The sequence below is a fragment of the Dokdonella koreensis DS-123 genome, assembly GCF_001632775.1.
Taxonomy (GTDB): Bacteria; Pseudomonadota; Gammaproteobacteria; order Xanthomonadales; family Rhodanobacteraceae; genus Dokdonella; species Dokdonella koreensis.
In genome coordinates this window covers 2,698,312-2,928,997 of sequence record NZ_CP015249.1, presented here as the reverse complement: position 1 = coordinate 2,928,997, position 230,686 = coordinate 2,698,312, and the positions used below count along the sequence as shown (strand labels likewise).

Below are 230,686 nucleotides of genomic sequence, written 5' to 3'. Positions count from 1 at the left end.
ACGCCGATCCACATCCTGGCCGTACCGAACAGCGCATAGACACGGGCCGGCGCGAGGCTTTCGAGCAAGACGCCGTTCTGCAGCATCGACGCGTTGCGGTTGATCCAGCCGAAGCCGCCCTCGCTGAGCCAGGAGCCGGGCACGATGCCGAACAACAGTCGTGCCAGCACATCGTTGAGCATCACCGAGCGGTCGATGTTGGGCAGTCCCAGGGCGCCCATCCAGCTGTTGGCGATGAAGGCCAGCACCGGCAGGATCACCGCCCACAGGAACGGCTTGCTGCGCACGAAGGCCGACCAGAACAGCAACCAGCCGATCGTCGGCAGCGCCCAGGCGGCATCGGCCGGGATCGTCAGCAGCATGCGGCCGAACATCGAGAACGGGTGCGAGGCGGCCAGCAGCGTGAACGGGTTGACGCCGTGGAAGGACACCCAGATGCTCATCAGCACCAGGAACAGCGCGTAGGCCGCCGTCGAGACCAGCAGGGCGAGCAGCGGCGCGACCAGCATCGCGCTGACGACCTTGGACAGCACTGTCGCGGCATCGCCGACCGGCAGCGACTTCCAGAACAGCACGCTGCGGTCGCGGCGGTCGTCGTACAGCGCACCGAGCAGGTAGAAGAACAGCACGAAGAACAGGGCGATACACGGCACCATTGCGAACGAAAGGTAGGCGACGTCCAGGGCCTTGCCGGCGTTCTCGATCTGCCCGGAAGCGACCATCTGCGCGATCGAGTCCAGCGAGACGCCGATGTTGACGCCCATGCGGCTGCCGTGGATCTCGGCCCACAGGATTCCGAGCAGCGTGAAGATCAGGATCGTCGCGGTGATCCAGAACGGCGTCCAGAAGAAGCCGCCGCGGTGCTCCCAGTATTCGCGCTTGAGCAACCAGGAAAACGTGTTCATGCGTAGGTTCCTTTCATCGTGGCCACGAACAGGTCGGCCACGCTGGGCTTGTGCAGTTCACCGAGTGCGGCCAGGCGGGCACGCTCGACGCCGTCGAACAGGAAGATCGACTTGCCGAAGATCTGGCGCTCGTTGATCGGCCCCAGCGCGCGCGCCTGGTCGGCCTTGTCCGGATTGACCATGACCTCGGCGTAGCGGTCGGCGACCTCGTCCATCGTGGCGGCGAGGGCGATCTTGCCGTCGCGGATGAAGATGAGGTCGGTCAGGATGTGCTCGATCTCCTCGACCTGGTGAGTGGTGACGATGATCGTCTTCTGCTCGTCGAAGTAGTCGTTGAGCAGGGTCTCGTAGAAGGCCTTGCGGTAGAGGATGTCCAGGCCCAGGGTCGGCTCGTCCAGCACCAGCAGGCGGGCGTCGATCGCCATGACCAGGGCCAGGTGCAGCTGCACGATCATGCCCTTGGACAGCTCGCGTACGCGCATCGTGCGCTTGATCTTGGTGTGGGCCAGGAACGCTTCGCACTTCTCGCGCGAGAAGCGCGGGTGGACGCCGGCGACGAAATCGACCGCTTCGCTGACGCGGAGCCAGCGCGGCAGCACGGCGACGTCGGCGATGAAGCACACCTGCTGCATCAGTTCGCTGCGCTGGCGACGCGGGTCGAGGCCGAGCACCGACAGTTCCCCGTCGAATTCGGTCAGGCCGAGGATCGCCTTCAGCGCGGTGGTCTTGCCGGCGCCGTTGGGACCGATCAGGCCGACGATGCGGCCCGGTTCGATGTCGATGCTGACGGCGTCGAGAGCGGTCGCCCTGCCGTAGCGCTTGCTGAGACCGCGGGCATGGATCACCGCGCTCATGACCGGCCTTCCTGGCCGTGCTTGGCGGCTTCGGCCATCAATTCGGCCAGGTCAAGGCCCAGCCGTTGCAGGCGTGTATAGAGCGCCGGCCACTCCTCGCTCAGGAAGCGATCGCGTTCGGATTGCAGGAGCGCCTTGCGCGCCCCGTCGGTAACGTACATGCCTAGCCCCCGTCGTTTTTCAACCAGATTTTCGTCGACCAGCTCCTGGTACGCCTTGGACACGGTGATCGGATTGATCTGAAAATCCGCCGCGACCTGGCGCACCGAAGGCAGCGCATCGCCCTGTTTGAGAACGCCGTCCAGGATCATCGCCACTACGCGGTCGCGTAGCTGGCGATAGATCGGCGTCGAATCGTTCCAGGCGACGGTCATGGTCACTCCTTGACCGACGCGCGCGAGGGGCTTGTCTTGCCGAACGAGTAGTAGGGCATGTCCAGCGAGACCTTTCCGACCAGACCGTCACGGCTGGCGGGCAGGGTGGACGCATGGCCGCGGGCACCCGGTTCCTCGTTGGCGGCCGCCAGTTCCTCGGCGGTGGGCTGCACGACGACTTCGGGCATCACCTCCATGTCCGGGCGGACCAGCACGGTCGGCAGGACCGGCAGCGCGGCGGGGATGGTGGCGGCGGAATGGGCAGCGGCAGGGCGGTGCGGCATGCCGGAGATGCCGATCGTGAGGACCAGCAGGCCGGTAGCGATCAGCAGGGCGGGAATGAGGCGGGCGGACATGGCGACCTCCTTGGAGGCGGTTGATGAAGTAGTGTTGTAGTTAACTATAACACCAAATCCGCGGGCGTCAAGGGGTGATTGGTTTTTCCTCACAGGGTGGTGCGGCCGGGCCGTTCGGAGCGGCTTTCGGGCCATGCGGCGCCGTCCGGGAAGGGCGCCGTGCGTTGAGCCGGCGTGGCCTCAGCCGGCGATGGCGCGGATCCGTTCGACTTCCGAGCGCGGCGGGGCGCCGAACAGGCGCTTGTACTCGCGGTTGAACTGCGAGGCGCTTTCGTAGCCGACGCGATGCGCCGCCGACGTGGCCTCGATGCCCTCGACCAGCATCAAGCGGCGTGCCTCGTGCAGGCGCAGCTGCTTCTGGAACTGCAGCGGCGACATCGCGGTGACCGCCTTGAACTGCCGGTGCAGCGACGAGGTGCTCATGTGCACCTCGCCGGCCAGCGCATCGATGCTGACCGGCAGCAGGTAGCGCTGGCGCAGCAGATGCACGGCGCGGGCGATGCGGTGCGAGCGATTGTCGGCCGTCGCCAGGTCGCGCAAGCGGTGGCCCAGCTCGCCGACCAGTACGCGGTAGAAGATCTCGCGCAGCGCCAGCGGCGCCAGCACCGGCAGGTCCGCCGGCGAATCGAGCATCCGCATCAACCGCAGCACGGCATCGAGCAGCTGCGGATGCGCACGTGCCGCATAGAGGCCGCGATCGATCGCCGTGGCCGGCGACGGGCCCGTGTCCAGGATCAGGCTGCCGAGCATGTCCGGATCGACGTCCAGCCGCAGGCACAGGTACGGCTCCTCGGGCGAGGCCTGGATCACCTGGCCGACCATCGGCAGCGTGACCGACACCACCAGGTAGTTCAGCGGATCGTAGTGGTAGGTTTCCCCGCCGAGCAGGGCAATCTTGCTGCCCTGCGCCACGATACACAGCCGCGGCTCGTAGACGCTCGGCGTGCACGCCGTCGCCGTGCTGCTGCGGATCAGCTTGAGCGCCGGCACCGCGGTGTCGTGGACACCATCGCCTGGCGCGAATCGGGCAATGCGCCGGGCCAGCTCGGCCTGGGCAGCCGGGATCGCGGTGGAGAACGTCGAGTCGGCGGACATGCGCTGATTCCTTGGCGTTGTGGCGGGCGCGGAGGGCAGGGCGATTATTGCCCCGGGCGCCGCCGGGCGGGCGCGCCTCGGCCCGCGAAAAGCAGGATCGGGCAAGGATCGGCCAGCAATGGTCTACCCGGTCGCGTCGCCGGGCCGCTACCGTGGCGGCCATGAATCCGCCGCAGGCGCCCAGGGTCCCTTCCATTCCGCGTCGCCGCATCGCGGACCTGGAGGTGGCGGCGCTCGGGCTCGGTTGCATGGGCATGTCCGATTTCTACGGGCCGGCCGACGAGCGCGCTTCCCTGGCCGTGCTCGACCGCGCGCTCGACCGGGGCGTCAACCTGCTCGACACCGCCGACATGTACGGCAACGGCGCCAACGAGCGCCTGCTGGCCCAGGTGCTCGCGCGGCGCCGGTCCGAGGTGGTCCTGGCGACGAAGTTCGGCTTCGAGCGGGCGCCGGATGGCACGGTGACCGGCCTCAACGGCCGGCCCGACTACGTTGCCCGCGCCTGCGACGCGAGCCTGCGGCGCCTCGGCGTGGACCATGTCGACCTGTACTACCTGCATCGCATCGACCCGGCCGTCCCGGTCGAGGACACCGTCGGCGCGATGGCCCGGTTGGTGGCCGCCGGCAAGGTACGTCATCTGGGCTTGTCCGAAGCCTCCGGCGCCACGCTGCGCCGAGCGCACGCGGTGCACCCCATCGCGGCCCTGCAGAGCGAGTACTCGCTCTGGACGCGCGAGGTCGAAGCCGATGCATTGCCCGCTTGCCGCGCGCTCGGCGTGGCGCTGGTTGCCTACAGCCCGCTCGGGCGCGGATTCCTGGCCGGGGCGATCCGCCAGGCCGATGACCTGCCGCCGGGCGACTGGCGGCGCGGCTTGCCGCGCTTCGCGCCGGACAGCCTCGCCGCCAACCGCGCGCTGGCCGATGCCCTGGCCGCGATTGCCGCGGCGCGCGGTTGCACGCCGGCCCAACTGGCGTTGGCCTGGCTGCTCGACCGCGGGCCGGACATCGTGCCGATCCCGGGCACGCGGCGGATCGAGCGCCTCGAAGAGAATCTCGCGGCGGCGCAGATCACGCTGGACGCCGAGGAGCGGACGCGCATCGATGCCGTGCTGGCGCACAGGCCGGTCGTCGGTGCGCGCTATCCGGCCGATCGGATGGCCTATATCGATCGCTAGCGGCGTGATGCGTGACTCTGGCTCCCGTCGAAAGGGAGCCTTTCCCGGCACGGAAGAAACTTCCTGCGTTGTCTTTTGTTCATCTGTTTATTGTGTGGCGCAGCAGCGCTGAGTCCCGCGCAAGCTCGCGGACGGTACGGCCGGAAGCCAGCAGCACCGGCTGTAACTCCTGCGACGCACCATGAGCCCTAACCTCGTATAGCGGAGATGCCGACATGTGGATCGTTCAATACGCGCTGGCACGCCGCTACACCATCGGCGTCCTGGCGATCCTGATCCTGCTGTTCGGTACCTTGGCCGCGCGCCGGATGCCCACCGACATCCTGCCCGAGGTCGGCATCCCCTCGGTCAACCTGATCTGGACCTACACCGGCCTGCCGGCGGCGGAGATGACCGCCAAGATCACCTCGTTCTCGGAAATCGCGATCCTCAACAACGTCGACGACCTCAAGGAAGTCCGTTCCGAATCGCTCAACGGCGTCGGCATCGTCCGTATCGATTTCCAGACCGGGGTGAACCTGGAGCGCGCGCTGGCGCAGCTGACCGCAGTCTCGCAGACGATCCTGCGGCGCATGCCGCCCGGCACGTCGCCGCCGCTGGTGGTCCGCAACAACGTCTCCAGCACACCGGTGCTGCAGCTGGTGCTCTCGTCCGATGCGATGACCGAGGCGCAGCTCTACGACTACGCCCGCCTGCAGCTGCGCTCGCAGATCCAGACCATCCCCGGCATCCGCATGACGCTGCCGTACGGCGGTGCCGCGCGCCAGATCATGGTCGATCTCGATCCGCGCGGCCTGCAGACCTACCGCCTGACGCCGGCCGACGTCACCGCCGCGCTGGAGCGCGGCAGTTCCACGCTGCCGTCCGGCACGATCCGCGAAGGCGAGCGCGAGATGCAGATCGCGCTGGAAACCAGTCCGGAGACCGCGGCCGGCTTCCTGGATCTGCCGATCGCCTCCCGCGACGGCAACGTCATCTACGTGCGCGACGTCGCCTCCGTGCGCGACGGCGGTGCCCTGCAGACCAACGTCGCGCGGATGGACGGCACCAGCGCGGTCTCGGTCGCACTGATCAAGCTCGGTGGCGCCTCGGCCGTGGAGATCGTGCGCGCGGTACGCGCGCGGCTGCCGGAGATCATCGCCTCCGCACCCGCCGGCACGCGCATCGAGCCGATCTTCGACCAGTCCGTTTTCGTCGACAACGCGATCGGTTCGATCCAGCACGAGGCAGTCCTGGTCGGCCTGCTGGTCGCCTTCGTCGTGCTGGTGTTCATCGGCTCGTGGCGCTCCAGCCTGATCGTGCTGAGCGCGATCCCGCTGGCGCTGCTCGCGTCGGTGGCGATGCTCAACCTGCTCGGCTACACGTTCAACGTCATGACGCTCGGCGGCCTGGCGCTGGCGATCGGCATCCTGGTCGACAATGCCGTGGTCGACGTCGAGAACACCAATCGCAACATCGCGCTCGGCAAGGACGTGCCCACCGCGATCCTCGACAGCGCACGCGAGGTGGTCTTTCCCGAGTTCGTCTCGACGATCGCGATCTGCATCGTGCTGACGCCGATCCTGTTGCTGTCGGGCCTCTCGGCCTGGGTGTTCACGCCGCTGGCGCTGGCGGTGATCTTCGCGATGGCCGCCTCGTTCCTGCTGTCGCGCACGCTGATCCCGGTGCTGGCGCTGATGCTGCTGCCGGCCGATGTCGAGAGCCGGCGCAACCCGCGCTGGGGAGCGGAAAAGCTGCTGCTGGCCGTCAACCACCGCTTCGAGCACACCCTCGATGCGCTGCGCGAGCGCCATCACGCCCTGCTCGAGCGGCTCGGCGCGCACGGCCTGGTGATCGGGATCGGCGCGCTCCTGATCGTCGCTCTCGGCGGCCTGGCGACGCTGTCGCTGGGGCGCGAGTACTTTCCGGCCGTCGACGCCGGCCAGCTGCGGCTGCAGGTGCGGCTGCCGACCGGCACGCGGCTGGAGGAGACCTCGATGCGGCTGGCCGACATCCAGCGCGAGATCCGCCAGATCATCCCGCCGGCCGAGCTGCAGACCGTCTACGAGCAGATCGGCATTCCCGATGCGGTCAACCTGGCCTGGGTCGACAGCGCCGTAGTCGGCTCGTTCGAGGCCGAGATCATGCTGCAGCTGCGCAGCCCGCACGCGCCGAGTGCCGGGTACCTCGCGCAGATCCGCCAGCGGATCGCCGAGAAGTTTCCCGACGTGAAGCTGTTCGAGCGTCCGCCCGACGCCACCAGCCGTACGCTGGCCGGCTCCGCGGTCGCCGCTTTCGAGATTCGCATCAACGGCCGCGACAGCGCCGGCAACCTGGCCGCCGCGCGCACGATCGAACAGCGCCTGCGCGAGGTGCCCGGCGCCGTCGACGTGGCGTTGCGGCAGGTGCTGGACCTGCCCGAGTACCGTATCCAGGTCGACCGCAGTCGCGCCGCCCAGCTCGGTATCACCGCGCAGGACGCCAACCGTGCCGTGCTGGCCGTGCTCGGCTCGGCCGGCACGGTCACGCCGGTCTATTGGGTCGACAGCGTCAGCGCCACTTCGTACACGGTGCAGGTGCAGGCGCCGCCGTCGAGCCTGGACAGCATCGAGACCCTGCTCAACACGCCGCTGCGCATCGGGACCAACGGCGAGGCCGTGCTCCTGCGCAACATCGCCACGGTGACGCCGCGCAGCGTGCCGGCCAGCCTCGGGCGCACCATGCTGGCGCCGACGGTGAGCGTGCTCGCCAACGTGCAGGGCACCGACCTCGGTGCCGTCTACGACCGCCTCGTCGCGATCACCGACCAGGTCCGCCCGCAGCTCAAGCCGGGCAACCGCATCGAGATCGCCGGCCAGGCCGAGGCCATGCAGAGCGCCTACAGCGAGCTGGCCGGTGGCCTGCTGATGTCGGCGGTGCTGGTATTCCTGGTGCTGGTGGTCAACTTCCAGTCGTGGATCCTGCCGCTGGTCGCGATGTCCGGCTTGCCGATCGCGATCAGTGGCGCGGCCATCGGCCTGTGGGCCACCGGCACGCCGCTCAGCGTGCCGGCACTGATGGGCGTGATGATGGTGATCGGCGTATCCACCGCCAACAGCGTGCTGGTCTCGAGCTTCGTCCGCGACCTGATCGCCGCCGGCCACGATCCGGTCGTCGCCGCCTACGAGGCCGCCGCGGTACGCCTGCGACCGGTACTGATGACCGCCAGTGCGATGGTGCTCGGCATCGTCCCGATGGCGATCGGCCTGGGCGATGGCGGCGAGCAGAACGCGCCGCTCGGCCGCGCGGTGATCGGCGGCCTCTTGTTCGGCACGCCGGCCACCCTGATTCTCGTTCCGTCGCTGCTCGCCGTGCTCGGTCGTCGTCGCGGCCGTGCCGAACGGCCTGCCGCTGCCGCGGATACTGCGCTCGCCCCTACCGGAGTGACCCCATGAAGCCTTCCGTCCCGTCCCCGATCGGCCTGCGCCCGGCGCGTCTTTCCGTTGCCGTGCTCGGCGCGCTGGCCGGCTTGCTGCTCCAGGCCTGCAGCACCGGCGGCGCCGAGCCGCCGGCCCCGTCGCCCACCGCGCCGGCCACGGTGACCGAAGTCCTCACCGTCGACGCCAAGCCGGCCGGCGACAGCTTCGAGCTGCGCCTGCCCGCGCGCGCGATGCCGGGCGAATCCGCGCGCATCTATGCGCGCGCGACCGGCTTCCTGGCCGAGCGCCGTGTCGACCTCGGCGACAGCGTGGAGGCCGGACAGGTGCTGGCCGTCATCACGGCACCGGAGATCGACCAGGCCGTCCGCGAGGCCGAAGCCGGCCTCGGCGAGGCCAGGGCCGACGAGGAACTGGCACGCGTCAACTTCGAGCGTGCCGACACGCTGATCGCCACCGGCGCGATCGCCAAGGAGACCCACAGCGAGCGCCGTGCCGCCTTCGACGTCGCCAAGGCCGCGCGCGCCGCCGCCGAGGCGCGTCTGTCCAGCGCTCGCGAGCGCAAGGGCTTCCAGACCGTGCGCGCCCCGTTCGCCGGCGTCATCGTCGCGCGCAGTGCGGAGCGGGGCGATCGGGTCGTCGGCGACCAGTCCGGCGCTTCGCCGCTGTTCGAGCTGGCCGCACTCGATCCGCTGCGGATCACCGTCGATGTGCCGCAGAGCGCGGTGCTGCAGGTGCGTCCCGGCCAGCAGGCGCAGGTCCACTTCCCCGAACTCGGCACCACTGCGCTGCCGGCCGAGATCACGCGCAGCGCGCAGAGCATTTCCGAAGGCGCCGGCGGCATGCGGGTCGAGCTGCGCTTGCCCAATCCCGGCAACCGGCTGCCCGCCGGCATGGTAGGCGAGGTCCGCCTCAGCCTGCCGCGCGAAGGCCAGGCCGCGCTGATCCCGATCAGCGCCCTGATCCAGGACGCCCAGGGTGCCCGGGTCGCCGCCATCGGTCCCGATTCCACGTTGACGCATCGCCCCGTGGTCGTCGGGCGCAACCTGGGACCGGAGGTCGAGATCCTCGATGGCGTAAAGGCCGGCGAGGCGGTGATCGCCAATCCCAACGCGCTGCTGCGCCCGGGCGCAGCGGTGCGCGCGCGGCCGGCCGGGGCGTCCTGAAACCGCCGGGGCTTTCCAGCCGGCTCAGCGTGAGGACCGGCACCGGCGGTGCGGTCGGGTGCCGGCATTCGCTGCGGCAAGCAGCAGGCGCCGCGGTTGACCTATCGGTGGATACCGTTGACCGTGCCGGTCAGAGCCCGAACAGGCTCGCGTAGAGAACGGACAGGCGATCGCCGAAGACGAACCAGACCCAGCCCGCCGCCGCGATGAACGGGCCGAACGGGATCGGCGTCGAGCGGTCCTTGCCGCGCACCGCCAGCACCGTGCCGCCGATGATCGCGCCGATCAGCGACGAGACCAGGATGATCGGCAGCAGGCTGGCCGCGCCCATCCAGGCGCCCAGTGCGGCCAGCAGCTTGAAGTCGCCGTAGCCCATGCCCTCCTTGCCGGTCAGCAGCTTGAACAGCCAGAACACCGACCAGAGGCTGAGGTAGCCGATCGCCGCGCCGAGGATGGCGGTCGGCGCATCGACGAACAGCGGCAGCAGGGCGATCAGCAGGCCCAGCCACAGCAAGGGCAGGGTGAGCTGGTCCGGCAGCAGTTGGGTGCGGAAATCGATGCCGCTGGCCGCAATCAGGATCCACGTGAAGACCAACCCCGCCAGCAGCGGCCAGCCGAAGCCGAGCTGCCAGGCGATCACCGCCGAGGCGACGCCCGTCAGCAGTTCCACCAGCGGGTACTGGATCGAGATCGGCGCCTTGCAGTAGCGGCAGCGCCCGCGCAGCAACAGCCAGCCGAGCAGCGGGATATTGTCCCAGGCGGCCAGCCGGTGCTTGCAGTGCGGGCAATGGGACGCCGTGACCACCAGGTCTGGCGGCGCTGCCTCCGCGGTCGGCACAGTGCCGAGGAACTCGTGCGCCTGCTGCCGCCAGCCATGCTCCAGCCGCGCCGGCAGGCGCAGGATCACCACATTGAGAAAACTGCCGACGATCAGGCCCAGCAGCCCGCACAGCACGATCAGCGGCGCAGGCTGCGCCAGCCAGGCGTAGTCACCCATCAAACGACAGACGCGAGCTTGAAGATCGGCAGGTACATGCCGATGACCATGCCACCGACCACCACGCCGATGATCACCATGATGAACGGTTCCAGCAGGCTGGACAGCGCATCGACGGCGTTCTTGACCTCTTCTTCGTAGAACTCGGCCACCTTGAACAGCATCGCGTCGAGCGCGCCGGCTTCTTCGCCGATCGCGACCATCTGCGTGACCATGTTGGGAAAGAGGTCCGTCTGCTTCATTGCCAGTTGCAGCTGATGGCCGACCGAGACGTCATCGCGGATGCGCTTGACCGCCTCGTTGTAGACCGGGCTGCCGGTGGCGCCGGACACGGAATCGAGAGCCTCCACCAGAGGAACACCCGCCTTGAACGTGACGCCGAGCGTACGTGCGTAGCGGGCTATGGCGGATTGCCGCAGGATTTCTCCCACGACTGGAATCTTCAACATGAGCCGCCCGACAAGATGTTCGAATTTTGTCGATCGTTTTATCGTAAAGACAAAAGCAGTAATCGCGCCGACAAGGACAAGCAGTAAAGCCCACCACCATTCGACAAGGAAATCAGACGCCGCTACCAGCATCAACGTAAAAGCTGGGAGGTCGGTTCCAAATCCTTTGAATACGGCTTCGAACTGGGGAATAACAAAGATCAAGAGGACGCAAGAGACGATGATGGCAACTGCGATAACAGCAGCCGGATAGAACATTGCCTTCTTAATTTTCCCCTTGATACTCTCGATGTTTTCTTTGTACGTTGCGACCGTGTCGAGAATCGTATCGAGCACGCCGGAGGCCTCGCCGGCACGAACGAGGTTGCGGAACAGTTCGTCGAACTGCACGGGATACTTCCCAAGCGCCTCGTTCAGCGCCGACCCGCCCTCGATGTCCGTCTTGATGTTGGTCAGCATGTCCTTCATGCGCTGATTTTTCTGGCCGCCAGCGACGATCTCGAAGCCTTGCACCATCGGCACGCCGGCCGCCATCATCGTCGCCAGCTGGCGCGCGAAAATGGCGATTTCGCGAGATTTGATCGAGCTGCCACTTTTGCCGAACAAGGGTTTTGGCTTCGGCTTGACGGTTTGCGGGTTGATGCCTTGCTTGCGCAAGTCCGCCTTGACCAAGCTGGCGTTCTTGCTGCTGGTCTCGCCCTTGATCTTGGTGCCGCGCTTGTCCAAGCCGACCCAGACAAAGGTCTGCAGCTCACTGACCTTTGCGCGCTCCCGGGCCACTTTTGATCGGGCGTCGGCCTGGGCCTTGGCCTGTTTCGCTCGGAGTGCGGTGACGGTTGCCATGGCTTAGTCCTTCGTGACGCGATTGATTTCGGCGAGGCTGGTATGCCCGTTCTTGACCTTGAGCAAGGCCGAGGCACGCAGGTCGTTGATGCCGATGCGCTTGGCCTCGGTGGCAATCTGTATGGCGTTGCCACCGGCGAGAACGATCTTCTGGATGTCCTCGCTCATCGGCATCACCTGGTAGATGCCCAGGCGGCCCTTGTAGCCCTCGTTACAGCCGTTGCAGCCGACCGCTTCAAAGATGTCCAGTCCTGCGTCGATCTCGGCCTGGGTAAAGCCTTCGGCCAGCAGGGCGGGTGCAGGGATGTTGGCTGGCCGCTTGCAGTCGTGCAGGCGCCGCGCCAGCCGCTGGGCGATCACCAGCGTCACGGAACTGGTGATGTTGTAGGGCGCAATGCCCATGTTCATCAGGCGCGAGATCGTTTGCGGACCGTCATTGGTGTGCAGGGTCGAGAGCACCATATGGCCGGTCTGCGCGGCCTTGATCGCAATCTCGGCGGTTTCCAGGTCGCGGATCTCGCCGACCATGATCACGTCCGGGTCCTGGCGCAGGAAGCTGCGCAGCGCTGCGGCGAACGTCATGCCGCGCTTGGCGTTCTGCTGCACCTGGTTGATGCCCGGCACACGGATTTCGACCGGGTCCTCCACCGTGGAGATGTTGCGCCCCTCCACGTTGAGGATGTTGAGCGCCGTATAGAGCGATACCGTTTTGCCCGAGCCGGTCGGGCCGGTGACCAGCACCATGCCGTAGGGCTTCTCGATCGCTTCCAGGAACAGCTTCTTCTGGTCTTCCTCGTAGCCCAGCTTGTCGATGCCGAGCTTGGCCGCCGCGGCATCCAAAATACGCAGCACGATCTTCTCGCCGAACAGCGTGGGGCAGGTGCTGACGCGGAAGTCGATCGACTTGGTCTTGGACAGGTTGAGCTTGATGCGCCCGTCCTGCGGCACCCGTTTCTCGGCGATGTCCAGGCCGCTCATGACCTTCAGGCGCGAGGCGATGCGTGAGTTGAGCTTGACGGGTGGCGAGGCGACCGCCCGCAACATGCCATCCATGCGCAGGCGCACGCGGTAGGCGGTCTCGTAGGGCTCGAAGTGGATGTCCGAGGCGCCGCGCTTGATCGCGTCGACCAGCACCTTGTTGATGAAGCGCACCACCGGGGCGTCCTCGGTGGAGTTGGCGTCGACGCCGGTTTCGGCCTCGTCTCCATCGACACCGCCGAGGTCCAGGTTCTCCAGACCCTCGTCGTCGCCCAGGGATTCCAGCGTCGCGTTGGTGGCCGTCAGTGCCTGGTCGATCGCCCGGTCCAACAGGGCATCGTCCACCAGGATCGGCTCCACACTGTGGTTGGACTGGAACTTGATCTCGTCCAGCGCACGCAGGTTGGTCGGGTCCGACACACCAAGGAACAATCGGTTGCCGCGCTTGAACAACGGCAGGGCGCGGTGCTTGGTGACCAGTTCCTCCTTGACCAGCTTGATCGGCACCTGGGTGACGTCGATGCCGGCAAGGTCGATCAAGGGGATACCAAACTCAGCCGAGGTCGCCTGGGCCACCAGGCCGCTACCGACCAGGCCGTGCTCGATCAGCCAGGGGCCGATCGGGATGCGCTGGCGGGCCGCTTCGTCGGCGGCCTTGCGCGCTTCGTTCTCGCCGAGGATGCCGTCGGCCACCAAACGCCGGGCGATGCCGCTCAGGCCCGCCAGCGCCGCCGTATTCATCGGTACAGCCATAAGAAGGTCACGCAAGCCCCTGTCGGATCGGCTGAATCTACCGCAAACCGGGGTCACGTAGAACCATGTGCATCACAAAAATCGTCACGTCATCCACAAGGCGAGGAGCGTGCGGCAAGGGCCCGGCTTCGCGGAGCGCTATGGAGTGCGCCTGAGGAAGCAGTGCGCCTCGGGCTCACGAACAGCCGCTAGGTTTGTACGGTGCCGGTACCGTGGAAGAGCAGCTCCAATCGCCCCCGCTCGCCCGGGTCAGAATGAGCGTTGTGCCGCCAAGCAGTGGATTGCCTTTCAATAGGCAGGTGATCGTGCCGGTGGCGACATTCAAGGAGATGTCGCATCGATCGGTCGTCGCAGCGAGACCGATGTCGCCAAGCGTGAAGGATGTGATTCCGTCGTTGATCTTGGCTTCAAACCCGGCCTTTCCTGGCGCTATCTCGGCAAGCCCAGACACCGCAACTGAGCGCGCGACATAGCCTTGATACGCTGGAATGGCAATTGTCGCGAGGATTGCAAGAATCGCGACAACAATCATCAGCTCGATGAGCGTAAATCCTCGAGTGCTCATTTATTCCCCCTTTGGCGTGGCGCAGCAGATTTCATGCCAGTAAGGAAAATAAAGAAGGCCCCCGTATTCGGGGGCCTTCTGGAAGCCTGGCCTGCCAATCAAATCAGCAGGTTAGCTTGTTCTGCGAGTTTTACTGGCAACCGGTCGGCGCCCACTTCGGATCGACACCGGTGCTGCAGGCCCACGCACCCGAAGCATCACGGGTCCAGGTCAGGTCATCGCCGGCGATCGAGATATTGGCATTGTTGCCAAAGGTCGAAACGATCGTGCTGGCATCCGTAAGCGGATCGGTGATCTGCGCGGTGCCGGCAGTGGCAGGAACGGTCACGCCGGGAGCGGCATTGCCGCCAGTGAGAAGGTTCGATCCAGTCGCACCCGGATCACACTCGCCGGCAGCGTTGCCGATCGCGGTCCGGCCTTCGTTGATGCAGGTCTCGATGGCCGTACGAAGCTGGCCAGATTCCGACATCACGCGCGAAACCTGCGAACGGATGACGTAGTTCTGGTACTGCGGGATGGCGATGGCCGCCAGGATGGCGATGATCGCAACGACGATCATCAGTTCGATCAGCGTGAAGCCCTGGGTCTTCTTGAAGTTCATGGATGTTTCCTCTTGGAAAAAAGATCTGATCCGGATATCCCCTGAGTTCCTTCCGGTCCCTGCCGGGCGGTGATGCCTCCCTATCGCCCGCTTCGACTGCTACCGGAAGCGTGCTGGGTATGGTGCAGCATGTATGCCAACCCCGTTCAGAAAAGCGCGATGCAGTCGTTACAAACTGTCAGAGGAGAAATAAAACCATATATATCAATAAATTGTCCGATGTTTCAGGTGACGCTTGGGCGTCCGGATCGTTGCAAAAAGGTGTCTGCATCACAGTGCGCTGCACCGCAGCATCCTCATCCCGTCTCAGCCCTCTGGGCATTCCGGCAGGGCATGACACGGAGCGCGCGGATCGTCAGAAAGTGACATCTTGTGTCAGGCCGGTGCGTAACGGTGAGCAATCGGTGGCTCGCATACGCGGTAAGGCGGCCGGGGGCGAAGCGGGCACGGGCGTGACGGCGCGCTTCGACTACCAGGGGTCGATGGGGAGCACATCCAGGAGCTTCCCGCTCCGGGGCTCCAGAATCATCGCCAATCCGCTCGTGGACGAGCGAAGCGGGACGTAGACGGCGTCAGCCTCTTTGCGTCCGCTGCGCTCCAACCAGGCATCAAGAACGGCGGAGCCGCCCGGCTTGTTCCGTAGTTCGGCCAGCGGGCGCCCGCGAGAAGCCAAATTCGGCGCCTCCTGCTCGTAATCGACGTAGTGACGCGGCAGGTACTCCAGATCCTTGCCACGGAAGAGGTCGTCGGTCAGGGCCTTCTTTTCCTCTTCAGCTGTCGGCCGTTGCACTGCCACCAAGCGGGGCCCCGTCCATGATGCTGATTGGAAAAGCGGAGCGCGCCCATCCGCCAGATCCGCCGCATCGACTTCATAGGCCGAGACCAGCGTGAAGCGGTCATCAGCGCCCACGATGAAGGCCGGGCGTGCACGCACGACGATGGAAAGCCCGTAGACCAAGGCCGCGATCTGTACCAGCGCGATGACGCTGAGGTCGAACCGCAGGCTCTTCTTCCCGGCCTTGAACACCACCAGCGTCAGCAACGGGCCGAGCAGCAGGTCCACGCCGAGCAGCAGCAAGACAAGATGACTGGCGCCGGCGGCCTGTGCATACGGGGGTGGATACCAGACGCCGAAGATCAACAGGGCGGCGATCAAGCCAATCGCCAGGCTGATGCACAGGTGGATGGAGGCGGCTTTCCAGCGGGACATGAGCGAGAGATCGTCGTTCTGGGGATGTGAAGCATAAACAGGTTGTAGCGCTCGATTTCAAGAGGGCGTGGCTCCGTTTGCTGGGGGAGGCGGTTTTTTTTGGTCTGACGGGGTGACGTCCTGTTTCCGCGTGACCCAGTTTCTTATCGGTTGCTCTCTTGAGGGGGCTGTGGCAAGTTCATCCAAGTTTTTGCTCTGTTCTGAATCGGTGTGGGGGGGCAATGAGTATTTGTTCAATGGCGGCGGGCGAATTCTTAGGAAGAGTGCGTGCGACGCTGATATTGATTGTTGTAACTTTCTTTTGGGATGGGTCTCAACTTGCCTATGCGCAAGATTGCTTCATAAATGGCGGGGCGGCCGAGTGTCGAGGGCCCGAAGCAACTCCTTGGGAGTGTGGAAGCAACTATCCGGATATGCTGGTCAGCAGCGCACCTTGCAGGTATTACGATAACGGCCAAGGTATTGGGCCCGGAGATGTCATAAAGACATGCAGCATAGACGAGGCATGGGCGTTCGCCGATGCGTACGCGCCAGTTAAATATCCGCCAGGCACAGTGGGTGACACCGTTCTTTGCTATGGCCCTTATCGGAGTAATCGCATAGAAATATTGCCCCGTGCGCAGGATATGGGGCTGGATGTCAATATGCGATTCCGGCAAGATGTGACCTACGCATTTTTTAATTGGGGTAGCGGAATGTGCACTCCTGCGCTCCGTCCTGGTAGGGCCGAGTCTAGTTGTGTGCGTTATGTTTATTGTTCATCTGGATATTCACATCATTATTATAATGGGGTCGAGTCCTGTATTAGATACAAGCCGGAGGCTTGCCCGGTAGGCAATCCTATTCAGTGCGCGGGCGGACAAAAGACACAGATTGAGTTTGATTTGATGGCTGCGAGCAGCTCATCGCTTGAGTTTGCTCGCTATTATTCTAGTGTTGGGTTCTACAGTGCTCCCCATTTAGATTTGCCAAGAGATGGTTTTGGTGCTGTTTGGCGTCACGTATGGCAGCGTAGTGTCGTAGTGCAACTGGCGGCCTCTCCTTCGGAGGAATCAGTAGCCTACGTCGTTCAGCCGAACGGCGACTACCGCCATTTCAAGTGGGTTGGCGGTATCTGGGCGGGTCGCAACGACAAGTCCGAATCCTTGATCGAGTTGACCAGCGGCGGTATCACAACCGGTTGGCGCTATGTCGATGCCGCAGACACGGTGGAGCTATACGACGATACCGGCAGGCTGCAGTCGATCACGACCAAGGCCGGGCTGGTGACGACCTTGACCTACAGCGATGGTTCGACACCGGTTTCGGTAGCGCCGGCTTCGGGTCTACTCATCAAGGTCCAGGACTGGACCGGGCGTGCATTGGAGTTGCGCTACGACGCGCACTCGCTTATTACACAGATGATTGGCCCGGATGGGGAAGTCACCGAGTACCGCTACGATAAATGGAAGCGCTTGGCATTCGTCGATCGCCCTGGAGTTAGTCCGTCTACCCGGGGGTATTTGTACAACGAGCCGGGTTATGCTGCGGGTTCCAACTCCTATTGGGAGCGGTTGACCGGCATCGTTGACGAAAATGGCAACCGTTACGCGTCGTACAAGTACGACGCTAGCGGCCGCGCCTATGAGGAATGGCACGGCAACGCGAATGCCAACAAGCTGACCTTGGTGTTCTCGGGTAACTACATGACGGCGACGTCGTGGACGCGCACGACCGATGCCCTGGGCCAGACGCGGCGCAAGAAGTTCGCTGCCGTCAACGGCATCCTGCGCGACGCCGGCGAGGACCGCTGCGCGAACGCAACCTGCTCGTCGGTGATCGCCAGCACCAGCGTGACGTACGACGCCAACGGCAACCGCGACCAGGCGACCGACTACGGCGGTACCGTCACCGACTACAGCTACAACACACGCGGCCTGGAGACGCAGCGGATCGAGGCGGCCACGGCGACGGGCCCCGGCTCGGCCAAGCGCACGACGCAGACCGACTGGCACAGCACGCTGAACGTGCCGACCGAGAAGCGCGCCTATGACGCTGCCAGCGCTTTGCAGGCGCGCACGCAATGGGCCTACAACGCCCGCGGCCAGGTGACGGCCGCCTGCGAGCTCGACCCCGCCGATACCGCGGCGATGGCCTACACCTGCAGCGCGACCACGGCGCCGCCGGCGGGCGCGAAGGTGCGCCGCACGGTGATGACCTACTGCGAGTCGGGTGGCGTCACGGCCGGCACCTGCCCGCTGGTCGGATTGCTGTTGTCGGTCAACGGCCCGCGGGCCACGGCCGATCCGGGCATGGGCGGCCTCGACGACCTGACCACCTATACGTACCGGCAGACCGAAGATCCGACCTGCGCCAGCGCCGGTGCCTGCAGCTACCGCAAGGGCGACCTATGGAAGGTCACCAATGCGCTCGGCCAGGTCGCCGAGACCGTCAGCTACGACAAGAACGGCCGCATCACGCGAGCTAAGGACGCCAACGGCACGCTGAGCGACTTCACGTACCACTCGCGCGGCTGGCTGCTGACACGCACGGTGCGCGCCAATGCCAGCGGGCTCCCCTCCGCCGACGACACCACCACCACGCTGGCCTACGACGCCGTCGGCAACGTCACCCGGGTGACCCAGCCGGACGGCAGCTACCTCGACTACGGCTACGACACCGCCCACCGGTTGGTCAGCGTCACCGACAACCTCGGCAACACGCTCGACTACTGCCCCGCCGGCGCCGGTACGGCGGACTGCCTGGACGGCGCCGGTAACCGGCGGATCGAGGAGACGCGGACCGGCGCGAGCGCGGTCACGCGCACGCTGCGGCGGACCTACGACCAACTCGGCCAGCTGACCGCCCAACTCAACGCCCAGAGCCAGGCCACCCAGACCTGGCCGGCCGTCGGTGGCTACGACCTCAACGGCAACCCCACCCAGAGCGTGGACGGGCTCGGTGTCGAGACGCGGCAGAGCTACGACCCGCTGAACCGGCTGACGCAGACGATCCAGGACTACCTGGGGCCCGATCCGGCCACCCGCGACACCACCACCGGCTATGGCTACGACGCGCGCGATAACCTGGTCAGCGTCACCGACCCGGACGGCCTGACGACCAGCTACACCTACGACGGCCTCAACAATCAGACCGGCCTGTCGAGCCCGGACACCGGCAGCACCGCCTATACCTATGACGCCGCCGGCAATCGCCGTACCCAGACCGACGCCCGCGGCATCACGACCACCTACACCTACGATGCCCTCAATCGCCTGACCGGCATCAGCTACCCCACCAGCAGCCTGGACACGAGCTTCGCCTACGACCAGGCCGACGGCACCACCGGTTGCAGCGGTTCCTACCCGGCCGGGCGGCTGACGCGGATCACCGACGCCAGCGGTAGCGCCACCTACTGCTACGACCGCCGCGGCAACATCACGAAGAAGACCCAGGTCACCAGCACCACCACGCTGACGGTCAGCTACACCTGGACGAAGGCCGACCGGCTGGCCGGCCTGACCTACCCGAGCGGCGCCATCGTCAGCTACACGCGCAATGCGATCGGGCAGGTGACCGGCCTGACCTGGAAGGCCAACGCCAGTGCCACGCCGCAGATAGTCGTCAGCAATGCGACCTACTACCCGTTCGGTCCGTTGAACGTGCTGACCTTCGGCAACGGCCGTACGCTGACCAAGACCTACGACCAGGACTACGCGATCGACCACGTCGCCAGCAGCGTCACCGGTGGCCTCAACCTGGAGCTGACCGTCGATGTGATGGGCAACATCATTGCCGGTACCGATGCCATCGGCAGCCCGACGCCGAAGATCACCTACGGCTACGACCGGCTGTACCGGCTGAAGGAAGTCCGCGACGGCAACGCCGACCTGATCGAGGCGTTCACGTACGGCCCGACCGGCGACCGGCTCGGCAAGACGGTCGGGACCAACCCCACCGAGGCGTACACGTACACCGCCAGCACGCACCACCTCGCCAGCGTCGGCGGCGTCAGCCGCACCCATGACGCCAACGGCAACCTGACCGGAGCGCCGTTCGCGGCGATGACCTACGACGACCGCAACCGGCTGGCGACGGCGACCGTCGGCAGCGAGACGATCGGTTACCAGTACAACGGCCGTGGCGAGCGGGTCACCAAGCTGCGGACGGCCACGCGCGAGGACGTGGCCTACGACGAGGCCGGCAGGCGGCTGTACAGCCTGACGGACAGCCTGGGCGGGCTCGGTACGGCGCCGCAGCTGCAGGAATACCTCTACCTGGATGACCTGCCGGTGGCGGTCAATGCCGGCGGCGCGCTGGTGTACCTGGAGACCGATCACCTGGGCACGCCGCGGCTGGCGGTCGATCCGGCCAGTAAGGCCTGGCGCTGGCAGTGGAATTTCTTCGGCACCGCCTTCGGCGAGCACGCGCCGACGCTGCCGGCCAGCGATCCGCTGACGCTGAACCTGCGCTACCCGGGGCAGGCCTACGATGCCGAGACCGGGCTACATTACAACTACTTCCGCGATTACGAACCGGGCACGGGGCGGTATGTGGAGAGCGATTCTATTGGACTAAAAGGGGGTAGTAGTACGTATTCATATGTGCAGGCATCTCCTGTCAATTTTGTTGACAGCAATGGAAAAGAGCAGATGTGCGGCACAAAATACTGTAGGACTGATGTGCCTATAATTCCGCCTCCTGACAACAGAGATAGGGGCTGTCGGACTTTCGTTTCCATGGCAACATGGTTTTGGAATATAAATTGGGAGTATCCGACTTGGGAGATGAGTAGTGATGGCAATCTTCTCCCGGAGGTAGGGTTCACGCTTGTGCGTTGTTGCAAGCCAGAGAATTGCAGAGAGCGTATCCCTGTTATTACCTTGTTTGGCAGCAAATTCGAAACAGCATCGTTTGGTATTGGCAGGAGGCTTGGGGTGAGCACTGCGAACGATGAGGAAATTTGCGTGAATCTGGGTTTTGGTGTTGGGATGCCAGTTAATTTCTCTGAATGAGATGAGTTCGGGAAGAATAATTTTCTTTTTGTTCGGCATATTTCTTGTCGTTGGGGGAATTTTAAATCTAAAAATTATAAATGACCCGCCGAGAAGTATGGCTCTATTCTATACGCATTCGCTGCTAAGGATTTTTCTTTCTCGAAATTTAATGCGAATACTTAATGTAGTGCTTGGTATTGCAATTATCTATTTGGCATTTGATTAGTCAGTGGGGGCGTAGTGCGCGCCGGTTGACGAGACACAAGCGAAGTTCCTAGCCGTAGTACGCAGGCACGGCGTCGAGCCATCGACGCGGCGCGGGCGCAGGGTAGGGTGTCTCGCCTCCGGTCCGAGGATATGAACATGAGCACGCTGGACCCGCCGGCGGTGGCCGGCCACTACCTGCTTTCCGAGGACGCCTACGTGGCGCTGATGCAACTGCGTGAGCGCGTGCGCCTGCTGGCCCTGCTGGCGGCACCGCGGTCGGCGGCGGACGACCGGCCGGAGACCACGCTGGCGATCCCCATCCCGGCGCTGGCCGAGAACTTTCAGCACCTGCTGCGGGAGATCGATACCTGCGTGAAGGGCGCCGGCTGGCGTCCGGCGTCGCGCTGAGCGGGTGCAGGCTACCGACGCCGGTCTCGCCAAAGGTGGCACGATGGCGGCGCGACGCCTGCATGGCAGGCCGCCAGCCCGAGGTTTGGGGGATGAGCGGACGGCCGATAGCCGTGCGCGGACCCGCAGCCAGCCGTGGATTTCTCCGTGCCGCCGACCGCTGTCAGTCTGGCCCGCGTCCCATCTGCCGCAGCCAGCGGAAATGCGACCGGACGCTTTCGCGCAGCGTGGGATGATGCCGGTAGCGGATGCCGAACTCGCGGCAGGTTTCCTCGACCAGCGGCGCGAGGGCGGGATAGTGGAGATGGCAGATGCGCGCGAACAGGTGATGCTCGACCTGGAAGTTGAGGCCGCCGGTCAGTTCGGTCAGCAGCCGGTTGTCGCGGGCGAAGTCGACCGTGCTGCCGACCTGGTGGACAGCCCAGGGAACGGGCATCGCCTGGGTATCGGCGGGCGGCACCGGAAACTGGGCGCCCTCCACGAGGTGCGCCAACTGGAATACCAGTGCCAGCAGCAGGCCGGTGACGGCGACGGCGATCAGGTAGGTGAGTGCCACGATGCCGGGGGGATGGAAGGCCAGCGGCAGCACGAAGGCCAGCGTCACGAATGCGACCTTGCCGCCGATCAGCAGGGCGAGGTCCGCACCGCGCGGCCGCGGGAACGGGCGGTCGCCGATGCGGCCGGTGATGAGGTCGCGGAAGTCGCCGTAGAAATGCCAGCGCAGGGCGGTGAAGCCGTACAGCGCCCATAGATAGATGTGCTGCCAGCGGTGGAACGACCGGCGTCGCTGGGCCGGCGCCAGACGCGCAAGAATGCCCAGGTCGATGTCGCTGTCGTGGCCGGCGATATTGGCGTAGGTGTGGTGAAACACGGTGTGCTTCCAGTGCCACACGTACGAACTGCCACCGATCAGGTCCAGCGTGGCGGCCATCGCGCGGTTGATCCAGCGATGGCGCGAATAGGCCTGATGGCCACCGTCGTGCTGGATGTTGAAGCCGATCTGCGCGATGGCGATGCCGAGCACCACGGCCAGCAGCAGGCCCTGCCACCAGGTGGGCGAGGCGAAGACCAGCAAGCCATAGCTGAGCGCGAAGACGGCCAGGATCAGCGCCGTCTTGGCGTACATCCACGGAACGTCGCGTGGGCGGCGGCCGCGGGTGCTGAAGTAGGCGTCCACGTGGTGTTGCAGGCGGTTCTGGAAACGCCGGTCGCTGTCGAACCGGAGTCGCGCGGCCGGTGCCGCTGCTGCAGCGGATACCCCGCCGAGCAGCGTCGGCGGTGGGGATGGCATGGCGAGATCCTGGAGGAAGGCCGCTCCATGATAGGCGGTTACGTGTGAGGCGGCTGTTACGGCCAGCGATGGGACATGCGGAGCCGCTACGGCGAGGGGTGGGGACTCCCGCGGTTCCCCGTCAGGGCCCGCGGTCGGCACTCTGGACACCGCTTCTGCAGGGGGTGAAGTGCGGGTTTTTGACACGAATCGCTACGGTCGGGAGCGTGAGCGTCGGAGTGCGCGAACCCCGGTTTCAGCGGGAAGGCGCCAAAAAGCGCATACTTGGCGCTCGCCAGATGGCAGGACGACGTGCATCACACCATCCTGTTCCAGTTTCGACTGAGCAGCAGCCAGAGCATCGGGCCGAGGGCGCTGCGCAGGCTGTGGTCGCGGGCCTGCCAGTCTGCCGACGTCTCGGTCCAGCGCGAGATCCGGACCCTGGGATTCGGCAAAAGTGTCCCCACGTATGCGCTCTGCGGGCCGTCGCGGCTGGACGATCTGCCGGTGATCGAGGCTCGTCTTCGCCATTTGCTGGCCGAATCGGGCCTGGTGGCCACCTTCTCCACGGTCCGCCCTTCGTAGGCGGCCGCCGCGCGGTGCGCGGCTTCTCCTTTTATCCCAACGGCGCGAGGCCGACATGAGTTATGACATCGGCATCGGCAATTGCAGGGCCATCGAAGGCGACGCAGTCGTCGTCCAGCTCGATAGCGTGATGGTGAACCGGCTGGCACCGGCGGCGCCGTGGCGCAAGTCCGGCACCAGCACCCTGACGCTCAGCCGGAAGCTGTGCAGCGCACAGCGCAAGCCGGCCGTGGGCGAGGAGGTCTACCTGGATCGTGCGGCATTGTCGAAGACGGCGCCCGGCAAGCTGGACCTGGCCGGTGACGGCGTGCAGAAGGTGGTGGACCTGCGCCTGCTGCTGGACAACCTCGATCCGCTGCCGGCGCCCACGCCGGCGGCGAAGGGCCGTTCCTCGTTCGGCCGCGCGCTCAAGTAGGTAGCGGGACACGGTCCATCCTGGGGCAGGGGAGAGCGGTCCCGGGGCAGAGAGCGTTTCGATCGCCCCCGGTGTGCGGGGCCGGCTGAACAGGTGGTTTGCGCGGGTGTGACTACCGCACCGCCAGCGGTGTGCCGTGGCGACGCCATCACGCCGCAGAAGACCCGACAGCCGTCCGCCGTCAGGCGCGCCGGTGTGCGGGGCGCTTCCCCACCCCGGGCCTTTGCGTTCGGTGGTACGGCCCGCCGGACCATGGCGGCCGGGCACCGCCGGCCTGGCAGGCCGGCGTCAGCGGCCCCTGAGCCGCAATTTTGAACAACTGTCACAGTGGTACTTTTCCACGCCTGATCAACGATGTAGACGTTCTGTTTCCGTGATCTACTGGCTGCCTTGCGAGGGGCGGGAGAGCGGCGATGAAACGCGGTATCGGGACCTGGTTGGCGGACCTGCCGATCAGCGCGAAGACGTTGCTGGGGTTCGGATTGGTGCTGGCCACGTTCGTGGTCACCTGTCTGATCGTGCTGTTCACGCTGGGGCGTGCCGAGGAGGTGCGGGAGCTGCGCCAGCAAAGCGTGGCGACGATCGAGCAGGTACTGGTCACCACGCGGCTGATGCGCGAGGAGGAGGTGGCGCTCAAGAACCACGTGCTCGTCGGTGGGCCGGAGCAGGAGACCGCCTACCGCGAGGCGGATCGGCGCTTCAAGGAGCAGGTCCGGACCCTGGCACTGACGGTGGCCGACAACGCCGCGCAGACCCAGGACGTGCAGCGGGTGGCGCAGCTGGAGCGCGACTGGACCGCAGCGTCCGACGCGATCGTGGCCGGGTTGCCCGCATCGGACTCCGAGCGCGCGCGCTACGTGCAGGATGTCGGTCGCTCGGCGATCGCGGCGCTTTCGCAGACGGTCGCCCCGATCATGGAGGGGCTCGATGCGGTGCTCGACGCCGAGCGCGCCCAGCTCCAGACGCGCACGACCGACCAGAACCGCCTGGAGCAGCTGACGCACCTGATCCTGTTCGCGATGCTCGCGCTGGGCCTGATCGTCGGCTGGGCGGCGGTGCGCCTGTCCACGCGCCTGCTGGCGCGGCCGGTCAGTGACCTGACCGAGCGCATGTCGCGCCTGGCGGCGAACGATCTGGCGGTGGAGGTGCCGAGCCAGGAGCGCCGTGACGAGGTGGGTGCGATCGCGCGGGCGCTGGAGGTGTTCAAGCAGGCGGCGATCGCCATGCGCGACCAGTCCTGGGTCAAGACCCGTGCGGCCGAGATCACTGCGGCGCTGCCGGAGGCGGCCACGCAGCAGGCGTTTGCCGATACGCTGATGTCGCAGCTCTCCACGCAGATCGGCGCCGGCGTGGGCGTGTTCTACCTGCTGTCCCAGCCCGACCTGGACGTGCGCCCGGACGCTGCGCCGACGCTGGAGCTGCTCGGCAGCTACGGCTTCCGCCAGCGCAAGCACCTCCAGACCCGCTGCGCGATCGGGGAGGGGCTGGTCGGCCAGTGCGCGCTGGAGCGCAAGACGATCGTGCTCGAACCGGTGCCGGAGGACTACATCCGTATCCACTCGGGCCTGGGCGAGGCGCCGCCGCGTAGCGTCATCGTGCTGCCCCTGCTGCTGCGGACCGAACTCCTGGGCGTGCTCGAGTTCGGCAGTTTCCAGCGCTTCACGCCGGTGCAGCAGGCCCTGCTGGACGACCTGCTGCCGGTGGTGGCGCTGTCGCTGGACAACCTGCGCCGCGCGCTGCGCACGCAGGATCTGTTGGGGCGCACGCAAGCACAGGCGCGGGAGCTGCAGGCCTCGGAGGAGGAGCTGCGGATGCAGCAGGAGGAGCTGGCCGCGACCAACGAGGAGCTGCAGGGCAAGACCGTGGAGCTGGAGGAGCACTCCCAGCGATTGCGCGCGTCCGAGGAGGAACTGCGCGTGCAGGCCGAGGAACTGCAGGCGTCCAACGAGGAACTGCGCCAGAAGACCGACACGCTCAACGAGCAGAAGAAGGTGCTGGAAGTGCTGCAGCAGGAGACGCTGCAGAAGGCCGACGAGCTGGCGCGTGCCAGCCAGTACAAGTCCGACTTCCTCGCCAACATGTCGCACGAGCTGCGCACGCCGCTCAACAGCCTGCTGATCCTGTCGCGCACGCTGGCCGACAACGAGCAGGGCAACCTCAGCGTCGACGAGGTGGAGTCGGCTCGCGTGATCCACGAGTCGGGCTCGAACCTGCTGCGCCTCATCAACGACATCCTGGACCTTTCGAAGATCGAGGCCGGCAAGATGGAGGTCAGTCGCGAGGATATCCGGCTCGCCGGCTTCGCGCAGAGCCTGCAGCGGCAGTTCCGTCCGATGGCGATCGAGAAGGCGCTGGAGTTCGAGATCGTCGTCGGTCCGGACCTGCCCGAGACGATCCACACCGACGGGCCGAAGCTGGAGCAGATCGCGAACAACCTGCTCGGCAACGCCTTCAAGTTCACGCGCGTGGGCCACGTCCGCGTGCGCATCGAGCCGGCCGGCGACGCGCTGCTGGCGCGCGCCGGCATGGTAGGGCCGGCGGTCGCGCTGGCGGTGGACGACACCGGTATCGGCATCGCGCCGGACCAGCTCGACCGCATGTTCCAGGTCTTCGAGCAGGCCGACGCGAGCACCAGCCGCCACTACGGCGGCAGCGGCCTGGGCCTGGCGATCACGCGTCGGCTGACCGATCTTTTGGGAGGCGGCATCCTGGTCGACAGCGTGCCCGGCGAGGGCAGCACCTTCGTCGTGGTGCTGCCGCAGGCCGTGGCCGCAGACGAGGTGGCGCGGGCGCCTGAACCGGTGGCGCACCCGGCCCCGGCGCGGGTCGCGGCGCCGCCGCGGCGGCCGGCGCCCGCGCCGCTGCCGGCGCCATCGGTGCCGTCGGCCGCCGAATGGATCCCGGACGACCGCGACCTGATCCGTCCCGGCGACACCGCCATTCTCGCGATCGAGGACGATCCGGCGTTCGCGCGGATCCTGGTCGACCTGATTCGCCGCAAGGGCCATCGCGCGCTGGCCGCCGGGGACGGCGAGAGCGGCCTGGACCTGGTCCGGCGCTATCGCCCGACCGGCGTGCTGCTGGACGTGATGCTGCCGGGCATGGATGGCTGGGGCGTCATCGAGCAGATGAAGGCCGATCCGGACCTGCGGGCGATCCCGGTGCATTTCATTTCGGCGGTGGACGAGTCGGCGCGCGGCGAGGCGCTGGGCGCGGTCGGGTTCCTGACCAAGCCGGCCGACCGCAAGGCGGTGCTGTCGGCCTTCGACAGGCTGCTGCAGCACGCCGAGCATCGCGTGCGGCGCGTGCTGCTGGTCGACGACGACGAGGACTCGCGCCTGGCGATCATCCGCCTGATCGCGCACGACGGCGTCGAGGTGGTCGAGGCGATGAGCGGCGAGGAAGGACTGGACATGCTCGGCGCCGGCGGTTTCGACTGCGTCGTGCTGGACCTCGGCCTGCCCGGCATCTCCGGCTTCGACTTCCTCGACATCGCGGCCGGCCGCGGCGGCCTGCCGCCGGTGGTGATCTACTCGGCGCGCGAGCTGTCCAGCGAGGAAAGCGTGCGCCTGCGCCAGCACACCGACAGCATCGTCATCAAGGGCGCGCGCTCGAACGAGCGCCTGCTCGACGAAGTCAGCCTGTTCATGCACTCGATCCGCCCCGCCGGCAACGGCGTGGTGCGCGACATCGATGCCGGCCTGAGCGGCCAGACCGTGCTGATCGTGGACGACGACATGCGCAACATCTTCGCGCTGTCCAAGACGCTGCGCGCGCGCGGGCTCAACGTGGTCATGGCGCAGGACGGCCACAAGGCCTTGCGCCAGGTGGAGGAGAACCCGGCGATCGACATCGTCCTGATGGACATCATGATGCCCGGCATGGACGGCTACGAGACGATGCGGCGCATCCGGGCGCTGCCCAGGCACGCCAAGTTGCCTATCATCGCGGTCACGGCCAAGGCGATGCAGGGGGACCGGGACAAGTGCCTGGACGCCGGCGCCAGCGACTACCTCGCCAAGCCGGTGGACATCGACAAGCTGCTGTCGATGATGCGGGTCTGGCTGCAGGCGTGAGGCGATGCGGGGACGGGCGGACATCGAGGACATCGAGATCGACCTGTTCGTCAGGGCGATGCGGATGCGCCACGGCTACGATTTCAGCGACTACGCCCCCGCGTCGCTCAAGCGGCGCGTGCTGGGGCTGGTCCACAGCACCGGCAGCGCCCACATCGGTGACCTGACCGCGCGCGTGCTGCGCGACGACCGCCTGGTCACCGACGTGGTCTCCGGCCTTTCGGTGCCGGTGTCGGAGATGTTCCGCGACCCGCCGGTGTTCCGGGCGCTGCGTGACGAGGTATTGCCGCTGCTGGCGTCCTATCCGGTCGTCAACATCTGGCAGGCCGGCTGCGCGTTCGGCCAGGAGGTCTACTCGCTGGCGATCCTGCTGGAGGAGGCCGGTCTCTACGAGCGCGTGCAGATCTACGCCACCGATTTCAGCGACGTGGCGCTGGCGCGCGCGCAGGAAGGCATCTTCCCGGTGCGCGACGCACGGGCCTACTCGGAGAACTACCTCGCGGCCGGCGGCCGCCGCTCGCTGGCCGACTACTACCACGCCCGCTACGACTTCATGAAGTTCGACGAGCGGCTCAAGGCGCGGATGACCTTCGCCAACCACAACCTGGTCTGCGACGGCGTGTTCTGCGAGGCGCATCTCATCCTGTGCCGCAATGTATTGATCTACTTCAACGACCAGTTGCAGGACCGGGTACTGCGGCTGTTCCGTGACAGCCTGGTCCGGGGCGGGTTCCTCTGCCTGGGCAGCCGCGAGAACCTGGAGCTGGCTGCCAGCGCGAGCGACTTCGCCGCGGTCAACCGGCGTGCACGGATCTACCGGCGGGCGGTAAGGGATCTATGACCGGGCGGCAGGTGCAGGCCATCGTGGTCGGCGCCTCGGCCGGCGGGTTGCGGGCGCTGCACGTACTGTTGCGCGGCCTGGATCGTGCGCTGCCGGTGCCGATGGTGATCGTCAGCCATACCGGATCGAGCGACATGGGGGTGTTCTGCGAGCTGCTTGCCCACTACAGCTGCCTGCCGGTAGAGGAGGCACGCGAACGGGCGCGGCCGCGTGCGGGCGTCGTCCACGTGGCACCGTCCGGCTATCATCTGCTGATCGAGCGCAGCGGGCGGTTTGCGCTGTCGATCGACGCCAAGGTGGGGTTTTCGCGGCCGTCGATCGACGTGCTGTTCGAGTCGGCGGCGGAGACCTGGGGCAGCGGCCTGATCGCGGTGGTGCTGACCGGCGCCAACCACGATGGGGCGGCGGGCCTGCTCCGCGTCCGGCGCCGCGGCGGCATCGCGGTGGTCCAGGATCCGGCAACGGCCGAAGCCGCGGCGATGCCGGAGGCCGCGCTGGCGTTGGCAGGCGCGGACCATTGCCTGCCGTTGGAGGCGATCGCGCCGCTGCTCAACAGGATGTGTCTGGCATGAACGGAAAGCCCAAGATCCTCTCGGTCGACGACTCCCCGGCCAACCTGATGGCGGTGCGCAAGCTGCTGTCGAGGTTCGATGTCGACGTGATCGAGGCGCGCAGCGGCAACGAGGCGCTCGCGGCGACGCTCGACAACGAGTTCGCGCTGATCCTGCTGGACGTCAGCATGCCGGACATGAGCGGCTTCGAGGTGGCCAACCTGCTGGCGCAGGAGCCGAGCACGCGCGAGACACCGATCATCTTCGTCTCGGCGACCTACTCCGACGAGGTGCACCGCCTGCAGGGCTATCACTCCGGCGCGGTCGACTACATCACCAAGCCGCTGGACGAACGCATCCTGCGATCGAAGGTGCAGGTGTTCCTGGACCTCTACCGGCGCGGCACGATGCTGCGGCGTGCGCTCAGCCAGCTGGCCGAGCGCAACGCGCAGCTCGAGCGCGAGATCGCCGAGCGCCGCCAGACCGAGGCCGAGGTCCGCCACCTGGCCAGTCACGACCATCTGACCGGCCTGCCCAACCGCCGCCATTTCATGGACGTGCTGGAGCGGGCGGTCGCCCGCAGCACGGCCGAGTCGGCGTCCTGCGCGCTGCTGTATTTCGACGTGGACGGCTTCAAGCCGATCAACGACCAGCACGGCCACGTGGTCGGCGATGAGGTGCTGCTGCGGATCGCCGAGCGCCTGCGCGGCTTCTTCGGCGACGGCTCGACCGTGGCACGGCTGGGCGGCGACGAGTTCGCGATCGTCATAGAGGACATCGCCGACGCCGCCGCCGCCACCGCGCAGGCCGAGCGCGTCGCCAGCTGCCTGAAGACACCGCTCGCGGTCGTATCGGCCGATCACCAGCGTTCGCTGACGCTGGAAGTGCGGGTCAGCATCGGCATTGCCGTGTGTCCGCAACACGGGCGTGACGCCGATGGCCTGATCCGCGCCGCCGACCAGGCCATGTACGTGGCCAAGCGCGCGCGCAGTGGCCGCAGCGTGATCGCGCCGCCGCCGACCCCGGTCGAATGAGCCCGCGCATCGCGCTGGCCACCGCGCGCGCGGCGCGCGGCCTGGACGAGGACATGGCGCCGCTGCTGGCTGCACTGCAGGCCGCCGGCGCCAGGCCCAGCGCCGTGGACTGGGACGATCCGTCCGTGGACTGGGCCGCTTTCGACCTGGTGCTGCCGCGCTCGACCTGGGACTACAGCGAGCGGCTGCCGGCCTTCATGGACTGGCTGGGCGCGGTCGGCGCCTGCACGCGGCTGCTCAATCCGGTGCCGGTCCTGCGGTGGAACATCGACAAGCACTACCTGGCGACGCTGGCCGCCGCCGGGGTCGCCATCGTGCCCTCGCGTTTCGTCGAACCGGGCGACGATGCCGCCGCTCACCTGGATGCGCTGCTGGCCGCCCATCCGGCGAGCGCGGACGTGGTCGTCAAGCCCGCCGTGGGCGCCGGCTCGCGCGACGCCGAGCGGCATCCGCGTACCGCGCGCGCGGCGGCGCTCGCGCACATCGGCCGCCTGCTGGCGGCCGGCCGCAGCGCGCTGCTGCAACCCTACCTCGACGGCGTCGATGCGCGCGGCGAGACCGCGCTGGTCCACTTCGACGGCATCTTCAGCCACGCCATCCGCAAGGGGCCGCTGCTGCACCGCGCGGCCCCGGCCACGCAGGCGCTGTTCGCGGCGGAGGACATCCGCGCGCGCGCGGCCGACGCGGACGAACAGGCCCTGGCGCGCCAAGTGCTGGCGGCGCTGCCGTTCGACAGTGCCCCGGTCTATGCGCGCGTGGACCTGATCCGGGCCGATGACGGCACGCCGTGCCTGCTGGAGCTGGAGCTGATCGAGCCGTCGCTGTTCCTCGACCATGCGCCCGCGGCGGCGGCACGCTTCGCCGCGTGCCTGATGCGCCACCTGGCCCGTTAGCCGGGGCGATGCCGTGGTGGACGGCACGCCACGGCGACGCCGCGCGGCCGCCGGTTGCGGGGTATCGGAATCGATGCGGCGCGATGCCGCTTTCGCGCGCGCATCGCGCCGTCGCGCGTGCCGCACACCGTGCCGATGAGCCGTTCGCCTGCGCGCATCGACGACCGTGGTGGTCAAGGATTGACCGATGTGGGTTGACAGCCAGTACTGGCGCGCGCTGCAGGACATCATCCCATAGCTATCCACAGGCCTGTCCACGGCGGCTGTGGAAAAGTCGGATGGCGACGAGGGTGTGTGCGCGCGAGAGAAAGCCTGCGCGGGGGCAGGTCGTGAACGCGTCGCAGAACACTCGCGAAAACGGGGTGGCGCGACGGTGCCGGGCCGGCGCGGTGCCGGCACGGTGGCCTGGCCAGCCACGCCGGTGTCCGGCACGGCGGCATCACATGAGGGCGGCATGGCATCGCCTGGCAGGGCGCAAAAGAGGCCGCGGATGGCGCAGCGGCGGCTGCGGCGACCGGCCGCCGGGTCGCCGGGGGAGGTCCGGATCGTGACGGATCGGTCAATCACGCTACAATGCGGGTCCGCTTCGGCGGGCGCGTAGCCACGAAGGCCAGCCAGCCGCCTGCCAGCGTCCACTGATTTGTCCGAAGGAATTCCCCCACGATGAAGATCCTGGTCGGCTACAAGCGCGTCGTCGATTTCAACGTGCGCATCCAAGTCAAGCCGGACGGCAGCGGTGTCGTCACCGAGGGCGTCAAGCTCTCCGCCAACCCGTTCGACGACATCGCCCTGGAAGAAGCGCTGCGCCTGCGCGAGAAGGGCATCGCGAGCGAGGTGATCGTCGCGACGATCGGCCCGGCCGACGCCCAGGCGCATATCCGCAACGGCCTGGCGATGGGCGCCAACCGCGCGATCCACGTCGTCACCAGCGAGGCGATCCAGCCGCTGACCGCCGCGCGCGCGCTGTTGAAGCTGATCGAGAAGGAGCAGCCGCAGATCGTGCTGCTCGGCAAGCAGGCGATCGACGACGACGCCAACCAGACCGGCCAGATGCTGGCGGCGCTGTGGGACCGCCCGCAGGCGACGTTCGCCTCGAAGGTGGAGGTGGACGGCACGGTGGCGCGCGTGACGCGCGAGGTCGATGCCGGCCTGGAGACGATCGAAGTGGACCTGCCGGCCGTCATCACCTCGGACCTGCGCCTCAACGAGCCGCGCTTCATCAAGCTGCCGGACATCATGAAGGCCAAGGCCAAGCCGATCGAGACGATCGAGCTGGCCAGCCTCGGCGTCGCCTCGGGCGACCACCTCAAGACGACGCACTACGCGGCCCCGCCCAAGCGCAGCAAGGGCGTGATGGTCAAGGACGTGGCCGAGCTGGTCGCCGCACTGAAGACGAAGGGGCTGATCTGATGAGCACGATTCTGATCGTCGCCGAGCATCTCGACGGCAAACTCAATACCAGCACTGCGCGCAGCGTGTCCTGCGCCAAGGCCATCGGTGGATCGATCGACGTCCTCGTGCTGGCCGCCGATCCGGCCGGCGTCGCCGCCGAGGCGGCCGCGATCGAGGGCGTAGCCAAGGTGCTGACCGTCGCCCGCGCCGAGAACGCGCACGCGCTGGCGGCCGTGCTGGCGCCGCAGGTCGCCGCAGTGGCGGGCAAGGGCTACAGCCACCTGCTGCTGCCGTCGACGACGTTCGGCAAGGACCTGGCACCGCGCGTGGCCGCGCTGCTCGGGGTCGCCCAGGTGTCGGACATCATGGCGGTGGAAGGCGTCCAGACCTTCAAGCGCCCGATCTACGCCGGCAATGCGATCGTCACCGTGGAAGCGCCGGCCGATGCGCTGGTGGTCGGCACGGTGCGCACGGCGTCGTATCCGGCCGCCGCCCGCGGCAGCGCCGCGGCACCGGTCGAGACGCTCAGCCTCGACGTGGCCGTGCCGGCGCATACGCGGTTCGTCGGCCTGGCGCAGGGCAAGACCGATCGTCCGGACCTGCAGGGTGCGGCCAAGGTCGTCTCCGGCGGCCGCGCGCTCGGCTCGGCCGAGCAGTTCGAGATCATCTACGCGCTGGCCGACAAGCTCGGTGCGGCGGTGGGGGCTTCGCGCGCGGCGGTCGACGCTGGCTATGCCCCCAACGACCTGCAGGTCGGCCAGACCGGCAAGATCATCGCGCCGGAACTGTACGTCGCGATCGGCATTTCCGGTGCGATCCAGCACCTGACCGGCATCAAGGACGCCGGCACGATCGTGGCGATCAACAAGGACGCCGACGCGCCGATCTTCGAGATCGCCGACTTCGGCCTGGTGGGCGACCTGTTCAAGATCATCCCGGAACTCGAGCAGGCGCTCTGATCGCCCTTTCGCATCGCGCCTGCTGACGCCGCCGGTCCCGGATCGGCGGCGTCGATGAGGTTCCGGTGGGTACGCGGCGCGGGCAGGGCCGGCGGCCGGCGGGTTCAGCGCTCGCGGATGCCGGCGGCGCCGGCATCGGTCGTGTCCAGCCGTCAGGTACCCGCCGGGAGCGTGGCGTCCTTGCAGGTGTTTTCCGCGTCGTCGCAGGGCGCGCAGTCGTCGCAATCGACACAGTCCTCGCCATCGGCACAGCCGGCTTCTTCGCGGCAGGCGGCGCAGCCGGCACAGTCCACGTCTTCGCAGGGCGTGCAGTCGCCGCAGTCCGTGCAGTCCTCGCCGTCGGCACAGCCGGCGTCCTCGCGGCAGGCGGCACACTCGGCACAGTCCGCGTCGTCGCAGGGCACGCAGTCGTCACAGTCCGTGCAGTCCGCGTCGCCGGCGCAGCCGGCGTCCTCGCGGCAGGCGGCGCACGTCAGGCACGCCTCGTCCGTGGCGACGTCCGCGTCGTCGAGCAATACGACAGCGGGTTCCTCTCCGGCGCGTTCCGGATGCGCGGCCACGAACGCGACGCCGGCTTCGTCGGCCGCGGCGATGCGCGCCTGCGTCGAGGGGTGGCTGGACATCCAGGCCAGGCCGGCATCGTCGGGGACTTCCTCGCCGAGCGTTTGCAGCGCGGCCGCGAACCAGCTCGGCGAGACGCCCAGCGCCGCCAGGTGCGCGTGGGCGAAGCGGTCGGCCTCGTCCTCGAACTGGCGCGAGTAGCGGCTCTGCAGCAACACGGTCGGCACCGCGACGACCACGGCGCTGGCGCTCGACACGTCGCCGGCGAAGAACGCCGCGGCGATCGCCACGAACGAGCTGCGCAGCGCCTGGCGCAGCGCGTGGCGTTGTTCCTGGTGGCCCAGCTCGTGCGCGATCACCGCATCGAGCTGGCGATCGTCGCCGAACAGTTCGACCAGCTCGTCGGTGACGATCACCGTGCCGCCCGGCAGCGCCAGCGCATTGGGTCCGATCGACGGCGCGCTGCGGAACAGCAGCCGGTAGTTCGCGCTGTCCGGCAGGCCGGCCGCGAGGCCGGCGAAGCGCTCGGCCAGTTGCGCCTGGCGTTCGGCCGCCAGCGTGCTGGCCTCCAGGTCCGCGCGATCGAGCAGGGCCAGCACCTGCTCGCCGAGCGCGGTCTCGATCCGCGCCGGCAGGTGGGTGGCGATGCGGTCGGCCAGCCAGGGGATGCCCCACAGGTAGCCGGCGACCAGCGATGCCAGGCAGATGACGATCGCGGCCGCGACCGCCTGGTAGTGGCGCTCCAGCCGGTCGACCAGGGTTTCCAGGCGGTTGCGCTGCGGGAACAGGCGATCCAGCCGCGGGTGGTCGGCCAGCTGCAGGCGCGCGCCGTCGGGGAAGGCGATCGTGCGTGAGGTACGTGCCAGCCGCGGCGTGATGCACAGCTCGGCCAGCGCCTCGCGGCGGTCGATGCCATCGCCCTGGACCGCCAGGCTGCCGGGTGCCGGCTGGGTCAGTTCGACCGCGTGGCGCAGGCCGGTACGGCCGTCGAAGTAGTCGCCGCGCAGGGCGAGGTCGGGGCGGGTCATAGGCCGATGTCGATGTCGAACAGGCTGTCCACTTCGGCCGCGGTCGCGCCGACGTCCTCGCCGCGCTCGGCGACGAAGGCGGCCAGGCTGCCGGCCACCAGCAGGTTCAGGCACTCGGCGCGGTAGCGGGCCAGGCGCACCTTGGCCCACGGGATCAGCAGGCCCGCGCTGGCCAGCACCGCCGCGGTATTGCCGGCATACAGCCACAACAGGCGCCGGCCCTGCAGCCGTGACTGGAACCGGTGCGGGCCGATCGTGGTGTGGTTGTAGACCAGGTTGCCGAGCGCGGCGGCCAGGAACACCCAGATCACGAAGTAGCCGCCGTAGAACACCGCCATCCAGCCGAAGATCAGGCCCATCGCCGGCTCCTTCGCCGAGGTGCCGCTGGCATGCAGGGCGACGGCGACCGCCCCGAGCAGCAGGCTGGCGGCGAAGATCCAGGCGGTCATGACGGCCCAGGCGATCAGGTACGGCGGATAGAAATGGCCCGGCCGCGCGTCGAAGGCGAACCAGTGGCCGCCGAAGCGGTGGTGCTCGACCAGGAACGCCTTCTGCTTGGCCTTCACGTACGGATAGAGCAGGCCCAGCGTCAGCAGCAGCGGGATGTAGAGCAGCAGGTAGCGGATGTAGGCTTCGGCATAGTCGGAGACGAAGCGGAAGCGCAGGCCGCGCCACGACGAGTAGCGTGCGCGGAACGCGGCGCCGCGCACCAGCAGCCACGGCGTCAGCAGGGCGACCAGCAGCGCCAGGCCGAGCTGCAGGGCCAGGCTGAACTGGCCGGCGATCACGTAGGCGCCGAACAGCGCCACCGCGATGAGCCGCCCGACCAGGATCGGCAGCGGGCGCGCCAAGTACTCGAACGGTACGTCGTCCAGGCGGGTATTGCCGTAGAAGTAGCGCTGCGTGCGGACCTTGGCCCAGGCCGAGTAGAGGCCGAGCGTGACGATGCTCAGCGCCAGGTTGACGATCCAGATCCGGAAGTACTCGCCGGCCTGCCCGTCGAAGCGGAACGGGTGCGGTACCGGCGGCGGCGCGCCCGGTGCCGCGGCGATCAAGGGTTCTGCTGGAAGCGGTGGCAAAGCCGGCAGCTCGCCGGGCGAGGCGATCGGTGGATCGTGCATCCGTGCCGGGGTCCCCTGGAGTACGTTAGGCGCCAAGCCTACCCGATCGGCGATGACGGTTGGAGGACCGACCGCTGCACGGCCGGTGACGAACGATCAGGCCGGCGTCGGGTACGGGCACGCGCCGGTGACGGCCGCTTCGGCCAGGCGGCCGCGATAGAACGCGATCCGCTTGCGTCCTTGGTGCAGGTCCACGCGCGCAACCGGCACCAGTCCGTCGACACGCCGGCACAGGCCGGCCAGCCAGTGCACCTGCTCGCGTTCGCGCCCGGCGGTTTCCTCGACCGCGAGCAGTACCGTGCGTGGGCCCAGTGCGTGCAGGGCCGCTTCGTCGCGTTGCCAGATCGCCAGCTGGCGCGCCCGGCCGTGCTTGGCGTTGAGCGGGTGGTCCAGCACGTAGACCGGTCGCGCGCCGGCCAGTTGGAAGTCCAGCTCGGCGGCCAGCATGAAGTTGTCGGCCACCAGCAGCGGCGCAGCGCCGCCCGGCTCGGCCAACAGGCGCCGCAGGCTCGCGCCGGCTTCGTTCCAGCCGATGAAATGCTCGGGGAATGCCTTGTGCTCGCGCAGTACGGCGGCACCGGCCGGATGCGCGGCCAACGCCAGGTAGGTGTAGGCCGCCAGGCTGCCGAGCGCGGCGCCGGCGGCGGCCAGCGCCAGCACCGGCGTGGCGAGTCGTCGCGAACGCGCCCGCCAGCGCTGCGTCGCCAGCGGCAGCAGCGCCAGCAGCGGCAGATACCCCGGCAGCGGCCAGTGCACGCGGAAGCGCTCGCTGTCGGCGAACAGGCCGAGCAGGAAATAGCCACCGAGGACGCTGGCCGCGAAGGCCAGCGCGGCACCGGGGCGGTTGCGCCCGGGCTGGCGCAGGCCGCCGGCCAGCACCGCCAGCAGCAGGCCATAGAGCAGCGGCGTCACCAGCAGGGCCTGCTCGAGCGGCTGCGCCAGCGCATCGGCGTGGAAGCGCCAGGGATGGCGGTCGACGGCCTGGAACTGCAGCACGCCGGCACCGACCGCCGGATCGAAGACCAGCACCGGCAGCAGCCCGGCCAATCCGAGTCCGAGCGCCGCCCACAGTCCCGGGCGACGCCACAGGCGGCGGCCATCCGCGCAGGCGACCAGGAAGACCAGTCCCGCCAGCCAGAGCATGCCGGCGCGCAGATGGGCCAGCCAGGCCAGCGCCAGCAGCACGCCGAGCCAGAGCCAGTCACGCCGGCGGTCCTCGCGGGCGGCGCGATCGAAGCGGTCCAGCGCCAGCAGCGCCAGGGCCGTCAGCGGCACGTCGGGCAGGGCCAGCACGCCGAGCGTGCCGGCGAGCGGCATCGCCAGGGTCCACAGGCCCGCCTGCCAGCCGATGCCGGCGTCGCCCGAAAGCCGTCGGGCGTAGCCGGCGACCAGCCACGGCAGTGCGAGGCCGATCAGCAGGAACGGCGCGCGCATCGCCAGCACGCCGTGGCCGAACAGGCCCTCGCCGGCCGCGATCAGCCAGGCGGTCAGCGGGGGCAGGTCGGTGTAGGACCAGGCCAGGTGGCGGCTCTCCTGCCAGTAGAACGCCTCGTCGACGAACGGGGCCAGGGTCGCGGCCAGCGCGATCTTCACGACGGCGGTCGTGAACAATGCGACATGGAACACGGTCTCAAGGCGCCGGTGTTCGTTGCGCCCCGCCGCGGTCGCTACACTGCCGGCAGGCAGGCCCCGCATGTTCGTGTCCAAACCGGTACCCGTTCTCCGATGAAGCTGATCGATTCGCCGCCGCTCCCGACCTCGCCCGAAATCCTGCGCGATGCGCTGGCACGCGCCACCGCGCAGGTCGATACCGTCCTGCTCGGCAAGATGCGCGAGGTGCGCCTCGCCTTCGTCTGCCTGCTGGCCGGCGGCCACCTGCTGATCGAGGACCTGCCGGGCGTCGGCAAGACCACGCTGGCGCATGCGCTGGCGGCGACCCTCGGCCTGAGTTTCCAGCGCGTCCAGTTCACCAGCGACCTGCTGCCGTCGGACATTATCGGCGTCAGCATCTACGAGCGCGAGCCGGGCCGGATCGACGGCGGGACGTTCCGCTTCCACCCCGGCCCGCTGTTCACGCAACTGCTGCTGGCCGACGAGATCAACCGCGCCACGCCGAAGACGCAGAGCGCCCTGCTGGAGGCGATGGCCGAGGAGCAGGTCACCGTCGACGGCCGCAGCCATCCGCTGGCGACGCCGTTCTTCGTCGTCGCCACGCAGAACCCGCTGGACCTGGCCGGCACCTACCCGCTGCCCGATTCGCAGCTGGACCGGTTCATGCTGCGCATGGGCATCGGCTATCCGGACCGCGCCGCCGAGCAGGCGATGCTGGCCGCGCCCGACCGTCGCGGCGCCCTCGACGCGCTGCAGCCGTGCCTGGCCCCCGAGCAGGTGCTGGCGCTGCGCGCCGCCTGCGCCGCGCTGACGGTCAGCCGGGCACTGATCGAGTACGTCCACGCGCTGCTGGAGGCCAGCCGCAGCGATCCGGAGATCCGCATCGGCCTGTCGCCGCGCGCGGGCCTGGCGCTGCTGGCCGCGGCGCGCGCACATGCCTACCTGGCCGGCCGGCCGCAGGTACTGCCGGAAGACGTGCAGGCGGTGTTCGAGGTGGTCGCGGCGCACCGCCTCGCGCCGGCCAGCCATGCGCGCGGCGACCGCGACGTGCTGGCGCGGCGGCTGCTGGAAACGACCCCGGTACGCTGACGATGGGCCGGGCGACCTCGCGCATCGCGGCCTGGCGCGGGCGCCTGCTGGCCTGGGCCGAGCGCACGCTGCCCGCGCTGACGCGCCTGCGCAGACCCGAGGCGCTGCCGATCCTGCTCGACCGGCGCCGGATCTACGTGCTGCCGACCGGCTACGGCCTGGTCTTCGCGCTGCTGACCGCGGTCATGCTCACCGGCGCACTGAACTACGGCAACAACCCGGCCCTGCTGCTGACCTGCCTGCTCGGCGGTGCCTGCTTCGTCAGCGTGTTCGTGGGCTTTCGCGCGCTGTCGGGCCTGCGGCTGGTGCAGGTCCGCGCGCGCGCGTGCCACGCCGGCGAGGCGATGCCGGTGGAGCTGGTCTTCGCAGCCGACGGCCGCGACCGCCTCGGGCTGCGCCTGTCGGCCGAGGCGGCCGAGACCGTCTTCGCCGCCGACCGCGATCGCGCCGCCGCGACCGTGCTGGCCGTGCCGACACGCGAGCGCGGCTGGTTCCGGCCCGGTCGCGTGCGCGTCTCGTCGTCGTTTCCGTTGGGCATGTTCACGGTCTGGAGCTGGATCAACCCGGATGCGAGCCTGCTGGTCTACCCGCGTCCGGAGGCCGATCCGCCGCCGCTGCCGCGCGCCGGCGACCGCCAGGACGGCCGCCTGGCCGGCAGCGCCGAGGACGAGCCGGCCGGCCTGCGCGACTACCGCGAGCACGACCCGCCGCGGCGCATCGCCTGGCGCGCCTCGGCGCGTCACGCGACGCTGCTGGTGCGCGACCACGAACGCCAGGGCGGTACGGCGGTGGTGCTGGACTATCACGCGGTGGCGGGGCTCGATCACGAAGCGCGCATCGGCCGCCTGACCGCCTGGGTGCTGATGGCCGAGGCCGCGGGCGAGGCCTATGCCCTGGCCGTCCCCGGCCGCACGATCGGCCCCGCGCTCGGCGCCGGCCACCGCGCCGAGTGCCTGCGCGCACTGGCGCTGCTGCCGGCCGCATGAGCACCGCCGCCGAGACCGGCCCGCGGCCGGACACGCGCCAGTTCGACCTGCTCTGCCTGTCGGTCGCGGTCGCGCTGCTGCCGCACCTGGCGCGCCTGCCGCTGTGGCTGGGGCCGCCGCTGCTGCTCCTGGTCGGCCTGCGCTGCTGGCTGCGCCGGCGCGGCCGGTTCGCGGTCAGCAGCTGGCTGCGCGTGCCGCTGGCCGGCCTGTTGCTGCTGCTGGTCATCGTCGAATACGGCAACGTCTTCGGGCGCGCGCCCGGCGCGGCGCTCGCCTGCGGCCTGCTGGCGCTGAAGCTGCTGGAGACCGAGCGCATCCGCGACGCGCGCGTCGTGGTCGGCTTCGCGGCCTTCGTGCTGATGAGTGCGCTGCTGTTCAATCAGTCCCTGGCGATGACGCTGGCGCTGTGCGCGGCGCTGGTGGTGCCGCTGGCGACCCTGGTGCTGCTGCAGCCGTCGATGGCCGGGCGGCCGCGCGCGGTCGGCACCGCCTTCCGCACCGGCGGCCTGCTGCTGCTGGCCGGCCTGCCGGCGGCGCTGGCGGCCTTCGTGTTGACGCCGCGGCTTTCCACGCCGCTGTGGGGCTCGCCCGGCTGGGACGAGCAGGCGCGCATCGGCCTCAACGAGTCGATGCAGCCGGGCTCGATGACCGACCTGCTGGTCGACGACACGCCGGCGATGCGCGTGTACTTCGACGCTGCGCCACCGCCGCCGGCCGAGCAGTACTTCCGCGCGATCGTGCTCTGGGACTTCGACGGCGCGACCTGGACACGCGGCGAGACGCGCGCCTACCTGCGCCCCGAGCCGGTGGAGGACCTTCGCTCGGTCCACACCTACCAGGTCGTCATCGAGCCGAGCGGACGCCACTGGGTGCCGGCGCTGGACGTGCCGCTCGATGCCCCCGACCAGACGCGCCTGAGCTCGGACCACACCCTCGCCTCGTACGCGCCGATCGCGCAGCCGCGCGAGTTCCGCCTGCGCTCGGCGGCCCGCTATCGGCTGGCGCCGACGCTGACCAGCGCCGAGCGGACGCGGGCGCTGGCCTATCCGGCCGCGTTCAATCCGCGGGCGCTGGCCCTGGCCGCGACCTGGCGCCGCCAGGGCCTGGACGAGACGGCGATCGTGCAGACGACGCTGGCGCTGTTCAATGCCGGCTTCACCTACACGCTGGCGCCGCCGCTGCTGGGGCGCGACTCGATCGACGAGTTCCTGTTCGACACCCGCGCCGGCTATTGCGAGCATTTCTCGTCGGCCTTCGTCTTCCTGATGCGCAGCGCCGGCATCCCGGCGCGCGTCGTCACCGGCTACCAGGGGGGCTGGTGGAATCCGGTCGGCGACTACCTGCTGGTACGCCATTCGGACGCGCATGCCTGGGCCGAGGTCTGGCTGTCCGGCAGGGGCTGGGTGCGCGTGGACCCCACCGCCGCCGTCAGTCCGCAGCGGGTCCAGCAAGGGGCGGCGGCGACCAACCGCGGCCTGGACTGGTTCGGCGGTGAATTCCTGCGCGAGCTGCGCAACCAGTTCGACAGCGTCAACCGGCTCTGGACCACGGCGGTGATCCAGTTCAATGCGCTGCGCCAGAGCCAGATGCTGGGCCGCTTCGGCTTCCCGGACCTGGCACCGGAGCACCTGCTGGGATTGCTGGTCGGCGCAATCGTCGTGCTGCTGGGTGCCGCGACGTACTGGACGCTGCGCAGCGGCCGCCGCGCGCGCGGCGACGCGCTCGATGCGGGCTGGAACCGGCTGCGCGAGCGGTTCGCCCGGGCCGGCGTCACCATTTCACCGCAGCAGGGGCCGCTGGATTTCGGTGCGGCCGTGCGGCGGCGCTGGCCGCAGCCGGGCGCGGCGTTCGAGCAGCTGCTCGCGCGCTATGTCGCCCTGCGCTACGGCGGTGAGCCGTCGGCTGAACAGATACGCGCGTTTCGCCGTGAGGCAGGGAAATTGCGCGTACCATCCGATGTCTGAATCGCTGGCCCGCCGCAACGAATGCCTTTCATGGCACGTCATCGCCACCGGGCCGGACGTTCCCGATTCCCGATGAGGTCAGTGCCATGCGCAATCCACTGTTGATCGCCCTGCTCGGCGCGGGACTGGTGTCCTGCGCGACCGTGCCCAAGCCGCTGCAGGGCCAGTTCACCGCGACCACGCCGGCCGACGGTGCCCGTGGCGGCCAGGCCGGGCAGACGGTGCGCTGGGGCGGCGAGATCATCAAGGTCGATCCCAAGGCCGACGCCACCTGCTTCGAAGTGCTGGGGCGCCCGTTGAGCGACAGCGCGCGCCCGATGGCGCGCGACAGCAGCGAAGGCCGCTTCCTGGCCTGCCGCAGCGGCTTCTACGACCCGGAGGTGTTTCGCCGCGGCCGCGAGGTGACCGTGGTCGGCACGGTCAGCGGCACCGAGACCGGCCGCGTCGGCGAGTACGACTACACCTATCCGCGCGTGGAGGCCTCCACGATCTACCTGTGGCCCGAGCGCACCGTGCGTGCGGCCTATTACGACCCGTTCCTCTACGACCCGTGGTACCGCGGCTGGGGCCCGTGGGGACCGTACGGGTATGGGCCGTACTGGGGGGCGCCGCCGGTGGTGATCGTCAAGCCCAGGCCGGCGCCGCCGCCGAAGGGCGGCTAGACCACACAGCCGCTCGCCGGACCGGGCGTGCTACCGGCGCAGCGGCCGTCGGGTGGATCCGGCCGGGCGGCGAGGGCAGCGGCACCGCGCCGGCGGCGGGGCTAGAACACCCGCGCGTGCAGCGTGATCCAGTCATCCGGCGAGGTCGCGCGCCGGTGATCCAGGCGGATGATGTAGCCCGGCGTCCTGCCGCGCAGCGTCTCGCCGTATTCCAGCGCGGCCATCGCCGCTTTCAGCGGTGATTCGGCGCTCACGGCGCCATTGTCGTCGCAGTCGAACATCCAGCTGCCTTCGCATTCCTTGATCACGATTCTGCGCATGGCGACGACTCCCCCTGAGCGTCAGCGGAGCATGGGCTCCGGCTGGCTATCCTACGCATCGGCCGCTGGCCGGGATGTGGCATGCATCGCAGTGGCCCGCGTGGCGATGGAGTAGCCCTCGCCGGCGCCGGCCGGCCGGAAGGGTATGATCGACCGGCCTTCCGGGGCCGGGGGTGGTACCCGGATGATGGTTTCCGTACGCGCAAGGGGAGGAACGGGCATGGCCGTTCTGATCCAGGCGGTCGCGCTGGGCATGCTGGTGATGCTTGCCGGAACGCTGCCGCGGAACATGTTGTTCGCCGCCAATCTCACCTACCTGCCGGGCCTGCCCTGGGCCGTCCCGCTGGTCGGCGTCTACCTATGGATGTTCTGGCGCTACCTCGGCGGCTGGGGACCGCCGCCCTCGACCGCGCAGCAGCGCCGTGCCTGGCTGCGAGCCCGCCCGCTGGCCGCGCGCGTCTGGATCTGGTCGCTGGTCGCCGGCGGCCTCGGGATCGTGGCCCTGGTGCTGGCATTGCGCGTGGCCAACCGGCTGGTGGCGCTGCCTTCGCAGCAGCTTCCGGATCTTTCGCAGGTGCCCGCTGCCACCGTCGTGGCGCTGCTGCTGGCGGCCGCGCCGGTGGCCGGCATCGTCGAGGAGGCAGCGTTTCGCGGCTACATGCAGGGGCCGATCGAACACCGCTACGGTCCGGTCGTCGCGATCGCCGTCACGGGAACCCTGTTCGCGGTCGCGCACCTGGACTTCACGCTGGTGCTGTGGCCGTACTACGTCGCGGTCGCCGCCGTGTACGGCATGGTGACCTACCTCAGCCAGTCGATCCTGCCTGCGGTGATCCTGCACACGGCGGGCAACCTGTACTCGAACATGGACCTGTGGCTGCACGGCCAGGCCGAATGGCAGGCTTCGGCGGCACCGCCGGCGCTGGTCTGGACACACGGCGCCGATGCGGCGTTCTGGTGGAGCCTCGCGGCCTGCCTGTTGGCGACCGTCGCGGCGATCGGCGCCTACCTGCGGCTGGCCACGGCGGCGCGCAGGGCTTCGACCGCGGACGGCGTTGTCACGTAGCGTGAGGGATCATCGACGGCACGCCATCGGGCATCGCGAGGCGGTTGTCCAGGTGACGCGTCGCAGCGGTCCGAAGAGCGCGTCCCGAAATGCGAAGACGCCGCGGATGTCCGCGGCGTCTTCGCTGCCGCCTGTCTCCCCGAGCCGTATCAAACCGCGAACTTTGAGTCGCGGATTCCCATCAGATCAACGCCAGAGCCCTCCCAACGGGTTCGCAAGCGAGATCGCGACCGTACAGAGCGGATTCGGCTGGCCGACGGTCCGAAGCCAACCTTGAGAGAACGGGCGATGGCTTTTGCACGCGAAAAGGGTGAGGTTCGAACAAAGGATCTGACCGACATTGGCGTTCATCGCTGTTACCTTGCCCGCATGTGCGACGAGGGTTTGCTTGTGAAGGTCGGCTATGGCCGCTACCGGGCCGCTGTACCTAAGGCCGCTTGAAAGAACGGTATGAAAGATCTGCAGCAGTGCAAGATGCTGTGGCGCGTCGGCGTAGGATTGGACATCAGGGCGTAGAAATAGGCAGGTAGGCTGATCCCGGACTAGGTGCCTAGGGCGCGATTTCGGCGGTGTCCTTGCGACGCTCTTTGGCGGCCTGCAAATGCCGCTTTCCCATGCTTCCGGTGCTCACCTACTTTTAATAGGCTGCGCGCCATGTCACGATAAATCACCATTTTCGCCCGCCATCTTCTGAATGGCGATCGGCCCCAGAGCGCGCAGGCACCATCTGGTTGTGCTGCGATTTCAAGCTTCCGCGCTTTGGCAAAAACCCGTGAAAGGCCACCGCAATGACACGGACGTCAAAGCGGCGGCCAAGGTTCAGTCGGTTTTGCGGCGCCAGCAGATGAGCGCGCCATCCTCATCGTCCAGCCGCTCGCCGATCTGAACGAAGCCGTTCCGGACCAGCACGCGTTGCGATGCCGCATTGTCCACGCCGGTTTCCGCCGTCAGCGCGTTGATGCCCGGTGTTCGGCAGGCCCATGTCACGATATCCGCGATTGCGGACGTGGCGAAGCCGCGACCCTGCCGGCTTGGCGCGACCCCATAGCCTATGTCGATCACACCCCCTGCCGGGGCACGAGTGACGGAGCAAAGGCCTACGACCTCGTCACCATCGACGATAAGCCAGGAGGCCGGTTCGAATGCCTCCCGGACTGACGCTGCAACATCAGCCAGCATCTGCAAAACCGGCGGCGGCGCGATGGGCGTATCCGCAAGCCTGAACGCTCCGGGAGCGCGGCCCCGGATTAGCGAGGCATAATCCTCGCAGTTTGTCTCTACGATCATTGTCTCTCTCGATTGAAGGATGGCGACTATAGTGGCATGCCCGCTAAGATTGCTCCATTCCGTGAGCAGCCAAACCGCGAAGACGACTACCTGGATTTCTATCTGGCCCGGTCGCCGTGTCGGACCAGATTGTGATCCGTGGGTCGGCCCTCAAGCTCCTCCAGACCCTCGCCGAGGTGTCTGGAGGAAAGCCTGGAGTGGAAACTGCGGCGCACGGCGTTCGCAGTTTCGTACCGAATTGGCTGCCCGAGACGGACTCGAACCGCCGACCCCGTGACTGACAGCGTCTTGGTTTGTCGTGTTGGTTCGTCGTGCCCAAAGAGATTGATTTTTGGCATCTCATGGGGTTCCGGCATCCAGCATCCACGATGCGCAACGCCCGGAAACGACGCAATGGCGCGATCCGTCTCCGTAGGTCGTGCAGCCGTACGTCTTGGACACCGGATCGCGCCCCCGCCACTCGCCAGAGCGCTTGCAGGTCGCTGACGGCGTACGGGCCCGGTCCGCACGCGGAAGGCCGTGTTCGAGCAAAAGGCAAGGCTGGACGAGCGGACCGGGACTGCTCGTGGCGAGCCCCGGTCCGATCACCGTCAGTGTGCATCGAATCCGTCGCGGAATATCCGGTCGTTGGGATCGCCGAGCACGGTCAGGCTCACCGGCACGGCCGTCAGCGGCCGCACAGGATCGTTGCTGTCCAGGCACAGCGCAGCCAGGTGACTGCCTTCTCCCGCCACTGCAGCGGCCAAACCGACGGTGAGCGTCTGGCTGTCGCCCGCTGCGATCGAACCCGACGTCGCGCCCGGGCTCAACCACACCGGCAAGGCGCAGTCCGGATCGCCGACCGTGCCCGAAACGGACATCGCCACGTGCATGTGCGGTGCGCCCGTAGCCACCGGCACCGGCTCGGGCAGGTTGCATCCGGGGGCCGCGATGTAGGAAGGCGCGGTCTCACCGGCGCGGTTCGAGCCGATGTAGAAACGCTCGCCCGTTGGCAGGTCCGGCGCCGCCACCGCCACCACCAGCGTGCTGCCGGGCGGAACGGTGGCGGAGACCGGCACGGTCACTAGCGTGAGCTCCTGCGGCTCGACCAGGACCGTGGCGCTGCCGATCGAGAGCAGGTTGGCGTAGACCAGATCGCCGGACAGGAGGTACAGGTTCACCGCGATCTCGCTGCCGGCTCCGTTCAGGTGCTCGATGCCGAATGTCACCTCGGCCACGTTGAATGCGCCGGCAATGCCGAAATCGGCCAGCGTGAACGTGCGCAGCACCTGGGTCGCCATCGTCGACTGGTTTGCGTCGGACACGCAGGCCAGCGAGTTGCTCGCGACGACATCCATCGACGCCGAATGCGTCAGCAGCGCGCCGCGATCGGGAAGCACGAACGGATGCGCGGCGATCGAGCGGCCCTGTGACGGCGCAGCAAAAGCAAGTCCCTGGGCGATGCCATTCACCGGCCGTGTGCGCGGCTGATGGCCGCCGTCGGCAGGACCTCGCAGCAGCCCCATGCCGGTTGACCCCGGAGCCAGCTGCCAGGTCAACGGCTCCTCTCCGACGTTGCTTAGCGTCAACGGCAGGTGCTCCGCACCATCCTGCGGCAACGTCGCCGCCAGCCACATCGGATCGACCCGCAGGCTCGGTGGTGCCGGCGGGTCGACGTGCAGGACGATTGACACCTCGCTCCATTGCAGATTGACGGGAGTGCCGCCGACGCGCGCGAATCGAAACTGCCAGGTGCCCGGCTCGTCGACGTCGGGCAACGCGAAATCGGGCAGGCCGTTGCCGTCCCACTGGTCTCCGCCGATGCCGTGCCGGTAGAGGACGTGGTTGCTGCCGGTCGCGTTCTGGAAGTCCCATGGCGTGCCACCGGGCGGCATGCCGCCCACGACATAGGTTGCGCCTTTGGGTGTCGTGACCGTCAATTGGGTCTGCCGGGCGAAGCCGGGAAAGCCGGTCTGATTGACGTAGAAGGAACCGGAGAAGCTGAAGCCGACGATACGTCCGCCGGTATCCGGCACGCTTGCCTCGAAGACGACCGGCGTGGCGCCGACGACGATCGCGTCGCCCTCACCGAGGACGATCTTGTAGTCGAGCGCCGGCTCGTGGTCCGGCACCACGCCGGTCGCCGAGACCGCCAGGAGGGCCAGCAGTCCCTCGGCGCTTTCGGCCTGGAGCACGCCTTCGGCCGTGCCGCCGGCAGTCGCACCGAAACGCACGTCGATCGCGCAGCGTGCGCCCGCCGCAAGGGTGTCGCCACAGGCACTGGTGTCGACCTCGAAGCCCCGCCCGGGGACGCTGAAGGCGATGCCGGTCAGTGGCGCATCGCCGTTGTTGATGAGATCGACGGCCCGTACCGGGCTGGTCGCGCCCACCTCGACCTCGCCGAGGGCAAGTGCGGCCTGGTCGAAGCGGAAGTCACCACAGGTGTAGGGTGCGGCGGAGAAGTCGCGCGCGTAGATCCACGAGCCGTTGTTCGCGGCCATGCCGGACCACAGGTTGCTGGCGATGCTCGCGAACACGACGGTATCGCCGCTGCCGGTCAGCATGCCGACCTCGCTCGGTCGGTTCGCCCAGGCGCCCTCGCTGGTGCGCGAGACGATGACGTTCGCCCCGGTCTGCACGTCGCGCCGGACGATATGCGTCACACCGTTGTGGGTCTCGGCGACCAGGCCGGGAGCGGCGCTGTGGAAGCTCAGGAAGCGACCGTCATGGGACAGAGAAGCCGGCGGATAGCTCGTGCCGTTGAGCTGGGCGCCGCCTGGCCCGAGGCTTTCGCGCGTCGTCGTGCCGGTCTGGCGGTCGTAGAGGAAGATGTCCGCGGCGTCGTTGCTGTCGCCGGTCACCAGGTTCGAGGCCGAGCTGCCGTAGGAAACGAAGCGGCCGTCACCGGAGACGAAGGCGATCTGCGAATGGCTGTTGCCGGGCTGCCCACCGGCGTCGACGCTGACCGCCTGCAGCGTCGTGCCTCCCGGTTCGTCGAAACGGCCGTTGCCGTCGGCGTCGCGATCGAGCAGGAAGATCTGGACCTGCCCGCCGGTCGCGCGTGGATCGAAATTGGTCGCAGTCGACTCGAAGGCCAGGAAGCGGCCGTCGGCACTGAAAGCAGGCCTCCGGGAGAGGCCGTTGCCGATCGCGCCCAGCGTGTTGCGGCTGGCGAGCGTCACGCCGCCGGTCTCCCGGTCGTGGATGAAGACGTCCAGCACGCCGTTGGTATCGTCCGCGACGAGGTTCGTGGCCAGGCTGTGGAACGCGATCCAGCGGCCGTCGCCCGATATCGCCGGCCCGTCGGACAGCCCATTGCCGGGCTCCCCCGTAGTGCTGCGGCTGACCAGGTCGAGCCGTCCGGCCGCGAGGTCCGAGACGTAGACATGGTCGCGGCTCGCTCCGAGTCCCGTCACGAGATTGGTGGCCTTGCTGGTAAACGCGACCACGTTTCCGTCGGCGGACATGACCGGTGCGATAGCCGGCAGATTCGCCGGCTCGCCGGCCGGCGATTCCGATACGCGGATGTTGCGGCAGGTCTGCCGGTCGTGCCGGATCACCTGGGGCTGCGCGTTCGGAGGCCCAAGGACGAGATTCACGGCATTGCTGGAGTAGGCCACGTGGCGGCCGTCGGGGCTGACGTGCGGATGGACGCCATAGCAGAACTGCATCGGCCCGGTCGGCGCGGCGCAGAACGGGATCTCGCCGGCGAGGCCGCTGCTGAGCAGCGTCGTGCTTTGCGCGCAGGCTGCCCCGGCGCTCAGGGCCAGGCCCAGCGTCGCGGCCAAGGCCGGCGCGCAGCGTCCAAGTAGCAGGGGGGCTGTGGTCGCGGCGTAGCGCCGCCGGCGCGCCGGGCGGAGGGGAGGCCAGGTTTCACGGGTCATTGCGATTCCTCGATTGCGGATGGCAGGGGCTCAAGATTCGACATGGCGTCGTTCCGCCCGACCTTGTTACCCTGCAACCGGAAACAGGGCTGGAAGCTATCACCGGATGAGCGACGTGCTCCCGAGGGGGCAATCCCACGCGATCCCGGTTCAGCCTTGGTCCCGTGCGCAGCCACAGGGAGTGTCCGCATGCATCAGACCTGCCGGAAGTCAGGCCGGCGACCGGTTCGACGCTCTGTTGATTCTTCTGAGGTGTAGCCACTCCCCATGAACCTCGCTTTCAAGCCACTGCAAGATGACGGGGTGTCCGACCAGGATGTGGACGCACTGGCCGGCGAACTGGCCTTGCAGGACGATCTTCCGTTCAAGGACCTGTTCGCTGCCGCCTATGGGCGGCTGCTCGCGATCGCGCAAAGCCAGCGCCGGCGCTGGCGCGGGCAAGAAACCCTGTCCACCACGGCGCTGCTGCACGAAGCATATCTGAAGCTTGCCTGCAGTCACGATCCGAGATGGCGCGATCGTGGCCATTTCCTGCGCGTGGCTGCACGGACCATGCGCCACATCCTGATCAACTACGCCGAGCGAAGCCGGGCCTTGAAGCGCGGAGGCGTGCCGACATCGGCGGGCGACCCGCATTCCGCAGCCAGCCATGAGGTGAGTCCGGCATCAGGGCATGCGGCCGAGGTGGACGGCGACCGGCTCGACGAGCTGCTGACCCTGGATGAAGCCTTGCAGCGCCTGGAAAAGCAGAATCCACGTCAGGCACAGGTCGTCGAGGGCTTGTTCTTCGGAGGACTCAAGGTCGAGGAAGTCGCGGAAGCGCTGAACGTGGCGCCGATCACCGTGATGCGCGAATGGCGGCGCGGGAAGGCCTGGCTGTACCTTCAGCTCAAGTAGCGCATCCCGATGACGATGGGTCCGCGCCGCTGGATGCCAAGCCGTGCACGGTGACCGTTCCGGCTCCGCCGAACGCGAGCACGGCCTGCGCCTGCAGCATCTGCTGGACGCGATGGAATCGGTGCCGCAAGACCGGCACGCGCAGTTCCTGGAGGCACATTGTCCGGACCCGGCGCTGCGCGCGGAGGCACTCGCGTTGCTGGCCGCCGAAGCCGCGGCCGACGCCTACATCGAGGACCTGGCCGGCGACCTGTTTTGCGGGTCGCTGCCCCCGGCAGAGACCTTGGGCACGCAGATGGGTCCGTATCGGCTGCTGCACGTGATCGGCCGCGGCGGCATGGGCAGCGTCTACCTGGCGGTACGCGACGACGGTACGTTCGAGCATCAGGTTGCGCTGAAGCGATTGGATGCCGCCTTGCCCGGCACGCAGGCGCATGACCGGTTCGTCGCCGAACGCCAGATCCTGGCCGGTCTCAAGCATCCGTCGATCGCGCACATTCTCGATGGCGGGGTGACGCCCGGCGGCCTGCCGTGGTTCGCCATGGAGTACGTCGATGGCGTCTCGATCACCGACTACTGCAATGATCTGGATCTGGATATCGATGGGCGTCTGGCGCTGTTTCTGCAAGTATGCGCGGCGGTCGAACATGCCCATTCGCGGCTGGTCGTTCACAGCGATCTCAAACCCGGCAATGTCCTGGTAACCGACGCCGGTGAGGTCAAGCTGCTGGATTTCGGTATCGCGCGCCTGCAGGGTGAAGCCGAGGCCCGCGCCGATCCGCCCGGGCCGGCATCGGCATCTACCTGGTTGATGACTCCGGCCTATGCCAGTCCCGAGCAGATCCGCGGAGAGCCGACCACCACCGCATCGGACGTCTATCAGCTGGGTGTCTTGCTGTACGAACTGCTGACCGGCCGGCGGCCGGATCCGGCCGTGCAACCCGGCGTCGCCTCGGGGCCTACGGAGCGCCCGTTCCTGCGGCCGTGCCTCAGCACGGCCCTGCCGGTTTCCTCTTCAGGAAGGTCCCGCTTTCCGCTTCACGATGGGACGGCTCGTGCTCGCTGGCGGCGTCGGCTGCGCGGCGATCTGGACAGCATCGTGACGACGGCGATTCAGGCGGATCCGGGCCGTCGATACGCGACCGCCGATCGCCTGGCCCAGGATGTTCGCCGCCACTTGCAGGGGTTGCCGGTGACGGCGCGCCCGTTGACGCTGCGCTATCGCGCGGGCAAGTTCGTGCGACGTCATGTTCTGGGCGTCGCCGCGGCGGCGCTGGTCGTGCTGCTCGGCTCGGGCCTGGTGGTCTTCCACACGGCACGGCTCCAGAACGAGCGCGATCGTGCCCAGATCGCCTCGGCCAAAGCCGAGCGGATGAATCGCTTCCTGATCGGCTTGTTCCGGAGTGCCGATCCCACGGAAGGGTCACGTGCCGATCTGACCGCCCGGGAACTGCTCGACCGCGGCGTCGCGCAGGTCGACCGCGACCTCGGGTCCGATCCCCAGGTGCAGGCGAACATGCTGCAGGTCCTCGGTCGTACCTACCTGGAGCTGGGTGTCTATTCTTCGGCCGATGCGCTGCTCGATCGCGCGCTGACGCTGCACAGCGGACGGATGGGCGCCGGCCAGGCCGACGTCGGCGCGACGCTCGGAGACATCGGCCTGCTGCGCTACGAGGAGGGGAAGTACGCGCAGGCGCGGGACCACCTGCTCGAGGCCGAGCGCCGGCTGAGGACGGCCCTGCCGGAACGCGCCGGCGAACTGGCCGACGTGCTGAGAGCCCTGGGCCGGGTGCGTGGCAATATCGGAGAGCATCGCGCCGCCAGAGAGGCACTGGAGGAGGCGCTGGCGTTGCAGCGCCCGATCAGCGGCGAGGAGTCGGTCGAGGTCGCCACGATCCTCATGAGCCTGGGTCTGCTGCAGGTGGAGATGGGCGACCCCGTCGCGGCCGAGCGCTCGCAGGAAAAGGCGCTGGCGATCTACGAGCGCGTCCTGGGTACCGAGCACCTGGCGGTCGCGATCGGGCTGAACGACCTGGCCAACTCCCGCCTCTACCAGGGGCGCCTCGACGGTCTGGAGGCGATGTACCGCCGCAGCTACGAGATCGTGCGCACGGTATACGGCTCCGATCATCCCCGGGTCGGGCGTCCGCTGAACAACCTGGGACACGTGTTGACGACGATGGGGCGCCCGGCAGAAGCCATCGCCGTGCTGCGCATGTCACTGGAAATCCAGGAGAGCGCCGACAGGGAGCACCCCGAAGTGGCCTACCCGCTGACCACCCTGGCTGACGCCCATCTGGCGAATGGCGATTTCGCCGAGGCACGGCGCTACTACGAGCGCAGCACGTCGATACGGCAAACAGCGGTGGGAGCGCGCGATTTCGATCCGCTGCTGGCGCATGGCCTGGTGATGATCGGGCACATCGATCGACAGCAAGGTGACGCAATCGGCGCTGCCGAGCGGCTCAACCAGGCGGCGGCGGTCTGGAGCCGGGTGCCCGCGCCGATGGATCCCAGGCTGGAGCCGGGCGCGCTCGAGCTCGGGCGCTGGCTGGTGGAGCAGAAGCGCTGCGCCGAAGCGCTGCCGTTGCTACGCCGTGCGAGTGAGGTTCACGGCCTGCAGACGCAGCCCGACCCAACGCACGTCGCCGAAACCACCGACCTGCTCGGACGCTGCGGGTGAGAGGCCACAAACAAAGAGGCCGCGGATGTCCGCGGCCTCTTTGCTGTCATCTGGCTCCCCGAGACGGACTCGAACCGCCGACCCAGTGATTAACAGTCACTTGCTCTACCGACTGAGCTATCGGGGAAAAGAGCCGCGCATTCTCTTCGCGCGGCTGCCCGCCGTCAAGCCTTGCGTCGGGGTTGCAGGCGTAGGCCGTTCATCCGTGCGCCGCCTGGCAGCGCGCGGCGGCCTCCGCGCCCGGCGGGCCGCTGCGGACGCGGCCGTAGACATTGATGACCAGCGCCGTCGCGGCGGCGGGGCCGCGCCGGTCGCAGAAGGTCACGGTGACGTTGGAGCCGTGGGCGCTACCGTCCGGCTGGTAGGCGATGCGCGGGCGGCCGGCGCTGGTGACCACCCGCAGGCCAGGTGGCAGCGTGCCCGAAGCGGCCAGGATCGGCTCGCCCGGGCCGCGCTGGCGGTTGCGGTCGTCGTCGGCGAAGACCAGCCAGCCGGCATGCCAGTCCGCCCAGGCGCTGCAGGTCTGCCCGTCGGCGGAGGCGCACACCACCACCGACCCGCCGCGGTGCACGGCCGCGATCCGCGCGTGATTGAACGCGGTGGACAGTGCCGTGCGCGCGCCGTGCATGCGCAGCGCGTCGACCAGGCGGCCGAAGCCGGGCACGGCGATGGCCGCCAGCAGCGCGACCAGCGCCAGCACGGCGAGCAGTTCGATCAGGGTGAAGCCGGGCGGTGTGCGGCGCATCGGGAGCCTCCATGGCAATCGGACGTGACCTGATGCTAGGCCGCCGTGCCGGTGCCGCCGATGGGTGGCCGCCGGCTGGCCGCGTAGGAATTCGCCGATCCGCGGCGTAGGGCTTGTCCGGGCCCGGCCAGGCCCCACCTGTGACGAAGCGCCCGCGCCGCCGGGCCGCCCGCCGGTTCCGGCAGATCCCCGTTCCCCGCACCGCGTCCGGCGCAGCGCCGATGCCAGGCTAGAATCGACCGATGACCGACCGCTTCCAACTCGTCTCGCCCTACCGGCCTGCCGGCGACCAGCCCGCGGCGATCACAAAGCTGATCGACGGCTTCGAGGCGGGCCTGGCGCGCCAGACCCTGCTGGGCGTGACCGGCTCGGGCAAGACGTTCACGATCGCCAACGTCGTGGAGCGCGTCCAGAAGCCGACCCTGGTGCTGGCGCCGAACAAGACGCTGGCCGCCCAGCTCTACGGCGAATTCAAGGAGTTCTTCCCGCACAACGCGGTCGAGTACTTCGTCAGCTACTACGACTACTACCAGCCCGAGGCCTACGTTCCTTCCAGCGATACCTATATCGAGAAGGACGCCAGCATCAACGACCACATCGAGCAGATGCGCCTGTCGGCCACCAAGACGCTGCTGTCGCGGTCCGACGCGCTGATCGTGGCGACGGTATCGGCGATCTACGGCCTCGGCGATCCGGAAGACTACCTGTCGATGCGCCTGATCCTGGCGCGCGGCGAGCACGCCGACCAGCGCAAGCTGATCCGCCACCTGACGGACCTGCAGTACACGCGCGGCGACATCGAGCTGCGCCGCGGCACCTACCGCGTGCGCGGCGACGTCATCGACGTGTTCCCGGCCGAGTCGGAGACCGAGGCGCTGCGCATCGAGTTGTTCGACGGCGACATCGAGAACCTCTCGCTGTTCGATCCGCTGACCGGCGAGCTGATCCGCAAGGTGCCGCGCTACACGGTCTACCCCAAGACCCACTACGCCACCACGCGCGACCGCGTGCTGCACGCGATCGAGACGGTCAAGCTGGAACTGGCCGACCGGCTCAAGTACCTCTACGAGACCAACAAGCTGGTCGAGGCGCAGCGCCTGCAGCAGCGCACGCAGTTCGACCTGGAGATGATGGCCGAGGTCGGCTACTGCCAGGGCATCGAGAACTACTCGCGCCACCTGACCGGCCGCTCGGCCGGCGAGCCGCCGCCGACCCTGTTCGACTACCTGCCGCCCGACGCGCTGCTGGTGGTGGACGAGTCGCACGTGACGATCCCGCAGCTCGGCGCGATGTACAAGGGCGACCGGTCGCGCAAGGAGACCCTGGTCGAGTTCGGCTTCCGGCTGCCATCGGCGATGGACAACCGGCCGCTGCGGTTCGAGGAGTGGGAAGCGCGCGCGCCGCGCACGATCTTCGTCTCGGCCACGCCCGGCCCCTACGAGCGGCAGCACTCGGACGGCAACGTCGTCGAGCTGGTGGTCCGCCCCACCGGCCTGATCGACCCCGCGGTCGAGATCCGCCCCGCGCGCACCCAGGTGGACGACCTGCTGTCGGAGGCCAACGCGCGCATCGCGATGGGTGACCGCGTGCTGGTGACGACGCTGACCAAGCGCATGGCCGAAAACCTCACCGAGTACCTGGAAGAGCACGGCGTGCGCGTGCGCTACCTGCACTCGGACATCGAGACGGTCGAGCGCGTGGAGATCATCCGCGACCTGCGGCTGGGCAAGTTCGACGTGCTGGTGGGCATCAACCTGCTGCGCGAGGGCCTGGACATGCCGGAGGTCTCGCTGGTCGCGATCCTGGACGCGGACAAGGAAGGCTTCCTGCGCTCGACCGGCTCGTTGATCCAGACGATCGGCCGCGCCGCGCGCAACCTGCGCGGCAAGGCGATCCTCTACGCCGACGTCATCACCCGGTCGATGCAGGCGGCGATCGACGAGACCGACCGGCGCCGCGGCAAGCAGGTGGAGTACAACCTGGCGCACGGCATCACGCCCAAGTCGGTCGAGCGCCGCATCGTGGACATCATGGAAGGCGCGCGCGCCGATCCGGACGAAGGCCGTTCCGGCAAGGGGCGTGGCCGCGGTGCGGCGGCCGCGCGCAAGGTGGCCGAGCAGGCCGAGGACTACCGGTCGCTGTCGCCGGACCAGGTGGCGGCGCGCATCAAGCAGCTCGAAGCGCGCATGTACAAGCACGCCCAGGACCTGGAGTTCGAGGACGCCGCCCGGCTGCGCGACCAGATCCACCGGCTGCGCGAGCAGGCGCTGATCGGCTGATACCGCGCGGCGTGGCTGCCCGGCCTGCCGTTCGCATCGCTCAGCCGGGCGGCGCCGCCTCGAAGCCGTCGCCGAAGATCGGGTCCGGCGCCGTTCCGCCGTCGCAGGCGCCGCTGGCGTCGAGGCGCTGCGCGACCAGCGGTCCCGGACTGGATGCGAGGATCGTCCAGCCGTGCGCACTGCCGGCCGCCGCCGCCGCGGCATAGAGCGATGCGTCGTCGCGCACGCGGCACAGCACGCCGTCCGCGGTGAACTCCGCGATGTGCGCCCGCGTGGCATCCTGGGTGCGGACATGGCCCGCGAGCAGCAGGCGGCCGTCCGGCGTCTCGGCCACCGTCGAGGGCGCCACGCCGCTGCCGAAGCCGTCCGCGAACAGGAAGGCCGTATCCCAGAGGATGCGTCCGTCGTCGCCGGCCAGGCGCACGAGGCGTAGCGCGTCACCGGCGACGCCGCGGGCGCCGCTGGTGACGACCAGGGCGTCACCGTTCGCCGCCAGGGCGAATGCATGTACGTCGGCGCCGATCTCCATCAGCGGCAATGCCCGCGTCCAGGCGCGGGCGCCATTCGCGGCCAGTTTCCACACCATCGCTCCCGGCGCCCCGTGCGCGGTCTTCTCCGGTTCGCCGGCGAGCACGATGCCACCGTCCGCGTCCACGGCGACGTGCCCCGGCCCCAGCGGACTGCCCGACTGGCCCGGTTCGAGATCGTCGAACACCGCCGCGCCGGTCGCGTCCAGGCGCACCGTGCTGTAGCCGCCGCCGAGCCCGCGGCCGATGCCGGTGACCACCGCGCCGCCGTCGGCCAGCGCGGCGATGTCGGTCGCGCGCGCATCCGGCCCGGCCGGCCAGCGCCACGGCGGCAGCGCGGTGCCGTCGGCGGTGTAGCGCAGCACGACGTAGTCCCCGGCTGTGCGGTCGGACAGGCGCACCAGCAGGTCGCCCGCCGGGGTCTCGGCGAGGTGGTCCAGGCCGTGCTGCTCGATGTCCAGCCGTCCGATCGACGCTTCCCGTTCCCAGACCAGGTCGCCGCCGGCGTCGTCGTAGACGCGCACGAACACCGACGCACCCGAATCCGGGACGCCGACCAGGGCGATCCGTCCCGAGGCCAGCCGCTCGGTGCTGGCGATCAGCCACACCGGGTGCTCGCGCACCCAGGCCAGGCGGCCGTCGTTCTCGAAGCGCAGCAGGGCGGCGTGCTTCTGGTTGGCGCGATTGAAATAGGCCGCCGCGAACACCGTCCCGTCCGCAGCGACCTGCACATCGAACGGTTGCGACCCGGTGTCGCCCGGCCTGCGCTCCCAGGTCCCGGTCCACACCGGCGGCCACGCGCCGGCGCTCGCGCGCGCAGTGGCCAGCAAGCCGACGAATAACATGATGCGGCCGATCGCCATGACCGACTCCCACTGGTGGTCTTGTCCTGCCCAACGTACGGCGGCGGCAGGATCGCACGCCGGTGCGCCGTGGTCACCCGGCCGGCTCCTGGCCCGGTCCCGCGCTGGCTGGCCCGGCCCGGCCGGGCGTGGGCTGCGGCGCGAAGCCGCCGGTTCGAGGTCACGCAGTCGCCTGCGGCCTGCGCCACCGGGCACATCCGCGGGCGCATCCGACCACGCCGCCGCTGTCGGGTATCGGCGGGAGGCTTGTACCGCCGGCCAGAGTTCGGTACAGTTCGCGCCCCTTTTGGGGCGGTTAGCTCAGCGGTAGAGCACTACCTTGACATGGTAGGGGTCACAAGTTCGATCCTTGTACCGCCCACCACCTTGGATGTACCAACGGCGCGGCTCTCACGGGTTCGCGCCGTTTTCTTTCCTGGCGGCGGGTCCCGGGCGAGTCGCACGTCTGGACAAAGACCGGATCGGCCGGCCAGCTCGCGCATCCATGCGTCAAGCTCGCGTCTGACCCTGGCGAGAGGGTTCGGCGAAAACTTCGTATCGCTCTCGGTTGCACCCTGTGCCTCCCCCCGGCTTGTGGCCCAGCTGCGTACGGGTGCCAAGTCGGTAGATGAGCATCGGGAACCGTCGAACGCATCGCGCGGAGCAACCGGACAAGGCGTGTGATCGGTACGCCGCATGTCCGTCTCGCGCGCGGCGCATCGGCCGGCGTCCGGCTGCCCGGTTAGGCGTGCAGCGGCTTGCTCACACTCATGCCGTCGTCGATCACGGCATCCAGCAGTCGATGATGTGTGTCGCCGCCCGCTTCGCCTGGCATGAAGAATCAACCTGTCGAGTGAGACGGACGCTGCGTGAGTCTGCGTGAGCAATGTAGGAAAACCCCCCGATCTTCCGTAGGAAATTTCCTAGCGTCCGCTGGATGTGCGCCATTCGACACACACACACGGGCTTGCGATGAAACCCTTCCGGGGTCCCACCGTCGGGACGCTACAAGGGAGTTCATCGTGAAAGATTTCTCAGCGCGCAAGCTCGTGCTCGTTCCGCTCGGTGTCTTGGTGTTTGCGGGCGCGGCCGCCGCACAAACGCCGGTTTCGCCACCCACTTCCTGGCCGTTGACGATCACCGCACCGGGCTCCTATCAATTGACCGCGAACATGCTGGCGCCGGCGGTATCGAGCGCCATCGTGATCAACGCCAGCAACGTCACGCTGGATCTGAACGGCTTCGTCGTTTCCCAGGGAGGACTGGTCACGCCGTGCGGACCCGATACGGCAACGGGTTATGGAAGCACCTGTTCCTCGAGCGCAGGGCCGTCCCTGATCGTCGGCAACGGGCGAAACATCACGATCAAGAACGGGATCGTCACCAATGGACCCGCAAGCGGCATCGAGATCAATTTCAGTCCCACGAATGGGGAAGTTGGCGTGGTCTTCGAAGACCTGCGCGTCACCGGCAACCGGGGCGCAGGCATCATCACTTTCGGAAATGGCAGCCGTTTCACCAATGTCGACGTCTCGTACAATGCGGGTGACGGCATCCGCGCCTCGGAAGCCACGTTCAACGACGTCTCCGTCAACTGGAATGATGGCAACGGCATCATCGCCGGTGGGGACCGCGGCCAGGGTACCAGCATCACCGTGCGTTCCAACGGGATGTATGGCATCTTCGGTGCCGGCTTGTTCGACAAGGTGGTCGCGGCAGGCAATCGCGATGCGGGTTTGAACGTGGCCGGAATCCTGAGGAACATCAAGGCCGAATTCAACGGCTGGAACGATGTCGCAGGCCTGGTCATGGACAGCCAGTTCAGCACGGTGACGATCGTGTCGGGATGCTACTCCCAGGTCCAGGCCGGTACGCTCAGCGGTGCGGCCGTGCCGATGACCAGCAATACCTGTCCGTAAGTTCACTGCAGCAGGTTCGCGGGATGCGCGGCTGGGCCGCCGTCCCGCACTCCATCGAAGAGATCCCGCCGCGGCCAGCCAGCGGGTTTACGTCTTCGTCGCATTGCGCAGCGAGGCCATCGCCGTCCGGTAGCCACTGTCCGCGTCGCGCTGCCCAAAGATTGCCGACCCCGCCACGAAGGTATCGGCCCCGGCCGCGGCGATCGCGCCGATGTTCCCGGCGTTGACGCCGCCATCGACCTGCAGCCGGAGCGTGTGGCCGGTCTCGGCGGCGTGGCGGTCCAGCCGTTCGCGCACGCGGCGGATCTTCGGCAGCGTCTGCGGGATGAAGGCCTGGCCGCCGAAGCCGGGATTGACCGACATCAGCAGCACCAGGTCGAGATTGCCGAGCACGTCGTCGAGCCAGTCGATCGGCGTGGCCGGGTTCAGCACCAGGCCCGGCCGGCAGCCGTGGTCGCGGATCAGCGCGATCGTTCGGTGGACGTGCCGCGAGGCCTCCGGATGAAACGAGATGCCGGCGGCACCGGCCTTGGCGAACAGCGGCACCAGTGCATCGACCGGCTCCACCATCAGGTGCACGTCGATCGGCGCCGGCACCCCTTCGCGGTGCGCATACGGCACGATCGCCTCGCACACCTGCGGGCCGATCGTCAGGTTGGGCACGTAGTGGTTGTCCATCACGTCGAAATGGATCCAGTCCGCACCGTCGGCGAGGACGCGCGCGACCTCCTCGCCGAGCCGCGCGAAGTCGGCGGACAGGATCGACGGTGCGATGACCGGCGGCTGCATGGCAGGCACCCCTAGGCCGCGCGCGCCTGCGCCGCGCGCTCGGCGTCCTGGTAGCGTCGGGCCAGTTTCTCCAGCGGCACCGGCGTGATCCGGCTGGCGTGACCGGCACTGCCGAACGCCTCGAAGCGCTGCCGGCACAGGTCCGCCGCGGCGGCCGTGGCGACCTTCAGGAAAGCGCGCGGATCGAACTCCTCGGGTTTTTCCGCCATCAGCTTGCGCATCGCGCCGGTCATCGCCAGTCGGATGTCGGTGTCGATGTTGACCTTGCGCACGCCGTTGCGGATGCCGCGCACGATCTCCTCCACCGGCACGCCGTAGGTCTCCTTGATACGGCCGCCGTTGGCACGGATGACGTCGAGCCAGTCCTGCGGCACGGAGCTGGAGCCGTGCATGACCAGGTGGGTATTGGGAATGCGCGCGTGGATGCGCTTGAGCTGGTCCATCGCCAGCGTCTCGCCGGTCGGCGGGCGCGTGAACTTGTAGGCGCCGTGCGACGTGCCGATCGCGATCGCCAGCGCGTCCACGCCGGTGCGCGCGACGAAGTCGGCGGCCTGGTCCGGGTCGGTCAGCAACTGCGCGTGATCGAGCGTGCCTTCGGCGCCGACGCCGTCCTCCTCGCCGGCCTGGCCGGTTTCCAGCGAACCGAGGCAGCCGAGCTCGCCCTCGACCGACACGCCGATCGCATGCGCCATCTCGACGACGCGGCGCGTGACGGCCACGTTGTAGTCGTAGCTCGACGGCGTCTTCATGTCCTCCAGCAGCGAGCCGTCCATCATCACGCTGGTGAAGCCGCTGCGGATCGAGGCCTGGCACACGGCCGGGCTGCCGCCGTGGTCCTGGTGCATCACCACCGGGATGTGCGGATACATCTCCACGGCACCTTCCACCATCCGCCGCAGCATCGGCTCGCCGGCGTACTTGCGGGCGCCGGCCGAGGCCTGCAGGATCACCGGCGAATCGCAGGCGTCGGCGGCCTGCATGATCGCGTTGATCTGTTCGAGGTTGTTGATGTTGAACGCCGGCACGCCGTAGCCGTGCTCGGCGGCGTGGTCCAGCAGTTGCCTCAATGCGATCAGGGCCATGGGTGTTCCCTCCGGGCTGGGGTGATGGGGTCAGGCAGTCCCGGTCCGCGGCGCCGGTGTGGCGAGCAGGTCCGGGATGGCGTCGATGCGATCGACGACGCACGCGCTCCAGCGCGCCGGGTCGTCGTGGTGGTAGCCGTAGCCGACCGCGATCATCGGCATGCCGGCGGCACGGGCGGCCGCGGCGTCGATCGCCGAGTCGCCGACCATCAGCGCATCGGCCGGGGCGACATCCAGGCGCGCACAGGCCAGCAGCAGCGGGTCGGCATGCGGCTTGCGGCGCGCCGCCGCGTCGCCGCCGATCACCGCGCCGAAGCGATCGGCGATGCCGAGGCCGGCCAGCAGCGCCTCGCTGAAGCGCTGCGGCTTGTTGGTGACCACCGCCAGTCGCAGGCCGAGCGCGCCGAGCCGGTCCAGGCCGGCGACGACGCCCGGATAGAGCCGGGCGGCGCGGCCGTTCTGCTCGCCGTAGCGCGGCTCGAACAGTGCCGTGGCGCGGGCCGTCAGGTCCGCGTCCGCGGCGTGTCCCAGCGCGCCGGCCAGCGCACGGTCGAGCAGGGCACGCACGCCGTCGCCGACGTAGCCGCGCACGGCGGCCACGTCGGGCACCGGCAGCGCCAGCGCGGCCAGCGTGCCGGCGACGGCGGCGTGGATGTCGGCCAGCGAGTCGACGAGCGTGCCGTCGAGGTCGAACAGCACGCCGTGGACCGGGCGTTCGAGACGTAGCGTCAAGCGGGATCTCCCTTCAGTCGTGGCGGGGATCTTCTCCCTACACCAGGCCGCCGCCGGGGGGAAGGGCCGGTGACCGCCGCGCGGCGAGGTCCGATGTCGTGCGCGGCGGTGCGGCCGGCCCTTCCCCCCGGCGGCGACGGGACACTGCGGCAGCGCCCTCCGGACGTGCCCGGCATGGCGGCGATCAGGTGCGGCGGGCACGGGCGCGCTCATGCGAGCAGGTCCGCTACCGCATCGCCGATCGCGGCAGCGGTGAGCCCGAGGTGGCGATAGAGGTCCGCCGCGGGCGCCGAGGCGCCGAAGCGGTCGATGCCGACCACCGCGCCGTCGAGGCCCACGTACTTGCGCCAGTAGTCGGTGACGCCGGCCTCCACCGCGACGCGCGGCAGGCCCGGCGGCAGCACCGTGTCGCGGTACGCGCGCGGCTGGCGGTCGAACACCTGCGTGCACGGCAGCGAGACCACGCGCACCGGCAGGCCGCGTTCGGCGAGTTGTGCGGCGGCCTCCACCGCCAGCGCCACTTCCGAGCCGGTCGCGATGATGACCGCACGCGCATCCTCCGCGTCGCGCAGTACGTAGCCGCCGCGCCGGACGCGCAGGCGCAGCGCATCGTCCACGACCAGCGCAGGCAGGTTCTGGCGCGACAGCAGCAGGGCGCTGGGGCCGCTGTCGTGGCCGACACGCTCGACCGCGCTGATCCAGGCCGCCAGCGTCTCGACGCGATCGCACGGCCGCCACACATCCAGGCCCGGGATCAAGCGCAGGCTGGCCGCGTGCTCGATCGGCTGGTGCGTGGGTCCGTCCTCGCCGAGGCCGATCGAGTCGTGCGTCAGCACGTGCACCACGCGCTGGCGCATCAGTGCGGCCATGCGGATCGCATTGCGCGCGTAGTCGGAGAACACCGCGAAGGTGCCGCCGAACGGCAGCCAGCCGCCGTGCAGGGCGATGCCGTTGAGCATCGCCGCCATGCCGAACTCGCGCACGCCGTAGTGGATGTAGGTGCCGGCACCGTCCGCGCCGACGGCGCGGCAGCCGGTCCAGTTCGTGAGGTTGGAGCCGGTCAGGTCGGCCGAGCCGCCGAGCAGCTCCGGCAGCAGCGGTGCGAGCAGGTTCAGCGCGTCCTGGCTGGCCTTGCGCGTGGCGACCGCGGTTTCGTTGGCGGTGCCGCGCAGCAGCGCGTTGGCGCGGCCGATCCAGTCGGCCGGCAGCAGCGCGTGGCCGTCCAGGCCGGTCCGGCGGCGGAACGCCTCGGCCAGTACCGGATGCTGCGCCTCGTAGGCGGCGAAGCGCTCGCGCCAGTCGCGCTCCAGCGTCCGGCCGGTCTCGCGCGCGTCCCAGGCGCGCGCAATCGGCGCGGGCACGTCGAACGGCGGCGCGGTCCAGCCGAGGTTCTCGCGCGTGGCGGCGACTTCCGCCGCGCCCAGCGGCGCGCCGTGCACGGCCTCGCTGCCGGCCTTGTTCGGGCTGCCGTGGCCGATCACGGTGCGGCAGGCGATCAGCGACGGGCGGTCCGTCGCCGCGCGTGCCGCGCGCAGCGCACGCTCGATCGCCGCCGGATCGTGACCGTCGACCTCGGCCACGACGTGCCAGCCGTAGGCCTCGAAGCGCCGCGGCGTATCGTCGGTGAACCAGCCCGTCACCTCGCCGTCGATCGAGATGCCGTTGTCGTCGTAGAAGGCGATCAGCTTGCCGAGCCGCAGCGTGCCGGCCAGCGAGGCGACCTCGTGTGAGATCCCCTCCATCAGGCAGCCGTCGCCGAGGAAGACATAGGTGTGGTGATCGACGATCGTGTGCGCGCCGCGGTTGAACTCGGCCGCCAGCAGGCGCTCGGCCAGCGCCATGCCGACCGCGTTGGCCAGGCCCTGGCCGAGCGGGCCGGTGGTGGTTTCCACGCCCGGCGTCTCGCCGAACTCCGGGTGGCCGGGCGTGCGGCTGTGCAGTTGGCGGAAGCGCTTGAGTTCGTCGATCGGCAGGTCGTAGCCGGTCAGGTGCAACAGCGCGTACAGCAGCATCGAGCCGTGCCCGTTGGACAGCACGAAACGGTCGCGATCCACCCACTGCGGGTTGCCCGGGTTGTGGCGCAGGTAGCGGCCCCACAGCACCTCGGCGATGTCGGCCATGCCCATCGGCGCACCCGGGTGGCCGGAATTGGCCGCCTGCACGGCATCGACGGCCAGCAGGCGCAGCGCGTTGGCGCGATCCCGTGGCGTGGGTCCTGCCGCGGCGGCGGGCACCTGGCGTTCGGCGTTCATCCGCCGGCCCTCCGCTTGCGGTCCATCAGCTGCAGGATCATCGGCGTGAAGATGATCTGCATCGCCAGGCCCATCTTGCCGCCGGGCACGACGATGCTGTTGGGCCGGCTCATGAACGAGTCGTGCAGCATGTTCAGGAGATAGGGGAAGTCGATGCCCTTGGGCCGGGCGAAGCGGATCACCACGAAGCTCTCGTCCGGCGTCGGGATGTCGCGCGCGATGAACGGGTTGGACGTGTCCACCGTCGGCACGCGCTGGAAGTTGACGTGCGTGTGCGTGAACTGCGGGACGATGTGGTTGATGTAGTCGGGCATGCGCCGCAGGATCGTGTCGACCACGGCCTCCTGCGAGTAGCCGCGCTGGCGCTGGTCGCGGTGCAGCTTCTGGATCCACTCCAGGTTGATGATCGGTACCACGCCGATCAGCAGGTCCGGGTGGCGCGCGATGTCCACGGCGTCGGTCTTCACCGCGCCGTGCAGGCCCTCGTAGAACAGCAGGTCGGTGCCGGGCCGCACGCCCTCCCAGGGCGTGAACGTGCCCGGGTCCTGCGCGTAGGGCGCGGCCTCGGCGGCGTCGTGCAGGTACTTGCGCACCTGGCCGCCGCCGGTCTCGCCGTAGGCGGCGAACAAGGCTTCGAGCTCCTCGAACAGGTTCGAGTACGGCCCGAAGTGGCTGAAATGGCGATTGCCCTGGGTCTCGGCCTCCTTCATCGCCTGGCGCATCGCCAAGCGGTCGTAGCGGTGGAACGCGTCGCCCTCGACGATCTGCGCGTCGAGGCTCTCGCGCCGGAAGATGTGCTGGAAGCTCTGCAGCACGGTGGTGGTGCCGGCGCCGGAAGAGCCGGTCACCGCGACGATCGGGTGCTTGACCGACATCAGAGCGCCTCCGGCCGGAACAACGAGCGTTCGTTGAACAGCGGCGAGACGAACGGGCGGTCGGTGCCGTCCTCGAACTCGCGGTGGTAGCGTTCGATCCGCTCGACCTCCTCGTGCGAGCCGAGCACCACCGGGATGCGCTGGTGGATCGATTCCGGCTGAACGTCCAGCAGCGGACCGCGTCCGGTGCTGCCGCGACCGCCGGCCTGCTCGACCAGCAGCGCCATCGGGTTGGCCTCGTACAGCAGGCGCAGGCGCCCGGGCTTCTTCGGGTCCTTGGTGTCGCGCGGGTACATGAAGACGCCGCCGCGCATCAGGATGCGATGCACCTCGGCCACCATCGAGGCGATCCAGCGCATGTTGAAGTCGCGCTCGCGGATACCGCTGCGGCCTTCCTTGCACTCGCCGACGTAGCGCTGCACCGGCGGCTCCCAGAAGCGCTCGTTGGAGGTGTTGATCGCGAACTCGCTGGTCTCGGACGGGATGCGCAGGTCCGGGTGGGTCAGGATGAAGTTGCCGATCTCCCGATCGAGCGTGAAGCCGTGCGTGCCGTTGCCGACCGTGAGCACCAGCATCGTCGTCGGTCCGTAGATGGCGTAGCCGGCGGCGATCTGCCGGTGGCCGGGCTGCAGGTAGTCGCGCGGACCGGGCGGCGCCTCGGTGTCGTGGCGCAGGACCGAGAAGATCGAGCCGACCGAGACGTTGACGTCGATGTTGGACGAGCCGTCCAGCGGATCGAACACCAGCAGGTAGCGGCCGCGCCGGTGGTCGGCGGGGATCGGGTAGGGCTCGTCCAGTTCCTCGGACACCATGCCGGCCACCAGGCCGCCCCATTCGCAATGGCGCAGCACGATCTCGTTGGTCAGCACGTCCAGCGGCTTCTGCACCTCGCCGTGCACGTTGACGGTGGCACGGTCGGGCGCCGCCTCGCCACGGAAATGCAGCTGGCCCTTGGCCACCACCGCCGCGATCGTCTTGACCGCCGCGGCGACGTCCACCAGCAGGGCGGAGAGGTCCTGCTCGCTCGGCGCGCCGCGCAGGTGTTCGATCAGGAACTTCGACAGCGTGGGGCGTTGGTAGAACATCGCATCTCCCTCCAGATGGCCACTCGTGGGTGCGGTCCGGCCCGGCCGCGCGGTCGGGTCAGGTGGCGGCCGCCGCCTCGGCGAACAGCCGGCTGGCGCGGATGTCGGCGGCGCTGATCGTGGTCAGCTGCTCGGCCGAGAGTTCCGCTTCCGTGCCGGCCGCCAGGGCCGTCTCGAACAGCCGTCCGGCCTGGCGCAGCCGTGCGCGATCCAGCGCATTGCGGATCGACCGCGCATTGGCGAAGTGCGGCCGCGCCACGCGCAGCGCGATGTAGTCGCGCAGCGCGCCGATCGCGTCCTCGTCCAGCCGGTAGTCCATCCGCGCGGTCATCAGCTCGGCGATGCGCAGCAGCTCGTCGGCGTCGTAGTCGGGGAAGTCGATGTGGTGCGCGATGCGTGAAGCCATCCCCGGGTTGCTCTGGAAGAACGTGTCCATGCGCGACTTGTAGCCGGCCAGGATCACCACCAGGTCCTCGCGCTGGTTCTCCATCACCTGCAGCAGGATCTCGATCGCCTCCTGGCCGTAGTCGCGCTCGTTCTCCGGCCGGTACAGGTAGTAGGCCTCGTCGATGAACAGCACGCCGCCCATCGCGCGCTTGAGCACTTCCTTGGTCTTGGGCGCCGTGTGGCCGATGTACTGGCCGACCAGGTCGTCGCGCGTCACCGAGACCAGGTGGTTCTTCCGGATGTAGCCCAGGCGATGCAGGATGTCGGCCATGCGCAGCGCCACCGTGGTCTTGCCGGTGCCGGGATTGCCGGTGAACCCCATGTGCAGGCTGGGCGCGCCGGCCGTGAGGCCCAGGTTCCGCCGCGCCTTCTCCACGATCAGCAGCGAGGCGATCTCGCGGATGCGCGTCTTGACCGGCACCAGGCCGACCAGCTCGGCGTCGAGCTGGGCCAGCACCTGGGCCATGCCCGACTCGGCATAGAGGCGGGCCAGCGAGGTGGTCGGCGCGGGATCGGCAGTGGGTTGGGCGTTCACGGCGGCGGTCGGGGGTTCAGAAGCGCTGGCCGGCGGGCCGGTCGCTGGCGTAGGACTGCAGCGTGTAGCGGATGTTGCGGCCGTCCACTTCCTGGCGGCTCAGGCGGAAGCCGGTCTCGGTCTGCGGGCGGTTGACGATGAACGACAGGCGCTGGGTCTCGAAGCCGTGCGTGGAATCGAACGCATTGATCTTGATGTAGTGGTCCGGGTACTGCGCGCGGCAGGCGCGGACCTCCATCAGCACGCCGGCGGCGTCCTTGAGGTCGAACATCGGCAGGCCCCACAGCTCCCAGTAGGTGTTGCGCGGGTGCGGGTCGTCGGTGAACTCGATCGACGGTGCCCAGCCTTGCTGCAGGATGTACTCCACCTGCGCGCGGATCTGCTCGTCGGTGAGGTCGGGCAGGAACGAGAACGTGCCTTGGGTGATGCGCATGGCGGTCTCCAGTGAGGGCGGCGGTCAGGCCGCGGTCGGCGTCGGCACGAAGTCGACGGTGTCGGTGGAGGTGTACTCGAAGGTGACGTCCTTCCAGGTATCGAGCGCGGCGCGCAGCGGTGTGCACCAGCGGGCCGCCTTGGCCAGCACCTGCGGGCCCTCGTTCCAGAGGTCCACGCCCTCGTTGCGTGCCTGGATCATCGCTTCGAGCGCGACGCGATTGGCGGTGGCGCCGGCCTGGATGCCCTGTGGGTGGCCGATCGTGCCGCCGCCGAACTGCAGCACCACGTCCTCGCCCAGGTAGTGGATCAGCTGGTGCATCTGGCCGGCGTGGATGCCGCCGGACGCCACCGGCATCACGCGGCGCAGGCTGGCCCAGTCCTGCTCGAAGTAGAGCCCGTGCGCCAGGTTCTGCGGCGTGCGCATCTCGCGCAGCGTGTCGTAGATGCCCGCGATCACCGAGGGATCGCCCTCGAGCTTGCCGACCACCGTGCCGGCGTGGATGTGGTCCACGCCCGCCATGCGCATCCACTTGGAGATCACGCGGAAGCTGATGCCGTGCGACTTCTGGCGCGTGTAGGTGCCGTGGCCGGCGCGGTGCAGGTGCAGGATCATGTCGTTGCGCCGCGCCCACTTGGCCATGCTCTGGATCGCGGTGTAGCCGATCACCAGGTCGATCATGATGATGTTGGAGCCGAGCTGCTTGGCGAATTCGGCGCGCTCGTACATGTCCTCCATCGTCGCGGCGGTGACGTTGAGGTAATGGCCCTTGACCTCGCCGGTCTCGGCTGCGGCACGGTTGACCGCTTCCATCACGAACAGGAAGCGGTCACGCCAGTGCATGAACGGCTGCGAGTTGATGTTCTCGTCGTCCTTGACGAAGTCGAGCCCGCCCTTGAGCGCCTCGTAGACGACGCGGCCGTAGTTGCGGCCGGACAGGCCCAGCTTCGGCTTGGTGGTGGCGCCGAGCAGCGGCCGGCCGAACTTGTCCAGCCGCTCCCGCTCGACCACGATGCCGGTGGCCGGGCCCTGGAACGTCTTCAGGTACGCCACCGGGATGCGCATGTCCTCCAGGCGCAGCGCCTTGAGCGGCTTGAAGCCGAACACGTTGCCGATGATCGAGGCGGTGAGGTTGGCGATCGAGCCTTCCTCGAACAGTTCCAGTTCGTAGGCGATGTAGGCGAAGTACTGCGCTTCGGTCGCCGTGCCCGGGCCGGTGTTGGGCACCGGATCGACGCGGTAGGCCTTGGCGCGGTACCTCTCGCAGGCGGTCAGGCGGTCGGTCCAGACCACGGTCCAGGTGGCCGTGGACGACTCCCCGGCGACCGCGGCCGCGGCTTCCTCCGGATGCACGCCGTCCTGCGGCGTGATCCGGAACAGCGCGATCACGTCGGTGTCCTGCGGCACGTAGTCCGGCTGCCAGTAGCCCATCTCGCGGTAGGCGAGGACGCCGGACTGGTAGCGCGCGCTGGTGTTGCCGACGACGCGCTGCTCGGTGGCCACTGCATTCATGCTGCTCTCCCGTCCCGTCGTTAGGTGGTCCGACGATAGGCAGCGCGATCAGAAAGGTAAATTCAGAAATTCTTTAACTGGACTAAGTAAATACTTATGATTGGGCCGCCGGCGCACCTGCGCCGCCGCCCGCGAGACGCGCCGATGCTGCACCTCACGCTGCGCCAGTTGCAGGTTTTCCTGGAGGCGGCCCGCCTGCTCAATTTCGCGCGCGCCGCCGAGGCGCTGCACCTGACGCAGCCGGCCGTCTCGATGCAGATCCGCCAGCTCGAAGGCGCCGTCGGCGTGGACCTGTTCGAGCGCGTCGGCCGGCGCCTGGCACTGACCGAGGCCGGCCAGGTGCTGCGTCATCACGCCGCGCGCGTGCTCGGCGAGATCGCCGATGCCGAGCAGTCCCTGCAGAACCTCACCGGCCTGCGCAGCGGCTTGGTCACCGTCGGCCTGGTCAGCACCGCCAAGTACTTCGCGCCGCGCCTGCTGGCCGTGTTCGCCGAGCAGCATCCCGGCATCGACGTGCGCTTCAGCGTCGGCAACCGCGACACGCTGGTGCGCCTGCTGGAGGACAACGAGATCGACCTGGCCGTGATGGGGCGTCCGCCCGAGAAGCTCGACGCGCTGGCCGAGCCGATGGCCGAGAACCCGCACGTGCTGGTCGCCGCGCGCGACCATCCGCTGGCCGGCGCGCGCAGCATCGACATGCACGAGCTGCGGCACGAGACCTTCCTGAGCCGCGAGCCCGGCTCCGGCACGCAGGGCGTGATGGAGAACGTGTTCCGCCAGCACCTGTTCACGCCGGCGCGCACGATCCTGATGGGCAGCAACGAGACCGTGAAGCAGGCCGTGATGGCGGGCATGGGCGTCAGCCTGTTGTCGCTGCACACGCTGGCGTTGGAACGGCGCGCCGGCGAGGTGGCGATCCTCGACGTGGTCGGCACGCCGGTGCTGCGCACCTGGCACGTGGTGCACATGCGCGCCAAGCAGCTCGCACCCGCCGCGCGCGCGTTCCGCCAGTTCCTGCTGGAGAACACCTCCGACTACCTGCGCGAGGCGTTCCCGCTGCCGGCCTCACCCACAAAGGTGCCGTCAGCCCGCGCGCGGCGGCGAGCACCTGCGCGCGGGCGTTGAGCGGCGGCTCAGCCGCCGTCCCGGAGGCGTGCCAGTGCCTCGCGCAGCATCCGCTCCAGCACCGGGTTGCCGCCCGCGTTCAAGGCCAGCGCCTTGTCGTACGCCGTGATCGCGGCACTGCGATGGCCGGCATCGGCTTCGCCCTTGGCCAGATTCGCCCAGGCGTCGGTGGACTGCGGATACAACGTCACGGCCGCCTGCAGGCAGTCCAGCGCGCGCTGCGGCTGGCCGGCCTGGGCGTGGAAGCCCGCCAGCAGGATCAGGTCCCACTCCGAGACCGGGAACCCCTGGCGCGCCTGCGCCAAGGCGTCGCGTCCGACCAGGGCGGTGACCGCCTCGACGTGGCCGGGCAGGGCGGCGGCCAGCCCGTCGCGCGCCGCATCGCGCGCCAGCGCGGCGTAGCGCCGGTCGAGCGCGTCGAAGTAGGCGGCCTCGCCGTCCTTCGCGTAGGTGCGCTGCTCGTAGGTCGTGAACGTGGCGCCGTCGCCGGTCTGCGCGGTCAGCACCTGCAGGCCGTCCGCGGCCGGCCACAGGCGCACCTGGTAGCGCTGGCCGCCGGCGAACGTGTCGAACGCCAGCGAGGCCCCGTTCCGCCGGACGTCGCGGATCGTCGATTCGAGCACGCCGGTGGTCTCGAACACACGCAGCGTCACCACCGGCTGCCCGTCCGGCCAGGCCAGCGCGATCTGCGTGCCCAGGCTCAGGCGGAAGCCGCCGTCGCGTGCCCGCCAACGGCCGGTCGTGTTCTGCGCAGTCGGCACCTGCCCCAGGGCAGGGACGGGATCGCGGCTGTAGGCCGGGCGCGGCGGCAGCGGCGTCTTCGCATCGCCCGCATCCGCCAGGGCAGCCACGATCGCGGCGCGGTCGCGGGGCTCCAGCGCGGCCGCGTCGGCCAGCGGGCCGAACAGCGTCGCCGCGATCGTCGCCGCGGCCACCTCGGTGCCGCGGCGGGACGGATGGCTGCCGTCCTCGGCCAGCAGCCCGGCGTCCGCGGACGCGGCCAGCCGGGCGAACACCCGGCCCACCGGCGCCAGCTGCGCGTCGTTTCCGCGGGCCGCGCGGGTGTAGGCGTATTCCAGATAGGCTTGGCCGGCGCCGGCACCCCAGGTCTCGAAGAACACCGGCACCGCGCCGCGCTCGCGGACGCGTGCTGCGAAGTACGCCGCCTGTGCGAAGAACAGGCTCGGCTCGGAATAGAAGCGCTCGCCGTTGACGCTGTAGCCCGGCCGGATATCGCGTCCTTCCTGCAGCACCACATAGTCCCAGCGCGCGCCGGCGATGCGCGCCTCGGCCTCACCGTCGCGGCGGTGGCCCTCCAGCGTCCGGCCGTCCGGCGCGACCATGGCCGCGTCCACGCGCCGGCCCGGATAGGCACGGGCCACGTAGGCAGCGAACGTCGCGGGCAGGTCGTTGCGGTTGGTCAGGCTGTTGCCGACGAACAGGACGCGCACCGGCGATGCGGGTTCGGCCGGTGCGGCGAGGACGGCGGTGCCGGTGCCGGCGCACAGCAGCGCGAGCGCCGCGGCCAGCCACGGACGAAGCGAGCGGATCATGGTTGTTCCCTCCCGAGCGATGTCCCGGTCGTGGCGCAGCGGCACATCCCCGCCGGATGCCGCAGTGCCCTCGGGCCGGCATGGGTTGCGCACCGGCGCGGCCGGCCGGAACGAACGCGGCCGCGGAGGCTTCGGACCGGCGATGCGCGCGGGAGTTCACACGCCGCGTGCACGGGCCGAGAATACGACGTCGTCAGGATGCTGGCTTGATCACACGCTCGCGTGCCGCGGCACGCGTGGATTGAAACGCAAGACGCGCGAGGGTCGAGGAACAGAGCACCTGTCGCGCCCCTCAGGAGCGCGTGGATTGAAACATGGCGTAGCTCAAGGCGGCGCGCGCGACGGCCGGTCGCGCCCCGCAGGGGCGCGTGGATTGAAACGGCAATCAGTCGCGTGGAACGAACTCTTTCGGCAGTCGCGCCCCGTAGGGGCGCATGGATTGAAACTTCGGTCGCTCGCGCATGGGTGCGATGTACGCATCGCGTCGCACCCCGCAGGGGCGCGTGGATTGAAACCAGGTCAGGTTGCCGACGAACGGCGCGCGGTTGCGGTCGCGCTCCGCAGGGGCGCGTGGATTGAAACGTCGACGCGCACGGGTTGCGCTTCGAGGATCGCCGGTCGCGCCCCGCAGGGGCGCGTGGATTGAAACAGCGACTCGTAGTACGGCAGGGCGGAAGTGCCACGTCGCGCCCCGTAGGGCGCGTGGATTGAAACGGCGGGTAGTGCGTATGCCACCACTGGTCATCCGCCGCGCCCCGCAGGCGCGCGCGGATCGGGATTCACACCGCTATGTGCGGGGCGGCATCGATTCGGGCGCCTGCCAGCGGGGTGCGGACGAACGGAAGGCCAGCGCAGTGCCTTCTCCGGCAGTGCCGCCCGGACGGGCGGCGCTTCGCGTGATTAAGCCGCGCGCGAGGCGCGCTTGCGATCGCTTTCGGTGAGATGCTTCTTGCGCAGGCGAATGAACTTCGGCGTCACTTCCACCAGCTCATCGTCCTCGATGAACTCCAGCGCCTGCTCCAGCGACATCTTGATCGGCGGCGTCAGCTGCACGTTGTCGTCCTTGCCGGCCGCGCGGATGTTGGTCAGCTGCTTGGCGCGCAAGGCATTGACGGTGAGGTCGTTGTCCTTGGAGTGGATGCCGACCAGCTGGCCCTCGTAGATCTCGTCACCCTCGCTGACCAGCAGGCGGCCGCGCTCCTGCAGGCTGACCAGCGAATACGCCGGCGCCGGACCCTGGCCGTTGGAGATCATCACGCCGTTGGGCCGCTTGGCGATCGCGCCCTCCGCCTTCGGACCGTAGTGGTCGAAGACGTGGAACAGCAGGCCCGTGCCGGCCGTCAGCGTGCGGAACTCGGTCTGGAAACCGATCAGGCCGCGCGCCGGGATCAGGTACTCCAGGCGCACGCGGCCCTTGCCGTCCGGCTCCATGTTCTTGAGCTGGCCCTTGCGCATCCCTAAGCGCTCCATCACGCCGCCCTGGAACTGCTCCTCCATGTCCACCACGAGCTGCTCGATCGGCTCGCTCGGCACGCCGTCGATCTCCTTGATGATGACTTCCGGGCGCGACACCGCCAGCTCGTAGCCCTCGCGGCGCATCGTCTCGATCAGCACCGACAGGTGCAGCTCGCCGCGGCCGGACACCTTGAACTTGTCCGGGTCCTCGGTCTCTTCCACCTTCAGCGCCACGTTGTGCAGCGTCTCGCGCATCAGGCGGTCGCGGATCTGGCGCGAGGTCAGGAACTTGCCGCCGCTGTGATCCTTGGTGCCGGCGAACGGCGAGTTGTTGACCTGGAAGGTCATGCTGATCGTCGGCTCGTCCACCGTCAGCACCGGCAGCTGCTCCGGCACATCCGTGGCGCAGACCGTGTCGGAAATGCCCAAGGCCTCGATACCGCTGATGGCGATGATGTCGCCCGCCTGCGCCTCGGCCACTTCCTTGCGCTCCAGGCCCATGAAGCCGAGCACCTGCAGCACCTTGCCGTTGCGCTTCTTGCCTTCGCGGTCGAGGATGGCCACCGGCATGTTGGTGCGCACCTTGCCGCGCTGGATGCGGCCGATGCCGATCAGGCCGACATAGTTGTTGTAGTCCAGCTGGCTGATGCGCATCTGGAACGGGCCGTCCGGGTCCACCTGCGGCGGCGAGACGTGCTTCATGATCGCCTCGTACAGCGGCGTCATGTCGCCCGAGCGTGCTTCCGGATCCAGGCTGGCGTAGCCGTGCAGCGCGGAGGCGTAGACCACCGGGAAGTCCAACTGCTCGTCGGTCGCGCCCAGGCGGTCGAACAGGTCGAACGTGGCGTTCAGCACCCAGTCCGGCCGCGCGCCCGGGCGGTCGATCTTGTTGATGACCACGATCGGCTTGAAGCCCATCTGGAACGCCTTCTGCGTGACGAAGCGCGTCTGCGGCATCGGGCCGTCCATCGCGTCCACCAGGATCAGCACGGTGTCCACCATCGACAGCACGCGCTCCACCTCGCCGCCGAAGTCCGCATGGCCGGGGGTGTCGACGATGTTGATGCGGTTCTCGCGCCAGGTGATGGCGGTGTTCTTGGACAGGATCGTGATGCCACGTTCCTTTTCCTGGTCGTTGGAGTCCATCACCCGCTCGGCCAGCACGGTGCGCTCGCTGAACGTGCCGGACTGCTTGAGAAGGCAGTCGACCAGGGTGGTCTTGCCGTGGTCGACGTGGGCCACGATCGCGATGTTGCGGAGGTTTTCGATGGACATGGGCTATCCCGGCGACCGCATCGGATCGTCGTTGGAGGGAGGGCAAAAGGGGTCCGATTATACGGGTTTTTCGGCCGGATGGTGCGGCGCAGCGTGCGAGCACCTGCGGGCGCCGGACCGGCCGGGCTGCGTCCCGGGCGCCGCTGCGGGCCGGCGGAAACAAAAAAAGAGCCGCCCGGCGAGGGGCGGCTCTGAAAGCTACTCGTCGTTGGAGAGGATCGAGCCAGTCAAGCCTAGCGGCCGAATATTGCAGGCAGAAGGCAATGACGGCGCGCGATGTGACCGGTGCGCTGCGCCTTGCCCGGCGAAACTGAACGCAGTAGTGTCGGTCGGGCCAACAGGGGGAAGGCCATGTGTCAGTCGAACGGATCGCGCCATCGCAGGCGCATCGGGCGTCATCCTGATTCAAGCGGCCGACGCCCCGAGCTGCACGTCGATCCAGCGCCCTGAGCTGCCTCGGGTCCACGGATGGTCATCCAGTTCTACGCACACTCCGGCAGCCGGTCCGAACAGAGCGACTGGCAGCCGCTGCGCGAGCATCTGATCGGAACGGGATGGCGCGCTGAGCGCTACGCGTCGGTGTTCGGTGCAGACATGCTCGCGATGATCGCAGGGCGGCTCCACGACCTCGGCAAGTACACCGAGTCCTTTCAAAGCAGGTTTCGCGGAGAGGTGCCACCGTGTTCCGGGCTTGCGGTAGTGCATGCGCGCGAATTGCGCGCCACTATTAGTGTCAGGCTTCCAATAGCGCTTAAACGGAACACTAGTTATGATCGGCGTGCCCAAGGTGCCAGGAGATGGTCCCCGATGTCGCAGCCTAAGAAGGAAGAGGGTTCCAGCTACTCCATCAGCCTGAAGTTGGACATAAGAGGGCGTGAAAAGCCCGCTGTGTGGCCATGGGTCATCGTTGTTCTGATCACGCTATGTGCTCCGTGGCTCGGGTGGCTACTGAAGCAAGTTCTGTGATCTGAGAGAACGTGGATTGAAATCGTTGTAGCGCGACTGGAGTGGATATCCCCTCTCGGGATCGAGGGGGGTGTTCACTAGGCTCAATAAGGAAGGAGGGCGTGCAATGGGTTATGGAGTGACACCCGACAACGCTTCGTGCGTGCTCGCACAATCTTCACCGTCAGTGGCCGCCGCGCACTACCGGGCGCAGGATGATTGCTGGCAACCTCTGTTGAAGCACCTTCTCGGTACCGCAGACTGGGCCAAGCGCTTCGCCGAGAAGCTTGGGCTCGGAATGCTCGGCGAACTGCTCGGCTTGCTGCACGACCTGGGAAAGTACAGCCAAGTCTTCCAGGCTTATCTGAAGTCAGCTGTCGGAAAGCTGGTGCCCGACGTCGACGAGGACTGGGTCGATGCCGTCCAACTCAAGGGCAAGATCGATCATTCCAGTGCCGGTGCACAGTATGTTTGGCAGGTGCTGGGTCAGGGCCACGGAAGACTCGGTGCCCTTGTCGGCCAGCTTTCCGCGTTGTGCATCGCTTCGCATCATTCCGGTCTGATCAACACTCTGTCTCCCACGGGTAAAGACGATTTCATCGCGCGAATGCGCAAGGACGATGGAAAGACGCATCTGAGCGAGGCGCTTGAGTCAGCAGATCGAGATATCCTGGAGCGCTGCGAGGCACTTCTGGCAGATCCGGCCCTGCTCGAACAGGTTGATGCCGTCATCAAGCGCATCGAACAGCGCAACCCTGGGCAAGCCGACGCGCCGCGATTTCAGCAATTCGGCCTGCTGGTGCGCTTCATGTTCAGTTGTCTCGTTGCGGGCGACCGCATCGATACAGCGGACTTCGAGAATCCAGACGACGCCGACCTGCGCCCGGCGGGGCAGTACGAGCACTGGACCGTCTTGATCCAACGCCTCGAATCCCATCTCGCTGGACTTCCTGTCCGATACCCCATCGATACGTTACGGCAATCGATCTCGCTGGATTGCCTGCATGCCGCTTCGAACGAGAAGGGCATCTTCACTCTCACCGTTCCCACTGGCGGAGGCAAGACGCTAGCCAGCCTTCGCTTCGCCCTTCACCACGCGCAAGAGCGTAAGCTGGATCGCATCGTCTACGTGGTTCCCTTCACGGCGATCATCGATCAGAACGCTCGCGTTGCCCGGGCAGTCCTAGAGCCGGATGCCACCGTTGACGATGGCCTCGTTGTCCTGGAGCACCACGGCAATCTCGCGCCCGAACGAGATCAGGGTCGCGAAAAGCTCCTTGCCGCGGATTGGGATGCTCCCGTGGTCTACACCACGATGGTCCAGTTCCTTGAGGCGCTGTTCGGCGCCGGAACCCGCGGCGCTCGACGAATGCACCAGTTGGCAAACGCGGTACTGGTCTTCGACGAAGTTCAGACCATTCCGATTCGCTGCGTCCATCTGTTCAACAACGCACTCAACTTCCTGGTCGAACAGTGCAACAGCAGTGTCGTGCTTTGTACTGCGACCCAGCCGCTGCTGGATCGCGTCGATACGGCCAGGGGTGCGGTGAAGCTCTCTGATGGACATAGCTTGATACCGGATGTCGGCCAGCTATTCGATCAACTCAGGAGGGTCGAAGTACATGACGCCTGCAAGGCCCAAGGCTGGGCGGCCGATGAAATAGCGAATCTGATACTTCGCGAGTTCCACGACAAGGGCAATTGTCTGCTCATCACCAACACCAAGTCAGCCGCGAAGAAGCTCTACGAGCTGGTCGTTTCGGTCGCTGGTCAAGACGTTGTTCATCACCTCAGTACCGACATGTGTCCTGCTCACCGCAGGGCCGAGCTAGACAAGGTCAAAACCAAGCTGGAGGCAGGTGTTCCGGTGATCTGCGTCAGTACTCAGCTGATCGAGGCGGGGGTCGACATCGACTTCTGGGTGGTGGTCCGCTATCTGGCTGGCCTAGACTCCATTGCGCAAGCGGCTGGACGATGCAACCGCAACGGCAAGATTCGTCGTGGACACTTGTATATCGTCAACCCCCGAGATGAAAACCTGGGAATGCTTCCGGACATCGAGGAGGGCAAGAAGCAGGCGAGAAGAGTCCTGGCTGACTATCTCGACGATCCTGCTCGCTACGACAACGACCGGCTGGGACCGAAAGCTCTGGAAGATTACTACCGCTATTACTTCTTCCAGCGTAGACAGGAGATGAGCTATCCCACGTCAGTCGACGTGGATACGAGCTTGCTGGACCTTCTGGCCCTCAATCCCACTGCCGTCAGCGCATATCTTGGTGACAACGGTCGATATCCACCGTATCGGTTTTGTCAGTCCTTCTCTACCGCGGCCCGTCTGTTCAAGGCCATTGACGCCCCTACCGAAGGCATCGTGGTGCCTTATGGAGAAGACGGGAAGGCTCTGATCGCCGAACTGTGCGGTGCATCGGACCGTCCCTTCGACAAGAAGCTTCTGAAGAAGGCTCAGCAGTACACCGTCAACGTGCTTCCGAAGGTGCTGAAGCACCTATCCGATATCGAGGCTTTTCAGACCGTGGGCTCCGGCCTGGGAATTCACTGCCTACTTCAGGAGCACTACAGTGAAAAATTCGGTCTGTCGGCACATATCGTCAATTCACCCGAGGCATCCGTATGGACATGAAGAACCTGCTCGAATTCAGAGTCTGGGGGCGGTATGCGCTGTTCACCGATCCGCTGACCAAGGCTGGGGGTGAGAAGTGTTCGTATCACGTCCCAACCTACGAAGCCCTCAAGGGCATAGCCAAATCGATTTATTGGAAGCCGACCCTGATCTGGTTCATCGATGAAGTGCGTGTGATGAAGCGTATTCGTACCCAGGCCCGAGGTGTCAAGCCGCTGGATTTCAGTGGTGGCAATAGCCTGGCCATCTATACCTTCCTTGCGGATGTCGAGTATCAGGTGCGTGCCCACTTCGAATGGAACACTCATCGTCCGGAGCTCGCCCAGGATCGTATCGACGGCAAGCATTACGCCATCGCGCGGCGAATGCTGGAACGCGGCGGTCGTCAAGACATCTTCCTGGGTACTCGTGACTGTCAGGGATATGTCGCGCCTTGCGCTTTTGGTGATGGGCAGGGTCAGCTCGATACGGATGGGGAGCTCGCCTTCGGCCTAATGTTTCATGGCTTCGACTATCCCGATGAAACCGGGACCAATGAACTGCAGGCGCGATTCTGGAGGCCCGTCATGCGCAACGGCTGCATCGCATTCCCGAGGCCGCAGCACTGCGCAGATCGTAAGCACGTGCGTGAGATGACGCCCAAGCGGTTCGATCTTGATCGCAATCAACTCGCGGTGGAGAGCGAACTCGGTGCGTTGGAGAGTTTGGAATGAACTGGCTCGGCAGTCTCTACGAAACGTACCAAGCCTGCTATGGGCGTCCGCGCGAGGATTCGGCCGTCCTGATGCCGATTGCGCACACGACACAGCAAGCGCACATCGAGATCGTACTGGACGCCGCGGGACGATTCAGGCGTGCGGAAGTGCTCAACAAGGGGCACGGCACGACCTTGATCCCCTGCACCGAGGCTTCCGGAGGCCGTGCCGGTAGTAAGCCCACCAGCCACCCATTGAGCGACAAGTTACAGTACGTCGCCGCCGATTTCGTCAAGCATGGGGGGGATGTGACATCGGGTTTCAGCGCTGACCCCGGAGAGCCGCACCGAGTCTATCTTGAACTCCTGTCCGGATGGGCCGCATCATCACATGGTCATCCCAAGCTGGATGCCGTCCTGCACTACGTGCGCAAAGGACATGTGGTGTCCGACCTGGTCACTCATGGCGTGCTGCCGGTCGACGAGGATGGAAAGCTGGTGAAAGCCTGGCCTAGCAGTAAGGATCAAGCTCCGGCGATCTACAAGTCCCTCCCCCCTGGGCAGGTTCCGGAAGACGCTTTCATCCGTTGGAGCGTCGAAGGTGACGGCCTCGCGACCGGCACTTGGCAGGATGCCACGTTAATGGACGCCTGGATCGCTTATTACGGGAAGATCCAGACCCTGCACGGCTACTGCATGGTCCGGGGGGAGAATACTACCCTTGCGGTCCAGCATCCGGCCAAGCTGCGCAACGCGGGAGACAAGGCCAAACTGATCTCGTCCAACGACGACACGGGCTTCACGTATCGAGGCAGGTTCACGGACGCAGAGCAGGTCGTAGGTGTGGGATACGAAACCACTCAGAAGGCTCACAACGCACTGCGTTGGCTTATCGAGCGTCAGGGTTCACGCAGCGGGGACCAGGCTATCGTCAGTTGGACCGTGGTGGGCACGCCGATTCCGAATCCCGTCAGTGACGAAGACGACGAGTTCTCCTATGCCGGACTCGTGACGGATGTGAGTGCCGGCCAGGTCTTCGCTCGCAAACTCAAGCAGACGATCGAAGGTTACCGGCATGTGCTCAAGCCATCGCAGGACGTGCACGTCATTGCGTTGGACTCTGCGACTCCCGGGCGCATGTCGATCACATTCTATAGGCGTCTGCGCGGTTCCGAGTTTCTGGATCGACTGCACCGATGGCATGAGCGCTTCGCTTGGCAGCAGAACTATGGCAGGGAGAGGCAGTTTGTAGGTGCACCGTTGCCGCGTGATATCGCCCAGGCCGCCTATGGTCGGCGACTCGACCCCAAGCTTGAAGCGGCCACGCGCGAACGGTTGCTCTCCTGCATCGTCGACCAGATGCCGTGTCCGCCGGACTTGGCGAAGTCGGCTTTCAAGCGCGCCGTCAATCGCTCGGGTCTCGATAAATGGGATTGGGAGAAGTGTCTTGGTGTCGCATGCGCACTTCACAAGGGAATTCACACCAAAGAGGACTACACGATGGCATTGGAACCAGATCGGACCACTCGTGACTATCTGTACGGCCGGCTGCTTGCATTGGCGGAAAGTCTGGAATCGTACGCACTGGATCTGGTCGAGGAGAAGCGCGACACCAGTGCGGCAAGGCTGATGCACCGCTTCTCCACCAATCCCTTCTCAACCTGGAACCAACTGGAGGCCAGATTTCTGCCGCCCTACAAGACGCGTCTTCGCAGTCGAAGGCCAGAGTTCCTGGCAGCGCGTGAGAAGCAACTTGATGAGGTCCATGTTGCGTTTCGACATGAAGATTTCGTCAGCGACGCTCCCCTTTCGGGAGAGTTTCTGCTCGGCTATCACTGTCAGCGCGCTGCGCTGCGTCAGAAGAAAACCTCAGCCAGCGATGATCCTCCAGCAGAGCCGGCCATCGATTGACCTGTCCGAACACCGGCTTTCATCAAGGAGATTGACATGACCATACTTCAGAGCAAGATCGACTTCGCACTCGTTTTCAGCGTCAGAAATGCCAATCCAAACGGTGACCCACTCAATGGCAATCGTCCGCGTGCTGACTACGCCAATATCGGCGAAGTCAGCGACGTTGCGCTCAAGCGGAAGATTCGGGATCGCTTGCAGGAGGCCGGACAACCCATCTTCGTCCAATCCGACGATCGCAAGGTCGATGGTGAAGCGAGTTTGCGCAGTCGAGCCGAGAACGGACTGGGTAAGGAGCACTTCAAGAAGGGCGCAGACAAGGACAAGACCGCCAGGGCGGCATGCCAGAAGTGGTTCGACGTGCGTGCATTTGGCCAAGTGTTCGCGTTCGGCAAAGACGGCGATGCAAGCGGCGTGTCTATTCCGATCCGCGGGCCTGTCAGCATCCATGCCGCTTTCAGTCTCGATCCTGTAAGTATCGCCAGCACGCAGATCACCAAAAGCGTGAACAGCGAGGGCGATGGCAGCAAACGCGGCTCGGACACGATGGGCATGAAGCATCGAGTCGAGCGGGGAATCTACGCCACCTACGGCAGCATCAATCCGCAGTTGGCGGAGCGGACCGGATTCAGCGACGAAGATGCTGAGGTCATCAAAGGCACTCTGCCAAAGCTCTTCGAGAACGACACATCCTCAGCGCGTCCCGACGGCAGCATGCGCGTCCTCAAGGTCGTCTGGTGGAGGCACAACTCCAAGGCAGGCCAGCAGTCCTCGGCGAAAGTCCACGATTCGCTGCGCGCTCTTTTGCAGGCGGACGGCAGCTTCGATGAGGCAGCGCTCAAGGCCTCGCTGCCTGGCATGTCGGTCGAGATCGTCGACGGCTTCTGACAACCGACTCTAACGTCATGGACGACGAAGACCTTATCCCGCTCTCCGCCCTGCAACACTATCTGTACTGCCCGCGCCAGTGCGCGCTGATCCACCTGGAGCAGCAGTGGGCGGAGAACCGGCAGACGGCCGAAGGCCGTCTGCTGCATCAGCGTTCCGATGTGCCGCAGGTGGAGCGGCGGCGCGGCGTGCGCACGGTGACCGCGATGCCGTTGCTCGCGTTGGAGCTCGGCATCACCGGCAAGGCCGACGTCGTCGAGTTTCATGCCGACGCCGGTCGGGAGTGGGCGTTCCCGGTCGAGTACAAGCGCGGCCGGCCCAAGGCGCATCGCGCCGACGAGGTGCAGCTGTGTGCGCAGGCCTTGTGTCTGGAGGCGATGCTCGGCTATGCGGTCGACGCCGGTGCCTTGTTTTACGGTCAGACGCGCCGTCGAAAGGACGTGGTCTTCGACGCGCAGCTGCGAGCGCTCACGACGCAGACGATCGCCGACACGCGCGCGATGTTCGCCTCCGGCGCCACCCCGACGGCCCGCTACGACGCCAAGCGCTGCGATCGATGCTCGCTGCTCGATCTGTGCCAGCCGCGTCTGCTCGGGCGTCGCAAGGTCGAGGACTGGATACGGACTCAACTGGACGAGGAGGCCTGATCGTGCGCCGCCAGCTCAACACGCTCTACGCGATGACCGACGGCGCATGGCTGCGCAAGGAAGGCGCCAACATCGTCATGGAGGTCGAGCGGCAGGAACGGGCGCGTCTGCCGGTGCACATGCTGGAAAGCCTGGTGTGCATCGGCCGCGTGGCGGTGTCGCCGCGGCTGCTCGGCTACTGTTCGGAACAGGGCATCAGCGTCTGCTACCTGACGCCGCAGGGACGCTTTCTCGCACGCGTCGAGGGACCGGTGTCAGGCAACGTGTTGCTGCGCCGCGAGCAGTATCGGCGCACCGATGATCCAGCCCGTTGCGCGGTCATCGTCCGTCATTTGCTGATCGGCAAGATCCACAATCAGCGTGCGGTGTTGGCGCGCGGCTGGCGCGATCACGGCGAACGTATGACGGACACCGGCGCATTCCAGCACGCGCTCAAGCGCCTCAAGCGGATTCCACAGCGGCTGTTGGTCGAGACCGAAGTGGATGTCCTTCGTGGGCTGGAAGGCGAAGCGGCGCAGGCGTACTTCGGTGTATTCGGACAGCTGGTGCGCGCCGAGTCGCCGCTGTTGCAGTTCGGCGGCCGCAACCGTCGGCCGCCACGTGACGCCTTCAATGCCCTGCTGTCGTTTCTCTACACGCTGCTCACGCACGATTGCCGATCCGCGCTGGAGACCGTCGGCCTCGATCCGGCCGTCGGCTTTCTGCATCGCGACCGGCCGGGTCGCCCGAGCCTGGCGCTCGATCTGGCGGAGGAATTCCGGCCGTTGCTGGGCGAGCGTCTGGCGCTGTCATTGATCAACCGGCGCCAACTGGGCGAAAGGGACTTCACGTTGTTCGACAACGGCGCCGTGCAGCTGAAGGACGACGCCCGCAAGACGGTGCTGGTCGCCTACCAGGAGCGCAAGCGCGAGCAGGTTCATCACGCGTTTCTCGGTGAGAAGGTCGACATCGGCTTGCTGCCGTTCGTGCAGGCGCAGCTGATGGCACGTCATCTACGCGGCGATCTGGATGGTTACCCGTCGTATCTGTGGAAGTGAGGGGGCGTTCCGACATGATGGTCCTGGTCAGCTACGACGTGAGTACGGTTTCCCCCGATGGCGACAAGCGCCTGCGCCGCGTCGCCAAGGCCTGCCGTGACTGGGGCCAGCGCGTGCAGTTCTCGGTGTTCGAGATCGAGGTCGACCCCGCACAGTGGGTGCAGCTGCGTCAGCGCCTGTGTGATCTGATCGACCCAGCGGTCGACAGCCTTCGCTTCTACCAGCTGGGCGCGAAGTGGGAAGGCCGTGTCGAGCACGTTGGCGCCAAGCCGACGCTGGATCTCAAGGGTCCGCTGGTCTTTTGACGCGAACCGCAAGCGGCAGGCAAATCCCTGGCTGGTTCGCGTTTCTCCAAGATACTGAGCCACAAGGAAAACGGGCGCTTCGGCCGCCTGTGCGCCTCGTCATATAGTCGACTCGAGGTACGTTCGCGGCCGCTCGGGCTTTTTCCAAGCCGTGGCCGACGTTTATGCTGAGGCCGTCGCGCCCCGCAGGGGCGCGTGGATTGAAACTTGCGGTCGAAGAAGTCGTCGAACATCGTCGCGAGTCGCGCCCCGCAGGGGCGCGTGGATTGAAACTGCTTGATGTTGGCCCACTCACGGCCGCCAGCGGTCGCGCCCCGCAGGGGCGCGTGGATTGAAACATTGTGCGGCGACCTCGACGATCTCCTTCCACGTCGCGCCCCGCAGGGGCGCGTGGATTGAAACGGCCCCGGGATGTAGATTCCCTGCTCTGCGGAGCGTCGCGCCCCGCAGGGGCGCGTGGATTGAAACTCGCGTTCGACGTCGGTCTCCATCCGACGCATGGGTCGCGCCCCGCAGGGGCGCGTGGATTGAAACTTGGGTGCCAGGTCGCGCAAGCCGGCCTTGAGGGTCGCGCCCCGGAGGGGCGCGTGGATTGAAACTTCCGCGGCATTCCCAACGACTGGTGCTGGTCGAGGTCGCGCCCCGCAGGGGCGCGTGGATTGAAACTCCGAGTCGAAGTTCTCCAACTTGGATTCGCTCGAGTCGCGCCCCGCAGGGGCGCGTGGATTGAAACGAGATGTCGCGGCTGTACAACGCGCTCGACGAGAAGTCGCGCCCCGCAGGGGCGCGTGGATTGAAACTGGCAGCCCGGCCAGCTGACGCAGCCGCGGAACGTCGCGCCCCGCAGGGGCGCGTGGATTGAAACGACAGCGTGACGCCGGAGCCCTTGTCGGTCGGATGCCGCGCCCCGCAGGGGCGCGTGGATTGAAACTCAGCGCCCGCGGAAGCAGCGGCGCAGCAGCTCGTCGCGCCCCGCAGGGGCGCGTGGATTGAAACTCGTCGTACTGCTTGGTGACGCGCTGGATGGCGACCGTCGCGCCCCGCAGGGGCGCGTGGATTGAAACCCCTTGGCAGGTGTGAAAATGCGCTCATGGAATGTCGCGCCCCGCAGGGGCGCGTGGATTGAAACGCCGTGCGCGAGCACGATGCGATCGTTCTGCGGTGGTCGCGCCCCGCAGGGGCGCGTGGATTGAAACTACGACCTTCGGGAATCGATGGAGGCTTGGGCTGTCGCGCCCCGCAGGGGCGCGTGGATTGAAACGAGCGGCGTTTAAAGACCGATCAACGGGCCGGCGGGTCGCGCCCCGCAGGGGCGCGTGGATTGAAACTGCGTCACCTGCGCCCACAGGGCGGCCTGGTGCGTCGCGCCCCGCAGGGGCGCGTGGATTGAAACGAGACGAGGTTGCCCTTCTTGTCGTATTCGACCCGGTCGCGCCCCGCAGGGGCGCGTGGATTGAAACTGGAACTCGGCGTTGTAGCGGCCCGTCGCCTTCGTCGCGCCCCGCAGGGGCGCGTGGATTGAAACTGGTAGGTGCCGCCGGCGCGGCCCGACCGGCGAGTCGCGCCCCGCAGGGGCGCGTGGATTGAAACTCCCCGGAAGCGGCCGAAGCGCTGCTGGCGGCGGTCGCGCCCCGCAGGGGCGCGTGGATTGAAACATCCAGCGGGAGGCACGGGCCAGGGCGGGCGCAGGTCGCGCCCCGCAGGGGCGCGTGGATTGAAACTGGAGCACATCGGACGAGCCCATTCCACACCGGCCGTCGCGCCCCGCAGGGGCGCGTGGATTGAAACGCTACTACGAGCCGAGCTGCAGCCGGTTCGCCGTCGTCGCGCCCCGCAGGGGCGCGTGGATTGAAACATCGATCGCCGTCGCGGTCGCGACGTTGGCCCGGCCGTCGCGCCCCGCAGGGGCGCGTGGATTGAAACCTGGAGCGGCCGGCACACATGTGGCTGGTGCAGCGTCGCGCCCCGCAGGGGCGCGTGGATTGAAACTTGAGGTGCCGCAAATGCAGGAAAGAGCCCCGTGTCGCGCCCCGCAGGGGCGCGTGGATTGAAACGCGGTCTCGATGTCGACGAACCCGCTGTCGCTCAGGTCGCGCCCCGCAGGGGCGCGTGGATTGAAACTACGGCGACGGGGCGGACGAAGAGCTGGACGTCATGTCGCGCCCCGCAGGGGCGCGTGGATTGAAACTTCAAGCCGCCGCGCTGACGGCCTGCGGCCGCCCGTCGCGCCCCGCAGGGGCGCGTGGATTGAAACTGGTCGGCCTGGGCCGGCGAGGCCGACGCGATCACGTCGCGCCCCGCAGGGGCGCGTGGATTGAAACAACACGACCGCGCCGGTCAGCGCGCTTTCGGGTCGTCGCGCCCCGCAGGGGCGCGTGGATTGAAACAACACGACCGCGCCGGTCAGCGCGCTTTCGGGTCGTCGCGCCCCGCAGGGGCGCGTGGATTGAAACCGGTGCCGGTCGCGTCGATCGACAGGCCGTCGCGCCCCGCAGGGGCGCGTGGATTGAAACTCGGGGTCCGTGACGACAGTCGCGATGTCGGCCGGTCGCGCCCCGTAGGGGCGCGTGGATTGAAACATCGATGCCAGCTACTCCAATCGCAAAGGTAAGGGGTCGCGCCCCGCAGGGGCGCGTGGATTGAAACTGGTCGTATGCGGCGGAGCGTGGATGGTCGAGCGATGTCGCGCCCCGCAGGGGCGCGTGGATTGAAACAGCAGTTCTGACGAGGCCGTCGCGCGCGTCGATGGTCGCGCCCCGCAGGGGCGCGTGGATTGAAACATGCTCAGGACGCGCTGGAGGCGGTCCGGGTCGGTCGCGCCCCGCAGGGGCGCGTGGATTGAAACACGTCGAGGGGGCTCGTGCTGGCAAGGTCATGAGTCGCGCCCCGCAGGGGCGCGTGGATTGAAACGTTCGGTCACGCTGGCGGTTGAGGTGATAGCGGGGTCGCGCCCCGCAGGGGCGCGTGGATTGAAACTTGGCCAAGTTCGATGCACTTGCCGGGCCACGGTTGTCGCGCCCCGCAGGGGCGCGTGGATTGAAACACGACGACGCTGGAGATTGTCGACGACTGTTTCGGTCGCGCCCCGCAGGGGCGCGTGGATTGAAACATCGTGTTCGCGGCCAGCTGGCGGTCCAACAGCGTCGCGCCCCGCAGGGGCGCGTGGATTGAAACGTCTGGAGGGGCACGCGATGAAGCGCATTAACCAAGTCGCGCCCCGCAGGGGCGCGTGGATTGAAACAACGTCTGGAACGTGTGGAACTACCCGTCCGGGTGTCGCGCCCCGCAGGGGCGCGTGGATTGAAACGCGCCATCCGGGGCCGTGAAGTTGAGCGTCGCCGGTCGCGCCCCGCAGGGGCGCGTGGATTGAAACCACCCATCCGAGGAGTTCACGCCGCTCTGGTTCGGTCGCGCCCCGCAGGGGCGCGTGGATTGAAACACTGTCGCTAACGGCAATGGCGCTGGTGGCGGTAGTCGCGCCCCGCAGGGGCGCGTGGATTGAAACACTGTCGCTAACGGCAATGGCGCTGGTGGCGGTAGTCGCGCCCCGTAGGGGCGCGTGGATTGAAACTCGGACCGCACGCTGGCCGCGCCGGCCACGACCTGTCGCGCCCCGCAGAGCGCGTGGATTGAAACGCAAGGGTGGAAACGACCAGATCGCCCAAGTTGAGTCGCGCCCCGCAGGGGCGCGTGGATTGAAACGTGTCACCGAGCGCCCCACCGTGGTCAAGACCGGTGTCGCGCCCCGCAGGGGCACGTGGATTGAAACGCCTACATCATCGGCAACTTCAACGGACTGGCCGGGTCGCACCCAGCAGGGGCGTGTGGATTAAAACGCGCAATCCGATGAGGTGGGGGAGGTCATCCTTGCGTCGCGCTCCGCAGGGGGCGTGGATTGAAACCAGAAGATGCGTGTCGTTACTCGCTACGAGTATGAGTCAAACTTTGAATAGTTTCGGATCGAATGTATATATCAAGGTGATGCTGTTAATTATGTCTTCCGCGGGCATTAATTTAGTTCAAATCTAATTTGATGGGGAATAACTTATTGACTTGTCGCGGGCATAAGTGCAACATCCCTCTCGGAGTGTAGAAACTCCTCGTAAAGCGGCTCCCACCTCCGACAATCCGGTGGGTTTTTTGTGCCCTAGATTTTTTCAGGGCAGCTCGGTGCGTTTTTGTGCCGGGAGGGCGGCCAATACAACACCCTGCGAAGGGAAATACGCCCACCGTCTTTACGCGGTTTCTAACCTCCCGGCATCCCGGCGCATCATGCGCCGGCCTGCTGTCGCTCCGCCGGATGCGGGCAGCCGTGATCCTGGCGGATTCATTGGATGACGCGAGGTAAGGAGATCGACATGAACGAGGACAGCACTGGCCGGCCGCGCAAGGTACGGCGTACGAAAGACAGCATCGCCGCGCAGCGGCGGACGGCCAGAGGCCGGCAGCGGTGTATGGGCCGTGAGGAACGGGTGGTGGACGCCGGCGCATCGCAGGCCGGAGCCCCTGGAGCCCGAAGGCCACCCGCCAGGACAGCACGTAACCCCGCGACATCCCTTCCCGACCCGCGCCAGCTTCCGCTCTGGAAGCCGCGGCCGGATCTGCCGGCCGCCGACAACGCGCTGCATCACTGGCGCAAGCACGCGCCGGACCTGCCGGAAATCCCCAATGCGCTGCACTACGTGCGCACCCTGCACGCCCTGGCGCAGGGTGGGGCGAGGCGTTTCCTGACCAAGGTCCGCGCGAATGGGGATCGCCTCTACTACGACCCCTTGCGCAACCTGCTGGCGGTACTGGCCTATGACGGCCAGCCGCGCACGCTGTTCCGCCCGCAGGGCGGGATCGACTACTGGAACGGCCTGTAGCGGGCCCGGGCCGGTCGCCCATCGGCCTGGTGGGCGACCGGCCTTGCAACGGGCGCCTTCTCGCCCCGCTTCGGCGCAGACCTCGCCGCGGCAGCAAGGCAGGCACCGGCGTCCCCCGCGTGGCCCCTGTCGCCACCGTTTTCCGTGACTCCTCGAGAAGGCGGATAGAGGCCGTGCGCCACCAACGGTGTGCGCGATCGAGGACCAACCCCGCCAACCGCATACGCGAACGAGGGCAGGCCGATGACCGGGGTGGATAGATCGAAAGATGAGGGGCCGGGGCGCCGCGGGCGTCCGGGCCGCGCAGGCGGGTGGGTGCTGGTGGCCGGGATGGCCTTGCTGGCGGCGGATGCGGGCAGCCAGCAGATCACGGCGCACGTGATCGCCAGCGGCGGCGGTGTCAGCCGCTCGGCGGGCGGTTGCCGCGTGCTGGAGGCGAGCCTCGGCGAGGCGGTGGGCGGGCGTTCGAGCGGCGGCGGCTACACGGTGACGGCGGGCTTCCTGGCCGCGACCGGCGGCGTGCGGCGCGATGCGATCTTCAACAATGGCTTCCAGGGGTGCCTGTGATGAACCTGTTTGCAGTGATGGGAACGATGGGACACCGCCGCGTGCGTGCCGTCGTGTTGGGGTGGCTCGCCGCGCTGGCGGTGCCGGTGGCCGCGGCGCCGCAGCTTCCGGACTTCGTCTACCAGGGCCGCCTGCAGCAGGGCGGTGCGCCGGCAAACGGCGCGTTCGACTTGAGCTTTGCGCTGTTCGACGCGCCGGAAGGCGGCAACGCCGTCGGTGCGACGATCACGGAGGCCGACTTCCCGGTCACCGATGGCCTGTTCAGCGTCTCGCTGAGCTTCCCGGGGGCCTTCACCGGCACCCAGCTCTACCTGCAGGTCACCGTCGAAGGCACGCCGATGCTGCCGCGCCAGGCGGTGGCGACCGCGCCGGTCGCGCAGTTCACGCTGAGCGGGGGCAGCATCAGCGGCCCGGCCGGCGGCGACCTGGCCGGGACCTACCCGAACCCGACGCTGCGCGACGGCGCCGTGACCAGCACGAAGATCGCTACGGGCGCGGTCAGCAACAGCAGGCTCGCGACCGATTCGGTCACCGCGTCGAAGATCTTCGCGGGTGCTGTGGGCACGTCGGAACTGGCCAGCGATGCGGTCACGGCCGAGAAGATCGCCAACGGCGCGGTGGTCACGGCAGCGATCGCCAGCGACAGCATCACGCGCGGCAAGATCGCCGGGGGCTACAGCAACGGCGCCATCGCCGCCACGGTCGGCGGCAATGACTGCAATGACTACGATGTCGGGGTCGGCGGTGCGGAGGTCAACGACGTGGTGTTCTTCAGCCTGCAGTCGGCGGCCAGCTTGACGCAGAACATGCTGATCCAGCCGCTGCGCGTGCCGAGCGCGGGCCTGGTGACGCTGCGCGTGTGCAACCTGGCCAGCACGTCGCAGTCGACCGGCACGGTGGGGGTCTACATCCTGACGATGCGCTGAGTGGCCGGGCAGATTTCCCGGACAGGTGCCGGCTGCCGCCGCTACGCGGCCGGCATCGCTTCCAGCGCCTTGGCTGCCCGCTCAAGGCCGCCGAGAATCGAATCGGCGACGTAGGCGGAGAAACCAGATGGAAGACGGGCTTTCACTTCATCGATCGCCGCAGGCGTGCGCGCCAGGATCGTTTCGATCAGCGGCTCGGCCGATTCACCGAAGCCGACGGTTCGCGCGGTGCTGCTGAAGTGCCGGCGCTGGATCGCGTGCATCACGTAGTGCTTGTTCTTTCCGAGCAGCGCCATCGCCAGGCGGATTTTTTGCGGTGCCCATAGATTCGGGCCTTCGCCGAGCACCGGATAGGCCGACATCACGTCGTAGAGCGGCGTCAGGCGAAACCGTCCAGCCGGCAGCAGGTGAATGCTGAAGTTCTTAGCGTGCCCGTCCGGTGCGCGCAGCAGCCAGAACAGGATCTGCGTGGTCATCAGCATGCGTGCGTCGTTCTCGGCTTCGTCCGATTGCCGTAGCCGCTCGAACAGCGCCGGCAGCCCGGGTCCGCCGTCGCTTTCGTACTTTTGCAGCGGCGAGCGGTTCTCGACCTGGCAGAAATCCTCCTGCGGCAGCCGCAGGATCCGCCGGCCGTCGGGTGCGATGCGGCGATCGAAGCGCTGGACGACCAGCACACGCTGTTCGCCGAACGTCGCGATGTCGGCTTGGGCTACGTCCAGCCCGTAGGCCTTCAGCAGCCGCAGGCACAGCCATTCGTTGTCGACCGAAGTCGTGAAGTCGGCTTGTCGGCCGCCGACGAGCCCGAGCGGCAGCTTGAGGATGTGGGTGGTCGGGGTCGATCCGTGCGGCCTCTGCCAGCGGCCGTCCCACCACAGCAACGCCGTTTTCTCCTGCGCGCCGGCGAGCGAGATGCGAAAGTCCGAGTCCGAATCGTGCGCGGCCGCGAATCGGCCGGGGGTGAGCATGTCGCGGATGGCACGCTCGATGGCGTCCTCGGAGAGGGGCGTGCCATCGACACGGTCGTAACCGTCCGGGGTCTCGTCCTCGTCGAGCAGTTGCACGGCGCCGACGCAATCGCGGCCGATCGCCTTCAGCAGGTCGAACGGCTCGACCGAGCCGGTGCGGAAGCGCTCGGCGACCCGCGTGCGAATCGCATCGCTGTCGGGTAGCAGGTTGTCGAAGTAGTGATGGACGCGGTCGCCCTCGAGCGGGCGGTTTTGCAGATTGAACGGCAGCGACAGCGACAGCGGTCGGCCATACGGCGCCTGGACCCAGGCGTCGTCGTACTGAAGCTGGGTGTTCCCGCGCCGCGCGAGGGTCCACGTCGCCGCCCGATTGCCGTTGACCCATACGGCCAGGTGCCGGCTGTGCGATCGCCGGCCCATCTCACCACTCCGTGAAGCGCTGTGCGTCGGCGCTGCCGTCACGCGTGCCGATCGCCAGTTGGAGGTCCAGTGCCGCGCACCAGGCCAGCAACTGGCCGACGCTCAGCTCCTCGGCGTGCTGCTCGAGCTGGGACACCCGTGACTGGCTCAGGCCGATGCGCTTGGCCAGCGCGGCCTGCGAGAGACTGTGGGTCTTGCGCGTGGCCTGCAGGATGAGGCCGAGCTGAGACGGTGTGACCAAGGCCTGATGCGAGGACATGGGTTTTACCAGGATTGCAGATAAATCGAGCTTATGCGTTATTGGAATAAAAATCAAGTATCAGTATATATAATAAAATATCGCCCCGACCGGGCACATGTTCAGCGGCGCGTCCTGTCACACAGCTTTAGCGCAAGCCCTTCATGCTGGCGGGTGAGTTTCTGCAACTCACTGACCGATCAGGGGGACGGGCGGCGGGCCGGTGGCTGGTGCGCGGGCCCGCGCCCTTCGTTTCATGGCACCCAATTCAACGCAATCGATCGATTCCCAGGCGGCGACGGCTTCGTCGGGCGCGTCTGCGCCAGCGGCGCCGGCCGGCCTGGCGGCCCTGCTGCGCCCGACGGAGGCGCTGGGCGCGGACGCGCCGCTCGCGATGGTGGGCGATCGCATGCTCGATCCCAGCCACGAAGGCCTGCTGTCGCTGCCGATCGTCCACGAGGGGCGGCCGGTGGCGGCGATCAGCCGCTACGCGCTGATGCGCGTGTTCCTGATGCCGTTCGGCCGCGAGATCTTCGGCCGGCGGCCGATCATCGAGCTGGCCAACCGCGAGGTGCTGGTGATGCCGGTGGCCACGTCGATCCAGGACGCAGCGCGGCTGATCGCCGAGCACGTGAAAAGCCCGATCACCGAGGACTTCATCCTGACCGATGCGGACGGGGTGTACCTGGGCACCGGCGTGGTGCTGGACGTGCTGCGCGCGATGGACGCACGCCTGGCGCAGCGCAACCGCGAGCTGCAGGGGGCGTACGACCGCGTGCGGTCCTCGCAGCTGCAGCTGGTGCAGTCGGAGAAGATGGCCTCGCTCGGCCAGATGGTGGCGGGGCTGGTGCACGAGATCAACACGCCGCTGGGCTACGTGCGCAACAACGTGGAGATGACGCGCGAGGCGCTGGCCGATGCGACGCAGCTGGTGGCGGCGGGGGAGGGCGTGCTCGGCGCCTTGCTGGACGGCGGCGAGCCGCCGGCGGACCTGCCCGACCGCATGGCGGCGCTGGCCGAGCTGCGCACGCGCGTGGACACGGCGGCGCTGGAGGACCTGTCCGGCCTGCTGGAGGACACGCTGCACGGCCTGGGCCAGATCGGCGAGCTGATCGGGCACCTGAAGGACTTCAGCCGCCTGGACCAGGCGCGCACGCAGAAGGCGGACGTCAACCACCTGATCGACGGCGCGCTGCGCATCATCCAGCACATCCTCAACCGGCGCGGCATCCAGGTGGTGCGCGCGGTGACCGAGGTGCCGGCGATCGAATGCGCGCCGGCGCAGATCAACCAGGTGCTGCTGAACCTGCTGGGCAACGCGGCGCAGGCGATCGAGCACGACCGCGGCCGCATCATCGTGCGTACGCAGGTGCTCGGCGGCCGGCTGCTGGTCCTGGTGGAGGACAACGGCAAGGGCATCGCGGCGGAGGACCTGAAGCGGATCTTCGATCCGTTCTTCACGACCAAGCCGGTCGGGCAGGGCACCGGCCTGGGCCTGGCGATCGCGCACCAGATCGTGGAGCAGCACGGCGGCGTGATCCGCGTGGCGTCCAAGCCGGGCGTGGGCACGCGCTTCGTCGTGGCGCTGCCGCTGCCGCTGCCGGCGGGAGGCGCGGCGTGAGCACGCTGCCGACGGTGGTCTTCATCGACGACGAGGAGCGCATCCTGCGCTCGCTGCGGATGCTGTTCCGCGGCAGGGCGGAGGTGCTGGCGACGACGTCGGCAACCGAGGTGTATGGGTGGGTGCGCACGCGGCCGGTGCACGTGGTGGTCAGCGACCAGCGCATGCCGGGCGCGACCGGGGTGGAGGTACTGCGCGAGGTGGCGCGGCTGTCGCCGCCGACGATGCGCATCCTGCTGACCGGCTATGCGGACCTGGAGGCGGTGACGGCCTCGGTCAACGAGGGGGAGATCTTCCGCTTCGTCGAGAAACCCTGGGACGGGCCCTACCTGGTCGATGCGGTGCTGCGTGCGGCGGAGACGGCGCGCCAGGACCTGGAGGCGGCGGCCCAGCCGGTGCCGGCGCGCGAACCGGCACCGGTCGCGACGGCGGCGCAGGTGCTGGTGCTCGACCCGGCCGCGACGATGGCCGCGACCGTGCGCGAGCTGCTGCCGGCGTCGATCGCGGTGAAGGCGGCGGCGGACGTGGAGCAGGCACTGCACGAACTGGCACGGCGCGAGACGGCGGTGGTGATCGCGGTGCTGACCGATGCGACCGGCGACGTGGTCGATGCGATCAAGCGGCTGAAGGCGCTGCGGCCGGCCACGCTGGTGATCGCGGTGTCCTCGATCCGCGACAGCCGCCTGGCGATCGGGCTGATCAACGAAGGGCAGATCTTCCGCTTCCTGCTGGCGCCGCCGGTGCGCGAGCTGCTGCGGCGCTGCCTGATCTCGGCGCTGGAGCGGCACGCGCAGCTGCGCACGACGCCGCGCCTGCTGCGCCGGCACGAGGTGGAGGCGCCGCGCGCGCCGGCGCCGTCGCTGCCGGGCCGCCTGCTGGATGCGTGGCGGCGCCTGCGCGAGGGTGTCGGCCGCTGAGTGCGGTGCCGGTGGCCGGCCCGGCCGGGGAGGCGCCGTAAGAAGGCTGAAAGATCGATCGGGTCTACTGCGTGCCGATCCCTTCCCCTGCCCACGACGGACCCGATGCACACCACCCACCGCATGACCGCGGCGATCCTCGCCGCCCTCGCCCTGTCCGCCGCGCCATTCGCCGAGGCGGCACCCGTCGCGCTGAGCAAGCGCGGCACCTACGCGACCGGCACGGTGGCCGGCGCCGAGATCGTCGCCTATGACGCGGCGACCCAGCGCCTGTTCGTGACCAATGGCGCGACCGACCGCATCGACGTGGTGAACGTGGCCGATGCCGATGCGCCGGTGCTGGCCTTCAGCATCGACATCGCGCCGTACGGCGGCAGCCTGACCAGCGTGGCGTTCAAGAACGGTGTGCTGGCGGCGGCCATTCCGGCCGCGGACGGTACGCAGCCGGGCGTGATCGCGCTGTTCGACAGCGCCGGCGCGCACCTGCGCACGGTGCCGGCCGGCGTGCTGCCGGACCACGTCAGCTTCAGCCCGGACGGCCGCTACGTGCTGTCGGCCAACGAGGGCGAGCCGGTCGGCGACGTCGACCCGCCCGGCTCGGTGACGATCGTCGACCTGGCCGACGGCGCCGCCCAGGCGACGGCGCGGACGGTGGACTTCACCGCGTTCAACGGCCGCGAGAACGAACTGCGCGCCAAGGGCGTGCGGCTGTTCCCGGGCCGGGCCGCCGGCGTGGACCTGGAACCGGAATACATCGCGACGGCGCCGACCAACGACGTGGCCTTCGTCTCGCTGCAGGAGGCCAACGCCTTCGCGGTGATCGACCTGGCCGGGGGCACGGTGCTCGACATCGTCGCGGCCGGCCTCAAGAACCACGGCCGCGGCCTGCCGCGCGTGGAAACGCACGATTTCCCGCAGCTGCCGGTGCTCGGCACCACGCCGGCCGGCCAGACGATCCGCCTCGGCGGCTTCTCGGGGCTGTGGTTCGAGGGCGTGGACGCGGCCACCGGCCTGATGAAGTTCGTCACCGTGCCGGATCGCGGCCCGAACGGCGAGCCGACCGACGTCAACGGCGACGGCACGCTGGAGCGGCCGTTCGTGCTGCCGGGCTACCAGCCGCGCATCGTCCGCTTCACGTTCGACCCGGCCACCGGTGCGATCGCGCTGGGCGCGCAGCTGATGCTGTTCAAGGCCGACGGCACCACGCCGCTGACCGGCCTGCCCAACATCGGCAACGGCATCGACGAGCCGCCGGTGGACCTCAACGGCAATCCGCTGCCGCTGGACCCGCTCGGCGCGGACATCGAGGGCCTGGTGGTGGCGCCGGACGGCAGCTACTGGATGGTCGACGAGTACCGCCCGGCGATCTACCACTTCGACGCGGGCGGCCGCCTGCTCGACCGCCTGGTGCCGGCCGGCACCGGTGCGCTCGGCGGCCAGCCGGCCGGCCACTACGGCCGCGAGACGCTGCCGGCCGAGTATTCCACGCGCCGTCCCAATCGCGGCTTCGAGGGCATGGCCCTCGACACCGACAGCGGCCTGCTCTACGCCTTCATCCAGACGCCGCTGGCCAACCCGAACACGGCGGCGAGCAACGCATCGAAGGTGATCCGCATGGTCGGCATCGACCCGGCCAGCGGCGAGACGGTGGCCGAGTACGTCTACCTGATCGACAAGACCGCCTTCCGCGAGCAGAACACCGACAAGATCGGCGACGCCGCCTATGCCGGCGATGGTCGCTTCGTGATCGTGGAGCGCGACGATTCGGTCGAGCGCAGCGGCAAGAAGCTGCTGTTCGAGTTCACGCTGGCCGGCGCGACCAACCTGCGTGCGGCCGGCGCGCCGGCCCTGCTGCCGGGCAAGACGCTGGAGCAGCACACGCCGGACGACCTGGTGACGGCGGGCATCCGCGCGGTGGCCAAGGTCAAGGTGGCCAATCTGCCGTCGCTGGGTTACCACCAGGGCGACAAGCTCGAAGGCCTGGCGGTGCTGCCGGACGGGCGCCTGGCGCTGATCAACGACAACGACTTCGGCGTGGCGCCGCAGCCGCTGCCGATCCCGCCGAACGGCAGCGTGCCGCTCGACGCGGAGCCGACGCCGATCCAACTGGGCCTGGTCAGCTTCGACGTGCCCAGTGGCCTGGATGCGTCCGACCGCGACGGTCCGGCGATCAACATCCGCACCTGGCCGGTGTTCGGCATGCACATGCCCGATTCGATCGCGGCCTTCAGCGCCGGCGGCAAGACCTTCTACGCCAGTGCCGGCGAGGGCGACGACCGCGGCGAGGTGGCGCGCATCGCCGATCTCGACCTCGATCCGGGCGTGTTCCCGGATGCGGCGGCGCTGCAATCCAATGCGCAGCTCGGCCGTCTCAACGCCTCGACGATCGACGGCGACCTGGACGGCGACGGCGACTTCGACCGCCTGCAGATCCTGGGCAGCCGCTCGATGGCGATCTGGGACCAGTACGGCAACCTCGTGTTCGATTCGGGCGACATCCTCGAGCAGGTCACCGCCGCGCGCCACCCGGCGGACTTCAACGCCGACAACGAGGCGAACCAGAGCTTCGACACGCGCAGCGACAACAAGGGCCCGGAGCCCGAAGCGCTCGCGGTCGGCACGCTGCCGAACGGGCGCACCTATGCCTTCGTCGGCCTGGAGCGGATCAGCGGCATCGCCGTGTTCGACGTGACCGATCCGTACGCGGCGACGTTCGCCGGCTACATCAACAAGCGCGACTTCGGCGTCGTGCTGGACCTGGACGTCGCGCCGGATGCGGCCGGCGACATCGGTCCGGAAGGCATCGTGTTCATCCCGGCGGCCGACAGCCCGACCGGCGAGGCGATGATCGCCGTGGCCAGCGAGATCAGCGGCACGACGACGCTGTACACCGTGTCCGAGGTGCTGTTCCGCGACGGTTTCGACGGCGAGTGAGCCGGTCCGGCGGCCGCTTCCGGGAAGAACCGGACGCGGCCGTGCGCGGCGCCGGTGCGGGCCGGCGATACGGTCCCGCGCCGGCGAAGCGCGGGACCGGTGGGGTACGACGGGGTTGGCGCAAGCCTCGCCTGCGGCGTGGGTCGCGGCGATGCAGGCTGCCGGTGGCCGCGCCGGCCGCGGAACGGTCCGGCGGTCAGGGCGTGGGGTTCTCGAAGCCGTCGCTGAAGATCGGATCGACGCCGCCGGCCGGGTCGTAGAGCTCGCCGTAGGGGGTCAGGCCGCCTTCTTCGTTCATCAGGTCGGTGCCGCCGGTCAGCAGCACGCGGCCGTCCGGGAGGCGCGTGGCCGCCAGGCCGGCACGCTCGGTGGCCGGGCCCGGCACGATCGCCTCGAACCGGTCGTCCCCGGCGACGAAGCGCTCGGCGGTGGCGGCCTCCAGCGCCCAGCGATAGCTGCCGACCGCCAATACGTCACCGTCGGCGAGCGGGACCAGCGCGAAGTCGATGCGTGCCATCGTCATGTCGGCGGCGGCGCTGAACGTGCCGGCGGCCGGATCGAAGATCTCGGCGGTTTCCTGCTGCTCGCCCTCGAGCGTGTAGCCGCCGGCGATCAGCACGCGGCCGTCCGGCAGGCGCGCAGCGGCGTGGCGCTCGCGCGGGATCGACAGCGTGCCGGTGGGCGTGAAGCTGCCGGCGACCGGATCGTAGAGTTCGGCGCTGGCGAGGATGCCGTTGGCCATGCCGCCGGTGACCAGCACGCGGCCGTCGGCGAGCAACGTCATCGTGTGGACGTAGCGAGCGGCGCCGAGGCTGCCGGTCGGGCTGAAGCTGCCGGTGGCCGGGTCGAACACGAAGGCGGTGGCACGCGCGCCCATGTTGAAGCCGCCCGCGACCAGCACGCGGCCGTCGGCCAGGGTGATGGCCGCCGTGCGCTCGCCGCCGACGGCGCTGCCGCTGGCGACCGCGGTGAAGCTGCCGCTGGCCGGGTCGTAGAGCTCGGCATTGGCCTGCGTTTCCTCGGCGCCGTAGCCGCCGACGACCAGCACGCGCCCGTCCGGCAGCAGGGCGGCGGCATGGTCCACGCGCGGCACCGTCATGTTGCCGGTGGCGGCGAAGGTGCCGGTCTTCGGATCGAACAGCTCGGCCTCGGCGGTCGGCCCGCCGGGGTTGTGACGGACGCCGCCGGCGATCAGCACGCGGCCGTCGGGCAGGGCGGTGGCGGTGTGGTGGTCACGCGGTACCACCATGTCGCCGACCACCGAGAAGCTGCCGGCCTGGGCGAAGGCGCCGCCGAGCGCGAACGCGGCGGCGGCCAGCAGGCGCGGTGCCGCCCCGCGGCACGAAGGAAGGAACGGACGCATCGGGCAGATCTCCTCGGAAAGGACGGGAAGGCCGGCCGGTTGTACCGGTCGGCCGCGGAGCCCGCCTTCCGGTTTCGATCGGAAACGATGAGATTGCCGTGTCATCGCCTGCAAGCCCTTGTTCGGACGGGCCGGACGAGTCATCCGTCGCCGAGCAGGCCGGGTCCTTCCTGGGCCGGATCGGGCGTGGTGCCGATGGCAGGAGCTGTCGGCTCGACCTGCAGGGCGGCGGGAATCGGGCGCTCGCCGGCCAGCGCGCGGGCCTGCGCCAGGGCGGCGCGCCAGGCGGCCGGATGGCCGAGCGCGTGGCGCAGGCGCAGCTGCAGCAGGGCACTGCCGAAGTCGCGCCCGGCCCAGCCGGCCAGGTGGCCGGCGACGTGGCTGGCACCGGCGAGATCGCCTTGCCGGATCAGCCAGCCGACGTAGGCATCCGCGACCTCGAGCAAGTCGCTCGGCACCGCGCCGGCGAGCGCTTCGCGCCAGGCGGCTGCGTAGGCATCGCCGGCCGGACGGCCTTGGCCGGCGGCGTACTCGGCTTCAGCGAGCGCGGCATAGAGGCGGACTTCGGCGGTCGCCGCGGGGGCATCGCCGGCCCAGGCGCGCAGGCCGGCGATCGCGGCGCCGCCGGCGCCGCCCGTCCGCCGTGCCGCGAGCACGGCGAGCCAGGCCCGGCCGGCATCGCGCCCGCCTTCGCCGGCGGGCAGGCCTGCCAGCGCGGTCCGCAGGTCGGGCAGGGTCGCATCGATGTCGCCGCCGAGCGCCCGTCGCGCCAGCGCCAACGGCAGGCGCTCCGGGCCGTCGCAGCCGGTCGCGCACCAGCGCCGCAGCAGTTCGCCGGCGGCGTCGAGCCGGCCATTGGCCAGCAGCACCTCGGCGCGGGTCAGGTCGGCCAGCACCTGCGCGCGCGGCGAGCGGACACGCCCGCCGAGGCGGGCGATCGGCTCGGCCTGGGCCAGCGCGGCGGCCGGGTCCAGCAGCAGCAGATGCACGTGCGCGACGTGGACATGCGCCAGCAACTCGTCGTGGGCGCTGCGCAGGGCGGCCAGCCGTTGCGCGGCGTCCTGCAACAGCACCAGCGCGTCCGGCAGGCGGCCTTGCCGCGCGTCGACGATGCCGAGCGACAGGTTGGCACGCGCGACGCCGAGCGGGTCGCCGGCCCGCTCGAGTGCGAGGCGCGCCTGGAAGAAACCCTGCCGCGCGGCCTCGGTCCGGCCCTGACGGTGGGCGGCGACGGCCTGGCCCATCAAGGCGCGGCCCAGCTCGCCCGGCGCGTCGTGCCCGCGCAGCAGCGCGACGGCCTGCTCGGCACTGCGCGCGAGGCCGGTGAGGTCCTCGCGCTCGTACTGCACGTTGGCCAGGCCGTTGAGCGCGCGTGCGCGCATGACCGGTGCGTCGGCCGGCAGGTCTTCGAGCAGGGCGGCGAAGCCGGCTTCGGCCGGGTCCAGCCGGCCGGCGACGAAGGCGGTCCAGGCGGCGCGGTAGCGCCACTCGGGCGTCTCGCGCTGGCGCGCGTCGGCCGTGTCCAGCAGGCGCAGGGCGGCTTCGGTCTCGCCGGCCAGGGTGGCGGCCTCCACTTCCAGCAGCAGCCGCTCGAACGCGGCGGGCCCGGGCGCGGCGCCGGCCGGTGCGTGGCCGAGCCGCACGGCCAGGCCGTCACTGGCGGCGCGCGCGGCGGCCAGCAGGTCGGCGCCGTCGCCGACGCTCACGAGGTCCGGCTCGCCGACCGCCTGCAGCCGGACGCGCCAGCCGCCTTCGGTGGCCTCGACGCGCGCGGCGATCAGCAGCGGCGGTACCGCGCCGGCCAGCGCGGCGGCGACGGCGGCGGGATCGGGCGCGGCATCGCCGACGATCGCCACCACGCTCTCGTCCGGCACCACCGGCTGGCCGGCGTCGCGCAGCCGGTCGCCGACCAGCGCCATCAGGCCCAGGCGCATCCACTCCTCGCCGGCGCCGGCGACGCGCTCGACCGGCAGCACCGCGGCCGGGCGCGCTGCCGCGTCGGCGCGCTGCGCTACGGGAACCCGCAGCCATGCGATCGACACGGCGAGCAGCAGTACGGCCAGGCCGCCGAGCGCGACGGCTCGCCATCGGCGGCCGCGCCGCTGGCGCCCGGTGCCGGCCGGTGGTCCGGCGGCGCCGGGCGCGGCGGCGGATTCGACGGTGGTGGCGGCGACCCAGCGGTAGCCGAAGCGCGGCACGGTGCGGATCGCGCTGTCGCGAGCGTCGGCGTCGACCACGCGGCGCAGCCGCGCGACGACCTGTGCGAGCACGTTGTCGGTGACGGCGCTGCGGCCCCAGACGGCGGCGATGAGCTCGTCGCGACCGACCGCGCGGTCGCGATGCTCGATCAGCCAGAGCAGGCACTCGAACAGGCGTGGCGGCAGCACCACCGGGCGATCGTCCTGCCACAGCTCGCGCGTGGCCGGGTCGAGGCGGAAGCCGCCGAAGCGGTAGCGGCGGGCCATGACGCCGGCCCGTTTCAGCCGGCGCGGTCGGCGGTGTCGGGCCGGCCGGCTACCACCGCGACCGGTAGCCGCGCACCGCGCGGGTCAGGAAGTCCTCGCTGCGCTGGCCGAAGGCGCCGACGCCCTTGAACTCGATCTCGAAGAACAGTGCCTTGTCCAGCTCGCCCTCGACGTTGCGCACCCACTCGCGCGCGACCACGCGCCAGGCGGTGCAGCAGCTGTCGCGCTCCAGGCCGACGAAGCGCTCCAGCGTCTTGCTCTCGTTGAGCGAGTAGTTGTTGCGCGCGACGATGCGCCACTGGTTGCCGATCGGGATCAGCGCGGAGGCATCGGCCTGCTCGATGAAGCCGCGGCGGAAGCGGTAGGAGAGGTTGAGCACGCCTTCGGCACCGAAGCGGTGCTGCACGCCGACGGCCGAGAGGTCGGTGCGGTCGCTGTTGGGATTCCACTGCTGGTCGACGGTGAGGCGCCAGCGCGGCGTCAGGCTGAGCGTCAGGTTGCCGACGTAGGCCGAGCCGTTCCAGTCGGTCGGCTTCACGCCCGGCAGCTGCACGCGCTGCTCGTCGAAGTAGCGGATCTGGCCGATGCTGGCCGACAGCCGCTCCTCGCCGCTGGCGTCGTCGAGCACGCGCGTGGTCAGTGCCAGGGTGAGGTTGTTGGCGTCGGCCTGGCGATCGGCGCCGACGAACGCGTTGGTGCGGAACATCTGGCCGAACGTGAACGGCACCAGCTGGGTGTCGAACACCGGGATGTCGTCCTGGTTGCGGTACGGCACGCGCAGGTAGTACAGGCGCGGTTCCAGCGTCTGCGTCCAGGCGTGGCTGCCGAGCGAGAAGCCGCGCTCGAAGACCATGCCGGCGTCGAGGCTGTAGATCGGCACGCCGCGGTGGGGCGTGTCCTCGTCGTCGCGGTCGAGCTTGTAGCCGGTGTAGCGGTAGCCGACTTCCGGCCGCACGAACCAGCCGGCGCGCTCGATCGGGTAGGCCAGGTACGGGTAGAGGTCCACGCGCTGGCCGTCGAGCGCGTCGTCCTTGCTGAAGGCGACGAACTCGGACCTGACGCCCCAGTCCAGGCCGCCGAACAGGGCCTTCTCGCCCTCGAAGGTCGCACGCGGCAGGCGCCGGTACGGCTCGGAGATGCCCGGCAGCTCCGGATCGGTGACCTGGTAGCGGTCGGCGCCGAAGCTGGCGCTCCACCAGGTGCCGCGGCCGTTGAGGTAGGCGCTGGACGGCAGCAGGCTGGTGGCGGCGGTGTTGAGGCTGCGCCCGAAGTCCTCGAAGTAGCGGTCGTCCGAGGCGTGGTTGAGGTTGATGCTGGCTCCCCAGTTGGCGTTGAAGACGGTGCTGTTGCGCCAGTGGAACAGGCCGCGGTCGCGGTCGGCGTCGCGGTCGTCGGGCAGGTAGGTGAAGTCCAATTCGCCGGCGCTGCCGGCGGTCAGGTAGCGGAACTCGCCGCCGAGCATCAGCCCGCGGTGCGTCATCAGGCGCGGGTACAGCGTGGCGTCGTAGTTCGGCGCGAGGTTGAGGTAGTACGGCAGCGTCAGGTCGAAGCCGCGCCGGTTGCTGTAGCCGATGGTCGGGTACAGGAAGCCCGACACGCGGCGGTCGTCGATCGGGAAGCGCGCATACGGCAGCCAGAACACCGGTACGTCACCGATGTGGAAGGTCACGTCACGGCCGCGGCCGACGCCTTCCTCGCGGTCCAGCGTCAGGTCGCGCACCGCGAAATGCCATTGCGGCGCGCCGATGTCGCAGGTCGTGAACGTGGAGGCGGTCATCTGCGCGTGCTGCTGGTCGGGCATGACCGCCCGGGCGGCCACGCCGTTGCCGCGCGCGTCGATCAACTGGTAGCGGACGTTCTCGAGCGTGCTCTGGCTGGGCTCGGTGCGGCCGCTGCCGCGGTCGGCCGACAGCAGCAGGCTGCGGTCCTGGTAGCGCAGGTGGCCCTCGGCGGTCCAGGCGGTGGTGTCACGCCGGTAGCTGAAGGCGTCGGCGCGGATCAGCTGGTCGTGCTGCTGCACGCGCGCCTCGCCCTGGAGCTCGAACCGGTTGCCGTCGGTGGAGCGGCTGTGCTGGGCGGTGATGTCGGTCGGCGCGGCGTTGCGGTCGCCCGCGCGCGGCAGGTCCGGCACGTAGAAGTCGAACAGGTCGCCCGGCTTGCACAGCGACCAGTCGGCCTTGGGCGAGGCGCAGGTGGTCGCGCCGATCGGGCAGACCGGGACCGGGCTCGGCACGGCATCCGGCGCCGGGTCCGGCGGCTGGGCGGCGGCGGGAAGGGCGAAAACGACGGCCAGCGCGAGCGGATGCGCGCGGAAGCGGCGGGGCGGGGTCGGCGGCACGGAGACCGTTCTTCTTCAATGGAAGGCAGCGCGTAGCTTGCCCAATCCGCGAGGCGGCGGCAAACGCGGTGGCCGCTCCGGATCGGGGATGGCACTTTGGCGCATGCCGCCGATTCCGAGGCGGGCCGGGGCGCCTTCCGGTCCGGGACGGGCAGCCGGGGCCGGACCGGCGGCGCGGCCGGGCCGGACGGCGGCGGGAAGGCCCCTGGCACGGCGCCCGGCGGGCCGCGGCGGGCCGGATCGCCGGGCCGGATCCGTTCCGCGCCGGCTCACTGCCCGCGGCAGGCTCTAAGATGGCCGGCCCTCCCACCGCCGGCCGTCCCCTGTGGAATACCTGATCCTGCTGTGCCTGATCCTGGTCAACGGCGTGTTCGCGATGTCCGAGATCGCGATCGTCTCCTCGCGCCGGGCCCGCCTGCAGCAGCGCGCCGATGCCGGCAGCGGCGGTGCCCGCATGGCCCTGCGCCTGTCGCAGGACCCGGGCAATTTCCTCTCGACCGTGCAGGTCGGCATCACCACGATCGGCATCCTGAGCGGCGCGTTCGGCGAGAACGCGATCGCCGAGCGGCTGATCGCGGTGTTCGACCAGTACCCGCTGCTGGCGCCCTACAGCAAGGGCCTGGCGACGGTGGCGATGGTCGCGATCATCACCTACCTCTCGGTGGTGCTGGGCGAGCTGGTGCCCAAGCGCTTCGCGCTGCAGCACCCGGAGACGATCGCCACGCTGATCGCCACGCCGATGCACTGGCTGTCGCGGCTGACCTATCCGCTGGTGCGGCTGTTCAGCCTGTCCAGCGCGGTGCTGCTCGGCCTGCTCGGCGCGCGCGGCTCGAACGAGCCGCCGGTGACCGAGGAGGAGATCAAGTCGATGCTCAAGGAAGGCACCGAGGCCGGCGTGTTCGAGCACGCCGAGCAGGCGATGGTCGGCAACGTGTTCCGGCTGGACGACCTGCGCATGACCGCGATCATGACGCCGCGGCCGGACATCGCCTTTCTGGACCTGGACGACCCGCCGGCGGTCAACCGCGAGAAGCTCGCCACCGGCAACTACCTGACCTGGCCGGTCTGCCGCGACGGGCTCGACCAGGTCGTCGGCGTGCTCGACGCCAAGGACCTGCTGCGCCGCGTGCTGTCCGGTGCCGAGCTCGACATCGAGGCGGCGCTGCGGCCGGTGCTGTTCGTGCCCGAGTCGATCTCGCCGATGCAGCTGATCGAGACGTTCCGCCGCCGCCGCACGACGGTCGCGCTGGTCGTCGACGAGTACGGCGGCGTGGAGGGCGTGGTCACGCTGAGCGACCTGCTGGAGGCGATCGTCGGCGACCTGCCGTGGGAGACGGCCGGTGAGGACGAGGATGCCGCGGTCCGCCGCGACGACGGCTCCTGGCTGCTGGACGCCGGGCTGCCGCTCGATCGCCTGCAGGCGATCTTCCCGCAGGCGCAGGCACCGGACGCGCGCGCCGGCTACCACACGCTGGGCGGCCTGGTGATGGACCGGCTCGGGCGCATCCCCTCGGTCGGCGACCGCTTCGACTGGGGCGGCCTGCGCTTCGAGGTGGTCGACATGGACCGCCGCCGCGTCGACCGCCTGCTGGTGGCGCCGTTGCACGGCAGCGCGGCGGTGGACGACGGCGATTGACGGCGGACGGATCGTGCGTGCCCGAGCGGCCTGCCGCGGGACGGGATGACAGGCGCTAGAGCGATGCCACCGTGACGCCGGCCTCGAGCAGGGCCTGGCGGATGCGCCGCGCGGCCTCGCCGGCATCGGCGCGGTCGCCGTGCAGGCAGATCGTGTCGGCGGCCAGCCGCAGGCGCTCGCCGGTGCGCGCGGCCACCTCGCCACGCGTGGCCAGTGCGATGACCTGGACGATCGCGATGTCCAGGTCGTGGATCACCGCATCGGGGTGGCTGCGCGGCGTCAGCGTGCCGTCGGCCTCGTAGCGGCGGTCGGCGAAGACCTCGCTGGCGGCCGGTACGCCGGCGCGGCCGGCCGCGCGCGTCAGCTCGCTGCCGGCCAGGCCGACCAGGATCAGGCGGCGGTCGACGTCGCGCACGGCGGTGGCGATCGCATCGGCCAGCGCGGCATCGCGCGCGGCCATCGTGTAGAGCGCACCGTGCGGCTTGACGTGCGCCAGGCGCGAGCCGGCGGCGGCAGCGAAGCCGGCCAGCGCGCCGGTCTGGTAGACCACCAGCGCATAGGCTTCTTCCGGCGTGATGCGCATCTCGCGGCGGCCGAAGCCCTGCAGGTCCGGCAGGGCCGGGTGCGCGCCGATGGCGACGCCCTGCGCGACCGCGGCGCGCACGGTGGCGTGCATCGTCATCGGATCGCCGGCGTGGAAGCCGCAGGCGATGTTGACCGAGCTGACCTGCGGCAGCACGGCGGCATCCTGGCCCATCCGCCAGGCGCCGAACGACTCGCCGATGTCGGCGTTGAGATCGATGCGCAGGGTCATGTGCGAAGGCGTTCGCCGATCGCGGCGATCAGCGCGGCCAGCTGCCGCTCGCGCCAAAGATAGCGCGCCTGCGCCTCGTCGATGGCGATTTCCTGCAGGTGCAGGCGGTCGCCGGGCCGCAGCTGCGCGAGGCGGGCGATGTCCACGCCGGCGACCTGGCCGGCGCGCGGGTAGCCACCGGTGGTCGGGTGCTCGGCCATCAGCGCGATCGGCTGTCCGCCGGGCGGCAGCTGCAGCGTGCCCGGCGCGACCGGTTCGCTGACCAGTTCCAGCGGCGCGCGCAGCGCCAGCGGCGGGCCGTCCAGGCGGAAGCCGACGCGGTTCGACGCGGCCGCGATGCGCCATTCGGCGGCCAGCAGCGCCGTTTGCGCGGCGTCGGTGAGCGCATCCCAATGGCGGCCGCGGACCAGGCGGATCGGCTGGCCCGAGCGCGGGTCGAACCACGGCTGCGGGTCGAGCGACCAGCGCGGATCGATCCGCAGCGGCCGTGCGTCGCCGAGCGCGAGCACGTCGCCGGCCGCCAGCGCGCGGCCGCCGAACGGCCCGAGGCCGGCATTGAGGTCGGTGGCGGCGCTGCCGAGCACGCGCTCGACGGCAAGGCCGCCGGCGACGGCGAGATAGGCGCGCGCACCGAGACGCACGGCACCGAGGTCGAGCACCTCGCCGGCGGCGACGGCGAGCGGCCGCCAGGTGGCGGCGGGCCGGTCGTCCAGCCGCGCGTCGACGGCACCGCCGGTCAGCGCGAGCGTGGCCGCCGCCGCGAAGCGCAGGCGCGGACCGGCCAGCGTGATCTCGAGCAGGGCGGCGGTGGCGGCGTTGCCGACGAGTGCATTGGCCAGGCGCGCGGCGACGTCGTCGAGCGGTCCGCTGCGCCCGACGCCGGCACCGGCGTGCCCGGTGCGGCCGCTGTCCTGCACCGTGGTCAGCAGGCCCGGCCGCAGCACGGTGATGCTCACGTGGGCAGCGCCTGCTCGAACGCGGCCGCGTCGATCGGCCGGAAGCGCACGCCGTCGCCGGCCTGCAGCAGGCTGGCCGGTTGCCGCCCGGGATCGAACAGCACCTGCGGCGTGCGGCCGATGATCTGCCAGCCGCCGGGCAGCGCCCGCGGGTAGATGCCGGTCTGGCCGCCGCCGATCGCGACGGCGCCGGCCGGCACCTGGGTGCGCGGGTCGGCGCGCCGCGGCGTGTGCAAGGCCGGGTCCAGGCCGATCAGGTACGGAAAGCCCGGTGCGAAGCCGAGCATCGCGACGCGATAGAGCGGCGCGCAGTGGCGGGCGATCACCTCGCTCGCCGGCAAGCCGGCCTGTGCCGCGACGACCGCCAGGTCCGGCGCATGGGCGGCGGCGTAGCAGACCGGGATCTCCACCGTGCGCGGTGCCGGTGCAGCCGCGGCAGCGGTGCCGTCGAGCAGGGCCTGGACCGCGGCGGCCAGGGCCTGCCACGGCGGCCGGTCGGTGGTGAGCCAGGCCTCGGCACGGTAGCGGATGCCGAGGCTGGCATAGGCGGGCACCAGGTCGTCGACGCCGCGCAGGGCATGCTGGCCCAGCACGTCGGCGGCGGCGTGCACGCGTGCATTGACGGCCGGATCGATGCCGCTGCCGAAGCGCAGCACCAGCAGGCCTTCGCCCAGCGGCTCGACCTCCACGCTCACGATGCCAGCGCGTCGCGCAGCTGCTGCAGCCGGGACGCGAGTGCGTCGGCGTCGTGCCCGACGCGGGCGCTGTGGCCCCAGACCGGACCGGGCCAGGCGGGATCGTCGCGGCGGCGGGCGATCACGTGCACGTGCAGTTGCTCGACGAGGTTGCCGAGCGCGCCGACGTTGAGCTTGTCGAACGACCCGAGCGCGGCCAGGGCGCGCGCGGCCAGGGCGATCTCGTCGAGCAGTTGGTGCTGGTCGGCGCGGGCCAGCTCGGTCAGCTCGCGCACATCGGCTTGCCGCGGGACCAGGATCAGCCAGCCGTAGCGCCAGTCGTCCATCAGCAGCAGGCGCGAGAGCGGCAGCTCGGCGACGGTATGGGTGTCGGCCTGCAGCCGCGGGTCGAGCGCGAAGGACGATGTCATGGCGTGGCCAGGTGGCGGTCGAGGAAGGCGAGTGTGCGCTCGAGCGCGAGGCGCGCGCTGGCGGCGTCGTAGTCGGCGCCGACGTCGCGGTTGAAGCCGTGGCCGGCCGGATAGGTGTGGACCTCGGCAGCGGGCAGCTCGGCGCGGTGGCGCTCGACCATCGCCGGCGGGATCGAGGCGTCGCGTTCGCCGAAGTGGAACAGCAGCGGCGCGCGCGGTACCTCGTCGAAGTACTGCACGTTGCGCATGCCGTAGTAGCTGACCGACGGCAGGCCCAGCCGCGTCGCCGCCAGGAACGCCACCGTGCCGCCCCAGCAGTAGCCGACGCAGCCGATACGGCCGGCCGAGGCGATCGCCTCGGCGGCGCTGGCGACATCGTCGACCGCAGTGGCCAGGCCGACCTCGCCGACCAGCAGGCGGCCGCGGCGGAAGCCGTCCTCGTCGTAGCCCAGCTCCACCCCGGTTTCCACGTGGTCGAAGAACGCCGGCGCGATCGTGGTGTAGCCGTGGCCGGCGAAGCGGTCGACGACGGCGCGGATGTGCGCGTTGACGCCGAAGATCTCCTGGGCGACGACCAGCCCGCCCTTGGACGGGCCGTCGGGCCGCGCGAGGTAGGCACCGATGCACTGCATGCGCCGGGTATTGAGGCTGATCGTCTGTCCCATGCCGGGCTCCGTCGCGAGCGATGGACCTGCATGATGCGACGATCGGCGCGCGCCGGCCAGCGCGGCGGCGTGACGGACCGCGCCGTGGTCTTCGCCTGCGCTGCGATGTTCGCTGCTGCAGCCGTCCGCATCGATCGCCGCAGGCGGCGATCGCGCCCGTCGTGGCGCCGGCATCGGCAGCGTGGCTGCGCCGGAAAACAAAAAGCCCCGCACGAAGCGGGGCTTTTTGTTTGATTCAGTGGCGGAGCGGACGGGACTCGAACCCGCGACCTCCGGCGTGACAGGCCAGCATTCTAACCAGCTGAACTACCGCTCCGCATGTTTACCGCAAAAACTGCCCAGGACTTCAATTTCCCCGTGACCTTGAGCCTCCGGAATCTCCGGAGCCTCCGGACGATGAAGCCGAAGCCTCATGCCCTCAAACCACGTGGCGTCCCCAGGGGGATTCGAACCCCCGTCGCCGCCGTGAAAGGGCGGTGTCCTAGGCCTCTAGACGATGGGGACGCATAGAGAACCTTGGTGGAGCCAGACGGGATCGAACCGTCGACCTCTACAATGCCATTGTAGCGCTCTCCCAGCTGAGCTATGGCCCCAAGAGAGGCGCGGAGAATAGAGATGAACCGGCAGTTCGTCAACACATTTCTTGCCGGATTTTCGCGCGTGCCCCGCTAGCGCGGTTCAGGCCCGCGTCGGTCGTTGCCGCGTGCGGATGCGATGTCGTCGCGCCACCGCCGCTCGTGTCGCGCGGCGGTGGCGCGGCAGCGTTCAGCAGTTGGGATCGGGCACGGTGAGTGTACCGCCGACCTGCAGCGTATACGTGCCGCAGATCGGTGTCGGCCAGGACGGATCGCCGGTGACGATCAGCGTATAGACGCCGTCGGCGAGCGGGCCGGTCGTCATCGGCACCGCCGCGCTGCCGACGTCGACGATCGTCGACGTCCCGTTGGCCGGGTCGCCCTTGACCAGCAGCATCTCCGCCGCGAAGCCCGCGGCCGTGAAGCTGGCGGTGATGCTGCCGCCGCCACCGGTGCGGAACTGGTAGACGATGTCACGCTGCGGCAGCGCGATGCCTTCGACGAGGGAGACGACGTTGCCGGCCAGGCAGGTATTGCCGCTGTGTACGTAGGGAGTGGACGGGTCCGGAATCGTGATCGGCAGCGGCAGGCCGCAGGTCTGCGCCTGCAGGGCCGGTGCCGAGGCCGCGGCGGCGAGTGCGAACGCGAAGCACGAAGCGGAACGAAGACGGGATACGGGTGACATGGTGCTCTCCTTGGCAAGGCCGGCGAATCCGGCCGATCGCGATGCACGCCGCGCGCAGGCGGCCGCGCCCGTGCACCGGCGGATCGGACCGGTGCTGCCGACTCGCCTCGGGCAGGGGCTGGGCGATCGTAGCGCCGCAGGCGCGATCCGGACCCGGTGAACGGTCCTTGCGGAGGGATACGGAAAACCATCGCGGGAACGGACACGCAACGCGGCGCGGGCGCAGGGCTGGACCTGGCGGCCGAAACGGTTCTTCTGATCGCGTTCCAGGTCCGGCGCAGCCTGCGCGGGGAGCGACGCTCTACGGCGTGGCCGCGCGCTCGGCCGGCCGCTGCGCGCGTACGCGCTGCCCGGCGGTCAGGTGCGCTGCGCCGACCGGCTGACCGTCGACCGCGAGTGCCGTGAACGCGACCGGCAAGCCCATGCCGGCGAACAGGCTGGCCGAATCCTGCAGATGGAAATGCAGGTGCGGCTCGGTGCTGTGGCCGGTATGGCCGCAGCGGCCGATCGTCTGGCCGCGCAGCACGCGGTCGCCGGGCCGGACCGTGACGCTGTCCTTGACCAGGTGCGCGTACAGCGCGTACTCGCCCTCGGCGTGCTCGATCAGCACGTGGTTGCCGACGAAGCTGCGCGCGGTGAAATCGCACACGCCCCAGCCGAGCAGCGGTGCCAGGCCGATGCGCTGCTCGACGGTGACCACGACGCCGTCGGCCGCGGCGAGGATCGGCGCGTCGTAGCAGTAGTAGTCACCCGGGTGCGTACCGCGTCCCCGGTGTCGCGCGAAGGCGGCATCGGCTTGCACGAAGTCCAGTGCGAACCGCTGGCCGAGCACGTCCCAGGAGTGCGAGGTCTTCGGCGTCATGCCGCCGTTGTAGAGCAGCCACTCGCCGTCGAACGGCAGGGTGTAGATCGCCTGGGTGCGGTAGCCGCTGCCGTCGTCGCCGCGCTGCCGCGCGCGCCGCTCCAGCTCGGCGTTGCCGACGAGCTGGCGGAATACCTGTACCGCCTGCAGCGGGTTGAGGATGCTCAGCGTATTGGTCAGCAGCCACGGCACCCTCAGCCCGCGCTGGCCGAAGCGGCCGATCGGGCCGGACGTGGGCCAGTGCGAATAGTCCGGCGCGGGTTCGTCGTCGGTGGTACGCCGGCGCGACCGGCCGAACCAGCTCAGCACCGCGTACAGCGCGAGATAGAGCGCGATGATCGCCCATCCCGGCAGGCGCAGGCCCAGTCCCCAGTCGACCAGGCCCATCAGCGCGAAGGTCAGGCCCAGCGAGACGAGGAGGGTCGTGATCATGGCGTGCGACCGGGGCAGGCTGCGATCAGCTTGGCCTGGCCGCTACCGCTGCGCAACCGGCAGCGAAGGCGGCCCGGCCGGTGGCCTGCGGCGTTCATTCGGCGAAGTTGCGCGCGAGTGTCCCGGCGAACGCCGGCTCGGCGTCGATCGCCTGGGCGATCGCATGCAGCTTCGGCGCCTCGGCGAGAAACCAGGGCCGGCGTGGGCGCCAGCGCGTCATCACGCCGATGTAGAGGTCCAGCGCGCTGCGCCGCTCGCCGAGGAACCACGGTGCCGCCGCGGCGTGCTCGACCATGCGCCAGAGCGATTGCGCGTAGTCGTCGACGCGTGCGCGGAAAGCCTTGGCCGCGGTGGCATCGGCGACGAAGCGCGTCGGCTCGTCGGCATAGGTGAAGGTGGGATAGAGGTTGGTCACCAGGAACACCAGCCAGCGCAGGAACGCGGCGCGTTCCGGTGCATCGGCGCCGGGAACCAGGTCGTCGCGGCCGGTGAGGTCGGCGAGGTGCAGCGTGATCGCCGCGCTTTCGGTCAGCACGCGGCCGTCGTCGAGCAGCAGCGTCGGCACCTGGGCCAGCGGATTGATCCGCGCCAGGGCCTTGCGCGCCGACGCGGAGGTGAACAGGTCGTCGACTTCCTCGAACCGGAACGGCAGGTCGTAGTAGGCCAGTTGGGCTTCGATCAGCACCGAACCCCAGCCACGGCGGCCATAGAGCGTCATCATCGGCCGATCTCCTGGATGCGGGACTGCCGATTCTAGGCCGGGCCGCCCCCTCCCGGGCGACGCATCGACGCGTGCCGGAGGACCGGGCCGGCCGGCGCGCGATCGGTGTATCGTCGGCAGTCCAGAACGGTTTCGGACCTGCGGGAGTCCTGCTCATGATCGATCCGGCGGTGCTCGAACGGCTCGTCGCGGGGCGAACCGACCTGGTCCACGATCTGCTGGCGGCGGGCGTGGATGCCCGCGCCACCGACGCGCGTGGAACCGCGCTGATCCGCTGGTGCGCATACTACGGCGACGTCAGTGCGATTCGCCTGCTGCTGGCGGCGGGCGAGCGGCTGGACAGCCTCGGGACCGACCTGGGACTCGATGCGGCGGCGTTCCACGGCCACTGGCGGCTCTGCCAGTTCCTGCTCGAGAACGGCGCCGCCGTGGGCGGCACGCCGTCCGCCGGTGGCGAGACGCCGTTGCACGCGGCGCTGTGCTCGACCGACCGCCTGCGCTACGACGCCGTGGTCGAGGTGCTGCTGGCGGCCGGCGCCGATCCGAACGCGGCGACGGTGGCGGGCGTGGAAACCGGCGCCTTCATGCGTGATTGCCGGACCCGCGGTGAGACACCGCTGCACCGGGCCGCCGCATTCGGGACGGCCGATACGGTCCGGCGGCTGCTCGATGCCGGCGCGCGGCGGGAAGTTCGCGACGCCCACGGCGATACGCCGCTGGGCTGGGCCAGCTGGTACGGCCGTCCGGACGAGGTGCTGCACCTGCTGTGCTACGGCCCGTTCACGATCCACCCGCAGCGTCGCGGCCTGCGTGCCGACCTGATCGGCCAGCCGCTGCCGCCGGCGAAGGACTGAACCGGCGAATCGCCGGCGGAGCGATCGATGACCGCCTTCCCGAGCCTGCGGCTGCATGCGCTGGATGCGGCGATGGCCGACGCCTGGCGCGCGCATTTCGAGGACGCGCAGGTGGTGATCGGCGACATCCTTTCGACCCCGGTCGATGCGGTCGTCAGTCCGGCGAACAGCTTCGGCTTCATGGACGGTGGCATCGACCTGCACTATGCCCGGTTCTTCGGCGGGGGGCTCCAGGACGCGTTGCGGCAGCGCCTGCTCGACGCCTACGACGGCGAGTTGCCGGTCGGCCAGGCGCTGGTCCTGCCGACCGGTCATGCGACCGTGCCGTACCTGGTCAGTGCGCCGACGATGCGCGTGCCGGTGACGATCGACCGGACGGTCAATGTCTATCTGGCGTTCCGCGCGGCGCTGCTGGCGGTGCGGCGCCACAACGCGACGGCTGCGCCGCCGATCCGGCGGCTGGCCGCGCCGGCACTCGGCGCCGGCGTCGGCGCAATGCCGCCGGCGCGGGTGGCGCGGCAGATGCATGCGGCCTATGCCGAGGTCGTGCTCGGCGAGACGGCCTGGCGCACGAGCGCGCGTGGCGTGCTCGCGCAGCATGCACACCTGTTGCAGTAGGGGCGTGCGCCGGCGGCTGTCGCCGCTGCGTGCCGGTTCAGCGCTTGCTGCGCGCCGGCTTGGCGAGCTGGGCGATCAGGTCGCGCAGGGTCCGGCGCGTGTCGAGCGGCAGCCCGAGGAAGGTCGCGATCGCCGTACGGTCGGCCGGATCGGTGACGGCCGGCCAGGGTGGCCGCCCTTCGCCGACCTGGGTGGCGGGCGTTCCATAGCGCAGGTCCTGCGGCTCGACGCCCAGCCATTGCGCCAGCACCTGCAGCTTGTCCTGCTCGGGGATCGAGAGACCCTTCAACCAGCGTCGCGCGCCCTGGTAGGTGACCGAACGGCCCCAGTAGCGCGCATTGAACTGGGCTTCCAGCACGTTGGCGCGAGGCTCGTGGCCGGCATTGCGCATCGCCGTCTTCAAGCGCTCCGCGAACTGCTTCTTCTCGTCCATGCGTGGACGGTGAAGTTTCGGTTCACTTACTTGGTAAAGTAATGATTTCCATATGAATGAATTTTCGATTCATACGGGGCCGCCCGAAGGGGCGCGGGCGGACCGGCGCCGCCGTCCGGGGGCGCACCGGCGGACGCGGCCTGGGGGACGGCCGATCGCCGCCGGGTGGGCGACGCGAGCGGCGCGACACGCTACGCTTTCGGGTTCCGGCGCCCGAATCGCCTTTCCGTCTCCAGCCAGTCCCGTCATGACCGATACGTTTCCCGACCGCCTCAGCGTCGATCCGCGCAGCCCGTTCCACGATGCCGATCTTCTTGCACGCCCCATCGGCATCCGCTTCAACGGGCGCGAGCGCCATGACGTGGAGGAATACTGCATCAGCGAGGGCTGGGTGCGGGTCGCGGCCGGTCGCGCGCTCGACCGCCGCGGCCGTCCGATGACGGTCAAGCTCAAGGGCGAGGTCGTCCCGTACTTCGTCGAGACGCCGGCCGGCGACGCGGCCGGCTGATCGGCCGGCCGCAGGGCGTCCGTCCGGCCTGCGCCGGTACCGCCGCCGCGGCTTCGTGCCGGTCAGGCCTTTCCTGCGAAGGGCCACGCCGGCAGGCGAGGTCCCCGGCCGCATCGCAGCACGGCGATCAGGCCGCGCCGAGGTAGTCGAGCTTGCCGATCGGTACGCCGGCCTGGCGCAGGATCGCGTGTGCCGTGACGACGTGGAACTGGAAGTTCGGCAGCGCGAAGGACAGCACGAAGTCCTCGCCATCGAACGTCTTCTTGAGCTGGCCGAAGGCCAGCGTGATCTCGCGCCCGGCCCCGGCGTCGATCGCGGCCGCGTCGGCGGCCTCGACGTAGGCGATCGTCCGCGCGATGCGGGCCTGCAGGTCGTCGAGCGTGGTCTCGGTGTCCTCGAAGCGCGGGGGATCGACGCCGAGCAGGCGCGCGATCGCGTTCTTCGAGGTGTCGCTGGCACGCTGGACCTGCCCGGCCAGCGGCAGCATGTCCGGCGCGAGACGGGCGGCGGCCAGGGCATCGGGGTCGGTGGCCTGTGCGCGCGCATGCTCGGCGGCCTTGTCCAGGTAGTGCGAAAGCGTCCGCAGGCCGCGTAGATAGGTAGGAACGGTGAGGCGATGCAGCGAGAGGGACATGCCGGCTCCTGATGGGGGTGGCGCCACGGCGGTGGGATCACCGCGGCGGTGTCGCCACGCTGTCGAGCCGCCCGCTGCGCTTTTCAAGGGGCGCGGCCCCACCGGCCGGGTGGCAAGGGCCGGCGTGGCCGGGCCGGTCAGGCGGCGGCCTGTTCGTACGGTCGTTGCGTGCGCGCGTCGCGCAGCACCGATCCCCACCAGCCGAGGCTGCCCAGCTGCGCCGAAAGCGCGCGCCGTGCGGCCTGCTCGTCGACCGGGCGGCCGCGCGCGTCGAAGGCCGACCAGCAGTTGGCGAAGCTGACCGTGTCCGACAGCGTCACCGCGTGCAGCTCGGCGAACACCAGCCGCAGCTGCTCGATGGCGCGCAGGCCGCCGGAAATGCCGCCGTAGGAGACGAAGGCCACCGGCTTGGCGCACCACTCGCGATAGGCCGAGTCGATCAGGAACTTCAGCGAGGCGGGGTAGGCGTGGTTGTACTCGGGCGTGACGATCACGAAGGCGTCGGCGGCGGCCAGGCGGCGCCGCAGCGCCAGCGTCGCCGGTCCCGCCACGCTTTCGTGGCGTGCCGGCAACTGCAGGGCCAGCGGATCGATCGGGTCGACGTGGAAGCCGCCATGCGCGGTCATCTCCTCGCCGACCCAGCGGGCGACGGTGTCGCAGAACCGGCCTTCGCGCGTGCTCCCGTAGATCAGGCCCACCGCCAGTTCGCCGGGCATGGCGGGCGGGGGCAGGGAATGGACGGTGGAGGCGGAGCGCGGGGACGGCGGGGTCTTCATGGGCGGGTGACTGGCATGGGAGAGCGCGCGATGCTAAAACCTCAACATTAGTTGAGGTCAATGCCATGCCCCGAGGTCCTGTACAGGCCGACCTGTCGGTCGGCGAGGTCGCCGCGCGCAGCGGAGTGGCCGTTTCGACGCTGCATTTCTACGAAGCCAAGGGCCTGATCGCGGGGCGGCGCAACGCCGGCAACCACCGCCGCTATGCGCGCGACGTGCTGCGCCGGGTGGCGATCATCCGCGTCGCCCAGCGCGCCGGAATCGCGCTGGCCGAGATCCGGCACGCGCTGGCCAGCCTGCCCGACGCGCGCACGCCGACGGCGGCCGACTGGCGCCGGCTGTCCCAGGCCTGGCGCGGCGACCTGGATGCGCGCATCGCCCGCCTGACCGGCCTGCGCGACCAGCTCACCCGCTGCATCGGCTGCGGGTGCCTGACGACCGGCGATTGCCCGCTGCGCAATCCGGATGACGCGCTCGGCAAGGCGGGCAGCGGGCCGCGGCTGCTCGACCCGGACTGAGGCCGCCGTCACGGATGGCGCATCGCCTCGTGCGTGGCCGGCGTCGCGCCGGTCCGCAACCGGCGCGAAACCGGCGCCGATGGCCCTATCATCGCGGGGTAGGCCATACCCCTCATCGCGCCCGTCATGCATCGAACGTTCCGGATGTCGCTCACGCTGCTCGTCTCGCTGTCCCTCGCCGCGCCGTCCGTGCCGGCCGAGCCCGAGCCCGAGGCCGACATCGCCGTCGCCGCACCCAAGCGGCCGGCCGCGGACTATGCCGACCCGGCACGGCGCGTCGACATCGGTGCCGGGCGGATGCTCAACCTGCGCTGCAGCGGCCAGGGTGCGCCGACGGTCGTCCTGGAAGCCGGGTTCGGGGCCGACTCGTTCGCGTGGTGGCGCGTGCAGCCGATGCTGCAGGCCCGCCAGCGCGTGTGCTCGTACGATCGGGCCGGCTACGGCTTCAGCGATGCCGGCCCGTTGCCGCGCGACGTCGAGGCGGAGGTCGAGGACCTGCATGCGTTGATCCACGCGGCCGGCATCGCCACGCCGGTGATCCTGGTCGGCCACTCGTTCGGTGCCAACATCGCGCGCCGCTACGACCAGCGCTACGGCGAGGACGTCGCGGCCCTGGTGCTGGTCGAGCCGCCGCCGCAGAACATCGGCGCGTTCTCGGAATCCTATGTGCGGAAGGAAGCCCATTTGCTGCCGATCGCGCTGCGCCAGCTGCAGCGCTGCGAGCAGGGCGCCCGGGACGATGCGCTGGCCAAGCCGACCGGCGAGCTGCGCCAATGCCTGCGGCCGCCCGATCCGCGGTTCGGCCAGCGCATCAACGATGCGATCCGCGCCAACCAGTCCAAGCCGGCGTTCTGGCAGACCCTGGTGTCCGGATCGGAAGCCAAGGCCGCGCTGTTCACCGCGCCGGTGGCCGCCGACGAGCGGCACGGTGACAAGCCGCTCCTGGTGCTGACCGCCCGGCGCGCCTACGCCTCGGGGGGGAAAGCGTGCGCGGGGCGCTGCAGTCGGCGCAGATCACGACGCACGAGACGCTGGCCGGGACGTCCTCGCGCGGCCAGCGCGTCATCGTCAATCGCAGCTCGCACGAGGTGCCGCAGGACCGGCCCGACGCGATCGTCGAGGCGGTCGGGGCAGCGACCCGCGCACTGGCGGGCGGCACCTCGCCGTAGCGTACGGCGCGGTTCGGCGGGGCAGGCCGTTCACCGCCGGTTGACCGCGTTCTGCTACCAGTCGGGCTCCCACTCATCCGAACCGGAGATCCGTCATGCCGGAGAAGAAGACGACCGAGCGCGCCCAGCGCGCGAAACGCCAGGGCAAGGCGCCGAGCACCCAGGCCGGTGCCTATGTCCACGAGGAAATCGAGCACGTGCGCAAGGGCAAGCACGGCGCCAAATCCACCAAGCAGGCGATCGCGATCGGCCTTTCCAAGGCGCGACGCGCGGGCGTGAAGGTGGGCGCGCCGAAGAAGGCCTCGGCGGCGACACGGCGCAAGGCCGAGCAGGACGGCGCCAAGAGCGGGTCCCGCACGAAGCCGTCCGCCAAGCGGTCCGCGGCCACGCGGCAGGCGCTCACGCATGCGTCGAAGACCTCGGCCAGCACGTCGGCCTTGTCGCAGCAGGCCAAGACCGCCGCCAAGAAGCGCACGGCGGCCAGCCGCTCGGCCGCGGCCAAGAAGGCGGCACGCACCAAGGGTGCCAAGGGACGCTCGGCCGCGGCGAAGAAGGCAGCGCGCACGCGCAAGCGCGCGGCGTGACGCGGACGCTGCCGCGCAGGACCGGGTTGTCGTAGGGCTGCTCGCGTCGCGCGCGAACGCGCGCTGGCGTCGTGCAAGGTCTCGCCAAGCGACCCGGGCGGCCCGCGCGCCCGGCACCTCGTCCGGTGTGCGGTCGGCGCCGGCCGGCGGAACCCGCATGGCGTGGCCCCGTATGCGGTGTCGTTCATCGGCGGCCGGGCACGCTGCGCGCATGACGACCCGCCGGCGTGACCGCAAGCCGCCCCGCCGCCCGCCGCAGGACCGGGCCGCCCAGGACGAGGCCGCCATCGCGCGCGAGGCCGGCCTGGTCCACGTGCGCGACGACGCGCCCGGTATCCGCCGCCGGCGCAGCGGGGCGGGCTTCATCTACCTCGATGCCGACGGCACACGGATCCGCGACGCCGCACAGCTGGCGCGCATCCGCGCGCTGGCGGTGCCGCCGGCCTACACCGAGGTGTGGATCTGCCGCGATCCGCGCGGCCACCTGCAGGCGACCGGCCGCGACGCGCGGCGGCGCAAGCAGTATCGCTACCACGCGCGCTGGCGCGTCTTCCGCGATCGCAGCAAGTTCGTGCGCCTGGTCGCGTTCGGACAGGCGCTGCCCCGGCTGCGGCGACGGCTGCGCCGCGACCTGGCGCTGCCCGGCCTGCCGTGCGAGAAGGTCGTGGCGGTGGTCGTCTCGCTCCTGGCCGAGACCCTGGCGCGGGTCGGCAACGAGGCCTACGCGCGCGACAATCGTTCGTTCGGCCTGACCACCCTGCGCAACCGCCACGTGGCGTCGTTGCGCGGCGGCCGGTTGTCGCTGCGCTTCCGCGGCAAGGGCGGGCTGGAGCACGCGATGGTCGTCGACGATCAGCGCCTGGCGCGCATCGTGGCGCGCTGCCACCAGCTGCCGGGGCAACTGCTGTTCCAGTACCTGGATGAGGATGGCGTCTGCCAGCCGGTCGATTCGGGGCAGGTCAACGCCTATCTGCGCGATGCGATGGGGGAGGATTTCACGGCCAAGGATTTCCGGACCTGGGGCGGCACGCTGCTGGCGGTCGCGGCGCTGGCTCGCACGCCGCTGCCGGACCCCGGCGACGAGCGCGCGCTGGCGGCCGGCGCTGCCGCGGTCGTGCGCGAGGTGGCGGCTGCGCTGCGCAACACGCCGGCCGTCTGCCGCACCTCGTATATCGATCCGCGGGTGTTCGACGTCTGGCGCAGGGGCCGCCTGCACCGGCTGGCGAGCCAGCACGGCAGCGGCGGCCCGCGCCGGCTGGAAGGGCTGGCCCTGCGGGTGCTGCGCGACCGCCCGGGTGTCGGAGGGCGGCCGAGCGGAACGCCGCGGCGGCGCGCGCGCTGATCTCGCCGCGCGGTGCCGTGCGTCATCGCGCCGCCGTTCTGCGCCTGAGGCAGGACAGGAAGATCGCGTCGTGGCCCGCGGACATCCGGGGGCCGGTGCCGCCGGACCGCCGTGCCGGCCGGCCGCCACGACGTGTTCGACGTGCCAGGTCCGGTTCACGCCGGCCGTTCCGGGTTTCCTTGGGGGGAATCGTCCATGCACCGTGTCCCGATACTGTTCGCGCTGGTGGCCGCGGCCACCGGCCCGGCGGCGGCGCAAGCCACCTTCGACATCACGTTCGACCCCAGTGCCGATGTACTGCAGCCGGCGGAGCGGGCCGCGGTCGCCACCCACCTGCGGGAAGCCGGGCGGCGCTGGTCGCAGGCGCTCGGCGCGACCGCGCCGGTCACGATCGCGATCCGCGTGGCGATCGCCGATGTCCCTACCGCCAACGGCGCCAGTGCCGCCACGGCCTTCGTCGGCGTCTTCGGCGGGCGCGACACGTTCGAGCAGGGGGCGGCACACAAGCTGCGCACCGGTGTCGACGTGAACGGCGCCGACGCCGACGGCATCGTGACGTTCGGCCTCAACTACCTGCGCAACGAGCTGTGGTTCGATCCGGACCCAGTCCTGCGCATCGCGCCGGTGCCGGCCAACCGCACCGATGCCTTCAGCGTCGCGCTGCACGAGCTCGGCCACGTGCTGGCCTACAACGGCTGGGCCGACCTCACCACCGGCCAACCGCCGGCCACCTACTGGTCCACGTTCGATCGCTGGATGATGCCGGGCGCGCCGACGCTGTTCGCCGGCCCGGCGGCGACGCAGGCCTGGGGCGTGGCGCCCGACCTGACCACCGGTAACAACACGCACTGGGCCAACCCGGTGCTGCGGACCGGCCGGCCAGCGGCCGTGCCGGCCCCGGTGCGCTGGGCCGGTGGTGCGCCGGTGCCGATTGCGGCGTGCGGGTTGCCGATGTCGATCGACGCGCCGCCGTCGGCGGACGCCGTGCTGCGCGGCGCCGGCGGCCTGATCGACCAGCTGATGAACGGCGTCGTCTTCTACCGCGGAACGCGCTATGACCTCTCGGCGCTGGATCGGGCCGTGCTCGCCGACGTCGGGCTGCTGCGCGAGCGCATCTTCGCCGGCGACTTCGAACCGGACCGGTGAGACGTCGCCGGTCCGGTTGACGGCTCCCTTCGCGGTCGCGGCGGCCCATCCTGCGTGGCCCGGAAACCGGCATCGCGCGCCGCGTGGTCCGGGTCCACGCCGCTGCGCCGGCCGGACGCCGCGCGTGTTCCGCGGGCGCCCGGCGTGCGGCCGCGACGGCACCCGCGCGGTGCCGTCGCCTAGAGGGGATGTTCCGGTGATTGTTGCGGCGCACAGGGGGGCGCCACTACACTCCGCCCCGCTTTGGGTGTCCCGCCACCGCGGGATGAAACGGGAAACCGGTGCGCCTGGCCGTGCAAACGCACGTGCCGGCAATTCCGGTGCTGCCCCCGCAACGGTAAGCAAGTTCCGCCGGTCCAGACGCCACTGCGCGATGCGCGGGAAGGCGGGCCGGCCGATGCCACGGCATCGCTTGCGAGTCCGGAGACCGGCCCGATGCGGGACGCTCGCCGTCCCCGGCTCCAGCGTTGCGGCGGGCAACGGGCGGGCTCGGGCGGCCGTGCGCCGGCCCGGCTTGTCGCTGCTCCCCCGCGATCCTGGCTTTTTGCATCTGCGCGTTGCGGGAGGAATCACCGATGCTGCGTATCACCCCTGTGTCCCTGGCCGTACTGGCCGGGCTCGCCGGCCCGGCATGGGCCGAGATGGAGACCCAACCGGAAGTCATCGTCACCGCCTCGCGCATCGCGCGCACGGTCGACGCCACCCTTGCCGACGTCAGCGTCATCACGCGCGAGGACATCGACGCCAGCGTCGCTCGCGACGTCAGCGACCTGCTGCGCCTGGAGGCGGGCGTGGACATCGCGCGGACCGGCGGACCGGGCAGCCAGACCTCGGTGTTCCTGCGCGGCACCAACAACAACCACGTGCTGGTGCTGGTCGACGGCATCCGTGTCGCCGCGCTGGGCACTGGCGTCTTCACCTGGGAGACGCTGCCGCTGGGAGCGGTCGAGCGCATCGAGATCGTGCGGGGGCCGCGTGCGAGCTACTGGGGCTCCGATGCGATCGGCGGCGTCGTGCAGATCTTCACGCGCAAGCTCGAAGGGCCGCGGGTGTCACTCGGCTACGGCACCTACGGCGACGCCAATGCGGCGGTCGGCGTCGGCGGCCGCGGCGATCGCGGCGGCTTCAGCGTGCAGGTGGGTGCGCGCGACTACGAGGGTTTCCCGAGCCAGAACCGCGACGGCTTCGCCTACGAGCCGAAGGACCACGGCATGGAGAACCAGCACCTGGCCGCGCAGGGCGACGTGCAGATCGGCACGCAGACGCTCGACGCGGTCCTGCTGCGCAGCCAGGGCGAGGTGGACTTCGCCGGCGGCAGTTCCGATTTCACCGAGCAGGCCGCCCGCGTGTCGCTCGGCGGCCGGCTGGGCGAGCGCTGGCAGCATGCGCTCACCCTCGGCAGCGCGCGCGAGGACTACGAGACACCGGCCTATTTCACGCTGTTCCGGACCCGCCGCGAGACGGCCGGCTGGCAGGCCAGCTACGCGCTGGCCGAAACGCAGAGCCTGGTCGCGGGCATCGACTACCTGCACGAGCAGGGCGAGAGCCGCGACACCTTCAGCGGGTTGCCGAGCTACAAGAAGAGCCGCGACAACACCGGCGTCTATGCCGGCTGGCAGGGCGGATTCGGGCGGTTCGACAGCGAGGTCTCGCTGCGGCAGGACGACAACAGCGTGTTCGGCGACGCCACCACCGGCTCGGCGGCGATCGGCTGGCGCTTCACCGAGCGGCTGCGCGCCTACCTCAGCTACGGCCAGGGTTTCCGCGGGCCGACGCTGAACGAGCAGTACTCGCCGGGCTTCGGCGGCATGTACGCCGGCAACCCGGACCTGAATCCGGAGAAGTCGCGCAGCACCGAGCTGGGCATCGAGTTCTCGCCGGCCGAGCAGCACCGCTTCAAGGCCAGCCTGTACTCGACCAAGGTGCGCAACCTGATCAGCTTCACCGGTCCGGACTTCCAGGCCGAGAACATCGCCCGCGCGAAGATCGACGGCAGCGAGCTCGGCTACGACGGCGGCTTCGGCGACTGGCTGGTCCACGGCAGCTACACCTGGCAGGACGCGCGCAACGCGGATACCGACACCGAACTCCTGCGCCGGCCCAAGCAGAAGCTCTCCGGCCGCCTCGAGCGCCGCTTCGGCGACCGTGCCCGGGCGGGCGTGGAAGTGCTCTACGCGGGCCATCGCGACGACGTCGGCGGGATCGAGCTGCCGTCCTACACGCTGGTCAACCTGCGCGGCTCGCTGGCGCTGACCTCGTCGTGGAGCCTGGCCGCCCGCATCGAGAACCTGACCGGCCGCGACTACGAGCTGGCCCACGGCTACAACACGCCGGGCCGGTCCGGCTTCGTCGAGGTGATCTGGCAGCCCCAGCGCTGAGCCGGGAGGCGCACGGGAGCGCCGCGCTGCAGCTTCCGTGCGCCGTAGGCGCATGCCAGAATGCCCCGCGTATCCGTCAGGGGGCATGGACGTAGACATGAGGCACTCGCAAGGCTTTCCGGCGCGCGAGCGCGCACGTGCGCCGCTACGGAAACTGGCCGATTGCCAGCGGCTCTCGCGGCGGGCACAGGCGGTGCTGTCGGGGATCGTGCAGCGCAGCGCGACGCACCTGGGGGCCGGTCTCAAGACCGCGTTCGATGGCCTGGGCCAGGACCTGCAGCACGGCGAGACCGGACGCGGCGGCGAGGACCGTGCCGCAACCCTCGATCTGCTGGGCGTGCTGCGGCGCGAGCAGGCCGCGTTGACCGATCGTTTCGTGCAGTCGATCGAGTCGGCCCTGGCGGAACTGGAGGGCTCGGCACCGGCACCGCAGGATGCCGGCGATCCGGCGCCGATCCCGCGTCCGGCGTCGCTCGAACTGGTCGACCAGGGCCTGCTCGAGGAAGAACTGGCCCTGCAGAACATCGCCACGCGCGGCGAGACGCGGCATGCCGAAGCCTTGTTCCTGCTCGGCCATCGCTTCGCCGTTCTGGCCGCGTCGCCGATCATCGGCGCCGGCCGCCTTCCGATCGGCCCGGGCCGCCTGGCCGAGGCACTGCGCGACGCGATCGAGCCGCTCGACCTGACCGCCGCCCAGCGCGTGATGGTCTACCGCTTGTTCGACCGCAACGCGATGGCGTCGGCGGGTGGCTACTACGCAGCGATCAACGACTGGTTCGTCGAGCAGCGCATCCTGCCGGGACTGCGGCCCCGACGCGCGCCGGCGCGGGCGAGCGAAGCGCCGCCGCCCGTCGCCAGCGAGACGGCCGATGCGCGCACCGCGCCCGTGCCGGCTCCGGCCGCGGATCCGGTGCCGTCCGCGCCGCCGGCTGCGGCCGCTGCGCCGGCCAGCGGCGACGGGCTCGCCGGTTCGGCCGATTCGCTGCGGCTCTACACGCATCTTCGCGGCTTGCTCAACGGCGAGGTGCCGGCCCCGGCCGCGCGCGCGTCTTCCGGCGGGCCGGGCGTGGCCGATGCCCGCGCGGTGCAGTCCGCACTGCATCGCCTGCAGGAGCGGAGCACGCGGCAGACGGCCGGTGCCGGCCTCGGATCGCGCGGCGTCACGCATCTCAAGCGCGACCTGGTCGCGCAGCTGCGCCAGATGGGCAGCGACGGCCAGCCGCTGGCGCTGAGCCGGGAGGACGGCGACACCATCGACCTGGTCGGCATGCTGTTCGGGCACCTGTCACGCGAGACCGGGCTGGGCGAGACCGCACAGGACCTGCTGGCGCGGATGCAGCTGCCGCTGATGCGCGTCGCCCTGGCCGACCCGGGCTTCTTCACGCAGTCCGAGCATCCGGCACGCAAGCTGCTCAATACCGTGATCGAGGCCGGCGAGCGCTGGATCGACGATGCCGACCCGGATCCGGACCTGCTGCTGCGGCTGCAGCAGGTCGTCAAGCAGGTGAGTCACGGCGACGTCTCCGACCCGGTCGCGCTCGACGACCTGCACAAGGGCCTGGCCGGTCATGTGCAGGCGCTGGCGCGGCGCGCGGAGATTGCCGAACGGCGCCAGATCGAGGCGGCCAAGGGACGCGAGAAACTCGAGATCGCACGGCGCCAGGCGCGCACGGCGCTGACGCGCATGATCGACCGGGCCGATCCGCCGGCTCCGCTGCGCGACATGCTCGAACGCACCTGGGTGCCGGTGCTGGCGCTGACGCTGCTGCGCCAGGGCGAAGGCAGCGCGCTCTATCACCGCCGGCTGGCGGTCGCCGACCAGCTGCTGCGCCGCTCGGCGCTCGACGACCGGCCGGTCGACCAGGCCCTGCGCCGTGAGGTGGAGGAGGGGCTGGGACAGATCGGCATGCACGGCGACGACATCCAGGTGCTGACACAGGCCCTGTTCGATCCGGCACGCCCGGATCGCCCGGGCGCCGAGTCCGCGCTGACCGATGTCACCGGCAAGCTGGGGGCGTGGGGGCGTTCGATGGACGCCGCGACCGGGCCCGGCGATGCCGCGCCGGCCGCCGTCGAGGACCGGCCCGCCCCGATCCCGCTGAGCGCGCGCGAGCAGCAGATCCTCGAGCAGATCAAGGGATTGCCGTTCGGCACCTGGTTCGAGTTCCAGGTCAATCAGCAGGGCGATACGGTGCGCCGCAAGCTGGCGTGGTTCTCCACCCTGACCGGGCGGTGCCTGTTCGTGAACCAGCGCGGCCTGCGCGTGGAGGACGGCTCGCTCGACCACCTGGCGCGCGACATCGCACGCGGCCAGGTGCGCCCGGTCCGCAACGAGCAGCGCGGTTTCGTCGACCGGGCCTGGGATACGATCCTCTCGGCGCTGCGCCGGATGGCGCCGGGCGATGCTGCACAGACGGCGCCCTCCTGATGGACGCCGCACAGAGGAGTCAGATGAACGAGAAGCGCCGTTCTCCCCGTCGCCGTGCCGAGTCGGTCATCGTGGTGACCGATGCGATGACCGGCGGCGCGATCGGACGTGTGGTGGACCTGTCGCTGGACGGGGTGATGCTGCTGCTCGAACGCCCGGTCGCCAGCGACGCGCTCTACCAGTTCTCGTTCGCGCTGCCGTCGCGCAAGGGGCCGCCGCGAACGGTCGAGATCGGCGTCCACGAGCAATGGAGCGATCGCGCCGACGTGCCGGGCCACTACTGGGCCGGCTTCAGCTTCATCGACATCGCCGCCGACGATGCGGCGGCGCTGGCGGCCTGGCTGGACGACTAGCGTCCGGACCGGCCCCGGGACCGATCAGGTCGCCGGGCGCACGCCGCGCGGGCGCGGCCCGCATGCGCGCAGGAAGAAGTCCACCGTGGCGTGGATGTGGGCGTCGATCTCTTCCTTGCGGATCGGGTCGCAGCATCCGCACAGCATGCGTGCGTGCAGCTCGCCCTTGAGCAGCGCGAAGAACTGCGAGGACGCGCGCTGCACGTCGGCGATCTCCAGCTCACCCGCGCTGGTGCGTGCTTCCAGGAACTTTTCGAACGCGGCGTGGATCAGTTTCGGTCCCTGTTCCCAGAACATCTGTGCCAGCTTGGAGGAGGCGCCGGCGCCGCTGGTCAACAGCCGGTGCAGGGCCATCGCCTCATCCGTCGTGATCAGCGAGAAGAACGCGCGTGCGATCGTTTCCAGCTGCTGGCGCAGCGGGCCGCGCGCGGCGACGTCGAACAGCTCCTCGGGCAGCTGCTCGTGGCAGCGCGCACGGATCGCCTCGACGTAGAGCGTCTCCTTGTCGCTGAAGTGGCTGTAGACGGTCAGCTTGGACACGCCCGCGGCCGATGCGATCGCATCCATGCTGGTCCCCTCGAAGCCATGCTGCGGAAACAGCTGCTTGGCGGCGGCGAGGATCGCGGCGCGTTTCTCGAGGTCTTTCGGGCGGCCCGGGCCGCAGGTCTTGGCGATGACTGTGCTCATTTGCGTCTTGCGTAGGGATGCTGGACGAACGAATTTCGATATTTTACTATACTACTCAGTACATGAACGATGGTGCCGGATCTGCGGTTACCGCGTGAAATGGTAGCGGTCCCGTCGACATCTGTCGCCCAGGCGGCTTCCGGTGTCGCCGGGCGAGCTTCCGGCCCGTCGTCCGCGGCCCATCCGGTGCCGGACGAACATCTCTCCCCGTGCTGCCCTCCCTCCCTCCCGCCCTGGGCAGCGCGGTGGAGAGATCCTTTACATGAGGACGATCCGTTCGATGCGCAACGAGCATGACAGCGATTCGCTTCGATCAGCGGCAGCCGACGAGGTCGATGCCACCTGGACGGCGATGCCGTCGACGCCCCTTTTCCTGATGCCCGCCGGCCGCGCCGAGGCGGTACGCCCGCCCACGGAGGTGCCTGCCCACGCGCGGGCGCGCCGCCGGCCGTCGCCGGCGCGCCATGCGGGTGCGGCGCCGCCGGTGCCGGATGCGCGCCAGCGTCCGGAATGGACCCTGCCGTACGCCCAGCGGGCGGGCGCGGACCTGTTCGACGCGATCCGCCTGCGCCGCCACGCGGCGGCGGAAGCCGGTGCCCGGGCGCTGCGACCGGTGGTGTCCGCACTGTCCGCGGACGGCCGTTCCGCGTTCGCGCGCTGGGTGGCGCTGCAGCTGGCCACCGGCCTGGACGCCGCCGACGGCGGTCGCGTGCTGGTGGCCCTGGCCAAGGTCGATCTCGTGCTGGCGGCCCGGGTGCGCCGCCAGCTGCCCGCGCTGTGCGCCGAGCTCGACGGCCGGACGACCGTGGTTTCAGGCGCTGCGGTGGCTTGAGATCGCGCCGAACAGCGGCATGTGCGGGTAGCCGCACGCCGTATCCGCAGCGGGCGGGGACACGTTGCCCGTCGTCCGGGCGCGCGGTGACTTCCGGCACTTCGGCCGATTCGGGGCACGAAGCGATGGTTTCGGCACGAGGTTTGCTTTGATGCTGCCTGCTATGCTTTCGGGCTGTTGCCGGAGGTACCCGCAACGGCGTCGCAGGCTCCTGACCGGAGCGCGCGGCCGTGGCGTCGCGGGGCCGGCGTCCCGATCACATTCAGATGGAACCACCGTTATGAGCGCGAACATCGAACTTGCCCGGACCAACATGGTGGAGAACCAGATCAGGACCTGGGACGTGCTCGATCCGCGCGTGCTCGACGTGCTCGGCGGCATGCGCCGCGAGGATTTCGTGCCGCTGCGCTATCGCGCGATGGCGTTCGCGGACCTGTGCCTGCCGATCGGCCATGACGAGGTGATGATGAAGCCGGTCGTCGAAGGCCGCCTGTTGCAGGCGGTGGTACCGACGCCGGACGAGCACGTGCTGGAGATCGGCACCGGCTCGGGCTTCGTCACCGGCTGCCTGGCCCGCCTCGCCGCGCGCGTGGTCAGCGTCGAGCAGCACGCGGACCTGGCCGATGTCGCCAAGGCGCGGCTCGCCGCCGCCGGTATCGGCAACGTGCAGGTGGCGGTGGCCGACGCGATGCAGGGCTACCAGCCCGATGCCAGCTTCGACGTCGTGGTCGTCACCGGTGCCGTCCATGTCCTTCCCGACCGGTTCCGCGCCTGGGTCAAGCCCGGCGGGCGCCTGTTCGCGATCGTCGGCGATTCGCCGGCGATGCAGGCTCTCCTGTACACGCGCGTCGAGGCCGACCGCTGGCAGGAGGAAAGCCTGTTCGAAACGGATCTTCCCTATCTCACACACGCCGCGCCGCCGCGCCGGTTCTCGCTCTGAACGACCGGCGGTCAGGAAACGATTCCCCGAGGAAACCCAACCGATGACCCTGCGCATTCGACCCCTGACCCTTTCCCTGTTCGCCGCGCTGGTCGCCGGCGCGCCGCTGGCGCATGCCGACGACCTCGTGCAGATCTATCACGAGGCGCGCGCTTCGGATCCGCAGCTGGCCGGCGCCGAAGCCACCAAGCTGGCGACCGACGAGAACGTCGACCAGGCGCGGGCGGCGCTGCTGCCGCAGCTGGGCGCGACCTACGGCTACCGCCGGCAGCACAACAACTCGCGTGGCCCCGAGCTGGCCTACGATGCCGCCGGCAACCCGATCGTCGTGCAGAACTCCTCGTCCGGCACCACCTTCTCGCGCAGCTGGGGCGGCACGCTCGACCAGAGCATCCTCGACCTCAGCCGCTGGACCGCGCTGAAGGCCAGCAAGGCGCAGGTGCGGGCCGGCGAGTCCACCCTGGAAGCGGCGCAGCAGGAGCTCCTGATCCGCGTCGCGACCGCGTACTTCGCGGTGCTGACGGCCGAGGACGCGCTGAAGTTCGCGCAGGCGAACGAGGCAGCGCTGAACCGCCAGATGGAACAGGCGCAGCAGCGCTTCGACGTGGGCCTGTCGGCGATCACCGACGTCAACGACGCCAAGGCCCAGCACGATACCGCCGTCTCCAACGTCATCGCCGCGCAGAACACGCTCGACGACAACCGCGAAGCGCTGCGCCAGCTGACCGGCAAGGCGGCCGGCGACCTCAAGAAGCTGCGTGAGAACCTCCCGCTCGACAAGCCCAACCCGGAAGACCCGGAAGCCTGGGTCGGCGTCGCCCTGAAGGAAAACCCGACGCTGAGCTCGTTCGCCTCGCAGGTCGACGTGGCCAACGCCAACATCAACACCGCGCGCGCCGGCCACCTGCCGACGTTGAGCGGGCAGGTGAGCTACCTGAAGTCGCCGACCTGGGCCGATCGCGTCCAGCCGGATGGCTCCAACCTGCACACCAACGGCGAATCGTGGAACACCACCGTCGGCGTCACGCTCAACGTGCCGCTGTTCGCCGGCGGCGCGACCCAGTCGCGTGTGCGCCAGTCGATCCACAACCGCGACTACGCGCAGGACCAGTTCGAGTCGCAGCGGCGGCTGGTCGAGCGCAACACCCGCAACGGCTACCGGGCGGTGATCGCCGGTGCCGCCCAGGTGGAGGCCACGCGCCAGGCGGTGATCTCGGCCCAGAGCTCGCTGGACGCGACGCAGGCCGGCTACGAGGTCGGTACGCGTACGATCGTCGACGTGCTGATCAGCCAGCAGCAGCTGCTGTCGGCGCAGAGCAACTACTCACAGGCGCGCCACGGCTTCGTGCTCGACGGCCTGCTGCTCAAGCAGTCGGCCGGCATCATCGAAGTGTCCGACCTCGAGGCGGTCAACACCCTGCTCGAGTGAGTCAGCGGTCCGGACCGGCGTCCGGACCCGGCCGGCCGGGCGCGGTCTCGCGCTCGGCCAGCATCGTCTCGATGATCGCCATCGTGCGCTTGACCGCGCCGCGCTCGCGCTCCATCGCCGCGTGCGCGGCGGCGCCCATCGAGCGGCGCTCGTCCTCGTGGGCCAGCAGCCGCACGATGGCCGGGCCGAGCGCCTCGCTCGACTCGATCCGGATCGCCGCACCGCGGTCGATCAGGCCCTCGGTGACCTCGGCGAAGTTGAACGTGTGCGGGCCGACGATCACCGGCTTGGCCAGCGCCGCGGCTTCGAGCAGGTTGTGCCCGCCGATCGGTACCAGGCTGCCGCCGACGAAGGCGACGTCGGCCGCCGCGTAGCAGCGCAGCAGCTCGCCCATCGTGTCGATGACGAAGCATTGCGCGGCCGGATCGGCCTGGCCGTTGTCGCTGCGGGTCGCGGTCGTGAAGCCGAGCGAGCGGCAGGCCGCGGCGACCGGCTTGAACCGTTCCGGATGACGTGGCGCGATCAGCAGGAGCGCGTCGGGAAAGCGGCGCAGCACGATCGTATGCGCTTCGAGCACCGCCATCTCCTCGCCTTCGTGCGTGCTCGCGGCGATCCACACCGGTCGATCGGGCCCCCAGTGCCGGCGGAACTCGGTGCCCTGTTCCTGCGCGCCGGCCGGGACCGTCATGTCGAACTTGAGGTTGCCGACCACGGCCATCTGCTGCGGCGGCGCGCCGAGCTGGCGCAGCCGTTCGGCATCGGCCGCCGACTGCGCGGCGATGAAGCGCGCGTTGCGGACCGCGCGCCGGACCAGCGGCCGGATCGGCCCGTAGCCGCGCAGGCTGCGGGCGGAAAGGCGCGCATTGGCGATGACGATCGGGATGCCGTGGTCCTTGCAGGTCATGAACAGGTTCGGCCAGATCTCCGTTTCCATGATGACGATGATCCGCGGCCGCACGCGCTCCAGGAAGCGCTCGATCGAGGCGGTCAGGTCGTAGGGCAGGTAGACATGGAAGACGCGGTCCCCGAACAGGTTCTGCACGCGCTCCGAACCGGTCGGGGTCACGGTGGTGATGACGAAACGGGTATCGGCGTAGCGGCGCATCAGCGCCTCGATCAGCGGCACCGCGGCGTTGACCTCGCCGACCGACACGGCGTGGATCCAGATGCTGTCGCGGATGCCGGGGGCCGGAAAGAAGCCGAAGCGTTCGCGCCAGCGCTCGAAGTAGTACGGATAGCGCAGGCCACGCGCGGCGAGCCGGTAGAGGATCACCGGCGTCAGCAGGTACATCGTGAGCGTGTAGAAAAAGCGTTGCACGGGCGGCGGGCGTTCGGCGGAGGGCGAGTATATCGGCTGCGGGTGCGGCTCCCCAGCCGCGAGGCCGGCGCAGCGGTGCGCGAGCACGGCCATGCTATGCCGGGCGGCGCCGCGCCGCCATAATCGGCACGGATGAGCGTCCCCTCCGTTTCACCAGTGTCCTCCCTGGTCCATCCGCGCCACTGGCTCTCCTGGCTCGGCGTCGGCGCGATCGCGGTCATGGCGCGGCTGCCGTACCGGCTGCTGCTGGTCCTGGGCGGCGCGGCCGGCTGGCTGGCGGCGCGGCTGCTGCGCTCGCGCCGGCGCGTCGCCGAGCGCAACCTGGCGCTGTGCTTCCCGGAGCTGGGGGCCGCGGAACGTGCCGCGCTGCTGGAGGAGAACCTGCGCGACACCGGCCGCATGCTGGCCGAGTTCGCGCTGGCCTGGATGGGGACCGATCGCGCGCTGGCGCGGGTCCCGATGACGCTCGACGGACTGGAGCACCTGGAGGCGGCCCATCGCGCCGGTCGCGGCGTGCTGCTGGTCGGCGCGCATTTCTCGCACCTGGAACTGTGCGCGCGGCTGGTTTCGCAGCGGCTGCGCATCGCCGGCATGTACCGCGTCATGGACAACCCGGTCTTCGAGCGGGCCGTGCTGCGCGCGCGCCTGCGCTACGCGGTGACGATGTTCACCAAGGAAGAGATCCGCCAGACCGTGCGCCACCTGCGCGACGGGGGCGCGATCTGGTATGCGCCCGACCAGGACATGCGCGGCAAGGACAGCGTCTTCGTCCCGTTCTTCGGCATCCCCGCCTCGACGATCACCGCCACCCATCACCTGGCGCGCCTGGGGCAGGCGGCGGTGATCCCGTTCTTCCACCGCCGCCTGCCCGGCGGCGGCTATGCGCTGCGGCTGGAAGCGCCGCTGGCCGATTTCCCGAGCGACGATCCGGTGGCCGACACTGCGCGCGTCAATGCGGCGATCGAACGGATGGTGCGCGAAGCCCCATCGCAGTACCTGTGGATCCACAAGCGCTTCAAGACCCGGCCGCCGGGCGCGCCGCCGGTCTACTGACGGCCGTCGCGGTCCGCTGCGGCGGGATCCGCGCCCGGCGCCGCCGCGGGCGCGGCGCCTTTCCGGTGCACCGTGAACAGCGTGCGTCCCCGGAACGGCGTTCCGAGCGGTTCGAGGACATGGCCGTTCGCGTCGATCGCCGCCCGGATCTGGGCCAGCCGTTCGCTCTTGGCGATCCAGATCGCGCCGGGCTCGCCTTCGCTTTCGCGCAGTTCGGTCGCCAGGTCTTCGTCGTACTCGGGATTGAAGCGCGGTCCGTCGATCGGCTGCAGCGAGATCTTCTCGACCTCGGCATCCAGGTGCAGATGGATGCCGTAGCGGGCCATGTCCTCGACGAACACGATCTCGGTGACCGGGACCGGTGCCCGTTCGCGGATCGCCGCGGCCCACACCGAAGCGTCCTTGTGCGTCGGCCAGTACGCGGCCGCGGCCTTCAGCACCAGGGCCAGCAGGACCCATCCCGCCAGCCAGGCGCCGAGCGGCCGGGCTGCGCCGTCGCGGTGCCGTTGCCGTGCCGCCAGCAGCGCCAGCGGGCCGAACAGCGGCAACAGGTACAGCGGCAGGCGTGATCGCGCGATGCAGAAGACCAGCAGCGGTACCAGTACCCACACCGTCAGCAGCAGCAACGGCGCCTGTTCGCGACGGACGGCGGGATCGCGCCAGCGGCGCAGGTCGGCCGGCAGCGTCCTCACCCAGCGCCACAGGGTGCCCGTCCACGGCAGCGACCCCAGGACCAGGGTCGGTGCATAGATCTGCAGCCAGCCATACCATTCCGGGTGGCGGCCGAAGTCGGGGCTGGCGATGCGCCCGGCGATCTCGGCGCCCACGAAGTAGTCGAGCAGGCCGGCGTGGCGCGTGGTGACGGCGACGAACCAGGGCAGGGCGACCACGACGAAGATCACCAGGCCGCTGATGCTGAGCACGCGGCGGCCGCCGGGCTGCGGAAGCAGGAACTGGTAGACGACGATCGCCAGCAGCGGCAGCAGGCCCGGGGGACCCTTGGTCAGGAAGGCCAGCGCGAACGCGAGCCACATCAGGGCCAGCCATCCGTAGGCCCGCCCCTGACCGAAACGCGCCTCGACGAAGGCCGTCACCGCCAATGTCTGCAGTGCCGTCAGCGGAAAGTCCGTCGTGATCAGCTGGGCCGCGCCGAGCGGCAGCAGCAGGGTGGCGTAGATCGTCGCGGCGGTGGATTCGCTGCCCGGCAGCAGGCGCCGCCCCAGGCGCCAGACCAGATACACGCACGCCAGATAGGAGAGCGCGATCGGCAGGCGCGCCGCCCAGGGATTCTGGCCGAACGCGGCGACGCTGGCGGCGATCAGCCAATAGGTCAGCGGCGGCTTGGTCCAGTGGCCGGTATCGTCGGTACGCTGCGGGTTCAGCCAATCGCCGCTGTCGAGCATGTTCAGCGCGACGTTGGTGTAGCGCCCCTCGTCCGGATCCCAGATGCCGCGGCTGCCGAGGAACGCAAACGCCATCACCACGGCGATCGCCGCGATCCAGGCAATGGCGGGGCGCGCCCGCGACGTCGTCGGCGTGGCAGGGGAGGTCGACACGAGCAGATCCGCAGCCGGGCAGGGCGGCGCATCGTGCCCTGGCCGCGGTCGGAGAAATGTCGACCTCGCCGGGCCGCATCGGCCCTGCGCGCGGCGGGTTCTTCAGGGAGGCGAATTCTTCAGGGAGACGAAACGGACGGCTCGCCGATCGGCCGGGCAGACGGGCCGAGCCAGCGGGCGGCGCCTTCGCCGGCGAGATGCCCGCTGGCGAAGCACGCGGTCAGCAGGTAGCCGCCGGTCGGCGCTTCCCAGTCGAGCATCTCGCCGGCGCAGAACACGCCGGGCAGGCGCTGCAGCATCAGGTTCCCGTCGAGATCCTCCAGGCGCACGCCGCCGGCGGTGCTGATCGCTTCGGCGAGCGGCCGCGGCCGGCGCAGCGTCAGCGGCAGCCGCTTGATCGCCGCGGCGATCCGTTGCGGATCCTGCAGCGCGTCCGCGTCGAGCCGCTCGCGCAGCAGGCCGGCCTTGACGCCGGTGATGCCGGCCTGGCGCCGCAGGTGCTCGGCCAGCGAGCGCGCCCCGCGCGGACGGGCCAGGTCATGCGCCAGACGTGCCTGGTCGCGTCCGGGCGCCAGGTCCAGTGCGATCGTCGCTTCCCCACGCGCGGCGATCGTGTCGCGCAGCAGCGCCGAGAGCGCATAGACCAGACTGCCCTCGATGCCGCCGGCCGTGATCACGCACTCGCCCTGCAGGCGCTGCGCCGTGCCGTCGGGGGCGTGCCACAGGAGCGCGACCGGCTTGAGCGGCGCGCCGGCATGGCGCGTCGAGAAATGCGCCGACCAGTCCACGTCGAAGCCGCAGTTGGCCGGTGCCAGGTCGGCGACCGCGATACCGCGTCGTTCGAGCAGGGGGACCCAGGCCCCGTCGGAACCGAGGATCGGCCAGCTGCCGCCACCGAGCGCGAGGACGACGGCGTCGGTGGTGATCGTGGTCTCGCCCTGCGGCGTCTCGAACCGCAGGCCGCCATCGGCGTCCCAGCCGAGCCAGCGGTGATGGACATGGAAGCCGACGCCGGCGGCGCGCAGGCGGCGCAGCCAGGCGCGCAGCAGCGGGGCGGCCTTGAGATCGGCCGGGAAGACGCGTCCGGAGCTGCCGACGAAGGTTTCCACGCCGAGCGCCCGTGCCCAGGCGCGCAGCGCATCGGCGTCGAACGCGTCGAGCCAGCGGCCGATCTCGCCGCTGCGCGCGCCGTAGCGCGCGTCGAAGCGTCCGCGCGGATCCGAATGCGTCAGGTTGAGCCCGCCCTTGCCGGCCAGCAGGAACTTGCGCCCGACCGAGCCCATGCGTTCGTACAGGTCCACCCGGATGCCGTGGGCGACGGCGGCTTCGGCGGCCATCAGGCCGGCCGGCCCGCCGCCGACGATCGCAAGCCGGGCCGTCATGCGGACGTCCGGCCGCAGGGCGACGATGACGTCCGCGTCAAGGCGTGCTTCCGGGTGGGTCGATACGCAGCAGCCGGCCGTCGTCCTCGTCGGTCAGGACGTACAGCTTTCCATCCGGTCCCTGGCGCACGTCGCGGATGCGCCACTTGCGTGCCGTGAGCAGGCGTTCCTCGTGGGCGACGCGGTCGCCGTCGAGTTCGAGGCGGATCAGCTCGCGGGTCGCCAGCGCGCCGAGGAACAGGTTGCCGTTCCAGGCCGATCCGCCGTCGGCCAGGAACGCCATGCCGCTCAGCCCGGGCGAGACCTTCCAGTAGTGCAGCGGCTGCTCCAGGCCATCGGCCGCCTCGCCCTTGGCCTCGGGAATCGGCAGGCCCGAATAGTTGATGCCGTAGGTGATGATCGGCCAGCCGTAGTTCCTGCCTGCCTGCGGGATGTTGAGCTCGTCACCGCCGCGCGGGCCGTGCTCGCTGGTCCACAGCGCGCGCGTGACCGGGTGCAGCGCGGCGCCCTGCATGTTGCGATGGCCATACGACCAGATCGCGGGACGGGCATACGGGCGGCCGACGAACGGGTTGTCGTCGGGCACGCTGCCGTCCGGCCGCAGCCGCACCAGCTTGCCTTGCAGCTTGTCCAGGTCCTGCGCCATCGCGCGCTTGTTGTGCTCGCCCTGGGTGACGAACAGAAAACCCTGGTCGTCGAACACCAGCCGCGAGCCGAAATGCGCGCCCTGGGAGAGCTTCGGCGACTGCCGGTAGATGACGGTCAGCCCTTGCAGCGCATCGCCTTCCAGGCGCGCGCGCGCGACGGCCGTGCCGGCGTTGTCGCCGTCGGCCTCGGCGTAGGACAGGTAGACCAGCCGGTCCTCGGCGAACTGCGGCGAGACCGCCACGTCGAGCAGGCCGCCCTGGCCCTCGCCGTAGACCGCCGGCACGCCGGCCAGCGGCGCCGACACCGCGCCGTTGCCGATGATGCGCAGGCGTCCCGGTCGCTCGGTGACCAGCATGCGGCCATCGGGCAGGAAGGCCAGGCTCCAGGGATGGACCAGGCCGGTGACCAGTTCGGTCACCCGGAACGGGCCCTTCTCGCTGGTGAGCGTTTCGGTGGCCGGCGTGGCCGGCCAGTTCGGCGAGGCGACAGGGGCCGCGGCCGCCTCGCCGCCGCCGGTCGGGCGCGCACCGCAGCCGGCCAGCGCCAGCGCGGTCAGGGCGATCAGGGTACGCATCGGGCACTCTCCTTCGAAACGATCCGGGCGATTGTGCATGACTCCGGCCATGGATGCGCCGGCACCGGCGCGTGGTTCGCATCGAAAAAAGGTTCTTGCCCATTCGCGGGAACCCATCAGCTGCCGCTTTCGTCGCAGTCGCTGCTGCTCTTGCTCTTGCTCTTGCTCTTGCTGTTGCTGTTGCTGTTGCTGTTGCTGTTGGCGCCTAAAGCGAGCCGAGCATCGCAGGTCGGCCAGGCCGCAGAGCTGCCCCGTGTCTGAGCGAAGCGAGTTGGGGCAGCGTGCCTGGCCGGCCGAGAAGCGCAGGGGACCGGCACGGCGCAGCCGTGCCGGCTCGCGCCGGCGACCACGGTTTTGGTTACTTTTGCCAAGACAAAAGTGACCCGCGCGCGCAGCGTGCGGAAGCTGTTGCTCTTAGCTTGTGCCGTGGCTTTTGAGGGATTGCCGGCACGGAGCAAAGCAGGAGCAACATCAAGAGCTTTCGTCCGCTGCGCGGCCGAGTCCCTTTTGCGGCAGCCATCCCTGGCCGCCGCCCTCCGGGCCATCGCTGACGCGATGTCAAAAATGTCTCCCGGACATTTTCTGACGGGCCAAAAGGAACCAAAAGCCCTCTCGCCCGGCGCAAGCCGATCCGGCTACGCCGGCTCGGTCCCCTGCGCTTCTCGGGCGACGAGGCACGGCGCCCCAACTCGCTTCGCTCAGACACGGGGCGCCTCTGCGGCCTCGCCACCCTGCGATGCTCGGCTTGCTTTAGGGCGAAAAAGCCAAGGGCCAAATCCAAAGCAGGAGCAAGAGCCCAATGACCCTGGAAATGGGCGAAGCGCCAAAAAAGAGGCGGGGAAACCCCGCCTCGTTCCGGTCCGGCGCAGCGGCCGGTGAAGGCCGCTGCCCGGGTGTGGCGAGGTCGCGTGGACCCGGCCGGCGTCAGGGGCTGCAGTCGAGCGTGACGTCGTCGATGAAGTAGTTCGCGTCCTGGCCGCCGCCGCTGTGGGTGTAGCTGACCTTGACCAGGTGCGGCTGGCCGTCGGCATAGGTGGACAGGTCGATGCTCTGCTCGGTCCAGCCGGAGGTGCCGAGGGTGACGAGGTTCTCGGTGCGGACCACGGTGCCGTCGACGGTGAAGGTGACGACGTTGCTGTTGGTGCCGGTGCGGTCGATCCGCCGCCAGTACTTGAGCGTGGCCGCGCCGCTGGCCGGGATCGTCACGGTCTGCGAGAACTCGTGGGTCTCGGTGGTCACGGTGCCGTAGCCGCCGAACCAGGCGGTCCACGAGCCTGCGTGCACGGTGGCGCCGCCGAGCGGGCTCCAGAACGTGGAGTCGCCCTGCGTCGTGCTGGAGGCCCAGAACGGGTTGTCGCCGCCGTCGTCCTCGGTGGCCTCGAAGCCGGGGTCCTGCAGCAACTGGGCCGGGCAGGCGCCGGTCTCCTCGGTCACCGTCAGGGTGGCGGTCGCCGGTGCCGCGTTGGCGCCGAGGTCGGTCTGCAGCGCGCCGGCGGCGAGCGTGTTCTCGTAGCTGCCGGCCACGGCGGACTGGACGTTCACGACGACGGTGCAGGACGCGCCCGCCGGGATCGTCGCACCGCTGCCCAGGCTGACCGAGCCGGTGCCGGCGACGGCACCCAGCGTACCGCCGCAGGTCGTCGAGGCGGCCGGCGGGGTGGCTACGACCAGGCCGGTCGGGAACGTATCGGTCAGCGCCGCGGTCAGCGTCGCCGCGGTCGCATTGGCGTTGGCCAGCGTGATCGTCAGCGTGCTGGCGGCGCCGGTCGCGACGGTATCGGGCGAGAACGCCTTGGCCAGCGTCGGCGGCACCGTACCGCCCTCGCCGTCGAAGCCGTCGGCGAACAGGTCGTCGCTGCCACCGGCGATCGTGAAGTTGCCCGGCGAGATGTTGAAGAAGATGTTGTTCGCGCAGCGCACCTTGACGCGGGCCTGGGCGGTCATCTCGTTCGGTACCGGCACCGTGGCGCTGCCGCTGTTCGGCACGTTGAGCGCGAGCGACACCGGATAGGTCAGGCCGCCGTCGCGGGACAGGTCGATGTCGACATTGGAGCAGGCCACCGGCGGTACGTCGGTGTTGGCGACGTTCCAGGTCACGCTGGCGGTGCCGGCGCCGTCGAGGTAGTTCCAGGTGCTGCCGGCGGCCGGGCCTGCGACCGTGAACGGTCCGGCCGTGGCGACGACGGTGTGGACGACGTCGGCGCTGCCGGTGGTGCCGCCGCCGTTGGCGTTGTCGCGCGCGGTCAGGCGGAAGGTCAGCGTGCGGTTGGTGGTCGGCAGGATCTCGCCGCGCAGCGTCGTGCCGGCGACCAGCTGGTCCATGCGCGGAACGAAGCGGTGGGGCGACGTCGCCGGCAGCAGCGAGCGGATGATCGGGCCGGTGCCGGGATCGACGTTGAAGTTGTTGTTGACCGCGCCGCGGTCGTACTGCTCCCAGGTGTAGGTCGCGCCGGCGCCGGCGCCGCTGGCCGAGCCGGCCAGCTCGAACGGCGTGTTGGCCGGGATCGTGCGGGCGGCCTGGACGTTCACGACCGGCGGCGTATTCGGGTTCGGCACGCTGACCGCGCACGAGGAACCGACGCCGGCGCTGATGTAGTTGCCCATCTCGCGCAGGCTTTCGGCGTGGAAGTAGGCATCGGAGTTGGATTGCAGGTTCTGCGTGCCGCAGATGCCGGCATAGGCCTGGATCGTCGATCCGCTGCCCGGCTCGTAGGCGGCCGACGCCGCGCGGTTGCCGCCGCCGCAGCTGTTGGTGGTGGCGTTGAAGGTGTGGTTGCCGCCGAACTGGTGGCCCATCTCGTGGGCGACGTAGTCGATGTAGAAGACGTCGCCGAGCGGGCTGCCCAGGCCGGTGGTGCCGAGCGCCTTCTGGCCGTTGCGGCAGACCACGCCGAGGCCGGCGATGCCGCCGCTGCCGGTCGTGAACACGTGGCCGATGTCGTAGTTGGCGCTGCCGATCACGCTGTCCAGGTTGCTCTGGTTCTGGTCGATCGCCGCGCCGCTGTTGCTGTACGGGCCCGGGTTCTCGTTGGTGTAGATGATCGTGTCGTTGTTGGCGATCAGGGTCATGTGGACCGAGAAGTCGTTCTCGTAGACTTCGTTGACGCGGTTCATCGCGACGACCACGGCCGCCAGGCCGCCGGCCACGGTGCCGCCGCCGACGGCATTGGTGTACTGCCGGTTGGCCGCGACCGCGGCCCGGTAGGTGCGGCGGGCGATGCCGGTCTCGGTGGTGGGCTCCGGATCGATCAGGCTCTGGCCGGACGGATCGATCTCGGCATGCACGCCGCAGCTGAACATGCCTTCGGGCACGGCCAGCTCCTTGCGGTAGAAGCTCAGGTAGTCGCTGCCTTCGCCGGGCATGTCCGGTCGCACCACCCAGATGCCGTTGCCGCTGCTGCGCTCGAACACCATCGCGTTGACGCCGAGCGGCGAGATGTCGATACGCGCGCGGTTGCCGCGGCCGTCGACGCCGACGTAGCTGCGGATTTCCGGATAGCGGGCGGCCAGTTCGGGCGGCATCGTGCCCGAGTCGGCCAGCGTGAACTCGGTGAAGCCGCCGGTCGGGTGCGGCAGCGCCAGCGTGGCACCGGGGGCCGCCAGCGCGGCCCGGATGCCCGCGACGTCCAGCTGCAGGGCGCGGTAGCTGGCGGGGCGGGGCGCTTGCGCGGCCAGCGGCCGGGCCTGGGCGTCGAGCCAGAAGGCGCGCGTGTCGGGCGCCGCGTGGACGCTGCCGGCGACGAGCCAAACGAGCGCCAGCAAGGCGAAGATCGCCTTCTTAGGTAGATCGAAATGCATGGATTTCCCCGTCGGAGATGGTCAAGAATGCCCGCATCGGCGATCGCCGTGCGGCATGGCTGGAAGTGCGATCCAGGCCCTCCCGGACTACGAAGGCTCTCATATACCCACCCGGACAGAAAGTACTTGGAGCCTGAACGAAGCGGCGGTTTTGTCCAAGCGCCCCGGAGTTGGCACAATCTGAAGTCCCCTCGCGGAACCCCCCGATGTCCTATCAAGCCCTCGCCCGCAAGTGGCGGCCGCGCCGCTTTTCCGAACTGGTCGGCCAGGAGCACGTCGTGCGCGCGCTCAGTCACGCGCTGGACGGCGGCCGCATCCATCACGCGTTCCTGTTCACCGGCACGCGCGGCGTCGGCAAGACGACGATCGCGCGCATCTTCGCCAAGTCGCTCAACTGCGAGCGCGGCCAGTCGGCCGACCCGTGCGGCGTGTGCGGCGTGTGCACCGAGGTGGACGCGGGCCGCTTCGTCGACCTGCTGGAGATCGACGCGGCCAGCAACACCGGCATCGACAACGTCCGCGAGCTGATCGACAACGCCCAGTATTCCCCGAGCCGCGGCCGCTACAAGGTGTACCTGATCGACGAGGTGCACATGCTGTCCAAGTCGGCGTTCAACGCGCTGCTCAAGACGCTCGAGGAGCCGCCGGGCCACGTGAAGTTCCTGCTGGCCACCACCGATCCGCAGAAGCTCCCGGTGACCGTGCTCTCGCGCTGCATCAAGTTCAATCTCAAGCGCCTGACGCCGGAGCAGATCGGCGGCCAGATACGGCACATCCTGTCGGCCGAGACGATCGAGGGCGACGCCGAGGCGGTCGAGGCGCTGGCGCGGGCGGCGGACGGTTCGCTGCGCGACGGCCTCTCGCTGCTCGACCAGGCGATCGCGCACGGCGGCGGCGTGGTCCACGCGGCCGATGTCCATGCCATGCTCGGCACGGTCGAGCGTGGCCGGGTGCGCCTGCTGCTGGAGGCGATCGCGGCCGGTGACGGCCCGGCCTTGCTCGCCGAGATCCGCCGCATCGCCGAGTTCGCGCCGGATTTCGCCCAGGTGCTCGACGAGCTGGCGTCGCTGCTGCACCGGATCCAGCTGCAGCAGCTGGTCGCGACCGTGGGCGAGGAGGACGCAGTCCTCGCCGCACTGGCGGCGCGACTCGACCCGCAGGACGTGCAGCTGTGGTACCAGATGGCGATCACCGGGCGCCGCGACCTGCCGTTGGCGCCGACGCCGCGCACCGGTTTCGAGATGAGCCTGCTGCGCATGCTGGCGTTCGCACCGGCGCCGGTGGGAAGTGGCGATGAGGCCGACGGGACGCCGCGCGCGACGCGCGCGGTGCCGCCGCCGGCCGCCGCCGCGGTCGCACCTTCGCCCGCGCCCGCGCCCGCCGCGCCGCGTCTGGCCGAACCGGCGTCGCCCGCATACGCCCCGCCGCCGGCCGTATCGGCGCCCGCTGCGCCGGCGCCGCCGGCCGAAACGCTTTCGTGGGATGCGCTGATCGAACGGGCGGGTCTGCGCGGTCCCCTGGGCCAGCTCGCGCAGCATTCGGTGCTGCTCGGCATCGAGGAGGGCCAGGTCCGGCTGGGCGTGCGGCCCGAGCACGAGCACCTGGCGGCCGGCCCCCTGGTCGAGGTGCTCGAGGCGCGCCTCGGCGAGGCGCTCGAGCGGAAGATCCGCGTGAAGTTCGAGCGCCAGGACGGCGACGCCGCCGAAAGCCCGGCGGCCCGGCGCGCCCGCATCGAGGCGGCACGGCTGCGCGACGCCGAGGACGCGCTGCGCAGCGATCCGCAGGTGCAGTCGTTGATCGAGCATTTCGACGGGCGTCTGGTGCAGAGTTCGATCCGCCCGTCCAGTCACTAGCAGGCTCTTGAGAAACGGCCTGCCGGCGCGATCCTGAGAAGGGATCACTCGCGGTTCGGCGGTGCAAGCCGTCGATCGGCGGAAGAGGTGGCGCGGCCTTGCCGCGACCGTGTGAGTCGGACGAGGGCAGGACAGCCCTTTCCCGTACTGGTCATCGATGTACGGCCTGGAGACGGCGCGCGGCCACGCCGCGTCCCCGCGCCCCGGCCCCCAACCGGACCCTTTTGGAGAAGAACGATGCGTGGACCCCTTGCCGGCCTGATGCAACAGGCCCAGCGCATGCAGGAAGAACTCAAGCGTGCGCAGGAAGAGCTGGCCGATCTCGAGGTCACCGGCCAGGCCGGCGGCGGCCTGGTGACCGTCGTCATGAGCGGGCGCCACGAGGTGCGCCGCGTCGCGATCGACCGCAAGACCTTCGCCGACGATGCGGAGATGGCCGAGGATCTGATCGCCGCCGCGTTCAACGATGCGGTCAACAAGGTCGCCGAGCTGACCCAGCAGCGCATGAGCGGCCTCGGTGCCGGCATGAACCTGCCGCCCGGCTTCAAGCTGCCGTTCTGATGTCGACCGGATCGCCCCTGCTGGCCGAGCTGATCGACGCGCTGCGCTGCCTGCCGGGCGTCGGCGCGAAGACCGCGCAGCGCATGGCGTTCCACCTGCTCGAGCGCGACCGCGCCGGCGCGCGGCGGCTGGCCGAGCGGCTCGGCACGGCGGTCGAGCGCATCGGCAACTGCACGCGCTGCCGGACCTTCAGCGAGGAGCCGGTGTGCGTGCTGTGCGCCAGCCCGACGCGCGAGAGCCAGCTGCTCTGCGTGGTGGAGACGCCGGTCGACCAGCTCGCGATCGAGCAGGCCACCGGCTATCGCGGCCGCTACTTCGTGCTGCTCGGCCGGCTGTCTCCGCTCGACGGCCTCGGGCCGCGCGAGCTCGGGCTGGACCTGCTGGCCGCGCGCCTGGGCGAAGGCGAGGTGCAGGAGCTGATCATCGCGACCAACCCGACCGTCGAGGGCGAGGCGACGGCGCACCTGGTGGCCCAGCTGGCCGCTGCCGCCGGCATCCGCGCGACGCGCCTGGCGCACGGGGTGCCGCTCGGGGGCGAGCTGGAGTTCATCGATCGCGGTACCCTGGCCCATGCCTTCGGCAGCCGTCAGCTGCTGGCCGACACCTGAGGACCTCATGAGCGAGACGCTTTTCAGCAAGATCATCCGGCGCGAGATCCCGGCCGACATCGTCTACGAGGATGCGGACGTCGTGGCTTTTCGCGACATCAATCCACAGGCGCCGCGGCATGTCCTGTTCGTGCCCCGGCGCCCGGTGGCGACCCTGAACGACCTCGGCGACGCCGATGCGACGCTGATCGGCCGCCTGGTGCTGGCCGCGACCGCCTATGCCAAGGCGGAAGGCTTCGCCGAGGCCGGCTATCGCTGCGTGATCAACTGCAATGGCGACGGCGGGCAGACCGTGTACCACCTGCACCTGCACCTGCTCGGCGGGCGGCCGATGCACTGGCCGCCGGGCTGATACGCGCCGGCAGGCGCTAACGCACGCGGGCTGCCATGCGGGAAGGCGGGGCCGGTCGTGGTACGAGGCGCCGGCCGCTCAGTCCGGCAACGGGATGTCGTGCTTGCGCAGCTTGCGGTAGAGCGTGTTGCGGCTGATGCCGAGCGCATCGGCGGTGTGGGTGATGTTCCAGCGCATGCGTTCGAGCTCGCGCAGCAGTGCCGCCCGCTCGGCCGAATCCAGTGGCGCGCGCGCCGCGGCGGCGTCGCCGCCCGGCACCGCCAGCATCGCCGGCTCGTGGCCGGAGGTCTCGTCGAGCAGCTCCTGCGGCAGGTTGGACGGGCGGATCACGCGCTCGTCGCACAGCGCGGCGGCGGTGCGCAGCACGTTGCGCAGCTGGCGGATATTGCCCGGCCAGCTGTACTCGAGCAGGACGCGCAGCGCGTCCGGCCGGATGCTGACCGGTTCCTGGTCGCGGCATTCCTCGGCCAGCAGCGACTGGATCAGCTCGGTCTTGTCCTCGCGGTCGCGCAGCAGCGGCAGGTAGAGCGTGGTGCCGTTGAGCCGGTAGTACAGGTCGCTGCGGAAATCGCCGCTGGTGCACATCTGGCGCACGTCGTGGTGGCTGGCGCTGATGACGTGCAGGTCTACCGGGATCGGGCTGTCGCCGCCGAGCGGGACGATCTCCTGCTCCTCGAGCACGCGCAGCAGGCGCGTCTGCAGCGGCAGCGGCATGTCGCCGATCTCGTCGAGGAACAGCGTGCCGCCGCTGGACTGCAGGATCTTGCCGGGCCGCCCTTCGCGGTTGGCGTCGGTGAACGCGCCGCGGGTGTAGCCGAACAGCTCGCTTTCGATCAGCGGCTCCGGGATCGCGCCGCAGTTGACGGCGACGAACGGCTTGTCGGCACGCAGCGAGGCCTTGTGCAGCGCCTTGGCGAACGCTTCCTTGCCGGTGCCGGTCGCGCCCTGCAGCAGGATCGACACACGGCGCGCGAACAGCTGCTGCGCGCAATGGAAGTTGTGCAGCATGCGCGAGTCGGTGCCGACCTGGCGGCCGGCCGGCTCGATGCGCGTGACCGCGGCGACCGGTGTCGTGATCGGCGCGGTGATCGGCGCGACCGTGCGCGCCGGCTGGTGCGGCGCGCTGACCTTGGCGAAATAGCGCCGCCCGTTCTCGGTGTCGCGGATCGACCAGATCGTGCCGGGCTCGGTCAGCGCGCGGTGCTGCATCGTTCCGTTGGAGAACTGGAATACCGATTCCACCGAGCGGCCGACCAGCGCGTTGCGGTGGCTGTGGCCGAGCTGCTCGAGCGCGCTGTCGTTGGCGGCCAGGATCAGGCCTTCGGCGTCGATCGCCAGCAGCGCCTCGTGCAGCAGGCCGACGAACTCCGGCCGGCCGTGGAAGCGCAGGATGTTGGCTTCCGGGAACTCGCGCAGGAACTGGCAGCGCGAGATCAGCCGGGCCGACATGTTGACCAGGGCCATCGTGTGGCGATGGATCAGCCGCGTGACGCCGCAGCTCGCCGAGGAGGTGTCCAGCACCGCCATGACCTCGCCGTGGGCGTTGAAGATCGGCGCGGCCGAGCAGCACAGGCCGATGTTGTAGCCCATGAAATGTTCTTCGCGGTGCACGGTGACCGGCGCGCGCTCGACCAGGCAGGTGCCCATGCCGTTGGTGCCTTCGTGGCGCTCGTCCCACAGCGCACCGTGCCAGAGTCCGGCATGGCGAAACTCGCGCTTGAGCGTCGGGTCGGTGATCGTGTTGAGGATCGCGCCTTCGGCGTCGGTCAGGATGACCGCGTAGCCGGAGCCGGCGATCTGGTCGTACAGGCTTTCCATCTCCGCGCGCGCGACGCCGAGCAGGTCGCCGAAGCTCTGCTGGCGCTCGCGCAGCTGATGGGCCTCGAGCACGACCGTCTCGCGCGAGCGGGTCGGCTCGATCCCGTACTGGGTGAGGCAGCGCTCCCACGAACTGCTGACGTGCGAGGCGATCTGGCTGGAGGGTTTGGCCTTGCCGTTGACCAGACTGAGGACGCGCGAGGCATGGCTCGCGGTGAGGGCGGAAACACCCATGACGTGGCTCCCGGATCAAGATCCGCCGCAGGTATCGCGCGGCTGCTACAGCGTGAAGGGTCGCCCTTTGGCATCCATTGTGCAAACCGCAGTGCAACAAAATCGACGATGGTCCAATCGGCCAGCTCGAACGCGCCGGGAGGCGATCGCGCCGGCATCGGCGGCCTTCGCGGCCGGGCCGAATGCGGCACCTGCGTTCCGCGGGGCCGGCCGGCCCCGCCGACCGGCGCCCGGCGTGTTCTTTTGCCAGCGGCCGCTGGCTCGGCGTAGCATCGCTTTGGTAAAAAGCCTTCCTCATGCCGGCATCCGATCCGGCGCCCCCGAGTGTCCAGGAGCCAATCCGATGGTCGATCGCAGCGCCGGTCCTACCGCGAGCACGCAGTGGGAGACGTTTTCGCGGCAGTACTGGGACGCCGTGCAGCAGTGGCAGCAGGCCTCGGCAGCAGGTGCGGCACCCGGGGCGGGGCCGCCCTGGCACGAGGGGCTGGCGCAGTGGGCGCGGTTGTTCGGCGATCCCGGCCAGCAGCCGGCCCTGGCCGAGCGGATGCTCGCCAGCGTCAAGGCCTATCTGGAACGCACCCAGGCCCTGTTCACCGCCGGCAACGGCGTCCAGGCCGAGGACATCGCGGCGCGCTTCAGCGAGGCCCTGCGATCCGGGGCGGCCTTCGCGCCCGGCCTCGGCATGCCGTCGGCCGACCACCCGCTGGCCGCCGCCCTGCGCCAGATCGGCGGCGAGGGCGCCAGGAGCCTGGAGCAGCTGGCGGCCGGCTTCGGGCCGATGCTTGGCACCCTCGCCGGTGAAGCACGCACGTGGCTGGACCAGCCGGCGTTCGGCTTCCTGCGCGAGCGCCAGGAACACCAGCAGCGCACGGCGCAGGCGCTGATCGACTACCAGGAGCAGACCGCGCGCTACAACGCGCTGATCCTCAAGGCCGGCCAGCGCGGCGCCTCGCTGTTCGAGAACAAGCTCGGCGAGCGCGGAGCGGCCGAGCGGCCGGTCGAGTCGCTGCGCGCCCTCTACGACCTGTGGGTGGACGCGGCCGAGGAAGGCTACGCCGAGGTCGCCGCCTCGGCCGAGTTCCGCGAGGTCTACGGCGCGCTCGTCAACGCGCAGATGAAGCTGCGCTCGCAACTGCAGCAGGACATCGAGCGCATGAGCGTGGAGCTGGGCATTCCCACCCGCAGCGAGGTCGACAGCCTCGGGCGGCGCCTGCACGAGCTGCGCCGCGAGGTCCGCTGTGCCGGCAGCGGCGGTGCGCTGGCGACCGAGGTCGCCGCCTTGCGCCGGGAAGTCGCCGCGCTCAAGGCGGCCGGCCGGCGCAGCGGCGCGGCCGAGCCTCCCAAGCCGACCGCAAAGGCCGCCCGCGCTGCGCCACGTCCGGTCCGCCCGCGTGCCGCGAAGAAGGCCGCGCCGCCCAAGCCGCGGCGCCCGGCCCGCGCCGCCGGTGGCTTCGAGGCGCGCGTGGCACAGTTCGCGAAGACCGCCAAGACGCCGGCCGCCGGCAAGCGCAAGGCGAAGCCGGCCCGCTCATCCGACTAAGGAGTCCTCATGCAGCCGATCAAGATCGAACCGGCCAAGGCGCTCGACGAGGCCCTGACCCTGCAGCGCAAGCTCGCCGAAGGATTCCGGACGCTGCGCGAGGTCGACGACGTCGACTTCGGCGTCACCGAGAAAGAAGCCGTCTACCGCGAGGACAAGCTGGTCGTCTATCGCTTCAAGGGCGCGCGCGCGCCGACCGCCAAGACGCCGATCCTCATCGTCTACGCACTGGTCAACCGCCCCTACATGGTCGACCTGCAGGACGACCGCTCGCTGGTGCGCAACCTGCTGGCGCAGGGCGAGGACGTCTACCTGATCGACTGGGGCTATCCCGACCGGACCGATCGCTGGCTGACGCTGGACGACTACATCAACGGCTACATCGATCGCAGCGTCGACGCAGTCGCCGCGCACGCCGGTGTGGATCGCGTCAACCTGCTCGGCATCTGCCAGGGCGGCGCGTTCTCGCTGTGCTACACCGCGCTGCATCCGGAGAAGGTGCGCAACCTGATCACGATGGTCACGCCGGTCGATTTCCACACGCCGGACAACCTGCTTTCGCACTGGACGCGCAACCTCGACATCGACCTGTTCGTCGACACGCTGGGCAACGTGCCGGCCGACCTGATGAACTGGTGCTACCTGACGCTCAAGCCGGTGCGCCTGTTCCAGCAGAAGTACGTCGGCCTGGTGGACATCCTCGACGACAAGGTGGAGCTGGAGAATTTCCTGCGCATGGAGAAGTGGATCTTCGACTCGCCCGACCAGGCCGGCGAGGCCTTCCGCGAGTTCATCCGCGATTTCTTCCAGGGCAACAAGCTGATCCGCGGCGGCCTGACGATCGGCGGCCGGCCGGTCGACCTCAAGACGATCCGCCATCCGGTGCTCAACATCTTCGCCGAGCAGGACCACCTGGTGCCGCCGGCCGCCTCGCGCGCGCTGGAAGGGGCGGTGGGCAGCGACGACTACACGCAGCTCGCGTTCAAGGGCGGCCATATCGGCATCTACGTCTCGGGCCGCGCGCAGCGCGAGGTGCCGCCGACCATCCACGACTGGCTGGCCGCGCGCGCCTGACCTGAGGGCACGCCGGGCGGTCCGCCCGGCGTGCCGTGGCACAATCGGCTGATGCGCATCTATCTGGTCGGCGGCGCCGTCCGCGACAAGCTGCTCGGCCGCCCGGTCGCCGATCGCGACCACGTCGTCGTCGGCGCCACGCCGGACGACCTGCTCGGCCTCGGCTACAAGCCGGTCGGCAAGGACTTCCCGGTGTTCCTGCATCCGCGCAGCGGCGAGGAATACGCGCTGGCACGCACCGAGCGCAAGACCGGCCGCGGCTATCACGGCTTCGCGTTCGACGCCGACCCGTCGGTCACGCTGGAAGAGGACCTGGCACGCCGCGATCTGACGATCAATGCGATCGCCGAGGACGCCGACGGGCGCCTGGTCGATCCGTTCGGCGGCGTGCGCGACATCGAGGCGCGGGTGCTGCGGCACGTCTCGCCGGCGTTCGCCGAGGACCCGGTGCGGATCCTGCGCGTCGCCCGCTTCCTGGCGCGCTACCAGCCACTCGGTTTCCGCGTCGCCGAGCAGACGCTGGCGCTGATGCGCGGCATGGTCGCCGACGGCGAGGCCGACCACCTGGTACCCGAGCGGGTCTGGGCCGAGACGCGCAAGGCACTGGCCGAGCCACGGCCGTCGGCGTTCCTGGCGACCTTGCGCGCCTGCGGTGCGCTGCGCGTGCTGTTTCCGGAAATCGACGCGCTCTACGGCGTGCCGCAGCGGCCGGAGTTCCATCCGGAGGTCGATACCGGCGTCCATACCGAGCTGGTCGTGGACATGGCGGCCCGGCTGGCGCCCGGCGACGACCTGGTCGGCTGGTGCGCGCTGGTGCACGACCTCGGCAAGGCCCTGACGCCGGCCGCCGAACTGCCGCGCCACGTCATGCACGAGGAGCGCGGGGTCGCGCCGATCCAGGTGCTGTCGGCGCGCCTGCGCGTACCGGCCGAGCACGCCGCGATGGCGGTGCTGTGCAGCCGCCTGCATCTGAACGTGCATCGCGCGCTGGAACTGAAACCGGCCACCGTCGTGAAGCTGTTCGAGCAGATCGACGGCTTCCGCAAGCCGCGCCGCCTCGACGTGCTGCTGGCCGCCTGCGAGGCGGACAAGCGCGGGCGGCTCGGCTTCGAGGACGCGGCCTATCCGCAGGCCGACTATCTGCGCGCCGCCTATGCGGCGGCGGCGGCGGTGACGGCAGCGGCTTTCGTCGCCGACGGCCTGGCCGGCCCGGCGATCGCCGAGGCGATGCGCGCGGCGCGCGCGCGCGCCGTGGCCGCGGTACCGACGCCGGCCTGACGCGGTTCTAGCGCTCGCCCGATGCCGGCTGCGGGTCGCGGTCGGTGGTCCGGAACAGGCCCAGCCGGTAGGACAGCTCGCCGGCGAACTCGTGCAGTGCCGCCTCGGACTTGGCCGCCGCCGATGCGATCGGCAGGAAGTAGCCCGGCCCGGCCGGCCCGGCGTAGATGCCGGGCGCCGGTGCGGCACAGGGATCGAAGCCGGCGGCGCGGAACGCGTACAGCGCGCGCGGCATGTGCAGGGCCGAGGTCACCAGCCAGACGCGCCGCGGCAGCGGCGGCTGCAGCGCGGCGACCGCCTGCGCGTTGTGCCAGGTGGTGCGCGAGGCGGTCTCGCTGCGCAGCGCGGCAGCCGGCACGCCGAGCGCTTCGGCCAGGCGCGCCATCGTCGTGCTTTCGGCGATCGCGTAGCGGCTGGCGCCGCTGGCGATCCATTGGGCGTCCGGATAGCGGCGATGGAGCGCCACCGCCGCGAACACGCGGCGCAGGCTGTCGACGTTGAGCGCGGCGTAGTCCTCGGCCGAGCGTGGTTCGCGCGCCATGCCGCCGCCGAGCACGACGATCGCCTCCGGCGTCGGCGCCGGGCAGGCGTCGGCCGCCGGGGCGCGGGCCTCCTGCAGGCGCACCAGCAGGTTCGCCCCGAACGGCGTCGTCAGCCAGGCCAGCACCAGGCCGATCACCAGTGCCGTGCGGCGGCTCCAGCGCGGCAGCCAGCGCCATGCCAGCAGCACGGCCAGGCCGAGCAGGACGCCCAGGCGCAGCGGCGACAGCCAGGCGCTGATCATCGGCCGCCGGCGCTCACAGCGAGCCGCTCTGGTCGATGTCGGTCATCGGTGGCAGCGCCGCCGGATCGATGCCGCGCGCGAACAGCATCGCGCGGAAGCGCTCGCCCATCTCGTCGGGCAGGGTCAGGCGCTTGACCTGCTGGCCGAGGCGGTAGAGCGCGGTGGCGTCGGCCCCCTCGGCCGCGCGGCCATGGTGCCCGGCCAGGCCGTTGGCGATCAGGAACCGCGCCTGCCCGGCATAGCCGGCCAGGCCGAAGCCGGCGCTGTTGCCGGCCTCGGCCAGGGCGGTGAAGTCGACGAAGGCGGTCAGGTCCTGCAGGCCCGGCAGGAAGAACGGGTCGGCATGGGCGCGATGGCGGTAATGGGCGATCAGCGTGCCGTCGCGGCGCTCGGGGCGGTAGAACTCGGCACGCGGATAGCCGTAGTCGACGAACAGCGCGACGCCGCTGCGCAGGCTGCCGAGCACGGCCTGCATCCAGTACGGCAGCTGCGGCAGCAGCTCGGAGCGGTAGCCGTCCTCGATCGGCCGGCCGAGATCGCGCTCGACGTGACGCACCGCGCCGGCGACCAGGAGATCGGCCGGCCGGTCGACGATCCTCAGCGCTTGGCCGTCCAGCGCGACGTGTTCCTCGTAGACCTCGCCGCCGCGCAGCGTGAAGCGCGTCGTCGGCAGCGCGTCGATAACCTCGTTCGCGAACAGGACGCCGCGCCAGTCGGCTTCCGGTGGCCGGTCGATCCAGCGCACCCGAGCCGCCAGGTCGGCACCGAGGGCGGCGCGCAGCCGCGTCTGCTGGCGCTCGCGCAGGTCCGCGCTCGGCTCCAGGATCGCGTAGCTGCGCGGCAGTGCGTCGCGTTCGGCGAGGGCGAGCAGCGCGACTTCGGCGAACGCGCCGCTGCCGCCGCCGAGCTCGACGAAGTCGGCGTCCGGCCCCAGCGTGCGCAGCACCGGCGCCAGCGCTTCGGCGATGCACTGCGCGAACAGGTGGCCCAGTTCCGGCGCCGTCACGAAGTCGCCGTCGCGCCCGAACTTCGTGCGGCCGGCGCTGTAGTAGCCCAGGCCCGGTGCGTACAGGCAGCGCTCCATGTAGCGCGAGAACGGGATCGGTCCGGTGCGTGCGATCTCGGCGTGGATCGCCGCCTGCAGGCGCCGGGAGTGATCCAGTTCGTCGGCGCCGGGGGCGGGCAGGGCGGTGTTCACGGCGTCGCGCGGGGTTCTCGAGGGAGCGACCGCCAGCATAGCGCAGCGTCGCGCCGGTAGCGTCAGCGCGGTGGCGCGGGGCCGATCGTGCGGTACTGGCCCGGTGGCAGGTACAGCGGCAGCAGGACCTCCTCGTCGATGCGCAGCCACTGGCCGAGCAGGCGCGCCACGTGCACGAGGTCCGGCGCGAGGCGGCGGCGCCGGTCGCGTCCCCACGGCGCGGTCAGGTAGGTGGCCAGGATCGCCTCGATGCCGCCCAGGCAGCGCTGGGCGTCGGCATGGACCGCCTCGAACATCGTGCGCGCGGCCGGCGTGCCGTGCAGCGCCCAGGCCAGGTACGGATAGAACTGCACGTTGCGGGCGAGGCCGATGCCGCGGAACGCGCCGGCGAACGCGAGCAGGCCGGCGACCAGCGCATCCTCGTCGCGCCGGCCGAGCGCCGTCAGCACGCCGCGCATCGCGGTGCGCAAGCGGTGTCCCTCGGCCGGCACCTGGGCGACCAGCAGCGGCCGGTAGCGGATCGGGGCCGGGCCGCCGTCGATCGGGTGTGCGCCGCTCGCGGCAGCGAGCCGCGCCGGCCGCTGCGAGCGCAGCCGGTTGCGTAGGTCGTCGAACACGTCTCCTCCCGCTCGCCGCGCTTCGGGGGGCGCGGCGGTCCGCGCGGCGAGATCGCCGCGCGGGGCAACGCTACGGCATTTCGGCGGTCACGGGAACCGCCGTGCCACCGGTGCCGTGCCTCAGGCCTTGACGCGGAACGCGTCGGTGATCAGGGCGCGGTCGAAACCGGCACCGCCGTCGCCGGTCGCGGCATAGCGGTACAGTGCGGCAGCATAGACCCCCTGCAGGGCCGCCTGCAGCAGGCCGAGCAGCAGGATCGCGACGACGGTCAGCGCGATCGGGATCAGCACCAGGCGGCCGCCGCCGTTCGTCGCCAGCAGCACCGTGGCGCCGCCACCGACCAGGGCAATCGCGACCACCGCCACGCCGAACACCAGCCCGATGCCGAGGTTGCCGGCCAGGTTCTCGCCCCAGGTGGTGCGCAGCAGCTCGGCGCTGCGCCGGACCGCATCGACCGGCCCGATCTTCTCGTTGACGAGGATCGGAACGACCAGGAATGAGGCGACGGTCCAGGCGACGCCGATCAGCGCGACGACCCAGCGGCCGATGAAACCGGCACGTTCCTGCAGCGCGCGCAGCAGCATGCCGACGGTGGCGGCGATCACGGCGTAGCCGATGATGGCCGGCAGCCGCTGGTTGGCGATGCGGAAGCCGTCCGCCAGTGTGGGATCGCGTCCGGCCAGCCGCATCGACGCGGCGCCGACCAGGGCCGAGTTGAAGTAGAAGATCATCGTGTACTGGACGACGTAGAACGCGAACGTCAGCAGCCAGAACACGGGCGACACGTCGCCGTTGCGGACACCGGTGAACATGCCGGCGAAGGCCGCGGGAACGACGAAGCTGGCCGCCACGACCAGGGTGCCGAGTGCCGACATCAGCGGAAACAGCAGCAGCTCCTTGTCCGAGCGCAGCACCGCGGCGCTCGCCTTGACCAGGTCCCAGCTGCGTGCGAAACGTCCAGCCATGAACAATGCCCCTTCGCGCCTGCGGCCAGGCCACCGGTCCGCGCTGCGTGGAACGCGTGGCGCCACCGGGGCCTGCCGGTCGACGCGGTGCCATTCTAGGGCGTGCTCGTGGCGCGCGTCATGGGCCTGAAGCTGGGTGCCGGTGCTGCGGCCGGCGGTGCGCCGGCGCGCAGTGCAACGTGAGCCCGCAGGGGCTGCAGCGCATAATGGCGCGGGTTTGCACGAGGAGTAGCGATGACGGCGACCGGTCCGAAGCGGCGCGTGGTGCTGGTCACGGGCGCGGCCCGGCGCATCGGCGCGGCGATCGCGCGGAGCCTGCACGCGGCGGGTTGCGACATCGTGCTGCACTACCGTGGGTCGCGGTCCGAGGCCGAGGCGCTGGCGCGGGAGCTGGACGCGGTACGCGCGGGCTCGACGCTGTGCGTGGCGGCCGACCTGGCCGACGCCGCGGCGCTGCCGGGGCTGGTGGACGCCGCGCGGGCGCGGTTCGGCCGGCTCGACGGCTTGGTCAACAATGCCTCGGCGTTTCACGCCACGCCGTTCGGCGCGGTGACGCCGGACCACTGGCAGGCCTTGTTCGCCGCCAACGCGCAAGCGCCGCTGCTGCTGGCGCAGGCGGCGGCCCCCTTCTTGCGCAGCGCCGGTGGCGCGATCGTCAACCTGGCCGACATCTACGCCGACCGGCCCAAGGCCGACAGCCTGGTCTACTCGGCGGCCAAGGCGGCGCTCGTCAGCCTGACGCGCAGTCTCGCGATCGCGCTGGCCCCCGAGGTGCGGGTCAACGCGGTGGCGCCCGGCGCGATCCTCTGGCCCGAGCAGACGGCCGATGCCGACGCAGCCGCCGAGCGCGCGGCGATGCTGGCGCGCACGCCGCTCGGCCGCACCGGGCAGGCGGCCGAGGTCGCCGAGGCGGTGCGCTGGCTGCTGCTCGACGCCGGTTACGTCACCGGCCAGGTCCTGGCGGTGGACGGTGGCCGCTCGGTCGTCGACTGATCGGCCGATCGAGGTCCGGGCCGGTCAACCGCCGGCAGCGGGTTCCGCGGCGAGCGCGTCGCAGTCGAGCCGGACCGGCGTCAACGGCGTGGCGTCCTCGCAGCGGCGCCACAGCTCACGCAGCTCGACGCCGAGCACCGGGTGGCGCAGTGCCGGAACGAGATCGGCCATCGGGCGCAGCACGAAGGCCTGGTCGGCCAGCTCCGGTCGCGGCAGCGGCGGCGTCGATGCGATGGCGTCCGCGTACAGCAGCAGGTCCAGGTCGATCGTCCGGCTCGAATAGCGCGGACCGTCGCGGCGGCGGCCCTGGCGGGCCTCCTGTTCGCGCAGCCAGGCGTCCAGCCGGGACGCGTCGAGGTCGCTGTCGATCGCGGCGGCGGCGTTGAGGAAGTCGGCGCCGTCGAAGCCGACCGCCGGGCTGCGATAGACCGGCGAGAGCGCGACGGGGCCGAAGCGGCGGCGCAGCGCATCAATCGCGAGGCACAGGTTGCGCGCAGGGTCGATGTTGCTGCCGAGGCTCAGGTAGGCGCGCACCATGCCGGTCAGCCGCCCGGCCGGGTGCCGCGCTCGATGCACACGCCGACGGCGCGCGCACCGCGGACGGCGCCGGGCTTGGCGAGCTTCAGCCGCAGCCAGGCGATGCCGAACTCCTCGCGCAGGATCGCCGCGCAGCGCTCGGCCAGCGTTTCGACGAGCTGGAACTCGGCGGCCTCGACGTAGGCGATCAGGCGCTTGGAGACCGCCTTGTAGTCGAGCGTGTCGGCGATGGCGTCGGTCGCGGCCGGCCGGGTGTTGTCGAACGCCATCTCGATGTCGAGCGCCACGGTCTGGCGGATGCGCCGCTCCCAGTCGTAGATGCCGATGACGGTGTCGATGCGCAGGTCTTCGATGAATACGGTATCCATGGCGCGCAGGATGGCCGAAGCGGCAGTCCGCTTCAACGTGCGCACGCCGCCGGCGCGGCGGCGCGGCGATGGCGGCGCCTTGCCGGTTCGCCGCGCCGGGCTCCCGGCACGGCCCGCGGCTAGAATGGGTACGGACTTCCGGACGGTGGCAGGCGTCGATGACCTATTGCGTGGGGATCGCGGTCGACCAGGGACTGGTGTTCGCGTCGGACACGCGGACCAGTGCCGCGTTCGACGACGTGCGCGTGCACGGCAAGATGCACGTGTTCGAGTACCCGGGCGAGCGCGTGCTGGTGCTGATGACGGCCGGCAACCTCGCCACGACCCAGGCCACCGTGGCGCGCCTGCGCCGCGACATCGAGGACGCCGCACCCGTCAACCTGCGCACGGTGGCGCGCATCGCCGATGCCGCCGAGTACGTCGGCCAGGCACTGGTGGCCGCGCAGGCGCACGTGGCGGCCCAGGCCGAACAGAATCGCGTCAGCGTCGAGGCCACGCTGATCCTCGGCGGGCAGGTGGCCGGCGAGGCGCCGGCGCTGTACCTGGTCTACCCGCTCGGCAACTGCATCGCCGCCTCGCCGGAGACGCCGTACCTGCAGATCGGCGAGTCCAAGTACGGCAAGCCGATCCTCGACCGCATCGTGCGGCCGGCCACGCGGCTCGAGGACGCCGCCCGCTGCGCGCTGGTCTCGATCGACTCGACGATCCGCTCGAACGTCTCGGTCGGCCTGCCGATCGACCTGGCGTTGCTGCGTGTCGATGCCTTGCGCCTGATGACGCAGATGCGCCTGGACGGCGATACGCCGCTCTACGCCGAGATCCGTGACAGCTGGTCGCGCAAGCTCGAAAGCGCGGTACGCAGCCTGCCGCCGTTCCCGTGGGAGGCCGCGCCGGCACCGCCGCAGGAGGCGTTGGCACCCCTGCAGCAGGCGGCAGCGATCGACGATCCGCCGGCGATGGCGGCGCAGGCCCAGCAGGCGCTGCCGCGGTCGCCCTGAAGGCGATCGGGCGGTGGCTGCTCAGCCGGCGATCGCGACCCGCCATGTCGCGTCATGGCCGCCGGCGACGTCGCCGGCAATCGTGATCGGCCGCTGCTCGATGCCGTCGGCGAAGACGTTGCCCTGCGAGAAGTCGATGGTCGGGTTCTGGCGGTGCGCCACGGACAGCGGCGAGGCGGATACCGCCTGCGCGACCGTGCGCGGGACGGCCCGCTGCGCGGTGGTCGCCAGCGTGCCGCCGTCGTCGAGGCAGACCTGGAAATGGATGTGCATGATGCGGCCGCCGTACCTGACCGGGTACACCGTCAGGAAGCTCATGATGCCGTCGCAGTCGGTCGGCTGCCGGCCGCGGCAGAAGGTCCGGTCGATCGTGCCGGGTTGCGCGCGCCTCGTGGCCCGCTGGACGGCCTGCGCGGAAGCGAGAACGCGTGCTAGACGCGGTAGCCGCGATGGATCGCGACGATGCCGGCCGACAGGTTGCGCACGTCCACGCAGGCGAAGCCGGCCGCCTCCATCATCGCCTTGAGCGTGGCCTGGTCCGGATGGCGGCGGATCGATTCGGCGAGATAGCGGTAGCTGGCCTCGTCGCCGGCGATCAGTTGGCCGATCCGCGGCAGGACCTGGAACGAATGGAAGTCGTACAGCGGCTTGAGCGCCTCGACCTGCACGGCCGAGAACTCCAGCACCAGCGCGCGACCGCCGACCTTGAGCACACGGTGGATCTCGGCCAGCGCGTTCTCCTTGCGCGTGACGTTGCGCAGGCCGAAGGCCATCGTCACGCAGTCGAAGCTGGCGTCGGGGAACGGCAGGGCTTCGGCGTCGAGCTGGGCGTACGCCAGGCCGCCGACCTTGCCGCGGTCGGTCAGGCGGTCGCGGCCCACGCGCAGCATGTCGCCGTTGATGTCGCCGACGACGACCCGGCCTTCGGGGCCGACCTTCGGCAGCAGCAGGGCGGCGATGTCGCCGGTGCCGCCGGCCAGGTCCAGCACCGCATCGCCGGGGCGCACGCCGCTGGTGGCGACGAAATGGCGCTTCCAGAGCCGGTGCAGGCCGAACGACATCAGGTCGTTCATCAGGTCGTAGCGGCGGGCGACCGAGGTGAACACCTCGCCGACCAGACGGGCCTTGTCGCCCTCGGGCACGTCGCGGTAGCCGAAATGGGTGGTGCCGTGGGTTTCGCTCATCGCGCCATGCTACCCGAAACCGGTGCCGGACTCGTCCGCATGCGGCGGCGCGGGACGCCGGCGGAACGGCCGCTGCGCGCTTGACAGCCCGGCGTCGATCGGATCAACTCGGCCCATGTTTGCACGCCGCACCATCACGACGACGACCACCACTACCCGCCCGGTGCGGTCGGTCGTCGCGCGCGCATAGCGTTCCAGCAACGGCCCCCGCACCTCGACGAGGATGCGGGTTCGGCCCTTCTCCTCGGTGACGTTCGGGGTTTCCTTCCGGAGGCCCGATGAGTCCGCACGTCAACCTGTCCGCACCGCTCGCCGCCGCCCGCCACATCGGGACGCGCGGCATCCCGGCCGGCACCCGCACCGTCGCCCACAAGTTCGGCGGCTCTTCGCTGGCCGATGCCGGGTGCTACCGCGGCGTTGCCGCGATCCTGCGCGACCAGGCCGAGGACCGGCAGATCGCCGTGGTCTCGGCGATGCAGGGCGTGACCGACGCGCTGATCGCGCTGGCCCAGGACGCGGCCTCCGGCACGGGCGACTGGCGCGCCGCGGCCGGCAGCTTGCGCGAGCGTCACCTCGCCGTGGCCGGCGACCTGCTCGGCGGCCAGGCAGGTCCGACGCAGGCGTGGCTCGACGCCAGCCATGCCGGCCTGGCGGACCTGCTGCAGGCACTGGCGGTGCTCGGTTTTCCGGCGCGCGAGGCGCTGGAGCGCATCCAGGGCCTGGGCGAGGTCTGGTCGGCGCGGCTGCTGTCGGCGCTGCTCGTGGCGCAGGGTGCCGAATGCGCGATGCTCGACGCCCGCGAGGTGCTGACGGTGCGTCACGGTGAACTCGGCGTCGCCGTGGACTGGGACGACAGCGCCCGGCGCCTGGCCGATTGGCGCGACGGCCACCCGCAGGCGCGCGTGATCGCGACCGGCTTCGTCGCGCGCGACGCCGACGGCCGCCCGACGGTCCTCGGCCGCAACGGCAGCGACTATTCCGGCGCGATCTTCGCCGCGCTGTTCGGCGCCTGCGAACTCAACATCTGGACCGACGTCGACGGCGTGCTGTCCGCCGATCCGCGCCTGGTGCCCGAGGCGGTGCCATTGGCGGCGATGTCCTACGAGGAGGCCTGCGAGCTGGCCTACTTCGGCGCCAAGGTGATCCATCCGCAGACGATGCTGCCGGCGATGGCGCTCGGCCTGCCGATCCGCATCCGCAACACCTTCCGGCCGAACCATCCGGGCACCTGCATCGGTGCGGCCGAAACCCCGCCGATGCCGGTCAAGGGCCTCTCGCTGGCCGACAACCTGGCCCTGGTCAATGTCGAGGGTGCCGGCATGATCGGCGTGCCGGGTACGGCCGAGCGGGTGTTCGCCGCGCTGCGCAGCGCCGGCGTCTCGGTCGTGATGATCTCGCAGGGATCCTCGGAGCATTCGATCTGCTGCGTGGTCCGTGCCGGCGACGTCGAGCGTGCCCGCAGCGGCCTGGCGGCGGCGTTCGCCGCGGAGCTGGCGGACGGCCAGATCCAGGACATCGCGGTGACCGCCGGCATCAGCGTGCTGGCCGCGGTCGGCGACGGCATGGCCGGCATGCCGGGCGTGGCGGCACGCCTGTTCGCTTCGCTCGGCCGTGCGCGCGTCAATGTGCGCGCGATCGCGCAGGGCGCCTCGGAGCGGAACATCTCGGTCGCGCTGGCCGGCGCCGATGCCGCGCGTGCGCTGCGCGCCGCGCATGCCGGCTTCTGGCTGTCCCCGCAGGCGCTGTCGGTGGGGCTGATCGGGCCCGGCAACGTCGGGCGCGCGCTGATCGAGCAGATCCGCGAGGCCGCGCCGCGGCTGCAGCGCGATACCCGCCTGGACCTGCGCGTCCGCGCGATCGCCGGCAGCCGGCAGCTGTGGACCGACGAGCGCGGCGAGCTGCCGGCCGACTGGCAGCGCCGCGTGGCGGCCGGCGGCGAGGCGGCGGACCTGGACCGCTTCGCCGCTCACGTCCACGCCCCGCACCTGCCGCATGCCGTCATCGTCGACTGCAGCGCGAGCGCCGCGGTGGCGGCGCGCTACCCGGACTGGCTGGCCGCCGGCATCCATGTCGTCACGCCGAACAAGCAGGCGGGGGCCGGGCCGCTGGCGCTGTACCGCGCGATCCGCGCGGCGGCCGAGGCCGGTGGCGCGCGCTGGCGCTACGAGGCGACCGTCGGCGCCGGCCTGCCGGTGATCCAGACCCTGCGCGACCTGCTCGACACCGGCGACGAACTGGTCGCCGTCGAAGGCATCCTGTCCGGCACGCTGGCGTGGCTGTTCAACCGCTACGACGGCAGCCAGCCGTTCTCGGCGCTGGTCGCCGAGGCGCATGCGCTCGGCTACACCGAGCCCGATCCGCGCGACGACCTGTCGGGCCTGGACGTCGCGCGCAAGCTGGTGATCCTCGCCCGCGAAGCCGGCCAGGCGCTGGAGCTGGCCGACGTCGCCGTCGAGAGCCTGGTGCCGGCGGCGGTGCGCGACCTGCCGCGCGAGGCGGTGCCGGCGGCGCTGGCCGCGATCGACGAGGACATCGCGCGGCGCCATGCGCGGGCGCGCGCCGCGGGCAAGGTGCTGCGCTACGTCGCCCGCCTGGACCGGTCCGGTGCGCGGGTCGGCCTGGTCGAGGTGGCCGGCGACCAGGCGTTCGCGCACCTGCGCCTGACCGACAACATCGTCCAGTACACCACGCGCCGCTATGCCAGCAATCCGCTGATCGTGCAGGGGCCGGGTGCCGGCCCGGACGTGACGGCAGCCGGTGTGTTCGCCGACCTGCTGCGGCTGGGCGCTGCGCTCGGCGCCCGGCTGTGAGGCCCGCAATGGACGGCATCGTCGCTTTCGCGCCGGCCAGTGTCGGCAACGTCGCGGTCGGCTTCGACATCCTCGGCCACAGCATCGCCGGTCCCGGCGACCGCGCCCGCGTGCGCCGCATCGATGAACCGGTCGTGCGCATCGCCGCGATCCGCGGCATCGTCGACACCCTGCCGCAGGATCCACGGCACAACACCGCCGGCCGCGCGCTGATCGCGCTGCGTGCCGCACTGGACCTGCCGTACGGCTTCGAGGTCGAGCTCGACAAGGGCATCGCGCTGGGATCGGGGATGGGCGGCTCGGCTGCCTCGTGCGTGGCCGCGCTGCTCGCCGCCAACGAATGGCTGGACCCGCCGCTGCCGGTGGACGCGCTCTATCCGTTCGCGCTGGAAGGCGAAGCGGCCGCGAGCGGTGGCCGCCACGGCGACAACATCGGACCGATGCTGATCGGCGGCCTGGTATTGGCGACGGCGGACCGGCTGGTCCCGGTGCCGGTGCCGCCGCAGTGGCATGCGGCCGTGGTCCATCCCGACGCGGTGCTGGAGACGCGCCGGGCCCGCGCGGCGCTGCACGGCGACTATGCGCTCGACGACTTCGTGCGCCAGAGCGGCAACCTCGCGCTGGTGCTGGCCGGTTGCTGGCGCGGCGATGCCGCACTGGTGCGCGCGGGCCTGCGCGACGTGCTGGTGGAGCCGCGCCGCGCGCCGCTGATCGTCGGCTTCGCCGCCGTCAAGCAGGCCGCGCTCGACGCCGGGGCGATGGGGGCGAGCATCTCCGGCGCCGGCCCCAGCGTGTTCGGCTGGTTCGAGGACCGCGCGGCCGCCGAGGCCGGCGCCCGGGCGATGCAGGCGGCGTTCGCGCACGCGGGGTTGGACAGCCGCTGCCACGTGTCGCCGATCGCCGGCCCGGCCGCGGGCATCATCAGGCCCGACGAACGGGAGGCATCGCGATGAACTACCGATCGACCCGCGGCCAGGTGCCGGACACCGGCCTCGCCGCGGCGCTGCGGGCCGGCCTGGCGGCGGACGGCGGCCTGTACGTGCCGGCGGCGTTGCCGGTCCTCGGCACAGCCGACTTCGCCGGCCTCACCGACCTGCCGGCAATCGCCGAGCGATTGCTGCGGCCGTTCTTCGCCGACGACGCGCTGGCGGCGGCGCTGCCGGCGATCTGTCGCGAGGCCTTCGATTTCCCGGCGCCGCTCGTGCCGTTCGGCGACGGCAGCAGCCAGCTCCTGGAGCTGTTCCACGGTCCGACCGCGGCCTTCAAGGATTTCGGTGCGCGTTTCCTGGCGGCCTGCCTGGCGCGGCTGCCGGCACCGGCGGCGGCACCGCTGACGATCCTGGTGGCGACCTCCGGCGACACCGGCGCGGCCGTCGCCGCGGCGTTCCATCGGCGGCCCGGTTTCCGTGTCGTCATCCTGTATCCGGACGGGCGCGTCTCGCCGCGCCAGGCCCATCAGCTCGGCTGCTTCGGCGACAACGTCCTCGCGCTGCGCGTGGCCGGCAGCTTCGACGACTGCCAGTGGCTGGTGAAGCAGGCGCTGGCCGATCGCGACCTGCAGGCGCGCGTACCGCTGTCCTCGGCCAACAGCATCAGCCTCGGCCGGCTGCTGCCGCAGATGAGCTACTACGCGGTGGCGGCGCTCGCGCAGGCGCGCGCCTCGGGCGGGGCACTGGACCTGATCGTACCGACCGGCAACCTCGGCAATGCACTTGCGGCGCTGCTGGCGCGCGCGATCGGGTTGCCGATCGGCCGTGTCGCGCTGGCCAGCAATGCCAACCGCGTGCTGCCCGATTTCTTCGCCGGCGCGCCCTATGCGCCGCGTGCCAGCGTGGCGACGCTCGCCAATGCGATGGACGTCGGTGCGCCGAGCAATTTCGAGCGGCTGTGCTGGCTGTATCCGGACGTAGCGCGCCTGCGCGCGGCGGTCACGGCCGAGGCGGTGGACGATGCGACGATCCGCGCGACGATCCGCACGGTGGCCGAACGCCACGGTCACGTGCTGTGCCCGCATACCGCCTGCGCCGCTGCCGTGCTCGGGCGCCTGCGCGAGGCCGGCGATCGCGGGCAGTGGACCGTTGTCGCCACGGCGCATCCGGCCAAGTTCGAGATGGTCGTGGAGCCGCTGGTCGGTCGCAGGGTCGAGCCGCCGCCGGCGCTGGCCGCCTTGCTCGGGCGCGTGGCGACGGCCGAGCCGCTGCCGGCCGATGCGGCGGCGCTGCGGGCACGCCTGCTGCGCTAGCCCGCTTCGACGGCCCGGAAAAGAAAAAGGCCGGATGGCGAACCATCCGGCCAAAATCAGTATGACGGCGGGGGAGGGAGGATGCCGTCTTACTGTTCCACGCAAAAACGGTGGCGCGGCGCCTTACTTGGCGACGGCCTTCTTGACGCGCTTGACGAGCTCTTCGCTGGACTTCTCGAACTGACCCTTGACCGCGTTGACCTGCTGGGCCAGCACTTCGTTGGTCGACTCGATCTTTTCCTTGGCGAGCGTACCGAGCGCCTCGTTGGTCTTGACCGCGACATCGAACACTTCGAGGCTGGTCGCGTAGGCCTTCTCGGCCGACTGCTTGGCGAGGGCGAAGCCCTTCGGCCACAGCGTGCGCGCGCTCTCGAAATCGCGGATCTCGCCGAACGAGTTCAGGAACTCGACGGTGGCGTTGACCTGGCTCTCGAATGCCTGCAGCTCGATGTCGGCGATACGCTCCAGACCGGCCAGGGCCAGACTCTGGGCCTTCAGGGCGGCATCGGCCTGGGTCTTGCCGAACGCCAGGAACTGCGAACTGACTTGCTCGAACGTGGACATGGTTTCACCTGGATCCATGAGGAATGTAGGGCGACTCTAGCAAAGGTTTTTGTGCGTTGCAACATTTTCGTGGCATGGACGCGCCACGCTGCCGTGCGGTTGCCTTTCGTTCAGAAAAAAACCGCAACTGGCCGGTTTGCGGTGCTTTTTTAGCGAAATCGGCGGCGGCGGGGATTTTGGGGGCTGTGGTGCCTGGCCGCGGAACGGCTAGTCGGCGTGACGCGGCTGGTGCGTCGCAGTATCGTGGCCGAGCAGTGCGGCGCGCGGCTCCGGATCGGCGGCTTCGCCGAACCATACGCGGGTCAGGCTGCGGTTGAAGTCGATGCCGACCAGGCGGCTGACCGGCCGGTCGTTGATGCGCACGGTCATGCCGGCATCGGGAAGATACGAGAACGTCCAGCGGTCGCCGTGGCGGGCCGCCGGCAGCTGCGCGATCCAGTGCTCGGCGCGGGTCTCGATCCGGCCGAACGTATCCTCGTCGCCGGCCGCTTCGCGCAATGCCTGGCGCCAGTACGCGCGCATCTCGCCCGCGGCCAGCTCGGTCGGCTGCCAGATGATCTCGACCTGGTAGGCGGTCAGCGCATCGGCGACCTCGGCGGTCTGCCGCACCGACGGCGACAGGTACAACGCAGCGCGGTAGTACGGCTGGAAGTAGTGCTGGAAGGTCGCCTTGCCGACGCGTCGCCAGGCCTGCTGGCTGCCCGGCATCGGGATCTGGGCGGCGAATTCGTCGGCATCCGCCGGCTGGGCGGCCACCGGCTGCAGGGCGCCGACCAGGCCGAGGGCCAGGCACCAGGACAGCCAGCGGAGGCTTGCGCGCCGGTGCACCGTTTCAGCGTGCATCGGGGCCGGCGTAGCTGCATCCGGAGGTGCAGGTCTCGTGGACGACCACGCGTGCGAGCTGCGGCAGGTGCGGCACCAGCGCCTCCCACAGCCAGCGTGCGAGGTTCTCGCTGGTCGGGTTCTCGAGGCCGGGAATGTCGTTGAGCAGGCGGTGGTCGATGCGGTCGTGGATCGGCGCGAACGCGGCCTTGAGGTCGGCGAAGTCCATGACCCAGCCGGCGTGCGGGTCGACCGGCCCGCTGACGTGGATCTCGATACGGAACGAGTGCCCGTGCAGGCGCGCGCACTTGTGCCCGGCGGGCACGTTCGGCAGCCGATGGGCCGCCTCGACCTGGAAAATCTTGAAAATGTCCACAAAAGCCCTGGTGCCGGCGTGCCGGCCACGTTAACGGAAATCAACGGTCGAAGCGACCGCGGGACGGGCGTTCAGGACGCGGCGTCGCGGTCGCCGCCCAGCGCGGTTCCGGCCGGCACCGCGCGCCCGCGGCCGGCACGATGGGCCCTGAACGCATGCAGGCGTGCACGGCGCAGCCGCGCGCGACGGCGGAAGTACCAGGCCACCGCGATCGCCGCCGCCGCCAGCGCCAGCAGCACGCCGACCTTGCTGCGCTCCAGCCAGAGCAGCAGCCATTCGTGGTTCTCGGCACCGTAGAAGCCCAGGTACACCCAGATCGGCACGCTGATGAGGGCGGCGAGGCCGTCCAGCAGCACGAAGCGCAGGAACGAGACGCGCCGCGTCATGCCGGCGGTCAGGTAGATCGGCGAGCGCAGGCCCGGCAGGAAGCGGGCGACGAACATCAGCCGGTTGCCGTACTGCGCGAACTTGACCTGGACCTGGGCATAGCGCTTGGGCGTCAGCAGGTAGCGCACCCAGCGCACGCGCAGTGCGCGTTCACCGAAGACCCGGCCGATCGTGAACATGATCGCGTCGCCGAGCAGGACGCCGGCCAGGCCGACGGCGCACATGACGTGGACGTCGGCATAGCCGAGGCCGGCGATGATGCCGCCGGCCACCAGCGTGATGTCCTCGGGGATCGGCACGCCGAAGCCGCAGATCAGCAGCACGATGAAGACGGCCAGATAGCCGTTCTGGGTGAAGAAGCTGACGAGGAGGTCGAGAATGTCCATCGGAAAACAGATTCGGTTCGCATGCGGCCCTTGCGGGCACGCCATCCGGGCAGGCCCGCCTCGGCGGCGCCGCATTCGACAAAGCCGGAGTCTAGCAGGCCGTCGGTAACGGTTTGGCTTCGTGCCGGGCGTGAACGGAACCTGACGCGCCGGCCGCGGTGCGGGAACGGCACCGGCGGCGCGCGACGGACGCCGGCTCCGGGACGACCGCGCGCCCGGGTGGCGCCGGTAGAATGCCCCCATGCACCTGGGACCCTACACGCTCTCGCCGGCGATCGCGCTGGCGCCGATGGCCGGCGTCACCGACAAGCCGTTCCGCCAGCTCTGCAAGCGGCTCGGGGCCGGGCTGGCCGTGTCGGAGATGACCAGCGCCGATCCGCGGCTGTGGATGACGCGCAAGTCGCTCCGGCGCATGGACCATCTCGGCGAGCCCGACCCGGTCAGCGTGCAGATCGCCGGCCACGATCCGGCGATGCTGGCCGAGGCGGCACGCTACAACGTCGACCACGGCGCGCAGATCATCGACATCAACATGGGCTGCCCGGCCAAGAAGGTCTGCAACGTCTACGCCGGCTCGGCGCTGCTGCAGGACGAGGCGCTGGTCGGGCGCATCCTGACGGCGGTGTGCCGCGCGGTCGAGGTGCCGGTGACGCTCAAGATGCGCACCGGCTGGAACCGCGAGAACCGCAACGGCGTGACGGTCGCCCGCATCGCCGAGGACTGCGGCATCCAGGCCCTGGCCGTGCACGGCCGCACGCGGGCGGACCTCTACAACGGCGAGGCCGAGTACGCGACGATCGCGGCGATCAAGGCGGCGGTCGCCTTGCCGGTCCTGGCCAACGGCGACATCGACGCGCCGGACAAGGCGCGCGAGGTGCTCGACCGCACCGGTGCCGACGGCGTGATGATCGGGCGTGCCGCCCAGGGGCGGCCCTGGATATTCCGCGAGATCGGGCACTACTTCGCGACCGGCCAGCGGTTGCCGCCACCGGGACCGGCCGACGTGCGCGACATCCTGATCGGTCACCTGGAGGCGCTCTACGCGTTCTACGGCGAAGGGCCGGGCGTGCGCATCGCGCGCAAGCACCTGGGCTGGTACGCGCGCGACCGGCCCGAGAACGCCGCATTCCGCGAGGTGGTCAATCGCGCCGAGACCGCAAGCGCGCAGATGCAGCTGACGCGCGACTACTTCGATGCGTTGGCCGCCGGCGTCGCACCGGTGCTGTCGGCGGCGGCGTGAGCGCAGGGCGTCCTTGGGATTCCCGGACAAGCCGGGCCGCAAGGTCGCCGCTGCGTGCCCGGGCAGTGTCGTCGCTCGGGCGCCGGTCGACGCCCGCCTGCATGGATTGAACTTGGCAGGAGCGGGACGGCCCGTCCGCGGCGGGATGCCGGGGCCTGGAGCGTGTTATGGACGTTGAGATGAGATGCGTTGAGCCGCCGCGTCGTCCCGGCAAGGCGCCCGTCGCGGCCTTGGGTGGTGCCCAAGGCAAGGCGGGCAACGCGGTCGGGGCGGCGCGGCGGCTCAACCCTTCGGGAAGGCCCCTGGCGCGGCGCCCGGCGGCGTTGCAGCCCTTGGCCAGACGGCCAGTCTGACCGGTGGGCTGCGCCTTGCTGGATCACCGCGCCAGGGGCCTTCGCACTCAACTCAAAGTCCATAACACGCTCTAGGCTTCGCGCCGCAGCCGGATCGCCTCGGCGACCTTGCCGCGCTCCGCCTCGACCTCGGCCGGGGCGATGGCCGGTCCGGTCGCGATCGTCTCGCCGTCGAGCGTCAGCCGGAGCTCGCTGAGGCCGTCGGCGCGCGTGGCTGCGACGGTGTCCAGGCCCTCCAGTGCATCGATGCGCCGGCGCAACGCGATCGCCGCCGGCTTGCCGCCGAGATCGCCGGTCAGGAACTGGCCACGCCGGGAGTAGGCGATCGTCAGCGAAAAGTCCTGCGCGGCCGGTCCCTTGATGCCGAGCGGGACCGGCGTGTCCTCGCCGCCGCCGGCTTCGGGCGTGCGTGCCACCGGCGGCGCCTTGCCGGGGGTGGTCGCGGCGAGGCGGAAATCGCTGAGCCCGACCGCATCGCGCAGGTGCGCGACGAACGGCGCGGCGACCGCACGCGCCTTGTCGGCGCCGTGCCGCAGGATGTCCTCCAGCGTGTCGGGGCGCGCGATCAGCGTGTCGTAGCGCTCGCGCATCGGCGCGATCTCGCTCTCGACGCGCTCGAACAGGATGCGCTTGGCCTCGCCCCAGGCCAGGCCGCCGGTCAGCGCCGCGTGCAGCGCCTGTGCTTCGCCGGCCGAGGCGAAGGCGCGGTAGATCGCGAACAGGTGCGAACCGTCCGGATTCTTCGGCTCGCCGGGCGCGCGCGAGTCGGTGACGATCCGCGCGATCGATTCGCGCAGGTGCCGGACGCCGCCCTCGAACAGCGGGATCGTGTTGTCGTAGCTCTTGGACATCTTGCGGCCGTCGAGGCCGGGCAGGGTGGCGACGCTTTCGTCGATCACCGCCTCGGGCAGCACGAACGGCTCGCGATCGCTGCCGCTGGCGGCGCGGTAGGCGGCACCGTGCAGGTGGTTGAAGCGCTGCGCGATGTCGCGCGCCATCTCGATGTGCTGGATCTGGTCGCGGCCGACCGGGACCCGGTGCGCGTTGAATGCGAGGATGTCGGCGGCCATCAGCACCGGATACATGTAGAGGCCGGCGGTGACGCCGGCGTCGGCGTCCTCGCCACCCGCCAGGTTCTGGTCGACCGCGGCCTTGTAGGCATGCGCGCGGTTGAGCAGTCCCTTGGCGGTCACGCAGGTCAGCAGCCAGGTCAGCTCCGGGATCTCGCGGATGTCCGACTGCCGGTAGAAGACGACGCGGTCCGCGTCCAGCCCGCAGGCGAGCCAGGTGGCCGCGATCTCCAGCCGCGAGCGCCGCACGCGCTGCGGGTCGTCGCACTTGATCAGCGCGTGATAGTCGGCCAGGAAGAAGAACGACTCCACCGCGTCCTGCCGGCTGGCGTCGATCGCCGGCCGGATCGCGCCGACGTAGTTGCCCAGGTGCGGCGTGCCGGAGGTGGTGATGCCGGTGAGGACGCGCCGGCCTGTGCCCATGTCGGTCCGGTCCACCGTCAGCGCAGCTCGCAGAAGCAATGGGCGAACATGCCGAAGCGGCGTCCGCGCAGCGAATCGAGCACGGTCGCGGCCTGCCGCATTTCCTGCGCCGGCAGCAGCGCGGCCGGCCAGTGCAGGCCGGTCTGGCTGGCGATGCCGGCCAGCGCCTGGCTGCTGCTGAGGCTGAGGGCGAGGCGGTCCCAGGCCGACAGCGGCCTCTCGACGTAGCTCACCTGGACGTTCGGCGGCAGGCCGGCGCGCGCGGCGGCGGCGGCGATCGCCTCGTCGAGGCCGCCGAGCTTGTCGACCAGGCCGCGCTCGAGCGCCTGGTTGCCGGTCCAGACGTGCCCCTGGGCGACGGCGTCGATCTGCTCGGGGGTGCGGTTGCGTGCCTCGGCGACGCGGCCGATGAACTGCTGGTAGCCGCGCCCGATGACGCTGGTCAGGATCGACTCGACCTGCGGCGACAGCGGCTGGCGGATGTCGAAGGCGCCGGCCAGCGGCGTGGTGCCGATGCCGTCGGTGTGGATGCCGATCTTGGCCAGCGTATCGGGAATGCGCGGGAACAGGCCGAAGATGCCGATCGAGCCGGTGATCGTCGTCGGCTGGGCGAAGATCTCGTCGGCATTCATCGAGATCCAGTAGCCGCCACTGGCGGCGTAGTCGCCCATCGAGACGACGACCGGCTTGCCGGCCGCGCGGGTCTGCTCGATCTCGCGGCGGATCATTTCCGAGGCGACCGAATCGCCGCCGGGCGAGCTCACGCGCAGCACGAGCGCCTTGACGGTCTCGTCCTCGCGCGCGCCGCGGATCAGCTGCGCGGTCGAGCTGCCGCCGATCGAGCCCTGCGGCTGGTTGCCGGGCAGGATCGTGCCTTCGGCGACGATGACGGCGAGCTTCTCCGACGCCGGCAGCTCCGGCGGCAGCTGGCCGTAGTACTGCTGCCAGTCGACCTGGCGGAAGCTGTCGCCTTCGGCCGGTACACCCTGCTCGCGCAGCCACTGGCGCGCCTCGGCACGCGTCGCGATGCGGTCGACCAGCTTCTGGTCCAGCGCCAGGGCGGCCAGGTCGCCCTGGTGGGCGGCGAGGCGCTCGTCGTAGCGGGCGATGTCGTCCTCGAGGCGGGCCGGATCGATCTTGCGCAGCGTGGCGACCTCGGTCACGTATTCGCGCCACAGGTCGCCCATCCATTCGCGGTCGGCGCGCTTGGCCGCCTCGGAGGCCTGGTTCAGCACGAACGGCTCGGCCGCCGACTTGTACTCGCCGACCTTGATCAGGTGGACCGTCACGCCGAGCTTGTCGAGCGCGTCCTTGAAGTAGCTCTGGTAGCTCGCGAAGCCGGTCAGCACGACGCCGCCTTCCGGGTCGAGCAGGATCTGGTCCGAATGCGCGGCCAGGAAGAACTGGCCCTGGCCCAGGTCGTTGGCGATGGTCGTGACCGGCTTGCCGGCCTGGCGGAAGCGGTCCAGCGCCTGGCCGACCTCGCGCAGCGTGGAAGGGCCGGCCGCGGTCAGGTTGTCGGGGATCAGCACGATGCGCCCGATGCGCGCGTCGCGCGCGGCTGCATCGATGGTGCGCAGGATGTCGCGCAGCTGGATCTCCTTGCGCTCCGAGCCGGTCAGCTTGTCGAGCGCGCGCTCGGTGGCGGCGGTGCTGTACTGCTCGACGATCGCGCCTTCCAGGTCGAGCACCAGGGCGGTCTGCTGCTGCAGGGCGGGGCGCGACTGGAAGATCGCCGCCAGCACGAACACGAGGATGGCCAGGAAGACCAGGTTCAGCACCAGGCGCCGGGCGAAGTTCAGCGTGTTCCAGATGCCGATGATGAAGCGCAGCAGCGGGCCGCGGCGGGTGTCAGCCATGAGGGTCTTCCTTATGCGGACCGCCAGTGTCCGCCAGCAATGGTGAAGGTGAAGCGCGGCGGCGCACGGTACGCCGTCGCGGAAAAGCGTAGCTCAATACCACCGGCCGCGCATGCGGCGGTGGTCATTGTGCCCGATGCCCTATGGCATCCGTCGGGGTCGCTACTTGACCACGCGCAGCCGCGCGCGGCGATCCTGCGGCTCGGGTGCGGGCGCGTCCGGCTCGGGCTCGGGCGGCTGCGCGTCCTCGGCCGGGAACATCATGCCCTGGCCGTTCTCCTGGGCGTAGATCGCCAGGACCGCCGTCATCGGCACGTCCACGACCTGGCTGACGCCGTTGAAGCGCGCCAGGAAGTGGATGGCCTCGTTGCCGAGTTCGAGCTTGTTGACGGCACGCGCGGCGATGTTGAGGACGACCTTGCCGTCTTTGGCGCTGCCGGGCGGTACCCGGACGCCCGGATGGGCGGCGTCGACCAGCAGGTAGGGGGACAGGCCGTTGTCGCTGATCCATTCGTGCAACGCCCGCAGGAGGTACGGGCGGTTCGACGTCATCGCCGGTGTTTCGGTCATTTTTCCATCTCGTGCAGCCCGCGCTCCTCGGGCATCAGGCTGCGCATGTAGGCCGGGTTGCGGAAGATCCGTTCGCCGTAGTCCAGGACGATCTGGCCCTCGCGCGGCAGGTCCACACCGAGCGAGGACAGCCGCCACACCAGCGGTGCCAGCGCGCAGTCGGCCAGGCTCATTTCGGGGCTCAGGAAGAACTTGGAGGCCTTGAACGCCTGGATGTTCTTGACCAGCTCGTCGCGCAGCGCCTTGCGCGCGGTGTCGGCGCCGCGCCCGCCTTCCTCGATCTGGTCGACCAGGGTCAGCCAGTCGTTCTCGATGCGGACGATCGACATGCGCAGCCGCGCGCGCGAGAGCGGGTCGACCGGCATCAGCGGCGGGTGCGGGTAGCGCTCGTCCAGGTACTCGCAGATGACGTTGGTGTCGTAGAGGACCAGGTCGCGATCGACCAGGGTCGGTACCGAGTTGTAGGGATTGAGGTCGATCAGGTCTTCGGGCGGGTCGTCCAGGTCGACCGGTACCAGGTCGTAGCTGACGCCCTTGGCCGCGAGCACCAGCCGGACCCGATGGCAATGGACACAGTCGCGGGCCGAATACAGGGTTAGAACGGTTCTCGAACGCTGACTCAAGGCCATGCTTTTGACCCCTCCCTCCCGCCGTGCGGACGGAACGATTCCGTCCGTGGGCGGTGTTTTGAATGCCCCTGCGAGCCGTGCCGGACCCGGGCGGGAGCGGGCTCCCGGCCCCGGGACTCAGGCCGTCACGGCTTGGATGTCGGCGGACAATCTACTACGCAGGTGGCGCTGCGCATAGGGATGGGGGGCGGTGGTTCAGTGAACGTCCTTCCAGTACTCCTGCTTGAGCAGCCAGGCCAGGAACGTGAAAAACGCCAGGAACAGGATCACCCAGACGCCGATGGCGTGGCGCTGGAGCGCGGCCGGCTCGGCGGCGTAGCGCAGGAAGTTGCTGATGTCGCGGGCGACCGTGTCGAACTCGGCCGGGCTCAGCGTGCCGGGCTGGTGCAGCTCGAACCGCTCGAAGGCCGGATCGCCACCGTCGACGCCGGGCTTGAACACGGCGGTCTGGATGCCCTGCAGTTCCCACAGCGGGTTGGGCATCGAGGCGTTCGGGAAGGTCGTGTTGTTCCAGCCCAGCGGCCGGCTCGGGTCGAGGTAGAAGGACTTGAGATAGGTGTAGATCCAGTCCGGGCCGCCGGCCTTGGCGCGGGCGACCAGCGACAGGTCCGGCGCGGCCTTGCCGAACCAGGCGTCGCCGTCCTTCGGGTTCATCGAGGGCGGCACCTGCTCGCCGAACTTGGCGGTGGAGAAGTTGAGGTTCTGCATGACCTGTTCTTCGGTCAGGCCCAGGTCCTCGGCGATGCGCGAATAGCGCATCAGCTTCAGCGAATGGCAGCCGGAGCAGTAGTTGAAGAACAGCTTGGCGCCGTTCTGCAGCGACCCCTGGTCGGACAGGCTGGTATTGGAGGCCTGCAAGGCACCGCCACCGGCGGCCATCGCTGCAGGTGCCAGCACGGCCGCCAGGCCGAGGACGAAACCAACGATCGAACGTCGCGTCTGCTGCATGATCGTCTCAGTCATGGGTGGTCACCCGGTCCGGTACCGGCTTGGTCTTCTCCCAGCCGAAGTAGGTGTACGCCCACAGGAAAATGAAGAACCCGAAGTAGAGGACGGTCAGGACGCGGCCGATGACCGTCTCGACCGGATCGGTGCCCGGGCCGGCGCCGATCTTGCCGAGCCAGACGAAGCAGATGCCGAGCACGAACAGCGCCGCCCGGAAGCCGGTGCCGCGGTAGCGCCAGGACTTGACCTTGCCGCGGTCGAGCCACGGCAGGAAGAACAGGACGATGATCGCGCCGAACATCGTCAGCACGCCCAGCAGCTTGTCGGGCACCACGCGCAACATCGCGTAGAACGGCGTGTAGTACCACACCGGCTTGATGTGCTCGGGCGTCACCAGGCGGTTGGCCTCGACGAAGTTGTCGTGTTCGAGGAACCAGCCGCCGACGGTGGGCTCGAAGAACAGGATGAACGCGCAGGCCAGCAGGAAGAAGCCGGTGTAGAAGGTGTCCTTGACCGTGAAGTACGGATGGAACGGGATGCCGTCGGCCGGAGCCTTGTCCGACCAGCGGTTGCCCTTGGGCCCCTTCTTGATCTCCACGCCGTCGGGGTTGTTCGAGCCGACCTCGTGCAGCGCGAAGATGTGCAGCACCACCAGCAGCAGCAGGACCAGCGGCAGCGCGATGACGTGCAGCGCGAAGAAGCGGTTCAAGGTGGCGTCGGAGGGCAGGTAGTCGCCCATGATCCACTCGGTCAGCGCACCGCCGACGTAGGGGATCGCGCCGAACAGCGAGATGATGACCTTGGCGCCCCAGAACGACATCTGGCCCCACGGCAGCACGTAGCCGAGGAAGGCCTCGGCCATCAGCACCAGGTAGATCAGCATGCCGAGCACCCAGACCAGCTCGCGCGGGCGCTTGTACGAGCCGTACATGACGCCGCGGAACATATGGATGTAGACGACGATGAAGAACGCCGACGCACCGGTGGAGTGCATGTAGCGGATCAGCCAGCCCCACTCGACGTCGCGCATGATGTACTCGACCGAGTTGAACGCTTCCGCGGCGCTCGGCTTGAAGTGCATCGTGAGGAAGATGCCGGTGACGATCTGGTTGATCAGCACCACCATCGACAGCACGCCGAAGATGTACCAGATGTTGAAGTTCTTCGGAGCGTAGTACTCCGTCATGTGCTTGCGGTAGAACGGGCCGAACGACGGTGCGCGCTCGTTGAACCAGTCCTGCAGGCCGGTGCCGGCGCGGGTCAGGAAGTTGGCCATCATGCCGCCCCTTCGGCGTTGACGCCGATCATGATGTGGTTGTCGTCGATGAACGAGTACGGCGGGACGACGAGGTTGGTCGGCGCCGGCACGCCCTGGTAGACGCGGCCGGCCATGTCGAAGCGCGACTTGTGGCACGGGCAGAAGAAGCCGCCCTTCCAGTCGGCGTCGAACGGCTCGGGCTTGAGCTCGGCGTGCAGCTGCGGCGCGCAGCCCAGGTGCGTGCACAGGCCGACCAGGACCAGGACCTCGGGCTTCATCGAGCGGTACTCGTTCTGCGCGAAGGCCGGCTGCTGGTCGGTGTTGGTCGACTTGGGGTCGCGCAGGCGGGCGTCCTGGCCGGGCAGGGCGTCGAGCTGGGCCTTGGTGCGCCGGATGATCCACACCGGCTGGCCGCGCCACTCGACGATCACCATCTGCCCTTCTTCGAGCTTGCTGATGTCCGCCTCGATCGGGGCGCCGGCGGTCTTCGCCCGGGCACTGGGTTCCCACGATTTGATGAAAGGCACAGCCGCCACGACGATCCCTGCACCACCGACGACGGTCGTCGCCGCGGTCAGGAATCGGCGGCGGCCCTTGTCTACGCCGTCAGTCGCCATCCGGTACTCCGCAATAGCTCGCATTCAAACAGTGCACGCCGGCACCGACGCCCCGCTCAGGGCCGGCATCCGGCAGCTGGCTATGCACCCAATCCTGCCGCGCCTTCTCCGCAAGTTCGCGCCTCCGACGGGGCATCGGAATGCCCTTCGGAACCCGCCCGGGAGCGGATGCGCGCCGGTTAGGGCGGCCCTCAAAATCGTGTTAGTTTAGCGAAGCACCCCAACCCGCACAATCAAGACGGACGCGTCGCCGGCGGAACGCGCGCCGCTTTCGCTCCCGATCGCTCCCATGCGCAGCAGCAGCCTCCGCCTCCTCGCGTTCCTCGGGCGCTTCGCCGTCCTCGGCCTCGCGCTCGCGTTCGTCTTCAGCCTGGTCTCGCCGGCGCTGGTCGAGCGCCTGCGCGACGCGTTCTCGCGCGCCCCGGCCGCCACCGCGCCGGCAGCGGCGGGCGCTGCGACCAATGGCCGCAGCCGCGGCCCGGTCTCCTACGCCGATGCGGTCAGCCGCGCCTCCCCGGCCGTGGTCAACATCTACGCCAACAAGATCACGCCGTACCGGCAGCTGCAGCCGCGCGTCGTGCTCGATCCGCTGACCCAGCGCCTGCTCGGCACCTATTCGATGGGGCCGCTGATGCAGCGGCGCGACCAGAGCCTGGGCTCGGGCGTCATCTTCAGCACCGACGGCTACGTCCTGACCAACAACCACGTCATCAGCGGCGCCGACGACATCCAGGTGCTGCTCGACGACGATCGCGTCGCCAAGGCGCGCGTGATCGGCACGGACGCCGAGACGGACCTGGCCGTGCTCAAGATCGACGTCGGCAACCTGCCGGCGATCGCCGTCGCCGACGGTGCCGAAGCCAGTGTCGGCGACGTCGTGCTGGCGATCGGCAATCCGGTCGGCATCGGCAAGACCGTGACGATGGGCATCGTCAGTGGCACCGGCCGCCAGCTGCGCCTGTCCTCGTACGAGGACTTCATCCAGACCGATGCGGCGATCAACGCCGGCAACTCCGGCGGTGCCCTGGTCAATGCGCTCGGCGAGCTGATCGGCATCAATACCGCGATGTACCCGCGCACGCCGACCCGCGACGGCCGCGGCAGCGTGACGCCCGGTGCCGAAGGCATCGGCTTCGCGATCCCGGTGGCCACCGCACGCAACGTCCTGGACCAGATCGTCCGCCACGGCGTCGTCGTGCGCGGCTGGCTCGGTGTCGACTACGCCGACATCCCGATCGCCAACGGCGCATCGGTGGCGCGCCCCGGCGCGGTCGTGCTCAACGTCTACCCGAACGGCCCGGCCGCGGCCGCCGGGATCCGGGCCGGCGACCTCCTGCTCAAGCTGGACGGCCGGGACATCGTCGACCAGACCGACCTGCTCAACCGCGAGGCCGCGCTGGCGCCCGGCACCCGGGTGAAGCTGGAGTGCCTGCGCGGCGGCCGTCCGATGACGTTCGAACTCGCCCTGGCGCAGCGGCCGACGCCGGGGACCACCGGCACCTAGGGGCGAACTTCGCCGCGACGCGCGTCCGGGCCGGCACCAGGACCGTCGTCCTCGCGCTCGTCGGCGACGACCCGGTTGCGGCCACGCTGCTTGGCCCGGTAGAGCCGGCGGTCGGCCAGCGCCAGCAACTGGCGCGCGCCCAGCGATGGCTCCCACTGGGCCAGGCCGATGCTGGCCGTGCAGCGCAGCGTCCGGCCACCGGAGCCCTCCAGCGGTGACTGCGCGATCCGCTCGCGCAGCGACTCGACGCTGTGCAGCGCCGCCGCCGGCGAGCAGCCGACCAGCGCGATCAGGAACTCCTCGCCGCCGTGGCGCGCCGCGAAGCCGTCCGCGCCCAGGTGCTCGACCAGCAGGGCGGCGACCTGGCGCAGCACCGCGTCGCCCGCGTCGTGGCCGTACTCGTCGTTGATGCGCTTGAAGCGATCGACGTCGAGCAGGCCGATGCAGAAGGGTTCGCCGCTGCCGGCGGCGCGCTCGATCGTGCGGGCCAGGAAGGCATCGCCGGCCCGGCGGTTGGGCAGGCCGGTCAGCGGATCGTGCAGGGCCTGGTGGGCCAGCCGCTCGAGCAGGTCTTCGCGCTCGCGATTGGCCTGTTCGAGCGCGGCGTTCTTCGCGCTCAGCTCGGCCGTCCGCTCCTCGACGAGCTGGCTGAGCCGGGCCTGGCGCCGGTGCAGGGCGGCCGAGCGCAGCCGGTAGAGCCCGTCGACCAGCACGGCGCCGGCCAGCACCACGAGCGCGACGAACCAGGCGCTGCGCCAGAACGGCGCGGCGACCTGGATCGCCATGCGGGCGCCGGGCGCGTCCGCGATCGCGGCCCAGTCGGCCGGCGCGCGGGCGGCCTGGACCTCGAACACGAACCGGCCGGGCGGCAGGTTGGTGTAGACCGCCTCGGTGTCCTTCCCGGCGTCGACCCAGCCGGCGTCGAAGCCGGTCATGCGGTACCGGTAGCGGATGTCGTCCGGCGCCCGGAAGCGCAGGCCGGCATAGCCGATCGCGATGCGCCGCGTGCGCGCGTCGAAGGCCGGCGCCGCCTGCAGCGGGATCTCCGTGCCGTCCGCCGTCAGGCGCTCGAACGCGACCGGCACGGCGGCGTCGGGCGAGGTGCCGAGCAGGGCCGGATCGATCACGGCGACGCCGGCGGCGGTCGGGAACCAGAGTGTGCCGTCGTCCATCAGGCCGCCGGCCGGCGTGCTGCCGCCGTTGGCCTGGCTGCTGGGCATGCCGTCGGTGCGGTCGATCACCTCGACCGGCAACTGCGCGATGCGGCCGGCGTCGAGGTCGGCGAAGGTGCTGCGCGCGATGCGGAAGATGCCGTGGTTGCTCGACAGCCACAGGTGGCCGCGGCCATCGTCGAGCACCCGGAACACGGTGTCGCGCGGCAGCCCGCGCGTATGGTCGTAGACCGTGAAGCGCCCGTCGCGCAGGCGCAGCAGGCCGGCGTCGCTGGCGATCCACACGCCGCCGTCGGCGTCGTCGAGGAAATCGAAGCTGCCGGTGGCGGGGAAGGTCTCGCGCGCGCGCCAGCTGTCCAGCCGGCCGTCGGCGCGGCGCGCGGCGATGCCGGCCGAGGTGCCGATCCACAGCGTCCCGTCGGCTGCCTTGTGCAGCACGCGCACGAAGTCGGCCGGCAGGCCGTCGGCGACGCGGTAGGTGCGGATCTCGCCGCCGCGCCAGTGCGTGAGCCCGCCGGTCGTGCCGATCCACACGCTGCCGTCGTCGTCTTCGAGGATCGTGCGGACGTGGTTGGACGGCAGGCCGTGCGAGCGGTCGATCCGGTCCGGCAGCGTCGTGGCGGCGGCCTCGCCGCGGCGGTGCACGACGCCCTGGTCGTAGGTGCCGACCCACAGGCCGCCATCGCTCGCCGGTGCCAGGGCCAGCACCGAGACGGGCGCCGCATCGCCGAGCCGGACCCGCTCGATCCGGCCCTCCCGCCAGCGCGCCAGCCCATCGGCGTCGCCGACCCACACCGTCCCGTCGGCGGCCTGCAGCACCGCGCGGACGTAGCGGTCGCCGAGCCCGCGCGCCGGTCCGTCGGCGATCCGGAACAGGCCGGTCGCGGTGCCGACCCAGAGCAGGCCTTCGCGGTCCTGCATCAGGGCGGCGGTGCCGCGATTGACCAGCGAAACACGCGGATCGATGCGCTCGGTGCGTCCACGGTACAGCCGCAGCACGCCGCTGGCGGCCGTCGACAGCCAGAGCGCACCGTCGTCGCCCTCCACCAGCGTTTCCACGCGCGCATCGACCAGGCGCTCGGCCGCCACGCCGGGAGCCAGCCGCCAGGCGCCGCTGTCACCGCCGGCGTAGACCGCGCCGTCCGTGGCCCGGACCAGCTGGCGTACCGGCGCCAGCGGCAGCCCGGCGACGCGCTCGGCCGATGTGACGCGGGCGCCCGGCAGGCGGAACAGCCCGCGGTCGGTGCCGGCGAGCAGGCCGCCGTCCGCCTCTGGCAGCACGCAGAACACGTGCCGGCCGTCGAGCGGCGAGTCGGCGGGCGGCGCATGCAGGCGCAGGTCGCGGTCGAGGCGGTACAGGGAGTCCTCGGTGCCGACCCACAGGTCGTCGCCGCTGCGCAGCAGGGTGGTGACGCGCAGGGTGGCCGCCGCGCCGTCGCCGAGCGGCTCCCAGTGCGTGCCGTCGTAGCGGAACACCCCGTTCTGCGCGGTGCCGAACAGCATCGCGTCGTCGTGGTCGCGCACGATGCTGCGCACGCCGGTCAGGCGGATCCCGGGCAGGGTGTAGCCGTCGAGCGGGGTGAAGCTGCGCCCGTTGAAGCGGGCCGCGCCTTCCCAGGTGCCGACCCAGATGAAGCCCTCGGCGTCCTGGGCGATGCCGAGGATCAGGTTGTGCGGCAGCCCGTCGTCCATCGTCCAGCCGGTGACGGTGTAGGCGTCGACCGCCCGTGCCGGGTCCAGCCCCAGGGCCGGCCGGCCGGCGAGCAGCAGCACGGCCCAGAGCATCAGGAGAACGTAGCGCATCGTCGCTGGGGCCGGGCGATGGTCTCGAAAGGAAGGCGCGTCCAATCCGGCGCGGGGGCGGCGGCGTGGCATCGATGCCGGATGCACGATTCGGGCCATGGTGAGTCCCGCACCCGGTCGCCGCGCAGTGTAGCCGGCCCGTGTCCGCCGCGCGCCGGCCGGCGCCCCTGCGACGCGGTGCCGCACGGCGGCCCGCAGCATCCCGGCGGCCGCTTGATCGACGTCAAGAGGCCGCCGTGCCGTCCGGCGGAGACTCCTCCCGCCCGCAACGAGGGGATGGCAATGCAATCGGTTGAAACCTACAACGACACGGTCGTCCGCCAGTTCACGATCGCCACCGTGGTCTGGGGCATCGTCGGCATGGCGGTGGGCCTGTTCATCGCCGCCCAGCTCGCCTGGCCGGCGCTGAACTTCGACGTGGCCTGGCTCAGCTACGGGCGGCTGCGTCCGCTGCACACCAACGCGGTGATCTTCGCCTTCGGCGGCTGCGGCCTGTTCGCGACCGCCTACTACGTGGTCCAGCGCACCTGCCACGTACGCCTGTTCTGCGGCTGGCTGGCCGCCTTCACGTTCTGGGGCTGGCAGCTCGTCATCGTGCTGGCCGCGGTCACCCTGCCGCTCGGCCTCACGCAGGGCAAGGAATACGCCGAGCTGATCTGGCCGATCGACGTGCTGATCGCGCTGGTCTGGATCGCCTACGCGGTCGTCTTCTTCGGCACGATCGCCAAGCGCCGGGTCAAGCACATCTACGTCGCCAACTGGTTCTTCGGCGCCTTCATCCTGGCCGTGGCGGTGCTGCACATCGTCAACAGCCTGGCCATTCCGGTCAGCTGGACCGAGTCCTACCCGGTCTACGCCGGCGCGGTCGACGCGATGGTGCAGTGGTGGTACGGCCACAACGCGGTCGGCTTCTTCCTGACCGCCGGCTTCCTCGGGATCATGTACTACTACGTGCCCAAGCAGGCGCAGCGGCCGGTGTACTCCTACCGTCTGTCGGTGGTGCACTTCTGGGCGCTGATCTCGGTCTACATGTGGGCCGGCCCGCACCACCTGCACTACACGGCGCTGCCGGACTGGGCGCAGTCGCTGGGCATGGTGTTCTCGCTGATCCTGCTGGCCCCGAGCTGGGGCGGCATGATCAACGGCATGATGACGCTGTCGGGCGCGTGGCACAAACTGCGCACCGATCCGATCCTCAAGTTCATGATCGTCTCGCTGTCGTTCTACGGCATGTCGACCTTCGAAGGGCCGATGATGTCGATCAAGACGGTCAACGCGCTCTCGCACTACACCGACTGGACGATCGGCCACGTACACGCCGGCGCGCTCGGCTGGGTCGCCTTCATCACGATTGGTGCGGTCTACAGCATGCTGCCGCGGCTCTACGGGCGCGAGCGCATGCATTCGATCCGGGCGATCGACGCGCACTTCTGGATCGCCACCATCGGCATCGTCCTGTACATCGCCGCGATGTGGATCGCCGGCGTCATGCAGGGCCTGATGTGGCGCGCGACCAACCCCGACGGGACGCTGACCTATACGTTCATCGAGTCGGTGCGCCAGACCTATCCGTACTACGTCACCCGCTTCGTCGGCGGCCTGATGTTCCTGGCCGGCATGGTGCTGATGGCCTGGAACGTCTGGCGGACGGTCGTGCCGCTGCGCGAACCGCCGGCGATCCGCGTCCCCGCACCGGCGCACGCGTGAGGAGCCCGCGATGAAACACGAACTGATCGAGAAGAACATCGGCCTGATGGCGGTGCTGGTGGTGCTGGTGATCGCCATCGGTGGCCTGGTCGAGATCGTGCCGCTGATGTTCCAGGCGCAGACGATCCAGCCGGCGCCGGGCGTCACGCCGTACGCGCCGCTGCGCCTGGCCGGCCGCGACATCTACATCCGCGAGGGCTGCTACGGCTGCCATTCGCAGATGGTGCGCACGCTGGCATCGGAAACGCTGCGCTACGGGCCGTACTCGACCGCCGGCGAGTCGGTCTACGACCGGCCGTTCCAGTGGGGCTCCAAGCGCACCGGCCCGGACCTGGCCCGCGTCGGCGGGCGCTACTCGGACGACTGGCACCGCGTGCACCTGAAGAACCCGCGCAACGTCGTGCCCGAATCGAACATGCCCGGCTACCCGTGGCTGTCGCAGGCACTGGTCGATCCGGACCAGATCGAGACCAAGATCAAGGTGCTCCGGCTGATGGGCCACCCGTACAGCGACGCCGATCTCCAGGGCGCCCGCGCGGCCGTCACCGGACAGACCGAGCTGGATGCGGTCGTCGCCTACCTGCAGGGACTGGGGGTCACACCGAAGGAGGCCGCGCCATGATTTCCGGAATCTTCACCGCACTGCTGCTGCTGGCGTTTCTCGGCATCTGGGCCTGGGCCTGGAGCAAGGGCCCGCGCCAGGGCTTCGGCGAGGCGGCGCTGCTGCCACTGGACGAGGACGGCGCACGCACCGCGCCGCGGGAGACGCACCGATGAGCAGCGGCTGGAGCTGGTACGTCATCGTACTGACCGTCATCAACATCATCGGCCTGGTCTGGCTGCTGCTGGCGACCGCGCGTGGCGGCGGCAGCGGCCCGGCGGCCGCCGAGCCGGTGGGCCACGTCTGGGACGGCGACATCGAGGAGCTCAACAATCCGCTGCCGCGCTGGTGGCTGTGGCTGTTCGTGCTCAGCGTGGTGTTCAGCATCGGCTACCTGGTGTTCTACCCGGGCCTGGGCAACTTCGCCGGCCGGCTGGGCTGGACGTCCGATGGCGAGGTCGAGCACACGCTGGCGGCGACCCAGGCGAAGCTCGAGTCGCTGTATGCGGGCTTCCGCGACCGGCCGCTGGCCGAGCTGGCGCGCGATCCGGCCGCGACCAAGGTCGGCCGCAACGTCTACGCCAACAACTGCGCGGCGTGCCACGGCTCGGATGCGCGCGGTGCCAAGGGCTACCCGAACCTGGTGGACGCGGACTGGCTGTACGGTGGCGAGGCCGACACCGTGCTGGCCAGCGTGCTGCACGGTCGCCAGGGCCTGATGCCGCCGCTGGCAGCGACGCTGCCCGGCGAGGGCATGGACGAGGTGGCGCACTACGTGCTGTCGCTGTCCGGGCAGGACCATGACCGCCGGCTGGCCGCCCTCGGCAAGCCGAAGTTCGAGACGATCTGCGCGGCCTGCCACGGCGTTGCCGGCACCGGCAACACCGCGCTCGGCGCGCCCAACCTTACGGATGACGTCTGGCTGCACGGCCAGGGCGACCTCGCCGCGATCCGCGAGGCGATCACCTACGGACGCAGCGGCGTGATGCCGGCCTGGGAGCCGCTGATCGGTACCGACCGCGCCCGCCTGGCCGCTGCCTGGGTGCTGTCGCAGGCCGAGAGCCGGCCCGCGACGCCCGCGCCCGCTCCGGAGACCGCCGGCGCGTCGCCATGAGCAGCTACCGGCCCCCGCCAGGCGCGTTGCGCCCAGCCGAACGTTTGCCGCGCGACTCGGCCGCGCGGCGCATCGGCGCGGTGGTCTGGCCGTCGTTCTTCGCGGCCGGCGTCGCCACGATGGTGTTCTTCGCGATCGTCGATCCGCTGGACCTGGCCGCGATCACCTGGCCGCAGGTCCGGATCAGCCGGCAGGCCGGCTACACGATCGGTTTCTTCATGTTCTGGCTGTGCACGTTCAGCGCCTGCCTGTTCACGGCGCTGCTGGTCGCGCCGCCGCTGCCCGACGACACGCCGCGGGAGCCGCTGTGAACGACCGCAAGCTCCAGATCAGCGTGGTCGGCAGCGGCCCGCTCTACGCAAAGGAGCCCAAGGTCTACCCGCGCGAGATCGACGGCCGTTTCCAGCGGCTGCGCACCGCGGCCGTGTTCTGGCTGCTCGGCATGTTCTACCTGTTCCCGTGGATCAGCATCGGCGGGCAGCAGCTGGTGCTGTTCGACCTGCCGGCGCGGCGCTTCCACGTGTTCGGGCTGACCTTCTGGCCGCAGGACTTCTACCTGCTGACGATGCTGCTGGTCATCGCCGCGGTGAGCCTGTTCTTCTTCACGGCACTGGCGGGCCGGCTGTGGTGCGGCTATGCCTGCCCGCAGACGGTCTGGACCGAGGTGTTCCTCTGGATCGAGCGCTGGATCGAGGGCGACCGCAACGCCCGCATCAAGCTCGACAAGGGGCCGTGGAATCGCGCCAAGCTGGCGCGCAAGACCGCCAAGCAGGCGGCCTGGATCGGCTTCGCGCTGTGGACCGGCTTCACCTTCGTCGGCTTCTTCACGCCGATCCGCGAGCTCGGCGGCGAGCTGGTGCACTGGACGCTGGGCGGCTGGGAGGCGTTCTGGATCGTCTTCTACGGCCTGGCCACCTACGGCAACGCCGGCTTCCTGCGCGAGCAGGTCTGCAAGTACATGTGCCCGTACGCGCGCTTCCAGAGCGCGATGTTCGACCGGGACACCCTGGTCATCAGCTACGACACGGCACGCGGCGAGCCGCGCGGCCACCGCAAGCGCGGCGCCAACCTGCGGGTCGTCGCTGCATCGGCATCGGCATCGGTGCCGCCGGCACCGGCGCTCGGCGACTGCATCGACTGCCTGGCCTGCGTGCAGGTCTGTCCGACCGGCATCGACATCCGCGACGGGCTGCAGATCGAGTGCATCGCCTGCGCGGCCTGCATCGACGCCTGCGACGCGGTCATGGACAAGATGCAGTACCCGCGCGGGCTGATCCGCTACACGACCGAGCAGGGCCTGGCGGGCCGGCGCCAGCGCGTGGTGCGGCCGCGGACCCTGGTCTATGCCGGCATCCTGGCGGCGCTGGTCGGTGCCTTCCTGTGGGCGGTCGCCGCGCGCGCGCCGGTGATCGTCGAGGTGCTGCACGACCGCAACGCGCTGTTCCGGACGGTCGGCCGCGGCGCCGTCGAGAACAGCTACTCGGTCAAGCTCGTCAACAAGACCGATGCGCCATTGGCGCTCAGCGTGCGCGCGCAGACGGCACTGCCGCTGCGCGCGCTCGGCCTGCCGGCGGCGACGCTGGCGCCCGGCGAGGTGTTCTCGCTGCCGCTGACCCTGCGCGCCGAGGCCGGCACGGTGCGGGGGCGCAACCCGATCGAGGTCGTGGTCGCCACCGCCGACGGCACGGTGCTGGCCCGCGGCCATTCCCATTTCTTCGCTCCGGAGTCGCCATGAGCATCGCCGTTTCCGAGGCCCCGCGCCTGCCGTGGTACCGCGTTCCCGAGGTCTGGCTGATCCTGGTCCTGCTCGGCGCGACGGTGATCGGCTCGATCGCCCTGGTCTTCACCGCCGTCGGCCGGCCCGACGCACCCGTCGCGGTGCCGGGCGATGCGCCGCGGCCGAGCAAGATCCCGCCGATCCGCGCCGCCGATCCGCCGGCGCAGACGCGCTAGGCGGCAGCGGACGCATCCGATGACCGCCTGCTTCCATTGCGGTGAACCGGTCCCGGCGGACCTGCGGCTGACCGCGCGCGTGCAGGACGGCGACCGGCCGGTCTGCTGCATCGGCTGCCGTGCCGCCGCCGAATGGATCGAGGGCCTCGGCCTGGCCGACTACTACCGCCTGCGCAGCATGCCGGCGCAGCCGGTCGCGACGCCGGCCGACTACCGGGCCTGGGATCGTCCGCAGCTGACACGCCTGCACGTGCGGACGACGGCGGCCGATCGGGCCGACGTGGTGGTCCTGGTCGAGGGCCTGCGCTGCGCCGCCTGTGCGTGGCTGATCGAGCGCGCGCTCGGCGCGCTGCCGGGGGTGCGCGAGGTCGGTGTCAACGTGGCGGCGCGGCGCGTCCTGCTCGGCTACGACCCGTCCCGGACGCGGCTGTCGGAGGTGCTGGCCGCGCTGGCGCGCCTGGGCTACGCGCCGCATCCGCTGACCGCCGACGCGATCGATTCGCTGCGCCAGCGCGAGAACCGCGACGCGCTCAAGCGCCTGGTGGTCGCCGGTCTCGGCGCGATGCAGGCGATGATGTACGCCGTGGCGCTGTATGCCGGCGTGTTCGACGGCATCGATCCGGCGGTGCGCGATTTCTTCCGCTGGCTCGGTTTCCTGGTGGCGACGCCGGTGGTGCTGTATTCGGCGCGGCCGTTCTTCGCCGGCGCGCTGCGGGAATGGCGGTCGCGGCGGCTGTCGATGGACACGCCGGTGGCGATCGCGGTCGCGCTGATCTATGTCGCCAGCCTGGTCGAGACGCTGCGCGGCGGCCACGAGATCTATTTCGACTCGGTCAGCATGTTCGTGTTCTTCCTGCTCGCCGGGCGCGCGATCGAGATGCGCGCGCGCCATCGCGCCGGCGACGTCGTCGATGCGCTGGCGCGGCTGCAGCCGCCGCTGGCCGAGCGCCGCAGCGGCGCGGCGTTCCAGACCGTCGGCGTGCACGAGCTGGTGCCCGGCGACACGGTGCGCGTCGGTGCGGGCGCGGCGATTCCGGCCGACGGCGTGCTGGCCGGACCGGCCTGCCGGGTCGACGAGTCCCTGGTCAGCGGCGAGTCGGCCGCCCGGCGGCGCCAGCCGGGCGATCCGGTGATCGCCGGCAGCCTGGTGCTGGACGGTCCGGTCGAGATCACGGTGCAGCGGATCGGTCCTGACACGGTGCTGGCCGGCGTCGTGCGCCTGGTCACGCGGGCGGCCGCCGAGCGGCCGCGCCTGGCGCGGCTGGCCGACGCGCGGGCGTCGCGCTTCGTGCTGCGCGTGCTGGCGCTGACCGCGATCACCGCGGCCGCCTGGTGCGCGTTCGATCCGGAGCGCGCGTTCGGGGCGGCGCTGGCCGTGCTGGTCGTCAGCTGTCCGTGCGCGTTCGCGCTGGCGGTGCCGACCGCACTGACCCGCGCCGTGGCGGTGCTCGCCGCGCGGGGCGTGCTGGTGGTCGATGCCGACGCGCTGGAGGCGCTGGCGACGGCGGACCGGTTCGTCTTCGACAAGACCGGCACCCTGTCCGAGCCGGAGATCGATCTCGCGCGCAGCGTGGTGCTGCGCGGCAGCCGCGACGATGCGCTTGCGATCGCCGCGGCGCTCGAGCAGGGCAGTACGCATCCGCTGGCGCGCGCGCTCCGCCGGGCCGCCGGCGAGCGGCCCCTGCCGGCCGCCGCGGCGCTGCGCCATGTCGCCGGTGCCGGCGTCGAAGGCACGCTCGACGGGCGTCGCTACCGGCTGGGACGCCCGGCCTTCGTGGACGCCGTCGCCACCGACGAGGCCCTGGTGCTGTCCGACAGGCACGGCCCGCTCGCCCGCTTCGCGATCGACGAACGGCCGCGCGAGGGTGCCGCCACCCTGCTGCAGGGCCTGCGCGACGCCGGTGTCGGCTGCGGCATCCTCAGCGGGGACGCGCCCGGCCGCGTGGCGGCGATGGCGGCGCGGCTCGGCGTCGCCGACTGGCGCGCCGGTGCACAGCCGGCCGACAAGCTGGCGCACCTGGCCGGGCTGCGTGGCGAGGGACATGTCGTCGTGATGGTCGGCGACGGCGTCAACGACGCGCCGGTGCTGGCCGGCGCCGATGTCGCGGTCGCGGTGGGCGAGGGCGCTGCGCTGGCACAGGCCGCCAGCGGCATCCTGCTGCCGGCCGGCCGGCTCGATGCGCTGCTGGAAGCGCGCGCGATCGCGCGCTGCATGCTGCAGACGCTGCGCCGCAACCTCAACTGGGCGCTCGGCTACAACCTCTCGGTCGTGCCGCTGGCCGCGTTCGGTCTGGTGCCGCCGTGGCTGGCCGCGATCGGCATGTCGCTGAGCTCGGTCGTGGTGATCGTCCATTCGCTGCGCATCGGCCGTGCGCCGCGCGCGCCGGCTCCGGCCGCGAGTGCCGACGCGCTGCCGGCCGCGGCACGCGAGGCGACGGCATGAACATCATCCTGCTGCTGATTCCGCTCAGCCTCGCCTTGCTCGCGCTGGCGGTCGGCGCGTTCTTCTGGGCCGTCAACCATGCCCAGTTCGACGACCTGGACACGCCGGCGCTGAGTCCGCTGGCCGACGAGGCCGGATCGCCCGCGCCGGCATCGCCTGCGGCGGATCGGCGATGAACGCGCCGCTCACCTTTGCCGCCGCCTGGCTGCTCGGCCTGGTCGCGAGCGGTCATTGCGCGCTGATGTGCGGCGGCATCTCCGGTGCACTCGGCATCGTCACCGCCAAGGACCGCCGCGGCCGGGCCCGCCGGTGGCTGCTGCTCGGCTACCAGTGCGGGCGCGTGCTGTCCTATGTGCTGGCCGGCCTGCTGATCGGCGGCATCGGCGGCGGCATCGTCGGCCTGCTCGACGGCGAGGGCGTGCGCGATGCCCTGCGTGCCGGCAGCGCGGCGGCCCTGGTGCTTTCGGCGCTGGTCATCCTCGGGCGCCTGCGCGATCCGGGCGACATCGTCGGCCGCAGGGTCTGGCTGCGGCTGGCACCGCTCGGACGGCGGCTGATGCCGGTCTCGACGTTCCCGCGCGCGGTCGCGTTCGGCATGGTCTGGGGCTGGATGCCGTGCGGCTTCGTCTACACGGTGCTGCTGATCGCAGCCGTTTCGGCCGATCCGGCGCAGGCGGCGCTGACGATGTTCGCCTTCGGCCTGGGCACGCTGCCGGCGATGCTCGCGGCCGGCTGGGGCGCGCCGCGGCTGATGGCCTGGTCGGGCCGCCGCAACGTGCGCCGTGCCGCCGGCGTCGCCCTGCTCGGCTGCGCGGCATTGGTCATGTCCGGTCCGTGGCTGGTCGCGATGTTGCCGGGCCTGCACGGCTGGTTGCCGTTCGACTGCGCGCCGTTGCGCTGAGGAACATCGGTACGAACCTGCGTGGTCCGAGCGGGTGCACCGGCCGTCCTCGCATCAATTGCGAATAATTCTCATCCGGTTTAGACTTCCATTTCCCGTCCCGCCCCAGCCGCTTCAGCCCGGGCCTTCGCTTTTTCAGGAACCCGTCCATGAAGCTATCCACCGTGCTGGGTGGCGGCGTGCTCGCCGCCTTCGTCCCGTTGCTGGCCCAGGCCCATACGCCGTATCTGGCACCCGCCAGCTTCGAGCCGATGCACGGCAACCTGGTCACGCTCGACGCCGCCTTCGGCGAGGAGCTCTTCGTACCGGAAGTGGTCTTCGACAACAGCGTGTTCGCGGTCGTCGGCCCCGACGGCACGCGCGTTCCGGCCGACAGCGTGCAGCGTCTCAAGACTCGGGCGGTCGTCGAGCACGCGCTGACCGGCAAGGGCACCTATCGCTTCAGCAGCGGCCAGCGCCTCGGCGCGGTGTTCCGCACCTGGGAGCTGGACGGCAAGAAGGAGAGCACGCGTGACCCGGCCAAGGCGCTGCCGGCCGGCGCCACGCTGCTCGCGCACTACCAGTCGGTCAATCTTTCCGAAGCCTACGTCACGCTCGGCGCGCCGACGCGCACGGCGCTGGCGCCGTACGGCAACGGCCTGGAGATCGTGGCGGCGACGCACCCGAGCGATCTGTACACCGGCGAGCACTTCGCGTTCGAGGTGCGCTTCGACGGCGCGCCGCTGCCGGGCGCGAAGGTCGAGATCTTCCCGGCGACCGGCGACGGCCGCAGCAAGCAGGCTGCCGCGACGCTGACGACCGACGCCGCCGGCAAGGCGCGCTTCGATCTGGCCCGGGCCGGCACCTGGCTGGCCATCGTCCGGCATCGCGGCAAGGCGCCGGCCGGCGCCGCCGCGCCCGAGTACGGCTACGGCTACACGCTGAGCTTCCGCGTGCTCGATCCCTAGCCGCGGGCGGCGCGCCCGTCGGCGCCTGCCATCCGCGTACCCTCCGGCGCCGCATCGCGCCGGTGCTTCCTCGTCCCTCGGCTTGAAGAAGAGCACATCATGAACAAGCATCTCCCGGGCCTGCTGATCGCCCTTGCCCTGGTGCCGGCCGCTGCCGCCGCCGATTCTGTCCAGTCCGCGGCCGGCGCGAAGGCGCCGCCTGCTGCGGCGCACCGCGAAGACGGCGCCGCCGCGATCGCGCGCTTCCTCGAGCAGTTCGACAGCAACGGCGACGGCCGTGTCGATCGCGCCGAGTTCGACGCGTTCCGCCTGGCGCGCTATGCGCAGACCGATGCGGACCACGACGGCAGCGTGGACGTGGACGAGTACGTCCTGGAGTACGCCGCCCGCAACGACCGCGAGATCGAGGCCGCGCGCGAGCGCCAGGTCGAGCAGACGCGGACGCGCTTCCGTGCGCTCGACAAGGACGGCGACGGCTTCGTCAGCCGCGCCGAGTACGACGCCTCCGGCGAGCGTGCATTCGCGCACACCGACAGCGACAAGAATGGCCGGATCGACGCCGCCGATCCGGAGCCGGCCCGCGAGGCGCCGGCGGCCGGAGCGGCCGGGAACGACGCCAAGGCTGGCACCGGAAGCACTGCCGGGAACGCTGGCCGCAGCGGCGCCGCGCGCGCGCCGCGCCGTGACGTCATCGCGATGCCGAGCACGCACACGCGCGCCGGCTTCCTCGAGATCCACGATGCGGACGGCGACGGCACGGTGACGCGGGCGGAGTTCGACCGCCACCGCGGCGAGGCGTTCGCGCGCACCGACGCCGGCGGCGACGGCCGGCTCGATGCCGATGAATACCTGGCCGAGTTCGAGGACCGGCTCGACCGCCAGATCGCCCGCACCCGCGAGAACCGCGACAAGCAGTCGGCGGTCCGCTTCAAGGCGCTCGACACCGACAAGGACGGGCGCATCAGCCCGGCCGAGTACGCCGCTTCCGGCGCGCGCATGTTCGAACGGCTGGACACCGACAGGAACGGCGTCGTCGATGCCACCGATCCGCCGCCGCCGCCGCGCGAACCGGCGGCCGGTCCCGCGTCCCGCTGACACGATCGTCGCCGGTCGCCGCCTCGCGCGGCGCCGGCCTCCTGGGAGTCGCTCATGAACCATGCCCTGCGCGGCGTGCTGGCCGGGCTCGCGCTGATCCTGGCTGTCCCGTCCTCGGCCGAGCCGGCGCTGCGCCAGCGCGAGAACGTCCTCGGCACCTCGTTCGAGATGGCGGTGGCGGGCGTGCCGGACGACGAGGTCGATCGCGCGCTGGCGGCCGCGCTGGCCGAGGTCGCGCGGCTCGACGCCGTGCTCAGCGTCTGGAAGGACGACAGCGAGCTGGCGCGCTACAACGCGTCCACCGGTGCGCAGGCGCCGTCGCCGGATCTGCGCACGGTCCTGCGCGCCTGCGAGCGCTGGCGCGAGAAGACCGGCCATGCGTTCAGCTGCCGCCTCGGCAGCCTGCTGGCGCGCTGGCGCAAGGCCGACGGCGGCGAGACGCTGCCCGACCGCGCCGAGCTGCGCACGCTGGCCCGCGCGATCGATCGCGCCGCCGTCGACCTCGCCGGTGACGGTCCGGTGCCCCGGCCGGAAGGGCTGCAATGGGAAACCGATGCGCTGGCCAAGGGCTGGATCCTCGATCGCGCGCTGGAGCGCGCGCGCGCGGCGGTGCCGGCCGCCACCGGCATCCGCATCGACATCGGCGGCGACGCGGTCTACTGGGGCGAGCCGGCGGCCGGCACGGCCTGGCGCGTGGCCGTCGCCGATCCGCGGCAGCCGCGGGACAACGGCGGCCACATCGCCACGCTCACGCTGCGGTCGCGGGCGATCGCGGCCAGCGGCCACGGCAGCCGCGGCGCGCAGATCGGCCGCAGGCACTACAGCCATGTACTCGATCCGAAGGACGGCTGGCCGGTGGCCTATGCACCGTCGGCGATCGTCGTCGCCGACGACGCGGCGACCGCCGATGCGCTGGCGACCGCGCTGACGGTGATGCCGATTCGCGCCGGCCTGGACCTGGTGGAGGGCCTGCCCGGCGTGGCGGCGCTGGTCGTCACCGAAACCGGCACGCCGTTCGTGTCGTCCGGCTGGGCGGCCCTGCTCGACGGCGACAGCCGCAGCGATCCGGCCTGGCCGGCCGGCTTCGCGTTCGCGGTGGACTACGAGATCCCGCAGCAGGCGGCGGCCGAGTACCGGCGGCCGTACCTGGCGATCTGGATCGCCGCACGCGACGGCACGCCGGTGCGGCAGCTGCTGGTGCTCGGCGACAGCGCGCGCTGGCTGCGCGAACTGCCGACCTGGTGGCGCCGCTACGGGCGCCGCGACGAGTCGGCGATCCACGGCATCGCGCGCGAGACGCGGCGGCCGGGCCGCTACAGCGTCGGCTGGGACGGCCGCGACGATCGCGGGCGTGCGGCCGCCGCCGGCGACTACGTACTGGTGGTCGAGGCCGCGCGCGAGCACGGCGGCCACGAGCTGGTCGAGCTGCCGTTCACGCTGTCGGCCCGGCCGATCGCGCTGGAGCGCAGCGGCGCGGCCGAGGTCGGCCGGATCCAGCTGCGCCTGGGCGCCGCACGCTAGCGGCGCGACCCGTTCTTCACCGCGACGACCCGCCCGGGCGTCGCCGCCCACCGAGCGACGCATCGGCGCCCACCGGCGACGCCGCAGCCAGGTACCCGAAACCCGCGCCTGCCCGGCGCGGCGACCGATTTCGTCCTACCACTGCGGAGTCCACGACATGAAAGCGTTGCGATCCCATCCCGGTCGGCAGCAGCCGATCCGATCCATGCTGGCCCTGGCGATCCTCGCCGCGCTCGGCAGCCCGGCCCTGGCGCAGGAGGCGCCGGCCGACGGCGAGACCACCGATACCCTGCAGACGATCCTGGTCGAGGCCACGGCCGAGAAGCCGCAGCAGTCGGCCACCGCGAACGTGACCGTGGTCAGCGCCAGGCAGCTGGACGAGGAGATGGCGCGCAGCTTCGACGACGCGGTGCGCTACATCCCCGGCGTCAGCGTGACCGACATCGGCCGCTTCGGCTCGACCGGCTTCAACATCCGCGGCCTGGAGGGCGACCGCGTCGCGATCACGGTGGACGGGCTCAGCCTCGGCGACACGCTCGATCCGGCGAGCTACCAGGCCTACGACTTCTTCCGCGCGATGCGCGGCGGCGTGGATATCGACGCGCTCAAGACGATCGAGGTCATCAAGGGGGCCGATTCGATCACCGCCGGCAGCGGCGCGCTCGGCGGCGCCGTCGTCCTGGTGACCAAGGACGCGGCCGACTACCTCAAGGCCTCGGGCAACGACACCTACCTCGCGGTCAAGGGCGGCTACGCCAGCGACAGCAACGAGGCGTCGGCGACCGCGACCTTCGCCAACCGTACCGGCATCGTCGAGTCGATGCTGCTGTACACCAAGCGCCGCGGCAACGAGCGGATGTCCCATTTCGAGGTGCCGGGCACGCGCGGGCCCGAGCGGCGCGTGCCCGACCCGATGGAAACCGACAGCGACAACCTGCTGGCCAAGCTCGACCTGGTACTGTCCGACGCGCACCGCGTCGGCGTGACCGCCGAGCGGGCCGAGGCCACCGTGGACAGCGAGGCGCTCTCGCGCCTGGACGCGACCTACCTGTCGCGCGCCGGTCACGACACGTCCGACCGCGATCGCTACGGTCTCCACTACATCTGGACCGCCGGCAATGCGCTGTTCGACGCGATGGAAGCGCGCTACGACCACCAGCGCCAATACACCAGCGGTCTCACGACGATGCTGTTCAACTCGTCCACCTGCCCGCAGGGCCTGCGGCCGTGCCTGCGCACCGAGGACCGCGACTATGAGCAGAAGCTCGATCGCCTCACCGTCCACTTCGACAAGGCCTTCGATGCGGGCGCGGTCAACCACGCGCTGGTCTACGGCCTGGCCTGGCAGACCCGCAGGGCCGAGTTCTCGGCGGTCGATACCCGCTATGTCGGCCAGACCGGCGAGCCGGCCCTGATCGAGGTCGATCCGGACCTGGTACCCAAGACCGACATCGACAGCTGGAATCTCTATCTGCGCGACCGCATGAGCCTGCTCGACGGGCGCCTGGGCCTCACCGCGGGCCTGCGCTACGACCGTTACGACTACAAGCCGAGCTTCGACGGCCAGTACGAGGACCCGAGCGGCACCATCGGCGACGTCAGCTTCTCGGCGCCGACGGGCCAGCTCGGCATCGACTTCAAGCTGACCGATGCGCATACGCTGTGGGCGCAGATGGGCCGCGGCTTCCGCGCGCCGACCGTCGAGGACATGTATTCGCCGACCTCGACCACGCCCGGCGTCGAAGCCGGGACCGGCGCCGAGGTCGAGCTGTGGGACACGGTGGCCAACCCGAACCTGGAGGCGGAGAAGAGCCTCAACACCGAGGTCGGCTGGCGCTGGCAGACCGACCGCCAGCTGCTCGGGATCTCCGCCTACCGCGACCGCTACTCGAACTTCATCGAGCAGGTGACGCGCGTGCGCAACCCCGACACCGCCTATGAGGTCTGCAACGCCAGCGGCAGCAGCTGCACGGTCGAGTACGGCGACGCGTACCTGACGCCCGAGAACGCCGGCCGGGTGATCGTCAAGGGCATCGAGGTCGAGGGGCGCTGGCTGCTCGGCCGCGATTTCAGCCTGCGGCTGGCCTATTCCTACAACGAGGGCGAGAAGCGCAACGGCGACCCGCTGACCAGCATCGTGCCGGCATCCGGTGTGGTCGGCCTGCGCTACCTGGCCCCGTCGCGGCGCTGGAGCGTCACCGGCAACCTGACCCATGCCGCCGCGAAGAAGCGCGGCGATGCGGTGGAGACCGACGCCGACGGCAATCTCCAGCCGACATCGGACTTCCTCAGCGACCGGTACACGGTGTTCGACCTGCTCGCCAACGTCGCGATCACCGACAAGCTGCGTCTCAACGCCGGCGTCTACAACCTGTTCGACGAGGCCTACTACCGCTGGCAGCGCGTGCGCTTCGTCACCGAGGGGTCCGGCGGCGTGCGTGGCGGCGTGCGCGGCGACGGCATCGACCGCTACTCCGAGCCGGGCCGCAACGTGCGCGTCTCGCTGACCTACCGCTTCTGAGTCGGGCCCGGTCCGGAGGGCCGGCTTCGGCCGGCCCTTCCGGGCGGCCACGCGGCGCGGGAACCCCGTCGCCGCGGCCGTGCCGTGGCTTCAGGCCAGTGCGCGGTGGTCTTCCTCGCCGCCTTCGGCCAGTGCGCTCAGCGCCGGCAGGTCCAGGATGCGCACGGTGCGGCGATCGACCTCGACGATGCCCAGGTGCTGCAGGCGCGAGAACAGCCGGCTGACGGTCTCGATCACGAGGCCGAGGTAGTTGGCCATTTCCTGCCGCGACATGCTCAGCTGCAGCTCGCGGGCGTCGTGGCCGGTGCCGGCACGGCGTTCCGAGAGGCTGCGCAGGAAGATCGCCAGCCGCGACAGCGCCTGCTTGCGGCCCATCATCACCGGATGCTGCTGTTCGCGGACGAACTCGCGGCTCATGACGCGGAACAGCTGGTGCTGCAGGCCGGGCACCTGCGCGGCGACCTGGCTGAGCTTGTCGAACGGCACCTCGCAGACGCTGGAGCGTTCCAGCGCCTCGGCCGTGCACTGGTGGCGTTCGCCGGCCAGGCCGTCGAAGCCGATGATCTCGCCGGTCAGGTGGAAGCCGAGGATCTGCGTGTCACCCTCGGGCAGGGTCACCGAGGTCTTCAGCGAGCCGGAGCGGACGACGAACAGCGCCGGATGGTCGGAGCCTTCGCGGAACAGCGTCTCGCCGCGGTCGAGTGGCTGGCGCCGCTTGACGACGTCGTCAAGCCGCGCCAGATCCTCGCCGCCGATCGAGGCCGGCAGGCACAACTGGTTGAGCGCGCAGCCGGCACAGGACTGGCGCAGTTCGCGCAGGTCGATGATGCGGTTGCCGGTGGACATGGAGGCCGCTCCTGGGTCTGGTCCGCTCGGACATGCCGTCGCCGGCAGGATCGCCACGCCGGCACGGCCGGCAGGTGTCGACACGCGCCCCGTGCGAGCCGTGCCGGCGCGCCGTGGACGCTGGCGGCCTGTCAGGGCCGCCGGCCTGCATTGTCGCATAGCCGGTCTCCGTCAGAGCGTGCGCGAGTAGCGCCCCGGCTCGCTGGCGAGCGCGGGCAGGTAGGCGTCGAAGCACATCGCGATGTTGCGCAGGAGCAGCCGCCCGCCGGGGCGCACCGCGATGCGCTGCGCGGTGACCTCGACCAGCCCGTCGTGCTCGAAGCGCTCCAGCCGCCGCAGCGCGTCGGCGAAGTAGCTCGCGAACGCCAGGTGATGGCGCAGCTCGACCGCCGCGATGTCGATGCCGTCGTGGCACATCAGCTGCTGGATCACGTCGGCGCGCGCGAGGTCGTCCGCGCCCAGCCGCAGGCCACGCTCGATCGGCAGCCGGCCCTGGTCGAGCGCGGCCTCGTAGGGCGGCAGCTCGCGCAGGTTCTGGCTGAACGTGGCGCCGACGTGGCTGATCGCGCTCACGCCGAGCCCGATCAGGTCGCAGTCGGCGTGGGTGGAATAGCCCTGGAAATTGCGGTGCAGCGTGCCGCGCTCCTGCGCCAGGCTGAGCTCGTCGTCGGGCAGCGCGAAATGGTCCATGCCGATGTAGCGGTAGCCGGCGGCGGTCAGCGTCTCCACCGTCATGCCGAGCAGGGCCAGGCGCATCGCCGCATCCGGCAGTTCGGCCGCGACGATGCGCCGCTGCGCCCGGAAGCGCTCGGGCAGGTGGGCGTAGGCATAGGTGACGATCCGCTGCGGCCGCAGCGCGGCGACCTGCTCGAGCGTGCGGCGGAAACGCTCGGGCGTCTGCCGCGGCAGGCCGTAGATCAGGTCGACGCTGACCGAGCGGAAGCCGTGCGCGTGCGCGGCATCGATGACCTCGCCGACCTGTGCCGGGTCCTGCACGCGGTTGATCGCGCGCTGGACGTCGGCGTCGAAGTCCTGGATGCCGAGCGAGAGGCGGTCGAAGCCGAGCTCGGCGAGCTGGTGCACGTAGGCGGCATCGGCGCCGCGCGGATCGATCTCGATGCCGAACTCGCGCTGCCCGAGGCCGGCCAGCGTGAACCGGCCGTCGATCGTCCCGACCAGGGTGCGCAGCTGGCGGGCGTCGAAGAAGTTCGGCGTGCCGCCGCCCAGGTGCAGCTGCTGCAGCGGACGGTCGCGGTCGAACAGCGGTGCGATCCGGTCGATCTCGTGGCACAGCCGGGCCAGGTAGCGATCGGCCTTGCGCCGGTCGCGCGTGATGATGCGGTTGCAGCCGCAGTAGAAGCAGGGGCTGGCGCAGAACGGCACGTGCAGGTAGAGCGACAGCGGCCGCGGGATCGGGTCCTCGTTGGATGCCTGCGCGGCGTGGCGGAAATCGGCCTCGCCGAAATCGTCGCGGAACTGCGGCGCGGTCGGGTAGGAGGTGTAGCGCGGGCCGCTGGTGTCGTAGCGCGCGATCAGCGCGGGATCGAACACCGGCGGTGCGCCGGCAGCGGGCAGGGCGGCGAGGGCGGGAAGCATGGCGCCATCGTGCCGCCGCCGGCGGCGCGCGTATTGATCCGGGTCAAGCAAACCCGCGCGGGGCTCGCCGCGTTCAGTGCGCCTTGCCGTAGCGCTCGCGCAGCGTGGCGACGCGTTCGACGTAGAGCTTGGTCTCGGCGTACGGCGGGACGCCGCCGTGCTTGAGCACCGCGCCCGGCCCGGCGTTGTAGGCGGCCGTCGCCAGGCGCTCGTTGCCGTTGAAGTTCTTGAGCATCTGCGCGAGGTAGCGGGCGCCGCCGCGGATGTTCTCGCCCACGTCGAACGCGTCGGCGACGCCCAGGTCGCCGGCGGTGCCCGGCATCAGCTGCATCAGGCCCTGCGCGCCCTTGTGCGAGAGCGCCAGCGGGTTGAAGGCCGACTCGGCATGGATGACCGCCCGGATCAGGGCCGCGTCGACGCCCGACTCGGCCGCAGCGGCGGCGATCTCGTCGCGGTAGAGCTCGGTGCGCAGCTTGGTGCTCAGCCAGTCGATCGTCGAATGCACGTCGCAGGCGATGCAGGTCGCGATGTAGGTGAACATCATCGCGTAGCGGCCGCTGCGCGGCTTGACGTTGGTGTATTCGGTGATGCCGCCGCCACGGTCGACGCGGTAGACCGCGCCGCTGGTGACCTTGGCGGTGCTGCGCCGGGCGGGCGCGGTGGCGGGGGCGGGCGTCGAACCCGCGTCCGGCGCCGTCGTACCGGCCGGCGCGGTGCTGGTCACGGTGGCGGCGGCCGCCTTGACGTCCGGCCGGCTGCTCTGTTCGTAGCGCCACGTGCTGGTCGCTGCCAGGCTGCCCGCGGCCGGCGGCTTGCGCGCCGCCTCCGGGCTGGCCGTCGCGAACACCTTGCAGTTGCGGAAACCGGCGGTCACGTTGCCGTAGGCGATCGTGCCGTCCGGGCCCTCGCACTTGTAGACGGTATCGGCGCGCGCCGGCGCGCCCAGGGCGAGGGCGAGGGGAAACAGCAGCGCGAGCAGTGGGCGGGGCGGCGTCATGACGCTGAATGGATAGCGCAGCTTCGGGAAAGTTTCCGCAAGCCGTGTCGCAGTTCCCCCTGCAGGCACGTGGCGGCGGACCGGCGTCCATCATAAACTATTGGGCCGCCACCGGTTTCGGGCCATCCCGTCCCGCTACGTGGCCCCGCCCCGACGACGCCCAGCCCATGCCCGGCAAGCTCTACATCAAGACCCACGGTTGCCAGATGAACGAGTACGACTCGACCAAGATGGTCGACGTGCTCCAGGCCGCCCACGGGCTGGAACTGACCCAGGACGAGTCGGAGGCCGACGTCATCCTGATCAACACCTGCTCGATCCGCGAAAAGGCCCAGGAAAAGGTCTTCAGCCAGCTCGGGCGCTGGCGCGAGCTCAAGCAGAAGAACGACCGTGTCGTGATCGGCGTCGGCGGCTGCGTCGCCAGCCAGGAGGGCGATGCGATCGTCAAGCGCGCGCCGTTCGTGGACCTGGTGTTCGGTCCGCAGACCCTGCACCGGCTGCCGGAGATGATCGCCGCCCGCCGTGCCACCGGCCGGCCGCAGGTCGACATCTCGTTCCCGGAGATCGAGAAGTTCGACCGCATGCCCGAGCCGCGGGCCGAAGGCCCGACCGCGTTCGTCTCGATCATGGAAGGCTGCTCCAAGTACTGCACCTATTGCGTGGTGCCGTACACGCGCGGCGAGGAGATCAGCCGCCCGTTCGACGACGTCGTCGCCGAGATCGCCGTGCTGGCCGAGCAGGGCGTGCGCGAAGTGACGCTGCTCGGCCAGAACGTCAACGTGTATCGCGGGCCGATGTTCGACGGCGGCACCGCCGATCTCGGCCTGCTGATCCACGCGATCGCCGAGATCGACGGCATCGGTCGCATCCGCTTCACGACCTCGCACCCGATGGAGTTCTCCGATTCGCTGATCGAGGCCTACGCCAACGTCCCCAAGCTGGCCAACTACCTGCACCTGCCGGTGCAGGCCGGGTCGGACCGCGTCCTGGCAGCGATGAAGCGCGGCTACACCGTGCTCGAGTACAAGCAGCGCATCCGCAAGCTGCGTGCGGTGCGGCCGGACATCAGCCTGTCCACCGACTTCATCGTCGGCTTTCCCGGCGAGACCGACGCGGATTTCGAGAAGACGATGAAGCTGATCGCCGACGTCGGTTTCGACCAGAGCTTCTCGTTCGTCTTCTCGGCACGGCCGGGCACGCCGGCGGCGAACCTCGCCGACGAGACGCCGGCGGCGGTCAAGCAGGCCCGGCTGGCGCGGCTGCAGGCGGCGATCAACGACAATGCGCGCCGCATCGCGCAGGGCATGCTCGGCAGCGTGCAGCGCGTGCTGGTCGAGGGGCCGAGCCGCAAGAACCCCGACGAGCTGACCGGCCGCACCGAGAACATGCGCTACGTCAATTTCGCCGGTCCCGCGCGTCTGGTCGGGCAGTTCGTCGATGTCGCGATCACCGAGGTCATGGCCAACTCGCTACGCGGCCGCATCCGGCTGGACGCGGACATCGCCGCCTGACGCGGCCCCGGCCGGCGCGGCCGGTCAGCGCGCCGCGACGATCGCCAGGGCGTCGGGCTCGCGCCCGGTCGGCCAGCGCGTGGTCACGGTCCAGCCCGTGGTCTCGATCACCGCCACGGTGTCGCCGCCGCTGATCGCGACGTAGGCGTACCGCCCGTCCGGCGCCACGCGCACGCCGATCGGCAGCGCGGTGTCGCCGAGCATGCTCGGGCGGTACGTGGCGCCGGGCGTGGCCAGCGCGACCGAGGCGACCTGCCTGCGTGCGCGCCGGTCGAACACCGCCAGCGTGGCCGAGCGGGCGTTGACGACCAGCACGTGACGGGCGTCCGGCGTCATCGCGGCCCGGATCGGGAACGCTGCGCTCGGCACGGTGGCGGCGACCGCCAGCGTCCGCGCATCGACCACAGAGACGCTGTCGGCATCGCGGTTGGTGACCCACAGCTCGGTGCCGTCGGGCGTGATCGCGATGCCCTCCGCGCCCGCCCCGGTCGGAATGTCGGCGATCCGCCGTCCTTCGTCCAGGTCCACCACCGACAGCAGGCCGCTGCCGACCTGGGTCACGTAGGCACGGCGCCCGTCCGGCGCCAGCGCCACCATGTGCGGCTTGCCGTCGCCGACGGCGATGCTGCGCAGGACCTTGCCGTCGACCACGTCGACTTCGGTCAGCCGGCCGCTGCCTTCGGTCGTCACCACTAGGCGCCGGCCGTCGGGCAGGAAGCGCAGGCCGTGCGGGCGCCGGTTCTCGCCGAGGTCGATCGTCCGCGTCCGGCGGCTGGGCCAGTCGATGACGGTCAGCGTATGGCCGGCGGTGCCGGCACCGTAGTCGGCGACGACGACGTGGCGGCCGTCCGGCGCGACCTCGATCTCGTGCGGGCCTTCGCCGGTGGGGATGCGCGCCCGCAGCGAGCCGTCCCCGAGGTCGAGGGCGTGGATCGAGGCGGCGCTCTTGTTGCCGACCAGCAGCAGGCCTTCGCCCGCGCCAGCGGGCAGGGCAGTCGCCAGCAGGACGGCGGCGAGCAGGGGCAGGGTTTTCATCGGAATCCTCCTCGTGCCGACGGTGCCGGCCTGCGACCGGAGTGCGTCGGCATGTCGCCACGGCGGCGGAAAGGTGTCAACCCGGCACGCCGCGGCTACAATTTGGCGATGCGCCTTTTCATGCAGACCCAGCCGGTCACCACGGAAGCTCCCAAGTTCTACCAGATCGATCTCGAACAAGATCTTCTGGGTGGCTGGACCTTGTCGCGCGAATGGGGCCAGCAGGGCGGCCGCAGCAGCCGCAAGCGCGAGCTGTACCTCGAGCGTGACGCCGCGCTGGCGGCGTTCGAGAGCGCCCGCGACTCGCAGCTGCGCCGCGGCTTCCAGATCATGTTCAGCCGCGGCCTGTAGCCGGCGTGGATCGCAGCGCGCGCGAAGGCCGGCGCGCCGATCGGCCGGCCGGCCCGCCGTCGCGGCGCCCCGCCGCCCGCCCAGAACCCACTTCCGTGCGCCGATCGGGGCGCCACAGCCGGAATCGATGATGACCCTCAAGAACGATCGTCTGCTGCGCGCGCTGCGCCGCCAACCCGTCGACCGCACGCCGGTCTGGATCATGCGCCAGGCCGGCCGCTACCTGCCCGAGTACCGCGCCACCCGCGCCCGTGCCGGCAGCTTCCTGGCGCTGGCCAAGACGCCGGAGCTGGCCTGCGAGGTCACGCTGCAGCCGATCGACCGGTTCCCGCTCGATGCGGCGATCCTGTTCTCCGACATCCTGACGATTCCCGACGCGATGGGCCTGGAGCTGTACTTCGTCGACGGCGAAGGCCCCAAGTTCCGGCATCCGCTGCGCGATGCGGCGGCGATCGCCCGCCTGGGCGTTCCGGACCCGGAGCGCGACCTGCGCTATGTGACCGACGCGGTCCGCCTGATCCGCCGCGAGCTCGACGGCCGCGTGCCGCTGATCGGCTTTTCCGGCAGTCCGTGGACGCTGGCCTGCTACATGGTCCAGGGCGAGGGCTCGTCGGATTTCTCGCACGCCAAGGCGCTGCTCTGGGACGATCCGGCCAGCCTGCACCGCCTGCTCGACGTCAACGCGCGCGCGGTGGCAGCCTATCTGGCGGCGCAGGCCGCGGCGGGCGCCCAGGCGCTGATGATCTTCGACACCTGGGGCGGGTTGCTCGGGCCGGGACCGTTCCTCGAGTTCTCGCTGCGCTACCTGCACCGCGTCGTCGAGGCGCTCAAGGCCGACCCCGTCGCCCGCGAGCTGCCGCTGATCGTGTTCTCCAAGGGCGCCAACGGCCACCTGGAAGCGCTCGCCGGCACCGGCTGCGACGCGCTCGGCCTGGACTGGACGATCACGCTGGGCGAGGCGCGCACGCGCGTCGGCGATCGCGTCGCCCTGCAGGGCAATCTCGATCCGTCGGTGCTCTACGCCCGGCCGGAAACGATCCGTGCCGAGGCCGCCGCGGCGCTGGCCAGCTTCGGTGGCGGCCCGGGCCATGTGTTCAACCTCGGGCACGGCATCACGCCGCAGGTCGATCCGGACCACCTGCGCGTGCTGATCGACGCCGTGCACGACTGGCGGCCGGCCGGCTCCTGATCGGCGCGCCTGCCGCCGGCACATTGCGGCGTCAGGCGGCCGGCGTCGTCGGCTGCAGCAGGCGCTCGATCGCTTCGCCGAGGCGGTGCGCCGTCAGCGGCTTGCGCAGGAATCCGTCCATGCCGGACGCCTTGGCGGCGGCTTCCTCGTCGCCGCCGGAGCGCGCCGTGATCGCGATGACCGGCAGGGCGGCATGCGCGGCCTGGTTGCGGATCATCCGCGTGAGCTGCATGCCGTCGATACCGGGCAGGTCCAGGTCGACGATCGCCAGGTCGAAGCGGCCGCGGGCCAGCTCGACCATCGCGGCCAGCCCCTGTGGCGCATGCACCACGCCGTGGCCGGCCGATTCGAGCAGGCCGCTGGCGACGGCGGCGATCATCGCGTCGTCCTCGACCAGGAGGATCCGCAGCGCAGCGGCCGGCGTGCCGCGTGCCGGGTCGCCGGCCGGCGCCGCCACGGCGGAGGCCGGGGGCGGCGCTCCGCGGACGGCGGCCTCGGCCGGGTCGGCCGGCGTGATGCGCGGATCGAGCAGCGGCAGCTCCACCGTGAACACGCTGCCCTGACCCGGCACGCTGCTGGCGTGGATGCGTCCGTGCATCAGTTGCGTCAGTTCCTGGCAGATCGCCAGGCCCAGGCCGCTGCCGCCATGGCGCCGGCTGACGCCGTCGGACTGTACGAAACGGCTGAACAACCGCTCGACCAGGTCGGCGCTCATGCCCGGACCGGTGTCCTCGATGCGATAGCGCACGATCCCGCCGAAGCCGACCGTGAGGCCGAGGTGGATGTGGCCGCGCTCGGTGAACTTCAGGGCGTTGCCGACCAGGTTCAGCAGGATCTGCTTGATCCGCACCGCGTCGCCGACGACGCGCGTCGGCGCACCGGGCGCCACGTCGACGACCAAGGCGACGCCCTTGGCTTCGGCGATGCCTTCCTCGATCGCCGCCACCTCGTGCAGCAGGGCGCCCGGATCGAACGGCACCGGGTCCAGCGACAGCTTGCCGGCCTCGATGCGTGCCAGGTCGAGGCTGTCGTTGACGACGCGCAGCAGGACCTCGCCGGACTTGCGGATCGCATCGGCCTGGCTGCGCTGGCGCTGTTCCAGCGGCGTGCGCAGCAGCAGGTCGGTCATGCCGAGCACGCCGGTCAGCGGCGTGCGGATCTCGTGGCTCATCAGTGCCAGGAAGCGCGACTTGGCCTCGGCCACCTGCTCGGCGGCGCGCCGGCGCTCCTCGGCCAGCTGCAGCGCATGCTGGCGCTTGATCCGCTGCCGGTAGCCGCGCAGGACCAGCCAGCCCATGCCGAGCACGGCGGCGAAATAGACCGCATAGGCCTGGTCGGTGGCCCAGGCCGGCGGCGCCACGTCCAGTAGCAGGGGCGGCTCCAGGTCGCTCCAGACGCCGCTGCCGTTGGTCGCCGCGACCTGCAGCGGATAGCGCCCGGCCGGCAGCTGCGAGAAGACGCGCTGGCCGCGGTTCCCGGTCTCGACCCAGTCCTCGTCGAAATGGGCCAGCCGGAAGCGGTAGCGGTTGGCGACCGGGTTGACGAACGAGAGTGCGCGGACGTTGACCTGCAGGTCGCGGTCGTCGTAGCCGAGGACGATCGGCCGGCTGGCCGGCAGGTCGACCGCGCGCCCATCGCGGCGCACGGTCAGCGAGGTCACCCGCACCGGCGGCCGTGCCAGCTCCACGCGCAGCGCGCGCGGATCGAAGGCGACGATGCCGGACAGGGTCGCCATCCAGATCGTGCCGTCCGACGTGCGCGTCGCGGCGCCGGCCCTGAACTCCGGACTCGGCAGGCCGTCGCCCTCGCCGTAGCGGACCAGCCGCCGGGTCGCCGGATCGAAGTGCCACAGGCCACGCCGGCTGGCCAGCCACGGGCTGCCGTCGTCGGCGACGACCAGCGCGGCGCCGGGCATCGTCGGCAGCCCGAGCGTGCGCTCGACCTGGTCGATGCGCCGGGCGATGTCGCCGTCCATGCGATAGCGCTCGAGCCGGCCCGGATGGTGTGCCCAGAACGAGCCGTCGGCATCGAAGGCCAGCGCGTCGATCAGGTCGAACGGCACGCCGATGATGCGGCGGAAGCGATCCTCCGCGGGCATGAAGCGCTCGACTCCCGTCGTCGTGGCGATCCAGATGCCGCCGTCCGGCGCCCGGGTCAGCACCTTGATGTCGTCGCTGGTCAGGCCGTCGTTGGCACGCGTGTAGCGGCGGATCGCGTGCGTGCGCGAATCGATGCCGACGACGCCTTCGCCCAGAACCGCCGCCCAGATCCTGCGATCGCCGGCGGCGAGCGCCGAGACCTGGCCGGGCGGAAGCGCGTCGGCGCGTTCGGCATCGACCGGAAATTCCACGTTCGGCGTCCGCCCGGCCCGGTCGATCCGCAGCAGGCCGTTGCGCTGGCCGACCCAGACCGCGTCCTCCTGCACCAGCAGCGAGGACATCCGCTGGCGATTGCCGTCGATCCGCGGGCCGTGGCGCTGGACCCGGCCGCTGGCCGGATCGATCCGGTCGAGGCCGTCGTGGGCGCTGATCGCCCAGACTGCGCCGTCCGGAGCGGCGGCCAGCGCGTTGACGATGCCGTGCGTCAGGCTGTTGTCGGACCCGGGCAGGAAGCGGTAGTTGGCGAAGTTGCGCCAGGTCGGCGGCAACTGGGCGATGCCGCCTTCCTGCGTCGCGAACCAGAGGTTGCCTTCCTGGTCGCACAGGATGTCCATGATGCGCGCGCCGGGCAGGGTGCCGGGAATCTGCTCGTGCGTCTGGAAGTGCTCGGTCTTGGTGCCGTCGAAGACGCTGACCCCGGACACGGTGCCGACCCAGAGCACGCCGCTGCGATCGCGCGCGGCGGAGATCGGCGCGAACCCGTCCACCGGCAGCTGCCGCACGAAGGCCAGGTCGGGCCCGACGACGAGCAGGCCTCGCGTCGTCGTCAACAGCACGTTGCCGTCCGGCTCGCCCAGGATCGCGGTGACCTGCGCGGCGCCGGTGCGGGTATCGAGCACCGGCAGCGCGACGCGGCGGATCAGTCCGCCGGGTTCGCGCACGTCCAGGCCGCGATCGGTGCCGATCCACAGCCGGCCGGCCGCATCGCCGTACAGGCTGATGACCGCGTCCGAGCTCAGGCTGGCCGGATCGTCGGGGTCGTGGCGGATCTGCACGAAGCTGCCGTCGGGCTCCAGCCGTGCCAGGCCGCCACCGTAGGTGCCGACCCAGATCGTGCCGGCGGCATCCTCGGCGATCGCGAAGATGTCGTTGCTGCCCAGGGTGGTGCGGTCGCTGGGCACGTGCCGGTAGTGCGTGAACTGGGTGGCGCCCGGGTCGAGCCGGTTGAGGCCGCTGTCCTCGCCGCCGCTCCAGACGCGGCCACGGCGGTCTACCAGCACGGTGGCGACATCGTTGCCCGACAGCGAGCCCGGGTCGGCCGGATCGTTGCGCCAGACCTTGACGTCGACGCCGTCGTAGCGCGCCAGGCCGTCGGCGGTGGCGATCCAGATGAAGCCGTCGCGATCCTGGGCGAGCTTGTAGACGCGGCTGGACGGCAGGCCGTCGGCGACGCCGAGCACCTCGAAGCGCGGCTCGGCCGGCGGCGGAGCCGCCGCCACCACCAACGGCATCCAGAGCAAGAGCCAGCGCGCAAACATGAACGGCATGGTGCCACGCCGGCCGGTTTTTCTCATCGCCTGCGGTCTCGCTCTAGAATCGGCCCGATTCCCGCCGACGGCAGCCATGTCCCGCAATCGACTTCCGTTGCGCCTGATCCTGATCGCCGCGCTCGCCATCGGCGCGGCGCTGGTCGTCGGCCTGGTCGTGGGCGCGCTCAACAGCCTGCTCGAATTTCATGCGCGCATCGAGGCGATGCCGGCCTGGCTGCGGCTGCCGCTGATCGCGGCGATGGCCTGCGCGCTGGCGGGGCTGGCGCTGCTGTTCTGGCGGCTGGCACGCCCGGCGCCGCGCCGGGCACCGCCGCTGCGCGAGCCGCCGCGGCGCGAGGACGTGGACGGACGCCTCGAGGCGCTGCGCAGGCGTGATGTCGACACCCGCGTCCTGGAGGGCGAGCTGCACGAACTGGACCGCCGGCGCGCCGGCGGCGAGGTACACGTCGCGCTGTTCGGCGAGATCTCCACCGGCAAGTCCAGCCTGATCCGGGCGCTGGCCCCCGAACACCTGCCGGCCGTCGATCCGCGCGGCGGCACCACGCGCAGCGTGGCCCTGTACCGCGGCCGGCTGCGCGGGGGCGGCGACCTGGTGCTGGCCGACGTGCCCGGCACCGGCGAGGTGGACGGTGCCGACCGCGAGACGCTGGCGCGCGAGGAGGCCTTGCGTGCCCACGTGGTGGCGGTCGTCGCCGCCTCGGACCTGACCGCCCGGCAGGATCGCGAACTGCGCTGGCTGGCGGGTTTCGGCAAGCCGCTGGTGGTGGTGCTCAACAAGATCGACCAGTTCGACCCGGCCGAACGGCGCGCGCTGCTCGATGCGCTCGGGCAGCGCTATGCCGGTCTCGCCGCGGCGGTGGTGCCGGTCAGCGCCGGCGGTACCGAACGCTTCGAGCGCCGGCTGGCCGACGGCCGCGTCGAGCAGGTCGAGCGGGCGCGCCTGCCGGACGTCGGCGCGCTGGCTGCCTTGCTCGAGCGGCTGGCGGCGCCGGGTGCCGCGGCGCTCGAGCCGGCGCGCGAGGCGGCGGTGCTGACCCGGGTCGAGGAGCGCCGGGCCGTGCTCGAGCGCGAAGCCGCCGAGCGCGAGGCCGACGCGATCGTGGCGCGCTACACGCGGCGCGCCGTCGTCGGTGCGATGGCCGCGGTGGCGCCCGGCAGCGACATCGTGATCCAGGGCGCGCTCGGCACCGCGCTGATCCGCGAGCTGGCGGCGATCCACGGCGTGCCGGTACGCGAACTGGCCGTGGACGACCTGCTCAAGCGGCTGGGGCTGACGGTCCGCAACACGACCGCGGTCGTGCTGGCGATCGCCGGCAACGCGTTCAAGGCGTTTCCCGGTCTCGGCACGCTCGGCGGCGGCGTGCTGCACGCGATCGCCTACGGCCTGGTGTTCGACAGCATCGGGCGGGCGGTGTCGTCCAGCCTCGGCGAGAAGTCCGCGCTCGACCAGGCCGATGCCGAGCGCCGGGTCCGCGAGCTGCTGGCCGAGCCGGGGCGCGAACGTCTCGAACGGGTGGCACGCCTGGTGCTCGACAGTGTCCGCAGCGGCCGGGCCGAGTGAAGGGCGCGGGGCGGTGCCTGCGACGTCGCCGGTGCGTGCCGGTCCGCGATTGGTCAATGGCGGCTGACAGTCCTTTCATGCGCGGCGGGTGGCGGCAGCGGCGGCTTTTTGCCAAGCTGCCGGCCATGCCGATGCTCCGCGTCCTTGCCGTCGTCCTGCTGCTGGCCCTGGCGCCGGCCGCCACCTGCGCCGCCGGTGCGCAGGCCTGGCGCTTCGATCCCGTCCATACGCAGGTCACGTTCTTCGTCGATCACCTGGGCTTCGCCAAGGCGACCGGGCGGCTGCGCGTGAGCCAAGGGTGGTTCCGCTTCGACCCGGACGACTGGTCGAGCGCGGCCGTGGACGTGACGATCGACCTCGCCTCGGTCGACATGGGCGATCCGCGCTGGAGCGAGACCGTGCGCTCGGGGCAATTCTTCAATACCGAGCGCTGGCCCACGGCCCGATTCGTGAGCCGCTCGGTCGATACCGGCGGCCAGGCGCCGGGCCGCGCCGTCCTGCGCGGCGACCTGACCCTGCACGGCGTTTCCCAGCCGCTCGACCTCGCCGTCACCTTCAATCGCATCGGCCGTGATCCGTACGCGTTCAAGCGCAAGGCCGGGTTTTCGGCGCAGGCCATCGTGAAGCGCAGCGCGTTCGGCATGACGCGCTATGCCGAGGTGGTCGGCGACGAGGTGGAACTCCGGATCGAAGTCGAAGGCATCGACGACGACAAGGCCGCGACCCGCAACGAGGCAGCCGATGGCATTGAAAAGCACTGACGCGCGCTGGGGCGGCATCGCCCGCAGCTTCCACTGGCTCATCTTCGCGCTGATCCTGGTCGCCGGCACGGTCGGCCTGATCATGGTGGAGCTGCCCAAGCGGCCCAACATCATTCCCGTCTACAGCTTCCACAAGTCCGTCGGCCTGACGGTACTCGCGCTGGCGGTGCTGCGCCTGCTGTGGCGGCTGTTCGACCGGCGTCCGCGCGAGCCGGCGATGCCGGCCTGGCAGCGCTGGGCGTCGCGGCTGGTGCACGGCGCGCTGTATGCGCTGATCTTCGCGATCCCGTTGAGCGGCTGGCTGTTCGACTCGGCCGGCGGGCTGCGGCCGCTGCACTGGTTCGGCCTGTTCGAGGTGCCCAAGCTCGTGGCGCCGGACGGCGACATCAAGGACATCGCCGAGACGCTGCACGAGGCCTTGTTCTGGGTGCTGGCCGCGGCGGTAGTCCTGCACGTCGGCGGCGCGCTCAAGCATCATTTCATCGATCGCGACGAGGTGCTGGCGCGCATGCTGCCCTGGCGCACGCGCCGGCTGCGCCCGCTCGCCACCGAGGCCGAGCGCCCGCCGCCGCCGCCGATCGCCTGACCGGCGCTACACGCCCTTTCCCTTCCGCCCCACGGAGCCCCGCCATGTACCGACTGCTGCTCGCCTCGATCCTGCTGGTCCTTCCGCTCGGCGCGCTCGCGCGCGACTGGCAGGCCGATCCCGCCCAGAGCACGCTGACCTTCACCGGCAGCTACGACGGCGAATCGTTCGACGGGAAGTTCCGCACGTTCACCTCCACCATCCGCTACGACCCGGCGGACCTGGCCGCGGCGAGCTTCGACGTGACCGTCGACACTGCCAGCGTGACGACCAGCAACGACGAGCGCGACGAGTCGCTGACCGGCAGCGATTTCTTCGACATCGCCAAGTTCCCGAAGGCGCGCTTCTTGACGCAGTCCTTCACGGCCGGCGCCGACGGCGGCGTCACGGCGCAGGGCACGCTGACGATCCGCGACCAGAGCAAGCCGGTCAGCCTCAAGGTGGTCTTCAAGCAGAGCGGCGACAGCGCCACCCTGGACGTCCAGACGACGCTCAAGCGCGTCGATTTCGGCCTCGGTGCCGGCAGCGACTGGAGCGACGTCGGCCCGGACGTCGCAGTCAAGGGCCATCTGGTGCTCAAGGCACGCTGACGGCGCCGCCGCTCCGCCGCTTCCGCAGCAGCGCTGCAGGGCCGACAATGGCGGCGTGAACATGCTCTCCTCGTCCTGGCGCCGCCTGCGCGGCTGGATCGGCGCTCCCGCTGCGGCACCGGTGGCGGCGTCCGGCGCGCTGCACGGCGCGCAGGCGGCCGACAGCCTGCGCGCGCTGCTGGACGACCCGCATATTCCGCCCGTGGTGCGCGCGACCCTGGCCGAGGATTTCGGCCGGCTCGAGGCGATGCTGGCCAAGCTCGAACGCGACGAGCTGCACCTGGCCGTGTTCGGCCGGGTCAGCGTCGGCAAGTCGGCACTCGCCAACGCGTTGCTCGGCGAACCGGCGTTCGAGGTCGGTGTGCTGCACGGCACCACGCGCGAAGCCGGGCAACGCCCGTGGCGCGACGTCGCCGGCTCCGGTGTCCACCTGATCGATACGCCCGGGATCGACGAGCTCGACGGCGAGGCGCGCGAGCACCTGGCCTTCGAGGTGGCCGGCCTGGTCGACCTGGTGGTCTTCGTCGTCGACGGCGACATGACCCAGCGCGAGCGCGAGGCGGTACAGCTGCTGGCGGCGACCCGCCGCCCGCTGCTGCTGGCGCTCAACAAGGCCGACCGCTACACCGAGGCCGAGCGCGAGAACGTGCTGGTGCGCCTGCGCGAGCATGTCGCCGGCCTGGTCCGCGCCGAGGACGTCGTCGCGGTCAGCGCCCGGCCGGCGGCGCTGCGCACCGTGCACGTCGACGCCGACGGCGGCGAGCACGAACAATGGCTGGCGCAGCCGCCCGACATCGATGCCTTGCGCGGCCGCCTAGTGGCGGTGCTGGCGCGCGAGGGCAAGACGCTGGCCGCACTCAATGCCAGCCTGTTCGCCGGCCGGCTGTCCGACGCCGTGAGCGGCCGCATCGCGGCCTCGCGCCGCGAGCTGGGCGGCAAGGTGATCCGCCAGTACTGCCTGGCCAAGAGCGTGGCGGTGGCGCTCAACCCGATCCCGGTGGCCGACCTGCTGGCGGCGGGCGCACTCGATGCGGCCCTGGTCATGCACCTGGGGCGCGTCTACGGCCTGCCGCTGACGCGCAGCGAGGCCGGTGGCCTGATCACGACGATCTGCGCCCAACTGGTCGCCCTGATGGGCGCGATCTGGGGCATCCACCTGGCCGCCTCGGCGCTCAAGGGCCTCAGCGCCGGCATGTCCACCGTGCTGACCGCGGCCGCGCAGGGTGCACTGGCCTGGTATGCGACCGAGCTGGTCGGCCGGGCGGCCGAGCGCTACCTGATCGCCGGCAAGTCCTGGGGCGAACACGGCCCCAAGCGGGTCGTCGCGGAAATCGTCGAAAGCCTGGACCGCGATTCGATCCTGCGCGAGGCGCGATCGGAGATCCTGGCGCGCCTGCGCCGCGGCGACGCCGACCGGCCGGCCTGAACGCGGCGGCCGGCGGTGCGCCGGGGGCGTATGATCCCCGGCGGTCAGGGGAGGGCGCCAGCCGGCGTCGCGACGAACCGGTACCCGGGCCGGACACGGCCTTCCTTTCCATCGCTTGATCCGACGAGAGAGACCCGATGAACAGCTCACTGCGCGTGACCTTGCTGGCCGCCATGATCGCCGCCGGCCTGTCCGGCGGCGGTACCGTCGTGCATGCCGACGCCACTGCCGACGCGGCCGCGGCCCGGACCTCGTACATGGTCACGTTCGCCGAGCCCGGCGTACTCGACAACGACGGCAGCCTGTCCGGCGCGGCGGCGACCTCGCCACAGAGCCGGCCGGGACTGCGCTTCGATGCACGCAGCCCCGAGGTGCTGGCCTATCGCGGCGTGCTGGCGCAGGCGCGGCAGCAGCACCTGCAGGCGATCGGTGCGCAGCTCGGCCGGGTCGTCGCACCGACGCATGAGTACGAATACACGCACAGCGGTGTCGCCCTTGCGCTGACGGCTGCCGAGGCCGAGCAGGTGGCCCGGCTGCCGGGCGTGCGACAGGTGGAAGCCGTGCAGTTCTTCGAGCCCGGCACCTATCGGGCACCGGCCTTCATCGGCGCCGAGACGGTCTGGAACGCCACGCCGGCCAGCCCGGTCAACCGCGGCAAGGGTGTGACCATCGGCGTGCTCGACAGCGGCGTCGATGCCGATCACCCGTCCTTTGCCGACGACGCGGCCTGCGGCTTCGGTGGCAGCGACCACAAGCTGCTGAGCTATCGCGACTGCTCGTCCACCGCGGCCGGCGTGTGCAACGGCGCGGCGCCGGAAGTGACGGTGTCCAGCCATGGCGTGCATACGGCGAGCACGGCCGGCGGCAACCACCTGGCCGTCGGCGGCCCCGCGCCGGCGCCGAGCCCGCCGGCCGGTTTCACGTCGATATCCGGCGTCGCGCCGTGCGCCAGCATTCGCACGTACAAGGTCTGCAACGAAGCCAACGGCCAGTGCAGCAGCGCGGACATCGCCGCCGGCATCAACAACGCGATCGCCGACGCGGTCGGCGTCATCAACTTCTCGATCTCCGGCGGCACCAGCCCCTGGAACGATGCGGATCGCACGTTCCTCAATGCGGTCAACGCCGACATCTTCGTCGCCGCGTCGGCGGGCAACACCAGTGACGGCGTGCCCAACCCGGTCGGCCAGGTCAATCATCGCGGCCCGTGGGTGATGACGGTGGCGGCTTCGACGCACGACCAGAACCTCGCCGCGCGCATGAGCGTCGACGGACCGGCACCGAACGACGACCTGCAGGGCATGGTCATCATCAAGGGCAGCACGACGCCGGCAGGGACGGCATTCGACGACCTGCCGTTGCGCAGCCATGCCGCCAACATCGAAGGCTGCACCGCGACCGGCGGCATCCCGGCGGGCCTGTTCACCGGTGTGGGTGCGCTGCTGCGGCGCGGCAACTGCCCGTTTTCCGAAAAGATCACCAATGCCGTCAACGCCGGTGCCGCCTTCGTGCTGATCGGCAACAACGAGACCGGCGGCATCTCGATGAATACCGCCGGTGCACCGACGACGGTGCCGGCCTACAGCCTCGGTGCGCCGATCGCCGACCGTCTGTTCGCCTATGTCGCGGCGAACCCGACGACGACGACGTTCTCGTTCGTGCCGAACGTGGGCAATCCGGACATGCTCGGCGACTTCTCGCTGCGCGGGCCGACATCAGGCGTCGCGCTGGGCCTGACCAAGCCGGACATCACCGCGCCCGGCGTCAGCATCTATGCCGCCGTCAACGGCGGCTACGGACGCCTGAGCGGCACCTCGATGTCGAGTCCGCACGTGGCCGGTGCCGCGGCCCTGGTGCGGGCCGTCCATCCGGACTGGACGCCGATGCAGGTCAAGTCGGCCCTGCAGCTGACGGCCGTGCGTGCCGGGCGCAAGGACGACGGTGCCTCGCCGTGGGATCCGGACGACGTCGGCAACGGCCGCGTCGACCTGACCGTCGCGACCAAGGCGGGCCTGGTCATGGACGAGACCTTCGCCAACTTCGTGGCGGCCAACCCGAGCACCGGCGGCGATCCCAAGACGCTGAACCTCCCGTCGATGCGCAACATGGCCTGTTCGACGGGCTGTACGTTCACGCGCCAAGTGACCAGCAAACTGAACGCGACGTCGGTGTGGAACGCCACGTTCGAAGGGCCCGACGGCGTCGTGGTCACCGTCACGCCCGCGCAGTTCTCGCTGGCGGCCGGGGCGACGCAGACGCTGACGATCCAGGTCGCGTTCGAGGACTACGGCCCGGCGTTCCGCAACCGCATCGCGTTCGGCTCGATCGTGCTGGCGACGCAAACCGCCGGGCAGGCGCCGGTCTCGGCGCTCACGCTGGCCGTGCGAGGCGCGGCGGACGGCGTGTTCCACGACGGTTTCGATCCCGTGCCGTGACCTGTGGGCGATTGCCTGCCGGAGCGCGCAGGGGTATAACCCTGCGCCTGTTCCGGCAGACGACGCCTCCCCGAGGCATGCGATGCTCGCCGGGAATCCGATCGCCGGGCGCCCGGCGTGTTCAAACCCTCGAATGGCGATTTCCGGTTCCACGTTCGCGAGGATGCGATCCACGCAACGTGCGGCCACTTTGTACGCCGAGAGTTCGTATTCCATCGTGGAGGCAACATGGGTATGTCGTTTCGAGTGAAGGTTCTGGCATCGGCGGTGACGTTCGCACTGTCGGCCGGAGGGGCAGGACTGGTCGTCGCGGCGGATCCCGTAGACAGCACCGCAGCGGACGCGCAGGTGACGCTCTCCAACGTCTGGCTGATCGAGTTCGACGAGCCGGGCATGCTCTACTACGCCGGTGACGGCGACGTGACCCAGGCGACCGCGCCGGCGATCCACGGCCAGCGCAAGTTCGACGCCCGTTCGCCGGCGGCGGTGGCCTACGGCCAGCGGCTGAGCGCCAGCCAGGACGCCCACCTGGCGCAGATGCGCAACCGGCTGGGTCGCGCCGACCTCGAAGTGCTGTTCCGCTACTCGGTGACGCACAGCGGCATGGCCGTGCGCCTCAGCGACGAGGAAGCCGCCACGCTCAGCAATCTGCCCGGAATCGCGAAGATCGAGCGCGAGCAGATCTACCTGCCCGATACCTATCGCGGCCCGTACTTCATCGGCGCGCCGGCCATCTGGAACGGCGACGCCACGCCGACCGGCCTGGGCACCAAGGGCAAGGGCATCCTGGTCGGCGTCTTCGACACCGGCGCCAACCAGGCGCATCCGTCGTTCGCGCCGATGGGCGCCGCCTGCGGCTACGACGTGCCGCGGCCGAAGCTGATCGCGCGCGACTGCACCGTGGCCAACTGCGAGGGTGGCAATCCGGAGGATGCCGACGGTCACGGCAGCCATACCGCCAGCACCACCGTCGGCAATCGCGTCACGATCGCCGACACGCCGGCACCGACGCGCGACATCACCGGCGTCGCACCGTGCGCGCAGCTGATCACCTACAAGGTCTGCAACCCGACCTGCCCGGGTGGCGCGATCATCAACGCCGTCAACCGCGCGATCGTCGACGGCATCGACGTCGCCAACTTCTCGCTGGGCCCGAGCGTCAACGGCCAGCAGAATCCGTGGACCGACAACACCGACCGCCGTGCGCTCGACCTGTTGAACGCCGACGTCTTCGTCTCGATGTCGGCCGGCAACACGCGCAGCTCGCCGGTCATCAACCCACCGGCCGAGGTCAAGCACGTGGGGCCGTGGAACATCACGGTCGCCAACAGCGCGCACGACGGCCTGCCCAACCTGCCCGGTTCGATGCAGATCACCGGGCCGGCGCCGGTACCGCCGGCGCTGGCGACCTTCGAGGTCCGCCCGAGCGATAGCACGCCGCTGCCCGCGCAGACCGCTCTGCCGATCCGGCACGACGCGACCAACGCGTTCGGCTGCCAGGCCTTCCCGGCCGGCTACTTCACCGGTGCGGCAGCCCTGGTCCAGCGCGGCGGCACGCCCTCGTCGTGCCCCTATTCGGACAAGGTCGCCAATGCCGTCGCGGCCGGTGCGAAGGCGGTGCTGATCTACAACAACGCAGCCGGCAACATCACCTCGATGCTGACCAATGCGCCGGACGGCGTGTCGGTGGCGTCGACGACACAGGCCGCCGGCGAGGCGCTGGCTTCGTTCATCACCGGCAACGGCGCGACGCCGACGCTGGCGACCGTGAACCCGGCACCGACCAGCCTGGCCAACGTGCTCAATGGCGGCAGCCTGCGTGGCCCGAACCTGTGCTGCGATTCCGCCGGTGGCATGGACGTGACCAAGCCGGACATCACCGCGCCGGGCACCAGCATCTATGCGGCCGGCGCCGCGCCCGGCAACTACACGACGCTGTCCGGCACCTCGATGTCGAGCCCGCACGTGGCCGGCGCCGGCACGCTGGTCCGCGCGGCGCAGCCGCACTGGACGCCGGCCGAGGTCATCTCGGCGCTGATGATGACCGCCAACAGCGGCCAGCTGATGCCGGACCGGGTCACCCCGGCCACGCCGGACGAGATCGGCACGGGCATGGTCAACCTGCGCAAGGCGGCACTGGCCGGCCTGGTGCTCAACGAGACCCATGCGAACTTCCTCGCCGCCAATCCCAACAGCGGCGGTATCCCGCGCAACCTCAACATCGCCAACCTGCGCCGCACCAGCTGCGTGGGCAATTGCCAGTGGACGCGCACGTTCCGCAACACGCTCTCGGAGCCGACCCAGTGGACGGTCACGGCTGCCAACCTGCCGGCCGGGCTGAGCCTGTCGTTCTCGCCGTCGACCTTCAGCTTCGCCGGTACCGGCGTGCCCAATCCCGATAGCCTGTTCGTCGGCGATTTCGACGCGCCGGCCGGCGGCCCGGAGACCCAGGCGATCGTCATCACCGCGACGCCGACGGCCGCCCTGCCGAGCATCGTCTTCGCCGACGTGGTGCTGACCGAGACCAATGGCCTGTCGCCGCCGCTGCGGGTCACGGTCGCGGTCAAGGGCAATCCCTGATCGTCCGCCGAGTCTGCTCCAGGTAACCGCTAAGGGCCCGCTTCGGCGGGCCCTTTTCTTTTGCGGTGCAGCAAAATCGACAGCGGCCGGATCGATCGCCCGCGGGGTGAATGGGATATTGATCGGTCGCTGGCGTTCCGGTAAAACGATGGACTGCCCCGAGCATCGGCACATGGTCCGCGGGATCGGCCGCGGGTTTCGGGATCATCTGTTCCGGATGGACGGCCATACGCGCCGCCAGCCGGTCTTTCGGAGGGGAAATGACCAAGTTCGTGCGCTCGAAGGTTCTGGTTTCGGCGGTAGCTCTCGCACTCTCTGCCGGCGGCGCCGGGCTCGCGTTCGCGGTCGACACCGCCGGCACCGACGCCCCGACCGCGACGGTCACCGAGGGCTTGTGGCTGATCGAATTCGCCGAGCCGGGCCTGCTGTACTTCACCGGTGACGGCGAGCAGCCGCAGGCGACTGCGCCGGCCGCGACCGGCCAGCGCCGGCTCGACGTCCATTCGCCGGCGGCCGTCCAGTACCAGGCGCGGCTGAGCGCCGCCCAGGACGCGCACGTCGCGGCGATCGGCAGCCGCCTGGGGCGCAGCGTCGAGGCGGTCCATCGCTATGCGATCACCCACAGCGGCATCGCCGTGCAGCTCACCGAGGACGAAGCCGCGCAGATCCGCAACCTGCCCGGCGTCGCCAGCGTGGAGAAGGAAGCGGTCTACCAGCTCGACACGCACCGCGGCCCGACCTTCATCGGCGCCACGACGATCTGGGACGGATCGAGCGCACCCGGCGGCAACGGCTCGATGGGGCAGGGCGTTACGATCGGCGTGTTCGACACCGGCGCCAACCTGACCCATCCCTCGTTCGCACCGATGGGCGCTGCCTGCGGCTACGACTATGCGAAGCCGAAGCTGGTCGCGCTCGACTGCTCCACCGCCAACTGTGCGAGCGGCAGCCCGGCCGACGCCGACAGCCACGGCAGCCACACGGCGAGCACCTCGGGCGGCAACTTCGTGTCGCGCGATCCGACGTCGGCCGGCCTGCCACTGCGCGACATCTCCGGCGTGGCACCCTGCGCGAACCTGCGTACGTATCGCGTGTGCTTCCCGAACGGCTGCACCGGCTCGGCGATCACCAACGCGATCAACCGGGCGATCGCCGACGGCATCGACGTCGCCAACTTCTCGCTCGGACCCAACGTCAACGGCCAGCTCAACCCGTGGACCGAGAGCACCGACCGCCGCGCGCTGGACATGGTCAATGCCGGCATCTTCGTGTCGATGTCGGCCGGCAACACGCGCAGCTCGCCGGTCATCAACCCGCCGGCCGAGGTCAAGCACGTGGGCCCGTGGAACATCACGGTCGCCAACAGCGGCCATGACGGCGTCCCGCGCGCCGACGGCTCGATGCAGGTCACCGGGCCGACGCCGGTGCCGCCGGCGCTCGCCTCGCTCGTGCTGACGCCGGCCGACGTCCCGCCGCCGAGCGCCGGTACCGGTGTCGTCGTGCGCCACGTCGCCAGCAACAACTTCGGCTGCGATCCGTTCGCACCCGGCACCTTCGCCGGCGCGGCCGCGCTGGTCTCGCGTGGCGGCACGCCCGAGGCCTGTGCGTTCGCGATCAAGGTCGCCAACGCGGTCGCCGCGGGCGCGCACACCGTCATCATCTACAACAACGTCGCCGGCGCGATCAGCCCGGCAACCAATGCCCACGGCGACACGCGCGTGGCCACGCTGACCCAGACCGACGGCCAGGCGCTGGCCAACTTCATCACCGCCAACGGTGCGACGCCGACCGTGGTGACGATCAACCCGGCACCGCTGACGACGGCCAACGTGCTCGAGAGCGGCAGCCTGCGCGGCCCGAACCTGTGCTGCAACGGCAATGGTGGGATGAACGTGACCAAGCCGGACATCACCGCGCCGGGCACGAACATCTACGCGGCCAGCTCGGCGGCGAACGGCTACACCAACATGTCCGGCACCTCGATGTCCTCGCCGCACGTCGCCGGCGCGGGTGCTCTGGTGCGCGCGACCCAGCCGAACTGGACGCCGGTAGAGGTCAACTCGGCGCTGATGCTGACGGCCACCGGCGCCGGCCAGCTGATGCCCGACGGCACGACGCCGGCCACGCCCGACGAGGTCGGCAGCGGCATGGTCAACCTGCGCCGGGCGGCGCTGGCCGGCCTCGTGATGAACGAGACCTTCGCCAACTTCGTCGCCGCCAATCCCAACTCCGGTGGTCAGCCGCATACGCTGAACACGGCCAGCCTGCGCAACGTCGGCTGCACCGGCAGCTGCCAGTGGACGCGCACGTTCCGCAACACGCTGACGGTGCCGACCAGCTGGACGGTCGCCGCGGTCAACGTGCCGGCGGGTCTGACCGTCAACGTCTCGCCGACCAGCTTCAGCTTCACCGGTGCCGGCGTGCCGGTGGCCGATGCGCTGTTCTTCGGCGGCGACTTCGAAGTGCCGGGCGCTCCGCCGGAGACGCAGGCGCTGACGGTCACGGCTACGCCGACGGCCACGTTGGCCAATATCGTCTTCGCCGAGGTCGTGCTGACCGAAGCCAACAGCCTCTCGCCGCCGCTGCGCCTGACCGTCGCGGTCCGCGGCGCACCCTGATCGGGGCGCCCGAGGCTGCTCTACGACAAAGGCCCGCATCTGCGGGCCTTTGTCTTTCTGCATCTTGCGGCGTGACCAGGGCCATGCCGCGACCGGGCAGGCGGTCGATGCTGATTCACGGGGCGCACGGGGCGCGGGGTCGCGGCCCATGCGCGGATGGGGTCGGCCGCGCCTGGAGGGCGACGGTTCCGGCGCTCAGCACTCGATGACGTTGACCGCCAATCCGCCGCGCGAGGTTTCCTTGTACTTGTCCTGCATGTCGCGACCGGTGTCGCGCATCGTCTTGATGACCTTGTCGAGCGAGACGCGGTGCTTGCCGTCGCCGCGCATCGCCATGCGCTGGGCGTTGATCGCCTTGACCGAGCCCATCGCGTTGCGCTCGATGCAGGGAATCTGCACGAGGCCGCCGATCGGGTCGCAGGTCAGGCCCAGGTTGTGTTCCATGCCGATCTCGGCGGCGTTCTCGACCTGATAGATGCTACCGCCGAGCGCGGCGGTGAGGCCGCCGGCTGCCATCGAGCAGGCGACGCCGACCTCGCCCTGGCAGCCGACTTCGGCACCGGAGATCGAGGCGTTCTCCTTGTAGAGGATGCCGATCGCACCGGCCGTCAGCAGGAAGTCCACCACGCCGGCTTCGCCGGCGCCGGGGCAGAACCGGTCGTAGTAGTGCAGCACGGCCGGCACGATGCCGGCGGCGCCGTTGGTCGGCGCCGTGACGACACGACCACCGGCGGCGTTCTCTTCGTTGACCGCCAGAGCGTAGAGGTTGACCCAGTCCAGGATCGTCAGCGGATCGCGCAACGCCATCTCGGGCCGCGCGCACAGCTCGGCATACATCGCCGGCGCGCGCCGCTGGACCTTGAGGCCGCCGGGCAGGACGCCCGCCTGGCGCAGGCCGCGCGCGAGGCAGCCCTGCATCGCGCTCCAGATCGCCAGCAGGCCGCCGCGGATCGCCTCCTCGGAGCGCCAGACCTTTTCGTTCGCCAGCATGATGCCGGCGATCGAGAGACCGGAAGCCTCGCAGCGCTGCAGCAGCTCGTCGCCACTGTGGAACGGGTAGGGCAGCGGCGTGGTGTCGGGGACGATGCGGTCCTCGGCCGCCTCGTCGTGGTTGACGACGAAGCCGCCGCCGACCGAGTAGTAGTCGCGCGTCGCCAGTACCTCGCCGTCGGCGGCATAGGCCGTGAAGCGCATGCCGTTGGTGTGGTACGGCAGCTTCTGGCGCTTGTTGAAGACCAGGTCCGCCTTCTCGTCGAAGGCGATCTCGTGACGGTCCAGCAGGCGCAGGCGCTTGGACGAGCGGATCCGGGCGAGCTTCCCTTCGATGATGTCCGGGTCGATCGTGTCCGGCCATTCGCCCTCCAGGCCGCACAGCACGGCCTTGTCGGTGCCGTGGCCGCGTCCGGTCAGTGCCAGCGAGCCGTACAGCTCGGCGCGGATGCGTGCCGTACGCTCCAGTACGCCGCGTTCGTCCAGCCAGCGCTGCACGAAACGCGCGGCGGCCCGCATCGGACCGACCGTATGGGACGAGGACGGACCGATGCCGATCTTGAAGATGTCGAAGACGCTGATGGACATGGTCGGGAGGTGTGGGCGCGGGCCCGCGATTCTACGTCGCTTCGCCCTGCCAGGGCCAAACCCGGCCGGTCGGCGCCGGCATCGCGCAGCGCTGCCGGCGCATTGCGCGCCGCTACTTCAGTACCTTCTTCGAGAGTACCGGCGAGAAGCGCCGCTGCTCGCCGTCGCTTCCGAGAACGTCGATGTAGTAGTAGTAGGTCGCACCGGGGCTGACCGACGCGTCGACGAAGGCGTAGTCGGCCTTGTCCGATCCGGCGGCCGGTTCCTTGCGCGCGATCGGCTGCTCGCTGATGCGCACGAACGGCCCGGCGCGATCTTCGGCGCGATAGACCACGTAGCCGAAGATCTTGTCGTCGTTCCGGGCCGACCAGGCGAGCTTCACCGGTCCACGGCCTTCCGAGTGGGCGATCCGTTCCGGTGCGGCGGCCGTCGTTTCCGCGACGGGTGCCGGCGTGCCGGCGGCGGTGCCTTGCTGCAAGGCCTTGGCGACATCGACGTAGCCGCTGTTGCCCAGTTCCTTGCCCTCGTCGATGACCAGCTCGCGGATCGTCTGGTCCTTGCCCAGCGCGATCACGCCGAACGGGATCGCCAGATCGGGTTCGCCGGCGAGCCGGAACGTGAAGAAGCCGGTGGAACGTCCGGTTTCGGTCAACGGCCTGGCCAGACCGATGCGGACGCAGCGGGTCTCGGGTGGCAGCTCGGACTGGCAGGCCGAGCGGGCCACCTCCCAACCTTCCGGTGCATCCACCTTCAGCGCAGCGAGGTCGGACCTGCCGGTATAGATCAGCTCGATCGAGGCCGTCGCGCGCTCGCCGACCTGCAGCGGCTTCATGCCGACGCCGTACGTGGACGGCCGCAGCGCGCCTTCGACGATCGCCTTGGTCGTGACTTCGACGAAGGGCTGCTGCGGAAGGTTCGTCGCGACCTGGATGACCCCGGCCCGCATGCCCAAGGCTGCAGCGGGACGGATGCGCGCGGAGACGGTGGTGCCTTCGACGCGGGCATCGATCCAGTCGGGTGCCGAGACGACGCGCTGCAGGGCCAGGGGCGTCTTCTCCGATGCGCTCAACGTGACCTTCTGCTCGCCGCCCGCATCCGCGGTGGTCTTGCCGAAATCGATGACGGCATGCGCCGGCGATACCAGCGACAGGACGAAGCCGGACAGCGTGAACCGGTAGCGTTCCACGCCGGGTTCGTCGGTGAAGATCGCGAAGCGATGCAGGGCCGAGCCGAGCTTGCCCGGCAGTTCCAGCACCACCTCGAACTCGCGGCGCTCTCCCGGCGCCAGCACCTCGGGCAGTCCCTTCACCTCGCCATGGCCGGCGATCGCCTTCCAGTCCTTGATCCGGACCGGCTTGTCGCTGTTATTGACGACCGTGTAGCGCTGCTGCACGGTCGAGAATGCGGTGGCGGTGTCGAACTTGGCGTGCTTGGGTTCGATGACGAGGCTCTCGGCCCAGGCGACGAGCGGGAGCAGGGAGGCGGCGAGGAGGAACAGGCGTCTTGCGATCATCAACGGGACCCTAAAAAGCCGAAACCCACCGGAGGTGGGTTTCGGGTTCAACACATTGGAAAGCGGTTTCAGTCGATTCGGTACGAATCGAGCGACACCGGCAGCGTGCCGGCGACCTGCAGCGTGTAGCTGCCGCAGCTGGCCGAGCCGGTGCCGTAGTACGAGTCGACATAGACGTAGTACGTGCTGCCGGCCGACAGGCCGGTCAGGACGCCGGGGACCGGCGGCGAGCCGGGAGGCGCGGTGTTGTTGAGCGCTTCCGGACCGGCGCCGGGGCCGATCGCGTCCTGCGAGGTGAACATGCAGCTGTCACCGTCGCCGCACTCGCTGAGGAAGAACAGCGCCAGGTCGCCGGTGCTGCCGCTCAGGTCGGCCTGGACCGTGATCGCATTGCCGGTGCCGACCGTGATGGCCCAGACGTCTTCCGGACCCGGGTACGGAAAGGCCAGCGAGGCGTCGCAGATGCCGCCGCCGTAGTTGGAAATGTTATTCGCGCCGCCGCAGGTATTGCCGGCCTGGCTGAACGGCAGTGCGGTGATCGAGGTCGGCGTGGCGCAGCTGCCACCGCCGGCGGGCACTTCGACCGCGGGGTTGGGACGCACCCAGCCGGCATCGGAGCGATTGGCGGCCACGGCAGCCGTGCAGCACAGACCGAGTCCAGCGGAAACGGCAACAGCAAGGATCTTGTTCATTGGTTATTTTCCCCGGGCGGTGGATTGAGTCTGACGACCGGCGTCCGGCCGGTGTTCGAAACGCAAGACTTCGCGGCAAACTAGCCTCGCGACCGGGCCAAGTCAACCTCGGACGTCGCATTTTCTTCATTTCGCGGCGGGGACCTATACTCGCCCGGCCATTTTCGCCCGGATTTTTCGATGACGTTTCCCCCCGGCAGGGCCCTTGCGGCCATTACCGCCGTACTGGCACTCGGTTTCGCAGCCGGCTGCGGCACCCGGGAGCCGCAGCCGAACGTGCTCCTGGTCACCGTGGACACCTTGCGTCCCGATGCGCTCGGTTTCGTCAACGGCCGGGGCGATACCCCCGCCATCGACGCGCTGGCCCGTGACGGCCGGGCGTTCCGCGGCGCGGTATCGCCGGTTCCGCTGACGCTGCCGGCGCATGCCTCGATCCTCTCGGGACTGCTGCCGCGCCACCACGGCGTGCGCGACAACGGCCAGACCGTACCGGCGGACCTGCCGCTGCTGCCGGAAGTGCTGCGCAGCCACGGCTACCGCACCGGCGCCTTCGTCAGCGGCTTTCCGCTGCAGACCCTGTTCGGCCTGGATCGGGGCTTCGACCACTACGACGACCGCATGGACCAGGGCGAGCAGGGCTGGGTCGAGCGCAAGGCCGCGGACACCGTGGCGGCGGCGTCGGCCTGGATCGGCCAGTCCGCTGCCGATCGCCCGTGGTTCGGCTGGGTGCACTTCTACGATCCGCATGACCCCTACGAGCCGCCACGCGAGTTCTGGCAGCCGGGGCCGCGCGGCGCCTACGACGGCGAGGTGGCGTATACCGACTACTGGCTGGGACGCCTGCTGGAACAGGCCCGGCAGGCGAGCGGTACGCGCCCGTTGCTGGTGGTCCTGACGGCCGACCACGCCGAGGCGCTCGGCGAGCATCGCGAGGTCACGCACGGCTATTTCGTCTACGACTCGACGATGCTGGTGCCGCTGATCTTCCATTGGCCGGGCCGCGTGCCGGCGGGCCAGGGCGACGAGGCCGTGCAGCTGATCGATGTCGCGCCGACGATCCTGGACCTGCTCGGCCTGGACGCCTTGCCCACGACCGACGGCGTCAGCCTCGCGCCCGGCCTCGCCGGCGGCCCGTTGCCCGTGCATCCGGCCCTGGTCGAGACCTGGCTGCCCTGGACCTACTACGGCTGGGCGCCGCTGAGCGCCTGGCGCGACCAGGGCTGGAAGTTCATCGACGCGCCGACGCCGGAGCTGTATGCCCTTGCGGACGATCCGGGCGAGACGCGCAACCTGGTCGCCGACGAGGTCGCGACCGGCGACCGGCTGCATCTGGCATTGACGCGCTTCACCGCCGCACCGGCACGTGTCGCCGCGACCGGCGACGACCAGCAGGCGATCGAGCGGCTGCGCAGCCTCGGCTATGTCGGCGTCGGCGGTCCGGTCGAGGCACCGCCCGACGGACGTCCCGACCCCAAGGACCGGATCGAGATCAAGGAGCGGCTGCAGATCGCCGAGACGCTGCTGCGCCAGCAGCGGTTCGCCGATGCGCAGGCGATCCTCACCGACGTGCTGGCCGGCGAGCCCGACAACCGCTACGCGCTGCTGCGTTCCGGCGTCGCGCTGCTGCGGCTGGGGCGTGCGACCGAGGCGGTCGACGTACTGCGCCGCTCGGTCGCGATCGAGCCGCACCGTGCCGAGGCGCGCTTCGCGCTGGGGGATGCGCTGATGCGCCAGCACGACTACCTCGCCGCGGCCGAGCAGTGGGCCGCCCTGTCGGAGCTGCAGCCGCGGCGGGCGGAGTCCTGGTTCAACCTGGCCGAGGCGCTCGAGCGGGCCGGCGAGCCCGAGCGCGCGCAGGCGGCACGCGTCGAGTACCAGCGCCTGGCTGCGGCGAAGCGCGATGCACCGGATGCAGCGCCCGCCGGAAACGGAGGTTCGTGATGTCGGCGCTGGTCCTCTACGTCACCGACGACTGCTCGCTGTGCGACCAGGCGCTGGAGCTGATGGCCGCTGCCGGCGCCCCGGACTTCCAGAGTGTGTTCATCGACGATGTCCCCGCCCTGCAGACCACCTACGGCTGGCGCGTGCCGGTCGTGCACGACGGGCACCGCGGCCGGGAACTGGACTGGCCGTTCGACGTGGCGGCGCTGCGCGCATTCCTGCAGCCGGGCTGACCGCCGGCACGGCGTCGCGGGGTCAGTGCAGGCGCCAGCGCCGGTGCAGCAGCAGCGAGACGGCGAGCGCCGCGGCGAAGAACGGAGCCGGCCAGCCGCGCAGCCAGCCCGGCCCGATGCCGAGCAGGTCCTGTCGCGGTAGGTCGAGGCGGAGGAGGTTCACGGCGGTGCCGTCGGGCAGGTAGCCGGCCGGGTTTCCGACCAGCAGGTTGAACCAGCGGTACGGGTGGATCACCGTCGCCGGCCGGGCCGGCGGCAGCGCCACCAGGGCGTGGCCGGCCGCGTGCAACGGGATCGGGTGGTCCGCTGGCGGCCAGGGCAGCTGCAGGCAGCCGTCGGCACCGGCCTGCAGCGCCGGTGCCGAACTCGCGATCGCGGCAGCGGCCGGTTCCGCGCAGATGCGCACCGGCGTGCTGGCATCGGGGAACGTGGCCTCGTAGCGGTTGGACAGCCACGGCAGCACCAGCAGGGCCGGCAGGCCGGCCAGCAGCGCTGCGACGGCAGTCAACCGCAACTGCCGCAGGTTCAGCGCGAACTGGCGCCGGATCAGGTCCAGCAGGCCGGCGAACGCGCCGTCGTAGCCGCGCAGCTGCGCCTGCACGGCGGCCAGCTCCCGCCGCAGGTCGGCGATACGCGCCTGCGGCGAGCAGCGCCGGTAGATCCAGGCACCGGCCGCGCCGGCCACGCTGCCGGCCAGCAGCACGCGCAGCAGCGCCGGCAGGCCGAGCCACGCCAGTCCCTGGTCGATCAGGTCCAGCAGCGGTGCCGGCAGGTCGAGCAGGCCCAGGGGCGTCATGGCGACCCGGCCGCATGCCGGTCGAGCGCGAGCCGGGCGAGATCCTCGATGGCGGCGACCGGCCGGTCCAGCGGATGCGACGAGAACAGCACGCCCGGGACTGCGGGCGGGTCGATGCAGTGATCGCCGCTCCAGTGCTGCTGGTTGTCCTCGACCAACGGGTCGCCCACGGCACCGAGCGAGGTCTGCCAGGAGGCGCGATAGCCCGGTGCGTAACCGATCACGAGGTCCGGCGCCTCCGCGGCATGGGCGCCGGCATAGACCTGCGCACCGTCGTAGACCTCGGCGATCATCGGCGCGCCGCCCTGCGGATCCCGCAGCGTGCGCAGGGCCGATTGCAGCTCGTGCTTGAGCGTCGCGACGGCATCGGCCGGCACGATGCCCTGCGGTTCGCGACCGCTTACGTTGAGGTAGAGACCGTTCAATCCCAGCGCGAACGCGCGGGTCCGGCCCCAGTCCACCGCGGCGAACAGCGGCTGCTGCGTATCGGCGCCGTCGCGCAGCACCAGGTAGCCGTTGTCGGCCAGCCAGCGATTGAGGTGGACCGCCCGGCGGAAGCTCGCGAAGCCGTGGTCGGAGAGCACGATCAGGCGGTCGTCGGGCGTCATGCGCCGGCGCACCTCGCCGACGATGCGGTCCGACTCGGCATAGATGTCGGCGATCGCGTGCCGTGCCCGCTCGCTCGCGTCTGCGTGACGCGGATGCCCGGGATCGATCGCGTGCCAGAACATGTGGCTCACCCGGTCGGGCTGCACGAAGACCTCGACGACCAGCTCGCTGTCGCGGCGGTCGAGCGCGTCGTAGAGCATCGCTTCGCCTTCGGCCAGCGTCGTGGCCACCATGTCGAGCCAGCCGGCCTCGTCGAGGTGCCCTTGATTGAGCGCCCAGGTTTCCTCGGGCATGCCCAGGGTGTGGAAGTCGCCGATCCGCTCGGCCAGCGCAGCCGCGTAGCCCGGCGGCGCGCTGATCGGCAGTGCCGGGTCGCGCGGATCGGCCTGGATCGGCGACAGGTACAGCAGCGGTCGCGGGAAGCCCTCGGCGAGCCGTGCGCGCAGCATGCCCGTGATCGAACCGGCCAGCCCCAGGTCGAAGCGCACGCGGATCCAGCCGGACCAGGCGCCCCGCACCAGCGGGGTTTCGGTCGAGCCGAGGGTCAGCAGGGCGCCGTCGCCGGCCGGCTGCAGTCGCAGCGGGATCGACAGCGGTTTTCCGGCCGCGTCGAGCGGATTGGCCGGACCTTCCAGCGCGGCGCGGACAGCGCCGTCTTCCTCCACCGGTGCCAGCAGCACGCGGCCGCCGTTGTCGGCACCGGCCATCGGGCGGGTCGCCAGCAGCGTGTAGGTACCCTGCGTGCCGAGCAGGTCCGGAACGCCCATGCCGGCGATCATCGCCTGGACCGGATCGGGCGGATAGGTCACCGGTACGCGAAACACGCTGGCGCGCTGGCCGCCGGCTTCGGCCTCGACCCAGAACGGGATTCCTTCGCGGCGGTTGCGCAGCGTGCCGTCGCCGAGCGGCAGTCGCCAGCCGAACAGCGACAGCGCTGCCGGCGGCGTCTGCTCGGCGATGCTGAAGTCGATGGCGTACGAGCCCGGCGTACGGCGCAGGAAATCGAAGATGCCGTGAGCTCCCGGCGCGTGCCCGGTCGCGAAGCTCGCCCAGGCGACCGGCGACTGCGGCGGATTGGTGGTCTGGAGGCGCTGGTAGTGGCCTTCGTCGCGCAACCGGGACAGGTTCGGAAGCCGGCCCTCGGCCATGGCGCGTTCGGCGAGGACCGGATCGAAGCCGTCCAGGCCGATGATGATGGTGCGGGCGCGGGCCTGCGGTGCGGGTCCGGTGGCCGGCTGGCAGGCGGCCAGCGCCAGCAGCGCGGCCAGCCCGAGCAGTCCGATGCGCGGCGCCCGCGGCCGCGGGCGGCGGCTACTCACCCGGCCGGCCGCGGGGTCCGGCCTGCGGGTCGCGCGGCTTGCGCAGCCGTCGCAGCGCCCAGCGGATCGGCCAGAACAGGATGGCGGCCAGCGCCAGCACGATGCCGACGAGAATCGCCCAGAGCGAGCCGAGGAAACTCACGCCCGCGCCGGGGCCGATGTAGGCCCAGGCTTCCGGGCAGCCGGCCGCGACGACGAACAGCATCAGCGCGGCAAACGCCGGCCGGACGGCGCGGGCCAGGGTGTGCGGGATCGGCTTGGGAATCATCGGCGGACATCACCTCGCGAAGGAACGGTCGATTCTAGCCCGGCCCGTCGTCGCGTCGCAGCCCGCGGCGGCGGGCCGGGCCGGGGTGCTTGCTATGCTTGCGTTCCGATCCGCGGCCTTCGGCGATCTTGCGCGTCCACCACGTACCTTTCTCGCAACGCCGGCTGGCGGACTGGATCGCACGCGGCGCGCGCGGCATGCAGCGCCTGGCCGATGTCGAGACGCGCCTGCTGCGCGAAGCGATCGCCGACGTGGACACGTCCCGGCCGGTCTGGATCTGCGGCATGGCCCGCGCCGGCAGCACCGTGCTGCTGGAATTCCTGGCCGATGCGCCGGTGTTCGCGACGCATCGCTACAGCGACTATCCGTGGCTGTGGACGCCGTACTGGTGGAACCATCTCTACGAGCGCCTGCCGCTGGCACGACAGCCGTTGCGCGAGCGCGCGCATCGCGATCGGCTGGTGGTCGGCCCGCGCAGCCCGGAAGCGTTCGAGGAAGTGTTCTGGATGCACTTCTTCCCGGGTCGGCACGATCCCGCGGTGGACCAGGTGCTCGACGCCGGTACCCGCAATCCGGCCTTCGAGCGCTTCCTCGACGAGCACATGCGCAAGCTGGTGGCGGTCCGGCATGCACGGCGTTACCTGGCCAAGGCCAACGAGCACCTGCCGCGGCTGGAATACCTGGCGCGGCTGTACCCGCAGGCACGTTTCGTGGTGCCGGTACGCGACCCGGTGGCGCAGATCGCCTCGCTGGTCGCGCAGGATCGGCTGTTCGGCCGCCTCGACGCCGAGGACCCGGACGTGGGGCGGCACCTGGCGCGGGCCGGTCATTTCGAGTTCGGCCCGCAGAAGCAGGCGCTCAACCTCGGCGATCCCCAGGCGGCGGGCGTCATCGCCGACTGCTTCGCCGGTGGCCGGGTGGCGGAAGGCTTCGCGCGGCAATGGGCGGCGCAGTACGGGCATGCACTGGATCGTCTGGACTGCAACGCGTCGTTGCGGGAAGCCTGCCTGTGGATCGGCTACGAGCGCCTGTGCGAGCAACCGGCCGCGGGACTGCGGCGCATCGGCCGTCACGTCGGTCTCGCCGCGGCGGACCTCGATCCCCTGGTCGAGCGGCATGCGCCGCGCCTGAGCCCGCCCGATTACGCGTCGCCGTTCACCGCGGAGGAGGCCGGGCGGCTGCGCGAGATCACCGCGCCGGTCTTCGCGCGCGTCGCCGAATACCTCTAGCACGCCGTCGAGAAACGGCTGTCCCGGCTTTTCTCGACGCACACGTTTGCAGCAGCGCCGCGGCACCGGTTTCGCGGATCGACGGCTTGCGCCGTCGATCCGTGAGCGGTGCCTCCCGGGATCGCGTCCGCCGGCGGTTTCTCGACAGCCCACCGGCATATCGGGCATGCCGATCGTTCACCGATTGACGGCGAGTGGCCGCCGCGGCGCCGCTCCGGCGAGCACGCGTTTGCTAGGATCGACGCCGGGCCGGCCGCTCAGGGGACAGGAGCAGGCGGCCGATTCGCACGCCGCTCGTCCGCGCCGCCGCTGCCGGCGTCGCGCCGGGCGCCATCGGGGACCGTTCGGGGAGTTTTCAGCATGTCATCGGCTTTGTTCCGTGTAGCCACGCTTTGCTCGACGCTGGCGTTCGCCGGCGCCCTCCACGCCGAAGAACGCTGCGAACTGTCGTTCGACAGCGGCCGCTTCGATGTCTGCACCGGCCGAGGCGCGACATTGGCCACGCCGCTGTCGACGCTGGCCGGCCGCACCGAAGCCGGTGCCTGGTCCTATTGGGTGGTCAAGTTCGCCACGGTACCCAGCCGCAGCGAGCGGGCGCGGCTGGCGGCGATCGGCGCCGACGTGCTCGACTACCTGCCGCACCATGCCTATCGCATCCGGCTGCCGGCCGGGCAGACCCCGCAGGGCCGTATCGCCGGTGTCCTGTGGACCGGCGCCATGGCGCCGCAGTGGAAGGTCGACGCCATGCTCACCGGCTGGTTGTCCGATGCCACCAGCCGGCCGCCGGCGTTGCCGATCAGCGTCAGCCTCAATGCCGGAGCCGATGCCGACGCGATGCTGGCGGAACTCGCCGCGATCGACGGCGTCGCGCACGCCTTCGCCGTCACCAGCGCGCCGGACCGGCGCATCGTGCTCAGCGTGGAAGGCCCGCGGCTGGAGGCGGTGGTGCTCGCGATCGCGCCGCGCGCCGACGTCGCCGCGGTCTCGCTGCGCAAGCAGATGAACTACTTCAACGCCCGTGCCGGCTGGCTGCACCAGAGCGGCACGCAGAACCAGCGGCCGGTGTTCGACCACGGGCTGCTCGGCTGCGGCCAGGTCATCGGCGTGCTGGACTCGGGTGTCGACTACGCGCATTGCGCGTTCCGCGATCCTGCCCTCGGCACGCCGCCGGTCAGCAGCTGCGCCAGCGGCCAGGGTTGCGCCCCCGGCACACCGGACTTCGGCCAGCGCAAGCTGCCGCTGTACTACAAGTGGTCGGCGAGCGGCGACGCCGCCGGCGACGGCACCTGCAGCGCGACCGGCGTCGGGCACGGCACGCACGTGGCCGGCTCGATCACCGGCAACAACTTCGCCAATACGGTGGACTGCGCGGCGGGGACCTTCGCCGGCACGCCGACCAACCTGGACGGCACGGCGCCGGGCGCGAAGCTGATCGCGCAGGAGATGGGCGAGAACCTGGACTATCTCAACTCGCTCAACGGCACGATCTACCACGCCGCCGAGACCGCCTACCTCAACGGCGCGCGCATCCATTCCAATTCCTGGGGCGGCAGCTGCTGCCTGTTCGGCTTCCTGTGCCAGTCCGGCTGCAGCCAGCCCTACGACGAGTTCGCACGCGATGCCGACCGCGTCTCGTGGGACCACAAGGACCTGATCGTGGCGATCGCCGCCGGCAACGACGGCCAATGCTGCGCCAACACCAACAAGCAGATCGGCACGCCCGGCCTCGCCAAGAGCCCGTTGACCATCGGCGCGTCCGGCGCGGGCACCGCCGGCGAGAACGTGGCGGGCTTCTCCTCGCGCGGCCCGACGATCGACGGCCGCATCAAGCCGGACATCATGGCCCAGGGTGACGGCATCGTCTCCTCCGCCTCGGCCGGTACGCCGCCCTCGGCCAGCTGCGGCACCTGCACGATGAGCGGCACCTCGATGGCGACGCCGACGGCGGCCGGCCTTATCGCGCTGATCCGCGAGTACCTCGGGCGCGGCTTCTACCCGGGAGGCCAGGCCAACGCCGCCGATGCGATCGCGACGCCTTCGGCCGCGCTGGTCAAGGCGATGGCGATCAACGGCGCGCGCGACATGACCGGCACCAGCGCGGCGGTGGCGACGCCGAACATCACCGAGGGCTGGGGGCGCATGCACCTGGACGACGTGCTGTACTTCAGCGGCGACACGCGCCGGCTGTGGCTGGCCGACGCGCCGGCCGGCCTCGTCACCGGCGACACCGACACCTATGCGCTGACGGTCACGACCGGCGAGCCGCTGAAGATCACCCTGGTCTGGGGCGACTACCCGGCGGCCGTCAACGCCAATCCGCACATCGTCAACCGGCTGCGCCTGGAAGTGGAGACGCCCACGGGCGAGATCTGGACGCAGAAGCTGCCGGCCAGCGGCACGCCGAATCCGACCCAGAGCACGACGACCACCGGCTACGACGACCGCAACGTCGTCCACCAGATCACCTTCGCCGCGCCGGTGGCGGGCAGCTACACGGTGCGCGTGCGCGGCATCGACGTCGCGATGGGCGGCAGCCAGCCCTATGCCCTGGTCGCCGCCGGCGCGCTGCAGGCACCGGCCGGCGGCGGCGCCAACCTGGCCTTGCGCAAGACCGCCCCTCCCAGCGTTCCGGCCGGCGGGACGATCGTCTGGAACCTGATGACCTTCAACGCGGGACCGGCCGCCGCCAGCGCGGTGACCGTCATCGACAGCCTGCCGGCAGGGGTCGTGCCGGCGAGTGCGACCGGTATCGGCTGGAGCTGCCAGATCGTCGGGCAGACCGTGAGCTGTGCGCTCGGCACGCCGCTGACGGCTGGTACCGAGGCCAATCCGATCGCGATCACCGCCGTCGCACCGGCCACGGCGACGACGATCGTCAACGCCGCCAGCGTCACGGCCGCCGAGCTCGACCCCAATCCGTCGGACAACGTGGCGAGCGTCGAAGTCGCGGTCCTGGCGCCGGTCGATCTTTCGGTGACGAAGACCGCGAGCGTGGCGACGGTCCAGGCCGGCGCGGCCTTCGACTACCGGATCGTGGCCGGCGGCGCGATCGCCTCGGCCACCGCCGTCGTCGTCGCCGACGCATTGCCGGCGGGCCTGTGCGTGACCGCGATCGCCGCTGCCGATTGGGACTGCCGCATCGATGCCGGCGTACTCGAATGCGAGCCCCTGCAACGTGCGCCCGGGCCGATCACGCTATCGGTGCTGGCGCCGGACACGGCCGGCCCGATCGCCAACACCGCGACGATCGCCTCGGCACAGCCGGACAGCACGCCGGCGAACAACAGCTCGACCGTCACCGTCACCGTGGCCGGCGCACCGGCCGACCGCCTGTTCGCAGACGATTTCGAGGTGAATCCGACCTGCCTGTAGCCCGGCTGGCATCGGCGAGGCGGCCGCTACGCCGGCCGCCCAGGGCGCGTCGTCCGCCGGCGCGCTCCGTCTGCCGGCCGCGGGCGCGCGCAGGCAGGGCGTGCCCTGCCGCGGAGGGATGACACACCCTAGAGCGAGAGGCGGCGCAGCTCGTCGGCCGGCGCGCAGCGCTCCCAGAGCGTATCGAAGCGGGCCCACAGCTGCGCGTGCCGGCCCGGCGCATAGCTGGCGCCCTCGGCTTCGAAGCGGCTCGCCAGCGGCCGATACAGGAAGCCGCGCCCGTCGGTGAGCAGGAAGGCCGCGGCCAGCTGGCGGTCGATGTCCTCGACCGGCGTGCGCAGCGCGATCGCGCTGGGCAGGCGCTGCGCCAGGGCGACCAGCCGATGGCCGTCCGCCATCGCGACGGCCGGGTCCTGGATCGCGATGCGGATCCGCGCACGCGGCCCCGACAGGGCGATCCGCTTGATCTGCTCCAGCACGTCCGGCTGGTCGAACAGCGCCGGATCGAGGTCGCGCGTCAGGATCGCCAGCTCGTGCCGTGCCGACCCGATCAGGTCGCGGACGGCGGCGAGCGTGTCGCCGCGCTCGCGGCAGTCGTAGATCCTGGGCGGTGGAGGGGCCGGCGCGGCCACGGCCGGCCGGTGCGCCGGCGGCGCCAGGGTCCGCCACATGCGGTGATGCGGAATGCCGCATTCCTCGAAGCCCTCGCCCTCGATCGCGAAGCCGAGTGCCTCGTAGAACGCGATGGCATGGTCCTGGGCGTGCAGCTCCACCGTTTCGTCGCCACGCTCGGCGGCGCGATCGAGCAGCGCGCGCATGATCGCCAGGCCGACGCCGCGGCCGCGCCATTCGGACAGGACGGCGATCCGGCCGATGTGGCGGTCCGGCGTCAACCGCCCGGTACCGACCGGCCGGTCCTGCGCATCACGCGCGAGCACGTGGTAGGAAAGCGGGTCGAGCGCATCCCATTCTTCCTCGGCCGGCACGCGTTGCTCGACGATGAAGACCTGTTCGCGCACGGCGCGCAGCGCGTCCTGGTCGTACCGCCATGCGGCGGGCTCGACGCGGAAACGGCTGTCGATCATCGCGTGCTCCTGCGGCCTCCGGCCAGCCCATAGTGTCCGGCATTGACCAGTGCCCGCACCAGTTCCCGCTCCTCGGCAGCGAGCGCCAGCACCTCGGCGGCGGCGATCTCCGGCGCGGCGCAGAGGCGCTCGGCCAGCGCGCGCGAACAGCGATGGCTGGCCCCGCCGATACCCAGCAGCGCGCCGCGGCCCTCGGCGGTCCAGGCGCAGCGCGACCATGGATTGCGCACCAGGCTCGCGCCGCGTGCGAGCCGGCTTTCCAGCGCGCCGGCGGTCAGCGGCCGCGGTCGCGGCGCCACCCATTGCGCACTGCGGTAGCGCGTGATGAAACCGACGAACCAGGCCGCGAGGCCATCCGGGCCGCGGCGGTCCGGCACGCCGAGCAGGCCGGCCAGCCGGTCGATCACGGCGCCGTCGATCTCGCCGGCGCGCTGCGCCGGCGCCATGCCGGCGTCGCCGTAGCGATCGGTCTCGGCGAGGCGTTCGGCGACGAACTCGGCAT

Annotated in this window: 185 protein-coding genes, 5 tRNA genes, 1 pseudogene, 1 CRISPR repeat array and 1 riboswitch (2 of these 193 running past the window's edge); of the genes and pseudogenes, 99 read left to right on the top strand and 92 right to left on the bottom strand. The window is 70.2% G+C overall.

Going from position 1 to position 230,686, the window contains the following annotated elements; translation table 11 throughout:
* From I596_RS11895 to I596_RS11875, 5 genes are all read right to left on the bottom strand, one after another.
* Positions 1 to 905, bottom strand: partial view of a hypothetical protein gene (locus I596_RS11895; RefSeq protein WP_067648139.1) — the 5' portion only. 70 nt of this gene lie to the left of the window's left edge; the window shows 905 of its 975 coding nt (coding positions 1-905); the start codon lies at positions 903 to 905; its stop codon lies beyond the left edge, outside the window.
* A complete protein-coding gene (locus tag I596_RS11890; protein WP_067648135.1) occupies positions 902 to 1,759 on the bottom strand; it encodes an ABC transporter ATP-binding protein in 858 nt (285 codons plus the stop codon). The genes I596_RS11895 and I596_RS11890 overlap by 4 nt, the downstream gene beginning before the upstream one ends.
* On the bottom strand, positions 1,756 to 2,133 hold the full coding sequence (locus I596_RS11885; protein WP_067651870.1) for a GntR family transcriptional regulator: 378 nt from the start codon (positions 2,131 to 2,133) through the stop codon (positions 1,756 to 1,758). Before I596_RS11885 ends, I596_RS11890 begins: the two co-directional genes overlap by 4 nt.
* Before the next feature lie 2 nt (positions 2,134 to 2,135).
* Positions 2,136 to 2,489 (bottom strand): hypothetical protein, encoded by a 354-nt coding sequence (locus I596_RS11880; RefSeq protein WP_067648132.1) that lies wholly within the window; start codon positions 2,487 to 2,489, stop codon positions 2,136 to 2,138.
* Positions 2,490 to 2,669: 180 nt separating this feature from the next.
* Positions 2,670 to 3,584, bottom strand: coding sequence for an AraC family transcriptional regulator (locus tag I596_RS11875; RefSeq protein WP_067648129.1), 915 nt, complete (start codon positions 3,582 to 3,584; stop codon positions 2,670 to 2,672).
* 161 nt (positions 3,585 to 3,745) lie between these two features.
* Between I596_RS11875 and I596_RS11870 the strand changes: the two genes are divergently transcribed.
* The 3 genes from I596_RS11870 to I596_RS11860 all read left to right on the top strand — a co-directional run bounded on the left by I596_RS11870 (position 3,746) and on the right by I596_RS11860 (position 9,320).
* Positions 3,746 to 4,759 carry an aldo/keto reductase gene (locus I596_RS11870; RefSeq protein ID WP_067648126.1) on the top strand — a complete coding sequence of 338 codons (1,014 nt, stop codon included), beginning with the start codon at positions 3,746 to 3,748 and terminating at the stop codon, positions 4,757 to 4,759.
* A gap of 215 nt (positions 4,760 to 4,974) precedes the next feature.
* Entirely contained in the window at positions 4,975 to 8,172 is a 3,198-nt protein-coding gene (locus I596_RS11865) for an efflux RND transporter permease subunit (protein WP_067648123.1), read from the top strand.
* Positions 8,169 to 9,320, top strand: coding sequence for an efflux RND transporter periplasmic adaptor subunit (locus tag I596_RS11860; protein WP_083965548.1), 1,152 nt, complete (start codon positions 8,169 to 8,171; stop codon positions 9,318 to 9,320). The genes I596_RS11865 and I596_RS11860 overlap by 4 nt, the downstream gene beginning before the upstream one ends.
* A 130-nt stretch (positions 9,321 to 9,450) precedes the next feature.
* On the opposite strand, the gene I596_RS11855 is transcribed toward I596_RS11860, so the two are convergent.
* The 6 genes from I596_RS11855 to tfpZ all read right to left on the bottom strand — a co-directional run bounded on the left by I596_RS11855 (position 9,451) and on the right by tfpZ (position 15,716).
* A complete protein-coding gene (locus I596_RS11855; protein WP_067648117.1) occupies positions 9,451 to 10,317 on the bottom strand; it encodes a prepilin peptidase in 867 nt (288 codons plus the stop codon).
* Entirely contained in the window at positions 10,317 to 11,609 is a 1,293-nt protein-coding gene (locus I596_RS11850; protein WP_067648114.1) for a type II secretion system F family protein, read from the bottom strand. The genes I596_RS11855 and I596_RS11850 overlap by 1 nt, the downstream gene beginning before the upstream one ends.
* Before the next feature lie 3 nt (positions 11,610 to 11,612).
* On the bottom strand, positions 11,613 to 13,328 hold the full coding sequence (pilB, locus tag I596_RS11845) for a type IV-A pilus assembly ATPase PilB (RefSeq protein ID WP_067651867.1): 1,716 nt from the start codon (positions 13,326 to 13,328) through the stop codon (positions 11,613 to 11,615).
* 187 nt (positions 13,329 to 13,515) lie between these two features.
* A complete protein-coding gene (locus I596_RS18110) occupies positions 13,516 to 13,905 on the bottom strand; it encodes a pilin (RefSeq protein ID WP_083965547.1) in 390 nt (129 codons plus the stop codon).
* A 130-nt stretch (positions 13,906 to 14,035) separates the two neighbouring features.
* The gene (locus I596_RS11840) at positions 14,036 to 14,506 is read right to left on the bottom strand and encodes a pilin (protein ID WP_067648111.1); all 471 of its coding nucleotides are present in this window, start codon (positions 14,504 to 14,506) and stop codon (positions 14,036 to 14,038) included.
* Positions 14,507 to 14,975: 469 nt separating this feature from the next.
* Positions 14,976 to 15,716 carry a TfpX/TfpZ family type IV pilin accessory protein gene (tfpZ, locus tag I596_RS11835; protein WP_067648107.1) on the bottom strand — a complete coding sequence of 247 codons (741 nt, stop codon included), beginning with the start codon at positions 15,714 to 15,716 and terminating at the stop codon, positions 14,976 to 14,978.
* Positions 15,717 to 16,738: 1,022 nt separating this feature from the next.
* On the opposite strand from tfpZ, the gene I596_RS11830 reads away from it, so the two are divergent.
* Positions 16,739 to 20,710 (top strand): RHS repeat-associated core domain-containing protein, encoded by a 3,972-nt coding sequence (locus I596_RS11830; protein WP_190278903.1) that lies wholly within the window; start codon positions 16,739 to 16,741, stop codon positions 20,708 to 20,710.
* A 345-nt stretch (positions 20,711 to 21,055) separates the two neighbouring features.
* Positions 21,056 to 21,307 carry an XAC0095 family protein gene (locus I596_RS11825; RefSeq protein WP_067648101.1) on the top strand — a complete coding sequence of 84 codons (252 nt, stop codon included), beginning with the start codon at positions 21,056 to 21,058 and terminating at the stop codon, positions 21,305 to 21,307.
* A gap of 163 nt (positions 21,308 to 21,470) precedes the next feature.
* Here I596_RS11825 and I596_RS11820 read toward each other — a convergent pair whose 3' ends face one another.
* On the bottom strand, positions 21,471 to 22,598 hold the full coding sequence (locus I596_RS11820; RefSeq protein WP_067648099.1) for a fatty acid desaturase family protein: 1,128 nt from the start codon (positions 22,596 to 22,598) through the stop codon (positions 21,471 to 21,473).
* A gap of 291 nt (positions 22,599 to 22,889) precedes the next feature.
* Here I596_RS11820 and I596_RS11815 point away from each other — a divergent pair, with 291 nt between their 5' ends.
* The 9 genes from I596_RS11815 (at position 22,890) to I596_RS11775 (ending at position 33,323) form a co-directional block, all read left to right on the top strand.
* Entirely contained in the window at positions 22,890 to 23,162 is a 273-nt protein-coding gene (locus I596_RS11815) for a hypothetical protein (protein WP_150132129.1), read from the top strand.
* Positions 23,163 to 23,217: 55 nt separating this feature from the next.
* Positions 23,218 to 23,577: a hypothetical protein gene (locus I596_RS11810; RefSeq protein ID WP_067648091.1), complete on the top strand. Its 360-nt coding sequence runs from the start codon at positions 23,218 to 23,220 to the stop codon at positions 23,575 to 23,577.
* 413 nt (positions 23,578 to 23,990) lie between these two features.
* The gene (locus I596_RS11805) at positions 23,991 to 27,653 is read left to right on the top strand and encodes a response regulator (RefSeq protein WP_067648088.1); all 3,663 of its coding nucleotides are present in this window, start codon (positions 23,991 to 23,993) and stop codon (positions 27,651 to 27,653) included.
* A 4-nt stretch (positions 27,654 to 27,657) separates the two neighbouring features.
* The gene (locus tag I596_RS11800; RefSeq protein WP_067648085.1) at positions 27,658 to 28,494 is read left to right on the top strand and encodes a CheR family methyltransferase; all 837 of its coding nucleotides are present in this window, start codon (positions 27,658 to 27,660) and stop codon (positions 28,492 to 28,494) included.
* Positions 28,491 to 29,066: a chemotaxis protein CheB gene (locus tag I596_RS11795; RefSeq protein ID WP_067648082.1), complete on the top strand. Its 576-nt coding sequence runs from the start codon at positions 28,491 to 28,493 to the stop codon at positions 29,064 to 29,066. The genes I596_RS11800 and I596_RS11795 overlap by 4 nt, the downstream gene beginning before the upstream one ends.
* Positions 29,063 to 30,079 (top strand): diguanylate cyclase domain-containing protein, encoded by a 1,017-nt coding sequence (locus I596_RS11790; RefSeq protein WP_067648079.1) that lies wholly within the window; start codon positions 29,063 to 29,065, stop codon positions 30,077 to 30,079. The genes I596_RS11795 and I596_RS11790 overlap by 4 nt, the downstream gene beginning before the upstream one ends.
* Positions 30,076 to 30,972 carry an ATP-grasp domain-containing protein gene (locus I596_RS11785; RefSeq protein WP_067648076.1) on the top strand — a complete coding sequence of 299 codons (897 nt, stop codon included), beginning with the start codon at positions 30,076 to 30,078 and terminating at the stop codon, positions 30,970 to 30,972. The genes I596_RS11790 and I596_RS11785 overlap by 4 nt, the downstream gene beginning before the upstream one ends.
* A 663-nt stretch (positions 30,973 to 31,635) precedes the next feature.
* The gene (locus I596_RS11780; protein ID WP_067648073.1) at positions 31,636 to 32,382 is read left to right on the top strand and encodes an electron transfer flavoprotein subunit beta/FixA family protein; all 747 of its coding nucleotides are present in this window, start codon (positions 31,636 to 31,638) and stop codon (positions 32,380 to 32,382) included.
* Positions 32,382 to 33,323, top strand: coding sequence for an electron transfer flavoprotein subunit alpha/FixB family protein (locus tag I596_RS11775; RefSeq protein ID WP_067648070.1), 942 nt, complete (start codon positions 32,382 to 32,384; stop codon positions 33,321 to 33,323). Before I596_RS11780 ends, I596_RS11775 begins: the two co-directional genes overlap by 1 nt.
* Before the next feature lie 152 nt (positions 33,324 to 33,475).
* Here I596_RS11775 and I596_RS11770 read toward each other — a convergent pair whose 3' ends face one another.
* From I596_RS11770 to I596_RS11760, 3 genes are all read right to left on the bottom strand, one after another.
* The gene (locus I596_RS11770) at positions 33,476 to 34,912 is read right to left on the bottom strand and encodes a M48 family metallopeptidase (RefSeq protein WP_067648067.1); all 1,437 of its coding nucleotides are present in this window, start codon (positions 34,910 to 34,912) and stop codon (positions 33,476 to 33,478) included.
* A complete protein-coding gene (locus I596_RS11765) occupies positions 34,909 to 36,033 on the bottom strand; it encodes a YjgN family protein (RefSeq protein ID WP_083965545.1) in 1,125 nt (374 codons plus the stop codon). The genes I596_RS11770 and I596_RS11765 overlap by 4 nt, the downstream gene beginning before the upstream one ends.
* Positions 36,034 to 36,129: 96 nt before the next feature.
* A complete protein-coding gene (locus I596_RS11760) occupies positions 36,130 to 37,728 on the bottom strand; it encodes an ArnT family glycosyltransferase (protein ID WP_150132128.1) in 1,599 nt (532 codons plus the stop codon).
* A 30-nt stretch (positions 37,729 to 37,758) separates the two neighbouring features.
* Between I596_RS11760 and I596_RS11755 the strand changes: the two genes are divergently transcribed.
* From I596_RS11755 to I596_RS11740, 4 genes are all read left to right on the top strand, one after another.
* Positions 37,759 to 38,733 (top strand): AAA family ATPase, encoded by a 975-nt coding sequence (locus tag I596_RS11755; protein WP_067648062.1) that lies wholly within the window; start codon positions 37,759 to 37,761, stop codon positions 38,731 to 38,733.
* Positions 38,734 to 38,735: 2 nt separating this feature from the next.
* Positions 38,736 to 39,719 (top strand): DUF58 domain-containing protein, encoded by a 984-nt coding sequence (locus I596_RS11750; RefSeq protein WP_067648059.1) that lies wholly within the window; start codon positions 38,736 to 38,738, stop codon positions 39,717 to 39,719.
* Complete coding sequence (locus tag I596_RS11745; RefSeq protein WP_067651861.1) at positions 39,716 to 41,683, top strand: transglutaminase TgpA family protein; 1,968 nt, start codon at positions 39,716 to 39,718, stop codon at positions 41,681 to 41,683. The genes I596_RS11750 and I596_RS11745 overlap by 4 nt, the downstream gene beginning before the upstream one ends.
* A gap of 86 nt (positions 41,684 to 41,769) precedes the next feature.
* Positions 41,770 to 42,345, top strand: coding sequence for a Slp family lipoprotein (locus I596_RS11740; protein ID WP_067648056.1), 576 nt, complete (start codon positions 41,770 to 41,772; stop codon positions 42,343 to 42,345).
* Positions 42,346 to 42,446: 101 nt separating this feature from the next.
* Here the strand turns inward: I596_RS11740 and I596_RS11735 are convergent, their stop codons facing one another.
* Positions 42,447 to 42,665, bottom strand: a complete 219-nt coding sequence (locus I596_RS11735) for a hypothetical protein (protein WP_067648053.1) — start codon at positions 42,663 to 42,665, stop codon at positions 42,447 to 42,449.
* A 220-nt stretch (positions 42,666 to 42,885) separates the two neighbouring features.
* Here I596_RS11735 and I596_RS11730 point away from each other — a divergent pair, with 220 nt between their 5' ends.
* Together I596_RS11730 and I596_RS19345 are read left to right on the top strand one after the other, a co-directional pair.
* A complete protein-coding gene (locus I596_RS11730; RefSeq protein WP_067648050.1) occupies positions 42,886 to 43,731 on the top strand; it encodes a CPBP family intramembrane glutamic endopeptidase in 846 nt (281 codons plus the stop codon).
* A 288-nt stretch (positions 43,732 to 44,019) separates the two neighbouring features.
* On the top strand, positions 44,020 to 44,172 hold the full coding sequence (locus I596_RS19345; protein ID WP_335340370.1) for a type IV toxin-antitoxin system AbiEi family antitoxin domain-containing protein: 153 nt from the start codon (positions 44,020 to 44,022) through the stop codon (positions 44,170 to 44,172).
* Positions 44,173 to 44,550: 378 nt separating this feature from the next.
* On the opposite strand, the gene I596_RS11725 is transcribed toward I596_RS19345, so the two are convergent.
* Together I596_RS11725 and I596_RS11720 are read right to left on the bottom strand one after the other, a co-directional pair.
* The gene (locus tag I596_RS11725; RefSeq protein WP_067648047.1) at positions 44,551 to 45,018 is read right to left on the bottom strand and encodes a GNAT family N-acetyltransferase; all 468 of its coding nucleotides are present in this window, start codon (positions 45,016 to 45,018) and stop codon (positions 44,551 to 44,553) included.
* 590 nt (positions 45,019 to 45,608) lie between these two features.
* A complete protein-coding gene (locus I596_RS11720) occupies positions 45,609 to 48,881 on the bottom strand; it encodes a choice-of-anchor D domain-containing protein (RefSeq protein WP_083965541.1) in 3,273 nt (1,090 codons plus the stop codon).
* A gap of 267 nt (positions 48,882 to 49,148) precedes the next feature.
* On the opposite strand from I596_RS11720, the gene I596_RS11715 reads away from it, so the two are divergent.
* Together I596_RS11715 and I596_RS11710 are read left to right on the top strand one after the other, a co-directional pair.
* Positions 49,149 to 49,778 (top strand): ECF-type sigma factor, encoded by a 630-nt coding sequence (locus tag I596_RS11715; RefSeq protein WP_083965540.1) that lies wholly within the window; start codon positions 49,149 to 49,151, stop codon positions 49,776 to 49,778.
* A gap of 43 nt (positions 49,779 to 49,821) precedes the next feature.
* Positions 49,822 to 52,461, top strand: a complete 2,640-nt coding sequence (locus tag I596_RS11710) for a tetratricopeptide repeat protein (protein ID WP_067648041.1) — start codon at positions 49,822 to 49,824, stop codon at positions 52,459 to 52,461.
* Between the two features lie 51 nt (positions 52,462 to 52,512).
* On the opposite strand, the gene I596_RS11705 is transcribed toward I596_RS11710, so the two are convergent.
* Positions 52,513 to 52,588: transfer RNA gene (locus I596_RS11705), tRNA-Asn, on the bottom strand.
* A gap of 72 nt (positions 52,589 to 52,660) precedes the next feature.
* On the bottom strand, positions 52,661 to 53,206 hold the full coding sequence (locus I596_RS11700; protein WP_067648038.1) for a GspH/FimT family protein: 546 nt from the start codon (positions 53,204 to 53,206) through the stop codon (positions 52,661 to 52,663).
* 242 nt (positions 53,207 to 53,448) lie between these two features.
* Here I596_RS11700 and uvrB point away from each other — a divergent pair, with 242 nt between their 5' ends.
* Entirely contained in the window at positions 53,449 to 55,485 is a 2,037-nt protein-coding gene (uvrB, locus tag I596_RS11695) for an excinuclease ABC subunit UvrB (protein ID WP_067648035.1), read from the top strand.
* Positions 55,486 to 55,525: 40 nt separating this feature from the next.
* On the opposite strand, the gene I596_RS11690 is transcribed toward uvrB, so the two are convergent.
* The gene (locus I596_RS11690; protein ID WP_067648032.1) at positions 55,526 to 56,875 is read right to left on the bottom strand and encodes a hypothetical protein; all 1,350 of its coding nucleotides are present in this window, start codon (positions 56,873 to 56,875) and stop codon (positions 55,526 to 55,528) included.
* Between the two features lie 289 nt (positions 56,876 to 57,164).
* Here I596_RS11690 and I596_RS11685 point away from each other — a divergent pair.
* Positions 57,165 to 57,239 (top strand) — tRNA-Val (locus I596_RS11685).
* A gap of 637 nt (positions 57,240 to 57,876) precedes the next feature.
* Positions 57,877 to 58,773, top strand: a complete 897-nt coding sequence (locus tag I596_RS11680) for a right-handed parallel beta-helix repeat-containing protein (protein ID WP_150132127.1) — start codon at positions 57,877 to 57,879, stop codon at positions 58,771 to 58,773.
* A gap of 87 nt (positions 58,774 to 58,860) precedes the next feature.
* On the opposite strand, the gene rpe is transcribed toward I596_RS11680, so the two are convergent.
* From rpe to I596_RS11635, 9 genes are all read right to left on the bottom strand, one after another.
* Complete coding sequence (gene rpe, locus I596_RS11675) at positions 58,861 to 59,562, bottom strand: ribulose-phosphate 3-epimerase (RefSeq protein WP_067648024.1); 702 nt, start codon at positions 59,560 to 59,562, stop codon at positions 58,861 to 58,863.
* Between the two features lie 11 nt (positions 59,563 to 59,573).
* Complete coding sequence (fba, locus tag I596_RS11670; RefSeq protein ID WP_067648021.1) at positions 59,574 to 60,644, bottom strand: class II fructose-bisphosphate aldolase; 1,071 nt, start codon at positions 60,642 to 60,644, stop codon at positions 59,574 to 59,576.
* Between the two features lie 30 nt (positions 60,645 to 60,674).
* The gene (gene gph, locus I596_RS11665; RefSeq protein ID WP_067648018.1) at positions 60,675 to 61,376 is read right to left on the bottom strand and encodes a phosphoglycolate phosphatase; all 702 of its coding nucleotides are present in this window, start codon (positions 61,374 to 61,376) and stop codon (positions 60,675 to 60,677) included.
* 209 nt (positions 61,377 to 61,585) lie between these two features.
* Complete coding sequence (gene tkt, locus I596_RS11660; protein ID WP_067648015.1) at positions 61,586 to 63,628, bottom strand: transketolase; 2,043 nt, start codon at positions 63,626 to 63,628, stop codon at positions 61,586 to 61,588.
* Positions 63,625 to 64,503, bottom strand: a complete 879-nt coding sequence (locus tag I596_RS11655) for a phosphoribulokinase (RefSeq protein WP_067648012.1) — start codon at positions 64,501 to 64,503, stop codon at positions 63,625 to 63,627. Before I596_RS11655 ends, tkt begins: the two co-directional genes overlap by 4 nt.
* The gene (locus tag I596_RS11650; RefSeq protein ID WP_067648009.1) at positions 64,503 to 65,588 is read right to left on the bottom strand and encodes a class 1 fructose-bisphosphatase; all 1,086 of its coding nucleotides are present in this window, start codon (positions 65,586 to 65,588) and stop codon (positions 64,503 to 64,505) included. Before I596_RS11650 ends, I596_RS11655 begins: the two co-directional genes overlap by 1 nt.
* Positions 65,589 to 65,646: 58 nt before the next feature.
* A complete protein-coding gene (gene cbbX, locus I596_RS11645; RefSeq protein ID WP_067648006.1) occupies positions 65,647 to 66,570 on the bottom strand; it encodes a CbbX protein in 924 nt (307 codons plus the stop codon).
* Between the two features lie 16 nt (positions 66,571 to 66,586).
* The gene (locus tag I596_RS11640; RefSeq protein WP_067648003.1) at positions 66,587 to 67,003 is read right to left on the bottom strand and encodes a ribulose bisphosphate carboxylase small subunit; all 417 of its coding nucleotides are present in this window, start codon (positions 67,001 to 67,003) and stop codon (positions 66,587 to 66,589) included.
* A 24-nt stretch (positions 67,004 to 67,027) separates the two neighbouring features.
* Positions 67,028 to 68,515, bottom strand: a complete 1,488-nt coding sequence (locus tag I596_RS11635) for a form I ribulose bisphosphate carboxylase large subunit (RefSeq protein WP_067648000.1) — start codon at positions 68,513 to 68,515, stop codon at positions 67,028 to 67,030.
* Between the two features lie 144 nt (positions 68,516 to 68,659).
* On the opposite strand from I596_RS11635, the gene I596_RS11630 reads away from it, so the two are divergent.
* Complete coding sequence (locus tag I596_RS11630; RefSeq protein WP_083965791.1) at positions 68,660 to 69,640, top strand: LysR family transcriptional regulator; 981 nt, start codon at positions 68,660 to 68,662, stop codon at positions 69,638 to 69,640.
* Positions 69,641 to 69,648: 8 nt separating this feature from the next.
* Here the strand turns inward: I596_RS11630 and I596_RS11625 are convergent, their stop codons facing one another.
* Both I596_RS11625 and typA read right to left on the bottom strand, forming a co-directional pair.
* Complete coding sequence (locus tag I596_RS11625; RefSeq protein ID WP_067647994.1) at positions 69,649 to 71,193, bottom strand: SGNH/GDSL hydrolase family protein; 1,545 nt, start codon at positions 71,191 to 71,193, stop codon at positions 69,649 to 69,651.
* Between the two features lie 900 nt (positions 71,194 to 72,093).
* Positions 72,094 to 73,923 (bottom strand): translational GTPase TypA, encoded by a 1,830-nt coding sequence (typA, locus tag I596_RS11620; RefSeq protein WP_067647990.1) that lies wholly within the window; start codon positions 73,921 to 73,923, stop codon positions 72,094 to 72,096.
* Positions 73,924 to 74,391: 468 nt separating this feature from the next.
* Here typA and I596_RS18495 point away from each other — a divergent pair, with 468 nt between their 5' ends.
* The 11 genes from I596_RS18495 (at position 74,392) to I596_RS11570 (ending at position 89,352) form a co-directional block, all read left to right on the top strand.
* Positions 74,392 to 74,889, top strand: coding sequence for a CRISPR-associated endonuclease Cas3'' (locus tag I596_RS18495; RefSeq protein ID WP_150132126.1), 498 nt, complete (start codon positions 74,392 to 74,394; stop codon positions 74,887 to 74,889).
* Positions 74,890 to 75,007: 118 nt separating this feature from the next.
* Positions 75,008 to 77,512: a CRISPR-associated helicase Cas3' gene (gene cas3, locus I596_RS11615; protein ID WP_223303823.1), complete on the top strand. Its 2,505-nt coding sequence runs from the start codon at positions 75,008 to 75,010 to the stop codon at positions 77,510 to 77,512.
* A complete protein-coding gene (gene cas5c / locus I596_RS11610) occupies positions 77,509 to 78,225 on the top strand; it encodes a type I-C CRISPR-associated protein Cas5c (RefSeq protein ID WP_067651854.1) in 717 nt (238 codons plus the stop codon). The genes cas3 and cas5c overlap by 4 nt, the downstream gene beginning before the upstream one ends.
* Positions 78,222 to 80,117 carry a type I-C CRISPR-associated protein Cas8c/Csd1 gene (gene cas8c / locus I596_RS11605; protein WP_067647984.1) on the top strand — a complete coding sequence of 632 codons (1,896 nt, stop codon included), beginning with the start codon at positions 78,222 to 78,224 and terminating at the stop codon, positions 80,115 to 80,117. Before cas5c ends, cas8c begins: the two co-directional genes overlap by 4 nt.
* A gap of 36 nt (positions 80,118 to 80,153) precedes the next feature.
* Positions 80,154 to 81,005: a type I-C CRISPR-associated protein Cas7/Csd2 gene (gene cas7c, locus I596_RS11600; RefSeq protein WP_067647982.1), complete on the top strand. Its 852-nt coding sequence runs from the start codon at positions 80,154 to 80,156 to the stop codon at positions 81,003 to 81,005.
* 17 nt (positions 81,006 to 81,022) lie between these two features.
* On the top strand, positions 81,023 to 81,652 hold the full coding sequence (gene cas4, locus I596_RS11595) for a CRISPR-associated protein Cas4 (protein ID WP_067647979.1): 630 nt from the start codon (positions 81,023 to 81,025) through the stop codon (positions 81,650 to 81,652).
* A gap of 2 nt (positions 81,653 to 81,654) precedes the next feature.
* The gene (cas1c, locus tag I596_RS11590; protein ID WP_067647976.1) at positions 81,655 to 82,689 is read left to right on the top strand and encodes a type I-C CRISPR-associated endonuclease Cas1c; all 1,035 of its coding nucleotides are present in this window, start codon (positions 81,655 to 81,657) and stop codon (positions 82,687 to 82,689) included.
* Between the two features lie 14 nt (positions 82,690 to 82,703).
* A complete protein-coding gene (gene cas2, locus I596_RS11585; RefSeq protein WP_067647973.1) occupies positions 82,704 to 82,994 on the top strand; it encodes a CRISPR-associated endonuclease Cas2 in 291 nt (96 codons plus the stop codon).
* 175 nt (positions 82,995 to 83,169) lie between these two features.
* Positions 83,170 to 86,565: direct repeats of the CRISPR family, unit length 32 nt; unit sequence GTCGCGCCCCGCAGGGGCGCGTGGATTGAAAC.
* A gap of 787 nt (positions 86,566 to 87,352) precedes the next feature.
* Positions 87,353 to 87,859 (top strand): hypothetical protein, encoded by a 507-nt coding sequence (locus I596_RS18490; RefSeq protein ID WP_150132125.1) that lies wholly within the window; start codon positions 87,353 to 87,355, stop codon positions 87,857 to 87,859.
* 243 nt (positions 87,860 to 88,102) lie between these two features.
* Positions 88,103 to 88,426, top strand: coding sequence for a hypothetical protein (locus I596_RS11575; RefSeq protein WP_150132124.1), 324 nt, complete (start codon positions 88,103 to 88,105; stop codon positions 88,424 to 88,426).
* Positions 88,426 to 89,352 (top strand): hypothetical protein, encoded by a 927-nt coding sequence (locus tag I596_RS11570; protein ID WP_067647965.1) that lies wholly within the window; start codon positions 88,426 to 88,428, stop codon positions 89,350 to 89,352. Before I596_RS11575 ends, I596_RS11570 begins: the two co-directional genes overlap by 1 nt.
* 41 nt (positions 89,353 to 89,393) lie before the next feature.
* On the opposite strand, the gene I596_RS11565 is transcribed toward I596_RS11570, so the two are convergent.
* Together I596_RS11565 and I596_RS11560 are read right to left on the bottom strand one after the other, a co-directional pair.
* A complete protein-coding gene (locus I596_RS11565) occupies positions 89,394 to 90,779 on the bottom strand; it encodes a type II toxin-antitoxin system HipA family toxin (protein WP_223303822.1) in 1,386 nt (461 codons plus the stop codon).
* Positions 90,739 to 90,996 (bottom strand): helix-turn-helix domain-containing protein, encoded by a 258-nt coding sequence (locus I596_RS11560; RefSeq protein WP_067647960.1) that lies wholly within the window; start codon positions 90,994 to 90,996, stop codon positions 90,739 to 90,741. The genes I596_RS11565 and I596_RS11560 overlap by 41 nt, the downstream gene beginning before the upstream one ends.
* A gap of 235 nt (positions 90,997 to 91,231) precedes the next feature.
* Between I596_RS11560 and I596_RS11555 the strand changes: the two genes are divergently transcribed.
* The 3 genes from I596_RS11555 (at position 91,232) to I596_RS11545 (ending at position 96,447) form a co-directional block, all read left to right on the top strand.
* Positions 91,232 to 92,596 carry a sensor histidine kinase gene (locus I596_RS11555; protein WP_083965537.1) on the top strand — a complete coding sequence of 455 codons (1,365 nt, stop codon included), beginning with the start codon at positions 91,232 to 91,234 and terminating at the stop codon, positions 92,594 to 92,596.
* Positions 92,593 to 93,513: a response regulator gene (locus tag I596_RS11550; protein ID WP_067647957.1), complete on the top strand. Its 921-nt coding sequence runs from the start codon at positions 92,593 to 92,595 to the stop codon at positions 93,511 to 93,513. The genes I596_RS11555 and I596_RS11550 overlap by 4 nt, the downstream gene beginning before the upstream one ends.
* Positions 93,514 to 93,618: 105 nt before the next feature.
* Complete coding sequence (locus I596_RS11545) at positions 93,619 to 96,447, top strand: choice-of-anchor I domain-containing protein (protein WP_067647954.1); 2,829 nt, start codon at positions 93,619 to 93,621, stop codon at positions 96,445 to 96,447.
* A gap of 196 nt (positions 96,448 to 96,643) precedes the next feature.
* On the opposite strand, the gene I596_RS11540 is transcribed toward I596_RS11545, so the two are convergent.
* The 3 genes from I596_RS11540 to I596_RS11530 form a co-directional block, all read right to left on the bottom strand.
* Positions 96,644 to 97,810, bottom strand: a complete 1,167-nt coding sequence (locus tag I596_RS11540) for a Kelch repeat-containing protein (protein WP_067647951.1) — start codon at positions 97,808 to 97,810, stop codon at positions 96,644 to 96,646.
* A gap of 140 nt (positions 97,811 to 97,950) precedes the next feature.
* On the bottom strand, positions 97,951 to 100,275 hold the full coding sequence (locus tag I596_RS11535) for a winged helix-turn-helix domain-containing protein (protein ID WP_067647948.1): 2,325 nt from the start codon (positions 100,273 to 100,275) through the stop codon (positions 97,951 to 97,953).
* 49 nt (positions 100,276 to 100,324) lie between these two features.
* Complete coding sequence (locus I596_RS11530; RefSeq protein ID WP_067647945.1) at positions 100,325 to 102,613, bottom strand: LPS-assembly protein LptD; 2,289 nt, start codon at positions 102,611 to 102,613, stop codon at positions 100,325 to 100,327.
* Positions 102,614 to 102,938: 325 nt separating this feature from the next.
* On the opposite strand from I596_RS11530, the gene I596_RS11525 reads away from it, so the two are divergent.
* On the top strand, positions 102,939 to 104,249 hold the full coding sequence (locus I596_RS11525) for a hemolysin family protein (RefSeq protein WP_067647942.1): 1,311 nt from the start codon (positions 102,939 to 102,941) through the stop codon (positions 104,247 to 104,249).
* Between the two features lie 55 nt (positions 104,250 to 104,304).
* Here I596_RS11525 and I596_RS11520 read toward each other — a convergent pair whose 3' ends face one another.
* The 11 genes from I596_RS11520 to I596_RS11470 all read right to left on the bottom strand — a co-directional run bounded on the left by I596_RS11520 (position 104,305) and on the right by I596_RS11470 (position 111,064).
* A complete protein-coding gene (locus I596_RS11520; protein ID WP_067647939.1) occupies positions 104,305 to 105,063 on the bottom strand; it encodes a LamB/YcsF family protein in 759 nt (252 codons plus the stop codon).
* A complete protein-coding gene (locus tag I596_RS11515; protein WP_067647936.1) occupies positions 105,060 to 106,019 on the bottom strand; it encodes a 5-oxoprolinase subunit C family protein in 960 nt (319 codons plus the stop codon). The genes I596_RS11520 and I596_RS11515 overlap by 4 nt, the downstream gene beginning before the upstream one ends.
* Positions 106,016 to 106,714, bottom strand: a complete 699-nt coding sequence (gene pxpB, locus I596_RS11510; RefSeq protein ID WP_223303821.1) for a 5-oxoprolinase subunit PxpB — start codon at positions 106,712 to 106,714, stop codon at positions 106,016 to 106,018. The genes I596_RS11515 and pxpB overlap by 4 nt, the downstream gene beginning before the upstream one ends.
* Positions 106,711 to 107,124 (bottom strand): HIT domain-containing protein, encoded by a 414-nt coding sequence (locus I596_RS11505; protein WP_067647933.1) that lies wholly within the window; start codon positions 107,122 to 107,124, stop codon positions 106,711 to 106,713. The genes pxpB and I596_RS11505 overlap by 4 nt, the downstream gene beginning before the upstream one ends.
* On the bottom strand, positions 107,121 to 107,789 hold the full coding sequence (locus tag I596_RS11500) for a dienelactone hydrolase family protein (RefSeq protein ID WP_067651845.1): 669 nt from the start codon (positions 107,787 to 107,789) through the stop codon (positions 107,121 to 107,123). Before I596_RS11500 ends, I596_RS11505 begins: the two co-directional genes overlap by 4 nt.
* 239 nt (positions 107,790 to 108,028) lie before the next feature.
* Positions 108,029 to 108,105 (bottom strand) — tRNA-Asp (locus I596_RS11495).
* Between the two features lie 112 nt (positions 108,106 to 108,217).
* Positions 108,218 to 108,293: transfer RNA gene (locus I596_RS11490), tRNA-Glu, on the bottom strand.
* A 13-nt stretch (positions 108,294 to 108,306) separates the two neighbouring features.
* Positions 108,307 to 108,382: transfer RNA gene (locus I596_RS11485), tRNA-Ala, on the bottom strand.
* Between the two features lie 172 nt (positions 108,383 to 108,554).
* Positions 108,555 to 109,049: a hypothetical protein gene (locus I596_RS11480; protein WP_067647930.1), complete on the bottom strand. Its 495-nt coding sequence runs from the start codon at positions 109,047 to 109,049 to the stop codon at positions 108,555 to 108,557.
* Between the two features lie 301 nt (positions 109,050 to 109,350).
* Complete coding sequence (locus I596_RS19225) at positions 109,351 to 110,343, bottom strand: M23 family metallopeptidase (protein WP_067647927.1); 993 nt, start codon at positions 110,341 to 110,343, stop codon at positions 109,351 to 109,353.
* Between the two features lie 94 nt (positions 110,344 to 110,437).
* Positions 110,438 to 111,064: a glutathione S-transferase family protein gene (locus I596_RS11470; RefSeq protein ID WP_067647925.1), complete on the bottom strand. Its 627-nt coding sequence runs from the start codon at positions 111,062 to 111,064 to the stop codon at positions 110,438 to 110,440.
* Between the two features lie 155 nt (positions 111,065 to 111,219).
* Between I596_RS11470 and I596_RS11465 the strand changes: the two genes are divergently transcribed.
* Together I596_RS11465 and I596_RS11460 are read left to right on the top strand one after the other, a co-directional pair.
* Positions 111,220 to 111,918, top strand: coding sequence for an ankyrin repeat domain-containing protein (locus tag I596_RS11465; RefSeq protein WP_067647922.1), 699 nt, complete (start codon positions 111,220 to 111,222; stop codon positions 111,916 to 111,918).
* Between the two features lie 27 nt (positions 111,919 to 111,945).
* Complete coding sequence (locus I596_RS11460; protein WP_067647920.1) at positions 111,946 to 112,536, top strand: macro domain-containing protein; 591 nt, start codon at positions 111,946 to 111,948, stop codon at positions 112,534 to 112,536.
* Positions 112,537 to 112,573: 37 nt separating this feature from the next.
* Here I596_RS11460 and I596_RS11455 read toward each other — a convergent pair whose 3' ends face one another.
* On the bottom strand, positions 112,574 to 112,969 hold the full coding sequence (locus I596_RS11455) for a hypothetical protein (protein ID WP_067647917.1): 396 nt from the start codon (positions 112,967 to 112,969) through the stop codon (positions 112,574 to 112,576).
* A 247-nt stretch (positions 112,970 to 113,216) separates the two neighbouring features.
* Here I596_RS11455 and I596_RS11450 point away from each other — a divergent pair, with 247 nt between their 5' ends.
* Positions 113,217 to 113,477 (top strand): DUF3297 family protein, encoded by a 261-nt coding sequence (locus I596_RS11450; RefSeq protein WP_067647914.1) that lies wholly within the window; start codon positions 113,217 to 113,219, stop codon positions 113,475 to 113,477.
* A 127-nt stretch (positions 113,478 to 113,604) separates the two neighbouring features.
* Here I596_RS11450 and I596_RS11445 read toward each other — a convergent pair whose 3' ends face one another.
* Both I596_RS11445 and I596_RS11440 read right to left on the bottom strand, forming a co-directional pair.
* Positions 113,605 to 114,111: a DUF1993 domain-containing protein gene (locus I596_RS11445; protein ID WP_067647911.1), complete on the bottom strand. Its 507-nt coding sequence runs from the start codon at positions 114,109 to 114,111 to the stop codon at positions 113,605 to 113,607.
* 137 nt (positions 114,112 to 114,248) lie between these two features.
* Positions 114,249 to 114,887: an NADPH-dependent FMN reductase gene (locus tag I596_RS11440; protein WP_223303820.1), complete on the bottom strand. Its 639-nt coding sequence runs from the start codon at positions 114,885 to 114,887 to the stop codon at positions 114,249 to 114,251.
* Positions 114,888 to 114,952: 65 nt separating this feature from the next.
* Between I596_RS11440 and soxR the strand changes: the two genes are divergently transcribed.
* The 8 genes and pseudogenes from soxR to I596_RS11395 all read left to right on the top strand — a co-directional run bounded on the left by soxR (position 114,953) and on the right by I596_RS11395 (position 124,805).
* Entirely contained in the window at positions 114,953 to 115,405 is a 453-nt protein-coding gene (gene soxR, locus I596_RS11435; RefSeq protein ID WP_067647905.1) for a redox-sensitive transcriptional activator SoxR, read from the top strand.
* 126 nt (positions 115,406 to 115,531) lie between these two features.
* Positions 115,532 to 116,344, top strand: a pseudogene (locus I596_RS18985) (alpha/beta fold hydrolase); the annotation flags it as partial.
* 325 nt (positions 116,345 to 116,669) lie between these two features.
* A complete protein-coding gene (locus I596_RS18980; protein ID WP_067647896.1) occupies positions 116,670 to 117,158 on the top strand; it encodes a DUF6496 domain-containing protein in 489 nt (162 codons plus the stop codon).
* A gap of 211 nt (positions 117,159 to 117,369) precedes the next feature.
* Positions 117,370 to 118,500: a DNA topoisomerase IB gene (locus tag I596_RS11415; RefSeq protein ID WP_150132120.1), complete on the top strand. Its 1,131-nt coding sequence runs from the start codon at positions 117,370 to 117,372 to the stop codon at positions 118,498 to 118,500.
* 195 nt (positions 118,501 to 118,695) lie between these two features.
* On the top strand, positions 118,696 to 119,646 hold the full coding sequence (locus I596_RS11410) for a hypothetical protein (protein ID WP_067647893.1): 951 nt from the start codon (positions 118,696 to 118,698) through the stop codon (positions 119,644 to 119,646).
* A gap of 228 nt (positions 119,647 to 119,874) precedes the next feature.
* Positions 119,875 to 120,096: riboswitch (cobalamin riboswitch) on the top strand.
* A gap of 125 nt (positions 120,097 to 120,221) precedes the next feature.
* Positions 120,222 to 122,024, top strand: coding sequence for a TonB-dependent receptor domain-containing protein (locus tag I596_RS11405; protein WP_083965534.1), 1,803 nt, complete (start codon positions 120,222 to 120,224; stop codon positions 122,022 to 122,024).
* Between the two features lie 97 nt (positions 122,025 to 122,121).
* Positions 122,122 to 124,452 (top strand): DUF1631 family protein, encoded by a 2,331-nt coding sequence (locus I596_RS11400; RefSeq protein WP_190278901.1) that lies wholly within the window; start codon positions 122,122 to 122,124, stop codon positions 124,450 to 124,452.
* A gap of 23 nt (positions 124,453 to 124,475) precedes the next feature.
* Positions 124,476 to 124,805 (top strand): PilZ domain-containing protein, encoded by a 330-nt coding sequence (locus I596_RS11395; protein ID WP_067647884.1) that lies wholly within the window; start codon positions 124,476 to 124,478, stop codon positions 124,803 to 124,805.
* Positions 124,806 to 124,829: 24 nt separating this feature from the next.
* Here the strand turns inward: I596_RS11395 and I596_RS11390 are convergent, their stop codons facing one another.
* Entirely contained in the window at positions 124,830 to 125,492 is a 663-nt protein-coding gene (locus tag I596_RS11390; RefSeq protein ID WP_067647881.1) for a TetR/AcrR family transcriptional regulator, read from the bottom strand.
* Positions 125,493 to 125,772: 280 nt separating this feature from the next.
* Here I596_RS11390 and I596_RS11385 point away from each other — a divergent pair, with 280 nt between their 5' ends.
* From I596_RS11385 to I596_RS11375, 3 genes are all read left to right on the top strand, one after another.
* Complete coding sequence (locus tag I596_RS11385) at positions 125,773 to 126,324, top strand: hypothetical protein (RefSeq protein WP_067647878.1); 552 nt, start codon at positions 125,773 to 125,775, stop codon at positions 126,322 to 126,324.
* A 280-nt stretch (positions 126,325 to 126,604) separates the two neighbouring features.
* Complete coding sequence (locus I596_RS11380) at positions 126,605 to 127,264, top strand: protein-L-isoaspartate O-methyltransferase family protein (protein ID WP_067647875.1); 660 nt, start codon at positions 126,605 to 126,607, stop codon at positions 127,262 to 127,264.
* 43 nt (positions 127,265 to 127,307) lie between these two features.
* Positions 127,308 to 128,693 (top strand): TolC family outer membrane protein, encoded by a 1,386-nt coding sequence (locus tag I596_RS11375; RefSeq protein WP_223303819.1) that lies wholly within the window; start codon positions 127,308 to 127,310, stop codon positions 128,691 to 128,693.
* Between the two features lies 1 nt (position 128,694).
* On the opposite strand, the gene waaA is transcribed toward I596_RS11375, so the two are convergent.
* On the bottom strand, positions 128,695 to 130,011 hold the full coding sequence (gene waaA / locus I596_RS11370; RefSeq protein WP_223303818.1) for a lipid IV(A) 3-deoxy-D-manno-octulosonic acid transferase: 1,317 nt from the start codon (positions 130,009 to 130,011) through the stop codon (positions 128,695 to 128,697).
* 132 nt (positions 130,012 to 130,143) lie between these two features.
* On the opposite strand from waaA, the gene lpxL reads away from it, so the two are divergent.
* Entirely contained in the window at positions 130,144 to 131,064 is a 921-nt protein-coding gene (lpxL, locus tag I596_RS11365) for an LpxL/LpxP family Kdo(2)-lipid IV(A) lauroyl/palmitoleoyl acyltransferase (RefSeq protein WP_067647872.1), read from the top strand.
* Here the strand turns inward: lpxL and I596_RS11360 are convergent.
* The 4 genes from I596_RS11360 to I596_RS19200 all read right to left on the bottom strand — a co-directional run bounded on the left by I596_RS11360 (position 131,058) and on the right by I596_RS19200 (position 139,022).
* Entirely contained in the window at positions 131,058 to 132,620 is a 1,563-nt protein-coding gene (locus I596_RS11360; protein ID WP_067647870.1) for an ArnT family glycosyltransferase, read from the bottom strand. The two genes, lpxL and I596_RS11360, sit on opposite strands and share 7 nt — an antisense overlap.
* Positions 132,621 to 132,739: 119 nt before the next feature.
* The gene (locus tag I596_RS11355; protein WP_067647867.1) at positions 132,740 to 134,002 is read right to left on the bottom strand and encodes a TIGR03862 family flavoprotein; all 1,263 of its coding nucleotides are present in this window, start codon (positions 134,000 to 134,002) and stop codon (positions 132,740 to 132,742) included.
* 37 nt (positions 134,003 to 134,039) lie between these two features.
* A complete protein-coding gene (locus tag I596_RS11350; protein ID WP_083965531.1) occupies positions 134,040 to 135,224 on the bottom strand; it encodes a PQQ-dependent sugar dehydrogenase in 1,185 nt (394 codons plus the stop codon).
* A gap of 924 nt (positions 135,225 to 136,148) precedes the next feature.
* The gene (locus tag I596_RS19200; RefSeq protein WP_067647864.1) at positions 136,149 to 139,022 is read right to left on the bottom strand and encodes a DUF7933 domain-containing protein; all 2,874 of its coding nucleotides are present in this window, start codon (positions 139,020 to 139,022) and stop codon (positions 136,149 to 136,151) included.
* Positions 139,023 to 139,228: 206 nt separating this feature from the next.
* On the opposite strand from I596_RS19200, the gene dnaX reads away from it, so the two are divergent.
* From dnaX to I596_RS11325, 4 genes are all read left to right on the top strand, one after another.
* Positions 139,229 to 140,875, top strand: a complete 1,647-nt coding sequence (gene dnaX, locus I596_RS11340; RefSeq protein WP_067647862.1) for a DNA polymerase III subunit gamma/tau — start codon at positions 139,229 to 139,231, stop codon at positions 140,873 to 140,875.
* A gap of 237 nt (positions 140,876 to 141,112) precedes the next feature.
* Positions 141,113 to 141,436: a YbaB/EbfC family nucleoid-associated protein gene (locus I596_RS11335; protein WP_067647859.1), complete on the top strand. Its 324-nt coding sequence runs from the start codon at positions 141,113 to 141,115 to the stop codon at positions 141,434 to 141,436.
* A complete protein-coding gene (gene recR / locus I596_RS11330; protein ID WP_067647856.1) occupies positions 141,436 to 142,044 on the top strand; it encodes a recombination mediator RecR in 609 nt (202 codons plus the stop codon). The genes I596_RS11335 and recR overlap by 1 nt, the downstream gene beginning before the upstream one ends.
* Before the next feature lie 7 nt (positions 142,045 to 142,051).
* Positions 142,052 to 142,396 (top strand): histidine triad nucleotide-binding protein, encoded by a 345-nt coding sequence (locus I596_RS11325; RefSeq protein ID WP_067647853.1) that lies wholly within the window; start codon positions 142,052 to 142,054, stop codon positions 142,394 to 142,396.
* Between the two features lie 78 nt (positions 142,397 to 142,474).
* Here the strand turns inward: I596_RS11325 and I596_RS11320 are convergent, their stop codons facing one another.
* A complete protein-coding gene (locus tag I596_RS11320) occupies positions 142,475 to 144,448 on the bottom strand; it encodes a sigma-54-dependent Fis family transcriptional regulator (protein WP_083965530.1) in 1,974 nt (657 codons plus the stop codon).
* 343 nt (positions 144,449 to 144,791) lie between these two features.
* Between I596_RS11320 and phaE the strand changes: the two genes are divergently transcribed.
* Genes phaE through I596_RS11305 form a run of 3 tightly spaced genes read left to right on the top strand, consistent with a single transcriptional unit; the run spans position 144,792 to position 148,340 of the window.
* Positions 144,792 to 145,988: a class III poly(R)-hydroxyalkanoic acid synthase subunit PhaE gene (phaE, locus tag I596_RS11315; protein ID WP_067647850.1), complete on the top strand. Its 1,197-nt coding sequence runs from the start codon at positions 144,792 to 144,794 to the stop codon at positions 145,986 to 145,988.
* A gap of 9 nt (positions 145,989 to 145,997) precedes the next feature.
* The gene (locus I596_RS11310; RefSeq protein WP_067647847.1) at positions 145,998 to 147,062 is read left to right on the top strand and encodes a class III poly(R)-hydroxyalkanoic acid synthase subunit PhaC; all 1,065 of its coding nucleotides are present in this window, start codon (positions 145,998 to 146,000) and stop codon (positions 147,060 to 147,062) included.
* 51 nt (positions 147,063 to 147,113) lie between these two features.
* Positions 147,114 to 148,340, top strand: coding sequence for a multifunctional CCA addition/repair protein (locus I596_RS11305; RefSeq protein WP_067647844.1), 1,227 nt, complete (start codon positions 147,114 to 147,116; stop codon positions 148,338 to 148,340).
* Positions 148,341 to 148,347: 7 nt separating this feature from the next.
* Here the strand turns inward: I596_RS11305 and I596_RS11300 are convergent, their stop codons facing one another.
* The 4 genes from I596_RS11300 to I596_RS11285 form a co-directional block, all read right to left on the bottom strand.
* On the bottom strand, positions 148,348 to 149,124 hold the full coding sequence (locus I596_RS11300; RefSeq protein WP_067647841.1) for a YdcF family protein: 777 nt from the start codon (positions 149,122 to 149,124) through the stop codon (positions 148,348 to 148,350).
* Positions 149,125 to 149,137: 13 nt separating this feature from the next.
* On the bottom strand, positions 149,138 to 150,361 hold the full coding sequence (locus I596_RS11295; protein WP_190278900.1) for a class I SAM-dependent methyltransferase: 1,224 nt from the start codon (positions 150,359 to 150,361) through the stop codon (positions 149,138 to 149,140).
* A gap of 23 nt (positions 150,362 to 150,384) precedes the next feature.
* Positions 150,385 to 150,939 (bottom strand): hypothetical protein, encoded by a 555-nt coding sequence (locus I596_RS11290; protein WP_067647835.1) that lies wholly within the window; start codon positions 150,937 to 150,939, stop codon positions 150,385 to 150,387.
* Between the two features lie 120 nt (positions 150,940 to 151,059).
* On the bottom strand, positions 151,060 to 151,905 hold the full coding sequence (locus I596_RS11285; RefSeq protein ID WP_067647833.1) for a DUF6159 family protein: 846 nt from the start codon (positions 151,903 to 151,905) through the stop codon (positions 151,060 to 151,062).
* 234 nt (positions 151,906 to 152,139) lie between these two features.
* On the opposite strand from I596_RS11285, the gene I596_RS11280 reads away from it, so the two are divergent.
* Positions 152,140 to 152,898: a pteridine reductase gene (locus tag I596_RS11280; protein ID WP_067647830.1), complete on the top strand. Its 759-nt coding sequence runs from the start codon at positions 152,140 to 152,142 to the stop codon at positions 152,896 to 152,898.
* A 24-nt stretch (positions 152,899 to 152,922) separates the two neighbouring features.
* Here I596_RS11280 and folK read toward each other — a convergent pair whose 3' ends face one another.
* Positions 152,923 to 153,435 carry a 2-amino-4-hydroxy-6-hydroxymethyldihydropteridine diphosphokinase gene (folK, locus tag I596_RS11275; RefSeq protein ID WP_067647827.1) on the bottom strand — a complete coding sequence of 171 codons (513 nt, stop codon included), beginning with the start codon at positions 153,433 to 153,435 and terminating at the stop codon, positions 152,923 to 152,925.
* 5 nt (positions 153,436 to 153,440) lie between these two features.
* Positions 153,441 to 153,803, bottom strand: a complete 363-nt coding sequence (folB, locus tag I596_RS11270) for a dihydroneopterin aldolase (protein ID WP_067647824.1) — start codon at positions 153,801 to 153,803, stop codon at positions 153,441 to 153,443.
* 158 nt (positions 153,804 to 153,961) lie between these two features.
* Between folB and I596_RS11265 the strand changes: the two genes are divergently transcribed.
* Positions 153,962 to 154,801, top strand: a complete 840-nt coding sequence (locus I596_RS11265) for a proteasome-type protease (RefSeq protein ID WP_067647821.1) — start codon at positions 153,962 to 153,964, stop codon at positions 154,799 to 154,801.
* A 21-nt stretch (positions 154,802 to 154,822) separates the two neighbouring features.
* On the opposite strand, the gene I596_RS11260 is transcribed toward I596_RS11265, so the two are convergent.
* The 3 genes from I596_RS11260 to I596_RS11250 form a co-directional block, all read right to left on the bottom strand.
* The gene (locus tag I596_RS11260; protein WP_067647819.1) at positions 154,823 to 155,119 is read right to left on the bottom strand and encodes a peptidase associated/transthyretin-like domain-containing protein; all 297 of its coding nucleotides are present in this window, start codon (positions 155,117 to 155,119) and stop codon (positions 154,823 to 154,825) included.
* A gap of 113 nt (positions 155,120 to 155,232) precedes the next feature.
* Positions 155,233 to 155,985 carry a bifunctional demethylmenaquinone methyltransferase/2-methoxy-6-polyprenyl-1,4-benzoquinol methylase UbiE gene (gene ubiE, locus I596_RS11255; RefSeq protein WP_067647816.1) on the bottom strand — a complete coding sequence of 251 codons (753 nt, stop codon included), beginning with the start codon at positions 155,983 to 155,985 and terminating at the stop codon, positions 155,233 to 155,235.
* Between the two features lie 9 nt (positions 155,986 to 155,994).
* Positions 155,995 to 156,186 (bottom strand): hypothetical protein, encoded by a 192-nt coding sequence (locus tag I596_RS11250; protein ID WP_067647813.1) that lies wholly within the window; start codon positions 156,184 to 156,186, stop codon positions 155,995 to 155,997.
* A gap of 77 nt (positions 156,187 to 156,263) precedes the next feature.
* On the opposite strand from I596_RS11250, the gene thrA reads away from it, so the two are divergent.
* The 3 genes from thrA to thrC are packed head-to-tail and all read left to right on the top strand — an operon-like array spanning position 156,264 to position 161,037.
* Positions 156,264 to 158,795 carry a bifunctional aspartate kinase/homoserine dehydrogenase I gene (gene thrA, locus I596_RS11245; RefSeq protein WP_083965528.1) on the top strand — a complete coding sequence of 844 codons (2,532 nt, stop codon included), beginning with the start codon at positions 156,264 to 156,266 and terminating at the stop codon, positions 158,793 to 158,795.
* Positions 158,796 to 158,803: 8 nt separating this feature from the next.
* Entirely contained in the window at positions 158,804 to 159,748 is a 945-nt protein-coding gene (locus tag I596_RS11240) for a homoserine kinase (RefSeq protein WP_067647810.1), read from the top strand.
* Positions 159,745 to 161,037: a threonine synthase gene (gene thrC, locus I596_RS11235; RefSeq protein ID WP_067647808.1), complete on the top strand. Its 1,293-nt coding sequence runs from the start codon at positions 159,745 to 159,747 to the stop codon at positions 161,035 to 161,037. The genes I596_RS11240 and thrC overlap by 4 nt, the downstream gene beginning before the upstream one ends.
* Before the next feature lie 123 nt (positions 161,038 to 161,160).
* On the opposite strand, the gene I596_RS11230 is transcribed toward thrC, so the two are convergent.
* The 4 genes from I596_RS11230 to I596_RS11215 all read right to left on the bottom strand — a co-directional run bounded on the left by I596_RS11230 (position 161,161) and on the right by I596_RS11215 (position 163,572).
* Positions 161,161 to 161,601 (bottom strand): phasin family protein, encoded by a 441-nt coding sequence (locus I596_RS11230; protein WP_067647806.1) that lies wholly within the window; start codon positions 161,599 to 161,601, stop codon positions 161,161 to 161,163.
* Positions 161,602 to 161,808: 207 nt separating this feature from the next.
* Positions 161,809 to 162,444 (bottom strand): chalcone isomerase family protein, encoded by a 636-nt coding sequence (locus I596_RS11225; RefSeq protein WP_067647804.1) that lies wholly within the window; start codon positions 162,442 to 162,444, stop codon positions 161,809 to 161,811.
* Positions 162,434 to 162,799 (bottom strand): 6-carboxytetrahydropterin synthase QueD, encoded by a 366-nt coding sequence (gene queD / locus I596_RS11220; RefSeq protein ID WP_067647801.1) that lies wholly within the window; start codon positions 162,797 to 162,799, stop codon positions 162,434 to 162,436. The genes I596_RS11225 and queD overlap by 11 nt, the downstream gene beginning before the upstream one ends.
* A gap of 71 nt (positions 162,800 to 162,870) precedes the next feature.
* On the bottom strand, positions 162,871 to 163,572 hold the full coding sequence (locus tag I596_RS11215; RefSeq protein WP_067647798.1) for a DedA family protein: 702 nt from the start codon (positions 163,570 to 163,572) through the stop codon (positions 162,871 to 162,873).
* 241 nt (positions 163,573 to 163,813) lie between these two features.
* Here I596_RS11215 and dusB point away from each other — a divergent pair, with 241 nt between their 5' ends.
* The gene (gene dusB, locus I596_RS11210; RefSeq protein WP_067647795.1) at positions 163,814 to 164,812 is read left to right on the top strand and encodes a tRNA dihydrouridine synthase DusB; all 999 of its coding nucleotides are present in this window, start codon (positions 163,814 to 163,816) and stop codon (positions 164,810 to 164,812) included.
* A gap of 424 nt (positions 164,813 to 165,236) precedes the next feature.
* On the opposite strand, the gene I596_RS11205 is transcribed toward dusB, so the two are convergent.
* The 7 genes from I596_RS11205 to petA all read right to left on the bottom strand — a co-directional run bounded on the left by I596_RS11205 (position 165,237) and on the right by petA (position 172,536).
* Positions 165,237 to 166,658: a tryptophan--tRNA ligase gene (locus I596_RS11205; protein ID WP_067651823.1), complete on the bottom strand. Its 1,422-nt coding sequence runs from the start codon at positions 166,656 to 166,658 to the stop codon at positions 165,237 to 165,239.
* A gap of 17 nt (positions 166,659 to 166,675) precedes the next feature.
* Entirely contained in the window at positions 166,676 to 168,517 is a 1,842-nt protein-coding gene (sppA, locus tag I596_RS11200; protein WP_067647792.1) for a signal peptide peptidase SppA, read from the bottom strand.
* A gap of 162 nt (positions 168,518 to 168,679) precedes the next feature.
* Positions 168,680 to 169,087, bottom strand: coding sequence for a ClpXP protease specificity-enhancing factor (locus I596_RS11195; RefSeq protein ID WP_067647789.1), 408 nt, complete (start codon positions 169,085 to 169,087; stop codon positions 168,680 to 168,682).
* A complete protein-coding gene (locus tag I596_RS11190; protein WP_067647786.1) occupies positions 169,084 to 169,716 on the bottom strand; it encodes a glutathione S-transferase N-terminal domain-containing protein in 633 nt (210 codons plus the stop codon). The genes I596_RS11195 and I596_RS11190 overlap by 4 nt, the downstream gene beginning before the upstream one ends.
* Positions 169,717 to 169,911: 195 nt before the next feature.
* Positions 169,912 to 170,679 (bottom strand): cytochrome c1, encoded by a 768-nt coding sequence (locus I596_RS11185; protein ID WP_150132118.1) that lies wholly within the window; start codon positions 170,677 to 170,679, stop codon positions 169,912 to 169,914.
* Positions 170,672 to 171,937, bottom strand: a complete 1,266-nt coding sequence (locus tag I596_RS11180) for a cytochrome b (RefSeq protein ID WP_067647784.1) — start codon at positions 171,935 to 171,937, stop codon at positions 170,672 to 170,674. The genes I596_RS11185 and I596_RS11180 overlap by 8 nt, the downstream gene beginning before the upstream one ends.
* Complete coding sequence (gene petA, locus I596_RS11175; RefSeq protein ID WP_067647781.1) at positions 171,937 to 172,536, bottom strand: ubiquinol-cytochrome c reductase iron-sulfur subunit; 600 nt, start codon at positions 172,534 to 172,536, stop codon at positions 171,937 to 171,939. The genes I596_RS11180 and petA overlap by 1 nt, the downstream gene beginning before the upstream one ends.
* Positions 172,537 to 172,825: 289 nt before the next feature.
* Between petA and I596_RS11170 the strand changes: the two genes are divergently transcribed.
* Positions 172,826 to 174,040 carry a S1C family serine protease gene (locus I596_RS11170; protein WP_067647778.1) on the top strand — a complete coding sequence of 405 codons (1,215 nt, stop codon included), beginning with the start codon at positions 172,826 to 172,828 and terminating at the stop codon, positions 174,038 to 174,040.
* Here the strand turns inward: I596_RS11170 and I596_RS11165 are convergent.
* Positions 174,037 to 177,015 (bottom strand): ligand-binding sensor domain-containing diguanylate cyclase, encoded by a 2,979-nt coding sequence (locus I596_RS11165; protein ID WP_067647776.1) that lies wholly within the window; start codon positions 177,013 to 177,015, stop codon positions 174,037 to 174,039. The two genes, I596_RS11170 and I596_RS11165, sit on opposite strands and share 4 nt — an antisense overlap.
* A gap of 282 nt (positions 177,016 to 177,297) precedes the next feature.
* On the opposite strand from I596_RS11165, the gene ccoN reads away from it, so the two are divergent.
* The 14 genes from ccoN to I596_RS11100 all read left to right on the top strand — a co-directional run bounded on the left by ccoN (position 177,298) and on the right by I596_RS11100 (position 191,818).
* Positions 177,298 to 178,722: a cytochrome-c oxidase, cbb3-type subunit I gene (ccoN, locus tag I596_RS11160; protein ID WP_067647773.1), complete on the top strand. Its 1,425-nt coding sequence runs from the start codon at positions 177,298 to 177,300 to the stop codon at positions 178,720 to 178,722.
* Positions 178,723 to 178,732: 10 nt separating this feature from the next.
* Positions 178,733 to 179,344 (top strand): cytochrome-c oxidase, cbb3-type subunit II, encoded by a 612-nt coding sequence (gene ccoO, locus I596_RS11155; RefSeq protein WP_067647770.1) that lies wholly within the window; start codon positions 178,733 to 178,735, stop codon positions 179,342 to 179,344.
* Entirely contained in the window at positions 179,341 to 179,499 is a 159-nt protein-coding gene (locus I596_RS18090; protein WP_083965526.1) for a cbb3-type cytochrome oxidase subunit 3, read from the top strand. The genes ccoO and I596_RS18090 overlap by 4 nt, the downstream gene beginning before the upstream one ends.
* Positions 179,496 to 180,437: a cytochrome-c oxidase, cbb3-type subunit III gene (gene ccoP / locus I596_RS11150; RefSeq protein WP_067647767.1), complete on the top strand. Its 942-nt coding sequence runs from the start codon at positions 179,496 to 179,498 to the stop codon at positions 180,435 to 180,437. Before I596_RS18090 ends, ccoP begins: the two co-directional genes overlap by 4 nt.
* The gene (locus I596_RS11145; RefSeq protein WP_067647764.1) at positions 180,434 to 180,748 is read left to right on the top strand and encodes a hypothetical protein; all 315 of its coding nucleotides are present in this window, start codon (positions 180,434 to 180,436) and stop codon (positions 180,746 to 180,748) included. The genes ccoP and I596_RS11145 overlap by 4 nt, the downstream gene beginning before the upstream one ends.
* Positions 180,745 to 182,172, top strand: a complete 1,428-nt coding sequence (ccoG, locus tag I596_RS11140) for a cytochrome c oxidase accessory protein CcoG (RefSeq protein ID WP_223303817.1) — start codon at positions 180,745 to 180,747, stop codon at positions 182,170 to 182,172. The genes I596_RS11145 and ccoG overlap by 4 nt, the downstream gene beginning before the upstream one ends.
* Entirely contained in the window at positions 182,169 to 182,390 is a 222-nt protein-coding gene (locus I596_RS11135) for a hypothetical protein (protein WP_067647761.1), read from the top strand. Before ccoG ends, I596_RS11135 begins: the two co-directional genes overlap by 4 nt.
* Positions 182,391 to 182,409: 19 nt before the next feature.
* Complete coding sequence (locus I596_RS11130; protein WP_067647758.1) at positions 182,410 to 184,833, top strand: heavy metal translocating P-type ATPase; 2,424 nt, start codon at positions 182,410 to 182,412, stop codon at positions 184,831 to 184,833.
* A complete protein-coding gene (gene ccoS, locus I596_RS11125; protein ID WP_067647755.1) occupies positions 184,830 to 185,009 on the top strand; it encodes a cbb3-type cytochrome oxidase assembly protein CcoS in 180 nt (59 codons plus the stop codon). Before I596_RS11130 ends, ccoS begins: the two co-directional genes overlap by 4 nt.
* Positions 185,006 to 185,734 carry a sulfite exporter TauE/SafE family protein gene (locus I596_RS11120; RefSeq protein ID WP_067647752.1) on the top strand — a complete coding sequence of 243 codons (729 nt, stop codon included), beginning with the start codon at positions 185,006 to 185,008 and terminating at the stop codon, positions 185,732 to 185,734. The genes ccoS and I596_RS11120 overlap by 4 nt, the downstream gene beginning before the upstream one ends.
* A 149-nt stretch (positions 185,735 to 185,883) precedes the next feature.
* The gene (locus tag I596_RS11115; protein WP_067647749.1) at positions 185,884 to 186,681 is read left to right on the top strand and encodes a DUF4198 domain-containing protein; all 798 of its coding nucleotides are present in this window, start codon (positions 185,884 to 185,886) and stop codon (positions 186,679 to 186,681) included.
* 99 nt (positions 186,682 to 186,780) lie between these two features.
* Positions 186,781 to 187,776: an EF-hand domain-containing protein gene (locus I596_RS11110; RefSeq protein WP_067647746.1), complete on the top strand. Its 996-nt coding sequence runs from the start codon at positions 186,781 to 186,783 to the stop codon at positions 187,774 to 187,776.
* A 54-nt stretch (positions 187,777 to 187,830) separates the two neighbouring features.
* The gene (locus I596_RS11105) at positions 187,831 to 189,297 is read left to right on the top strand and encodes a DUF2271 domain-containing protein (RefSeq protein ID WP_067647743.1); all 1,467 of its coding nucleotides are present in this window, start codon (positions 187,831 to 187,833) and stop codon (positions 189,295 to 189,297) included.
* 205 nt (positions 189,298 to 189,502) lie between these two features.
* Positions 189,503 to 191,818 carry a TonB-dependent hemoglobin/transferrin/lactoferrin family receptor gene (locus I596_RS11100; RefSeq protein ID WP_223303816.1) on the top strand — a complete coding sequence of 772 codons (2,316 nt, stop codon included), beginning with the start codon at positions 189,503 to 189,505 and terminating at the stop codon, positions 191,816 to 191,818.
* 90 nt (positions 191,819 to 191,908) lie between these two features.
* Here the strand turns inward: I596_RS11100 and I596_RS11095 are convergent, their stop codons facing one another.
* From I596_RS11095 to I596_RS11085, 3 genes are all read right to left on the bottom strand, one after another.
* Positions 191,909 to 192,664 (bottom strand): helix-turn-helix domain-containing protein, encoded by a 756-nt coding sequence (locus I596_RS11095; protein WP_067647737.1) that lies wholly within the window; start codon positions 192,662 to 192,664, stop codon positions 191,909 to 191,911.
* Between the two features lie 171 nt (positions 192,665 to 192,835).
* On the bottom strand, positions 192,836 to 194,260 hold the full coding sequence (gene hemN, locus I596_RS11090; RefSeq protein WP_067647734.1) for an oxygen-independent coproporphyrinogen III oxidase: 1,425 nt from the start codon (positions 194,258 to 194,260) through the stop codon (positions 192,836 to 192,838).
* 73 nt (positions 194,261 to 194,333) lie between these two features.
* On the bottom strand, positions 194,334 to 195,257 hold the full coding sequence (locus I596_RS11085; RefSeq protein ID WP_067647731.1) for a lytic transglycosylase domain-containing protein: 924 nt from the start codon (positions 195,255 to 195,257) through the stop codon (positions 194,334 to 194,336).
* A 167-nt stretch (positions 195,258 to 195,424) separates the two neighbouring features.
* On the opposite strand from I596_RS11085, the gene miaB reads away from it, so the two are divergent.
* Entirely contained in the window at positions 195,425 to 196,768 is a 1,344-nt protein-coding gene (gene miaB / locus I596_RS11080) for a tRNA (N6-isopentenyl adenosine(37)-C2)-methylthiotransferase MiaB (protein ID WP_067647728.1), read from the top strand.
* 24 nt (positions 196,769 to 196,792) lie between these two features.
* On the opposite strand, the gene I596_RS11075 is transcribed toward miaB, so the two are convergent.
* On the bottom strand, positions 196,793 to 197,803 hold the full coding sequence (locus I596_RS11075; protein WP_067647725.1) for a YncE family protein: 1,011 nt from the start codon (positions 197,801 to 197,803) through the stop codon (positions 196,793 to 196,795).
* 108 nt (positions 197,804 to 197,911) lie between these two features.
* Here I596_RS11075 and I596_RS11070 point away from each other — a divergent pair, with 108 nt between their 5' ends.
* Positions 197,912 to 198,154, top strand: coding sequence for a WGR domain-containing protein (locus I596_RS11070; RefSeq protein WP_067647722.1), 243 nt, complete (start codon positions 197,912 to 197,914; stop codon positions 198,152 to 198,154).
* Positions 198,155 to 198,281: 127 nt separating this feature from the next.
* Positions 198,282 to 199,343: a uroporphyrinogen decarboxylase gene (gene hemE / locus I596_RS11065; protein ID WP_425478769.1), complete on the top strand. Its 1,062-nt coding sequence runs from the start codon at positions 198,282 to 198,284 to the stop codon at positions 199,341 to 199,343.
* Between the two features lie 31 nt (positions 199,344 to 199,374).
* Here the strand turns inward: hemE and I596_RS11060 are convergent, their stop codons facing one another.
* The gene (locus I596_RS11060) at positions 199,375 to 202,989 is read right to left on the bottom strand and encodes a ligand-binding sensor domain-containing protein (RefSeq protein ID WP_190278899.1); all 3,615 of its coding nucleotides are present in this window, start codon (positions 202,987 to 202,989) and stop codon (positions 199,375 to 199,377) included.
* A gap of 76 nt (positions 202,990 to 203,065) precedes the next feature.
* Between I596_RS11060 and I596_RS11055 the strand changes: the two genes are divergently transcribed.
* From I596_RS11055 to I596_RS11020, 8 genes are all read left to right on the top strand, one after another.
* Positions 203,066 to 204,553 (top strand): GTPase, encoded by a 1,488-nt coding sequence (locus I596_RS11055; RefSeq protein ID WP_067647719.1) that lies wholly within the window; start codon positions 203,066 to 203,068, stop codon positions 204,551 to 204,553.
* A gap of 125 nt (positions 204,554 to 204,678) precedes the next feature.
* Complete coding sequence (locus I596_RS11050; protein WP_067651809.1) at positions 204,679 to 205,314, top strand: YceI family protein; 636 nt, start codon at positions 204,679 to 204,681, stop codon at positions 205,312 to 205,314.
* Positions 205,295 to 205,900 (top strand): cytochrome b, encoded by a 606-nt coding sequence (locus I596_RS11045; protein ID WP_067647716.1) that lies wholly within the window; start codon positions 205,295 to 205,297, stop codon positions 205,898 to 205,900. The genes I596_RS11050 and I596_RS11045 overlap by 20 nt, the downstream gene beginning before the upstream one ends.
* A gap of 44 nt (positions 205,901 to 205,944) precedes the next feature.
* Complete coding sequence (locus I596_RS11040) at positions 205,945 to 206,490, top strand: YceI family protein (protein WP_067647713.1); 546 nt, start codon at positions 205,945 to 205,947, stop codon at positions 206,488 to 206,490.
* A 61-nt stretch (positions 206,491 to 206,551) separates the two neighbouring features.
* Positions 206,552 to 207,916 carry a GTP-binding protein gene (locus I596_RS11035; protein ID WP_067651806.1) on the top strand — a complete coding sequence of 455 codons (1,365 nt, stop codon included), beginning with the start codon at positions 206,552 to 206,554 and terminating at the stop codon, positions 207,914 to 207,916.
* A 137-nt stretch (positions 207,917 to 208,053) separates the two neighbouring features.
* The gene (locus I596_RS11030; RefSeq protein WP_067647710.1) at positions 208,054 to 210,351 is read left to right on the top strand and encodes a S8 family serine peptidase; all 2,298 of its coding nucleotides are present in this window, start codon (positions 208,054 to 208,056) and stop codon (positions 210,349 to 210,351) included.
* Positions 210,352 to 210,699: 348 nt separating this feature from the next.
* Positions 210,700 to 212,931 (top strand): S8 family serine peptidase, encoded by a 2,232-nt coding sequence (locus tag I596_RS11025; protein ID WP_190278898.1) that lies wholly within the window; start codon positions 210,700 to 210,702, stop codon positions 212,929 to 212,931.
* A 260-nt stretch (positions 212,932 to 213,191) separates the two neighbouring features.
* A complete protein-coding gene (locus I596_RS11020) occupies positions 213,192 to 215,549 on the top strand; it encodes a S8 family serine peptidase (RefSeq protein WP_067647704.1) in 2,358 nt (785 codons plus the stop codon).
* Between the two features lie 195 nt (positions 215,550 to 215,744).
* On the opposite strand, the gene I596_RS11015 is transcribed toward I596_RS11020, so the two are convergent.
* From I596_RS11015 to I596_RS11005, 3 genes are all read right to left on the bottom strand, one after another.
* A complete protein-coding gene (locus tag I596_RS11015; protein ID WP_067647702.1) occupies positions 215,745 to 217,127 on the bottom strand; it encodes an L-serine ammonia-lyase in 1,383 nt (460 codons plus the stop codon).
* Between the two features lie 112 nt (positions 217,128 to 217,239).
* A complete protein-coding gene (locus I596_RS11010; protein WP_150132117.1) occupies positions 217,240 to 218,691 on the bottom strand; it encodes a fibronectin type III domain-containing protein in 1,452 nt (483 codons plus the stop codon).
* A 17-nt stretch (positions 218,692 to 218,708) separates the two neighbouring features.
* Positions 218,709 to 219,332, bottom strand: coding sequence for a hypothetical protein (locus I596_RS11005; RefSeq protein WP_150132116.1), 624 nt, complete (start codon positions 219,330 to 219,332; stop codon positions 218,709 to 218,711).
* Between the two features lie 180 nt (positions 219,333 to 219,512).
* On the opposite strand from I596_RS11005, the gene I596_RS11000 reads away from it, so the two are divergent.
* Both I596_RS11000 and I596_RS10995 read left to right on the top strand, forming a co-directional pair.
* Positions 219,513 to 221,273, top strand: coding sequence for a sulfatase-like hydrolase/transferase (locus I596_RS11000; protein ID WP_067647693.1), 1,761 nt, complete (start codon positions 219,513 to 219,515; stop codon positions 221,271 to 221,273).
* Positions 221,273 to 221,506 (top strand): glutaredoxin family protein, encoded by a 234-nt coding sequence (locus tag I596_RS10995; RefSeq protein WP_067647690.1) that lies wholly within the window; start codon positions 221,273 to 221,275, stop codon positions 221,504 to 221,506. The genes I596_RS11000 and I596_RS10995 overlap by 1 nt, the downstream gene beginning before the upstream one ends.
* 22 nt (positions 221,507 to 221,528) lie before the next feature.
* On the opposite strand, the gene I596_RS10990 is transcribed toward I596_RS10995, so the two are convergent.
* Genes I596_RS10990 through I596_RS10980 form a run of 3 tightly spaced genes read right to left on the bottom strand, consistent with a single transcriptional unit; the run spans position 221,529 to position 224,498 of the window.
* Positions 221,529 to 222,302 carry a hypothetical protein gene (locus I596_RS10990; RefSeq protein WP_067647687.1) on the bottom strand — a complete coding sequence of 258 codons (774 nt, stop codon included), beginning with the start codon at positions 222,300 to 222,302 and terminating at the stop codon, positions 221,529 to 221,531.
* Entirely contained in the window at positions 222,299 to 224,230 is a 1,932-nt protein-coding gene (locus I596_RS10985) for an alkaline phosphatase family protein (protein ID WP_083965521.1), read from the bottom strand. Before I596_RS10985 ends, I596_RS10990 begins: the two co-directional genes overlap by 4 nt.
* The gene (locus I596_RS10980) at positions 224,223 to 224,498 is read right to left on the bottom strand and encodes a hypothetical protein (protein ID WP_067647684.1); all 276 of its coding nucleotides are present in this window, start codon (positions 224,496 to 224,498) and stop codon (positions 224,223 to 224,225) included. The genes I596_RS10985 and I596_RS10980 overlap by 8 nt, the downstream gene beginning before the upstream one ends.
* Positions 224,499 to 224,626: 128 nt before the next feature.
* On the opposite strand from I596_RS10980, the gene I596_RS10975 reads away from it, so the two are divergent.
* Positions 224,627 to 225,727 carry a sulfotransferase gene (locus tag I596_RS10975; RefSeq protein WP_083965520.1) on the top strand — a complete coding sequence of 367 codons (1,101 nt, stop codon included), beginning with the start codon at positions 224,627 to 224,629 and terminating at the stop codon, positions 225,725 to 225,727.
* 360 nt (positions 225,728 to 226,087) lie between these two features.
* On the top strand, positions 226,088 to 229,099 hold the full coding sequence (locus I596_RS10970) for a S8 family serine peptidase (protein WP_083965519.1): 3,012 nt from the start codon (positions 226,088 to 226,090) through the stop codon (positions 229,097 to 229,099).
* A gap of 128 nt (positions 229,100 to 229,227) precedes the next feature.
* Here I596_RS10970 and I596_RS10965 read toward each other — a convergent pair whose 3' ends face one another.
* Together I596_RS10965 and I596_RS10960 are read right to left on the bottom strand one after the other, a co-directional pair.
* Positions 229,228 to 230,184 carry a GNAT family N-acetyltransferase gene (locus I596_RS10965; RefSeq protein WP_067647678.1) on the bottom strand — a complete coding sequence of 319 codons (957 nt, stop codon included), beginning with the start codon at positions 230,182 to 230,184 and terminating at the stop codon, positions 229,228 to 229,230.
* Positions 230,181 to 230,686: the 3' portion of a cupin domain-containing protein gene (locus tag I596_RS10960; RefSeq protein WP_083965518.1), read on the bottom strand. The gene runs 742 nt beyond the window's last position; 506 of the gene's 1,248 nt are visible here — the last part of the coding sequence; the start codon falls outside the window, past its right edge; its stop codon occupies positions 230,181 to 230,183. Before I596_RS10960 ends, I596_RS10965 begins: the two co-directional genes overlap by 4 nt.

Bases quoted from the DNA above. Each gene is read 5' to 3' on its own strand.
- I596_RS11840 (WP_067648111.1), bottom strand. From the start codon at position 14,506: ATGAACTTCAAGAAGACCCAGGGCTTCACGCTGATCGAACTGATGATC.
- I596_RS11820 (WP_067648099.1), bottom strand. From the start codon at position 22,598: ATGCCATCCCCACCGCCGACGCTGCTCGGCGGGGTATCCGCTGCAGCA.
- tfpZ (WP_067648107.1), bottom strand. From the start codon at position 15,716: ATGTCCCGCTGGAAAGCCGCCTCCATCCACCTGTGCATCAGCCTGGCG.
- I596_RS11630 (WP_083965791.1), top strand. From the start codon at position 68,660: ATGCTGCACCTCACGCTGCGCCAGTTGCAGGTTTTCCTGGAGGCGGCC.
- I596_RS11105 (WP_067647743.1), top strand. From the start codon at position 187,831: ATGAACCATGCCCTGCGCGGCGTGCTGGCCGGGCTCGCGCTGATCCTG.
- I596_RS11850 (WP_067648114.1), bottom strand. From the start codon at position 11,609: ATGGCAACCGTCACCGCACTCCGAGCGAAACAGGCCAAGGCCCAGGCC.
- I596_RS11295 (WP_190278900.1), bottom strand. From the start codon at position 150,361: ATGCTGGCGGTCGCTCCCTCGAGAACCCCGCGCGACGCCGTGAACACC.
- I596_RS11460 (WP_067647920.1), top strand. From the start codon at position 111,946: ATGACCGCCTTCCCGAGCCTGCGGCTGCATGCGCTGGATGCGGCGATG.
- I596_RS11575 (WP_150132124.1), top strand. From the start codon at position 88,103: ATGACCGGGGTGGATAGATCGAAAGATGAGGGGCCGGGGCGCCGCGGG.
- I596_RS11120 (WP_067647752.1), top strand. From the start codon at position 185,006: ATGAACGCGCCGCTCACCTTTGCCGCCGCCTGGCTGCTCGGCCTGGTC.
- I596_RS11730 (WP_067648050.1), top strand. From the start codon at position 42,886: ATGGCCGTTCTGATCCAGGCGGTCGCGCTGGGCATGCTGGTGATGCTT.
- I596_RS11700 (WP_067648038.1), bottom strand. From the start codon at position 53,206: ATGCGCCGCACACCGCCCGGCTTCACCCTGATCGAACTGCTCGCCGTG.
- ccoO (WP_067647770.1), top strand. From the start codon at position 178,733: ATGAAACACGAACTGATCGAGAAGAACATCGGCCTGATGGCGGTGCTG.
- I596_RS11790 (WP_067648079.1), top strand. From the start codon at position 29,063: ATGAACGGAAAGCCCAAGATCCTCTCGGTCGACGACTCCCCGGCCAAC.
- I596_RS19225 (WP_067647927.1), bottom strand. From the start codon at position 110,343: ATGATCACGACCCTCCTCGTCTCGCTGGGCCTGACCTTCGCGCTGATG.
- I596_RS19200 (WP_067647864.1), bottom strand. From the start codon at position 139,022: ATGCATTTCGATCTACCTAAGAAGGCGATCTTCGCCTTGCTGGCGCTC.
- I596_RS11775 (WP_067648070.1), top strand. From the start codon at position 32,382: ATGAGCACGATTCTGATCGTCGCCGAGCATCTCGACGGCAAACTCAAT.
- I596_RS11205 (WP_067651823.1), bottom strand. From the start codon at position 166,658: ATGGGCACAGGCCGGCGCGTCCTCACCGGCATCACCACCTCCGGCACG.
- I596_RS11800 (WP_067648085.1), top strand. From the start codon at position 27,658: ATGCGGGGACGGGCGGACATCGAGGACATCGAGATCGACCTGTTCGTC.
- ubiE (WP_067647816.1), bottom strand. From the start codon at position 155,985: ATGAGCGAAACCCACGGCACCACCCATTTCGGCTACCGCGACGTGCCC.
- I596_RS11030 (WP_067647710.1), top strand. From the start codon at position 208,054: ATGAACAGCTCACTGCGCGTGACCTTGCTGGCCGCCATGATCGCCGCC.
- I596_RS11060 (WP_190278899.1), bottom strand. From the start codon at position 202,989: ATGCCGTTCATGTTTGCGCGCTGGCTCTTGCTCTGGATGCCGTTGGTG.
- I596_RS11230 (WP_067647806.1), bottom strand. From the start codon at position 161,601: ATGTCCACGTTCGAGCAAGTCAGTTCGCAGTTCCTGGCGTTCGGCAAG.
- I596_RS11085 (WP_067647731.1), bottom strand. From the start codon at position 195,257: ATGACGCCGCCCCGCCCACTGCTCGCGCTGCTGTTTCCCCTCGCCCTC.
- fba (WP_067648021.1), bottom strand. From the start codon at position 60,644: ATGGCCCTGATCGCATTGAGGCAACTGCTGGACCACGCCGCCGAGCAC.
- I596_RS18110 (WP_083965547.1), bottom strand. From the start codon at position 13,905: ATGAGCACTCGAGGATTTACGCTCATCGAGCTGATGATTGTTGTCGCG.
- I596_RS11170 (WP_067647778.1), top strand. From the start codon at position 172,826: ATGCGCAGCAGCAGCCTCCGCCTCCTCGCGTTCCTCGGGCGCTTCGCC.
- I596_RS11870 (WP_067648126.1), top strand. From the start codon at position 3,746: ATGAATCCGCCGCAGGCGCCCAGGGTCCCTTCCATTCCGCGTCGCCGC.
- I596_RS11640 (WP_067648003.1), bottom strand. From the start codon at position 67,003: ATGCGCATCACCCAAGGCACGTTCTCGTTCCTGCCCGACCTCACCGAC.
- I596_RS11765 (WP_083965545.1), bottom strand. From the start codon at position 36,033: ATGCACGATCCACCGATCGCCTCGCCCGGCGAGCTGCCGGCTTTGCCA.
- I596_RS11890 (WP_067648135.1), bottom strand. From the start codon at position 1,759: ATGAGCGCGGTGATCCATGCCCGCGGTCTCAGCAAGCGCTACGGCAGG.
- rpe (WP_067648024.1), bottom strand. From the start codon at position 59,562: ATGCAGCCGCCGGTCATCGCACCGTCGATCCTGTCCGCCGACTTCGCG.
- I596_RS11480 (WP_067647930.1), bottom strand. From the start codon at position 109,049: ATGTCACCCGTATCCCGTCTTCGTTCCGCTTCGTGCTTCGCGTTCGCA.
- I596_RS11560 (WP_067647960.1), bottom strand. From the start codon at position 90,996: ATGTCCTCGCATCAGGCCTTGGTCACACCGTCTCAGCTCGGCCTCATC.
- I596_RS11795 (WP_067648082.1), top strand. From the start codon at position 28,491: ATGACCGGGCGGCAGGTGCAGGCCATCGTGGTCGGCGCCTCGGCCGGC.
- I596_RS11385 (WP_067647878.1), top strand. From the start codon at position 125,773: ATGCGCAACGAGCATGACAGCGATTCGCTTCGATCAGCGGCAGCCGAC.
- I596_RS11070 (WP_067647722.1), top strand. From the start codon at position 197,912: ATGCGCCTTTTCATGCAGACCCAGCCGGTCACCACGGAAGCTCCCAAG.
- I596_RS11050 (WP_067651809.1), top strand. From the start codon at position 204,679: ATGCCGATGCTCCGCGTCCTTGCCGTCGTCCTGCTGCTGGCCCTGGCG.
- I596_RS11745 (WP_067651861.1), top strand. From the start codon at position 39,716: ATGAGCACCGCCGCCGAGACCGGCCCGCGGCCGGACACGCGCCAGTTC.
- I596_RS18980 (WP_067647896.1), top strand. From the start codon at position 116,670: ATGCCGGAGAAGAAGACGACCGAGCGCGCCCAGCGCGCGAAACGCCAG.
- I596_RS11740 (WP_067648056.1), top strand. From the start codon at position 41,770: ATGCGCAATCCACTGTTGATCGCCCTGCTCGGCGCGGGACTGGTGTCC.
- I596_RS11310 (WP_067647847.1), top strand. From the start codon at position 145,998: ATGCAGCCGATCAAGATCGAACCGGCCAAGGCGCTCGACGAGGCCCTG.
- hemE (WP_425478769.1), top strand. From the start codon at position 198,282: ATGATGACCCTCAAGAACGATCGTCTGCTGCGCGCGCTGCGCCGCCAA.
- I596_RS11350 (WP_083965531.1), bottom strand. From the start codon at position 135,224: ATGCGTACCCTGATCGCCCTGACCGCGCTGGCGCTGGCCGGCTGCGGT.
- I596_RS10995 (WP_067647690.1), top strand. From the start codon at position 221,273: ATGTCGGCGCTGGTCCTCTACGTCACCGACGACTGCTCGCTGTGCGAC.
- I596_RS11570 (WP_067647965.1), top strand. From the start codon at position 88,426: ATGAACCTGTTTGCAGTGATGGGAACGATGGGACACCGCCGCGTGCGT.
- I596_RS11725 (WP_067648047.1), bottom strand. From the start codon at position 45,018: ATGATCGTAGAGACAAACTGCGAGGATTATGCCTCGCTAATCCGGGGC.
- I596_RS11885 (WP_067651870.1), bottom strand. From the start codon at position 2,133: ATGACCGTCGCCTGGAACGATTCGACGCCGATCTATCGCCAGCTACGC.
- cas2 (WP_067647973.1), top strand. From the start codon at position 82,704: ATGATGGTCCTGGTCAGCTACGACGTGAGTACGGTTTCCCCCGATGGC.
- cas7c (WP_067647982.1), top strand. From the start codon at position 80,154: ATGACCATACTTCAGAGCAAGATCGACTTCGCACTCGTTTTCAGCGTC.
- hemN (WP_067647734.1), bottom strand. From the start codon at position 194,260: ATGCTTCCCGCCCTCGCCGCCCTGCCCGCTGCCGGCGCACCGCCGGTG.
- I596_RS11100 (WP_223303816.1), top strand. From the start codon at position 189,503: ATGCTGGCCCTGGCGATCCTCGCCGCGCTCGGCAGCCCGGCCCTGGCG.
- I596_RS11780 (WP_067648073.1), top strand. From the start codon at position 31,636: ATGAAGATCCTGGTCGGCTACAAGCGCGTCGTCGATTTCAACGTGCGC.
- I596_RS11805 (WP_067648088.1), top strand. From the start codon at position 23,991: ATGAAACGCGGTATCGGGACCTGGTTGGCGGACCTGCCGATCAGCGCG.
- I596_RS11355 (WP_067647867.1), bottom strand. From the start codon at position 134,002: ATGACGGCCCGGCTTGCGATCGTCGGCGGCGGGCCGGCCGGCCTGATG.
- I596_RS11165 (WP_067647776.1), bottom strand. From the start codon at position 177,015: ATGCGCTACGTTCTCCTGATGCTCTGGGCCGTGCTGCTGCTCGCCGGC.
- I596_RS11690 (WP_067648032.1), bottom strand. From the start codon at position 56,875: ATGGCGATCGGCCGCATCATGTTATTCGTCGGCTTGCTGGCCACTGCG.
- I596_RS11015 (WP_067647702.1), bottom strand. From the start codon at position 217,127: ATGTCCATCAGCGTCTTCGACATCTTCAAGATCGGCATCGGTCCGTCC.
- I596_RS11860 (WP_083965548.1), top strand. From the start codon at position 8,169: ATGAAGCCTTCCGTCCCGTCCCCGATCGGCCTGCGCCCGGCGCGTCTT.
- thrC (WP_067647808.1), top strand. From the start codon at position 159,745: ATGAACTACCGATCGACCCGCGGCCAGGTGCCGGACACCGGCCTCGCC.
- I596_RS11415 (WP_150132120.1), top strand. From the start codon at position 117,370: ATGACGACCCGCCGGCGTGACCGCAAGCCGCCCCGCCGCCCGCCGCAG.
- dnaX (WP_067647862.1), top strand. From the start codon at position 139,229: ATGTCCTATCAAGCCCTCGCCCGCAAGTGGCGGCCGCGCCGCTTTTCC.
- I596_RS11325 (WP_067647853.1), top strand. From the start codon at position 142,052: ATGAGCGAGACGCTTTTCAGCAAGATCATCCGGCGCGAGATCCCGGCC.
- I596_RS11635 (WP_067648000.1), bottom strand. From the start codon at position 68,515: ATGAATGCAGTGGCCACCGAGCAGCGCGTCGTCGGCAACACCAGCGCG.
- cas8c (WP_067647984.1), top strand. From the start codon at position 78,222: ATGAACTGGCTCGGCAGTCTCTACGAAACGTACCAAGCCTGCTATGGG.
- pilB (WP_067651867.1), bottom strand. From the start codon at position 13,328: ATGAATACGGCGGCGCTGGCGGGCCTGAGCGGCATCGCCCGGCGTTTG.
- I596_RS18490 (WP_150132125.1), top strand. From the start codon at position 87,353: ATGAACGAGGACAGCACTGGCCGGCCGCGCAAGGTACGGCGTACGAAA.
- I596_RS11005 (WP_150132116.1), bottom strand. From the start codon at position 219,332: ATGAACAAGATCCTTGCTGTTGCCGTTTCCGCTGGACTCGGTCTGTGC.
- I596_RS11450 (WP_067647914.1), top strand. From the start codon at position 113,217: ATGACCGATACGTTTCCCGACCGCCTCAGCGTCGATCCGCGCAGCCCG.
- I596_RS18495 (WP_150132126.1), top strand. From the start codon at position 74,392: ATGGTCATCCAGTTCTACGCACACTCCGGCAGCCGGTCCGAACAGAGC.
- I596_RS11225 (WP_067647804.1), bottom strand. From the start codon at position 162,444: ATGCACGCTGAAACGGTGCACCGGCGCGCAAGCCTCCGCTGGCTGTCC.
- I596_RS11190 (WP_067647786.1), bottom strand. From the start codon at position 169,716: ATGGCCTTGAGTCAGCGTTCGAGAACCGTTCTAACCCTGTATTCGGCC.
- sppA (WP_067647792.1), bottom strand. From the start codon at position 168,517: ATGGCTGACACCCGCCGCGGCCCGCTGCTGCGCTTCATCATCGGCATC.
- I596_RS11285 (WP_067647833.1), bottom strand. From the start codon at position 151,905: ATGGCTGGACGTTTCGCACGCAGCTGGGACCTGGTCAAGGCGAGCGCC.
- I596_RS11880 (WP_067648132.1), bottom strand. From the start codon at position 2,489: ATGTCCGCCCGCCTCATTCCCGCCCTGCTGATCGCTACCGGCCTGCTG.
- I596_RS18090 (WP_083965526.1), top strand. From the start codon at position 179,341: ATGATTTCCGGAATCTTCACCGCACTGCTGCTGCTGGCGTTTCTCGGC.
- I596_RS11470 (WP_067647925.1), bottom strand. From the start codon at position 111,064: ATGATGACGCTCTATGGCCGCCGTGGCTGGGGTTCGGTGCTGATCGAA.
- I596_RS11180 (WP_067647784.1), bottom strand. From the start codon at position 171,937: ATGGCCAACTTCCTGACCCGCGCCGGCACCGGCCTGCAGGACTGGTTC.
- I596_RS11535 (WP_067647948.1), bottom strand. From the start codon at position 100,275: ATGGCCCGCCGCTACCGCTTCGGCGGCTTCCGCCTCGACCCGGCCACG.
- folK (WP_067647827.1), bottom strand. From the start codon at position 153,435: ATGGTGCGCGCCTACCTGAGCCTCGGCAGCAACATCGACCCTGCGCGC.
- I596_RS11055 (WP_067647719.1), top strand. From the start codon at position 203,066: ATGTCCCGCAATCGACTTCCGTTGCGCCTGATCCTGATCGCCGCGCTC.
- I596_RS11240 (WP_067647810.1), top strand. From the start codon at position 158,804: ATGGACGGCATCGTCGCTTTCGCGCCGGCCAGTGTCGGCAACGTCGCG.
- I596_RS11520 (WP_067647939.1), bottom strand. From the start codon at position 105,063: ATGACCCTGCGCATCGATCTCAACGCCGACATCGGCGAGTCGTTCGGC.
- I596_RS11875 (WP_067648129.1), bottom strand. From the start codon at position 3,584: ATGTCCGCCGACTCGACGTTCTCCACCGCGATCCCGGCTGCCCAGGCC.
- I596_RS11305 (WP_067647844.1), top strand. From the start codon at position 147,114: ATGCGCATCTATCTGGTCGGCGGCGCCGTCCGCGACAAGCTGCTCGGC.
- I596_RS11320 (WP_083965530.1), bottom strand. From the start codon at position 144,448: ATGGGTGTTTCCGCCCTCACCGCGAGCCATGCCTCGCGCGTCCTCAGT.
- I596_RS11260 (WP_067647819.1), bottom strand. From the start codon at position 155,119: ATGAGCTTCCTGACGGTGTACCCGGTCAGGTACGGCGGCCGCATCATG.
- I596_RS19345 (WP_335340370.1), top strand. From the start codon at position 44,020: ATGGCTTTTGCACGCGAAAAGGGTGAGGTTCGAACAAAGGATCTGACC.
- I596_RS11410 (WP_067647893.1), top strand. From the start codon at position 118,696: ATGCACCGTGTCCCGATACTGTTCGCGCTGGTGGCCGCGGCCACCGGC.
- I596_RS11045 (WP_067647716.1), top strand. From the start codon at position 205,295: ATGGCATTGAAAAGCACTGACGCGCGCTGGGGCGGCATCGCCCGCAGC.
- I596_RS11720 (WP_083965541.1), bottom strand. From the start codon at position 48,881: ATGACCCGTGAAACCTGGCCTCCCCTCCGCCCGGCGCGCCGGCGGCGC.
- I596_RS11465 (WP_067647922.1), top strand. From the start codon at position 111,220: ATGATCGATCCGGCGGTGCTCGAACGGCTCGTCGCGGGGCGAACCGAC.
- I596_RS11390 (WP_067647881.1), bottom strand. From the start codon at position 125,492: ATGAGCACAGTCATCGCCAAGACCTGCGGCCCGGGCCGCCCGAAAGAC.
- I596_RS11825 (WP_067648101.1), top strand. From the start codon at position 21,056: ATGAGCACGCTGGACCCGCCGGCGGTGGCCGGCCACTACCTGCTTTCC.
- thrA (WP_083965528.1), top strand. From the start codon at position 156,264: ATGAGTCCGCACGTCAACCTGTCCGCACCGCTCGCCGCCGCCCGCCAC.
- I596_RS10970 (WP_083965519.1), top strand. From the start codon at position 226,088: ATGTCATCGGCTTTGTTCCGTGTAGCCACGCTTTGCTCGACGCTGGCG.
- I596_RS10980 (WP_067647684.1), bottom strand. From the start codon at position 224,498: ATGATTCCCAAGCCGATCCCGCACACCCTGGCCCGCGCCGTCCGGCCG.
- recR (WP_067647856.1), top strand. From the start codon at position 141,436: ATGTCGACCGGATCGCCCCTGCTGGCCGAGCTGATCGACGCGCTGCGC.
- miaB (WP_067647728.1), top strand. From the start codon at position 195,425: ATGCCCGGCAAGCTCTACATCAAGACCCACGGTTGCCAGATGAACGAG.
- I596_RS11455 (WP_067647917.1), bottom strand. From the start codon at position 112,969: ATGGACGAGAAGAAGCAGTTCGCGGAGCGCTTGAAGACGGCGATGCGC.
- I596_RS11785 (WP_067648076.1), top strand. From the start codon at position 30,076: ATGAGCCCGCGCATCGCGCTGGCCACCGCGCGCGCGGCGCGCGGCCTG.
- I596_RS11555 (WP_083965537.1), top strand. From the start codon at position 91,232: ATGGCACCCAATTCAACGCAATCGATCGATTCCCAGGCGGCGACGGCT.
- ccoS (WP_067647755.1), top strand. From the start codon at position 184,830: ATGAACATCATCCTGCTGCTGATTCCGCTCAGCCTCGCCTTGCTCGCG.
- I596_RS11865 (WP_067648123.1), top strand. From the start codon at position 4,975: ATGTGGATCGTTCAATACGCGCTGGCACGCCGCTACACCATCGGCGTC.
- I596_RS11400 (WP_190278901.1), top strand. From the start codon at position 122,122: ATGAGGCACTCGCAAGGCTTTCCGGCGCGCGAGCGCGCACGTGCGCCG.
- I596_RS11750 (WP_067648059.1), top strand. From the start codon at position 38,736: ATGGGCCGGGCGACCTCGCGCATCGCGGCCTGGCGCGGGCGCCTGCTG.
- I596_RS11265 (WP_067647821.1), top strand. From the start codon at position 153,962: ATGACCTATTGCGTGGGGATCGCGGTCGACCAGGGACTGGTGTTCGCG.
- I596_RS11135 (WP_067647761.1), top strand. From the start codon at position 182,169: ATGAGCATCGCCGTTTCCGAGGCCCCGCGCCTGCCGTGGTACCGCGTT.
- cas5c (WP_067651854.1), top strand. From the start codon at position 77,509: ATGAAGAACCTGCTCGAATTCAGAGTCTGGGGGCGGTATGCGCTGTTC.
- I596_RS11375 (WP_223303819.1), top strand. From the start codon at position 127,308: ATGACCCTGCGCATTCGACCCCTGACCCTTTCCCTGTTCGCCGCGCTG.
- folB (WP_067647824.1), bottom strand. From the start codon at position 153,803: ATGGATACCGTATTCATCGAAGACCTGCGCATCGACACCGTCATCGGC.
- I596_RS11110 (WP_067647746.1), top strand. From the start codon at position 186,781: ATGAACAAGCATCTCCCGGGCCTGCTGATCGCCCTTGCCCTGGTGCCG.
- I596_RS11770 (WP_067648067.1), bottom strand. From the start codon at position 34,912: ATGACCCGCCCCGACCTCGCCCTGCGCGGCGACTACTTCGACGGCCGT.
- I596_RS11130 (WP_067647758.1), top strand. From the start codon at position 182,410: ATGACCGCCTGCTTCCATTGCGGTGAACCGGTCCCGGCGGACCTGCGG.
- lpxL (WP_067647872.1), top strand. From the start codon at position 130,144: ATGAGCGTCCCCTCCGTTTCACCAGTGTCCTCCCTGGTCCATCCGCGC.
- ccoN (WP_067647773.1), top strand. From the start codon at position 177,298: ATGCAATCGGTTGAAACCTACAACGACACGGTCGTCCGCCAGTTCACG.
- I596_RS10965 (WP_067647678.1), bottom strand. From the start codon at position 230,184: ATGATCGACAGCCGTTTCCGCGTCGAGCCCGCCGCATGGCGGTACGAC.
- I596_RS10990 (WP_067647687.1), bottom strand. From the start codon at position 222,302: ATGACGCCCCTGGGCCTGCTCGACCTGCCGGCACCGCTGCTGGACCTG.
- I596_RS11440 (WP_223303820.1), bottom strand. From the start codon at position 114,887: ATGAAGACCCCGCCGTCCCCGCGCTCCGCCTCCACCGTCCATTCCCTG.
- I596_RS11500 (WP_067651845.1), bottom strand. From the start codon at position 107,789: ATGGGACAGACGATCAGCCTCAATACCCGGCGCATGCAGTGCATCGGT.
- I596_RS11335 (WP_067647859.1), top strand. From the start codon at position 141,113: ATGCGTGGACCCCTTGCCGGCCTGATGCAACAGGCCCAGCGCATGCAG.
- cas4 (WP_067647979.1), top strand. From the start codon at position 81,023: ATGGACGACGAAGACCTTATCCCGCTCTCCGCCCTGCAACACTATCTG.
- typA (WP_067647990.1), bottom strand. From the start codon at position 73,923: ATGTCCATCGAAAACCTCCGCAACATCGCGATCGTGGCCCACGTCGAC.
- I596_RS11735 (WP_067648053.1), bottom strand. From the start codon at position 42,665: ATGCGCAGAATCGTGATCAAGGAATGCGAAGGCAGCTGGATGTTCGAC.
- I596_RS11810 (WP_067648091.1), top strand. From the start codon at position 23,218: ATGAGTTATGACATCGGCATCGGCAATTGCAGGGCCATCGAAGGCGAC.
- I596_RS11185 (WP_150132118.1), bottom strand. From the start codon at position 170,679: ATGACTGAGACGATCATGCAGCAGACGCGACGTTCGATCGTTGGTTTC.
- uvrB (WP_067648035.1), top strand. From the start codon at position 53,449: ATGACCGACCGCTTCCAACTCGTCTCGCCCTACCGGCCTGCCGGCGAC.
- I596_RS11855 (WP_067648117.1), bottom strand. From the start codon at position 10,317: ATGGGTGACTACGCCTGGCTGGCGCAGCCTGCGCCGCTGATCGTGCTG.
- I596_RS11760 (WP_150132128.1), bottom strand. From the start codon at position 37,728: ATGCGGGGCCTGCCTGCCGGCAGTGTAGCGACCGCGGCGGGGCGCAAC.
- I596_RS11095 (WP_067647737.1), bottom strand. From the start codon at position 192,664: ATGTCCACCGGCAACCGCATCATCGACCTGCGCGAACTGCGCCAGTCC.
- I596_RS11215 (WP_067647798.1), bottom strand. From the start codon at position 163,572: ATGGACATTCTCGACCTCCTCGTCAGCTTCTTCACCCAGAACGGCTAT.
- I596_RS11540 (WP_067647951.1), bottom strand. From the start codon at position 97,810: ATGCGTCCGTTCCTTCCTTCGTGCCGCGGGGCGGCACCGCGCCTGCTG.
- I596_RS11075 (WP_067647725.1), bottom strand. From the start codon at position 197,803: ATGAAAACCCTGCCCCTGCTCGCCGCCGTCCTGCTGGCGACTGCCCTG.
- I596_RS11040 (WP_067647713.1), top strand. From the start codon at position 205,945: ATGTACCGACTGCTGCTCGCCTCGATCCTGCTGGTCCTTCCGCTCGGC.
- petA (WP_067647781.1), bottom strand. From the start codon at position 172,536: ATGGCGACTGACGGCGTAGACAAGGGCCGCCGCCGATTCCTGACCGCG.
- I596_RS11035 (WP_067651806.1), top strand. From the start codon at position 206,552: ATGCTCTCCTCGTCCTGGCGCCGCCTGCGCGGCTGGATCGGCGCTCCC.
- I596_RS11405 (WP_083965534.1), top strand. From the start codon at position 120,222: ATGCTGCGTATCACCCCTGTGTCCCTGGCCGTACTGGCCGGGCTCGCC.
- I596_RS11655 (WP_067648012.1), bottom strand. From the start codon at position 64,503: ATGTCGGTCAAGCACCCGATCGTCGCGGTGACCGGCTCTTCCGGCGCC.
- tkt (WP_067648015.1), bottom strand. From the start codon at position 63,628: ATGAACGCCGAACGCCAGGTGCCCGCCGCCGCGGCAGGACCCACGCCA.
- I596_RS11395 (WP_067647884.1), top strand. From the start codon at position 124,476: ATGAACGAGAAGCGCCGTTCTCCCCGTCGCCGTGCCGAGTCGGTCATC.
- I596_RS11755 (WP_067648062.1), top strand. From the start codon at position 37,759: ATGAAGCTGATCGATTCGCCGCCGCTCCCGACCTCGCCCGAAATCCTG.
- I596_RS11625 (WP_067647994.1), bottom strand. From the start codon at position 71,193: ATGATCCGCTCGCTTCGTCCGTGGCTGGCCGCGGCGCTCGCGCTGCTG.
- I596_RS11715 (WP_083965540.1), top strand. From the start codon at position 49,149: ATGAACCTCGCTTTCAAGCCACTGCAAGATGACGGGGTGTCCGACCAG.
- I596_RS11380 (WP_067647875.1), top strand. From the start codon at position 126,605: ATGAGCGCGAACATCGAACTTGCCCGGACCAACATGGTGGAGAACCAG.
- phaE (WP_067647850.1), top strand. From the start codon at position 144,792: ATGGTCGATCGCAGCGCCGGTCCTACCGCGAGCACGCAGTGGGAGACG.
- I596_RS11300 (WP_067647841.1), bottom strand. From the start codon at position 149,124: ATGATCAGCGCCTGGCTGTCGCCGCTGCGCCTGGGCGTCCTGCTCGGC.
- I596_RS11445 (WP_067647911.1), bottom strand. From the start codon at position 114,111: ATGTCCCTCTCGCTGCATCGCCTCACCGTTCCTACCTATCTACGCGGC.
- I596_RS11195 (WP_067647789.1), bottom strand. From the start codon at position 169,087: ATGACCGAAACACCGGCGATGACGTCGAACCGCCCGTACCTCCTGCGG.
- I596_RS11000 (WP_067647693.1), top strand. From the start codon at position 219,513: ATGACGTTTCCCCCCGGCAGGGCCCTTGCGGCCATTACCGCCGTACTG.
- I596_RS11505 (WP_067647933.1), bottom strand. From the start codon at position 107,124: ATGACATCGTCCTTCGCGCTCGACCCGCGGCTGCAGGCCGACACCCAT.
- ccoP (WP_067647767.1), top strand. From the start codon at position 179,496: ATGAGCAGCGGCTGGAGCTGGTACGTCATCGTACTGACCGTCATCAAC.
- dusB (WP_067647795.1), top strand. From the start codon at position 163,814: ATGCACCTGGGACCCTACACGCTCTCGCCGGCGATCGCGCTGGCGCCG.
- I596_RS11650 (WP_067648009.1), bottom strand. From the start codon at position 65,588: ATGTTCTACCAACGCCCCACGCTGTCGAAGTTCCTGATCGAACACCTG.
- I596_RS11545 (WP_067647954.1), top strand. From the start codon at position 93,619: ATGCACACCACCCACCGCATGACCGCGGCGATCCTCGCCGCCCTCGCC.
- I596_RS11115 (WP_067647749.1), top strand. From the start codon at position 185,884: ATGAAGCTATCCACCGTGCTGGGTGGCGGCGTGCTCGCCGCCTTCGTC.
- soxR (WP_067647905.1), top strand. From the start codon at position 114,953: ATGCCCCGAGGTCCTGTACAGGCCGACCTGTCGGTCGGCGAGGTCGCC.
- I596_RS11145 (WP_067647764.1), top strand. From the start codon at position 180,434: ATGAGCAGCTACCGGCCCCCGCCAGGCGCGTTGCGCCCAGCCGAACGT.
- I596_RS11020 (WP_067647704.1), top strand. From the start codon at position 213,192: ATGACCAAGTTCGTGCGCTCGAAGGTTCTGGTTTCGGCGGTAGCTCTC.
- I596_RS11280 (WP_067647830.1), top strand. From the start codon at position 152,140: ATGACGGCGACCGGTCCGAAGCGGCGCGTGGTGCTGGTCACGGGCGCG.